The organism is Caballeronia sp. LZ028 (genome assembly GCF_031451415.1).
Classification (GTDB): domain Bacteria; phylum Pseudomonadota; class Gammaproteobacteria; order Burkholderiales; family Burkholderiaceae; genus Caballeronia; species Caballeronia zhejiangensis.
Genome location: NZ_JARUXN010000001.1, coordinates 285,747 through 512,940 on the forward strand (window position 1 = coordinate 285,747; position 227,194 = coordinate 512,940).

Annotated in this window: 215 protein-coding genes, 2 tRNA genes, 1 pseudogene and 1 riboswitch (2 of these 219 only partly in view); of the genes and pseudogenes, 117 read left to right on the plus strand and 101 right to left on the minus strand. The window is 63.1% G+C overall.

The genetic code is table 11. The features are described 5' to 3' along the window. From QCE58_RS01375 to QCE58_RS01395, 5 genes and pseudogenes are all read left to right on the plus strand, one after another. Positions 1 to 125 carry the 3' portion of a hypothetical protein gene (locus QCE58_RS01375; RefSeq protein WP_250520875.1) on the plus strand. 34 nt of this gene lie to the left of the window's left edge, so 125 of the gene's 159 nt are visible here — the last part of the coding sequence; its start codon lies beyond the left edge, outside the window; the stop codon is at positions 123 to 125. 90 nt (positions 126 to 215) lie between these two features. Continuing rightward, the gene (locus tag QCE58_RS01380) at positions 216 to 3,380 is read left to right on the plus strand and encodes a helicase-related protein (protein WP_284502252.1); all 3,165 of its coding nucleotides are present in this window, start codon (positions 216 to 218) and stop codon (positions 3,378 to 3,380) included. 20 nt (positions 3,381 to 3,400) lie between these two features. After that, positions 3,401 to 4,177: a DUF4391 domain-containing protein gene (locus tag QCE58_RS01385; protein WP_250520877.1), complete on the plus strand. Its 777-nt coding sequence runs from the start codon at positions 3,401 to 3,403 to the stop codon at positions 4,175 to 4,177. A gap of 14 nt (positions 4,178 to 4,191) precedes the next feature. Continuing rightward, a pseudogene (locus QCE58_RS01390) lies at positions 4,192 to 6,110 on the plus strand (site-specific DNA-methyltransferase). A 10-nt stretch (positions 6,111 to 6,120) separates the two neighbouring features. After that, positions 6,121 to 9,114, plus strand: a complete 2,994-nt coding sequence (locus tag QCE58_RS01395) for a type III restriction-modification system endonuclease (protein ID WP_250520879.1) — start codon at positions 6,121 to 6,123, stop codon at positions 9,112 to 9,114. A 193-nt stretch (positions 9,115 to 9,307) separates the two neighbouring features. On the opposite strand, the gene QCE58_RS01400 is transcribed toward QCE58_RS01395, so the two are convergent. Then, positions 9,308 to 10,468: a site-specific integrase gene (locus tag QCE58_RS01400; RefSeq protein WP_250520880.1), complete on the minus strand. Its 1,161-nt coding sequence runs from the start codon at positions 10,466 to 10,468 to the stop codon at positions 9,308 to 9,310. A 288-nt stretch (positions 10,469 to 10,756) separates the two neighbouring features. Between QCE58_RS01400 and QCE58_RS01405 the strand changes: the two genes are divergently transcribed. Beyond that, positions 10,757 to 11,164, plus strand: a complete 408-nt coding sequence (locus QCE58_RS01405; RefSeq protein ID WP_239294321.1) for a VOC family protein — start codon at positions 10,757 to 10,759, stop codon at positions 11,162 to 11,164. 3 nt (positions 11,165 to 11,167) lie between these two features. Here QCE58_RS01405 and QCE58_RS01410 read toward each other — a convergent pair whose 3' ends face one another. Together QCE58_RS01410 and sap1 are read right to left on the minus strand one after the other, a co-directional pair. Next, a complete protein-coding gene (locus QCE58_RS01410) occupies positions 11,168 to 11,719 on the minus strand; it encodes a YaeQ family protein (protein WP_033536561.1) in 552 nt (183 codons plus the stop codon). 252 nt (positions 11,720 to 11,971) lie between these two features. After that, positions 11,972 to 12,316: a surface attachment protein Sap1 gene (gene sap1 / locus QCE58_RS01415; RefSeq protein ID WP_008352233.1), complete on the minus strand. Its 345-nt coding sequence runs from the start codon at positions 12,314 to 12,316 to the stop codon at positions 11,972 to 11,974. Between the two features lie 400 nt (positions 12,317 to 12,716). Between sap1 and QCE58_RS01420 the strand changes: the two genes are divergently transcribed. Further along, positions 12,717 to 13,343, plus strand: coding sequence for a LysE family translocator (locus QCE58_RS01420; RefSeq protein WP_239294320.1), 627 nt, complete (start codon positions 12,717 to 12,719; stop codon positions 13,341 to 13,343). Beyond that, a complete protein-coding gene (locus QCE58_RS01425; protein WP_175979695.1) occupies positions 13,340 to 13,810 on the plus strand; it encodes an SgcJ/EcaC family oxidoreductase in 471 nt (156 codons plus the stop codon). Before QCE58_RS01420 ends, QCE58_RS01425 begins: the two co-directional genes overlap by 4 nt. 12 nt (positions 13,811 to 13,822) lie before the next feature. On the opposite strand, the gene mnmE is transcribed toward QCE58_RS01425, so the two are convergent. After that, positions 13,823 to 15,211 carry a tRNA uridine-5-carboxymethylaminomethyl(34) synthesis GTPase MnmE gene (mnmE, locus tag QCE58_RS01430; protein WP_008352230.1) on the minus strand — a complete coding sequence of 463 codons (1,389 nt, stop codon included), beginning with the start codon at positions 15,209 to 15,211 and terminating at the stop codon, positions 13,823 to 13,825. A gap of 309 nt (positions 15,212 to 15,520) precedes the next feature. Between mnmE and QCE58_RS01435 the strand changes: the two genes are divergently transcribed. After that, on the plus strand, positions 15,521 to 15,937 hold the full coding sequence (locus QCE58_RS01435; RefSeq protein ID WP_008352229.1) for a transcriptional regulator: 417 nt from the start codon (positions 15,521 to 15,523) through the stop codon (positions 15,935 to 15,937). A gap of 69 nt (positions 15,938 to 16,006) precedes the next feature. On the opposite strand, the gene yidC is transcribed toward QCE58_RS01435, so the two are convergent. The 4 genes from yidC to rpmH all read right to left on the minus strand — a co-directional run bounded on the left by yidC (position 16,007) and on the right by rpmH (position 18,727). Beyond that, positions 16,007 to 17,674, minus strand: a complete 1,668-nt coding sequence (gene yidC / locus QCE58_RS01440; RefSeq protein WP_008352228.1) for a membrane protein insertase YidC — start codon at positions 17,672 to 17,674, stop codon at positions 16,007 to 16,009. Positions 17,675 to 17,682: 8 nt separating this feature from the next. Beyond that, positions 17,683 to 17,988, minus strand: a complete 306-nt coding sequence (yidD, locus tag QCE58_RS01445) for a membrane protein insertion efficiency factor YidD (protein WP_033536595.1) — start codon at positions 17,986 to 17,988, stop codon at positions 17,683 to 17,685. A 56-nt stretch (positions 17,989 to 18,044) separates the two neighbouring features. Continuing rightward, positions 18,045 to 18,509 (minus strand): ribonuclease P protein component, encoded by a 465-nt coding sequence (rnpA, locus tag QCE58_RS01450; protein ID WP_308196617.1) that lies wholly within the window; start codon positions 18,507 to 18,509, stop codon positions 18,045 to 18,047. Positions 18,510 to 18,592: 83 nt separating this feature from the next. After that, positions 18,593 to 18,727, minus strand: a complete 135-nt coding sequence (gene rpmH, locus QCE58_RS01455) for a 50S ribosomal protein L34 (RefSeq protein WP_004198824.1) — start codon at positions 18,725 to 18,727, stop codon at positions 18,593 to 18,595. Between the two features lie 406 nt (positions 18,728 to 19,133). Between rpmH and dnaA the strand changes: the two genes are divergently transcribed. The 3 genes from dnaA to gyrB all read left to right on the plus strand — a co-directional run bounded on the left by dnaA (position 19,134) and on the right by gyrB (position 24,701). After that, positions 19,134 to 20,714: a chromosomal replication initiator protein DnaA gene (gene dnaA, locus QCE58_RS01460; protein WP_250438781.1), complete on the plus strand. Its 1,581-nt coding sequence runs from the start codon at positions 19,134 to 19,136 to the stop codon at positions 20,712 to 20,714. Positions 20,715 to 20,978: 264 nt separating this feature from the next. Further along, positions 20,979 to 22,082, plus strand: a complete 1,104-nt coding sequence (gene dnaN / locus QCE58_RS01465) for a DNA polymerase III subunit beta (RefSeq protein ID WP_008352220.1) — start codon at positions 20,979 to 20,981, stop codon at positions 22,080 to 22,082. A 135-nt stretch (positions 22,083 to 22,217) separates the two neighbouring features. After that, complete coding sequence (gyrB, locus tag QCE58_RS01470; RefSeq protein WP_008352217.1) at positions 22,218 to 24,701, plus strand: DNA topoisomerase (ATP-hydrolyzing) subunit B; 2,484 nt, start codon at positions 22,218 to 22,220, stop codon at positions 24,699 to 24,701. Between the two features lie 68 nt (positions 24,702 to 24,769). Here gyrB and QCE58_RS01475 read toward each other — a convergent pair whose 3' ends face one another. Further along, positions 24,770 to 25,630, minus strand: a complete 861-nt coding sequence (locus tag QCE58_RS01475) for a GyrI-like domain-containing protein (RefSeq protein ID WP_250520922.1) — start codon at positions 25,628 to 25,630, stop codon at positions 24,770 to 24,772. Positions 25,631 to 25,786: 156 nt separating this feature from the next. Between QCE58_RS01475 and QCE58_RS01480 the strand changes: the two genes are divergently transcribed. After that, positions 25,787 to 25,981: a hypothetical protein gene (locus tag QCE58_RS01480; protein WP_250501618.1), complete on the plus strand. Its 195-nt coding sequence runs from the start codon at positions 25,787 to 25,789 to the stop codon at positions 25,979 to 25,981. A gap of 5 nt (positions 25,982 to 25,986) precedes the next feature. Beyond that, entirely contained in the window at positions 25,987 to 27,369 is a 1,383-nt protein-coding gene (gene dbpA / locus QCE58_RS01485; RefSeq protein WP_034470302.1) for an ATP-dependent RNA helicase DbpA, read from the plus strand. A gap of 6 nt (positions 27,370 to 27,375) precedes the next feature. On the opposite strand, the gene QCE58_RS01490 is transcribed toward dbpA, so the two are convergent. Next, positions 27,376 to 28,749, minus strand: a complete 1,374-nt coding sequence (locus tag QCE58_RS01490) for an MFS transporter (protein ID WP_034470744.1) — start codon at positions 28,747 to 28,749, stop codon at positions 27,376 to 27,378. A gap of 198 nt (positions 28,750 to 28,947) precedes the next feature. Here QCE58_RS01490 and QCE58_RS01495 point away from each other — a divergent pair, with 198 nt between their 5' ends. Then, positions 28,948 to 29,334: a DUF488 domain-containing protein gene (locus QCE58_RS01495; protein ID WP_034470746.1), complete on the plus strand. Its 387-nt coding sequence runs from the start codon at positions 28,948 to 28,950 to the stop codon at positions 29,332 to 29,334. A gap of 496 nt (positions 29,335 to 29,830) precedes the next feature. Here the strand turns inward: QCE58_RS01495 and QCE58_RS01500 are convergent. Beyond that, a tRNA-Lys gene (locus QCE58_RS01500) sits at positions 29,831 to 29,906 on the minus strand. A gap of 160 nt (positions 29,907 to 30,066) precedes the next feature. Between QCE58_RS01500 and QCE58_RS01505 the strand changes: the two genes are divergently transcribed. The 3 genes from QCE58_RS01505 to QCE58_RS01515 are packed head-to-tail and all read left to right on the plus strand — an operon-like array spanning position 30,067 to position 31,842. Beyond that, complete coding sequence (locus QCE58_RS01505; protein ID WP_250520881.1) at positions 30,067 to 30,474, plus strand: PaaI family thioesterase; 408 nt, start codon at positions 30,067 to 30,069, stop codon at positions 30,472 to 30,474. 11 nt (positions 30,475 to 30,485) lie between these two features. Continuing rightward, positions 30,486 to 31,355: a patatin-like phospholipase family protein gene (locus QCE58_RS01510; RefSeq protein ID WP_034470311.1), complete on the plus strand. Its 870-nt coding sequence runs from the start codon at positions 30,486 to 30,488 to the stop codon at positions 31,353 to 31,355. A gap of 10 nt (positions 31,356 to 31,365) precedes the next feature. Next, on the plus strand, positions 31,366 to 31,842 hold the full coding sequence (locus QCE58_RS01515; protein WP_175979696.1) for an OsmC family protein: 477 nt from the start codon (positions 31,366 to 31,368) through the stop codon (positions 31,840 to 31,842). Positions 31,843 to 31,860: 18 nt separating this feature from the next. On the opposite strand, the gene QCE58_RS01520 is transcribed toward QCE58_RS01515, so the two are convergent. Next, positions 31,861 to 32,877: a D-2-hydroxyacid dehydrogenase family protein gene (locus QCE58_RS01520; RefSeq protein WP_008352199.1), complete on the minus strand. Its 1,017-nt coding sequence runs from the start codon at positions 32,875 to 32,877 to the stop codon at positions 31,861 to 31,863. Between the two features lie 494 nt (positions 32,878 to 33,371). On the opposite strand from QCE58_RS01520, the gene QCE58_RS01525 reads away from it, so the two are divergent. Further along, a complete protein-coding gene (locus QCE58_RS01525; RefSeq protein ID WP_250520882.1) occupies positions 33,372 to 35,243 on the plus strand; it encodes a phosphoenolpyruvate carboxykinase (GTP) in 1,872 nt (623 codons plus the stop codon). Positions 35,244 to 35,583: 340 nt separating this feature from the next. Further along, complete coding sequence (locus QCE58_RS01530) at positions 35,584 to 36,663, plus strand: LysR family transcriptional regulator (RefSeq protein WP_250520883.1); 1,080 nt, start codon at positions 35,584 to 35,586, stop codon at positions 36,661 to 36,663. Positions 36,664 to 36,743: 80 nt separating this feature from the next. Here QCE58_RS01530 and QCE58_RS01535 read toward each other — a convergent pair whose 3' ends face one another. The 3 genes from QCE58_RS01535 to dprA form a co-directional block, all read right to left on the minus strand. After that, positions 36,744 to 39,389: a DNA topoisomerase III gene (locus QCE58_RS01535; RefSeq protein ID WP_034470315.1), complete on the minus strand. Its 2,646-nt coding sequence runs from the start codon at positions 39,387 to 39,389 to the stop codon at positions 36,744 to 36,746. 171 nt (positions 39,390 to 39,560) lie between these two features. Beyond that, complete coding sequence (locus QCE58_RS01540) at positions 39,561 to 39,938, minus strand: thioredoxin family protein (protein WP_175979698.1); 378 nt, start codon at positions 39,936 to 39,938, stop codon at positions 39,561 to 39,563. A gap of 74 nt (positions 39,939 to 40,012) precedes the next feature. Next, complete coding sequence (gene dprA / locus QCE58_RS01545; protein ID WP_250501623.1) at positions 40,013 to 41,224, minus strand: DNA-processing protein DprA; 1,212 nt, start codon at positions 41,222 to 41,224, stop codon at positions 40,013 to 40,015. A gap of 201 nt (positions 41,225 to 41,425) precedes the next feature. On the opposite strand from dprA, the gene def reads away from it, so the two are divergent. The 9 genes from def to QCE58_RS01590 all read left to right on the plus strand — a co-directional run bounded on the left by def (position 41,426) and on the right by QCE58_RS01590 (position 50,091). After that, entirely contained in the window at positions 41,426 to 41,929 is a 504-nt protein-coding gene (gene def, locus QCE58_RS01550; RefSeq protein ID WP_008352192.1) for a peptide deformylase, read from the plus strand. Positions 41,930 to 41,932: 3 nt separating this feature from the next. After that, entirely contained in the window at positions 41,933 to 42,901 is a 969-nt protein-coding gene (gene fmt, locus QCE58_RS01555) for a methionyl-tRNA formyltransferase (RefSeq protein WP_250435413.1), read from the plus strand. Between the two features lie 71 nt (positions 42,902 to 42,972). Then, entirely contained in the window at positions 42,973 to 43,617 is a 645-nt protein-coding gene (locus QCE58_RS01560) for a LysE family translocator (protein WP_008352189.1), read from the plus strand. A gap of 132 nt (positions 43,618 to 43,749) precedes the next feature. Then, on the plus strand, positions 43,750 to 44,604 hold the full coding sequence (gene htpX / locus QCE58_RS01565; RefSeq protein ID WP_008352188.1) for a zinc metalloprotease HtpX: 855 nt from the start codon (positions 43,750 to 43,752) through the stop codon (positions 44,602 to 44,604). 153 nt (positions 44,605 to 44,757) lie between these two features. Continuing rightward, positions 44,758 to 46,176: a 16S rRNA (cytosine(967)-C(5))-methyltransferase RsmB gene (gene rsmB / locus QCE58_RS01570; RefSeq protein WP_250520884.1), complete on the plus strand. Its 1,419-nt coding sequence runs from the start codon at positions 44,758 to 44,760 to the stop codon at positions 46,174 to 46,176. Then, entirely contained in the window at positions 46,173 to 46,769 is a 597-nt protein-coding gene (locus tag QCE58_RS01575; RefSeq protein ID WP_008352184.1) for a DUF4390 domain-containing protein, read from the plus strand. Before rsmB ends, QCE58_RS01575 begins: the two co-directional genes overlap by 4 nt. 22 nt (positions 46,770 to 46,791) lie before the next feature. Then, the gene (locus QCE58_RS01580; protein WP_284502244.1) at positions 46,792 to 49,218 is read left to right on the plus strand and encodes a PAS domain-containing sensor histidine kinase; all 2,427 of its coding nucleotides are present in this window, start codon (positions 46,792 to 46,794) and stop codon (positions 49,216 to 49,218) included. After that, positions 49,219 to 49,932 (plus strand): response regulator transcription factor EsaR, encoded by a 714-nt coding sequence (esaR, locus tag QCE58_RS01585; protein WP_250438795.1) that lies wholly within the window; start codon positions 49,219 to 49,221, stop codon positions 49,930 to 49,932. An 83-nt stretch (positions 49,933 to 50,015) separates the two neighbouring features. Further along, positions 50,016 to 50,091, plus strand: a tRNA-Phe gene (locus QCE58_RS01590). A gap of 113 nt (positions 50,092 to 50,204) precedes the next feature. Here the strand turns inward: QCE58_RS01590 and QCE58_RS01595 are convergent. Further along, entirely contained in the window at positions 50,205 to 51,311 is a 1,107-nt protein-coding gene (locus tag QCE58_RS01595; RefSeq protein WP_250520885.1) for a lipopolysaccharide biosynthesis protein, read from the minus strand. Positions 51,312 to 51,988: 677 nt separating this feature from the next. Here QCE58_RS01595 and queC point away from each other — a divergent pair. The 5 genes from queC (at position 51,989) to QCE58_RS01620 (ending at position 55,463) form a co-directional block, all read left to right on the plus strand. Next, positions 51,989 to 52,723 carry a 7-cyano-7-deazaguanine synthase QueC gene (gene queC / locus QCE58_RS01600; RefSeq protein WP_008352176.1) on the plus strand — a complete coding sequence of 245 codons (735 nt, stop codon included), beginning with the start codon at positions 51,989 to 51,991 and terminating at the stop codon, positions 52,721 to 52,723. 26 nt (positions 52,724 to 52,749) lie between these two features. Further along, entirely contained in the window at positions 52,750 to 53,382 is a 633-nt protein-coding gene (queE, locus tag QCE58_RS01605) for a 7-carboxy-7-deazaguanine synthase (protein WP_008352174.1), read from the plus strand. Positions 53,383 to 53,387: 5 nt separating this feature from the next. Beyond that, on the plus strand, positions 53,388 to 53,834 hold the full coding sequence (queD, locus tag QCE58_RS01610; RefSeq protein WP_008352173.1) for a 6-carboxytetrahydropterin synthase QueD: 447 nt from the start codon (positions 53,388 to 53,390) through the stop codon (positions 53,832 to 53,834). 181 nt (positions 53,835 to 54,015) lie between these two features. After that, positions 54,016 to 54,798 (plus strand): HpcH/HpaI aldolase/citrate lyase family protein, encoded by a 783-nt coding sequence (locus QCE58_RS01615; RefSeq protein WP_175979707.1) that lies wholly within the window; start codon positions 54,016 to 54,018, stop codon positions 54,796 to 54,798. Continuing rightward, complete coding sequence (locus QCE58_RS01620; RefSeq protein ID WP_034470327.1) at positions 54,795 to 55,463, plus strand: tetratricopeptide repeat protein; 669 nt, start codon at positions 54,795 to 54,797, stop codon at positions 55,461 to 55,463. The genes QCE58_RS01615 and QCE58_RS01620 overlap by 4 nt, the downstream gene beginning before the upstream one ends. 63 nt (positions 55,464 to 55,526) lie before the next feature. Here QCE58_RS01620 and rodA read toward each other — a convergent pair whose 3' ends face one another. From rodA to QCE58_RS01645, 5 genes are all read right to left on the minus strand, one after another. After that, positions 55,527 to 56,687, minus strand: coding sequence for a rod shape-determining protein RodA (gene rodA / locus QCE58_RS01625; RefSeq protein ID WP_008352167.1), 1,161 nt, complete (start codon positions 56,685 to 56,687; stop codon positions 55,527 to 55,529). A gap of 11 nt (positions 56,688 to 56,698) precedes the next feature. Then, positions 56,699 to 58,978, minus strand: a complete 2,280-nt coding sequence (gene mrdA, locus QCE58_RS01630; RefSeq protein ID WP_250480195.1) for a penicillin-binding protein 2 — start codon at positions 58,976 to 58,978, stop codon at positions 56,699 to 56,701. A gap of 82 nt (positions 58,979 to 59,060) precedes the next feature. Then, positions 59,061 to 59,573, minus strand: coding sequence for a rod shape-determining protein MreD (mreD, locus tag QCE58_RS01635; RefSeq protein ID WP_008352165.1), 513 nt, complete (start codon positions 59,571 to 59,573; stop codon positions 59,061 to 59,063). Further along, the gene (gene mreC / locus QCE58_RS01640; RefSeq protein WP_034470331.1) at positions 59,570 to 60,688 is read right to left on the minus strand and encodes a rod shape-determining protein MreC; all 1,119 of its coding nucleotides are present in this window, start codon (positions 60,686 to 60,688) and stop codon (positions 59,570 to 59,572) included. Before mreC ends, mreD begins: the two co-directional genes overlap by 4 nt. Positions 60,689 to 60,873: 185 nt before the next feature. Beyond that, on the minus strand, positions 60,874 to 61,917 hold the full coding sequence (locus tag QCE58_RS01645) for a rod shape-determining protein (RefSeq protein ID WP_004189550.1): 1,044 nt from the start codon (positions 61,915 to 61,917) through the stop codon (positions 60,874 to 60,876). A 376-nt stretch (positions 61,918 to 62,293) separates the two neighbouring features. Between QCE58_RS01645 and gatC the strand changes: the two genes are divergently transcribed. The 5 genes from gatC to QCE58_RS01670 all read left to right on the plus strand — a co-directional run bounded on the left by gatC (position 62,294) and on the right by QCE58_RS01670 (position 67,351). Beyond that, positions 62,294 to 62,593, plus strand: coding sequence for an Asp-tRNA(Asn)/Glu-tRNA(Gln) amidotransferase subunit GatC (gene gatC, locus QCE58_RS01650; RefSeq protein WP_008352020.1), 300 nt, complete (start codon positions 62,294 to 62,296; stop codon positions 62,591 to 62,593). 56 nt (positions 62,594 to 62,649) lie between these two features. After that, positions 62,650 to 64,155, plus strand: coding sequence for an Asp-tRNA(Asn)/Glu-tRNA(Gln) amidotransferase subunit GatA (gene gatA / locus QCE58_RS01655; protein WP_250520886.1), 1,506 nt, complete (start codon positions 62,650 to 62,652; stop codon positions 64,153 to 64,155). A gap of 2 nt (positions 64,156 to 64,157) precedes the next feature. Continuing rightward, positions 64,158 to 65,627, plus strand: a complete 1,470-nt coding sequence (gene gatB, locus QCE58_RS01660; protein ID WP_250435423.1) for an Asp-tRNA(Asn)/Glu-tRNA(Gln) amidotransferase subunit GatB — start codon at positions 64,158 to 64,160, stop codon at positions 65,625 to 65,627. A 77-nt stretch (positions 65,628 to 65,704) separates the two neighbouring features. Then, positions 65,705 to 66,544, plus strand: a complete 840-nt coding sequence (locus QCE58_RS01665; RefSeq protein ID WP_175979711.1) for a PPK2 family polyphosphate kinase — start codon at positions 65,705 to 65,707, stop codon at positions 66,542 to 66,544. A gap of 21 nt (positions 66,545 to 66,565) precedes the next feature. After that, complete coding sequence (locus tag QCE58_RS01670) at positions 66,566 to 67,351, plus strand: exodeoxyribonuclease III (RefSeq protein WP_250480198.1); 786 nt, start codon at positions 66,566 to 66,568, stop codon at positions 67,349 to 67,351. A 1-nt stretch (position 67,352) separates the two neighbouring features. On the opposite strand, the gene QCE58_RS01675 is transcribed toward QCE58_RS01670, so the two are convergent. Genes QCE58_RS01675 through QCE58_RS01690 form a run of 4 tightly spaced genes read right to left on the minus strand, consistent with a single transcriptional unit; the run spans position 67,353 to position 71,346 of the window. Continuing rightward, complete coding sequence (locus QCE58_RS01675) at positions 67,353 to 68,267, minus strand: M48 family metallopeptidase (RefSeq protein ID WP_250480199.1); 915 nt, start codon at positions 68,265 to 68,267, stop codon at positions 67,353 to 67,355. Then, positions 68,264 to 69,550: an AmpG family muropeptide MFS transporter gene (locus QCE58_RS01680; RefSeq protein WP_008352007.1), complete on the minus strand. Its 1,287-nt coding sequence runs from the start codon at positions 69,548 to 69,550 to the stop codon at positions 68,264 to 68,266. Before QCE58_RS01680 ends, QCE58_RS01675 begins: the two co-directional genes overlap by 4 nt. A gap of 45 nt (positions 69,551 to 69,595) precedes the next feature. Then, complete coding sequence (metW, locus tag QCE58_RS01685; RefSeq protein WP_008352006.1) at positions 69,596 to 70,204, minus strand: methionine biosynthesis protein MetW; 609 nt, start codon at positions 70,202 to 70,204, stop codon at positions 69,596 to 69,598. Continuing rightward, positions 70,201 to 71,346, minus strand: a complete 1,146-nt coding sequence (locus tag QCE58_RS01690; protein WP_250520887.1) for a homoserine O-acetyltransferase — start codon at positions 71,344 to 71,346, stop codon at positions 70,201 to 70,203. The genes metW and QCE58_RS01690 overlap by 4 nt, the downstream gene beginning before the upstream one ends. A 304-nt stretch (positions 71,347 to 71,650) precedes the next feature. Between QCE58_RS01690 and QCE58_RS01695 the strand changes: the two genes are divergently transcribed. Next, positions 71,651 to 71,932 carry a type II toxin-antitoxin system Phd/YefM family antitoxin gene (locus QCE58_RS01695; protein ID WP_034470337.1) on the plus strand — a complete coding sequence of 94 codons (282 nt, stop codon included), beginning with the start codon at positions 71,651 to 71,653 and terminating at the stop codon, positions 71,930 to 71,932. Then, entirely contained in the window at positions 71,929 to 72,249 is a 321-nt protein-coding gene (locus QCE58_RS01700) for a type II toxin-antitoxin system RelE/ParE family toxin (protein WP_008352003.1), read from the plus strand. Before QCE58_RS01695 ends, QCE58_RS01700 begins: the two co-directional genes overlap by 4 nt. On the opposite strand, the gene QCE58_RS01705 is transcribed toward QCE58_RS01700, so the two are convergent. Together QCE58_RS01705 and argB are read right to left on the minus strand one after the other, a co-directional pair. Continuing rightward, positions 72,235 to 72,987, minus strand: a complete 753-nt coding sequence (locus QCE58_RS01705) for a pyrimidine 5'-nucleotidase (protein ID WP_008352002.1) — start codon at positions 72,985 to 72,987, stop codon at positions 72,235 to 72,237. The genes QCE58_RS01700 and QCE58_RS01705 overlap by 15 nt on opposite strands. A gap of 61 nt (positions 72,988 to 73,048) precedes the next feature. Next, complete coding sequence (gene argB / locus QCE58_RS01710; RefSeq protein WP_008352001.1) at positions 73,049 to 73,948, minus strand: acetylglutamate kinase; 900 nt, start codon at positions 73,946 to 73,948, stop codon at positions 73,049 to 73,051. Between the two features lie 144 nt (positions 73,949 to 74,092). Here argB and QCE58_RS01715 point away from each other — a divergent pair, with 144 nt between their 5' ends. From QCE58_RS01715 to QCE58_RS01735, 5 genes are all read left to right on the plus strand, one after another. Beyond that, positions 74,093 to 74,314 (plus strand): cysteine-rich CWC family protein, encoded by a 222-nt coding sequence (locus QCE58_RS01715; RefSeq protein WP_008352000.1) that lies wholly within the window; start codon positions 74,093 to 74,095, stop codon positions 74,312 to 74,314. Between the two features lie 108 nt (positions 74,315 to 74,422). Beyond that, complete coding sequence (locus QCE58_RS01720; protein ID WP_008351999.1) at positions 74,423 to 75,721, plus strand: ATP-binding protein; 1,299 nt, start codon at positions 74,423 to 74,425, stop codon at positions 75,719 to 75,721. Between the two features lie 45 nt (positions 75,722 to 75,766). Next, positions 75,767 to 76,309 carry a response regulator transcription factor gene (locus tag QCE58_RS01725; protein WP_250480201.1) on the plus strand — a complete coding sequence of 181 codons (543 nt, stop codon included), beginning with the start codon at positions 75,767 to 75,769 and terminating at the stop codon, positions 76,307 to 76,309. Positions 76,310 to 76,752: 443 nt separating this feature from the next. Next, positions 76,753 to 78,330, plus strand: coding sequence for a methyl-accepting chemotaxis protein (locus tag QCE58_RS01730; RefSeq protein WP_008351994.1), 1,578 nt, complete (start codon positions 76,753 to 76,755; stop codon positions 78,328 to 78,330). A 145-nt stretch (positions 78,331 to 78,475) separates the two neighbouring features. After that, positions 78,476 to 79,777 carry a solute carrier family 23 protein gene (locus tag QCE58_RS01735; protein WP_034470340.1) on the plus strand — a complete coding sequence of 434 codons (1,302 nt, stop codon included), beginning with the start codon at positions 78,476 to 78,478 and terminating at the stop codon, positions 79,775 to 79,777. 185 nt (positions 79,778 to 79,962) lie between these two features. On the opposite strand, the gene QCE58_RS01740 is transcribed toward QCE58_RS01735, so the two are convergent. The 5 genes from QCE58_RS01740 to QCE58_RS01760 form a co-directional block, all read right to left on the minus strand. Further along, positions 79,963 to 81,378 (minus strand): hypothetical protein, encoded by a 1,416-nt coding sequence (locus QCE58_RS01740; RefSeq protein WP_250480202.1) that lies wholly within the window; start codon positions 81,376 to 81,378, stop codon positions 79,963 to 79,965. After that, positions 81,375 to 81,632 (minus strand): PAAR domain-containing protein, encoded by a 258-nt coding sequence (locus tag QCE58_RS01745; RefSeq protein WP_250480203.1) that lies wholly within the window; start codon positions 81,630 to 81,632, stop codon positions 81,375 to 81,377. Before QCE58_RS01745 ends, QCE58_RS01740 begins: the two co-directional genes overlap by 4 nt. A gap of 69 nt (positions 81,633 to 81,701) precedes the next feature. Continuing rightward, positions 81,702 to 82,883, minus strand: a complete 1,182-nt coding sequence (locus QCE58_RS01750; RefSeq protein ID WP_250520888.1) for a hypothetical protein — start codon at positions 82,881 to 82,883, stop codon at positions 81,702 to 81,704. Positions 82,884 to 83,064: 181 nt separating this feature from the next. Next, complete coding sequence (locus QCE58_RS01755) at positions 83,065 to 86,631, minus strand: type VI secretion system Vgr family protein (RefSeq protein ID WP_250520889.1); 3,567 nt, start codon at positions 86,629 to 86,631, stop codon at positions 83,065 to 83,067. Positions 86,632 to 87,112: 481 nt separating this feature from the next. Continuing rightward, entirely contained in the window at positions 87,113 to 88,762 is a 1,650-nt protein-coding gene (locus tag QCE58_RS01760; RefSeq protein ID WP_250520890.1) for a Na+/H+ antiporter, read from the minus strand. Between the two features lie 344 nt (positions 88,763 to 89,106). On the opposite strand from QCE58_RS01760, the gene QCE58_RS01765 reads away from it, so the two are divergent. Continuing rightward, the gene (locus tag QCE58_RS01765; RefSeq protein WP_008351986.1) at positions 89,107 to 90,423 is read left to right on the plus strand and encodes an EAL domain-containing protein; all 1,317 of its coding nucleotides are present in this window, start codon (positions 89,107 to 89,109) and stop codon (positions 90,421 to 90,423) included. On the opposite strand, the gene QCE58_RS01770 is transcribed toward QCE58_RS01765, so the two are convergent. Next, positions 90,424 to 93,990 (minus strand): indolepyruvate ferredoxin oxidoreductase family protein, encoded by a 3,567-nt coding sequence (locus tag QCE58_RS01770; RefSeq protein WP_250520891.1) that lies wholly within the window; start codon positions 93,988 to 93,990, stop codon positions 90,424 to 90,426. A 234-nt stretch (positions 93,991 to 94,224) separates the two neighbouring features. On the opposite strand from QCE58_RS01770, the gene QCE58_RS01775 reads away from it, so the two are divergent. Then, on the plus strand, positions 94,225 to 94,875 hold the full coding sequence (locus QCE58_RS01775; RefSeq protein WP_008351977.1) for a glutathione S-transferase family protein: 651 nt from the start codon (positions 94,225 to 94,227) through the stop codon (positions 94,873 to 94,875). Here QCE58_RS01775 and QCE58_RS01780 read toward each other — a convergent pair. From QCE58_RS01780 to QCE58_RS01820, 9 genes are all read right to left on the minus strand, one after another. Then, the gene (locus tag QCE58_RS01780; RefSeq protein WP_008351976.1) at positions 94,872 to 95,117 is read right to left on the minus strand and encodes a hypothetical protein; all 246 of its coding nucleotides are present in this window, start codon (positions 95,115 to 95,117) and stop codon (positions 94,872 to 94,874) included. The two genes, QCE58_RS01775 and QCE58_RS01780, sit on opposite strands and share 4 nt — an antisense overlap. Before the next feature lie 30 nt (positions 95,118 to 95,147). Continuing rightward, entirely contained in the window at positions 95,148 to 95,369 is a 222-nt protein-coding gene (locus QCE58_RS01785; RefSeq protein ID WP_008351974.1) for a hypothetical protein, read from the minus strand. Between the two features lie 65 nt (positions 95,370 to 95,434). Continuing rightward, positions 95,435 to 96,346 carry a carbohydrate kinase gene (locus tag QCE58_RS01790; RefSeq protein WP_008351973.1) on the minus strand — a complete coding sequence of 304 codons (912 nt, stop codon included), beginning with the start codon at positions 96,344 to 96,346 and terminating at the stop codon, positions 95,435 to 95,437. 5 nt (positions 96,347 to 96,351) lie between these two features. Next, entirely contained in the window at positions 96,352 to 97,605 is a 1,254-nt protein-coding gene (locus QCE58_RS01795) for an AGE family epimerase/isomerase (RefSeq protein WP_250480209.1), read from the minus strand. After that, the gene (locus QCE58_RS01800) at positions 97,602 to 98,621 is read right to left on the minus strand and encodes a LacI family DNA-binding transcriptional regulator (protein WP_008351968.1); all 1,020 of its coding nucleotides are present in this window, start codon (positions 98,619 to 98,621) and stop codon (positions 97,602 to 97,604) included. The genes QCE58_RS01795 and QCE58_RS01800 overlap by 4 nt, the downstream gene beginning before the upstream one ends. 202 nt (positions 98,622 to 98,823) lie before the next feature. Next, positions 98,824 to 99,435 carry a bifunctional 2-polyprenyl-6-hydroxyphenol methylase/3-demethylubiquinol 3-O-methyltransferase UbiG gene (locus tag QCE58_RS01805; RefSeq protein ID WP_034470354.1) on the minus strand — a complete coding sequence of 204 codons (612 nt, stop codon included), beginning with the start codon at positions 99,433 to 99,435 and terminating at the stop codon, positions 98,824 to 98,826. Continuing rightward, complete coding sequence (locus tag QCE58_RS01810) at positions 99,432 to 100,223, minus strand: PIG-L deacetylase family protein (protein ID WP_008351964.1); 792 nt, start codon at positions 100,221 to 100,223, stop codon at positions 99,432 to 99,434. Before QCE58_RS01810 ends, QCE58_RS01805 begins: the two co-directional genes overlap by 4 nt. After that, complete coding sequence (locus QCE58_RS01815) at positions 100,211 to 101,248, minus strand: acyl-CoA dehydrogenase (protein WP_250478604.1); 1,038 nt, start codon at positions 101,246 to 101,248, stop codon at positions 100,211 to 100,213. Before QCE58_RS01815 ends, QCE58_RS01810 begins: the two co-directional genes overlap by 13 nt. Positions 101,249 to 101,569: 321 nt before the next feature. Next, the gene (locus QCE58_RS01820; protein WP_309779183.1) at positions 101,570 to 102,589 is read right to left on the minus strand and encodes a bile acid:sodium symporter family protein; all 1,020 of its coding nucleotides are present in this window, start codon (positions 102,587 to 102,589) and stop codon (positions 101,570 to 101,572) included. A gap of 513 nt (positions 102,590 to 103,102) precedes the next feature. On the opposite strand from QCE58_RS01820, the gene QCE58_RS01825 reads away from it, so the two are divergent. After that, positions 103,103 to 103,471: a hypothetical protein gene (locus QCE58_RS01825; RefSeq protein WP_034470363.1), complete on the plus strand. Its 369-nt coding sequence runs from the start codon at positions 103,103 to 103,105 to the stop codon at positions 103,469 to 103,471. A gap of 508 nt (positions 103,472 to 103,979) precedes the next feature. Continuing rightward, complete coding sequence (locus QCE58_RS01830; protein ID WP_008351956.1) at positions 103,980 to 105,089, plus strand: porin; 1,110 nt, start codon at positions 103,980 to 103,982, stop codon at positions 105,087 to 105,089. Positions 105,090 to 105,156: 67 nt separating this feature from the next. On the opposite strand, the gene QCE58_RS01835 is transcribed toward QCE58_RS01830, so the two are convergent. Further along, positions 105,157 to 106,119, minus strand: a complete 963-nt coding sequence (locus tag QCE58_RS01835) for a nitronate monooxygenase family protein (RefSeq protein WP_250520892.1) — start codon at positions 106,117 to 106,119, stop codon at positions 105,157 to 105,159. A gap of 259 nt (positions 106,120 to 106,378) precedes the next feature. Here QCE58_RS01835 and QCE58_RS01840 point away from each other — a divergent pair, with 259 nt between their 5' ends. Then, positions 106,379 to 107,269: an alpha/beta fold hydrolase gene (locus QCE58_RS01840; protein WP_250520893.1), complete on the plus strand. Its 891-nt coding sequence runs from the start codon at positions 106,379 to 106,381 to the stop codon at positions 107,267 to 107,269. Between the two features lie 177 nt (positions 107,270 to 107,446). Here the strand turns inward: QCE58_RS01840 and QCE58_RS01845 are convergent, their stop codons facing one another. The 13 genes from QCE58_RS01845 to QCE58_RS01905 all read right to left on the minus strand — a co-directional run bounded on the left by QCE58_RS01845 (position 107,447) and on the right by QCE58_RS01905 (position 119,215). Next, a complete protein-coding gene (locus tag QCE58_RS01845) occupies positions 107,447 to 108,358 on the minus strand; it encodes an MBL fold metallo-hydrolase (protein ID WP_250520894.1) in 912 nt (303 codons plus the stop codon). Beyond that, entirely contained in the window at positions 108,355 to 108,912 is a 558-nt protein-coding gene (locus QCE58_RS01850; protein ID WP_250520923.1) for a DUF1289 domain-containing protein, read from the minus strand. Before QCE58_RS01850 ends, QCE58_RS01845 begins: the two co-directional genes overlap by 4 nt. A 44-nt stretch (positions 108,913 to 108,956) precedes the next feature. After that, positions 108,957 to 109,454, minus strand: a complete 498-nt coding sequence (locus tag QCE58_RS01855; RefSeq protein ID WP_008351951.1) for a YbaK/EbsC family protein — start codon at positions 109,452 to 109,454, stop codon at positions 108,957 to 108,959. A gap of 16 nt (positions 109,455 to 109,470) precedes the next feature. Beyond that, positions 109,471 to 110,394, minus strand: a complete 924-nt coding sequence (locus tag QCE58_RS01860; protein ID WP_008351950.1) for a hydroxymethylglutaryl-CoA lyase — start codon at positions 110,392 to 110,394, stop codon at positions 109,471 to 109,473. A 25-nt stretch (positions 110,395 to 110,419) separates the two neighbouring features. Then, a complete protein-coding gene (locus tag QCE58_RS01865) occupies positions 110,420 to 111,361 on the minus strand; it encodes a glyoxylate/hydroxypyruvate reductase A (RefSeq protein WP_008351949.1) in 942 nt (313 codons plus the stop codon). A 19-nt stretch (positions 111,362 to 111,380) separates the two neighbouring features. Further along, positions 111,381 to 112,424 (minus strand): biotin synthase BioB, encoded by a 1,044-nt coding sequence (gene bioB, locus QCE58_RS01870; RefSeq protein WP_008351947.1) that lies wholly within the window; start codon positions 112,422 to 112,424, stop codon positions 111,381 to 111,383. A 4-nt stretch (positions 112,425 to 112,428) separates the two neighbouring features. Continuing rightward, a complete protein-coding gene (bioD, locus tag QCE58_RS01875; protein WP_250480213.1) occupies positions 112,429 to 113,130 on the minus strand; it encodes a dethiobiotin synthase in 702 nt (233 codons plus the stop codon). Beyond that, positions 113,127 to 114,326: an 8-amino-7-oxononanoate synthase gene (gene bioF / locus QCE58_RS01880; protein WP_175979731.1), complete on the minus strand. Its 1,200-nt coding sequence runs from the start codon at positions 114,324 to 114,326 to the stop codon at positions 113,127 to 113,129. The genes bioD and bioF overlap by 4 nt, the downstream gene beginning before the upstream one ends. Next, positions 114,323 to 115,633, minus strand: coding sequence for an adenosylmethionine--8-amino-7-oxononanoate transaminase (locus QCE58_RS01885; RefSeq protein ID WP_250520895.1), 1,311 nt, complete (start codon positions 115,631 to 115,633; stop codon positions 114,323 to 114,325). The genes bioF and QCE58_RS01885 overlap by 4 nt, the downstream gene beginning before the upstream one ends. A 283-nt stretch (positions 115,634 to 115,916) precedes the next feature. Continuing rightward, a complete protein-coding gene (locus QCE58_RS01890) occupies positions 115,917 to 117,173 on the minus strand; it encodes a dienelactone hydrolase family protein (RefSeq protein ID WP_034470383.1) in 1,257 nt (418 codons plus the stop codon). Positions 117,174 to 117,499: 326 nt separating this feature from the next. Beyond that, positions 117,500 to 117,919 (minus strand): YchJ family protein, encoded by a 420-nt coding sequence (locus QCE58_RS01895; protein WP_034470386.1) that lies wholly within the window; start codon positions 117,917 to 117,919, stop codon positions 117,500 to 117,502. Continuing rightward, complete coding sequence (locus QCE58_RS01900) at positions 117,916 to 118,524, minus strand: glutathione S-transferase family protein (RefSeq protein WP_008351936.1); 609 nt, start codon at positions 118,522 to 118,524, stop codon at positions 117,916 to 117,918. Before QCE58_RS01900 ends, QCE58_RS01895 begins: the two co-directional genes overlap by 4 nt. 13 nt (positions 118,525 to 118,537) lie before the next feature. Beyond that, positions 118,538 to 119,215, minus strand: coding sequence for an SDR family oxidoreductase (locus QCE58_RS01905; RefSeq protein WP_008351935.1), 678 nt, complete (start codon positions 119,213 to 119,215; stop codon positions 118,538 to 118,540). 118 nt (positions 119,216 to 119,333) lie between these two features. Here QCE58_RS01905 and ubiM point away from each other — a divergent pair, with 118 nt between their 5' ends. The 3 genes from ubiM (at position 119,334) to QCE58_RS01920 (ending at position 121,261) form a co-directional block, all read left to right on the plus strand. Then, the gene (ubiM, locus tag QCE58_RS01910; protein WP_008351932.1) at positions 119,334 to 120,515 is read left to right on the plus strand and encodes a 5-demethoxyubiquinol-8 5-hydroxylase UbiM; all 1,182 of its coding nucleotides are present in this window, start codon (positions 119,334 to 119,336) and stop codon (positions 120,513 to 120,515) included. 91 nt (positions 120,516 to 120,606) lie between these two features. Further along, positions 120,607 to 120,858 (plus strand): hypothetical protein, encoded by a 252-nt coding sequence (locus QCE58_RS01915; RefSeq protein WP_250438849.1) that lies wholly within the window; start codon positions 120,607 to 120,609, stop codon positions 120,856 to 120,858. After that, on the plus strand, positions 120,845 to 121,261 hold the full coding sequence (locus QCE58_RS01920) for a type II toxin-antitoxin system VapC family toxin (RefSeq protein ID WP_250518004.1): 417 nt from the start codon (positions 120,845 to 120,847) through the stop codon (positions 121,259 to 121,261). Before QCE58_RS01915 ends, QCE58_RS01920 begins: the two co-directional genes overlap by 14 nt. Positions 121,262 to 121,303: 42 nt before the next feature. On the opposite strand, the gene QCE58_RS01925 is transcribed toward QCE58_RS01920, so the two are convergent. The 4 genes from QCE58_RS01925 to QCE58_RS01940 are packed head-to-tail and all read right to left on the minus strand — an operon-like array spanning position 121,304 to position 125,559. Beyond that, entirely contained in the window at positions 121,304 to 122,497 is a 1,194-nt protein-coding gene (locus QCE58_RS01925; protein ID WP_250480219.1) for an acetyl-CoA C-acetyltransferase, read from the minus strand. Then, entirely contained in the window at positions 122,490 to 123,269 is a 780-nt protein-coding gene (can, locus tag QCE58_RS01930) for a carbonate dehydratase (protein ID WP_008351926.1), read from the minus strand. The genes QCE58_RS01925 and can overlap by 8 nt, the downstream gene beginning before the upstream one ends. A 30-nt stretch (positions 123,270 to 123,299) precedes the next feature. Further along, entirely contained in the window at positions 123,300 to 125,102 is a 1,803-nt protein-coding gene (gene aceK / locus QCE58_RS01935) for a bifunctional isocitrate dehydrogenase kinase/phosphatase (protein WP_008351924.1), read from the minus strand. A 34-nt stretch (positions 125,103 to 125,136) separates the two neighbouring features. Then, positions 125,137 to 125,559, minus strand: coding sequence for a MerR family DNA-binding transcriptional regulator (locus QCE58_RS01940; RefSeq protein ID WP_008351922.1), 423 nt, complete (start codon positions 125,557 to 125,559; stop codon positions 125,137 to 125,139). A 105-nt stretch (positions 125,560 to 125,664) separates the two neighbouring features. Between QCE58_RS01940 and QCE58_RS01945 the strand changes: the two genes are divergently transcribed. Continuing rightward, entirely contained in the window at positions 125,665 to 126,738 is a 1,074-nt protein-coding gene (locus QCE58_RS01945; protein WP_250520896.1) for an MBL fold metallo-hydrolase, read from the plus strand. Positions 126,739 to 126,744: 6 nt separating this feature from the next. Here the strand turns inward: QCE58_RS01945 and QCE58_RS01950 are convergent, their stop codons facing one another. Continuing rightward, positions 126,745 to 128,340, minus strand: a complete 1,596-nt coding sequence (locus QCE58_RS01950) for an ABC transporter substrate-binding protein (RefSeq protein WP_250433892.1) — start codon at positions 128,338 to 128,340, stop codon at positions 126,745 to 126,747. Between the two features lie 163 nt (positions 128,341 to 128,503). Next, positions 128,504 to 128,679, plus strand: a riboswitch (yybP-ykoY riboswitch). Between the two features lie 88 nt (positions 128,680 to 128,767). Between QCE58_RS01950 and QCE58_RS01955 the strand changes: the two genes are divergently transcribed. Continuing rightward, positions 128,768 to 129,778 (plus strand): sodium:calcium antiporter, encoded by a 1,011-nt coding sequence (locus tag QCE58_RS01955; protein ID WP_034470401.1) that lies wholly within the window; start codon positions 128,768 to 128,770, stop codon positions 129,776 to 129,778. A gap of 144 nt (positions 129,779 to 129,922) precedes the next feature. On the opposite strand, the gene QCE58_RS01960 is transcribed toward QCE58_RS01955, so the two are convergent. The 7 genes from QCE58_RS01960 to QCE58_RS01990 form a co-directional block, all read right to left on the minus strand. Next, entirely contained in the window at positions 129,923 to 130,774 is an 852-nt protein-coding gene (locus QCE58_RS01960; RefSeq protein WP_250438855.1) for a hypothetical protein, read from the minus strand. Then, positions 130,771 to 131,892 carry a hypothetical protein gene (locus QCE58_RS01965; RefSeq protein WP_250433467.1) on the minus strand — a complete coding sequence of 374 codons (1,122 nt, stop codon included), beginning with the start codon at positions 131,890 to 131,892 and terminating at the stop codon, positions 130,771 to 130,773. Before QCE58_RS01965 ends, QCE58_RS01960 begins: the two co-directional genes overlap by 4 nt. Positions 131,893 to 131,925: 33 nt before the next feature. Continuing rightward, positions 131,926 to 133,074: a dTDP-4-amino-4,6-dideoxy-D-glucose aminotransferase VioA gene (vioA, locus tag QCE58_RS01970; protein ID WP_250480222.1), complete on the minus strand. Its 1,149-nt coding sequence runs from the start codon at positions 133,072 to 133,074 to the stop codon at positions 131,926 to 131,928. Positions 133,075 to 133,076: 2 nt separating this feature from the next. Beyond that, a complete protein-coding gene (locus QCE58_RS01975; RefSeq protein ID WP_250438864.1) occupies positions 133,077 to 135,431 on the minus strand; it encodes a tetratricopeptide repeat protein in 2,355 nt (784 codons plus the stop codon). A gap of 169 nt (positions 135,432 to 135,600) precedes the next feature. After that, on the minus strand, positions 135,601 to 135,900 hold the full coding sequence (locus QCE58_RS01980; protein WP_250433483.1) for a flagellar protein FliT: 300 nt from the start codon (positions 135,898 to 135,900) through the stop codon (positions 135,601 to 135,603). An 18-nt stretch (positions 135,901 to 135,918) separates the two neighbouring features. Further along, positions 135,919 to 137,481: a flagellar filament capping protein FliD gene (gene fliD, locus QCE58_RS01985; RefSeq protein ID WP_250433492.1), complete on the minus strand. Its 1,563-nt coding sequence runs from the start codon at positions 137,479 to 137,481 to the stop codon at positions 135,919 to 135,921. A gap of 202 nt (positions 137,482 to 137,683) precedes the next feature. Continuing rightward, entirely contained in the window at positions 137,684 to 138,844 is a 1,161-nt protein-coding gene (locus QCE58_RS01990; protein ID WP_250433509.1) for a flagellin, read from the minus strand. Positions 138,845 to 139,087: 243 nt separating this feature from the next. Here QCE58_RS01990 and QCE58_RS01995 point away from each other — a divergent pair, with 243 nt between their 5' ends. Both QCE58_RS01995 and rpsU read left to right on the plus strand, forming a co-directional pair. Then, positions 139,088 to 140,038, plus strand: coding sequence for an aldo/keto reductase (locus QCE58_RS01995; protein ID WP_250433518.1), 951 nt, complete (start codon positions 139,088 to 139,090; stop codon positions 140,036 to 140,038). Positions 140,039 to 140,387: 349 nt separating this feature from the next. Then, entirely contained in the window at positions 140,388 to 140,600 is a 213-nt protein-coding gene (rpsU, locus tag QCE58_RS02000) for a 30S ribosomal protein S21 (RefSeq protein ID WP_008351904.1), read from the plus strand. Positions 140,601 to 140,714: 114 nt separating this feature from the next. Here the strand turns inward: rpsU and QCE58_RS02005 are convergent, their stop codons facing one another. From QCE58_RS02005 to QCE58_RS02015, 3 genes are all read right to left on the minus strand, one after another. Beyond that, positions 140,715 to 141,092, minus strand: a complete 378-nt coding sequence (locus QCE58_RS02005) for a hypothetical protein (protein ID WP_239294315.1) — start codon at positions 141,090 to 141,092, stop codon at positions 140,715 to 140,717. Positions 141,093 to 141,108: 16 nt separating this feature from the next. Beyond that, positions 141,109 to 141,534 carry a hypothetical protein gene (locus QCE58_RS02010; protein WP_175979735.1) on the minus strand — a complete coding sequence of 142 codons (426 nt, stop codon included), beginning with the start codon at positions 141,532 to 141,534 and terminating at the stop codon, positions 141,109 to 141,111. Between the two features lie 462 nt (positions 141,535 to 141,996). Further along, positions 141,997 to 142,602 carry a DNA-3-methyladenine glycosylase I gene (locus QCE58_RS02015; protein ID WP_034470421.1) on the minus strand — a complete coding sequence of 202 codons (606 nt, stop codon included), beginning with the start codon at positions 142,600 to 142,602 and terminating at the stop codon, positions 141,997 to 141,999. 114 nt (positions 142,603 to 142,716) lie between these two features. On the opposite strand from QCE58_RS02015, the gene QCE58_RS02020 reads away from it, so the two are divergent. Together QCE58_RS02020 and QCE58_RS02025 are read left to right on the plus strand one after the other, a co-directional pair. Beyond that, positions 142,717 to 143,634, plus strand: a complete 918-nt coding sequence (locus tag QCE58_RS02020) for a BadF/BadG/BcrA/BcrD ATPase family protein (RefSeq protein WP_034470768.1) — start codon at positions 142,717 to 142,719, stop codon at positions 143,632 to 143,634. Positions 143,635 to 143,667: 33 nt separating this feature from the next. After that, positions 143,668 to 144,504: a Cof-type HAD-IIB family hydrolase gene (locus tag QCE58_RS02025; protein WP_008351897.1), complete on the plus strand. Its 837-nt coding sequence runs from the start codon at positions 143,668 to 143,670 to the stop codon at positions 144,502 to 144,504. 46 nt (positions 144,505 to 144,550) lie between these two features. Here QCE58_RS02025 and QCE58_RS02030 read toward each other — a convergent pair whose 3' ends face one another. From QCE58_RS02030 to QCE58_RS02040, 3 genes are all read right to left on the minus strand, one after another. After that, positions 144,551 to 144,838 carry a hypothetical protein gene (locus tag QCE58_RS02030; protein WP_008351896.1) on the minus strand — a complete coding sequence of 96 codons (288 nt, stop codon included), beginning with the start codon at positions 144,836 to 144,838 and terminating at the stop codon, positions 144,551 to 144,553. 339 nt (positions 144,839 to 145,177) lie between these two features. Continuing rightward, on the minus strand, positions 145,178 to 145,876 hold the full coding sequence (aqpZ, locus tag QCE58_RS02035) for an aquaporin Z (protein ID WP_008351895.1): 699 nt from the start codon (positions 145,874 to 145,876) through the stop codon (positions 145,178 to 145,180). Positions 145,877 to 146,122: 246 nt separating this feature from the next. Continuing rightward, on the minus strand, positions 146,123 to 147,187 hold the full coding sequence (locus tag QCE58_RS02040) for a glycosyltransferase family 4 protein (RefSeq protein ID WP_250520897.1): 1,065 nt from the start codon (positions 147,185 to 147,187) through the stop codon (positions 146,123 to 146,125). 637 nt (positions 147,188 to 147,824) lie between these two features. Between QCE58_RS02040 and flhD the strand changes: the two genes are divergently transcribed. Together flhD and flhC are read left to right on the plus strand one after the other, a co-directional pair. Continuing rightward, positions 147,825 to 148,148 (plus strand): flagellar transcriptional regulator FlhD, encoded by a 324-nt coding sequence (gene flhD, locus QCE58_RS02045; protein ID WP_008351892.1) that lies wholly within the window; start codon positions 147,825 to 147,827, stop codon positions 148,146 to 148,148. 18 nt (positions 148,149 to 148,166) lie between these two features. After that, complete coding sequence (gene flhC, locus QCE58_RS02050; protein ID WP_008351890.1) at positions 148,167 to 148,721, plus strand: flagellar transcriptional regulator FlhC; 555 nt, start codon at positions 148,167 to 148,169, stop codon at positions 148,719 to 148,721. Between the two features lie 17 nt (positions 148,722 to 148,738). Here the strand turns inward: flhC and QCE58_RS02055 are convergent, their stop codons facing one another. Further along, positions 148,739 to 149,152, minus strand: coding sequence for a hypothetical protein (locus tag QCE58_RS02055; RefSeq protein ID WP_409014088.1), 414 nt, complete (start codon positions 149,150 to 149,152; stop codon positions 148,739 to 148,741). Positions 149,153 to 149,462: 310 nt separating this feature from the next. Here QCE58_RS02055 and motA point away from each other — a divergent pair, with 310 nt between their 5' ends. From motA to QCE58_RS02120, 13 genes are all read left to right on the plus strand, one after another. Then, on the plus strand, positions 149,463 to 150,323 hold the full coding sequence (gene motA, locus QCE58_RS02060) for a flagellar motor stator protein MotA (RefSeq protein ID WP_008351887.1): 861 nt from the start codon (positions 149,463 to 149,465) through the stop codon (positions 150,321 to 150,323). A gap of 25 nt (positions 150,324 to 150,348) precedes the next feature. After that, entirely contained in the window at positions 150,349 to 151,347 is a 999-nt protein-coding gene (gene motB, locus QCE58_RS02065; protein ID WP_250520899.1) for a flagellar motor protein MotB, read from the plus strand. A gap of 67 nt (positions 151,348 to 151,414) precedes the next feature. Beyond that, entirely contained in the window at positions 151,415 to 151,792 is a 378-nt protein-coding gene (locus QCE58_RS02070; protein WP_008351883.1) for a response regulator, read from the plus strand. Between the two features lie 51 nt (positions 151,793 to 151,843). Next, complete coding sequence (cheA, locus tag QCE58_RS02075) at positions 151,844 to 154,144, plus strand: chemotaxis protein CheA (protein ID WP_250520900.1); 2,301 nt, start codon at positions 151,844 to 151,846, stop codon at positions 154,142 to 154,144. A gap of 17 nt (positions 154,145 to 154,161) precedes the next feature. Then, positions 154,162 to 154,680 (plus strand): chemotaxis protein CheW, encoded by a 519-nt coding sequence (cheW, locus tag QCE58_RS02080; RefSeq protein ID WP_008351879.1) that lies wholly within the window; start codon positions 154,162 to 154,164, stop codon positions 154,678 to 154,680. Between the two features lie 28 nt (positions 154,681 to 154,708). After that, on the plus strand, positions 154,709 to 156,529 hold the full coding sequence (locus QCE58_RS02085; RefSeq protein ID WP_008351877.1) for a methyl-accepting chemotaxis protein: 1,821 nt from the start codon (positions 154,709 to 154,711) through the stop codon (positions 156,527 to 156,529). 138 nt (positions 156,530 to 156,667) lie between these two features. Then, positions 156,668 to 157,591, plus strand: a complete 924-nt coding sequence (locus QCE58_RS02090; RefSeq protein ID WP_033536589.1) for a CheR family methyltransferase — start codon at positions 156,668 to 156,670, stop codon at positions 157,589 to 157,591. Further along, entirely contained in the window at positions 157,588 to 158,313 is a 726-nt protein-coding gene (gene cheD / locus QCE58_RS02095; RefSeq protein ID WP_033536555.1) for a chemoreceptor glutamine deamidase CheD, read from the plus strand. Before QCE58_RS02090 ends, cheD begins: the two co-directional genes overlap by 4 nt. Beyond that, positions 158,310 to 159,401, plus strand: coding sequence for a chemotaxis response regulator protein-glutamate methylesterase (locus QCE58_RS02100; RefSeq protein ID WP_008351872.1), 1,092 nt, complete (start codon positions 158,310 to 158,312; stop codon positions 159,399 to 159,401). The genes cheD and QCE58_RS02100 overlap by 4 nt, the downstream gene beginning before the upstream one ends. A gap of 49 nt (positions 159,402 to 159,450) precedes the next feature. Then, on the plus strand, positions 159,451 to 159,846 hold the full coding sequence (gene cheY, locus QCE58_RS02105) for a chemotaxis response regulator CheY (RefSeq protein ID WP_008351870.1): 396 nt from the start codon (positions 159,451 to 159,453) through the stop codon (positions 159,844 to 159,846). A 2-nt stretch (positions 159,847 to 159,848) separates the two neighbouring features. After that, positions 159,849 to 160,565 carry a protein phosphatase CheZ gene (gene cheZ / locus QCE58_RS02110; protein WP_008351868.1) on the plus strand — a complete coding sequence of 239 codons (717 nt, stop codon included), beginning with the start codon at positions 159,849 to 159,851 and terminating at the stop codon, positions 160,563 to 160,565. Between the two features lie 256 nt (positions 160,566 to 160,821). Continuing rightward, complete coding sequence (locus QCE58_RS02115) at positions 160,822 to 161,364, plus strand: DUF2844 domain-containing protein (protein WP_309779190.1); 543 nt, start codon at positions 160,822 to 160,824, stop codon at positions 161,362 to 161,364. A 17-nt stretch (positions 161,365 to 161,381) separates the two neighbouring features. After that, positions 161,382 to 162,701: a DUF3443 domain-containing protein gene (locus QCE58_RS02120; protein ID WP_250501667.1), complete on the plus strand. Its 1,320-nt coding sequence runs from the start codon at positions 161,382 to 161,384 to the stop codon at positions 162,699 to 162,701. Positions 162,702 to 162,762: 61 nt separating this feature from the next. On the opposite strand, the gene QCE58_RS02125 is transcribed toward QCE58_RS02120, so the two are convergent. The 4 genes from QCE58_RS02125 to argS all read right to left on the minus strand — a co-directional run bounded on the left by QCE58_RS02125 (position 162,763) and on the right by argS (position 166,999). Continuing rightward, a complete protein-coding gene (locus QCE58_RS02125) occupies positions 162,763 to 163,536 on the minus strand; it encodes an SDR family oxidoreductase (RefSeq protein ID WP_250480226.1) in 774 nt (257 codons plus the stop codon). A 15-nt stretch (positions 163,537 to 163,551) separates the two neighbouring features. Beyond that, positions 163,552 to 164,199 carry a thiol:disulfide interchange protein DsbA/DsbL gene (locus QCE58_RS02130; protein WP_034470441.1) on the minus strand — a complete coding sequence of 216 codons (648 nt, stop codon included), beginning with the start codon at positions 164,197 to 164,199 and terminating at the stop codon, positions 163,552 to 163,554. Between the two features lie 124 nt (positions 164,200 to 164,323). Next, the gene (locus tag QCE58_RS02135; protein WP_008351857.1) at positions 164,324 to 165,085 is read right to left on the minus strand and encodes an SPOR domain-containing protein; all 762 of its coding nucleotides are present in this window, start codon (positions 165,083 to 165,085) and stop codon (positions 164,324 to 164,326) included. 129 nt (positions 165,086 to 165,214) lie between these two features. Then, a complete protein-coding gene (gene argS, locus QCE58_RS02140; RefSeq protein WP_309779192.1) occupies positions 165,215 to 166,999 on the minus strand; it encodes an arginine--tRNA ligase in 1,785 nt (594 codons plus the stop codon). A 259-nt stretch (positions 167,000 to 167,258) separates the two neighbouring features. On the opposite strand from argS, the gene QCE58_RS02145 reads away from it, so the two are divergent. Then, the gene (locus tag QCE58_RS02145; protein WP_008351853.1) at positions 167,259 to 167,585 is read left to right on the plus strand and encodes a DUF1840 domain-containing protein; all 327 of its coding nucleotides are present in this window, start codon (positions 167,259 to 167,261) and stop codon (positions 167,583 to 167,585) included. Between the two features lie 103 nt (positions 167,586 to 167,688). On the opposite strand, the gene QCE58_RS02150 is transcribed toward QCE58_RS02145, so the two are convergent. The 7 genes from QCE58_RS02150 to QCE58_RS02180 form a co-directional block, all read right to left on the minus strand. Continuing rightward, positions 167,689 to 167,895 carry a hypothetical protein gene (locus QCE58_RS02150; protein ID WP_008351852.1) on the minus strand — a complete coding sequence of 69 codons (207 nt, stop codon included), beginning with the start codon at positions 167,893 to 167,895 and terminating at the stop codon, positions 167,689 to 167,691. Between the two features lie 146 nt (positions 167,896 to 168,041). After that, positions 168,042 to 170,783: a methionine synthase gene (metH, locus tag QCE58_RS02155; RefSeq protein ID WP_275445841.1), complete on the minus strand. Its 2,742-nt coding sequence runs from the start codon at positions 170,781 to 170,783 to the stop codon at positions 168,042 to 168,044. Next, positions 170,780 to 171,841 carry a homocysteine S-methyltransferase family protein gene (locus QCE58_RS02160; RefSeq protein ID WP_008351850.1) on the minus strand — a complete coding sequence of 354 codons (1,062 nt, stop codon included), beginning with the start codon at positions 171,839 to 171,841 and terminating at the stop codon, positions 170,780 to 170,782. Before QCE58_RS02160 ends, metH begins: the two co-directional genes overlap by 4 nt. A gap of 222 nt (positions 171,842 to 172,063) precedes the next feature. Continuing rightward, positions 172,064 to 172,321, minus strand: a complete 258-nt coding sequence (locus QCE58_RS02165) for a DUF3567 domain-containing protein (protein WP_008351849.1) — start codon at positions 172,319 to 172,321, stop codon at positions 172,064 to 172,066. 137 nt (positions 172,322 to 172,458) lie between these two features. Further along, complete coding sequence (locus QCE58_RS02170; RefSeq protein WP_008351848.1) at positions 172,459 to 173,247, minus strand: alpha/beta fold hydrolase; 789 nt, start codon at positions 173,245 to 173,247, stop codon at positions 172,459 to 172,461. Positions 173,248 to 173,302: 55 nt separating this feature from the next. Next, the gene (locus QCE58_RS02175; protein WP_250480228.1) at positions 173,303 to 174,505 is read right to left on the minus strand and encodes a DUF3108 domain-containing protein; all 1,203 of its coding nucleotides are present in this window, start codon (positions 174,503 to 174,505) and stop codon (positions 173,303 to 173,305) included. 98 nt (positions 174,506 to 174,603) lie between these two features. Next, positions 174,604 to 175,416 carry an IclR family transcriptional regulator gene (locus QCE58_RS02180; protein WP_250438904.1) on the minus strand — a complete coding sequence of 271 codons (813 nt, stop codon included), beginning with the start codon at positions 175,414 to 175,416 and terminating at the stop codon, positions 174,604 to 174,606. Between the two features lie 109 nt (positions 175,417 to 175,525). Between QCE58_RS02180 and QCE58_RS02185 the strand changes: the two genes are divergently transcribed. From QCE58_RS02185 to rfaE2, 7 genes are all read left to right on the plus strand, one after another. Beyond that, entirely contained in the window at positions 175,526 to 176,512 is a 987-nt protein-coding gene (locus QCE58_RS02185) for a fumarylacetoacetate hydrolase family protein (RefSeq protein WP_175979741.1), read from the plus strand. 97 nt (positions 176,513 to 176,609) lie between these two features. Further along, complete coding sequence (locus QCE58_RS02190; protein WP_250438915.1) at positions 176,610 to 177,788, plus strand: ABC transporter substrate-binding protein; 1,179 nt, start codon at positions 176,610 to 176,612, stop codon at positions 177,786 to 177,788. Between the two features lie 18 nt (positions 177,789 to 177,806). Next, entirely contained in the window at positions 177,807 to 178,634 is an 828-nt protein-coding gene (locus tag QCE58_RS02195; protein ID WP_008351843.1) for an enoyl-CoA hydratase/isomerase family protein, read from the plus strand. Between the two features lie 36 nt (positions 178,635 to 178,670). Next, positions 178,671 to 179,441: a PhaM family polyhydroxyalkanoate granule multifunctional regulatory protein gene (locus tag QCE58_RS02200; protein ID WP_250438926.1), complete on the plus strand. Its 771-nt coding sequence runs from the start codon at positions 178,671 to 178,673 to the stop codon at positions 179,439 to 179,441. Between the two features lie 238 nt (positions 179,442 to 179,679). Beyond that, positions 179,680 to 180,681 (plus strand): MerR family transcriptional regulator, encoded by a 1,002-nt coding sequence (locus QCE58_RS02205; RefSeq protein ID WP_239294312.1) that lies wholly within the window; start codon positions 179,680 to 179,682, stop codon positions 180,679 to 180,681. Positions 180,682 to 181,076: 395 nt separating this feature from the next. Then, positions 181,077 to 181,952 carry an acyl-ACP desaturase gene (locus tag QCE58_RS02210; protein WP_033536551.1) on the plus strand — a complete coding sequence of 292 codons (876 nt, stop codon included), beginning with the start codon at positions 181,077 to 181,079 and terminating at the stop codon, positions 181,950 to 181,952. 119 nt (positions 181,953 to 182,071) lie between these two features. Further along, entirely contained in the window at positions 182,072 to 182,554 is a 483-nt protein-coding gene (gene rfaE2, locus QCE58_RS02215; RefSeq protein WP_034470462.1) for a D-glycero-beta-D-manno-heptose 1-phosphate adenylyltransferase, read from the plus strand. Positions 182,555 to 182,569: 15 nt separating this feature from the next. Here the strand turns inward: rfaE2 and QCE58_RS02220 are convergent, their stop codons facing one another. From QCE58_RS02220 to QCE58_RS02240, 5 genes are read right to left on the minus strand one after another with little or no spacing between them, the layout of a single operon-like run. After that, positions 182,570 to 182,809, minus strand: a complete 240-nt coding sequence (locus tag QCE58_RS02220; RefSeq protein ID WP_008351832.1) for a hypothetical protein — start codon at positions 182,807 to 182,809, stop codon at positions 182,570 to 182,572. A gap of 34 nt (positions 182,810 to 182,843) precedes the next feature. Further along, positions 182,844 to 183,665 (minus strand): type III pantothenate kinase, encoded by an 822-nt coding sequence (locus tag QCE58_RS02225; protein WP_008351830.1) that lies wholly within the window; start codon positions 183,663 to 183,665, stop codon positions 182,844 to 182,846. After that, positions 183,662 to 184,558 (minus strand): biotin--[acetyl-CoA-carboxylase] ligase, encoded by an 897-nt coding sequence (locus QCE58_RS02230; RefSeq protein ID WP_034470465.1) that lies wholly within the window; start codon positions 184,556 to 184,558, stop codon positions 183,662 to 183,664. Before QCE58_RS02230 ends, QCE58_RS02225 begins: the two co-directional genes overlap by 4 nt. A 51-nt stretch (positions 184,559 to 184,609) precedes the next feature. After that, positions 184,610 to 184,927, minus strand: coding sequence for a type II toxin-antitoxin system RelE/ParE family toxin (locus tag QCE58_RS02235; RefSeq protein WP_309779193.1), 318 nt, complete (start codon positions 184,925 to 184,927; stop codon positions 184,610 to 184,612). After that, on the minus strand, positions 184,884 to 185,075 hold the full coding sequence (locus tag QCE58_RS02240; RefSeq protein WP_250433546.1) for an antitoxin: 192 nt from the start codon (positions 185,073 to 185,075) through the stop codon (positions 184,884 to 184,886). Before QCE58_RS02240 ends, QCE58_RS02235 begins: the two co-directional genes overlap by 44 nt. Positions 185,076 to 185,257: 182 nt before the next feature. Between QCE58_RS02240 and QCE58_RS02245 the strand changes: the two genes are divergently transcribed. Genes QCE58_RS02245 through QCE58_RS02275 form a run of 7 tightly spaced genes read left to right on the plus strand, consistent with a single transcriptional unit; the run spans position 185,258 to position 191,117 of the window. Continuing rightward, entirely contained in the window at positions 185,258 to 186,385 is a 1,128-nt protein-coding gene (locus QCE58_RS02245) for an ABC transporter permease (RefSeq protein ID WP_008351824.1), read from the plus strand. 5 nt (positions 186,386 to 186,390) lie between these two features. Further along, positions 186,391 to 187,269, plus strand: coding sequence for an ABC transporter ATP-binding protein (locus QCE58_RS02250; protein WP_008351823.1), 879 nt, complete (start codon positions 186,391 to 186,393; stop codon positions 187,267 to 187,269). 30 nt (positions 187,270 to 187,299) lie between these two features. Further along, positions 187,300 to 188,259, plus strand: coding sequence for an MlaD family protein (locus tag QCE58_RS02255; protein ID WP_175979746.1), 960 nt, complete (start codon positions 187,300 to 187,302; stop codon positions 188,257 to 188,259). A 13-nt stretch (positions 188,260 to 188,272) separates the two neighbouring features. Then, positions 188,273 to 188,899, plus strand: coding sequence for an ABC-type transport auxiliary lipoprotein family protein (locus tag QCE58_RS02260; protein WP_008351820.1), 627 nt, complete (start codon positions 188,273 to 188,275; stop codon positions 188,897 to 188,899). Between the two features lie 34 nt (positions 188,900 to 188,933). Beyond that, positions 188,934 to 190,106, plus strand: coding sequence for a VanZ family protein (locus QCE58_RS02265; protein ID WP_250480230.1), 1,173 nt, complete (start codon positions 188,934 to 188,936; stop codon positions 190,104 to 190,106). A gap of 58 nt (positions 190,107 to 190,164) precedes the next feature. Continuing rightward, positions 190,165 to 190,494, plus strand: coding sequence for a ferredoxin (locus tag QCE58_RS02270; RefSeq protein WP_008351817.1), 330 nt, complete (start codon positions 190,165 to 190,167; stop codon positions 190,492 to 190,494). Further along, the gene (locus tag QCE58_RS02275; RefSeq protein WP_008351815.1) at positions 190,491 to 191,117 is read left to right on the plus strand and encodes an alpha/beta hydrolase; all 627 of its coding nucleotides are present in this window, start codon (positions 190,491 to 190,493) and stop codon (positions 191,115 to 191,117) included. The genes QCE58_RS02270 and QCE58_RS02275 overlap by 4 nt, the downstream gene beginning before the upstream one ends. A gap of 12 nt (positions 191,118 to 191,129) precedes the next feature. On the opposite strand, the gene QCE58_RS02280 is transcribed toward QCE58_RS02275, so the two are convergent. Continuing rightward, on the minus strand, positions 191,130 to 191,453 hold the full coding sequence (locus QCE58_RS02280; protein ID WP_144403732.1) for a hypothetical protein: 324 nt from the start codon (positions 191,451 to 191,453) through the stop codon (positions 191,130 to 191,132). A gap of 33 nt (positions 191,454 to 191,486) precedes the next feature. Here QCE58_RS02280 and QCE58_RS02285 point away from each other — a divergent pair, with 33 nt between their 5' ends. The 3 genes from QCE58_RS02285 to QCE58_RS02295 are packed head-to-tail and all read left to right on the plus strand — an operon-like array spanning position 191,487 to position 193,931. Continuing rightward, positions 191,487 to 192,689 carry a D-alanyl-D-alanine carboxypeptidase family protein gene (locus QCE58_RS02285; protein WP_033536586.1) on the plus strand — a complete coding sequence of 401 codons (1,203 nt, stop codon included), beginning with the start codon at positions 191,487 to 191,489 and terminating at the stop codon, positions 192,687 to 192,689. Positions 192,690 to 192,699: 10 nt separating this feature from the next. Then, positions 192,700 to 193,611: a D-amino acid aminotransferase gene (locus QCE58_RS02290; protein WP_008351813.1), complete on the plus strand. Its 912-nt coding sequence runs from the start codon at positions 192,700 to 192,702 to the stop codon at positions 193,609 to 193,611. An 11-nt stretch (positions 193,612 to 193,622) separates the two neighbouring features. Continuing rightward, on the plus strand, positions 193,623 to 193,931 hold the full coding sequence (locus QCE58_RS02295; RefSeq protein ID WP_250520902.1) for a YbeD family protein: 309 nt from the start codon (positions 193,623 to 193,625) through the stop codon (positions 193,929 to 193,931). Here QCE58_RS02295 and QCE58_RS02300 read toward each other — a convergent pair. Further along, the gene (locus QCE58_RS02300) at positions 193,915 to 194,868 is read right to left on the minus strand and encodes a transcriptional regulator GcvA (RefSeq protein WP_008351810.1); all 954 of its coding nucleotides are present in this window, start codon (positions 194,866 to 194,868) and stop codon (positions 193,915 to 193,917) included. The genes QCE58_RS02295 and QCE58_RS02300 overlap by 17 nt on opposite strands. Positions 194,869 to 194,991: 123 nt before the next feature. Here QCE58_RS02300 and QCE58_RS02305 point away from each other — a divergent pair, with 123 nt between their 5' ends. The 6 genes from QCE58_RS02305 (at position 194,992) to QCE58_RS02330 (ending at position 202,246) form a co-directional block, all read left to right on the plus strand. After that, positions 194,992 to 195,318, plus strand: coding sequence for a DUF2917 domain-containing protein (locus tag QCE58_RS02305; protein ID WP_250520903.1), 327 nt, complete (start codon positions 194,992 to 194,994; stop codon positions 195,316 to 195,318). An 83-nt stretch (positions 195,319 to 195,401) separates the two neighbouring features. Further along, entirely contained in the window at positions 195,402 to 196,166 is a 765-nt protein-coding gene (gene lipB, locus QCE58_RS02310) for a lipoyl(octanoyl) transferase LipB (RefSeq protein ID WP_250520904.1), read from the plus strand. Further along, positions 196,163 to 197,164 (plus strand): lipoyl synthase, encoded by a 1,002-nt coding sequence (gene lipA, locus QCE58_RS02315; RefSeq protein WP_250520905.1) that lies wholly within the window; start codon positions 196,163 to 196,165, stop codon positions 197,162 to 197,164. Before lipB ends, lipA begins: the two co-directional genes overlap by 4 nt. Before the next feature lie 408 nt (positions 197,165 to 197,572). Further along, on the plus strand, positions 197,573 to 198,862 hold the full coding sequence (locus tag QCE58_RS02320; RefSeq protein ID WP_008351804.1) for a dicarboxylate/amino acid:cation symporter: 1,290 nt from the start codon (positions 197,573 to 197,575) through the stop codon (positions 198,860 to 198,862). A 25-nt stretch (positions 198,863 to 198,887) separates the two neighbouring features. Then, on the plus strand, positions 198,888 to 200,882 hold the full coding sequence (locus QCE58_RS02325; protein ID WP_034470486.1) for an ATP-binding protein: 1,995 nt from the start codon (positions 198,888 to 198,890) through the stop codon (positions 200,880 to 200,882). A gap of 20 nt (positions 200,883 to 200,902) precedes the next feature. Further along, the gene (locus tag QCE58_RS02330; RefSeq protein ID WP_008351801.1) at positions 200,903 to 202,246 is read left to right on the plus strand and encodes a sigma-54 dependent transcriptional regulator; all 1,344 of its coding nucleotides are present in this window, start codon (positions 200,903 to 200,905) and stop codon (positions 202,244 to 202,246) included. A gap of 50 nt (positions 202,247 to 202,296) precedes the next feature. On the opposite strand, the gene QCE58_RS02335 is transcribed toward QCE58_RS02330, so the two are convergent. Then, a complete protein-coding gene (locus tag QCE58_RS02335; RefSeq protein WP_008351800.1) occupies positions 202,297 to 202,833 on the minus strand; it encodes a peroxiredoxin in 537 nt (178 codons plus the stop codon). Positions 202,834 to 202,971: 138 nt separating this feature from the next. Between QCE58_RS02335 and QCE58_RS02340 the strand changes: the two genes are divergently transcribed. Then, positions 202,972 to 203,574, plus strand: coding sequence for a hypothetical protein (locus QCE58_RS02340; protein ID WP_250456624.1), 603 nt, complete (start codon positions 202,972 to 202,974; stop codon positions 203,572 to 203,574). Positions 203,575 to 203,954: 380 nt separating this feature from the next. Here the strand turns inward: QCE58_RS02340 and QCE58_RS02345 are convergent, their stop codons facing one another. Next, a complete protein-coding gene (locus QCE58_RS02345; protein ID WP_175979755.1) occupies positions 203,955 to 205,499 on the minus strand; it encodes a YifB family Mg chelatase-like AAA ATPase in 1,545 nt (514 codons plus the stop codon). A 94-nt stretch (positions 205,500 to 205,593) separates the two neighbouring features. Continuing rightward, a complete protein-coding gene (locus QCE58_RS02350; protein WP_008351796.1) occupies positions 205,594 to 205,857 on the minus strand; it encodes an accessory factor UbiK family protein in 264 nt (87 codons plus the stop codon). Between the two features lie 393 nt (positions 205,858 to 206,250). Between QCE58_RS02350 and QCE58_RS02355 the strand changes: the two genes are divergently transcribed. The 7 genes from QCE58_RS02355 to ptsP all read left to right on the plus strand — a co-directional run bounded on the left by QCE58_RS02355 (position 206,251) and on the right by ptsP (position 213,738). Then, positions 206,251 to 206,589: a P-II family nitrogen regulator gene (locus QCE58_RS02355; protein ID WP_008351794.1), complete on the plus strand. Its 339-nt coding sequence runs from the start codon at positions 206,251 to 206,253 to the stop codon at positions 206,587 to 206,589. Between the two features lie 31 nt (positions 206,590 to 206,620). Further along, positions 206,621 to 208,090: an ammonium transporter gene (locus QCE58_RS02360; RefSeq protein ID WP_008351793.1), complete on the plus strand. Its 1,470-nt coding sequence runs from the start codon at positions 206,621 to 206,623 to the stop codon at positions 208,088 to 208,090. 274 nt (positions 208,091 to 208,364) lie between these two features. Next, on the plus strand, positions 208,365 to 209,654 hold the full coding sequence (gshA, locus tag QCE58_RS02365; protein ID WP_033536547.1) for a glutamate--cysteine ligase: 1,290 nt from the start codon (positions 208,365 to 208,367) through the stop codon (positions 209,652 to 209,654). Positions 209,655 to 209,706: 52 nt separating this feature from the next. After that, complete coding sequence (gene gshB, locus QCE58_RS02370) at positions 209,707 to 210,663, plus strand: glutathione synthase (protein WP_008351790.1); 957 nt, start codon at positions 209,707 to 209,709, stop codon at positions 210,661 to 210,663. 297 nt (positions 210,664 to 210,960) lie between these two features. After that, the gene (locus QCE58_RS02375; protein ID WP_008351788.1) at positions 210,961 to 211,449 is read left to right on the plus strand and encodes a PTS sugar transporter subunit IIA; all 489 of its coding nucleotides are present in this window, start codon (positions 210,961 to 210,963) and stop codon (positions 211,447 to 211,449) included. A 37-nt stretch (positions 211,450 to 211,486) separates the two neighbouring features. Next, complete coding sequence (locus QCE58_RS02380) at positions 211,487 to 211,756, plus strand: HPr family phosphocarrier protein (protein WP_008351787.1); 270 nt, start codon at positions 211,487 to 211,489, stop codon at positions 211,754 to 211,756. A gap of 221 nt (positions 211,757 to 211,977) precedes the next feature. Further along, positions 211,978 to 213,738 carry a phosphoenolpyruvate--protein phosphotransferase gene (gene ptsP / locus QCE58_RS02385; RefSeq protein WP_008351786.1) on the plus strand — a complete coding sequence of 587 codons (1,761 nt, stop codon included), beginning with the start codon at positions 211,978 to 211,980 and terminating at the stop codon, positions 213,736 to 213,738. Between the two features lie 372 nt (positions 213,739 to 214,110). On the opposite strand, the gene QCE58_RS02390 is transcribed toward ptsP, so the two are convergent. From QCE58_RS02390 to gpmA, 3 genes are all read right to left on the minus strand, one after another. After that, the gene (locus tag QCE58_RS02390) at positions 214,111 to 214,881 is read right to left on the minus strand and encodes a molybdopterin-synthase adenylyltransferase MoeB (protein WP_250520906.1); all 771 of its coding nucleotides are present in this window, start codon (positions 214,879 to 214,881) and stop codon (positions 214,111 to 214,113) included. 102 nt (positions 214,882 to 214,983) lie between these two features. Further along, positions 214,984 to 216,567 carry a S41 family peptidase gene (locus QCE58_RS02395; protein WP_008351783.1) on the minus strand — a complete coding sequence of 528 codons (1,584 nt, stop codon included), beginning with the start codon at positions 216,565 to 216,567 and terminating at the stop codon, positions 214,984 to 214,986. 247 nt (positions 216,568 to 216,814) lie between these two features. Further along, positions 216,815 to 217,561, minus strand: a complete 747-nt coding sequence (gene gpmA, locus QCE58_RS02400) for a 2,3-diphosphoglycerate-dependent phosphoglycerate mutase (protein ID WP_008351782.1) — start codon at positions 217,559 to 217,561, stop codon at positions 216,815 to 216,817. A 182-nt stretch (positions 217,562 to 217,743) separates the two neighbouring features. On the opposite strand from gpmA, the gene QCE58_RS02405 reads away from it, so the two are divergent. The 5 genes from QCE58_RS02405 (at position 217,744) to QCE58_RS02425 (ending at position 220,551) form a co-directional block, all read left to right on the plus strand. Continuing rightward, entirely contained in the window at positions 217,744 to 218,169 is a 426-nt protein-coding gene (locus tag QCE58_RS02405; protein WP_008351781.1) for a rhodanese-like domain-containing protein, read from the plus strand. Then, complete coding sequence (gene grxC, locus QCE58_RS02410; RefSeq protein ID WP_008351780.1) at positions 218,166 to 218,426, plus strand: glutaredoxin 3; 261 nt, start codon at positions 218,166 to 218,168, stop codon at positions 218,424 to 218,426. Before QCE58_RS02405 ends, grxC begins: the two co-directional genes overlap by 4 nt. A 70-nt stretch (positions 218,427 to 218,496) precedes the next feature. Continuing rightward, positions 218,497 to 218,967 (plus strand): protein-export chaperone SecB, encoded by a 471-nt coding sequence (secB, locus tag QCE58_RS02415; RefSeq protein WP_008351779.1) that lies wholly within the window; start codon positions 218,497 to 218,499, stop codon positions 218,965 to 218,967. Between the two features lie 27 nt (positions 218,968 to 218,994). Then, complete coding sequence (locus tag QCE58_RS02420; protein WP_250456622.1) at positions 218,995 to 219,993, plus strand: NAD(P)H-dependent glycerol-3-phosphate dehydrogenase; 999 nt, start codon at positions 218,995 to 218,997, stop codon at positions 219,991 to 219,993. A gap of 12 nt (positions 219,994 to 220,005) precedes the next feature. Next, complete coding sequence (locus tag QCE58_RS02425) at positions 220,006 to 220,551, plus strand: O-acetyl-ADP-ribose deacetylase (RefSeq protein ID WP_250456621.1); 546 nt, start codon at positions 220,006 to 220,008, stop codon at positions 220,549 to 220,551. Here QCE58_RS02425 and trmL read toward each other — a convergent pair. Continuing rightward, on the minus strand, positions 220,524 to 220,994 hold the full coding sequence (trmL, locus tag QCE58_RS02430) for a tRNA (uridine(34)/cytosine(34)/5-carboxymethylaminomethyluridine(34)-2'-O)-methyltransferase TrmL (protein ID WP_008351775.1): 471 nt from the start codon (positions 220,992 to 220,994) through the stop codon (positions 220,524 to 220,526). The two genes, QCE58_RS02425 and trmL, sit on opposite strands and share 28 nt — an antisense overlap. A 22-nt stretch (positions 220,995 to 221,016) precedes the next feature. Then, a complete protein-coding gene (locus QCE58_RS02435; protein ID WP_175979761.1) occupies positions 221,017 to 221,802 on the minus strand; it encodes a ComF family protein in 786 nt (261 codons plus the stop codon). A 149-nt stretch (positions 221,803 to 221,951) separates the two neighbouring features. Here QCE58_RS02435 and QCE58_RS02440 point away from each other — a divergent pair, with 149 nt between their 5' ends. The 5 genes from QCE58_RS02440 to QCE58_RS02460 form a co-directional block, all read left to right on the plus strand. Then, positions 221,952 to 222,932: a methyltransferase domain-containing protein gene (locus QCE58_RS02440; protein ID WP_250520907.1), complete on the plus strand. Its 981-nt coding sequence runs from the start codon at positions 221,952 to 221,954 to the stop codon at positions 222,930 to 222,932. A gap of 232 nt (positions 222,933 to 223,164) precedes the next feature. Then, entirely contained in the window at positions 223,165 to 223,638 is a 474-nt protein-coding gene (locus QCE58_RS02445; RefSeq protein WP_008351769.1) for a DUF2244 domain-containing protein, read from the plus strand. A 42-nt stretch (positions 223,639 to 223,680) separates the two neighbouring features. After that, on the plus strand, positions 223,681 to 225,294 hold the full coding sequence (coxB, locus tag QCE58_RS02450; RefSeq protein WP_008351767.1) for a cytochrome c oxidase subunit II: 1,614 nt from the start codon (positions 223,681 to 223,683) through the stop codon (positions 225,292 to 225,294). A 97-nt stretch (positions 225,295 to 225,391) separates the two neighbouring features. Then, on the plus strand, positions 225,392 to 227,002 hold the full coding sequence (gene ctaD, locus QCE58_RS02455) for a cytochrome c oxidase subunit I (RefSeq protein WP_008351764.1): 1,611 nt from the start codon (positions 225,392 to 225,394) through the stop codon (positions 227,000 to 227,002). Positions 227,003 to 227,065: 63 nt separating this feature from the next. Continuing rightward, a protein-coding gene (locus QCE58_RS02460; protein ID WP_008351762.1) for a cytochrome oxidase small assembly protein crosses the window boundary here: on the plus strand, positions 227,066 to 227,194 show its 5' portion. It continues 12 nt past the right edge of the window; the window shows 129 of its 141 coding nt (coding positions 1–129); the start codon lies at positions 227,066 to 227,068; its stop codon lies beyond the right edge, outside the window.

A 227,194-nucleotide genomic window follows, 5' to 3' on the forward strand; every position in this document is an offset into this window, starting at 1 on the left:
CTGAGTTGGTCCGAATCGTCGCGAAGTTGGAAGAAATCTCGGTTTTCGAGCGCATCGTCGAAAAGATCGAGAGCTCCAGCACGGCCGGCAAACTGGTCTTCCAGGTTTTCGCGGCTTCTGGTTGAGTTCAGACGCAACTTAATTCGGAGTCAGCGGGGGAATTAGCAGTCGTGAAACTCGTAAATAACAGTGGATTAGACCGGGTCATCGATCTAATGCGCCCGCATTTGAAGCCGGGCCGCAAATTCGATTGCGTCACGCCGTTGTTCTCGTTGTTCGCCTTCGCTGAACTACGCGATGTTCTCGCGACGCTTGAACGGGTACAGCTTATCCTCCCTCCGGCAGATGACAGACTGGACTTCGTTGGCGGCGAGGGGGACCGGGCCGCACGAAATCGGCTGCAAGCCCGTTGGCTCGCCAACCAGTGCGCCAAGTGGCTCGATGGCCGTGTTGAACTGCGCCGCGCGCACGGCCGCGTGCCGCAAGGCGCTGCAGTCATGCGCGCACCGAACGGCACTGCTGACCAGGTAGTGATGGGTTCGTTCGCGTTCAGTACAGATGGCCTGGGCCTGGCGCCGGGCAATCCCTTGAATCTGATACAGGCGTCCGAATCGGCCGACGAGGCGGCACAGCTCGCCCGTTGGTTCGATCAGCAATGGTCCGCGCTCCAGACGCAGCCTGACAGCCGGCCGGCCCTGGTTGAAGCCCTGCTGAGCATGGGGCGGCACCATGCGCCGTTCACGCTCTACGCACTGATCCTGAATCACCTATTCGGGAACCGCGGCGAAGAGATGGACGAGGAGCGCATCGTCAAATCGGCCACCGGTATTCGCAACACCGTTGTCTGGAAGAAGCTGTTCAAGTTCCAGCGCGATGGCGTCATCGGGGCGATTGACAAGCTGACGCGTTTCGGTGGTTGCATTATTGCGGACAGCGTGGGGCTTGGAAAAACCTTCGAGGCCCTAGCCGTCATCAAGTACCACGAGTTGCGCAACGACCGCGTGCTGGTGCTTGCGCCCAAGCGCCTGCGCGACAACTGGACGCTGTACAAGGCCAACGACAAACGCAATGCGCTCGCGGCAGACCGCTTTAATTACGACGTACTCAACCATACGGATTTGTCGCGCGACGGTGGCCACTCCGGCGATATCGACCTGTGCCATGTGAACTGGGGCAACTACGACCTTGTGGTTATCGACGAGAGTCACAACTTCCGCAACAAGAAGTCGCCGCGCCAGGGCACCGAGACCCGCTATGACCGGCTAATGCGCAAGATCATCAAAGAAGGCGTCAAGACGCGCGTACTTATGTTGTCGGCAACGCCAGTCAACAACCGCTTGGCAGATTTGAAAAATCAAATTGCCTTTGTCACTGAGGGCGACGACACCGCCTTGGTTGAGCACGGCATCGAGAGCATCGAGCAGACCACGCGCAAAGCGCAAACCCAGTTCAACCGCTGGCTCGACATGGACGAGGCCGAGCGTACGCCCGGCCACCTGGTCGAGATGTTGGGCTTTGATTACTTCACGCTGCTGGATCACCTTACCATCGCGCGTTCGCGCCGACATGTAGAGAAGTATTACGGTACGGACGAGACCGGCAAGTTCCCGGGCCGGCTGCCGCCTATAAATATCAAGGCCGACGTAGATCTGGCTGGTCAATTCCGCGCTATCAAGGACATCAACCTCGAAATCCGGCGCCTAAACCTGGCCAGCTACGCGCCGCTGCGTTATGTGCTGCCGCACAAGCAGGCCGCCTACGACGCCAAATACAGCACCGAAATCAGGGGCGGCGAGAGTTTCTTCCGCCAGGCTGACCGCGAAGAGAGCCTCATCCACCTGTTGCGGGTCAACGTGCTCAAGCGCATGGAGAGCGCGGTTTCCTCATTCTCACTGACCGTGCAACGGCAGCTCAAAGACGTTGAAGCTGTGCTGGCCCACATCGAGAACCACGCCGAGGGCATCGAGGAAATCGACATCGCCGATGTGGATATCGACGACCCTGCATATGAACCACTACTTGTAGGTCGCAAGGTTAAGGTGCTTCTCAGCGACGTGGACCTGATTCGGTGGAAGCAAGACCTGATCGAAGACCGCAATCGCTTGGCCACATTGCTGGCCGCTGCCCAGCAGGTGGACGCGGGGCGCGACGCCAAGCTGGCCAAACTGCGCGATATGATCGAGCAAAAGTGCCGTGCGCCCATTAACGCCGGCAACCGCAAGATCATTGTCTTCACCGCGTTCTCTGACACGGCGCAATACCTGTACGCTAACCTCGCTCCGTGGGCCAAGTCCTTCCTTGGCGTGGATGCTGGCTTGATCACCGGCAGCGCCGGCATCCAGACCACCGTGCCCGGTTTGCGCAAGAGCATGAGCAGTGTGTTGTCGGCCTTCGCGCCGCGCGCCAAGGAGCGCCCGGCAGACATGGCGGCAGAGGGAGAAATCGACTTGCTCATCGCCACGGATTGCATCTCTGAAGGTCAGAACCTGCAGGATTGCGACTGGCTGATTAACTACGATATCCACTGGAATCCGGTGCGGATCATTCAGCGCTTCGGTCGTATCGACCGAATTGGCTCGCCTAACCAGAACATCCAGTTGGTGAACTTTTGGCCCAATATGGAACTGGAGGAATACATCGGCCTGGAACAGCGGGTGAGCGGGCGCATGGTGTTGCTTGATGTTTCGGCCACGGGCGAAGAAAACCTCATTGAACAGCAGTCTGGCGACCAGATGAACGACCTGGAGTACCGGCGCAAGCAGTTGCTTAAGCTGCAGGATACGGTTATCGATATCGAAGACCTGAGCAATGGCGTGTCCATCACCGACTTGACGCTGACCGACTTCCGCATCGACCTGGCGCAGTACCTCAAAGAACACCCCGGTCAGCTCGACAGCTTGCCGCTGGGCACCTACGCCGTCACCACCAGTATTGACGCCGACATTCCTCCGGGCGTCATCTTTTGCCTGCGAGCCGAGGGAGCAGCAGCTGCCAAAATGAGCAAAAGTGGCCAGCATTCCGACTACCCCCTGGCACCGATTTATCTGACTCATGTGGGCGATGACGGTGCCGTGCTTCTGCCGTATCCTCAGGCCAAGCGGATCCTTGACCGGCTCAAGCGTCTGGCCCTCGGGCGCGAGCTGCCTGATGACGCTGCCTGCGCCAGCTTCGATAAGGGCACGCGGCAGGGCGAGGACATGCGCCACGCGCAGAAGCTATTGGCTGCTGCCGTTGCGTCTGTGGTGGGCAAAAACGAGGAGCGCGCGGTAGCCAGCTTGTTTTCGCCCGGTGGCACTTACGCCATGAAGGGTGAATTCGCCGGCAGCAATGATTTTGAGGTGGCCGCCTTCTTGGTGATTCTGCCCGGAGCCGCTGCGTGACGGTGCACGAGCTGATAAGCATGCTGATTTCGTCGCTGGCCTTGCCGGTCAGTTGCCGCGTGGATCAGCGCGTCCCGAAGAAGATGCTGGTTGAGAACGGCGCACCGACCAGCGCGGACAAGCGCCTCATCAACGACACGGTTGAAGAGGTCCAATGGATAGCGGCCTTGAAACCTTACACAGTGGGCGTGGCCGAATATCGCGACAACGAGCGCGAATACCTAGAGGTGGCGGTGTTGAGCATCGTTGCCCGCCTTGCGGCGCAGAGCGACAGTGGCGGTGCGGCGAAGAAGACACCAAACACGACCCGGCTAGCCGAGCTGGTGCACCGCGCCGTGCCTTACCCCGTGCTGCTACTGCTGGCCGCGCCGCAGGGCGTGTTCATCTCCTTGGCGCACAAACGCTGGGCACACAACGAGGCCGGCAAGGTGGTGCTAGACGGCGAGCCAGTCACGGCAGACTTGGCGCTTGATCTGACAGTTGGACACCCCTTCGCTCAGGCTCTGGCTTTAGCTCGCCAGCCCCAGGCCAGTCTGCTGGCCCTGTACCAGGGCTGGATAGACTGTCTGACCGCCTGGCAGGTCGCGCAATACACAGGCACTTTCACGGCGACCGATACTCCGGCCCAAGCCGCTGCACACCGCGAAGCCCTGCGCAACTGCCAACGGTTGGAGTTGGAAAGCGCCCGCCTGCGTGCGCTGGCAGCCAAGGAAAAGCAGATGGCCAAGCTGGTGGACCTGAACCTCGCGCTCAAGCGCATCAGCGCCGAGCTGGCATCGGCGCGCGAACAACTTTAAAGATCTCAGAAGTGATGGACAAAAAATTGCAAAAGCTAGAAGCGACCAGTCCGGAGGCCAAGTCTGCGGACTTGGTGGCAGGCAACATCGAACAGCTCAAGGCCTTGTTTCCCGAGTTAATTATCGAAGGCACCAACGGCGTGGCCGTGAACGTGGACGTGCTCAAGACGCTAGTGGGCGACCAGACCGCCACCGATGCCGAAGAGAAGTACGGCCTGAACTGGCACGGTAAGCGCCGAGCGCGTCAACTTGCGTTGACGCCCAGCACCGGCACGCTGCGCCCCTGCACGGCAGAAAGTGTCGATTGGGACACCACTAAGAACCTCATAATCGAGGGCGATAACCTCGAAGTGCTCAAGCTGCTGCAGAAGAGTTACGCGGGGAAAGTGAAGCTGATTTACATCGACCCGCCTTACAACACGGGGAAGGACTTCGTGTACCCAGACAATTTTCAAGACAATATCAAGAACTATTTGGAGTTGACTGGGCAAGTTGAAGGCGGCCAGAAGGTCAGCAGCATACAGAAGCGAGCGGACGGTTCCACACTGATTGGCTGAACATGATGTATCCGCGAATCAAACTATCCCGGAGCCTCCTAAGAGCGGATGGAGTCATTTTTATCACTATCGATGATCATGAGGTTGCCAATCTAAAGGCGATATGCGACGACGTCTTCGGCGAGGAGAATCTGCTCGGCATCCTAATCTGGCAACACAGTCTTCAGCCCAAGGGCTACTCGGGAACATTCTCCGTGCATCACAACTACGTTCTTTGCTACCAAAAGAGCGAGGATTTCGAGTTGGCGAATCTGGAGCGTACTGATGAGCACAATAAGAACTACTCGAACCCTGACAATGATCCGAATGGCCCATGGCGCACGGGAGACGTCCGGAATGCACTTTACCGTCCGAACCTGATTTACAGGATCGAAACGCCGTCGGGTAAATTTATCGAGCCACCGGAGAACGGCTGGCGTTGGAGCAAAGAAACGGTCGCCCAAAAGATGAAGACGGGCGAGATTATCTTCTCCCCCGATGAGACAAGAATCATAAGAAAAATTTATCTCAACTCGCTTGAAGGGAGGACGCCGGAGACTGTCCTCTTTGGAAAGGAAGTCGGTACAACGCGCGATGCCGCGAGCGAATTGAAGGCTCTCTTTGATGGCCGCGTTCCGTTCGATACGCCCAAGCCAACAGCTTTAATTCGCCACTTTATCTCGCTCTCGGGGGCGGTCGGAGAGGATCTAGTGCTAGACTTTTTCGCGGGATCCGGTACCACTGGTGAAGCCGTCCTTCGGCATAACGTCTCTGCGGGGAGCAAGCTTCGCTATTTGCTTGTTCAACTTCCAGAGCCGCTTGACATCGAAAACAAGGATCAAAAAGACGCGGCGTCATTGTGCGATTCACTCGACAAGCCCAGGAACATTGCGGAGCTGACGAAGGAGCGTCTGCGCCGCGCAGCTGTCAAGGTTAGCTCTGAGAATCCCTTGTTTGCAGGGGATGCTGGTTTTCGTGCTTTGAAACTTGACCATTCCAATATCTGTGCGTGGAATCCCAGCCCTGATAACCTTGCAGAAACATTGCTTGACCATCAGGATCACCTGGTCGAGGGGCGCTCAGAGTCGGATATTCTCTATGAGCTGCTCCTCAAGCTCGGACTGGATCTGTGCGTGCCCATTGAGCAACGCGCAATCGCTGGCTACAAGGTGAATTCGGTAGGCGGTGGCGTGTTGATGGCCTGCTTGAGCACCGCAATTGAACGAGAGGGCGTAGAGAACCTCGCACTAGGCTTGATTGCTTGGCATAAGGAACTTTCGACTGCCGGCGATACCACCTGCGTGTTTCGCGACAGTGCCTTCGCCGACGACGTGGCTAAAACCAATATGGCCGCGATCTTGGAGCAGAACGGCATTCGTAACGTGCGCAGTCTGTGAGGCTCGGTCGATGAAACTTCACTTCGAGCCTAACCTTGACTACCAGCTCCAGGCCATCGAGGCCGTCTGCGACCTGTTCAGGGGACAGGAGGTTTGCCGTACCGAGTTCACGGTGACGATGAAGTTGCCGGACCAGCAACTGTCCCTGGGTGTGGCGGAGACCGACCTTGGTGTCGGCAACCGGCTGACACTGCTGGACGACCAACTTCTTCAGAATCTACGCGATGTGCAACTTCGCGGCGGATTAGCGCCGTCCAGCGTGTTGGCGTCTGGCGACTTCACTGTGGAGATGGAGACCGGCACGGGCAAGACCTACGTCTACCTGCGCACGATCTTCGAGTTGAATAAGCGCTACGGCTTCACCAAGTTCGTCATCGTCGTTCCCTCCGTGGCGATCAAGGAAGGCGTCTACAAGTCGCTGCAGATTACCGAAGACCACTTCAAGGGAATCTATGCTGGCGTGCCAGTAGACTTCTTCCTGTACGACTCGAGCAAGCTGGGACAGGTGCGCAACTTCGCCACCAGCTCTAACATCCAGGTGATGGTGGTGACGGTCGGCGCCATCAACAAGAAGGACGTGAACAACCTCTACAAAGACAGCGAGAAGACAGGCGGCGAGAAGCCCATCGACTTGATCAAGGCGACCCGGCCAATAGTCATCGTGGACGAGCCACAGAGCGTGGACGGCGGCCTGACCGGCGCGGGCAAGACCGCGTTGGACGCCATGCACCCGCTGTGCACGCTGCGCTACTCGGCCACGCACGCCGACAAGCACCACATGGTGTTCCGGCTCGATGCGCTTGATGCCTATGAACGCAAGCTAGTCAAGCAGATCGAGGTGGCGGCGGCCACTATTGAGGACGCCCACAACAAGGCCTTCGTGCGGCTGGTGTCGGTCAGCAACAAGCGCGGCAGCGTCAGCGCGAAGGTTGAGCTGGATGTGAATGCCGCCACCGGCGTGAAACGACAAGAGATGATGGTTAGCGATGGGGACGATCTGCAGCAAACCACCAAGCGTGATATCTATGCCGATTTCCGCGTGGGGGAAATAAACGCGGCCAAGGGCGGAGAGTTCTTGGAGCTGCGCTACCCCGGTGGCGAAACCTTTTTGGCCATTGGCCAGACCTATGGCGATGTCGATGCGCTTGCAGTGCAGCGCGAGATGATTCGCCGCACCATCCGCGAACACCTGGAGAAGGAGAAGGTTCTCCGCCCGAAGGGCATCAAGGTCTTGTCCCTGTTCTTCATCGACGCCGTGGAGCGTTACCGCCAGTACGATGCCGAGGGCAACGCAGCGAAGGGCGATTACGCTCGCGTCTTTGAGGAGGAGTACCGGCGCGCGGCCAAGCTACCGGCCTATCAGAGTCTGTTTGCCGAAGTTGATTTGGCGCATGCCGCAGAAGAGGTGCATGACGGTTACTTCTCCATCGACAAAAAGGGAGGCTGGTCAGATACGGCCGAGAACAACGCCGGAAACCGTGAGAATGCCGAGCGGGCCTACAACCTGATCATGAAGGACAAGGAGAAGCTGCTTGCCTTCGATACGCCGCTGAGATTTATCTTCTCGCACTCAGCGCTGAAGGAGGGCTGGGATAACCCCAACGTGTTCCAGATTTGCACCCTGCGGGAAATGGGCTCCGAGCGCGAGCGCCGGCAGACCATTGGCCGGGGGCTGCGGCTCTGCGTGGACCAGAGCGGCGAGCGCGTGCGCGGCTTCGAGGTGAACCGCCTGACGGTCATCGCCACCGAGTCATACGAGCAATTCGCCGAGAACCTGCAGAAGGAAATAGAGGCCGATACGGGCATCCGCTTCGGCGTGCTGGAGCAGCACCAGTTTGCTGCCATCACCGTCAAGGCGGCTGATGGCACGCTGACGCCGCTGGGCGTGGACCAGTCCAAGGCGCTGTGGGAGCACCTGAAAGCGGCTGGGCACGTCGACGCAAAGGGCAAGGTACAGAATTCGCTGAAACTCGCCCTGAAGAACGGAACCTTGGCGCTGCCTGAGGCCTTTGAGGCCCAGCGCGATCAGATTGCAGAAGTGCTGCGCAAGGTGTCAGGCCGGCTCGAAGTCAAGAACGCTGACGAGCGCAGGGATGTGCCATTACGTAAAGGCAAGGATGGCAAGGCGGTCTATCTGTCCGAAGAGTTTAAGGCGCTGTGGGATCGAATCAAGCACCAGACGACCTACCGCGTCCAGTTTGACAACGCCAAGCTGTTGGATGCATGCATCGCTGGTCTGAAGAAGGCCCCAGCCATTGCTAGGGCGAGACTGCAGTGGCGAAAGGCCGAAATTGCAATTGGCAAGGCCGGCGTGGAGGCCACCGAGAAGGAGGGTGCAGCCACCGTCGTGCTGGACGAGACAGATATCGAGTTACCGGACCTGCTGACCGACCTGCAGGACCGCACCCAACTGACGCGCCGGAGCATCATTACCATCCTGACCGGCAGCGGCCGCCTGGACGACTTCAAGCGCAACCCGCAGCAGTTCATTGAGCTGACGGCGGAGATCATCAACCGCTGCAAGCGTCTGGCGCTAGTAGACGGTATCAAGTACCAAAAGATTGGCGACGACCATTTCTACGCCCAGGAGCTGTTCGCCAACGACGAGCTGACGGGCTATCTGCGCAACATGCTGTTGGACACGAAACGGTCCATCTATGACCACGTCATCTACGACTCAGACACCGAACGCAACTTCGCGGAGGCGCTGGAAACGAACGATGGCGTGGTGCTGTACGCAAAGCTGCCAAGTTGGTTCCAGGTGCCGACGCCGCTGGGGCCATACAATCCGGATTGGGCCATCCTGTTTGACCTGGAAGGCACGCAACGCATGTATTTCGTCGTGGAGACCAAGAGCAGTTTGTTCACCGATGATCTGCGCAGCAAGGAGGACGCCAAGATCGAGTGCGGCAAAGCGCACTTTGCGGCGCTGGGAGCTGGCGAAAACCCTGCCCGCTATCTCGTGGCCACGTCGTTTGGTGATGTGCTTAAGACGATGGAGTGACCTAGTCTTCTTTCTCTAGGCATCAGCCCAGCTGCGGTACGGGCAAATTGCATCGCATTGCATTGTGGCTTGTTTCCCGTTATGCCGTTATGCCGCGCCAAAGCTGGGTTTTTCTGATGTACTGATAATCGAAGGGGAGTCATCGGACTTCACAATGCCACACTTAATACCCGTTATTCAACATGCTAACGGGTCAGGACTTCGAGGGGGTGGTCCGTTTCGCGACCGGCTTCCAACCTAGGTGCTCTGCCAGATCCGAAGCGGTCGGATTGTAGTAGCGCTGCAGCATCCGCATGTCTTTGTGCCCTGTGAGTTTCGCCAGGCGTAGGGCGTCTACCCGCTTTGCGAGGCGCGTCGTCGCCGTGTGCCTGAGATCGTGTAGGCGCAAGCCCAGGACAGCTGGATCTTCCTCCGCGAGTCTGTCTCGGCCACGAATCCAAGCTTGCGTAATCGAGTCCGGCCGAATGTGGCGTTCCTCCCCCGGATTTCCGCCTGTGCCCTTCAGGACGAACCCTGTCCGCTCCGCTGCTGGTATCGCTGACAGAAGCGTGACCGACTCAGGGGAGAGCGGAATCGTGCGGGCTTCCCCGTTCTTTGTGTCAACGAAGGTCATATGAGGCCAGCCATCGTCTGCCGGGTCAAGAACCACGTTTTGCCAACGCAGACTTGCAATCTCACTGCGTCGCGCAGCTGATTCGAGCAGTAAGCGCACCGCCAAGCGCGTCATTGCACTGCCGGCACGTGCGATTATCCGCTCTACGTCGCTATCCTGCGCTGTGCGGTCGCGTGCGTCACGGACCGGGAGCGCGTGTCCACGCGCGCAATTCTCAATCCACGACTTGCCCGGTTGCTTGCGCGCCCATTCGATTGCAGCCGATATGACTGACAGAAACGAATTTACCGTGCTGCTCTCGTAAGCTTTTTCTTCCTTGACGCGGTCGCGCCAAGCAGAAAAGTGCCAGGGTTTCAGCGTCTCGATCGGTGTATCGAGCCACTCGGCAGACTTTGACAGGCCGCCGCCGTCCGCAAGCAGTTGATTGAGCCGACTCGTTTCAGCAACCCGTCCTTTCTTGCCTGGCGTCACCTCGTTCCTGTACTTTTCAAAAAATGGCCGCAGTGTGTCGGTTTTCGATGTGTGCTCCTTTACTGCGCCATGAGTAATAAGACTCTCGCGCTGCTCGTGCGCGAATTTCACCGCGTCCGAGCGCGCTTTGCTCTTGCTCTGGCGGGAGGTGGGGTCATAGGGAAATGACTTATCGACGAGAACGCCCCGGCGCTTGATCTTGACTTGAAACGATGTGCCACGATCATAGGTGTTATTTCGGGTTCTGTTTTTCGTCTGCACTGAGGTCATCACAAGAGACTTGCTGGAAGTGGTGGGTCGGCTTTATTTTCCCATTTTTTTCCCGGGAATTGGCAGAAATTTGGATTCCCCCGAGATAACTCTGAAGAAACAGCGGCTTTGTTGATGGCGAATATCTAGGAAATTAGCATTCGCAATGCGAAGGTCGGGAGTTCGATCCTCCTCCTCACCACGAATCCAAGGGCCTGTCGCAAACCCCAGGCCCTTTCCCATTTCTGCACCCATCTGCACTTCCCCAACCGGCTAAACTGATCGCCATACAAAACATGCGAGGCCCGCATGCACTTCGAAATCCGCGAAATCGACCACGTCGTCATCCGCTGCGCCGATCTCGACCGCATGGTGGACTTCTATCGCGTCGTATTAGGTTGTCCGGTCGAGAAGGAGCAGCGCGATATCGGCCTCGTGCAGATGCGCGCGGGCCGTTCGCTGATCGATCTGCTGGCCGTCGGCGCGAAAATCGATCGGCCGGAGAGCGGTCAGCCCGGCGCGGGTCGCAATATGGATCATCTGTGCGTGCGCGTCGAACCGTTCGATGCCGACACGTTACGCGCGCATCTCGAAAAGCATGGCGCGCGCATCGGTGAAGAGGCGCGACGATACGGCGCCGAAGGCTTCGGCCCGTCGCTCTATTTCTTCGATCCGGAAGGCAACATGATCGAGTTCAAAGGTCGGCCCGACGTCTGATGTTCAGGCCGCGCCGTCCTTCAGAACGTTCCAGCGGATCGCGACGGCGTCGGCAGTCTCACTGCCTAGCGTGACGTCGCCGTCCTGCACCATCATCTGCAAACGCATCGTCCGTTCGGCCAGCTTGCCGAGCGCTTCTGCGATGCCATCCGCGAGCGACCAGACCGTCACGTTCTGCAACCGTTCGACCTTGCCCTTCACGCCGTTCCACCAGATATCCGCGGTCTTTCCCGCATACGCGATCACGATCACGCGCTCCGAGCGGCCACTCGCCTTCGAGATGCGCCGTTCGTCCGGCTGGCCGACCTCGATCCACGTCTGGATCTGCCCGGTGAGATCCTTTTGCCACAGATCGGGCTCATCCGTGTCGGACAAGCCTTTGCAGAATTCGAGACGCTCGTCGGCGAACATGCCGAACGCGGCGACGCGCACCATCATCCGTTCGTCCGTCTCCGAGGGATGGCGCGCAATGGTCAGGGAATGATCGCCGTAGTAGTGGCGATCCATGTCGGCAATTTGCAGGTCTGCCTTGTAGATCGTGGATTTGAGAGCCATTCAGCATCGGACGCCGGTCTTTCGGCCAGCGGAAAAGAATTGTCGAGATGGCGCGAGCGTTTGCGCGCCAAACCGACATTGTGCGGGGAATCGAAGGAAATTTGGAAGACGCCGACGCGCACGATCGTGCTTCGATCGCGGCGGAATGGATCGATGGCCTGTTGCCGACGATTAATTCACGGATAAATCCCGCTTCCGGCGCAATTCAATAATCGCGCCGGATCGTCGGCTGGATATTCTGCGAGGAACCGCTTATTGATCGATGAAACGATCCGCGGTCCACATACCTTGCGTGTCGCTATTTGAGGCGTTGACGAATTCGATGTCATGGCCCACCACGCGAATCACGCGAAAATGCGAATCGACCGGAGTCGAAATGCATTCGAAACCCTCGAAGAACTGCTGCATCTTCTGATGCTCGCCGGCTTTCGCGTGTTGATCGGCCGAATCGAACTTGTCCTTGGATAAGCAGCCATACGAGTTTGGCCTGAAAGTGAACGTCTGCTGAGGCTGAATAACGCCGTCCTGGGCTTGCGCTGCGGAAACGGTTGCAAACAAACCCATCATCGCGAAGAGAATACCGACGCGTCTTTTCATGTATACCCCCAAACGAAACCGTTTCGAAATTAGCTATGTATTTAAAAGCGGCTGACCGCAAAACTCATGCTAGTTGACGGAGGCAAACTTGCAAGCATATGTTATGTGCGACCGCAACACGTCAGAATGTCGCAGGCGCTTTTCAAGTGAAGCGGCGATTGAAATCCAGTTAAAAATCGCGAAAACGAAGCGCGAAAAGAAATGAAAGCTCGCTCTTATGCCGGAAGGACTGCGACAATTTGCCTCCCGCGCGCGCGTGGTGCGTTGCATTAGACGCCCGTGAGACTGATCCAACACATAACGACCGATGCGCTCTGCGCGCGTCAAGATGGCCAATCGGCCTATTGCAAGCGTTCGGCGTTCATGGATAAATCGACGCATCGAACTCTGGAGATCAAGCATGACCCTTGCCCAATGGCTGCCGTTCGCGATCGCGTCGGCGATCCTCGTCGCCATTCCCGGCCCGACAGTGCTGCTCGTCGTGTCCTACGCGCTCGGCCACGGCCGCAAGTACGCATTCGCGACGACCATCGGCGTCGCGCTCGGCGACCTTACCGCGATGACCGCATCAATGCTCGGCCTCGGCGTGGTGCTGGCGGCATCGGCTGAATTGTTCATGGTCGTGAAGTGGATCGGCGCGGCGTATCTCGTGTACCTCGGCATCAAGCTTTGGCGCGCGCCGGTGGTCGATACGGACGCGGTCCAGCCTACCGGCGAACTGCGCACGAGCCGAATCATGGCCCACGCATACGCCGTCACGACGTTGAACCCGAAGAGCATCATTTTCTTTGTCGCGTTCGTGCCGCAATTCGTCGATCCGCACGCGGCGAGCGTGTCGCAGATCGCGATTCTCGAAGCAACCTTCGTCGGACTGGCGGCCGCCAACGCGTTCGCCTACGCGCTGCTCGCGTCCGGCGCGCGCAAGGCGATCCGCAAGGCTTCCGTGCAGCGCGCGGTGAACCGCACCGGCGGCGCGCTCCTGATGGGCGCGGGCATTTTCGCCGCGGCATGGAAAAAAGCAGCATGAGTCAGCCGGACGATTGGACCGCAAGCGCGCGGCGCGTGTATTTCGGCCTGCTCGACGACTGGAACAGGCAGGACGCGGCCGCGATGGCGGCGCGCTTCACGGAGCGCGGCAGTCTTGTCGGTTTCGACGGCAGCGCCATCGACGGGCGCGCCTGCATCGAGGCGCATCTTCAGCCGATTTTCGCCCAGCATCCGACGCCGCGTTTCGTCGCGAAGGTGCGCGAGGTGAGGCGCATGGCGAACGGGCAGACGTTGCTGCTGCGTGCCGTCGCGGGCATGTGGCCGCGCGGCGCGACGGCGCTCGAGCCGAGTCTGAGCGCGGTTCAGACGATGGTGCTGTCGCTTTGCGATGGCGTGTACCGGATCGAGATGTTCCAGAACACGCCTGCCGCGTTTCACGGACGGCCGGAAGAAAGCGAAAAGCTCAGCGTGGAATTGCGCGAGCTCGGCAAACCGGCGGGCGCGTAGTTATTTGGACGTCTACTTTCCGATGCAGAAGCGGCTAAAAATCACGCCGAGCAAGTCATCGGAAGTGAATTCGCCCGTGATCGCGTTGAGATCGTCTTGCGCGAGCCGCAGTTCTTCCGCGAAAAGATCGAGCACTTGCGACTGTTGGTCGGCATGTCCGGCGGCGAGCGCGAGATGTTCCCGCGCCTCGCGCAGCGCGATCAGATGACGCTCGCGGGCGAGATACACGCTCTCCGCCCCCGCTTGCCAGCCCGCGATCTTCAGCAGCTCGTCGCGCAGCAGCGAAATGCCATCGCCGGTTTTCGCCGACAGATTGACTTCGCGCGCGTGACCTTCCGCATCGCGCACAGATGACGGCGCGCCCGCGAGGTCTGTCTTGTTCATCACTCGCACGACGGGCACGCCAGCCGGAAAGCGCGCCGCGATGGCCTGATCTTCCGGCGTCACGCCTTCGCGCGCATCGAGCAGATGCAGCACGACATCAGCGCGCTCGATTTCGCCCCACGTGCGCTCGATGCCAATGCGCTCCACCTCGTCCTGCGTCTCGCGCAGCCCCGCCGTGTCGATGATGTGCAGCGGAATGCCTTCGACCTGAATCGTCTGCGCGACCTTGTCGCGCGTCGTTCCGGCAATCGGCGTGACGATCGCCAGTTCCGCGCCCGCGAGCGCATTCAGCAGCGACGACTTGCCCACGTTCGGCTGGCCCGCGAGCACGACCGACAAACCCTCGCGCAAAAGCGCGCCCTGACGCGCGTCGGCGAGAACCGTGTCGAGCCGCTCGCGGATGCGCGCGAGCTTCCCGCGCGCGTCCGCGGCTTCGAGAAAGTCGATCTCTTCCTCGGGAAAATCCAGCGTCGCTTCGACGAGCATGCGCAGCGTAATCACGTCTTCGACCAGCGCATGGATCTCGCGCGAGAACGCGCCTTCCAGCGAACGCCCGGCCGAGCGCGCGGCGGCTTCGGTGCTCGCTTCGATCAGATCGGCGACGGCCTCCGCCTGCGCCAGATCGAGCTTGTCGTTGAGAAACGCGCGTCGCGTGAATTCACCCGGCTCGGCGAGCCGCAGGCCGAAATCGCGGCCGGCTTCGATCGCCCGTTGCAGGACGAGTTGCAGCACGATCGGGCCGCCGTGTCCTTGCAACTCCAGCACATGCTCGCCGGTGTAGGAGTTGGGCGCGGGGAAATAGAGCGCGATGCCGCGGTCGAGCGCTTCGCCGTTGCCGTCGCTAAACGGCACGTAGCTCGCATGACGCGGCGCGAGCGCCTGGCCGCACAACGCGTGCATCGCCTTTTGCGCGGCGGCCTCGCCTGCGCGACCGAACGACAGCCGCACGACGCCGATCCCGCCACGCCCCGGTGCGGTGGCGATTGCGACGATTGGATCGGTGTCGTTGCTCAGCATGTCGATGCGCAATGTGATGGTTTCAAAGTGCGGGCATTGTATCGCGGCGTCTGATTCCCTTTGTCCAGCGCTGTCGGAAGCGTCCCGTATGAATTATCTTTTTTGAGATAGAGGATCCCAACGAAACGGAAAGCGAAACTTCGTGCATTGAAGAACGCAAGCCGCGCAGCGATTGGCGATATGATGCAAGCTCGCTGCCAAACGGCAATCAACAACAACACTTAATCAAGATAAAGAGGCGCAGCCTCGCGCCAAAAGTAGCGCAATTGGTTGACTGGTAAGCAGCGATTGCCTCGCACAATCCAGCCCATGCCTACACCACAAGAAAAGGCCGATTTCTCCGAGCGGCTCAAATTCTCGATGACCCGCGCACCCGAAAAGATGCGCGGAGCGACTGATCTCGCATTGCACTTCAACCTGCGCTATCAAGGCGAGCCCGTTTCGCCGCAGACGGCGCACAAGTGGCTCACCGCGCGTTCGATCCCGACCGCCGACAAGCTGAAGACGCTCGCCGACTGGTTCAAGGTCGACCAGCACTGGCTGCACTACGGGCCGCCGCCGAGCGGCAATCCGCAGGTCACGCCGAAGCCGCTTGCGCGCGACGAGCAATATCCCGCGTCCGAGGAGACGCTCGAACTGGCGACGAAGATCGAAGCGCTGTCGCCGCATCATCGATACTTGCTCGAGGAGCTCGTCGAGCAGTTCTACGGATCGATGAAGCGGTAAATTTCCACTCACCAAAACAAAACGCCCGGCCAGAGCCGGGCGTTTTCGCATCAAAAGCAGACGCAGCGCTTACGCCGCCTTCTTACTCTTTCCCATCATGCGCGTGATGTAGTACTGCTGCGCGATCGACAGCACGTTGTTCACCACGTAGTACAGCACGAGACCGGCCGGGAAGAAGAAGAACATGACCGAGAACGCGATCGGCATGAACATCATCATCTTGGCCTGAACGGGGTCCGGCGGCGTGGGGTTCAGCTTCGTCTGCAGGAACATCGAGACGGCCATCAGCACCGGCAGGATGAAATACGGGTCTTGCTGCGACAGATCGTGAATCCAGCCGATCCACGGCGCGCCGCGCATTTCCACCGACGACAGCAGCACCCAGTACAGCGAGATGAACACCGGAATCTGCACGACGACCGGCAGACAGCCGCCGAACGGATTGACCTTCTCGGTCTTGTACAGCGACATCAGTTCGGCGTTCATCTTCTGCGGATCGCTCTTGAAGCGCTCGCGAATCTGCTGCATGCGCGGCGTGATTTCCTTCATGCGCGCCATCGACTTGTAGCTCGCCGCCGACAGCGGGAAGAACACGGCCTTGATGAGCAGCGTGAGCAGCACGATCGCCCAGCCCCAGTTGCCGACATAGCTGTGAATCTTCTCGAGCAGCCAGAAGAGCGGCTTGGCGATGATCGTCACCATGCCGTAATCCTTCACCAGCTCCAGACCCGGCGCGATGCCTTCGAGCATGCGCTCTTCTTCCGGACCGGCGAAGAGACGCGCATCGACGTTCACGGTCTGTCCCGGCGCGATGGTCTGCGCGGGCATCGTCACGCCGACGCGGTACAGGTCCGGGTCGATCTTCTGCACGTAGATGTCGCGCTTCACGCCTTGCTGCGGAATCCACGCGGACGCGAAATAGTGCTGCACCATCGCGATCCAGCCGTTATCCGACGAGGTCTCGAACGTTGCCTTGTTCTTGTCGATGTCGGAGAAGTCGATCTTCTGGAAGTGCTTCTGATCCGTGTAGACCGCCGGCCCGATGAAGGTATGCGAGAAGCGCGGCGTCTCGACCGGCGTGTTGTCGCGCACGAGCTCCATGTAGAGCTTCGGCGTGACCGGCGCGGTGCCGACGTTCTCGATCTTCGTATCGACGTTGATCACATAGCTGCCGCGCGTGAACGTGTAGGTCTTGATGACCTTCACGCCACCCTTCGCGGGCGATTCGAACGCGATCTTCAGCGTCTTTTCGTCGCCCGTCAGCGAAGTCTGGCCGGGAACGGGCGTGAAGATGTCGTTGTGATTCGGGAAATCGCCGCCGAGCAGGCCCGTGCGCGCGAGATACGTGTGGTTCGCGGTGTGATCGAACAGCGTGATGTAAAGGTCCGGCTGCTTGCCGTCGCCTTCCTTGACCAGCGAAAGCTTGGAGAGCGTGCCGCCGCGCGTGTCGATTTCACCGGAATACACGTCCGTCGTGAACTTGACGAGCTGCGATTGCGCCGTGGCGGGCGGCGTCGTCGATCCGGGAGCGGCCGTGCCCGCGGGCGCGTTCGGCAGTTCGGACGGCTGCGCGCCGGATGCGGCCGAGCCCGGTGCCGGGTTGCTGGCGGTCTTCGCCGGTTGCGTCGCGCTCGGGAAGAACATCGACGGGCGCCCATGGTCGCGTTGCCAGTTGTCGAACAGCAGGACAACTGACACGAAGAAGATGACCCATAGGACGGTGCGTTTGATATCCATGCGTTGTCTCAGTGTCGATCGGAAAGCGCTTTAGCGCCGTTTGGTGTTGAAAGCTTGTCTTGCCCGGGGCTTGCGGCGTCCGCGCCAGATTCTTGTGCGTTGGGAGGCGGCACGAGATCGACGCCGCCCGCCGAAAGAGGATGGCAGCGGCAAAGCCGCTTCACGGCGAGATACGTGCCATGCGCGGCGCCATGATACTGGATTGCCTCGCGCGCGTAGTCGGAACAGGAAGGATAAAAGCGGCACCGGTTGCCGAGCAGAGGGCTCACAGCAACCTTGTAGAAGCGCAACAACGCGATGAGTGCCGTTTGCATAAGCTTCGCGCCGCGCGCCGGACTTGCCGTGGAGGCGAGTCTGCGCAATCCGCGCTTCATGACCCTGACGGGCCGGATGATTCGTCGACGGCGGGCGCCTCGGGCGGCGCCGCCACGGTTTCGGCCCTGCGGCGCGCGGCTTCGCGCACGGCACGGTCGAACAAAGTTTCCAGCTCGCTGCCGACGAGCGCCCGAAGCGGCGGGGAGCTCGCGCTCGGCATTGCCTTGCGGTCGATCTTCGCGTGCAGCCGCACGAGAATGTCGAATCCGTCCAACTGCGTGCGACGCAGCCGGAACGCATCGCGCGCAAGCCGTTTGATCAGATTGCGCGTGACGGCGCGCGGCGCCTGCTTCTTGCCGATCACCAGCCCGAGCCGCGCTTCCTTTCCGGACGGCTTGCCGTACAGAACGAAATGCGGCGAACGGCGCCAGGGGCGCAAACGAAAAACGGATGAGAACTCATCCGTTTTCAGCAGCCTTGCGGCCTTGGGGAACGCGGCCTGCGCCGGCAACTGAACGATGTCCTGTCTCAAGACTTCTATGCGGCGCGTGAGCGGCTCGCCGTCGAGTGCGACATCCAACCGCGAGCGAACACTCGGCAGACTTAGATGGCCAGGCGCTTGCGGCCCTTCGCGCGGCGAGCGTTGATGACCTTGCGGCCGCCAGCGGTCTTCATGCGAACGCGAAAGCCGTGGGTGCGCTTGCGACGGGTAACGGAAGGTTGGTAAGTACGTTTCATGGTGCTCTCACTTGAGTTGATTGACCGCGCGGGCTAAGGCTCCAGTGTGGTCACTGCAAGCGCGATGGCCGGAGGTTCAGGAATTCTGTTTTCGCGGAACCCGCTATTTAAACCGTTTTCCTATTGACCGTCAATAGTTTAGCGCCACCGAACGCGTATTCCGGCGCATTTCCACCGCGTCCGACGTGCTGATTTGACCCTGTGGATAACTCGCGCGCCACCCTCGTTTGGCGTTAGAATCTCGCCTTACTCCCAAATATCCGCCCGCTGCTTCGGCCCGCCGTCCGCCCGCAAACCCTTGCGGCGTAAGCCTCCGGAGCATCCCTGCTCGGCCGTGCCGGGACTTGTCCGAACGTTCGGCAAGCACGGCCCGCAGGTGCGGAGCAAACCATAACGACCGCATTCGATGAACGATTTCTGGGAACACTGTTCCGCACTGCTTGCGCGCGAACTCACGCCGCAGCAGTACGTCACGTGGATCAAGCCGCTGACCCCGGTCGACTTCGATGCCGGCGCGAACACCTTGCGCATCGCCGCTCCCAATCGCTTCAAGCTCGACTGGGTGAAGAGCCAGTTCTCGGGCCGCATCGCCGATGTGGCGCGCGACTTCTTCAGCGCGCCCATCGACGTGCAATTCGTCCTCGATCCAAAAGCGACCGCGCGCAACGCCATCGGCGGCGGACCGAATGCCGCGCCACGTCCGACCGCGAGCGCGCCCGTCGCGCCGCGCGCCCCGGCGCCGGCTGCGGCCGCGCCTCAGTCGCCGACGGTCGTTGCGCATGCGAACGCCACCGCGCACATCAACGCGCTCGCCGCAGAAGCGGCACAGCAGGCGCAAGCCACGCAGGAAGATCAGGCCGATCTCGACCTGCCGAGCCTCGACGCCAACGAAGCCGCTGCCGGCCGACGCACGTGGCGTCCGGGCGGCGCGCCTTCGGCCGCGGGTGAAAACGATTCCGCCTACGAGCGCTCGAAGCTGAATCCGGTGCTGACGTTCGACAACTTCGTCACCGGTAAGGCGAACCAGCTCGCGCGCGCGGCGGCCATTCAGGTCGCGGACAACCCCGGCATTTCGTACAACCCGCTCTTTCTGTATGGCGGCGTGGGTCTCGGCAAGACGCACCTGATTCACGCCATCGGCAATCAGTTGCTGATGGACAAGGCGGGCGCGCGCATCCGCTACATCCACGCTGAACAATACGTGTCCGATGTCGTGAAGGCGTACCAGCGCAAGGCGTTCGACGACTTCAAGCGCTATTACCACTCGCTCGATCTGCTGCTCATCGACGATATTCAGTTCTTCTCCGGCAAGTCGCGCACGCAGGAAGAGTTCTTCTACGCGTTCGAGGCGCTCGTCGCGAACAAGGCGCAGGTCATCATCACGAGCGACACGTATCCGAAGGAAATCTCCGGCATCGACGATCGCCTGATCTCGCGCTTCGACTCCGGTCTCACGGTCGCGATCGAGCCGCCCGAACTGGAAATGCGCGTCGCGATCCTGATGAGGAAGGCGCTGTCGGAAGGCGTGAGCCTGTCGGAGGACGTCGCGTTCTTCGTCGCGAAGCATCTGCGCTCGAACGTGCGCGAGCTCGAAGGCGCGCTGCGCAAGATCCTCGCGTATTCGAAGTTCCATGGCCGCGACATCACGATCGAACTGACCAAGGAAGCGCTCAAAGACCTGCTGACGGTGCAGAACCGGCAGATCTCGGTGGAGAACATCCAGAAGACGGTGGCCGATTTCTACAACATCAAGGTCGCCGACATGTATTCGAAAAAGAGGCCGGCTAACATTGCGCGCCCGCGCCAGATCGCGATGTATCTGGCGAAGGAACTGACGCAGAAGAGCCTGCCCGAGATCGGCGAACTGTTCGGCGGACGCGATCACACGACCGTGCTCCACGCGGTGCGCAAGATCGCGGCCGAGCGCGGCACCGATGCGCAGTTGAACCACGAACTGCACGTGCTCGAACAGACGCTGAAGGGCTAAGCGACCGATCGACGCTTTGCCAGGAACGCACGCGTCATTTATTGCGCCCGGCGGCCTGTTTTTTAACGAAAACGTCCCCATTTTTAGGGAGCGGTTCCGTTTTGAGGCACAATATAGGTTTAGCCGTCCGTGGCCTGGGCGGCATTCGAGCGCAGTTTTCGCGAGTGACCGGCGGGGGCCGGCAACGCGTGTTACGAGGTTGTCCGTCGGGCAAATCTGGTGGCGAAACCGGCGGACAGGCCGTCACATCAACGAAGGAACTCTATGCAACTGGTCAAGACCGAACGAGATAATCTTCTAAGGCCGCTGCAAACCGTGAGCGGCATCGTAGAACGCCGCCATACGTTGCCGATCCTCGCGAATTTGCTCATCACCAAGAACGGCGCCGATGTGTCGTTCCTCTCGACCGACCTCGAACTCCAGATCACGACGCGCGCCGATTTCGGCGTCGGCAGCGATCAGGTCGCCACGACGGTCGCAGCGCGCAAGCTGCTCGACATTCTGCGCGCGATGCCTTCGGGCGAAGTCGTGCTCGACCTCTCCGACAAGCGTCTCACGGTGCGTTCGGGCAAGAGCCGCTTCGCGCTCCAGACGCTCGCCGCCGACGAATTTCCCACGGTCAACCAGGCTACTGACTTCGGCGCGAGCCTTTCGGTTCCGCAGAAGACGTTCCGCCAGTTGCTCGGCATGGTTTATTTCGCGATGGCCCAACAGGACATCCGCTACTACCTGAACGGCATGCTGCTCGTGGTGGATGGCGACCAGCTGATGGCGGTCGCGACCGACGGCCACCGTCTCGCGTTCTCGTCGATGAAGATCGAAGGTTCGTTCCCGCGTCAGGAAGTCATCATTCCGCGCAAGACGATTCTCGAGTTGCAGCGCCTGCTCGAAGACATCGACGACTCGTTGAAGATCGACATCGCCGCGACGCAGGTGAAGTTCAGCTTCGGTCAGGTGGAACTGGTGTCGAAGCTCGTCGAGGGCAAGTTCCCCGACTTCCAGCGCGTGATTCCGAAGTCGCACAAGAACACGTTCGAGATCGGCCGCGAAGAGTTGCAGCGCTCGCTGCAGCGCGCGGCGATTCTCACGTCCGACAAGTTCAAGGGCGTGCGCTGCCTCGTCGAGCCGGGCCAGCTCAAGATCATGTCCACGAACGCGGACCAGGAAGAGGCGCAGGAAGAACTGGAAATCGCTTATCAGGGCGATTCCGTCGATATCGGATTCAACGTCACGTATCTGCTCGACGTGCTCGCGAATCTGAAGGTCGACACGCTCAAGGTGAGCCTTGGCGACGCCAATTCCAGCGCGCTCATCACGATTCCCGAGAACGAGGAATTCAAGTATGTGGTGATGCCGATGCGTATCTGACGCACGCAATACCGAGAACACTCCAAGGGGCGGCGCGCCCCTTTGGCGTTTTTAAGGTGTTTTGAAAAGTTCGAGCAGTAATCGCAGCGTTATCGAAGCAGTGTCGAAGCAGTGACGCAGAACCGGAAAAAATCCATGACTGAAAACACAAATTCGCAACCCGACAACAAGCCTGACAACAGCTACGGCGCATCGTCGATCCAGATCCTCGAGGGTCTGGAGGCCGTGCGCAAGCGGCCGGGAATGTATATCGGCGATACGTCGGATGGCACCGGTCTGCATCACCTCGTTTTCGAAGTGCTGGACAACTCCATCGACGAAGCGCTCGCCGGATATTGCGACGACATTCACGTCGTCATTCACGCGGACAACTCGATTTCCGTCACCGACAACGGCCGCGGCGTGCCCACGGGTCTGAAGCGCGACGACAAGCACGATCCGAAGCGTAGCGCCGCCGAAATCGTGATGACCGAGTTGCACGCGGGCGGCAAGTTCGACCAGAACAGCTACAAGGTGTCGGGCGGCCTGCACGGCGTGGGCGTGTCGTGCGTGAACGCGCTGTCGGAATGGCTGCGCTTGACCGTGCGCCGCGACGGCAAGAAGCACTTCATGGAGTTCGCGCGCGGCGTCGTGCAGAACCGCGAGCTCGTCGAGGAAGACGGCGTGCAGTATTCGCCGATGCCGGTCGTCGGCGAAACGGAAAATCGCGGCACCGAAGTGCACTTTCTGGCGGACGCGACTATCTTCGGCAATGTCGAATTCCACTACGACATTCTCGCCAAGCGCATGCGCGAGCTTTCGTTCCTGAACAACGGCGTGCGGATTCGCTTGACGGATCAGCGCACCGGCAAGGAAGACGATTTCGCGTTCGCGGGCGGCGTGAAGGGTTTCGTCGAGTACATCAACAAGGCGAAGCAGGTGCTGCATCCGACCGTGTTCCACGCGGTCGGCGAGCGCGAGAACGTGACCGTCGAAGTGGCGATGCAGTGGAACGACAGCTTCAACGAAAGCGTGCTGTGCTTCACTAACAACATTCCGCAGCGCGACGGCGGCACGCACTTGACGGGCCTGCGCGCGGCGATGACGCGCGTCATCAACAAGTACATCACCGATAACGACATCGCGAAGAAGGCGAAGGTCGAGACCACCGGCGACGACATGCGCGAAGGTTTGTCGTGCGTGCTGTCGGTGAAGGTGCCGGAGCCGAAGTTCAGCTCGCAGACGAAGGACAAGCTTGTGTCGTCGGAAGTGCGCGCGCCGGTCGAGGAAATCGTCGCGAAGGCGCTGGAAGATTATCTGCAGGAAACGCCGAACGACGCGAAGATCATCACGGGCAAGATCGTCGATGCCGCGCGTGCTCGCGATGCCGCGCGCAAGGCGCGTGAGATGACGCGTCGCAAGGGCGTGCTCGACGGCATCGGTTTGCCGGGCAAGCTCGCGGATTGTCAGGAGAAGGATCCGGCGAAGTCCGAGATTTATATCGTCGAGGGCGACTCGGCGGGTGGATCGGCGAAGCAGGGACGCGACCGCAAGTTCCAGGCGATCCTGCCGCTGCGCGGCAAGGTGCTGAACGTCGAGAAGGCGCGCTTCGACAAACTGCTGTCTTCCGAGCAGATCGTGACGCTGGTGACGGCGCTCGGCTGCGGCATCGGCAAGGACGACTACAACCTCGACAAGCTGCGCTATCACCGCATCATCATCATGACCGATGCGGACGTCGACGGCGCGCACATCCGCACGCTGCTGCTCACGTTCTTCTATCGGCAGATGCCGGAGATCGTCGAGCGCGGGTACATCTATATCGCGCAGCCGCCGCTTTACAAGATCAAGGCGGGCAAGGACGAGCGCTATATGAAGGACGCGCACGAGCTCAATCAGCATATGTTGAAGCTGGCGTTGCAAGGGTCCGAACTCATCCCGAGCGAAGGCGCCGATCCGATTTCCGGCGATGCGTTGGGCGAGCTCGCGCGTGCTTATTTGCTGGCGCAGGCCGTCGTCGATCGTCTCAGCCGCATTTACGACGCGGCTTCGCTGGAGGCCGTGATGGACGGCGTGGTGATCGATCTGTCGTCGCAAGAAGCGGCGGAGGCATCGGCGAAGCGTCTGGAAGAGCGTCTGCGTGCCGACCCGCTGAAGCCGGAAGTGAGCGTCGAACCGGCTTACGATCAGGTGCGTGAGCTGCGCTCGCTGCATGTCAAGCGGCGTCATCATGGCAACGTGAAGGTCACGGTGTTCGACGAAGACCTGCAGCTGACCGCGGATTACAAGCAGCTTGTTTCGACGGCGGATACCTTCAAGGGCTTGATCGGCGAAGGCGCGTTGATCAAGCGCGGCGAGCGCTCGATGGCGGTGACGGATTTCAAGAGCGCGATGAAGTGGCTGATCGCGGATGCCGAGCGCAACGTTTCGAAGCAGCGCTATAAGGGCTTGGGCGAGATGAATCCCGAGCAGCTGTGGGAAACGACGATGGATCCGAACGTGCGGCGTTTGCTGCGAGTGCAGATCGAGGACGCGATCGCGGCGGATGGCATCTTTACGACGCTGATGGGTGATGATGTCGAGCCGCGTCGGGCGTTTATCGAGAATAACGCGCTGCGGGCGGGGAATATTGATGTTTGATTGCTGATTGTCTCTGCATCATCCAAACCCGTGTCCGCGCAAGCGGCTCGGGTTTTTCTTTTCGCGCATCACGCGCTTTGCCGCAACGACAACCAAATCTCCGTCACCAGATCCCCCGGCGCGGTCTCCCTCGGATCATTCACATAAACCTCGAAAACCGGCGCCTCTCCGGTTTCACGCCCGGAGCGCGGCAACCATTCCCCATACAACCACTGATACGCAAAACAAAGCTGCGCATACGGCCCGATATGCGTGAGCACCGCAAACTCCCCACCCGCGACTTCCACCCGCGAAACCGGCGCTTCGAACTTCACATCGTCGGGGGAGAAGAGCTCACAACAAGCGATCGAGCGCAAATCGTCTTCGGCGACGGCGGAAGGATCATCGAAATAAATCCCGAGCGAGCGCGCCCGCGGATCGACCAGCCCGCGCACCGCAAGCCAGTGAAACAGCATCTCGAACGCCCGCCCGATATTCATGTACGACCCGCGATGCTCCATCGCCGCGACCGTAAATCCACGCTGACTACGAATATCGACCTGATGCATCGCCGTATCTCCTGATCGAACTTCATCCAAAGGAACGAATCTCGAAGCGCCGCCCTCACTGCGAAACTGCGCCGGCGGAATCCGATAACTGGCCTGAAACGCCCGCGAAAACGCCTGCACGCTGCTGTAACCCGCGTGTTCGGCGATCGAATCGATCGGCAGGGCGCCCTGCAAAAGCTCGTTCGACGCGCGATGCAGCCGCAAGCGTCGGACGGTCGCCGCCGCCGTCTCTCCATAAAACGCGTGATAAATCCGATGCCAGTGATACGGCGACAAACACGCCACCTCGGCGAGCCGATTGAGATCGAGCGCGTCGTCGAGATGATCGTGGATATACGCGACCACGCGCGCGAGCCGCGTCTCATAAGACTTTTCGCTCATCGCCAGCTCCGAAAGGAAAGAGAACCCGATGTCAGGAAACGTAGCACGACCCGCTTTAGCATTTCTTGCGGACTTGCGCCGACCGCGCCGCCACGAGACACGCGTACACTTTCGCCTTTGAGCGCACGAACGCGCCACGAACCGAGAAATACGAACATGTTCACCTGCCGAAACCAGTCCTGCGGCGCCGATTGGGCGCTGTCGGACGTCGATATTCACAACGAGGGCCAAGGCCTGCTGTTCCGCTGCCCGATGTGCGGCGCGCGCAACTACATCACGCGCCACGAGACCAAGGACGGCGACGTGACCTACGAGCAAGTCCAGGACATCACGCCGCACGGCAAGCGATAACCGACATGACCACCGACACCTCTTTCAGCAGCCTGCCGCTCTCGCCGGCGATGCAGTCGAATCTGCAGCAGCTCGGCTATCTGTCGATGACGCCGATCCAGGCCGCGAGCCTGCCGCCGGCGCTCGCGGGCCACGATCTCATCGCGCAGGCGAAAACGGGCAGCGGCAAGACCGCTGCTTTCACGCTGCCGCTGCTCGCCAAACTCGATGCGACCCGCTTCGCGGTGCAAGCGCTCGTTCTCTGTCCGACGCGCGAACTCGCCGATCAGGTCACGCAGGAAATCCGCCGCCTGGCGCGCGCGGAAGAGAACGTGAAAGTGCTGACGCTGTGCGGCGGCACGCCGATGCGCCCGCAGATCGCGAGTCTCGAGCACGGCGCGCATATCATCGTCGGCACGCCGGGACGCATCATGGATCACCTGCAGCGCGAGACGCTTTCGCTCGATGCGGTCCGCACGCTCGTCCTCGACGAAGCGGATCGCATGCTCGACATGGGTTTCTTCGACGATATCGCGTCGGTCGCGCGCCAATGCCCGAAAGATCGTCAGACGCTGCTCTTTTCGGCGACGTATCCGGAAGGCATCGCGAAACTGAGCCAGCAGTTCCTGCGCAATCCGCGCGAAATCAAGCTCAAGGAACAGCACAGCAACGCGAAGATCAAGCAGCGCTTCTATCAGGTCGAGGATCACGAGCGCCTGCATGCCGTCGGCTTGCTGCTCGATCACTATCGCCCGGTCAGTACGATCGCGTTCTGCAACACGAAGCAGCAATGCCGCGATCTGCTCGACGTTCTGTCCGCGCAAGGCTTCGAAGCGCTGACCTTGCACGGCGAACTGGAGCAGCGCGAGCGCGACCAGGTGCTCGTGCAGTTCGCGAATCGCAGTTGCTCGGTGCTCGTCGCCACCGATGTCGCCGCGCGCGGGCTCGACATCGCGCAACTGGAAGCGGTGATCAACGTCGATGTGACGCCGGACCCGGAAGTGCATGTGCATCGCATTGGCCGCACCGGTCGCGGCGATGAGGAAGGCTGGGCGCTGTCGCTCGCGAGCATGGACGAAATGGGGCGCGTCGGCGCGATCGAAGAGGCGCAGCGCGCGGAAGTGGAATGGCATCCGCTCGACGAACTGACGTCGGCGGAACCGGGTCATCTGAAGCCGCCGATGGCGACGCTGCAAATTCTCGGCGGCCGCAAGGACAAGATTCGCCCCGGCGACGTGCTCGGCGCGCTCACCGGCGAAGCGGGCTTCGACGGCAAGCAGATCGGCAAGATCAACGTGATGGACATGGTCACCTACGTGGCCGTCGAGCGAAAGGTCGCGGACGACGCCGTGCGCAAGCTGAGCGCGGGCAAGCTCAAAGGCCGCAAAGTGAAAGTGCGCCGGATGTGATCGCGCTCACGCCTCGCGCGACGCGTCTCCCACGATGCGTTCGGACGACTGTTTGCGCGTGACGAGCCGCAATCCGCTCGCGATGCTTCCCGCGCCCGCGAACGCCGCGCCCAGCGACAACGCGAGCGCCGGGCCATGCTTTCCGGCGATGCTGAAACACAACGCGACGAGCGCCGCGCCCGTCGCCTGTCCGATCAGACGCGACGTCGCGATCATGCCGCTCGCGCCGCCGCTGCGTTCGCGCGGCGCGCTCGACATGAACGCCTTCAGATTCGGCGACTGAAAGAAACCGAAGCCCGCGCCGCAAATCGCCATGCGAATGCAGATCTCCAGCGCATGCGGCTCTGCGGGCAGCATCGCGAGCGAAACCATTCCCACGCATAGAATCGCCAGCCCGACGCCGCCGAGCAGACCGGGCGCGTGACGATCGGAAAGACGTCCGGCGATCGGCGCCATGAGCGCGACGAGCGCGGACCACGGCGTCATCAGAAATCCTGTTTCGACCTGACTGCGACCGAGCACGCTTTCGAAGAAGAACGGCAGCGACACGAACGCGAGCCCTTGCGCGGCGAACGAGCAGATGGCGGTCATCGTCGAAAGGGCGAACATCGGGCGGCGGAAGAGATCAACGGGCAGCATCGGTGCGGGATGGCCGCGTTCGCGTCGCAGCAGCAGGAAGCCCGCGACGAGCGCGACGCCGAAGGACGCGAGCACGGTGTGCGCGGGCGCGCGCTGGGCCGCTTCGCCGAGCGCGAAAATCAGCGACGCGAACGTGACGACGTTGAGCAGCGCCGCGAAACGATCGAAGCCGTGCGCTGCGCGCTTCGTCTGCGGCAGCGACGGCCATGCGATCATCAACGCGAACACGCCGACCGGCAAGTTGACCGCGAAGAGCCACGGCCAGGTGCCGAGCGAGAGGACGATCGACGCGACCGTCGGCCCGATCGCGAACGCGATCCCGACGACGAGCGCATTCAGCCCGACGCCGCGTCCGAGCCGGTGCGGCGGAAAAATCGCGCTGATGAGCGCCGCATTGACGCTCATGATCGCGCTCGCGCCGAGGCCTTGCAGCAGGCGCGCGGCGACGAGCGTCGGCAGCGACCACGAAAACGCGCATACCGCCGACGCGATCAGAAACACGATCAGCCCGCCGAGATAGACGCGCCGATGCCCGAGAATGCCGCCGAGCGCGGCGAACGGGAGCAGCGTCGCGACCATCGCGAGCTGATAGGCGTTGATGATCCAGACGGAGGCCGCGGGCGTCGTGTGCAGATCGGCGGCGATCGCGGGCAGCGCGGTATTGGCGATGGCGGTGTCGAGCGTCGCCAGCGCGACCGAGAGCAGGATCGCGGCCATGCCGCGGCGCTCGAGCGGGGTCATCGGGGCGTCGGGATCGTGAGGCAGGTCTTGCGGGCGTTCTTCGGTGAGCACGACGGGCATTCCGGATGTAAGCGGACGGAGAATAATCCGAAACGATACGGGAAGATTGGCGGTTTCGCTGGATGGGTGCCCGGGAGCTTTCAAAGCGATGTCAGCGGTTATGCTTTTACGGCTTTGGTTCATCGAAGGAGACCGATGATGACGATACGGATCGTGAGACTGGGAACGCCGCGCGCGGAGAACGAGGGATTGCGGATCGGCACGGTGCGGCGGCCGCCGCGCGGCGTGCCGAAGGCCGAGTTCGCGAAGCGCGATTTTTATGACGTGTGGTATCCGGTGCTAGCGCCGACGCCGGAACTGGTGACGCAGGCGCTTCATGCCGAGAACGACAAGGATTGGCGCGCGTTCGTGAAGAAGTTCAAAGCGGAGATGGCTGAGTCGGATGCGAGCAAGACGCTCGATTTGCTGGCGGCGTTGTCGCATACCGCAAACTTTTCGGTCGGGTGTTATTGCGAGGATGAGGCGCGGTGTCATCGCTCGGTGTTGCGGGAATTGTTGCAGGCGCGCGGGGCGGAGGTGGTTTGAGAGTCCGATAACTCCAGAGCCGGAGTCTATAATTCGGCTTCACGTGAGCGCCCGCGGCGGGGCGGGCGCGTCGGCAATCTGATTCGGATGTCTGAATTCAACCGGAACGGATGTCGCGATGGGGCAAGTAGTTAGTAGTGCATCGACAAACGAGAGGATCTCATCGCAAATCTTGAAGCCAACTGCGTTCCGGTCTCCATGCTGTATGGAAATGTCGACGAATATGACGTCTTTCTGGAGGAGCGTCGAAAGTTGATGGCCCTCAAGATCAAGGCCTGGTTCGAAGTGCTTTGAGAATTGTCGACGCGTAGGTTGTCGGCGAGGTGTATGCGACAACTGACAAACGAAATCAACCCGGTTGGAGGTCGCTACGTTCGGCCGGGTTTGCGATGCACTGCGCGCGCGACGGTCGTTGCATGAGAAAGACGCCGTGCTGATCCGACGCGCACGAAAAGCAAAGCCCGGTCAGCTTTCGCTAACCGGGCTTCGTAATGCTTGGTGGGGCGTGAGTGACTCGAACACTCGACCTACGGATTAAGAGTCCGCTGCTCTACCAACTGAGCTAACGCCCCAACAGAAGCGAAATTATAGCGGGAGCTTTTGCAGAAGCGCAAGCCCTCGCAGCGAAAATTCTTAACTTTCTGACGAAACCGTCCCTGAAGGGCGTCTGCGAGCGCGCGACGCCCCGGTATCATGACGCATCTTCAGCCACCGCATCGCGAAAGAAGAACCATGGACGAAACCGCCATCCGCGCCTTGCTCGACGACATCCTCGCGCCGTGGGTCAAGGAACTGCGCCTCGCGCCCGAATCCATCGCCGAAAACGCCGTCACGCTGCGCTTGCCGTATTCGGATCATCTGCGTCACGCGGGCGGCGTCATCTGTGGGCAAGTTTTCATGGCCGCCGCCGACACCGCGATGGTCATCGCCGCCTCGCACGTTCTCGGCGGGTTCCAGCCGATGACGACCGTCTCCCTCAACACCACATTCATGCGCCCGGTCAAAACCGGCGACGTGCTGATCACCGCGCACATCCAGCGCCGCGGCCGCAATCTCGTCTTCTGCGAAATCGAGATGCACGACGAACAAGGCGAACTCGCCGCGCACGCCACGACTACCTACGCGCTCATCAACAAGTGAACGACAAATAAATGTTCGACCAAGTCGTATTCGCCGGCGGCGGAAACCGCTGCTGGTGGCAAGCCGGCTTCTGGGACGTCATCCAGCCGGAACTGGATCTCAGGCCGCGCATCATCGCGGGCATATCGGCGGGCGCGGCCACGGCGTGCATGCTCTACACGAACCAGTCGCGCTGGGTGATGGACTACTACGCCCACGCCCTGCGCGACAACACGCGCAACGCCTACTGGGGCAACCTGCTGCGCGGCCGATCGGTGTTTCCGCACTACCGCATCTATCGCCAGGCGCTGCTCGACATCTTCGCGAACCGCTTCCACGAACTCGCGTCGGCGCCCGAGATCCGCATCGGCGTGTCGCATCTGCCGCGCTGGCTCGGCGCGCGCAGCGCGGTCGCGGCGGGCCTCATCGCGTACAACATCGAAAAATACGTGCGCAAGACGCTGCATCCGACGCTCGGCCAGGCGCTCGGCTTTCATCCGGAATTCGTGAAGGCGCAGGAATGCGCGACGATCGAAGATCTCGCCGATCTCATCCTGCAATCGTCGAGCACGCCGCCGTTCACGCCGATCCTCCGGCGCAACGGCCGCCCGGTTCTCGATGGCGGCATGGTCGACAACGTGCCCGTCTCCGCGCTCGATCCATCGCCGGGACTCGTCCTCGTGATGGTCACGCGCCTCTATCCGCGCGAGCGCATGTTCGTCGTGCCGCACGGCGAGCAGAAGCGCCTTTACATCCAGCCGTCGCGCAAAGTGCCGATTTCGAGCTGGGACTATACGAGTCCGGCGCAAATGCAACATGCTTATGATCTGGGCCGCGCGGACGGCGAAGACTTCCTGGAACGTCTTCCGCGCCTGATGGAAACCGCTTCGCATCTCGCTTGAGGAGCAGACCGTGGCGAAGAAACACACGTACGAACTGACCGTCGACTGGACCGGCAATCTCGGTTCCGGCACATCGGCTTACGACGCGTATTCGCGCGATCACCTCGTGCGCGTCGGCACGAAGACGGCGATCGAGGCGTCGAGCGATCCGGCGTTTCGCGGCGATCCCGCGCGTCACAATCCCGAAGAGTTGTTCGTGGCGTCGCTCTCGTCGTGCCACATGCTCTGGTATCTGCACTTGTGCGCGACGAACAAGATCGCGGTGACCGGTTATGTCGATGAAGCCATCGGCACGATGCAGGAGGAATCGAAGGGCGACGGACGTTTCGTCGATGTGCTGCTGCGTCCGAAGGTGACGATCGGCGCGGGCAGCGACGCCGGTCTCGCGGCGCGCCTGCACGAAGAGGCGCACCGCTTTTGCTTCATCGCGAACTCGGTGAATTTTCCGGTGCGCTGCGAGCCGTCGATCGAAATGTCGACGCTCTGATCTTCGCCGCGACGAAACTCAACGGCGGCGCGCGTGGTGAAGCGCTTCCTTGTTGAAAACGCTCGAGGTATCGCCCGCATCGAACGCGAGGATGTTCCTGAACGCCGCGCCGAAATACAGCTCGTAACTCTCGCGCTCCACATAGCCGATGTGCGGCGTGCAGATCACGTTCTCCAGACGCAGCAGGCCGTAGCCTTGCAGAATCGGCTCGCTTTCGAACACATCGACGGCGACCATGCCCGGCCGGTTGTGGTGCAGCGAGTTGAGCAGCGCGTTCTCTTCGAGCAGTTCGGCGCGGCTCGTGTTGACGAACAGCGCGGTCGGCTTCATACGCATCAGATCGTCCTGCTTGACGATGCCAGTCGTCTCGTCCGTCAGACGCAGATGCAGCGTGAGCACGTCGCTCTGTTCGAAAAGCGCCTCGCGGCTTTCGGCGACCGCGAATCCATCTTCGCGCGCGGCGCTTGCCGAATGCTCCCGTCCGTAGACGAGCACGTTCATGCCGAACGCTTTGCCGTAGCCCGCGACGAGCTTGCCGATCTTGCCGTAGCCCCAGATGCCGAGCGTCTGTCCGCGCAACACTTGGCCCAAGCCGAAATTCGGCGGCAGCGCCGATGTCTTCAACCCCGACTGCTGCCACGCGCCTTGCTTCAGGTTTGCGACGTACTGCGGAATGCGCCGCTGCGCCGACATGATGAGCGCCCACGTCAGTTCGGCGGGTGCGATCGGCGAACCTGTGCCTTCCAGCACTGCGATGCCGCGTTCCGTACACGCATCGATATCGATATGCCCGCCGCCCGCGCGTCCCGTCTGGCTGATCATGCGCAGTTTCGGACATTTGTCGAGCAGTTGCGAGCTGATGCGCGTGCGTTCGCGAATCAGCACGAGCGCGTCCACTTCCGACAATCTGCTGGCCAACTGTCCAAGACCACGCACCGTGTTATTGAAGACCTTCACCTCATGGTCATCGAGCAGATGGAAGCAATCGAGCTTCCGGACGGCATCCTGGTAGTCGTCGAGAATGGCGATTTTCATGGGCATTGGGTGGCTTTTGTTAGGCATCAAACGTGCTGCTTTTTAATCGAAGGCGAGAATGTAGCGCTAAGTTCGGGTAAATACCGATAAATTGCGCTCTATTCGTCGTTATTGCGCTGCATCAACGAGTTCATGCAATGCAGTGTTATGCTTGACTCCCATTTTTCAGGAGCCTCGTCAGGCCGCGCCAAAATAAAGAAATTCGGCACAAGTAGCGGAAAACACGATGATCCGCGAGGAGACAGGCCACTTAGTATCTCTTTTTAACAGTTTGTTCCTTTGCGACGCAAGCCGCGAAAAGGTACGGTTTGCTGCGTAAGGATTCATGCCCGTGACGCCGCATTGGCTCGCGAACCGCATTTCGTGCGATGAAAGCGCGTAAAGCAGCGCTGCAAAATGCACGAAAGCGCCCGGCGGTTCGAGTCGCACACGCCTCTCGCATGCAGCGTCAGTGGGGCCATTGGTTTTCATTGCAGAAGAACGGAGACAGCTCGATGAACCAGCCCGCAGTAGTCGAAGACAACCAAAAAAACGCCGTCGAAATCGAAGCGCCGGCCTATGTCCGGCACCGAAGACTCATCGAATGGGTCCAGCAAATCGCGGCCCTGACCAAGCCGGATCGCATCGAATGGTGCGACGGGTCGCAGGAAGAATACGATCGGCTCTGCCAGCAGATGGTCGAAGCCGGCACGATGAAGAAGCTCAATCCCGAGGAGCGCCCGAATTCCTTCCTCGCTTGGTCGGATCCCTCGGACGTGGCGCGCGTCGAAGATCGCACGTTCATCTGCTCGCAGCGGCGCGAAGACGCCGGCCCCACGAATAACTGGATCGATCCGCAGGAAATGCGCGTCACGCTCGACGGCCTGTTCGACGGGTCCATGCGCGGCCGAACGATGTATGTCGTGCCGTTCTCGATGGGCCCGCTCGGCTCGCCGATCGCGCATATCGGCGTGGAATTGTCGGACAGCCCGTATGTCGTGACGAACATGCGCATCATGACGCGCATGGGACGCGCCGTGTACGACGTGTTGGGCGAGAACGGCGAGTTCGTGCCGTGCGTGCATTCCGTCGGTGCGCCGCTCGTCGATGGGCGCAAGGACGTGCCTTGGCCGTGCAACGACACGAAGTACATTGTCCATTTTCCCGAAAAGCGCGAAATCTGGAGCTTCGGCTCGGGATACGGCGGCAACGCGCTGCTCGGCAAGAAATGCTTCGCGCTGCGCATCGCCTCGACGATGGGCCGCGACGAAGGCTGGCTCGCCGAGCACATGCTGATTCTCGGCGTGACCTCGCCGCAGGGGCGCAAGTATCACGTCGCGGCGGCGTTTCCGTCGGCGTGCGGCAAGACCAACTTCGCGATGCTGATTCCGCCGAGCGACCTGAACGGCTGGAAGGTCACGACCATCGGCGACGACATCGCGTGGATCAAGCCGGGCCGCGACGGGCGTCTCTACGCAATCAATCCGGAAGCGGGCTATTTCGGCGTCGCGCCCGGCACGAGCGAAAAGACCAACTTCAACGCGATGGCCACGTTGAAGGAAAACGTGATCTTCACGAACGTCGCGCTGACCGACGACGGCGATGTCTGGTGGGAAGGCATGACCGACACGCCGCCCGCGCATCTGATCGACTGGCAGGGCCGCGACTGGACGCCGGCAATCGCGAAGGAAACCGGCGCGAAAGCCGCGCATCCGAACGCGCGCTTCACCGCGCCGGCGTCGCAATGTCCGTCGATCGATGCCGATTGGGAAAATCCGGCTGGCGTGCCGATCGATGCGTTCATCTTCGGCGGACGCCGCTCCAACACCGTGCCGCTCGTCACTGAAGCGCGCGACTGGAAGGAAGGCGTCTACATGGCCGCGACGATGGGCTCCGAAACCACCGCCGCCGCCGCGGGGCAACAAGGCGTCGTGCGCCGAGATCCATTCGCGATGCTGCCGTTCTGCGGCTACAACATGGCCGATTATTTCGGCCACTGGCTGAAAATGGGCGAGCGCCTCGAAGCGACGAACGCGAAAGCGCCGAAGTTCTTCTGCGTCAACTGGTTCCGCAAGGGCGACGACGGCAAGTTCGTGTGGCCGGGCTTCGGCGAAAACATGCGCGTGCTGAACTGGATGATCGGCCGTATCGAAGGCACCGCGAAGGGCGAGGAGCACGCGTTCGGCATTTCGCCGCGCTACGAGGACATCGACTGGGGCGCGCTCGGCTTCTCGCGCGAGCAGTTCGAGCAGGTCATCTCCGTCAGCGATGCCGCCTGGCGCGACGAACTCGCGCTCCACGACGAGCTTTTTTCGAAGCTCAAGCACGGTTTGCCGGAAGCTCTGCCGGACGCCAAGGCCGGTATGGAGAAGCGCCTCGCCGCATAAGCGTCGCATCCGGCGCGCTCGCGCGCCGTATTTATATCGAAAACTGAATCAATCCCTTTTTATCGGGCCCGCAGCGACGGGCCCGATTTGCTCCTCGCGTACACCGCCGAAATTGACGCGGCAAGTGCTTTCAAAATTCCATCAATCGGATTGCACTGATCTTGGTGTTGTGCAAATCGCAACAATCGGTGATCTTTCATCCGCGTAACGCGCCTAACATCCAGATTTTTTTCGATTTTTTTGTGCTTCCGGGCAACTTCTGCACAAAAACGCCGGTCCTAGGATAATCCTGAATTGCTTTGCAGCAGAATTCGAGCCGTCTAGCGGCAGGAGTTGTCTTATGGATCATTTGCAGTCGATGAGAGTGTTCGTCCGCGTCGCGGATCTCGGGAGTTTCGCCCGTGCCGCAAGCGCGATGGACATCTCCAATGCGGTGGCTACGCGGCACGTCGCGGACCTGGAAGGACGCCTCGGCACGCGCTTGCTCAACCGCACGACGCGCAGCCTCTCGCTCACCGAGTCCGGCCAGGTTTATCTGGAGCGGGCGCGGCAAATTCTCGACGAACTGGAAGACGTCGAACAAATGGTGGTGGCGCGCAATCACGAACCGCTCGGTTCGCTCAGGATCGTCGCGCCCGTCGTGTTCGGTCTGCATAATCTCGCGCCCGTGCTACAGACGTATGCGCAGCGTTATCCGAAAGTCGTGCCGGACGTGACGCTGGTGGATCGTCAGGTCGATTTGGTCGAGGAAGGCTTCGATGTCGGCATCGTGATCGCGCGGCAGGTGAAAAGCGCAAGCGTCGTCACGCGGCGTCTGACGACGGGCTGCATGACTGTCTGCGCGACACCCGCGTATCTCGAAGCGCACGGCACGCCGACGCGCCCCGAGCATCTGCTCGAGCATCCGTGCCTGAGCTTGCCGTCGGAATACTGGGGCGACGAGCGCGTGTTCACCGGTCCGGAAGGCGAAGTGCGTGTGCGGCCGCAGAACGTGATCATCGCGAACAACACGGAGATGCTGCGGCAGTTCGCGCTGCTCGGCATGGGCATCGCGATTTTGCCGAGCTATTTGATCGGCAACGACACGACGCGCGGCCAGCTCGTGCGTCTGCTCGGCGACTATCAATTGCCGCAGGTCGAGATCAACGTCGCGTATCCGAGCCGCCGTCATTTGCCGGCGAAGGTGCGGACGTTCATCGATCACCTCGTCGAGCATTTCAGCCAGACGCCGAATCATCAACTCGGCGAGCAGTGGATTCGCGATGGCCGCGGCAGGCCGGTGGCGCATTCGCACTACGAGCACGCCGACGAACCGGCGACGCCCGCGCCGCGCGCGCGCCCGATCGACGGCGAACTCGCGCCGAAGCTATCGAAACCGTCGCGTACGCGAGGGCGTGTGCCGGCGGCATCGCCTTTCTGAAAGGCTCGCGCCAGGCGCAAATAAAAAACCCCCGCGACGTTTCTCGCGGGGGTTTTCTTTCTGACGGACTCCGAGAACGATCAGCTCGTCTTCTTCGCCGGAGCTTTCTTCGCTGCCGCCTTCTTCGCGGGCGCTTTCTTGGCTGCAGTCTTCGCGGACGTGGTCTTGGCGGCGACTGCGACATCGCTGTCGCCGTTGTCGTCGCCGCTGTCGGCTTGAGCTTCCGCTGTCGCGCCGCGCTTCGCCGCCGTCTTCGCGCCCGGTTTGGCCTCCTTCTTCTCGAATTCGAAGCCGATCTTGCCATCCGGCTGCTTCACGAGGAATGCCTTGAAGTTGCGTCCGGTGCGCGACGACTTGAAGTTCGTCAGCAGATCGGTGCGGCCCGCGCCCAGCAGCTTTTCCATCTGTTCGCGGGTGATTTCCTGCTGAAGGATCACCTTGCCGGAGCGGAAGTCGCAAGTCTTCGGATTCGACACCGAGTTTTCGCACACATAGCTCATGCCGTGTTCGAACACGCGCGACTGGCATTTCGGACATGCGCCGACCGGCGTCTGCTCGGAGAAATCGGGCGGTTCGCCGTCTTCGCCGCCGGAATCCTGACCGAAGTCGAATTCGAGCTTGTAGTTCTTGATTTCGTCGTCCAACGCGAGCTTGAGGATCGCCGAGAACGGACGGCCCATCTTGCTGCGAAAGCCCGACAGCGGCCCGATGGTCTTCTCGCGCAGCAATTCCTCGACTTCAGGAATCTCGAACTGACGTCCGCCCGGAATCTTCGAAATCGAAAACTCGCACTTCGTGCACGCGAACCGGCGATAGTTCTCCTTCACCTGCGCGCCGCAATTCGGGCAGGGCGTTTCGAGCGTCGCGTAATCGCCGGGGATCGTGTCGGAGTCGTACTCTTTCGCGCGTTTGACGATGGTTTGCGTCATGCGCGCGATTTCCTGCATGAACGCATCGCGATGCAGGTTGCCGCGCTCCATCTGCGAAAGCTTGTGCTCCCACTGGCCCGTCAATTCGGGCGCGGTGAGCTCCTCGACGCCGAGACCGCGCAGCAAGGTCATCAACTGGAATGCCTTGGCCGTCGGGATCAGCTCGCGGCCTTCGCGCACCATGTACTTCTCGCCGAGCAGACCTTCGATGATCGCCGCGCGCGTCGCCGGCGTGCCGAGACCTTTCGCGGCCATCGCGTCGCGCAGTTCCTCGTCTTCGACGAGCTTGCCCGCGCCTTCCATCGCCGAAAGCAGCGACGCCTCGTTGTAGCGCGCGGGCGGCTTGGTCACGAGACCGTGCGCCTCGACCTTTTCGACATCGACCTTTTCGTCCTTCTGCACCGGCACGAGATTGCCTTCCTCGCCCGCGGCTTCGCGGCCGTAGACCTGCAGCCAGCCGGGCTCGACCAGCACCTTGCCTTCCGTCTTGAAGTGATGCCCGGAAACTTCGGTGATGCGCGTCGTCACGAGATATTCGGCCGCCGGGAAAAACACCGACAGGAAGCGCTTGACGACGAGGTCATACAGCTTCTGCTCGGGCTCGGACAGCGCTTTGGGCGCCTGCAGCGTCGGGATGATGGCGAAGTGGTCGCTGATCTTCGAATTGTCGAAGATGCGCTTGTTCGGCTTCACCCAGCCCTTGTCGAGCACCTGCTTCGCGAACGGCAGATAGTTGTTGCTCTCCTTGAGCATGGTCATCGTGTCTTTGACCGTGTTCAGGTAGTCCTCGGGCAGCGCGCGCGCGTCGGTACGCGGATAGGTGAGAACCTTGTGCTTTTCGTACAGCGCTTGCGCGAGGCCGAGCGTGTTCTTCGCCGAAAAGCCGAAGCGGCTGTTGGCTTCGCGCTGCAAGCTGGTCAGATCGAACAGCAGCGGCGACATTTGCGTCGACGGCTTCGATTCCTCGGTCACGGTGCCGGTCTTGCCGCGGCACGCCGCGACGATGGATTCCGCCGCCGGCAGGCTCCACAGGCGCGAATCGCGCTGCTCCGGATCGTTTTCGACGCGCTTGAACTTCGGATCGAACCAGCGGCCTTCGTACAGGCCCTTCGCGGCGATGAACTCGGCGCGCACTTCCCAGTAATCGCGCGGCACGAATCGCCGAATCTTCTCTTCGCGTTCGACGACGATCGACAACGTTGGCGTCTGAACGCGGCCGACGGTCGTCAGGAAGAAACCGCCGCCCTTGCTGTTGAACGCGGTCATCGCGCGCGTGCCGTTGATGCCGACGAGCCAGTCCGCTTCCGAGCGGCAGCGTGCGGCGTCGGCGAGCGGCTGCATGTCGGCATCGCTGCGCAGGTTCGCGAAGCCTTCGCGGATCGCGGCAGGCGTCATCGACTGCAGCCACAGGCGCTGGACCGGCTGCTTCGCCTTCGCATGCTGCGCGATCAGACGGAAAATCAGCTCGCCCTCGCGCCCCGCGTCGCATGCGTTGATGAGGCGGTCGATATCTTTTCGCTTCATCAGCTTCGTCAGCACCTTGAGGCGCGACTCGCTTTTCGCGATGGGATTCAGGTCGAAATGCGGCGGAATGACCGGCAGATTGGCGAAGCTCCATTTGCCGCGCTTGACGTCGTACTCCTCGGGCGCCGCGATCTCGAGCAGATGGCCGACCGCGGACGAGAGCACGTAGTCGTCGCTCTCGTAGTACTCGTCATGCTTGGTGAAGCCGCCCAGCGCACGCGCGATGTCGTTCGCGACGGAAGGCTTCTCAGCGATGATCAGGGCTTTGGACATGACTCAAAAGGGTTGGTAACTGGCAGCGGCCCGGTTTGGACTGCTTTAACGACCGCTTTATAGCACACGCTTTGCGCGGCGGGCGCCGAACCGCGAATCCGGGCGTTTCGATATCCGGCCCGCGAAGCGCGTTGCGAGAGACGCGAAAGGTGCGTTTCGCGGGCGTCGCAATCAGGCCGTAGCAAGCGCCGGGCGCAGTTTCGGCGCACCGACCATGCCCGGCAGCGCGGTCAGATCGGTGAGCATCCGGTCGACGATGGAAGCCTGCGGCAGAACCGTGCCGAAGAATCGCGTCGTGACCGAGTCCTCGATCAGGATGGTAGGAAAATTTTCCACGTCGAGATCGTCGAAACGGTCGGCGTGATTCTCGATGTCGATCCACGCGAAGCAGACGTCCGGATGCGCGTCCGCCAGCTTGTCGAACCCTTCGCGATACTCGCGGCACGTTCCACACCATTCCGCGCACAGGCAGGCGACGAACAGCGTGCCGGGCACGGCGATGCGTTCCGCGATGAGATCGGCGTCGGTATCGAGATTCAGCGCGGACATGACGGGTGCGAGATCCTTATTGGTGTCGGCTGCGGGGACGGCTCATTTTTCCGCGAATGTAGCACGACGAGGAATCACGAGCGCTGCACCGCCGCGTAGCGACCGCCCGCGAGCGCGGCCACCTGGCCCGACAATTCGAGCTGCAGCAGCGCGCCTTGCAACGCCGCCCCGTCCAGATCGGTGCGCGTCGCGAGGATTTCAAGCGTCGCGGGCGCATGGCCGAGCGCGCCGAGCACGCGCGCGGCATCGGCGTTCATCGGCGTGTCGTGCAGCGCCGCCGATGCCCACGATGCGCTCACCGGCCGCAGCCTCCCGCGCTTTGCCGCCGACCCCGCCGCGCTTGCCTGCGCCGACGAGAAACCGAACTCTTCGAGCACTTCTTCCGGCGTTTCGACGAGCTTCGCGCCCTCCTTTATCAGCCGATGACAACCCTGCGAAAGCGGCGCGTGGACGGAGCCAGGCATCGCAAAAACATCGCGCCCCATTTCGTTGGCGAGCCGCGCGGTGATGAGCGAGCCGGAGCGCATCGCGGCTTCGACGATCAGCACGCCGCCCGACAATCCCGCGATCAGCCGGTTGCGCTGTGGGAAGTTGGCGGAGCGCGCGGGCGTGCCGAGCGGCCATTCGGAGAGCATCGCGCCGTCGCGGGCGATTTCGTGCGCGAGCGTGTGATGCGCGGCGGGATACACGAGATCGGCGCCCGTGCCGATGACCGACACCGTGCCGGTCGCACCCTCCAGCGCTCCGCGATGCGCGGACGCATCGATGCCGAGCGCGAGCCCCGACACGACCGCAAGTCCCGCATCCGACAGCACGCGGGCGAAGCGGCGCGCGTCCTCCAGACCTTGCGGCGTCGCATGCCGGCTGCCGACGATGGCCACCGCGCGCGCCTGCAGCAGATCGAGCCGGCCCTTCGCATAGAGCAACGGCGGCGGATCGGGCATCGTCAGCAGCGCTTGCGGATAGGCGGCGTCGGCGAGCGTCAGGACGTGGTTGCCCGGTTCGGATGCCCACGCCGAAGCCGCTTCAATATAGTGGTCGAACGAAACGCCTTCGATGTCCGCGGGTGGCGCGAGCACGGCTTCGGCTGTGCGGGCGTCGGTGGTTTCCGCGAGCGTCGCAAAACTCTCCGACAAAACCTCGCGCGGACCGCCGAAAGTACCGAGCAACGTGCGCAGCGCGAGCGGGCGCAGCTCTTTGGCGTGCGCGAGCCGCAGCCAGGCGCGCAGTTCGTCGGCATCGAGTGTGGAGGCGGCTTCCTCGGTCGGCAGGTCGGCGGTCGTCATGTTAAGATTTTTGATCCGGAATAGATAAAGAAAGGTCGCTCAGGCACGTTTGAAAGCCCGCAGCGACGCCCATCGGCCGCTTGCCGGCGGCGTTGAATCCACTGGATTCACCCGCATATCTTCGGCATGCCGCCCCATTACCCGCAACCTGGCCGAATGGCCGATTTACACGCGTCGCGGCGCGCGTAGACAATCCGAATCATGGCTCTGCTCAAGATACTCAACTACCCGGACAAGCGTCTGAACAAGGTGGCGAAACCTGTCGCCGTGGTCGACGACCGCATCCGCAAGCTCGTCGCCGACATGGCCGAGACGATGTACGCCGCGCCCGGCGTCGGCCTTGCCGCGACGCAGGTGGATGTGCACGAGCGCGTGATCGTGATCGACGTCTCGGACGCGCACGACCAGCTGATGGTCTTCATCAACCCTGAGCTCGTCTGGACGAGCGAGCAGAAGAAGGAATGGGAAGAGGGCTGTCTTTCGGTGCCGGGCATTTACGACTTCGTCGAGCGCCCTGACAAGGTGCGCGTGAAGGCGCTGAACGAGAAGGGCGAAACCTTCGAGCTCGATTGCGACGGCTTGCTCGCGGTGTGCATCCAGCACGAGATGGATCATCTGGCTGGCCACGTTTTCGTGGAATATCTGTCGACGCTTAAGCAGACGCGCATTCGCGGCAAGATGAAAAAGCTGGAAAAGGCGCTGTAACCGATGACTCAATCGCTGCGCGTGGTTTTCGCCGGTACGCCGGAATTCGCTGCCGCCGCGCTCGCGGCCATTCACGCAGCCGGTTTTTCCGTGCCGCTGGTTTTGACGCAGCCCGACCGGCCCGCCGGACGCGGCATGAAGCTGACCGCCAGTGCGGTCAAGCGCTTCGCCGTCGAGCATGGTCTGAAGGTCGCGCAGCCAACGTCGCTGCGTCGCGCGGGCAAGTATCCGCAGGAAGCGGCGGAAGCCATCGATTTGCTGAAGGCCACGCCGCACGACGTGATGGTCGTCGCCGCATACGGGCTCATCCTGCCGCAGGAGGTGCTCGATATTCCGCCGCGCGGCGCGATCAACATTCACGCTTCGCTGTTGCCGCGCTGGCGTGGCGCGGCGCCGATCCATCGCGCGATCGAAGCGGGCGACGCAGAAACCGGCATCACGCTGATGCAGATGGACGCCGGCCTCGACACCGGCGCGATGATCCGTGAGGCGCGCACGCCGATTCTCGCCGACGACACGACCGCCACGCTGCACGACAGGCTCGCGCAGATGGGCGCGGAATTGATCGTCGCCGCGCTGCGCGATCTTGAACGCGATGGCGCATTGCCGTCCACGCCGCAGCCGGACGAAGGCACGACCTACGCGGAAAAGATCGCGAAGAACGAAGCCGCGCTCGACTGGCGTCGTCCGGCGGAAGAGCTCGCGCGCCAGATTCGCGCGTTCGATCCGTTTCCCGGCGCGTTCGGCACGCTCGACGGTGCGCCGATCAAGATCTGGGCGGCGCAACCGGTCGACGGTGCGGGCGAACCGGGCGCCATCGCCGATGTTTCCCCGGACGGTATCGTCGTTATGTGCGGCAGCGGCGCGCTCAAACTCACGCAACTTCAGAAACCGGGCGGCAAGCGCTTGCCCGCGCGGGAATTTCTCGCGGGCGCGCCGCTCGCGAAGGGCCAGCGTTTCACGCTGCAGTGAAGGACGGCAGGACAGACGCAGCGCTAAAATAAATCGTTGTCAACGCGCGCCTGTCTGTCTGGAGTTTTTCGATGCTCGGCATTACCGGTTTCACCTTCTTTCTCGTCGCCGTCTTTCTTCTAAACGTCACGCCCGGCCCCGATACGGCTTACATCGTCGGACGCAGCGTCGCTCAAGGGCGCGGCGCGGGCATCGTTTCGGCGCTCGGGATTTCCGCTGGCTGCATCGTCCATACGCTCGCGTGCGCCTTCGGGTTGACGGCGATTCTCGCTGCATCGGCGACGGCGTTCACGGTCATCAAGATTGCCGGCGCGATTTATCTGATTTATCTCGGCGTGCGCCTCATTTTCGCGAAGCACGACGACACCGAAACCGCGCGCGAGACGCAAAACGAAAAAGCCACGCCGAAATCGCTCGGCCAGCTTTTCGCGCAAGGCTTCGTCACGAACGTGCTGAATCCGAAGGTCGTGTTGTTCTTCGTGTCGTTCTTTCCGCAGTTCGTCGCCGCCGACAGCCAGCACAAGACGCTCGCGTTTCTCGCGCTCGGGGTCGTGTTCATCGCGATGAGCACGGTCTGGAACAGCTTCGTCGCGTGGATCGCGGGCAGCGTCACCGAGCGCTTCGCGGGCAAATCGGGCGTGAAGAAGTGGCTGGATCGCGGGGTCGGCAGCGCGTTCGTCGGACTCGGTATCAAACTCGCGACGACGCATCGATAAATCGCGCAATCTCGGATTGAATTATTGCCGGCTGCCACTATCTAACATTTTGCTTACAATTGTCGTCCCGGTCATGTTGGCCGGGGCAACCGCGCACTTCGCGCACTGCATACAGGGAGAGGAGCTCCGGACATGTTCAACTGGGTCAAAACCGCGATGCTGATGGCTGCGATCACGGCCCTCTTTGTCGTGATCGGCGGAATGATCGGCGGATCGAAGGGCATGATGCTCGCGCTGATCGTCGCGCTCGGCATGAATTTCTTTTCGTACTGGTTCTCGGACAAGATGGTCCTGCGCATGTACAACGCGCAGGAAGTCGACGAAACCACCGCGCCGCAGTTTTATCGCATGGTGCGCGAGCTCGCGACGCGCGCTCAATTGCCGATGCCGCGCGTCTATCTGATCAACGAAGACGCGCCGAACGCGTTCGCCACGGGCCGCAATCCCGAGCACGCGGCGGTCGCGGCGACCACGGGCATTTTGCGCGTGCTGTCCGAGCGTGAAATGCGCGGCGTGATGGCGCACGAACTGGCGCACGTGAAGCACCGCGACATCCTCATCTCGACCATCTCCGCGACGATGGCCGGCGCGATCTCGGCGCTCGCGAACTTCGCGATGTTCTTCGGCGGTCGCGACGACGAAGGTCGTCCGGCGAATCCCATCGCGAGCATTCTGGTGGCGATTCTCGCCCCGATCGCGGGTGCGCTGATCCAGATGGCGATTTCCCGCGCGCGCGAATTCGAAGCCGATCGCGGCGGCGCGGAAATTTCGGGCGATCCGCAAGCGCTCGCGAGTGCGCTCGAGAAGATTCACGCATACGCGACCGGCGTGCCGTTCCCGACCGCCGAGCAGCATCCGGCGACTGCGCAGATGATGATCATGAATCCGCTGTCGGGCGGCGGCATCGCGAATCTGTTCTCGACGCACCCGGCGACCGAAGAGCGCGTCGCCCGCCTGATGGAAATGGCGCGCACCGGCCGCTTCTAAAACCTGCAACGTCGTAAAGCAAGGCCGTTCCGGTTACGCCGGAGCGGCCTTTTTCTTGTTCGGCCGCCGCCGTCCGGGCGCGCAATTCCCGCACGTTACAATTCCCCGTTCGCGCGAACTCTGCGCGTCGCCGTTGACCGTCCCCGTTTCGCCATGACCGACAAGCCTTCCCGCCGGCCCGCCGCCGCGCATTTCCGTCTGAGCGCGTTGCGTCTCGCGCCCGATTCGCTCGCGTTCGCGCTCGACAGCGCGGCGCAGGCCGTCGGCGCGGTGCGCGCGGGCTCGGCGCTGCCGGCGGCGTTGCAGACGGTCGTCGCGTCGGCGAAGCACGCGAGCGCGCGCGGGGCGGTGCAGGACATCGCGTATCGGACCATGCGCCGTCTCGCGCTCGCCGATGCGCTGCTGCACAGGCTCGTGAAGAAGGTGCCGCCGCCGCATGTGGCGAACGTGCTCGTCTGCGCGTTCGCGCTGCTGACCGACGACGAAGCGCATGCCGCTTACTCGCCCTTCACCGTGGTCGATCAGGCGGTGAGCGCGATCGCCGCGCGCCGCGAATTCGCGTTTGCGAAGGGCCTGGTGAACGCGGTGCTGCGCAATTTTCTGCGTGAGCGCGACACGCTGATCGACGAAACGCGCACAAGCGAAGTCGCGCGCTGGAATTATCCGCAATGGTGGATCGACGCGGTGAAGCGCGGCCAGCCGGATGCCTGGGAGCGCATCCTCGAAGCGGGCAACGCGCAAGGTCCGCTCACGCTTCGCGTGAACGCGCGGCACGCGAGCGTCGACGACTATCTCGCGCGCCTCCGCGACGGGCATATCGAAGCCGACGCCGCCGGCCTGCACGCGGTGCGCCTGAGAACGCCGATGCCCGTCGATCGCATTCCCGGGTTCGACGAAGGCGTCGTGTCGGTGCAGGACGCCGGCGCGCAGCTCGCCGCGCAACTGCTCGGCGTGAAGGACGGCATGCGCGTGCTCGATGCCTGCGCCGCGCCGGGCGGCAAGACGGGCCACATTCTCGAACTCGCGAACGTCGATCTGATCGCGCTCGAAAGCGACGCCGAGCGTTCTGGCCGCATCGGACAAAACTTGCAGCGTCTGAAACTCGACGCGCAAATCAAGATCGGCGACGCGGGCGATCCCGCGCAATGGTTCGACGGCGCGCCCTTCGACCGCATTCTCGCGGACGTGCCGTGCTCGGCCTCGGGCATCGTGCGGCGTCATCCGGATATCCGCTGGCTGCGGCGCGCATCGGATATCGATGCGCTCGTCGCCGAGCAAAGGCGCATCGTGAGCGCGCTGTGGCCGCTCGTCGCGAAGGGCGGCGAGTTGCTCTACGTGACGTGCTCCATCTTTCCCGAGGAGGGCGAAGAGCAGGCCCGCTGGTTTGGAACCGCACATGAAGATGCGGTACGATTGGACGCGCCGGGCCAATTGTTGCCGACAGCGGCGCGCGCAAGCGCGGTCGCGGCGCAAGGTTCACCGGACAGTACAAATCTCGCGAACCCGCATCGGGACGCGGAGACTCTCGCGGACCACGACGGATTCTTCTACGCGCGCTTTCAGAAACGGTGACGATCAAACGCTTTTTTCCGCTTCGGCTCGCGGCCGTCATCTGGACTGCGCTGACGCTCTGGCTGACGTTCGCCGCGGCCGATTCCGCGTTCGCCGAGACGATCGCCGTGCAGCGCGCGTCGCTGCAAGCGGACAATGCCGGCTGGAGCTTGGACGCGCATTTCGACTTCGACCTGAACAACAGCCTCGAAGATGCCGTGAACCGCAGCGTGCCGCTCTATTTCACGATCGACTTCAACCTGTCGAGACCGCGCTGGTACTGGTTCGATGAAGAGCCGGTCAACGTGTCGCAGAGCATCCGTCTGTCATTTCAACCGCTCACGAACGAATATCGCGTGTCGACGGGCGGCCTGCAATTGCGCTTCGCATCGTTGAACGAAGCGCTCGCGGTCATCAAGCATGTGACTTCGTGGCATGTCATCGACCGTAATCAGGTGCATGGCGGCGAAACCTATACCGCATCGGTGCGTATGCAGCTCGACATCGCATTGATGCCCAAGCCGTTCCAGATCGACGCGGTGAACAATCGCGACTGGAACCTTTCCTCGGACTGGAAGCGTTTTACTTTTACGGCGGCAGAACGTGCGAAATAGATTTCGACGCGGCCGCACGGACATGAAGAGTTTCGTCGTCCGCTTGCTGGTCTCCACGGTGGCGCTCACGGCAGTCCTGCTGCTCGTGATGCTCGCGCTCGCGAGCGCGAACACCGAGTTCTTCGACCGCTACTACGGCTGGCTCTACGCGGCGAATGTCGCGGTGGCGATGGTCTTCATGCTGATCGTCATCAGCCTGTTCATCATCATCGTGTCGAGGGTGAGGCAAGGGCGCTTCGGCACGCGCCTGCTCGCCAAGCTCGCGTTCATCTTCGCGCTCGTCGGCGTGGTGCCGGGCGCGATCATCTATGTGGTTTCGTATCAGTTCGTGTCGCGCAGCATCGAGTCGTGGTTCGACGTGAATGTCGAAACCGCGCTCACCTCCGGTCTGACGCTCGGGCGCGGCATGCTCCAGACATCGCTCGCCGATTTCAAGAACCGCGGCCGGCAGATGAGCGATCAGCTCGCGAGCGCCGATCCATCGAGTCTCACGCTGTCGCTTTTGCGGCTGCGCGATCAGTACGGCGTGCAGGACGCCGTCGTGTTCGAGCGGCCGCGCGATCAGTACAACCGCGAGGATCTCGCGGCGAACAACAGTTCGCAACGCGTGCCCGGATTGCGCACGGTCGCGCAGGCATCGGGCAATTACTACGCGCTCCTGCCGGCCAACGAGCCGACCGGCACGATGCTGCGGGAGGCGCAGGATCATCCGTACGGCGCGATCGAAGGCGAGATCGACGGCGATCCGAAATCGAACGGGCCGAAGGGCGCATTGCGATTGCGCGTGCTCACGAAGATTCCCGATCCGACGACGACCACGGAATTTCAGCACGTCGACCGTTTCCTGCAGATCGAGCAGCCCGTGAGCCAGGAGCTCGCGCGCAACGCCGACGCCGTGCAGCGCGCGTATCGCGAATATCAGGAGAAGCGGCTCGGGCGCACCGGCTTGCGCAAGATGTATATCGGCACGCTGACGCTCGCGCTTTTTCTCGCGACCTTCATCGCGATGATGCTCGCGCTCGCGCTCGGCAATCAGCTCGCGCGGCCGTTGTTCCTGCTGGCGCAGGGCACGAAGGAAGTGGCCGAAGGCGACTACACGCCCAAACGCGAGATCAATTCACGCGACGAACTCGGCTTTCTCACGCAGTCCTTCAACGCGATGACGCGCCAGCTTTCCGAGGCGCGCGCGGCGGTCGAGAACAATCGCATCGCACTGGAGCATTCGAAGGCGTATCTGGAGAGCATTCTCGCGAACCTCACCGCGGGCGTGTTCGTGTTCGACCGGCAGTTCCGTCTCTCCACCGCGAATCGCGGCGCGGAGCGCATCTTCCGCCAACCGTTCGCCGCGTTGCTCAATCAGCCGCTCGATCAGATCGAGGTGCTCGCCGAGTTCGGCGCGATGGTCAAAAAGGCGTTCGCCGAGCGCGACGCGGCGGCGGTCGGCAGCGATCATCCTGTCGGCGATCGCGGTCACTGGCAGCAGCAGGTTGCGGTGACGGTGCCGGGCGAGAGCGATCCGCTCACGTTGCTCGTGCGCGGCACGCAGTTGTTGAGCGTGACCGAAAGCGACACCGACGACGCGGAAACCACGGGCTACGTCGTCGTGTTCGATGACATATCGGACGTCATCTCCGCGCAGCGTTCCGTCGCGTGGGGCGAAGTCGCGCGGCGTCTCGCGCACGAGATCAAGAATCCGCTCACGCCTATTCAGCTTTCAGCCGAACGTCTGCAGATGAAGCTCGCCGACAAGCTCGCGCCGCCGGATGCGGACGTGCTGAAGCGCGCATCGACGACCATCGTCAATCAGGTGCAGGCGATGAAGCAGATGGTCGACGACTTCCGCGAATACGCGCGCACGCCGCCCGCGGTGCTCGGCAATCTGCAACTGAACGATCTCGTCGCGGAAGTGCTGACGTTGTACGGCATCGAGGACGGCAAGACGCCGATCAAAGTCGATCTCGCGAAGCTGCCGGTGATACGCGGCGATGCGACGCAGATCCGCCAGGTCATCCACAACTTGTTGCAGAACGCGCAGGATGCGGTGGCCGAAGTCGCGGAGCCGCGCGTGCTGCTCGAAACGAGGACAGTAGAATATGGCGAGCCCGATGCATCGGGTCATGCGCGCGTCGCGGTTCGCCTGACTGTGTCGGACAACGGCTCGGGCTTTCCGGCGCGTATTCTTTCGCGTGCTTTCGAGCCTTACGTGACGACGAAAGCGAAAGGCACGGGCCTGGGACTTGCGACCGTGAAGAAGATCGTCGACGAGCACGGCGCGCGCATCGACATACGCAACCGCTCGAAGAGCGCGGATGTGATCGAAGGCGCGCAGATATCGATTCTGTTTCTACAACTCGCGGACGATACCGCGGCGCCCGGCGCGACGCCTGGCTCCGGTGCGCCGGCGAATCATGGAACGACAAAAGCAACAGTGCAGACAAGGGCAGCGTAAATGGCAACCATCCTGGTGGTAGACGATGAAATGGGGATCCGGGAACTGCTCTCCGAGATCCTGAGCGACGAAGGCCATGTTGTGGAAGTGGCGGAAAACGCGCAGCACGCGCGCGACTACCGTCTACAGCAAACGCCCGATCTCGTTTTGCTCGACATCTGGATGCCCGATACCGACGGCGTAACGCTCCTCAAGGAATGGGCCGCGCAGGGCAAGCTCACGATGCCGGTCATCATGATGTCGGGGCATGCGACTATCGACACGGCCGTCGAGGCGACGAAGATCGGCGCGCTCAACTTCCTCGAAAAGCCGATCGCGCTGCAGAAACTGCTGAAGGCCGTCGAGCAGGGACTCGCGCACGGCACTGCGGCGGCGCCCGCGGCGACGGCGGCGAAGCCTCCGTCGAGCGTGAACGCATCGGGCGTGCCGGTCGCGGCTGCGCTGCCGACGGCATCGGCGCTGAATGCATCGAACGATGCGGCGGCGAGCGGCGCGGCGCAGAATCAGCCTGGGCAGACGGCGTCGATCTCGTTCGATATTCCGTTGCGCGACGCCCGCGATGCGTTCGAACGCGCGTACTTCGAATATCACCTTGCGCGCGAGAACGGCAGCATGACGCGCGTCGCCGAAAAGACGGGGCTGGAGCGCACGCACCTGTATCGCAAGTTGAAGCAGCTCGGCGTCGATCTTGGGAAGAACAAGAACGAGGTGTGAGCGCGGCCCCGGACATTTTCAGAAAAATGCGCAAAGGGGCTTGAGGCGCGGGATAGTCTCTGCTATAGTTTCACCTCTTCGTTGGCCCGGTAGCTCAGTTGGTAGAGCAGCGGATTGAAAATCCGCGTGTCGATGGTTCGATTCCGTCCCAGGCCACCAGAATGCAAGAAGCCCGAGAGTGTTATCGCTCTCGGGCTTTTTCATTTTTCGCATGTGAAAAACGCGCAGTCCGTGTAAGCCGACTGCGCGTTCTTTTTTCAGCGATCCGGCGCTTACTTCGGATTGGCCGCGACGAAATTCTTGAACGCGGTGTAAGACGCCTTCTGCGTTTTGCCGTCGTTCTTCAGCAGGCCGTACGCGCCTTCGCCGCCTGCGGGATCGTCATACAACTGGTACGTCTGAATCGCCTGGATGTTGTACTTCGACGCCAGCGCGACGAACTGCGCCATCATCTTGTTGCCGACGAGATACGACGCGATCTGCTGATCCGAGCCATACCACGGACGCACGCCGTATTCGTTGAGCCAGATCGGCTTGCCGAACTGCTGCAGTGTTCCGAGTACGTCATGGCAACCCGTGCCGCCGCACGCGTTGGTGATGTCGCCCATATCCGAATACCAGTGCCACGCGGTGATGTCCCAGTTCACGACCGGGTGCCCCGTCGTGCCGTCCGGCTGCGTGCCGGCCGCGAGCATCTGATCCACGGCGTAATGCATCCACGTACCGCCGCCCATGATGATCTTGCCGTTCGTATCGACCGACTTCACGCCGGCGATCATGCCGCGAATGACGCCGCGCGCGATCTGAAATTTCGCGTTGTCGAACTGCTGCGGATAGACGCCGTCGACGTTGTTGTAAATCGTCATCGCGTCGAGTTCGTTCGACACTTCGTAGTACGGGTACTTGTAGGCGGTGGCCGTCCAGACGCCCAACTGATAGCCGGCGTTATACGCGTCGGTCTCGGTGTTGAAGTCGATGCTCATCAGCATGACGGGATACACGGTCACGCCGCCCGCTGCCATCGTCTTCGCGATGCCTGCCAGCTTGTTCGCCGATGACTGGTTGTACACCTCGTTCCGATACAGCTTCACGCCGAGATCCTGCAACTGCGAGAGCTGCAGCGCCGGGCTGGAGATGTCGTACGCGCCGCCTTCGTTGTTGTGGCCGTTGGCGCCGTAGAAGATCGTGCTCGTGGTTGTCGCGGCCGCCGCCTTGCGGCTCGCCGCGGCTGTGGTCGATGCGGTGTCGAGCGCGTCGTTGCCGCCGCCTCCGCACGCTGCCAGCAACACGCTGGTTGCCACGGCAGCGGTGATAAGGCTCGCCTTGGGTGCCCGTAATGCGTCAATGACGCGCAAGCTGGTCTGAATGTATTTTTTCATTGTATGTACTACTAATGGAGATGTTGTGTATCGGTGAAGTAGGTACGTCTTCAGGAGCGCCGCGAGCCGAAAGGGCGGATCGGAAACGGACCTGCGGTCCCGCTTAACCCTGCGGGAGGGTTTCAAGCCGAGTAACTTCGAGGTGCGAATTAACGGCGGCCGTCAGTCGACGGGGCTTTGATGGCGCGCCAGTGTCCTGCAACTAAAGGAAAAAATACCTGAAACTGTAACGAGCCGCGCCATTTTGTTACATGTATAACGGCGCGCGTGTTGGCGGGTTTAGAGAATTCGTCGGAATTGCCGATTTATTTCTTCCGATGATGGCACGAATTACCGCTTCCCCGCGCGCCAGCGCGCCGAGCTCGGCGAACAACCGCCCTCCGTGTTAAAATTCGCGCCGAATTAAGGACTTGCCTCGTCCTCGGACCCCGCAAGTCCTTTTCTTTTCGGCGCTCCGAATTGCTCGTGCGACGCGCCGGAACATTCGTCCGGCGCTGGTCATCCGTCTCGCATTCCGCTATCGGCGGCATAAAAGGCGTGCGCTTCCGGGCGAAGGCCGCCGGCCTATACTGGACTCGCGGGCGTCTTGCCCGCGCCGCTCGTCGCGAAGTCCGGTCACTCCGACTGCCTGTGCGGCGTGCGACGCCATCAAATTCACGGAGTACGGAGTTTTCACGGTGACTCGGATAGACGCTAAAGACAGCGCGCTCGTGCTGTTCTCCGGCGGCCAGGACTCGGCCACGTGCCTCGCCTGGGCGCTCGAACGTTACAAGACGGTAGAGACGCTCGGTTTCGATTACGGACAGCGCCATCGCGTGGAACTCGAGTGCCGCGAAGGCTTTCGCGCCGCGATCGTGCGCGAGTTTCCGCAGTGGGCCGAACGGCTGGGCGAAGATCACATGATCGATCTGTCCGTGCTCGGCGCGATCAGCGATACCGCGATGACGCGCGAGATCGAGATTCAGGCGACCGCGAACGGCCTGCCCAACACGTTCGTGCCGGGCCGCAATCTGCTGTTCATGACGATTGCTGCAGCAGTGGCGTATCGGCGCGGGCTGAAGGTGCTGGTCGGCGGCATGTGCGAGACGGACTTCTCCGGCTATCCGGATTGCCGCGACGACACGATGAAAGCGCTGCAAGTCGCGCTCAATCTCGGCATGGAAACGCGCTACGCGCTCGAAACGCCGCTGATGTGGCTCGACAAGGCCGATACCTGGCGGCTCGCGGAAACGCTCGGCGGCGAGGCGCTCGTCGAACTGGTGCGCGTCGAGACGCACACTTGCTATGTCGGCGAGCGCGCGGAATTGCACGACTGGGGCTTCGGCTGCGGCCAATGCCCGGCATGCAAACTGCGCAAACGTGGTTATGAGGCGTATCGCGCGGGCGAGCAGGTCGATACCGCGCCGGTCTGATTTTTTTAGAGGTTCACAGAGCAGTCATGACGTACGCGGTAAAGGAAATTTTCTACACGTTGCAGGGCGAAGGCGCCAATGCCGGGCGTCCGGCCGTGTTCTGCCGTTTCGCGGGCTGCAATCTGTGGTCGGGACGCGAGGAAGATCGCGCGGACGCTGTCTGCCAGTTTTGCGACACCGATTTCGTCGGCACCGATGGCGAAAACGGTGGCAAGTACAAAACGCCGGCGGAACTCGTCGCGAAGATCGCATCGCTGTGGCCGGAAGGCGAGGCGCACAAGTTCGTCGTGTGCACGGGCGGCGAGCCGATGCTGCAGATCGACCAGCCGTTCGTCGATGCGCTGCACGAAGCCGGCTTCGAAATGGCCATCGAAACCAACGGTTCGCTGCCGGTGCTCGAGAGCATCGACTGGATCTGCGTGAGTCCGAAAGCCGACGCGCCGCTCGTCGTGACCAAAGGCAACGAGCTGAAAGTCGTGGTGCCGCAGGACAACCAGCGTCTTGCCGAGTACGAAAAGCTCGACTTCGAATACTTTCTCGTGCAACCGATGGACAACGCATCGCGCGACATCAACACGAAGCTCGCGATCGACTGGTGCAAGCGGCATCCGAAGTGGCGGCTGTCGATGCAGACGCACAAATACCTGAATATCCCCTGAACGCCGTGCAGACGATTACCCGAAAACTCGAATTCGATGCGGGCCACCGCATTCCCGATCACCGCAGCCAGTGCCGCAATCTGCACGGGCATCGCTACGTGCTCGAAATCACGCTGCAAGGCGATCTCGTCGATGTGGAAGGCGCGCCCGATCGCGGCATGGTGATGGACTTCGCCGACGTGAAAGCGCTCGCGATGGAGCATCTCGTCAACAAATGGGATCACGCGTTCATCGTCTACGAGGGCGATGTCAAGGTGCGCGAATTTCTGCAGACGCTGTCGGATCACAAGACCGTCGTGCTCGATCGCATTCCGACCGTCGAGAACCTCGCGGCCGTCGCGTTCAACATTCTCGCGGAAGTCTATGACGCGCACTACGGCGTCAATCTCAAGCTGAAGCGCGTGCGTCTGTACGAAACGCCGAACTGCTGGGCCGACGTCGCGCGCGGCTGATTTCAGGCGTGCGCGCGGCCGGAAGCACCTCCGGCGCGCGTGCTTTTGTCACGGTATGATCGTCCGATGAGTCGCCCATCCTCCGAGGCGGCGAGACACGGAGCGCACGCATGCCGTCACTTCATCCGTTTTTCCAGTGGCCGCGCGTGGCCGTCCTTCAACCGCTCGAAGGAGACGCGCGATGAGCACCTTCACCAATCCCCTCAAGCAGCGCTTCTCCGAACCGGGCACGTTGTTCGGCCTGTGGCTGTCGCTCGGCAGCGCCGATGCCGCCGAAGCGCTCGCGCACGCGGGCTTCGACTGGCTCTGCATCGACATGGAGCACTCGCCGAACGATAGCGCCGACGTCGTCGCCCAGTTGCGCGCGATCGCCGCCGCGCATCTGCCGAGCGAGCCGATCGTGCGGGTGCCGGCGAACGAAGGCTGGCTCGTCAAGCGCGCGCTCGACGCAGGCGCGCGCACGCTGATGTTCCCGAACGTGCAATCGGCGGAAGAGGCGGCGCGCATCGTGAGGCTGACGCAATATCCGACCGAAGCGGCGCTGCACGGCCTGCGCGGCGTGGCGGGCGCGGTGCGCGCGGCGGCATACGGTATGCGTCGCGATTACATGGCGAGCGCGAATGCGCAGATTGCGACGATCGTGCAGATCGAATCGGTCGCGGCGCTCGAAGCCGTCGATGAAATTGCCGCGACGCCGGGCGTCGATTGCCTGTTCATCGGGCCGGCGGATCTGGCCGCGAGCCTCGGTCATCTCGGCGACGGCAAGCATCCGGATGTGCAGGCGGCGATCACGAAGATCGTCGACGCGGCGAATCGCGCGGGCATCGCGAGCGGCATCTTCGCACTCGATGCCGCGAGCGCGAAGCAGTACGCGCAGGCGGGCGTCAAGCTCGTCGCGATCGGCGCGGATGTAATGTGGCTGTTGAAGGCGACGCGTCAGGCGTTGCAGGAGGCGAGATCATGAAAGCCGCCGCCGCTGCGATCATCGCGCTGGCGCTCGCCGGTGCGGCCCGCGCCGACAACGCGCCGAAGCCGACCGACATCGCGACGCAAAACGCCGTCGCCGATTACAACGCGGGCAATTTCGTCGCGGCGCGCTCGGAGTTTCGGCGTGCGGCGCAAAGAGGCAGCCGCCTCGCCGAATTCAACTACGCGATGATGCTGCTCAACGGCGAGGGCGGCCCGGCGGATGTGCCCGAAGGCAAGAAATGGCTGCGACGCGCCGCCGACGCCAACATGACGCACGCGCAATACGTGTACGGCAAGATGTACGACGACGGCCAGTTCGTCGAGAAAGATCCGGCGGAGGCGCATCGCTGGTTCCTGCGCGCGGCGAATCAGGGTCACGTGCAGGCCGAACTCGCGCTCGCCAACCAGTTCCTCGACGGACGCGGCACCGCGCGCGACAACACGCAGGCGTTCACCTGGTACAAGAAGGCTGCGGAAGGCGGCGACATGACGGCGCAATACGTCGCGGGATCGTTCTACGAGCGCGGCGGCGATGGCGTCGAACGCAATCTGAATGTCGCGCGAGCTTATTACGCGGCAGCGGCCGCGCAGGGCGATCCGGCGGCGAAGCTCAAGTATCTGCAGCTCAGCACCGAACTCGAGCAGCAAAAGCCGCAGTGACGGCGCGCGTCGATAAAAAAAACCGCGGTCGAAGCCGCGGCTCATGTGGCGGAAGATAGCCCGCTAACTCTGCATCAACCGCTTTTGCCGCGCGACGCTCATGATGAGCCCGGCCGCGACGCCGAGCGTCGTCAGCGCGGTTCCGCCGTAACTCATGAAGGGCAGCGGCACGCCGACCACCGGCAGAATCCCGCTCACCATGCCGATGTTGACGAACGCGTAAGTAAAGAACGCGAGCGTGAGCGATCCCGCCAATAATCGCCCGAAGAAGGTCGCTCCGTTCGCCGCGATGAACAGTCCGCGCGCGATGAGCGCCATATAAAGAAAGAGCAGCACGAGCCCGCCCGCGAGCCCGAACTCTTCGGAGAACACGGCGAAAATGAAGTCGGTGTGTTTCTCGGGGATGAACTCGAGGTGCGCCTGCGTGCCCTTCAGCCAGCCCTTGCCGAGCGTGCCGCCGGAGCCGATCGCGATCACCGCCTGGATCGTGTGGAAGCCTTTGCCGAGCGGATCGGAAGTCGGATCGAGCAGCGTGCAGATGCGATGCTTCTGGTAGTCGTGCATCATCGGCCAGACGACTTCGGGCTGACAAATCTTTTCCTGGAAGGTCGCGACGCCCGCCACCGCGATGACGCCCGCGATCAGCACCGGCAGGATCAGCTTGAAACTCAGCCCCGCGAAATAGATGACGAACATGCCCGCCGCGAACACGAGCACGGCGGTGCCGAGGTCCGGCTGCTTCGCGATCAGGCCGACGGGCAGCATCAGAATGAGAAAGCCGACGATGTAATCCCACCAGCGAATGTTGCTTTCGCGCTTCTGGTAGTACCACGCGAGCATCAGCGGCATCGCGATCTTCATGATTTCCGATGGCTGGATCACCACGCCGACATTGAGCCAGCGCTTCGCGCCCTTGCGCGTCAGGCCGAACGCGGCGACCGCGATCAGCAACGCGACGCCGACCGTATAGAGCGGCACGGCGAAGCGCATCAGCGTTTGCGGCGGAATGTTGGCGAGTATCCACATCAGGCCGAAGGTCAGCATGATGTTGCGCAACTGGTCTTCGACGCGGCCCGGCATGTCGAGGCTGGCGCTATAGAGCGTCACGATTCCGACGCCGAGCAGCAGGAACACGATGAGCGCGAGCGGCTTGTCGAAGCCCGCGAACATGCGCTTGGCGCGGTCCAGCAGCTCGCGCTTGTCGAATTGGACGTGCAGTTGCATGGCGGTTTCCTTTACTCGTCGATGCCGCCGGACGGCGCGAGAACGCGCACCCCGTCGTTTTCGTTGCTGCGCACCATGGTGGGCGTCGGCTCGCTCGGGCGCTTCTTCGGCGCGGGCGATCGGCCGGGCGTCGATGCAGGCACCGCAGCCGCAGGCGCAGCGGGCGGCGCCGACGCAGCGCGCGGTTTCGAGACTTTCGGAGCGGATGCCGCAGGCGCCGACGCCGCCTTCGCGGCATCCGGATTCGACGCCGCTTGCGGCGAAAACGCCGGCGACGAATTCGCGACCGACGCGGGCAGCGCGACGGCGGCGGGCGGTTGCGTGCCGCCGATGACCGGCACGGTCGCTTCGGTCGTGGCCGAAGCCGCCGCTGCGACCGCCGCCGCTTCCGCGCCCGGCTTGAGACGGTCGACGAGGTAATAGTCGAGCACCTTGCGCGCGATCGGACCGGCGGACTCCGCGCCCCAGCCGCCGTTTTCGACGATCAGCGCGATCGCGATCTTCGGCTGCTCCGCCGGCGCGAACGCGATGAACAACGCATGGTCGCGCAGATGCTCGGCCGTTCCGCCGTGGCCCCGATAGTTCGCGCCCTGCAGCGAATAGACCTGTGCCGTGCCCGTCTTGCCCGCCGCGAGATAGGGCGCACCCGCGAAAACCTTCGCTGCCGTGCCGTTCGTCACGACGCCTTCCATTGCGTGCTTGATGACGTCGATGTCCTTCTGCTGCACCGGAATCTTGTTGCTCGGATCGCGCACGACCGCGCGCAGGTCCTTGTTGATCGGATTCTCGATGTTGCGCACGAGGTGCGGCTTCATCACGACGCCGTTATTCGCGAGCGTCGCCGTCGCGTGCGCGAGTTGCAGGATCGTGAACGAGTTGTAGCCCTGTCCGATGCCGAGGCTGATCGTTTCGCCTTCGTACCATTTCTGCTGTTCGGGCTTGCGGTACGCCTTGCGCTTCCATTCCGTCGACGGAAGAATGCCCTTCGCCTCGCCCGCGATATCGATGCCGGTGATCTGGCCGAAGCCCCACGGCTTCATGAAGCCGGCCATCGCATTGACGCCGAGATCGCGCGCGAGCATGTAGAAGTACGTGTCGTTCGACACGACGATCGCGCGGTTCATGTCCACCCAGCCCTGACCCGAGCGCACGTCGTTGCGGAACGTGTGGCCGCCGAACGTGAAGTAGCCCGGATCCTGGAAGCCCCAGCCCGGCGTGCGCTTGTGCAGCGACAACGCGGCGAGCGCCATGAACGGCTTGTAAGTCGACCCCGGCGGATACGTGCCGTGCAGCGGACGATTCAAGAGCGGATGATCCGGCGAATTGTTGAGCGCGTCCCAGGTTTGCTGATCGATGCCGTCGACGAACGAATTCGGATCGAAACTCGGCGCGGAGACGAATGCGAGCACGTCGCCGGTCGATGGCTCGATCGCGACGAGCGCGCCGCGCTTGCCCGCGAATGCCTGCTCCGCGACCTGCTGCAAGCCGATATCCAGCGACAACTGCAAATTGTTGCCCGGCGTCGCCTGCGTGCGCGACATCGTGCGTACCGGACGGCCGCCCGCGGTCACTTCCACTTCCTCGAAACCGGTCAGGCCGTGCAGCTCCGTTTCGTAGCTCTGCTCGACGCCGATCTTGCCGACGTAATCCGTGCCCTTGTAGTTGTTGGCGTCGAGGCGCGGATCATAGTGATCCGAGCTTTCGTCGTTGGCGTCGCTCGCGTCGTCGATGCGCTCCTGATCGCGCTGCGAAATGCGCCCGATATAGCCGATCACATGCGCTGCGGTCGTGCCGAGCGGATATTGGCGGAACAGGCGCGCGCGCACTTCGACGCCGGGAAAGCGGAAACGCTGCGCCGTGAACTTGGCGACTTCCTCGTCGGTGAGACGCGTGCGAATCGGCAGGCTTTCGAAATTCTTCGAGTCTTCGAGAAGCTTCTTGAAACGGCGGCGGTCGCGCGCGTCGATCGGAATGACTTGCGACAGCTCGTCGATGGTTTCGTCGAGCGTGCCGTTGATCTTGGAGCGCGTGATTTCGAGCGTGTACGCCGAATAGTTCTTCGCCAGCACGACCCCGTTGCGGTCGGTGATGATGCCGCGATTCGGCACGATCGGCGCGACCGAAATGCGGTTCTCGTTTGCCTGCAACGAGTATTTGCTGAAATGCCAGACCTGCAGATAGAGGAAGCGCAGCCCGATCAGCCCGAAGCAGATGAACACGAACAGTCCCGCCGCCGCGACGCGCAGGCGGAACTTCGACAACTGTTGCTCGGTGTTCTTGATTTCGGTCATGCAGCTTTCGCGGTGTGCTCGCGATTCAAGTGTAGTTCGCGCGCGGCGGTTTTTTCGCCGACCCGGCGCCGCGCGGCAAGACTCAGATTGGACGCGTATCGTCCGGGTCGGCGGCGCGGCGTTGCGGCATCAGCAGGAGGAAGCTCGCGATCGGCCAGAGCAGCGCTTCGACGAATCCGTTGATGAGATAGCTCCAGCCGGGGAACGCGGCGCCCGTCATGAGGCGGATGATGAAAGGCACGAGATGCGCGCCCACCAGCAGCGGCGCGACGACGAACATCTGCACGGGCAGTGTCATCCACAGCACGCGGCGATGAATCGTGATCGCGCCGTACGAAAGCAGCGTGTAGGCCAGCGCGTGTTCGCCAAGGAGATTCGCGTTGTGCACGTCCATCAGGATGCCGAGCATGAACGCGATGCCCATGCCGACCTTGCGCGGTTGATGCACGTTCCAGAACAGCAGCACGAGCGCGACGAAATCCGGCACGCCGATGAGCCGTCCCCACGGCATGAGGTTCAGCAGGAACGCGGCGGCCAGGCTGAACGTGATGAAGTACGGATTGACCGGCTGCAGGATGTATTGCGGGCGGTTCATCGCGCGGCTCCCGATGATGCGGGTTTCGGCGCATGCGCCTTCTTCGACGGTTTCGCCGCCGCGCCCGATGCAGCTTTCGGCTCGGCCGCCTTCTCCGACGGCTTCGCGGGCGCGGGCGCTGCCGGTGTTGCAGCCGCTGGCGCAGAACCCGGCACCGGAGCGGAAGCGCCGCTCGCGCCCGCTGCGGCCGCAGCCTTCGGCGCGGGCTTCTTCTTGCCCTTGTTTTCCTTCGCTTCCTTGGCGGCCGCGGCTGCTTCGACTTCGACCGGATTCGGCGGCTGATTCAAGTTGTAGTGCAGCACGAGCAACTGGCGCGCGCCGCGCACGGCCGCGATCGGCACGCAGACGACGCGCGCGAACGCCGTATCCGCCTGCTTGTCGACGCGCAGCACCTTCGCGACCGGCAGTCCCGGCGGATAGATGCCGTCGAGGCCGCTCGTCACGAGTTCGTCGCCGGCTTGGACGTCGGCGCTGATCGGCACGAAGCGAAGATCGAGCGTGTCGCCCTTCGGCGTGCCGTAAATCACGCTGCGCAAGCCGGTGCGCGAGATCTGGACGGGCACGGCCTGGTCTTTATCGGTGAGCAGCGTGACTTCGGATTGCAGCGGAAACACGCGCGTCACCTGACCGATCACGCCGTCTTCGGTGACGACGGGCGCGCCGTCCTGGATATTCTGCTGCGAACCCTTGCCGATCACGACTTTCTGCGTGAACGGATCGCGCGTGTCGTATTGAATTTCGGCGGGCGTTTCTTCGGTCGTTGCGCGCGATTGCAGATTCAGCAGCGCGCGCAGATGCGCGTTCTCGATGGCGAGCTGGGCCGCGTCGCCCGCCTTGACGGAAAGCTCCAGATTCTTGTCGCTGAGCTTGCGGTTTTCGCTGCGCAGCGTCGCGCTGGTCACGGCGAGATCGGCGGCGCCCATGAAGATGTCGCGCGGCACCAGCGCCGCGCGCTGCAACGGATACAGCCCGGCGCCGAGCATCCCGCGAACGATTTCCAGCGTGCTGAAGCGAGCGTCCGAGATGAGCAGCGCGATGGCGAGCACCACGAAGAAAATCAGGCGCGCGAGCGCGGAAGGGCCTTGCTTGAAAAGGGGCGGCGGACTGTATTCCATGGTCGGCGCCGAGGGCGTGAACGGATGGATCGATGCTGCAGGTCACTTCGCCGGCGGCGAAACCTGCCCTACGCTGTTCCGACAACGGCCCGGACAGAGGCCGGGCCGTGCGCGCGTCGCGTTACGCGGGTGCTTGCAAGCGTGCTTCGGCGTTGCGTCGATATCCGGACGCCCGAAGCAGCAGATCACTCGTACGAGAAGATGCTGCCGAGCTTGTCCATGCGCTCGAGCGCCATGCCCGAGCCACGCACCACGCAAGTCAGCGGATCTTCGGCGACGAGCACCGGCAGGCCGGTTTCTTCCGCGAGCAGGCGGTCGAGATCGCGCAGGAGCGCGCCGCCGCCCGTCAGCATCATGCCGCGCTCCGCGATGTCCGCGCCGAGTTCCGGCGGCGTCTGTTCGAGCGCGATCTTCACCGACGACACGATCTGGTTCAGCGGGTCGGTCAGCGCTTCGAGAATTTCATTGCTCGAAATGGTGAAGCTGCGCGGAATGCCTTCCGACAGATTGCGGCCCTTGACTTCCATTTCCTTCACTTCGGAGCCGGGGAACGCCGAGCCGATTTCCTTCTTGATGGCTTCGGCTGTTTGCTCGCCGATCAGCATGCCGTAGTTGCGGCGGATGTAGTTGACGATGGCCTCGTCGAACTTGTCGCCGCCGACGCGCACCGAGCCCTTGTACACGATGCCGCCCAGCGAGATGACGCCGACTTCCGTCGTGCCGCCGCCGATGTCGACGACCATCGAGCCCGTTGCTTCCGAAACCGGCAGGCCCGCGCCGATTGCCGCGGCCATCGGCTCTTCGATCAGATAGACCTGCGAGGCGCCCGCGCCGTGTGCCGCTTCCTTGATCGCGCGGCGCTCGACTTGAGTGGAGCCGCACGGCACGCAGATGATGATGCGCGGCGACGGCGAGAACATGCGGGATTCGTGAGCGGTCTTGATGAACTGCTTGATCATCTGCTCGGTGACGGTGAAGTCGGCGATCACGCCGTCCTTCATCGGGCGAATGGCCTCGATGTTGCCCGGCACTTTACCGAGCATCTGCTTGGCTTCCTTGCCGACCGCCTGAATGGTCTTCTTGCCGTTGGGGCCGCCTTCCTGGCGAATCGAAACGACCGAGGGTTCGTCGAGGACGATGCCCTTGCCGCGCATGTAGATCAGCGTGTTGGCGGTGCCGAGGTCAATCGCCAGGTCGTTGGAGAAATAGCTGCGCAAAAAACCGAACATTCAAAAATCCTGTCTCGCTGGGTGGCCGTTCGTCGCGAGGAGCGCCGGGGACGGCAGCGGAAAAAATAACGGTTTGCCGGGGCGGCGAACGCTCGCCGGGAAGGGCAAATCCGGGAAGAAATCTACTGCAGAACGGAACGCTGGACGCAAACGTTTCTCGGAATCCATCAAATGCGGGAGAAAGCCGCCGACAAGCCGTTCCAGAGGTGAGTCGAACGTGTAATGATACCTTATAATTTGTGGGTATCTATAGGAAAAGGATGGCAGTTTTTGCCATCGCCAGACCTGTTTCCGAGGGCTCCTTTCAAGATCGCAACTGGCTGCTGCAGCGAAAGTTTTCGAGATTGAGGCTGTCCACGCTTTCTCCGGTGAATCCATGTCTTTGACCCTGACCGACGTAAAACGCATCGCGCACCTCGCGCGGCTCGAATTGCCCGACCACGAAGCCGAGCCCACGCTCACGCGGCTCAACGATTTTTTCGGTCTCGTCGAGCAGATGCAGGCCGTCGACACGACCGGCATCGAACCGCTCGCGCACCCGATCGAGCAGATCGAGGAAGTCGCGCTGCGTCTGCGTGACGACGCTGTCTCAGAGCGTGTCGAACGCGAAGAGTTCCAGCGTTGCGCGCCCGCCGTGCAAGACGGACTCTATCTCGTGCCCAAAGTCATCGAATAAGCATCAAACATTCAGCGTCAGCGCGTGATTCACACCGCGCTCATCAGGAAACTGCAATGCATCAGAAAAGCTTGACCGAACTGCGCGCGGCGCTCGACTCGAAGGAAGTATCCGCGGTCGAACTGGCGCAGTCGTATCTGCGGCGCATCGAGGGCGCGAAGGAATTGAACGCGTTCATCGGCGTCGACGCCGCGCTCACGCTCGAACAGGCGAAAGCCGCCGACGCGCTCATCGCCGAAGGCCGCGCGGGCGCGCTCACCGGCTTGCCGATCGCGCACAAGGACGTCTTCGTCACGCGCGGCTGGACATCGACCGCCGGCTCGCACATGCTCGAAAACTATTCGAGTCCGTTCGATGCGACCGTCGTCGATCGCCTCGCGAACGCCGGTATGGTCACGCTCGGCAAGACCAACATGGACGAGTTCGCGATGGGCTCGTCCAACGAGAATTCGTACTTCGGCGCGGTGAAGAATCCGTGGGATATGAAGGCCGTGCCGGGCGGTTCGTCGGGCGGTTCGGCTGCTGCCGTGGCCGCGCGTCTCGCGCCCGCCGCGACCGGCACGGACACCGGCGGCTCCATCCGCCAGCCCGCTTCGTTCACCGGCATCACCGGCATCAAACCGACGTATGGCCGCGTTTCGCGTTATGGAATGATCGCGTTCGCGTCGTCGCTGGATCAGGGCGGCCCGATGGCGCAAACGGCGCACGACTGCGCGCTGCTGCTGAACGCGATGGGCGGCTTCGACGAGCGCGATTCCACGAGCCTTCAACGCGAGAACGAAGACTACACGCGCTACCTCGGCAAGACGTGGAACGGCAGCGATGATGCCGGCAAGCCGCTGAAGGGCTTGCGCATCGGCATGCCGAAGGAGTATTTCGGCGCGGGTCTCGCCGACGACGTGCGCGCGTCCATCGACGCCGCATTGAAGCAATACGAAGCGCTCGGCGCGACGCTCGTCGAAGTGTCGCTGCCGAAGACCGAGCTTTCGATTCCCGTGTACTACATCATCGCGCCGGCGGAGGCATCGTCGAATCTGTCGCGCTTCGATGGCGTGCGCTACGGGCATCGCGCGGCCGAGTACCGCGATCTGCTCGACATGTACAAGAAGTCGCGCGCGGAAGGCTTCGGGCCGGAAGTGAAGCGGCGGATTCTCGTCGGCACGTACGTGCTGTCGCACGGTTATTACGACGCGTACTACCTGCAGGCGCAGAAGATTCGCCGCATCATCGCGCGCGATTTCCAGGAAGCGTTCAAGCAGTGCGACGTCATCATGGGACCGGTCGCGCCGTCGGTCGCGTGGAATCTCGGCGAGAAGGCCGACGATCCCGTGCAGATGTATCTCGCCGATATCTACACGCTTTCCGTGAGCCTCGCGGGCCTGCCCGGCATGAGCGTGCCGTGCGGTTTCGGCGCGGGCGCGAATGCGAATCGGCCGGTCGGTCTGCAGATCATCGGCAACTATTTCAACGAAGCCCGGATGCTCCAGGTCGCCGACGCTTATCAGCGCGCGACCGACTGGCACCGCAAGGCACCTGCATCGGCATTGGCATCGGGAGTGTGAACATGCAGTGGGAAGTCGTCATCGGTCTGGAAACGCACGCGCAGCTTTCCACCGTCTCCAAGATTTTTTCCGGCGCGCCCACGCAGTTCGGCGCGAGCCCGAATTCGCAGGCGAGTCCCGTCGATCTCGCGTTGCCCGGCGTGTTGCCTGTGATGAACCGCGGCGCCGTCGAGCGCGCGATCCGCTTCGGTCTCGCGATCGGTTCGCACATCGCGCCGCGCAGCATCTTCGCGCGCAAGAACTACTTCTATCCGGATCTTCCGAAGGGCTATCAGATCAGCCAGTACGAGATTCCGGTCGTGCAGGGCGGGCAGATCACGATTCAGGTGCCGGCCAACGAGAAGGCGGGCAAGGAAGCGTACGAGAAGACCATCAACCTGACGCGCGCGCACCTCGAAGAGGACGCAGGCAAGTCGCTGCACGAAGACTTCGCGGGCATGACGGGCATCGACCTGAACCGCGCGGGCACGCCGCTGCTCGAAATCGTCACTGAGCCGGAAATGCGCAGCGCCGCGGAAGCGGTCGCGTATGCGAAGGCACTGCACGGTCTCGTCGTGTGGCTCGGCATCTGCGACGGCAACATGCAGGAAGGCTCGTTCCGTTGCGACGCGAACGTCTCGGTGCGCCCGGTCGGCCAGAAGGAATTCGGCACGCGCGCCGAGATCAAGAACTTGAACTCGTTCCGCTTTCTCGAAGAAGCGATCCAGTACGAAGTGCGCCGTCAGATCGAGCTGATCGAAGACGGCGGCACGGTGGTTCAGGAAACGCGTCTTTATGACCCGGACAAGCGCGAAACGCGTTCGATGCGTAGCAAGGAAGACGCGCACGATTACCGCTATTTCCCCGATCCCGATCTGATGCCGCTCGTGATCGATGCATCGTGGATCGATCGCGTGAAGGGCGAGATGCCCGAGCTGCCGGCGGACATGCAGAAGCGTTTCGTCGACACGTACGGTTTGACGCCGTATGACGCGGGCGTGCTGACTTCGTCGAAGGCGATGGCGTCCTACTTCGAAGCGCTCGTGCAGAAGGCGGGCGCGGCCCAGGCGAAGATCGCCGCGAACTGGATGATGGGCGACGTCTCCGCGCAACTGAATCGCGAATCGCTCGATATCAGCGAATCGCCGGTATCGGCCGCGCAGCTCGCGCTCATCATTCAGCGCATCGCCGATGGCACCATCTCCAACAAGATCGCGAAGGACATTTTCCAGACGATCTGGGAAGAGAAGGCGACCGACGAGGCCGCCGCGGATCGCATCATCGACGCGAAGGGTTTGAAGCAGATTTCCGACACCGGCGCGCTCGAGGCGATCATCGACGAGGTGCTTGCGGCAAACCAGAAGTCCGTCGAGGAATTCCGCGCGGGCAAGGAGAAGGCGTTCAACGCGCTGATCGGTCAGGCGATGAAGGCGACCAAGGGCAAGGCGAATCCGCAGCAGGTGAACGAGCTTTTGAAGAAGAAACTCGGCTGATTGTTTCGGTGCGTGAAAGACAGGGCCGTTGCCGGTTAAGCTAGGCGACGGCCTTTCTTTTTGGTGATCACAAAAATATGGCAAAAAAACCCGAACTCGACGACTTCCGTGTGCCTTTCTTCGACGCCGGCAAGAAGCGCAAGCCATTCGACCTGAGCGCGATCGATCCGTCCGCGAAGCCGTTTTCCAGCGGCACGAAGGACATCGACCGCGAGCGTCTCACGGCGATCGGCGTGCAACTCGACGATCTTCAGGAGAAACTGCACGCGCAGCGCCGCCGGCGCGTGCTGCTCGTGCTGCAGGGCATGGACACGAGCGGCAAGGACGGCACGGTGCGCGCGGTGTTTCACGATGTCGATCCGCTCGGCTTGCGCATCGTGCCGTTTCGCGCGCCGTCCGAGCGCGAGGCCGCGCACGATTTTCTGTGGCGCGTGCACGCGCAGGCGCCGATGGCCGGCGAATTCGCGATCTTCAACCGCAGTCACTACGAAGACGTGCTCGTGCCGCGCGTGCTGAAGTCGATCGATGCCGACGAATGCGAACGGCGTTATCGGCATATTCGCGAATTCGAGGCGCTGCTCGCTGACAGCGGCACCACCATCGTCAAATGCTTCCTGCACATTTCGAAGGACGAGCAGCGCGAGCGACTGCAGGCGCGCATCGACGATCCGACGAAACACTGGAAGTTCGACGTCTCCGATCTCGAAGCGCGCAAGCAATGGGACGACTACCAGGCCGCATACGCCGACGCGCTCGCGGCGACATCGACGGATTACGCGCCTTGGTACATCATTCCGGGCAATTCGAAGACGCATCGCAACGTGATGGTCGCAGAGCTGCTGTTGCGCACGATGCAGGACATGAAGCTCGAATTCCCGCCGGCGAAAGAATCGCTGAAGGGCGTGAAGGTCGAATAATCAAGATCAAAAAGGAAGAACATGTTTCGCGTGATAACCGCCAATCTCAACGGCATCCGTTCGGCCGCCAAGAAAGGTTTCTTCGACTGGTTCGGAGAGCAGAAATCCGACGTCGTGTGCGTTCAGGAAATCAAATGCTCGCAGGACGATCTGACGCCGGAATTTCTCGCGCCGCACGGTTTCCAGGGCTATTTCCAGCACGCGGTGAAGAAGGGCTATAGCGGCGCCGGTCTGTACACGCGCCACGAACCGGATGACGTGATCATCGGCTTCGGTTCGGAAGAGTTCGATCCGGAAGGGCGCTATGTCGAAGCGCGTTTCGGCAAGTTGTCGGTCGTGTCGGTGTATGTGCCGTCGGGTTCGAGCGGCGACGAGCGTCAGCAGGCGAAGTATCGCTTCATGGACGAGTTCATGCCGCATCTGGACGCGCTTTCGAAGGAGCGCGAAGTCATCCTGTGCGGCGATGTGAATATCGTGCACAAGGAAATCGACATCAAGAACTGGAAGAGCAACCAGAAGAATTCCGGTTGTTTGCCCGAAGAACGCGCGTGGCTCACGAAGCTTTTCGAGGACGTCGGTTATGTCGATGTATTCCGCACGCTCGATCAGCGTCCCGAGCAATATACGTGGTGGAGCAATCGCGGCCAGGCGTATGCGAAGAACGTCGGGTGGCGTATCGATTATCAGATCGCGACGAAGGAAGTCGCCGCGACCGCGAAGAAGACGTCGATTTTCCGGGATATCAAGTTCAGCGACCACGCGCCGCTGACGATCGATTACGACTGGAAGATCGCGAAGAAGAAGTGAGCTAGCGCCCGCTCTTCTTGAACCGCCCCATTCCCGCGTAATTCGGCAACTGATCGATGGTCTTGCCGACCGCCTTCGCATAGAGCGGCATCATGTCCGGCATGCGTTTGAGCAGATCCTGCCGGCGATCCGGCCCGTACGGATGTAGCCAGATGAAGCCATCGTCCGCGCGGCGCGTGCCCGAATCGATCTTGTTCCACAACGTGACGGCCGCGCGCGGATCGTAGCCCGCGCGCGACGCGATCTCGCTGCCGATCACGTCGGCTTCGGTTTCGTCGGCGGGGGAATAGCGCATCGTCAGCAGTTCATCGCCGATATCGGGCTGCTGCGACGCGTAATTCGAAAAGCCGAAAAGCTGCGGCATGCCGTTCGACGAGAGCTGCGCCGCCTGCTGCCGCCCGAGCCGCTCGCGCGCATGTTCGCGCAACGCGTGCGCGATTTCATGGCCGATCATCATGCCGATCTCGTTGTCGTTCAGATGCAGCTTGTCGATCAGCCCGCTGTACACGACGATCTTCCCGCCCGGCAGGCAGACCATGCGCTCGTCGGCCGACTTGATGACGTTGATCTCCCACTTCCAGCTCTTCGCGCGATCGTTCCACTTGAGCGCGAACGGAATCTCGTGATTCGCGATTTCGCGCACGCGTTTGACGAGCGGGTTGGTATCGGGGAGCAGCGTCTTGTTGCGCTCGGCATCGTGGATGACCTGCGCGTATTCGTCGGCGGCCTGCGCTTCGAGCGTCGCGGGCGCAATCAAGTTGCGAAACAGCGCCGTATTGCCGAAACGGATCTGGTTGTTCGGTGCGGAGTACGGCGGCGGCGTCTTTTGTTCGTCCTGGGCATACGCGGACGAAGGCGCGAGCGACGCCCATGTCCATGCGCAAACCAAGGCGCGAAGCTTGAAAGAAACCGTCATCGTCGAATTCTCCAGGGCGCGATCTTGGGCAACAGTAACATGCCCGGAATGGACAGCGCGACGCAGATCATGAAGTACGGAAACCAGCCGGTTTCATTCACGATGTAGCCGCTGCCCGCCGCCGCGAAGGTGCGCGGCACGGCCGCGAGGCTCGTGAAGAGCGCGAATTGGGTCGCGGTGTAGCGCGGGTCGGTCGTGCTCGCGATATACGCCGTGAAGGTCGCGAGCGTGAGACCCGTCGCGAAGGTTTCGAAGCCGTACAGCACGCCGAGCGCGAACGGCGACGGCCCGATCTTCGCGAGCCATGCGAAGCCGAGCGTCGCGACGATCTGCAGAATGCCGAAGATCCACAAGCCGCGCGCAATGCCGATCTTCACGAGCGCGATGCCGCCGAGCAAGCCGCCCGCGATGCTCGCCCAGAACGCGACCGCTTTCGCGATCACGCCGATCTGCGCGAGCGAGAATCCGACGTCGATGAAGAACTTCGTCGCGAGCGCGGTGGCCATCGTATCGCCGAGCTTGTACAGGAAGATGAAACTGAGCACGAGCAGCGCCGCGCGCCAGCCGTCACGCGTGACGAACTCGTGAAAGGGCTCGACGATCGCCTCGCGCAGATTTTTCGGCGGCGCGCCATGAATCTGCGGCTCCTTCACGACGAGCGTCATGATGAGTCCCGGCAGCATGAACGCGGCGGTGATCAGAAAGACGCTTTTCCACGGCAGGACGGTCGCGAGAATCAGCGACAGCGAACCGGGCACGAGTCCCGCGACCTTATATGCGTTGACGTGCACCGCGTTGCCGAGCCCTTGTTCGGTGTCGGCGAGGAGCTCGCGGCGATAGGCATCGATGACGATATCCTGACTCGCGCTGAAGAACGCGACGAGCGCGGCGATCGCGGCGACGGCCCAGAGATTCTGCTCGGGCGAGAAGAAGCCGAACGAGCCGATCGCGATCATCACGAGCACTTGCGTGACGAACATCCAGCCGCGCCGCCTGCCCGGACTCCAGCCGGGAAAGCGCGGAATGAAACGGTCCATCAGCGGCGACCAGACGAATTTCCACGTGTACGGAAGTCCGATCAGCGCGAAGAGACCGATCTCCTTGACGTTGATGTGCGCGGTCGTGAGCCACGCCTGCAACAGGCTATAAAGCGTGAAGAGCGGCAATCCGGACGTAAAGCCGAGAAAGACGCAAATGAGGATGCGCTTGTTGAGGAACGCGCGCCATCCGGGATGATCTTCGTGAGCAGTTAGAGCGGGCGCCTCGTGTGGCGTATCGGGCATGTCAGATAACGGGCAGTTGTCGATGCGGGAACCCGCCGGTCGATGTTACCGGCGCTTCACGCGATAGACCGCAAGACTACCACGCCAGTTCGCGCCCCAACGGACCGACTGCCCGCCGTGCAGCACCACGCGATCCAGAATCTCGATGCCCACTTCCGGCGCGAGCGCCTCGAAGTCCTTGATCGTGAGCACGCGCACGTTCGGCGTGTTGTGCCATTGATAAGGCAGCGATTTCGACACCGGCATGCGTCCCTGAATCACCGAAAGCCGATGCTGCCAGTAACCGAAATTCGGAAACGACACAATGCATTCGCGTCCGACGCGCACCGTTTCGCGCAGGATCGCGGCGGTCTGATGGATCGTCTGCAGCGTCTGCGAGAGGATCGCGAAGTCGAAGCTGTCGTCTTCGAAGAGACGCAAGCCGTCTTCGAGATTCTGCTGGATCACGTTCACGCCTTTTTGCGCGCACGCGAGCACGCCGGCATCGTTGATTTCGATGCCGTAGCCCTTCACTTCCAGTTCTTCACCGAGCAGCGACAGCAGCGAACCGTCGCCGCAGCCGAGATCGAGCACCGTCGAGCGCGGTTCGACCCAGCGGGCGATCGCGCGAAAGTCCGAGCGCAGCGCGAGGGAATCGAGAGTGTGCTGGTTCATGCGCCGATCTCCGTGGCAATGCGTTCGTAGTAGGCGCGCATCAGATTGTGATAGCGCGCGTCGTCGAGCAGGAAGGCGTCGTGGCCGTGCGGCGCGTCGATTTCCGCGTAGCTCACCGTGCGCTTGTTGTCGAGCAGCGCCTTCACGATCTCGCGCGAGCGCGCCGGCGCGAAACGCCAGTCGGTCGTAAAGCTGGTGATGAGATATTTCGCCGATGTATTGGCAAGCGCTTTCGTTAGATCGCCGTCGAAGGCTTTCGCGGGATCGAAATAATCGAGCGCGCGCGTGATGAGCAGATACGTGTTCGCATCGAAGTATTCGGCGAACTTGTCGGCCTGATAGCGCAGATACGACTCCACTTCGAATTCGACATCGAAATTGAAGTTGTACGCGTCGAGCGCGCCTTCGGCACGGCGCAGCGCGCGGCCGAATTTCACGGCCATGTCGTCGTCCGACAGATACGTGATGTGGCCGATCATCCGCGCGACGCGCAAGCCGCGGCGCGGCTTCACGCCGTGCGCGTAGTAATCGCCGCCGTGGAAGTCGGGGTCCGAGAGGATCGCGGAGCGCGCCGTCTCGTTGAACGCGATGTTCTGTGCGGACAGCTTCGGCGTCGACGCCACCACGATGCAATGCGCGAGCCGCTCCGGATACATCATGCTCCACGCGAGCGCCTGCATGCCGCCCAAGCTGCCGCCCATCACGGCCGCGAAGCGCTCGATACCGAAGCGGTCCGCGAGACGCGCCTGCGCGTTCACCCAGTCCTCGACGGTGACGACGGGAAAGCTCGCGCCATACGGTTTTCCGGTTGCGCCGTCGATGCTCATCGGTCCGGTCGAGCCGAAACACGAGCCGAGATTGTTCACGCCGATGACGAAGAAGCGGTTCGTGTCGAGCGGCTTGTCGGGGCCGACCATGTTGTCCCACCAGCCGACGTTCTTCGGGTTATCGGCGTGAATGCCGGCGACGTGATGCGACGCGTTCAGCGCATGGCACACGAGCACGGCGTTCGAGCGCGCGGCGTTCAGTTCGCCATAGGTTTCGACGACGAGTTCGTAGTCGCCGAGCGACGAGCCGTTCTGCATCCGCAGCGGCTCGGTGAAGCGCATTGTTTGGGGAGTGACGATGCCGATCGATTCCATTCATTCCGCCTTTGACCTGGCGGCTAAACGGTGTCGGCGATGCGCTGCCTGAGAAATCGAGCGCGGCTGACGACCTCTTTAGCCGCATTTATAGTGAACCCCGCGAAAGATCACTGAGGTTCGCGCGCCCGCAATCGAGTCAGCAAATCGGCGCACTGTTCATGTTCGAGAAAATCTCGTTAGCGGGGAAGTATAGCGGAAAACGTCATAACGCCGTCAATAATGCCGCCATCTGCCGCGCCTTGGATGCGGCCCGCTTTAGCGTCTATATTGTCTAATCGCCTCGTCGTCCCGAGGAAAGGACATGAAACCGAGCCGGGTCAGACCGCTCAGTCACCTGAAGAGCCGCGCGGCCGAGATGATCCGCAATATCGTCGAGAGCCGCGAGCCGATGCTCATCACGCAGAACGGTGAAGGCAGGGTCGTCGTGCAGGATGTGCAGTCCTATGAAGACCTGCATCAGACGCTTGCCTTGCTGAAGATTCTCGCGATGGGACAGAAGACCATCGAAGCCGGCCACTGCGTGAGCGCCGGCGATGTCTTCGCCGAGATCGAGCGCATGGACCGCGAGGAAGGCTTCAAATGAAGACCGTTTTCCTGGATCCGGTGCGTCGGGATCTGCAGGATTTCCGGCGCTATGTCATCAACAAGTTCGGCGGCACGGCGTGGGCCGCTACGCGCAACAAGTTCGCGGAAACCATTGCCGAGATCGAAGCCGCGCCGCGCAACGGCTCGACGCCGCCCGAGCTCGTCGACTTTCGCATGTCGGGCTATTACGAAGTGCCGAGCGGCACCAACCGCATCATCTACAAGGTCGATGGCGACACGATTTACGTGCATCTCGTCGTCGATGCACGCTCGGACCTCGAAGACATACTCGCGCGCCGCTTATTTCGGATGTAGCGGCAATCGGCGCGATTGCGTCAGCGCGCGCAGCGAGCGCACCGTGCGATCCACATAGTGCGGCCGCCCGGAACCGGGCTTGCGAATCGACAGCCCGCCGTTCGACGTTTTCGCGACCGGCAGATGTCCGACGATCCACACGGTGCGAATCCCGAGCCGCCGATACGACTTCAGATGCCCGCGCGTGTCCTCGACGAGAATCGCGTCCTCGAGACGCACGTGCGCGCGGCGCATCGCGTGGCGGAGCATCGGCGCATCGGGCTTGGCGCGCCAATGGTGGCCGCTGCGCATGTCTTCGATGGCAATCACGCGCTCGAACAGCTTCGCGATGCCCAGTTCCGCGAGCACCGTGCGCGCGTAGAGCGTCGGCGCGTTGGTGAGCACGATCTTGCGTCCGGGCAGCGCGCGCAGCATGCGCGTGAGGCCGCGTTCGGCGCGCAGCATCGACGCAAGATCGGGAAACGTGTGCACCTCGTGCAGGAAGTCGGCGGCATCGACGCCGTGATGCCGCACGAGCCCGAGCAGCGTCGCGCCGTAACGCACGGTATAGCCGACGCGCAGCCGGTTCGCCTCGTCGACGTCGACGTTCAGGCGATCCATGATGTACTGCGTCATGCCGCGATTGATCGCCGGAAACACCGCGTGCGACGCGTGATGCAGCGTGTTGTCGAGATCGAAGAGCCAGACGGGGCCGCGCGTCTTGACGCGGCGTCGGCGGGAAATGCGTTGCGCGGTCATCGTGCGCCGTTATCGTAAGAACGCCCGCGCGAAGGCGGGCGTCTTTAGCAAGGGAACGAGCTCAATGCGAGCGGATCATCGTGCCGAACGGCTGCTCGGTCAGGATTTCGAGCAGCACCGAATGTTCGATGCGGCCATCGATGATGTGCACCGAGCGCACGCCGCTCTTCGCGGCATCCAGCGCGGACGAAATCTTCGGCAGCATGCCGCCGGAGATGGTGCCGTCGGCGAAGAGGGCGTCGATCTCGCGCGCGGAAAGATCGGTGAGCAGATTGCCTTCCTTGTCCATCACGCCGGGGATGTTCGTCATCATGACGAGCTTCTCCGCGTTCAGGACGACGGCGAGCTTGCCCGCGACGAGGTCCGCGTTGATGTTGTACGAGAGGCCGTCTTCGCCGAAGCCGATCGGTGAAATGACCGGGATGAACGCGTCGTCCTGCAGCGCCTTGACGACCGCCGGATTGATCGCCTCGACCTCGCCGACCTGACCGATGTCGATGAACTGGCCCGGATTGTCGCGGTCCGGCATCATCAGCTTGCGCGCGTGGATCAGGCCGCCGTCCTTGCCGGTCAGACCGACCGCGTGGCCGCCGAAGTGATTGATCAGCGTGACGATATCCTGCTGCACTTCGCCGCCGAGCACCCACTCGACGACTTCCATCGTCTCTTCGTCGGTGACGCGCATGCCTTGAATGAAGGTGCCCTGCTTGCCGATCTTCTTCAGCGCCTGATCGATCTGAGGGCCGCCGCCATGCACGATCACCGGATTGATGCCGACGAGCTTCAGCAGAATGACGTCGCGCGCGAAGCCCTGCTTAAGGCGCTCTTCGGTCATGGCATTGCCGCCGTATTTGATCACGACCGTCTTGCCGTGATACTGACGGATGTAGGGCAGCGCCTCGGCCAGGATTTCAGCCTTCAGGGTCGGCGCGATTTGCGTGAGGTCGGGTAGCTCGGACATGGCGGCAAATGAGGCGAGGAGCGTTTAAACACGCCGAATTGTACAGGACCGACGCTCCGCGGCAGGACGAATTGCCGCGGTCGCGCCACGTTTTCCGGCGGGCGTTCCGGCGTGCGATCATCGTTTCGGCAGATTGATGACAAGATGATGAACCCATCCACGGAAACGAACGAACGCGAAGCGCCGGGCGCGCAGGTTTGCGAACGCTGCGGCGCGACGTTTCGCTGCGGCGCGCTCGCGGGCGATGCGTCGTGCTGGTGCGCGTCGCTGCCCGCGTTGCCGCTGGATCGATTGCGGCCCGGCATTCGTTGTCTGTGTCCCGCGTGTCTCACAACGGAAGCCGGGCGCGGCACGACTTCCAGTTAGCAGAGCGCGTGCCGAGGTGCGACAAATCGCGCCAGATGTCGCAGCAGGCGGGATGCAAACGGGATAATGTCGCACGGAGCGCGCACGCGCTAACACGCACTCAATCAGATGCATCGCATAACCAACACCGGACGGGTCAATCTCGGCCATCTTTTCTGGCTTCGCTCGCTCGCGATCATCGGCCAGCTGACGACCATCGCCGTCGTCCAGATATTCTTCGGCGCGAAGCTTCCGCTGCCCGCGATGCTGCTCGTCATCGCGCTCGAAATGGTCTTCAACGGCCTCACTTGGATGCGCGTCGCGCGGGCGCGTCCGGAAACCAATCTCGAACTGTTCGGGCAGATGCTCGTCGACCTCGGCGCGCTGTCGGCGCTGCTGTTCCTGTCCGGCGGCGCGACCAATCCGTTCGTCACGCTTTATCTGCCGTCGCTCGCGATCGCCGCCGCCGTCCTGCCGTGGACGATGATGACCTGCCTCGCGCTCTTCGCCGTCACCTGTTACGCGCTGCTTAGTTACAACTATGTGCCGCTCAACATCGAGAATCCGGCCAATCTGTTCGATTATTTCCGCACCGGCCTGTGGGTCAACTTCATGGTGAGCGTCGTGCTGATCGGCTGGTTCGTCGCGCGCATGTCGCGGGCGCTGCGCGTGCGCGACGCCGCGCTTGCCGACGCGCAGCAGCGTCATCTTCGCGATGAACGGGCCGTCGCGCTCGGCGTGCAGGCGGCGACCGTCGCGCACGAAATGGGCACGCCGCTTTCGACCATCGCGATGCTGTCGGAGGAATTGCGCGATTCCGCCGCGCACGACAAGAACCTCGCGCCCTACGCGGCCGATTTCGAATTGCTCGAACAGCAGATGGCTTTGTGCACGTCCGCGCTCGCGCGCCTGCGCAGCCGCGCGACCGGGCCGTCGAGCCGCCAGGCGCTCGACGAGTGGCTGTCGAGTTTCATCGAGCAATGGCGTCTGCGGCATCCGCAGGTGAAATTCGCGCAAATCGACCGGACGCCCGCGGATGCGTCGATCGACGATGCCGTCGCCGTCGGACAGATTCTGACGATCCTGCTCGACAACGCCGCGCGCGCGAGCAGCGAATCGGTGACGCTGCAGGCGTCGGCGGAAACCGTCGACGAACTGGATTACGTGCGCTTCGACGTGTGCGACCGCGGTCCGGGCATTCCCGCCGCGCTGCGCGGCACGCTGGGCGCCGGACCGGTCGACAGCACGCAGGGCGGACACGGCGTCGGGTTATATCTGGCGTTCGCGGCGGCGGCGCGGCTCGCAGGTTCGATCGAACTGATCGACGGCAAGCCGCGCGGCACGTGCGCCGTGTTGCGCCTGCCGAATCGCGGCGCGGTGGCGGCGCCCGCGCAGACGGCAAGAACTGAACGAAGCGGCGCGGCCTGAACTCGAACTCAGGCGCACGCGAGCGGCATTTTGGAGAAGAAACACATGAGCGATACCAACTTCCTGATCATCGACGACGATGAAGTCTTTGCCGGCATTCTCGCCCGCGGCCTGACACGGCGCGGTTTCACGCCGCATCAGGCACACAATGCGGACGAAGCGCTGAAACTCGCCAACCAGCACAAATTCGGCATGGTCACCGTCGATCTTCACTTGGGCAACGATTCCGGCCTGCGCCTCGTCGCGCCGCTGCGCGACCTGCAACCGGACGCGCGCATTCTCGTGCTGACCGGCTACGCGAGCATCGCGACGGCCGTGCAGGCGGTGAAGGACGGCGCGGACAACTATCTCGCGAAGCCGGCGAACGTCGAGTCGATTCTTTCCGCGCTGCACGAGCAGGCGAGCGAGCAGACGGCCGAAGAGGCGATCGAGAACCCGACGTTGCTTTCGGTTGCGCGGCTCGAATGGGAGCACATCCAGCGCGCGCTTGCGGAGAACAACGGCAATATTTCCGCGACGGCGCGCGCGCTCAACATGCATCGGCGCACGCTGCAGCGCAAATTGGCGAAGAAACCGGTGCGGCAGTAAGGCGGATGACGCCCGAGGAAGCTCGGGCGTCGGTTCGATATCGATGCGTTCGAAAATCGCATCGACGAAAACGGGCGCCCAAAAAAAAGAACCGCCCAAGCCGGGTGCCAAGGGCGGAAATCGGAGAGTTGCAACGACATGCGCGTACATGGAACACGCATGGACAAAGCATACGTTGCAGCGTTGGGCGCCCAAATCAGAAAATTCCCAATTAGGAATTTGCTTAGGTTGTCTGCTACTTAGCAGCAATTTGCGGATTTCTTTCGGACGAGCTTTCGCGGTTCTTTCGTCCTCGTTTCAGCGTCCATTTCGCCGGCGTTATCTCCTTCATACGCGCTCAAGAATTTTGCAGCGAGCGCCGTAAAGCCACTCTGTGCGCGAACCGAAGTTTGCGCCGCGCCGTCCGCGGGCGTCGTCCGCGGGGCGTGAAAGAGGAGACTTCGATGAAATGGTTTGACCGCCTGTCCGTGCTCAGCAAGCTTTTGCTGTCTTTCGCGGTCGTGATTCTGTTCACTGCGTGCGTGGGCGCCACCGGCGTGGTTTCGCTCGCGAAGATGAACTTCCTGATCGAGGAAATCGGCGACCGTCACATGGACGGCCTCTATTGGGTCGAGGAAATCAACAAGCACAAGCTCAACACGGACCTCGCCGCCGCCAACCTCACTTTCGCCGACGATGCCGGCAAGGAAAAGCTGAAGGAAGGCATGGCCGGATCGCTCGACAGCATGCACCGCGCGTTCGAGCGCATGCGCCCGACGATGCGCTCGGCAGAAAGCCTCGCGCTCTACGATGCGGCCAGCAAGTCCGTCGCCGCGTGGGAAGACATCGTGCTGATGCAGATGGGCAAGAAAGCGATGCCCGTCGACGTCGATCAGATGGGCCTCATCGCGCGCGCGATCGCCGCGAGCGAGAAGGCGCGCGAATCGCTTGAGCGTCTCGCCGACTTCAAGCGCAAGCGCGCGACCGAGGCGCGCAGCAGCGCGGCATCGGAGTATGAAACGATGCGCGTCGTGATGCTCGCGCTCGTGTTCGGCGCGATGGTCGCGGGCGCGTTGCTCGCGGTGCTGATCGGGCGGCGTCTGTCGGCGCAACTCGGCGGCGAGCCGGCGTACGCGGCGGATATCGCCGACCGCATCGCGCGCGGCGATCTGGCGACGCGCGTCGCCACGCGTCCCGGCGACGACAGCAGCATGCTCGCGAGCCTCGGCAACATGAGCGCGAAGCTCGCGGACATCGTCGGCGGGATTCGGCATTCGAGCGATTCGATCCTGTACGCATCGCGCGAAATCGCGCAGGGCAACACCGATCTGTCGCAGCGCACGGAAGAGCAGGCGGCGTCGCTGGAAGAGACGGCGTCGAGCATGGAGCAGCTCACGCAGACCGTGCGGCAGAACGCGAGCAACGCGGACGAAGCGAGCGGGCTCGCGCGCGGCGCGTCGGATGTGTCGGCGCGCGGCAGCGAGCTCGTGGGCGAGGTCGTCGACAACATGCGCGAACTGGCGTCGGGCTCGAAGCGCATGACGGACATCATCGCGGTGATCGAGGGCATCGCGTTCCAGACCAACATACTCGCGCTGAACGCGGCCGTGGAAGCGGCGCGCGCCGGCGAGGAAGGGCGCGGCTTCGCGGTGGTCGCGGGCGAAGTGCGCTCGCTCGCGCAGCGGAGCGCGACGTCGGCGAAGGAAATCAAGGAGCTGATCGAAGCGTCGACGGCGCGCGTGGACAGCGGCGCGGCGCTCGCCGAGCGTGCCGGCGCGACGATGGCCGAAGTCACACAGGCCGTGCAGCGCGTGACGGACATCATGGCGCAGATTTCGTCGGCATCGCATGAGCAGAGCGCGGGCATCGAGCAGGTGAATCGCGCGGTCGCGCAGATGGACGAGGTGACGCAGCAGAACGCGGCGCTCGTCGAACAGGCCGCCGCCGCGGCGGGCGCGATGGCCGATCAGGCCGAGCAATTGAAGAGCGCGGTCGCGGTTTTCGAGCTGGAGCGCGACGTCTCCGGCGCGGGAAAAGTGTGACGCGTCGCGGGCATGCGACGGCCAAACGGTCGTAATATCGGCTCGCTTGCCACCCGAGAGCCCGCTCCGTACACTCGCGCCTGATTTTTTCAGATCGAGCGCGCCGCACGGAGCGGCGCCTCACCGCCGCCAAGGAGCCCCGCCGATGTCCGATTCCTATTTCCCGCGCTGGCCGGTCCAGCCGGACGCCCAGGAGGGTCGCGTCGTCGGGCCCGACCAGCGCCTCGCCTGGCCGCAGATGATCGCGATGGGCGTTCAGCACGTCGTCGCGATGTTCGGCTCGACCGTGCTCGCGCCGCTCTTGATGGGCTTCGATCCCAATCTGTGCATCTTCATGTCGGGCATCGGCACGTTGCTGTTTTTCGTGCTGGTCGGCGGGCGCGTGCCGAGTTATCTCGGTTCGAGCTTCGCGTTCATCGGCCTCGTGATCGCGGTGACGGGATACAGCGGTCATGGCCCGAACCTGAACATACCGGTGGCGCTCGGCGGGATCATTGCGTGCGGCGTGGCTTACACGATCATCGGATTGATCGTTGCGGCGGTCGGCACGAAGTGGATCGAAGCGCTGATGCCGCCGGTCGTGACGGGCGCGATCGTCTGCGTGATCGGGCTGAATCTCGCGCCGATCGCGGTGAAAGGCGTGATGGGCAGCAGCTTCGAATCGTGGATGGCGCTCGTCACCGTGCTGTGCGTGGGCGGCGTCGCGGTGTTCGCGCGCGGGATGGCGCAGCGGCTGCTGATCCTGATCGGTCTCGCGATCGCGTACATCATTTATGCGGCGCTCACGAACGGGATGGGCATGGGCAAGCCGATCGACTTTTCGATCGTCGCGAACGCTGCGTGGTTCGGCATGCCGCACTTCACCGCGCCTGTCTTCGAAGCCCCGGCGATGACGCTGATCGCGCCGGTCGCGATCATTCTCGTCGCGGAGAATCTCGGGCACATCAAGGCTGTCGGCGCGATGACCGGCAAGAGTCTCGACAAGTACATCGGACGCGCGTTCATCGGCGACGGGCTGGCGACGATTGCATCGGGCTTTGCCGGGGGCACCGGTGTGACGACGTATGCCGAGAACATCGGCGTGATGGCCGTCACGAAGATCTATTCGACGCTCGTGTTCGTGATCGCGGCGCTGTTCGCGATCGTGCTCGGGTTTTCGCCGAAGTTCGGCGCACTGATTCAGACGATTCCGGGGCCGGTGCTCGGCGGTGTGTCGATCGTCGTGTTCGGGCTTATCGCGGTGACGGGCGCGCGCATTTGGGTCGTCAACAAGGTGAATTTTTCGGATAACCGGAATCTGATCGTTGCGGCGGTGACGCTCGTGCTCGGGACCGGGGATTTCACGCTGAAGCTCGGTGGGTTCGCTCTCGGTGGCATCGGGACGGCTACGTTCGGCGCTATCATCTTTTATGCGCTGTTGCGGCGGCGGGGGGCGGGGGTGGTTTGAGGGCTTTTGCCGCTCGGTTTCAATTTCTTGGGTTTGAGAACATTGCGCTCGTACGGGGCGGCATCGGTGGATGACGTCCCTCAAACCGCGCAAGCGCGTCCGTCGCAGACGCGCTGGCTCAGCGATCGACGCGCCACAGCGCGCGTCGCCACCTCAGCCGATCCATCCGCTCTTCCTGATCGATTTCATCCCCCCGAACGCGCTCGCTCGTAGAACTCCTGAGTCACTGTGCGCCGCTTGAAGATCTGCGCAGCGGGCTGAACTATCAACAGAAAGACTAGCCCCGCGGCCGCGATACTCCAAAACCAGCCAGGGCTGAACTCGCCCGCTTCGCCCAGGATCAGCAGCAACACGGTCAGGCAAACGAAGCCGTATGAAGTCGACATTTGAATCAGGCTCAGGTTCGGCTCGACGGCGCGCGCGATCGGTGCATAGTCCTTGCCGATCAAATTCAGCCGGACACCCTCGGCGGCAGGCGTGACTACGACCTGCGGACCTTGCCCGTACTGCATCAATTCAGCCGCGAGTGCTTGCATCAGCAGCGGGCTGGCCGGTCCCGGAAGGCCGATTGCATGATCGAGGTCGTGCAAGGTCAATTCCGGCTCGCTGTCCTTCACCGCTGCGCGCATCACGTGGCCGTCGGGTTTGGACAGACCGCTCATCCACATGTGCTTCAGGCGCTTGACCGGTGTCGGCTCGGCAGTGACAAGCGTCTTGATGGCGTCAGGTATGTCGTCTGTTGTCGTGGGCATCGAGCGAAAGAGCCGCGCCTTGGGCTTGAGCTTCTTCTCGCGAAGCAGATTCCATGAAGCGAACAGCAGCGCGACGGCCGCTTCCGTGCAAGGTGCCGCGCCTTCCTCCTGAAGCTGACACGCGAGCAGAAGGCACAGGTCCGGCGTTCTCTTGCGCCGGTCATGGTCGTAGTCATAGCGGACGGTCTGGTTCGTCATCCACATATCGAGCAACGCCGAACACTCTTTCGCTTCGACGCGCGTCACAGCGATGTGCTCGAGGTTCGGCACTTCGAGCGCTTGCAGCACGCCGCGAAGTTGCGCGACGTGCGTCTCATGTGACGTCTGAAGCGCAATGTGGATGGTGCTTTTCCCTGCGAAGCGCGCGAGATGCGGCATCAACGGTTCGACAAGCTGCGTAAGCAACGCGGCGAAGTCGCGCTGCGCCAGCTTCGGCGATTTGCCGCCGTTCACCGGCGGCATACCGTCCAGCGCGGCCATGCGCTCAGCGAGTTGCACTTCAGGCGTCACCGTCACGGTATCGAGCAAGGCCAGATCCCAGCGCGCCCAATCACGCCAGTCGGCGAAATGGTCCTTGCACAGGTAGTTCCACCAGTCGACACCCTTGTTCCAATCCTCGTAGGACTGATACAGCAAGGCGCAGAACGCGCCCCACAGCAGTAAAGGCACCACCAACGCGAAGAGAAAGAACTTGCCCGATAAGATCGCTTCGCCCTGTTTCCAGTTCAGGATCGTGAGAATGAAGCCCGCGATGACGACAACGATTAGTGCAACGGCCGGAATCCACGGCGAAGGGTATTTCCAGTGCTTGAACTCGGGTATGGAAGGAATGCGCCAATCCATGCTCATGCGATGTCCATTCCTTGCGTCGTCGCTTTGACGATACTGCCGCATTGTGTGCGGCAACCGTCCGCGACGATATTGCGGCCGTGCTCTTCGTAGCCGTCACCGCATTCGATGATCGGGTTGTCGCCGTGCTCGGGGCACGTCACGATGTCGTGCAGTAGCGCGACCATGCGCCCGTCGATGTCGAATGAGGACGAAGCCGTTTTGACGACGCCACCGTGCGAAGTGGAATCGCCCTTGCGTACGGGTTGTTTCATGTTGGAATTTGGAACTGAAATGAGGATGCCGGAGCGGCATGCCCCGGCGTTGGTAAGGTCAGCGGCAAGTCACGCGCCGAGCCATTCCCAGTAGAGTTTCGATGTCTCCGCCACGTTGGGCGTGGGAAATGCCTCGCCCATGCGCACGCGGCGCGTATAGCTCGCAATCGTTTCGTCTGTGGGCTTCGGCACGTACTCCATTCTGCGAAGCACCCACGTCCCGTCACGCGTACAGGCGTCGGCGGGCTTGCACATGGTTGCGCGTGCGAGGTCCGCTTCCCATTCCCATTTGTCCCACGTGTTCACGTCGAGCTTTGGCGCTGCCTTGCCCGCTTCGAGCTTCGTCACGAACTGGCTGCGAGGGCCGAAGACCGAGACCATGCGGTAATAGCCGGAGTCGGCAACCATCGCGCCGGATGGAAGCGCTGACACCTGCTTGGCCTTGCGGGCTTCGAACGCTTTCCATTCTTCAGGCGTCGAGGGGTAGTCGCGGTCGAAGGTGATGCGGTACGGATTCTTATAGTCGGAATGGAATAAGACCTTGCCTCTGCGAGCGATAGCTTCGTCAGCGGTAATGCTTGTGCCCACCATCAGGTTCATGAGATAGATCCCGCGATTAATTTTCTGAGTCGGCACCACCAGGAACTTAAAGGAAGCTCGTCCTGGCGCAGCTATGGTGACGAACTCCTCTGGATATTCGGCTTTATTGATTATCGGTACCCCAACTAAATCTACGCTCCACCCGTGGTTTTTCTCAATGTCTGATCCTCCCACTGTAAGTTGAGTAGACCACCCTCCAGACGGATCCCACTGATCGGGGGTTTTCATTTTGAGCGGAAACTGTCCGCTGTTGATGAATGTGACGGAGACTAGAAGGCCATTATCTTTCTTTTCAATTCCTTCAACTCTTGCATCGAGCTTAACCAGCGCACGACTGTCCCGGTCGAAATTCTGTTGCATGCGCGCGCTGAACGAATGCAGTCGCTGAGACAATTCATCCGTAAGTTGTTCAGTTCGACCGGTATAGGCAATCTCTTTTCCGTCCTCAACGCACCGCACTGTAAATTGAGTTCCCGGCTCAGTGAGAATGGCATTCGGATTGAGATTTTTCTTCGCGCCAAGGCAAAGCTCTGTATGTAGGTTTCTAGCCTCAAGCAAATCGTCGCGAGAGATCTGCGTTCTTGTGACTCCAATTCCGACCACATCAGAGATGATGGTGTCGGAGAGCCCAATTTGAACCGTACCGTCCATCCACACTCCCACGCCATTGGAACCATTCTGCGTACCACTGAGCCTGGTAACACCGAAGCCTGGTCCCCTAGGGTACGGGGCTGGTTGTGCATGAAGATGTTGCATGATTAAAATAAGAAAAACTGTAGTGGTAAGGATTCTCAACCTAAGTTTGAAATTGAGCGGTAAGGAAAAGTTATGATTAGACATACCCTATCCTCCAATCTTTTTGCGACAGTTCCGAGAATTTCCTTGCGATGTATTCGAGGTGATACGGCGGTATCGTTGGGTTGCTAGTCCAAGCTCCTCCACCCATGAGCGTGGCCGAGCTTTCGAGTTGCCAGACTTGCTGTCCAGCGAAACTCGCACCGGTCGCGAAATCGATCTGGCCGTTCTTGATGTACCGTTTATGCACGATTCCGCCCTCAGCCCAATACTCATCAACGAAGTTGAAATTGTGACCGCATTCGTGCGCGATGACACTATCTCTTGCCGCTTCCACGAATGTCCCTGGCACGGATGAGTCGGGTTTCATATTCTTTTCGCCCCACGAAGTCGAGTCCGCGCGTGTCGCCGTGGTGAATAATCTAACCGTGTTTGCATCGTTTCCAGCATTGTTGTCGAAGAGGTTAACCATTAGATCAACCTTGAATTCGACTGCTACTCGGCAACCGCAAGCTGCATGTTTCGAGCATCCGTTCAAAATCAATATGCTTCGGTGCCGATTGAGTGTGGCCTCGATCTCCTGCTTCTTCGCTGCAAGAAAGGCGGGGGGCACGGCACTACGGTGCTGCATGACTAGGTTATTGTTGAAAATCTTTCCTGCTCCCGCGCGCACCCCGTAGTAATGGAGCATGCAATCATAGTGAACAACTTCCTTCTGTCCGCTTGTTGAGATAACCGGCTTCCCCGTGGCATCGACCTTGATAAGTTCAACCGGAGTCACTTTTATATGAACGCTTGCGTAGAGCGTTCTTTTCGCAGCGTCAAAATGCAGTGAAAAACTCGTTGCCTTGGGATATCCGGTAATCGTCGGGCTGCCTAAGTCATCGAGTATTGGTTGTTTGGATGCGTCGAGTTTTTCATAGGGTGCGGAGTCGAATGTTCCATCAAACTGACCCGTCATATCCTCGAACTGTCCGTCGCAGAAGACGGGACTATCTAGTTTCAGCGGTAGCGGATCATTTTGGATTGGCGACTTCGGTTCATGAGCGGAGTCATGATCCGCATTCGGATGGTTGGGAGAGTTGCCACTTATCGGCGGCTGCTCTATCTGCTCGATCGGCGTGGATCTCCTGCTACTGACCTTGCTGATCGGCTTTGGCGTAGCTACTGGCGCATTTGCAAACCCCTCCAAGCCCACCTCTTCAGCGGAAGGCGATACTTGCTCCGGGCGCGGATTTCCGCTCAGCCATGCGTTGCAGCTCGTCCTGAACGGCACGACGGTCGGCGAGAACGCCGGGCCACTCAGGTACAGTACTTCCGGCGCCCCCTTCTTCATCCCCGGCAGCTTGAGTTGCAACGGCTTTGCACTACCAAGCGTAATCGCGCCATCCTTCAACTCGACATACGCACCGCCGCATTCGAGCACGAGTTCCTTATCGGCGCGCACATGCACCGCGCCGTTCGCGCTCGTCACGATCACGTCCTTCTGCGCGGCAAGCGCCAACACGTCCGACTGAGCCTGAATCTCGATCGGCCCCTTGCCCGCGAACATGCGAATCCCCATCGTGTTCGCGAACAGCGACAAAACCTCACGCGCTGCAATCGTCACGTTCTTGAACGCGCTGACATTGAATCCGCGAGACGTCGCCACACTCACGTCTTTGCCCGCGCCGATCATCACGCGATCCGGCGTAGCGAGCCCGATCCCGTGAGGCGCGGACAGCGCAATAACCTGCTTCTTGATGTCGGCGAGTTCGTCCCGGAGCCATTGATTCTCGGCCTTCAAATCCGCGACTTCCGCCTTCGATGCAACCGCACCTTGCGCCAACGCATCGGCTTGCGCTTGTGTGCGTTCGAACAATGCCGTTGCACCGGCCGTATCCGTGATCTGTCCTTGCGCTTTGCTTTGCGCCTCGGCGGAAATCAACAGCCCCTGACCCGCTCGAACGGCTCCTTTCGCATCACTCCGAAGCTCAAAACCGAGTCCGCGAAGCTGGTCTCCGTTATTGACCGCATGACCGAGATTCAGTTGCGACTTACCCGGCTCCGTCGCAATCTTGATGTGTTCCTGATTCTCCCGATCCTCGACTTGAATCGTGTTATTGCGAATCGTGTGGATGACGACGTTACGCGTGCGCCACTTGTGTTGCTGATGAACCGGGTCGGTATCTTGCGAGTTATGCAGCGCATGCAGGATATATGGCAGATCCGGATTACCCGCGAAAAACGCGACGGCCACCTCCGTACCGGGTATATAGGGCATATGAAAGCCGCTCTGCCATTTCCCCGCGAAAGGCTTGCCGAGTCGCAGCAGACAGCTATTCAGACCCGCGACGCGTTTCTCTCGGTCATCGTGGAACTGAACGATATATTCGCCGTGCGGATCGATGTAAGGACCGCTATAACCTTCCGTCGACGCAATCGTTCCGGTTATCGTGCCCTCGATGCGCGGCCATTCCGACTCACGCAAAGGCATCCGATACAGGCGATCGGAAGGAATCGCGGTGAACTCGACCTTGTACCCTTGCGTGCGTGAAGCGCTGCACTTCATGCTCACGATCAACAAGCCATATTTCGCATCCGCGAGCGTGTGATTGGTGAACGCGATGACGGTGCCGGGCGTGGCATCCAGCGAATCGCCCGTGCCGCGATATTCGATCTGCGCGGCCTCCGCGGCTTCGCGACGCAATAGTGCTTCGCGTTGCGCATCCTCTTTGGTTTCAATAGCCAGACTGGCCGTCGACGCCTCGCCGTAAGTGCTGGTGTCGTCCGTCTTTGCGCGAATCTGTTCGGTCGCCTCGATCGGGTATGGCGCCTGCCGGTAGTTATAGCTGCGCACGTGATAGGCAGCCGGAATGCTCACGGCATGCATTTCCAACGACTTCACCGATTCCGCACCGTGCGTGTCCATGCCGGCTTCAGGACGGAACGGTAATCCAAACGCGCGATTATCACGCGCTGCATCACGGCGATAATGCGTGAAGTCATCGCCGAAGCGCACGACTTCGCAGTCTTCGCCTTCCTCGCAGACGAACCAGATGCCGGTGCGTTCGCACATCCGCTTGAGGAATGCCAGATCGGACTCTTGCCACTGCGTGACGATGCGCCGCTTTTGATACGTCCGATACAGCTTCATGTCCACGCGCGCCCAAATCTTGTTGAAGCCGTGCTCCTGCAAGAGTTGTTGCATGATCTCGGGCTCGCTCTTGTCGAAGAAGAAGCGAACCTTCGGCGTGTTTCGCAAAAGCGCGAGCCGCGATTCCAATACGACTTCGTAGACGCTCTGGCTCTTCGAAGTGGAGAGTTTGGAGAATCCCGTCACGACGCCGTATTTGTGACGTGGCGGTTCGGGTCTGAGTCGTCGCGGCGGCTGAATAAGCAACGAGCCGCGCTTGCCAAGATATTCACGCTGAGACAAATCGTGCGAGGTATGCGTGAACTGGATTGTGTAGCGGCTCTCGCGTCCGATCGCTTCTTCGCCCTCGATACTGAAAACATCGGCAGTGGCCGAACTCGGTACACTGCGCATCTCCAGAAAATAAGGTTGATGCTGTCCTCGAAAGGCATGGTCACGCCTTTCAAAGTATTCCTCTCTTCGATTCAAGTATTCCTCCTTCGTGGCTGAACGCACGTAACCGGCATAAAAAAAACCGCCGTTGGCGAGTCAGAAGCAGTGCTTAACTTCGGAGCGTCGTTGGTCCAGACGATGACGTACGCGAGAAGCCGCGCTTTCCTAGTCCGAAGTTGCCATTGTTTCCGATCAGACTCGTTAGCCCTACGAAGGGTAGCGCAAGCCGCTTGATATGTGTGTCAATTCTTGACGCACCGCCCTTGCGAAGATCAATCGCCCGCGCCGGACGAGAGAATCAGATTGTTCTTGCGCGCTCAGGCGAGGCGAGACAGTCGCAAAGGGAAAGCGTAACTCGCTTTAGCGTCTCGCGCGTTGCGAACTTTTTACTCAGCGTTAGTCGTATCTATTCGGGAATTCGCATGGCCCATGTAAGGAAGATAGAAAAATTCCTGCTTTGCGCCGCACAGAAACGAGGCCAATAAAAATCAAGATCGCGACAAGAAGCCCCAAACCCCTACGCCCCCGCCCCCCGCTTCCGATTCACAATAGCAGTCTCCGAAAGATCCACCTCCCGCATCAGCTTATTGAGCGTTTCATCGTTGATATGCTGCAACGAGCGCAGCTTCAGCAATTCCGCTCGCTCGGCCCGCAACGCCGCCATCTTCAACCGCGTCTCCACCATTTCGCTCTTCTTCGCGGCCTTGCGCGACGCTTCTTCGTCGCCGAGCGATTCCAGCCGTCTGCGATACATGCTCATCACGCGCGCGGTCGAATCGGCGCAACGCGCGGACGCGGCTTCGTCCATCTGTTCGATGAGCTCATCATGCGTATCGTCGATCGCGCGAATCGCGGCCTGCGCCGCGCGGCGACGCGCCATGCGCTCCTCCACCGCATGCGGATTCTTCTCGCGCTCGATGCCGCGCAGCATCAGCGGCAAGCCGACGACGGCGATCAGGAGCGACGCCAGAATCACCGCCGACGCGATGAAAATCGCCAGATCGCGCCCGGCGAGCGTCACGGGCAGCGACAGCACGCCCGCCAGCGTCACGGCACCGCGCACGCCGCCGATCGTCGTCAGCGCCAGCGTGCGAAAACCGGGCGCGGCGCTGTCGAGGCCCTGCTTCGCCGTACGGCGCGCGGCGACCCAGCGCAGCGAATACACCCACACGAAACGCAACGCATAAAGCGCGATCAGCGTCGCGAACACATAGCCGATGAGCAGCCCGACCTGCGCGTTGCCGTCGTGATGCGCCTCGATCAGCGCCTGCCCGATAATGTGCGGAAACTGCAGCCCGAGCAGGATGAACACCATGCCGTTGAAGACGAATTCGATCATCGTCCAGGTGCTCGTCATGCGCACGCGCACCGCGCTCGGAATGCCTTCGCGCAAGCTCTGGATGTTCATCATCATGCCCGCCGACACCGCCGCCAGAATGCCCGAGCAGCCAACGTGCTCGGCCATCACGTACGACGCGAACGGAATCAGGATCGTGAGGATGACGCCCGCGGCGGGATCGTCGTCGTCGGAGAATTTCAGCAGGCGCGACGAAATCTCGGTGACGGCCCAACTGATCGCCGCGCCGATCGCCAACCCGCCCGCCGCGATGATGAAAAAGCTGACCGTCGCGTCGCGCAGCGAGAACACGCCCGTCAGCGCGGCCGCGATCGCGAACTTGAGCGCGACGAGGCCCGACGCGTCGTTCATCAGCGCCTCGCCTTCGAGAACGTGCATCAGGTTCGCGGGAATCCGGTTGCGCCCGGCGATGCCCGTCAGCGCGACGGCATCGGTCGGCGAAAGCACGGCGGCGAGCGCGAACGCGATGGGCAGCGGCATCGACGGAATCATCGCGTGCAGGAAATAGCCGAGCACGCCGACGGTGATGAACACGAGCCCGAGCGCAAGCATCAGGATCGCGCGGCGCTGCATGTACAGCTCGCGCTTCGGTATGCGCCAGCCGTCCGCGAACAGCAGCGGCGGAATGAAGAGCAGCATGAAAAGTTCAGGATCGAACGTGACGTGCAGCGCGAAGCCCGGCCACGCGAGGCACGCGCCGATCGCGATCTGGATGAGCGGCAGCGGCAGCTTGATCGGAAGCAGGCTCAGTCCGAATCCCGAAAGCGCGACAGCCAGCAGAAGAATGAGGACGGTAAAAACGATTTCCATGTGTGCGCTACTGCACCAGACGCACGAACGGCTGTGCGCGCGGCGTCTAGCATTGTTTCGATGAGCGCAAAGTTTAGCGTTTGCTCGCGATGCGGGCAGCGGACGCGCCGCCGGCTTTCGCACCGCGACGGTGCGCGTGCACCTGAAATCGCCTGCTGACGGTGCACGCGGGACGCAAAACACCGGCTGCGCGCAGCGCGCTCTGCGCATGGAGCTTGCTTTACCGAAAGCCACGGGACAGAGAGACTCCCGGCGAGATCACCGAGGGCAGTTCTTATGACAATGGTATGGGGCATCACGCAGCCGAGTGCGTTTCGCCACGGCGTTCAGGCGAGGGCATCGGCATGATGATCGCAAATCCCGAGAAGACGACGGTTTCCGCGCGCAGCTTCGAGCTAGGCGTGACATCGGGCTTCGATCGCTATTCGGTCGAACACGGCGAGTTGACGTTATCGAGCGTCTTTCAGCCGGTGTTCAGTCTGTCGCACATGCGCGCCGTCGGATACGAGGGCTTGCTGCGCGCGCACGATGCGCTCGATCGCCCGGTGTCGCCGCTCGATGTGTTCGGGCAGGCATCGCGCGTCGGCGAGGCGTTGCAGATCGACCGGCTCGCGCAGGCGCTGCATCTGGAAAACTTCAGGATGCTCGGCGCGAAGGACGAATGGCTCTTTCTCAACGTGCATCCGGGCGCGCTGACCGAGCCGTATCACGCCGCCGCGCTGCTCGCGAATCTGAAGCGCCTGAATCTCGAGCCGCGCCGCGTCGTGCTGGAAGTGCTCGAGCAAAGCGCCGAGGATATCGAGCGGCTCGCGCTCGCGGTGCAGCAGTTCCGCGACCACGGCTTTCTCATCGCGCTCGACGATTTCGGCGCGGGGCATACGAACATCGAACGGATCTGGCAGCTCGATCCGGACATCGTCAAACTCGATCGCGTCATGCTTTCGCACGCCGGCCACAACGTTCACGCGCCGCTGTCCGCTCGCTCGCTCAAGCAGCGGCAGAACATGGAGGCGGTGCTGTCGGGCATCGTGTCGTTGCTGCATCAGGCGGGCAAGCTCGTGCTGATCGAAGGCGTCGAGACCGAGCACGAGGCGCAACTCGCGCTCGCGAGCGGCGCGGATTTCGTGCAGGGCTTTTTCTTCGCGCGGCCGCATCCGGGTCTCGCGGACAGCGCGCACGCGCAAAACGTGATCGGCGAGCTGACCGAGCGTTACCGACTGCAGACCGAAGCGCGCGAACGGCGCGTCGCGACGAGGCTTCAGCCGTATATCCGCGCGTTCGAGCGCGCGGCCGAGCGGCTCGCGGCGGGGGAGCCGCTCGAAGAAGTGTGCTGGAATTTCCTCGCGCTCGATAACGCCGCGCGCTGTTTTCTGCTCGATCAGAACGGCAAGCAGGCCGGCCGCAACGTCGTGCTGCGCGCCGACCGCGCCGCGCACGAAGCGCGCTTTCTGCCGCTCATCGATGCGCAGGGCGCGAACTGGCTGCGCCGTCCGTACTTCCGCGCGGCCCTCGGCGATCCCGAGCGCGTGCACGTGACGAAGCCGTATCTGTCGATCAACGAAGCGATGCCCTGCGTCACGCTCTCCGTGGAGACGCGCGCGCAGGGCAAGCGCTGCGTGCTGTGCGGCGATATCGACTGGCTGCCCGACGATATCGACTGATTACTTCGCCACGACGACCGGAATCCCCTTCAGCGATGCCGCGCCCTTCACCGAATCGATGGAGGCGCGCACCGCGTCGCCCGTCGCCGCTTCGATGTCGATGCGCGCCGCGATGTCGCGTTCGCTGCGCTTGACCATCGCGACGTTCGCGAGCTTGACGTGTCCGTAGCCGCGCACTTTCTCGAACAGCGCGGCGAGCGCTTGCACGTCCTTCGCGTTGTCGGCGTTCAGGCGGGACAAGGCGCGCGTCATGGTGATCTCGAAGTCGTCGGCGAGCTGACGCTCCATGCGGCGTTCGAGCGTGCGTCCGAAGACGTCGAGCGCGGTGCCTCGCAGCGCGCGAAACTTCGCGAGACCGCCGAGCACCGGCCACATCCACTGGCCGAACACTTTCTTCTTCGGCGCGCCGTGTGACAGAACCGGCGGCGCGAAGTTGAACTTCACCGCGTAATCCGAGCCTGCCGTGCCTTCGAACTGCGCGCCGAGCGCGGCGCGGAACGCCGGGTCCGCGTGCAGGCGCGCGACTTCGTATTCGTCCTTCACGGCGAGCAGCTTGTAGAACGAAATCGCGATGGCGCGCTTCACGTCCTCATTCGCCGATGCCTTCGCGAGCAGCGACCGATAGCGCCCGACGAACTTCTTGCCGCCATACGCGAGCAAGCGCGCTTCGCGATCGCCGATGAGTTCCGCGAGCGGCATATCCGCCATGACGATGCGCTTCTGCTGGGTCGATGCGGTCAGCGATTCGAGCGCTTTCATGTCGTGCGCGGCGAGACGGCCGATCGAAAACGCCAGCTTGTTCGCCGCGACCGCGACGTTGTTCAGTTCGAGCGCGCGCATCAACGCTGCGAGCGACAGCGGCACGAGGCCGAGCTGCCACGCGAAGCCGAGCATCAGAATGTTCGCGCCGATGGTGTCGCCGAGAAAACGCTGGGCGAGCGCTTGCGCGTCGCAACTGCGCATCGCGTCGTGCGCGGCGGGGCCGGCGGCGTGACGCATCTTGTCGAGCAGCGCATCCGCGTGAAGATTCGCTTCGGGGTTCTGCACGAAGCTCGCGTTCGGAATCGCGTGCGTGTTCACGACGATCTTCGTGCGATCGTGCCGCACCGTCTGCAGCGCTTCCGGGCTCGCGCCGACGACCATGTCGCACGCGAGCAGCAAGTCCGCCTGTTGTGTGTCGATGCGTACCTGATTGAGCAGCGCATCGGTCGCGGCGAAGCGCACGAACGACAGCACCGAGCCGCCTTTCTGCGCGAAGCCCATGAAATCGAGCACCGACGCGCTCTTGCCTTCCAGATGCGCTGCCATGCTGATGAGCGCGCCGACCGTCACGACGCCCGTGCCGCCGACGCCCGTCACGAGGATGTCGTACGGCGCGTTATCGAGCTGGCCTTGCGGCAGCGGCAAGGCATCGACGCGGCGCGCGAGTTCGGCGGGATCGAACGCGTGGCCTTCGGCCTTCTTGAGCTTCGCGCCTTCGACCGTGACAAAGCTCGGGCAGAAGCCGTTCACGCACGAATAATCCTTGTTGCACGACGACTGATCGATGCGGCGCTTGCGTCCCAGTTCCGTTTCCACAGGCTCGACCGACAGGCAATTCGATTGCACGCCGCAATCGCCGCAGCCTTCGCAGACGGCTTCGTTGATGAAAAGCCGCTTGTCCGGATCGGGAAACTCGCCTTTCTTGCGGCGGCGGCGCTTTTCGGCGGCGCACGTCTGATCGTAGATGAGCACGGTGACGCCCGGCGTGTCGCGCAGACGGCGCTGCACGTCGTCGAGCTCGCCGCGATGATGAAACGTCGTGCCGCGCGGAAACTGATCTTCGTGACCAATGTATTTCTCCGGCTCGTCGCTGACGACGACGAGCAGCGCGATGCCTTCGGCTTCGACCTGACGCGCGATCTGCGGCACGGAAATGCTGCCGTCGACGGGCTGGCCGCCCGTCATCGCGACGGCGTCGTTATACAGAATCTTGTACGTGATGTTCGCCTTCGCGGCCACGGCCTGGCGAATCGCGAGAATGCCGGAATGAAAGTACGTGCCGTCGCCGAGATTCTGAAAGACGTGCGGCGTTTTCGTGAACATCGAGTGCGACGCCCAGTCGACGCCTTCGCCGCCCATCTGGATGAGACCGGTCGTGTCGCGCTCCATCCACGACGCCATGAAGTGACAGCCGATGCCCGCCTGCGCGACCGAGCCTTCCGGCACTTTCGTCGAGGTGTTGTGCGGGCAGCCCGAGCAGAAATAGGGCGTGCGCTTCACGGCATCGGCGACATTCGACAGGATTTGCGGCGCGACCAGATCGACCACTTTGTCGCGGCGATCGAGCGCCGGCTTGTGACGCGCGAGCCAGTCCGCGAACACCGGCAACACGCGCGACGGACGCAATTCGCCGAGCGCGGAAAGCAGTTGCGCGCCGTCGCGAGCGTTCTTGCCGATGACGATCGGCCGCGCGCCGTCGACGCGGTTATACAGATGATCCTTGATCTGCTGCTCGATGACCGGGCCCTTCTCCTCGATGACGAGCACTTCGCTCAGACCTTCGACGAAGGTCTCGAGCCGCGTCGTTTCGAGCGGATACGACAGCCCGACCTTGTAGATCCGCACGCCCGCGCGGTCGAGATCGTCGACGGTGAGATCGAGGCGGCGCAGCGCTTCCATCAGATCGAGGTGCGCCTTGCCGCACGTCACGATGCCGACGTTCGCACGCGGGCTCGGCGCGATCCACTTGTCGATGCTGTTCGTGCGCGCGAAGTGGCGCACGGCCTCGATCTTCGCCGCGAGACGCGCTTCGATCGTGAGGCTCGGCAGATCGGGCCAGCGGTTGTGCAGGCCGCCCGCCGGCGGCGTGAAATCTTGCGGCGCTTGCCAGTCGAGCCTGAGCGCATCGAGATCGACGGTCGAGCCGGATTCGACCGTCTCCGAAATCGCCTTGAAGCCGATCCACGCGCCCGAAAAGCGCGACAGCGCCCAGCCGTAGATGCCGAACTCCAGCATGTCGGCGACGTTCGACGGATTCACCACCGGCATGTGCCAGGAGATCATCGTCTGATCGCTCTGATGCGGCATCGACGACGACACGCAGCCGTGGTCATCGCCCGCGACGACGAGCACGCCGCCGTGCGGCGACGAGCCGTACGCGTTGCCGTGCTTGAGCGCATCGCCTGCTCGATCGACGCCCGGGCCTTTGCCGTACCACATCGCGAACACGCCATCGACGGTGCGTTCCGCGTCCGATTCCACGCGCTGCGTGCCGAGCACGGCCGTGCCGCCGAGTTCCTCGTTGATCGCGGGCAAGAAGCGCACATCGTGCGACGCGAGCAGTTTCTTCGCTTTCCACAATTGCTGATCGACCATGCCGAGCGGCGAGCCGCGATATCCGCTGATGAAGCCAGCGGTGTTCAGGCCGGCGGCGCGGTCGAGTTCGCGCTGCATCAAAACGAGACGCACGAGCGCCTGCGTGCCGGTGAGGAAGATCCGGCCTTTCGTGGCGGAGAGGTTGTCGCCGAGTTGATAGTCCGACAGCGCGGGAGGAAAAAAGGCATCGGCGGGGACGCGCGCGTTCATGAGATCTCCGTGTCTTGTAGGTATGCGAGGCAATGCGACATTCTTTGCCGACAAAAGCGGAATGTTTTTGCTTACTCGCAGCGAATACCGTCGCGCCGAGAAACATCGGGCTGATTTTCGAGATACGCGAGAGAAATTTCCTCGATCTGTCCGTGCTTCGCGTAAACCCGGATCGGGCGTCGGCGCGCGAAAGGGCTAACCTGAATGCCTCGACAGCCAACCCGATTGCAGCCGATGAAGCTCTTTTACTGGCCGAAGACGCGCGCCTTTCGCGCGCTGTGGATGCTCGAAGAAATGCGCGTGCCGTATCAACTGGAGTTCGTGAACATCCGAGCCGGCGCGCAGAACGATCCGAACTTCTGCCGCGTCAATCCGATGTCGAAGCTGCCCGCGCTGGAAGACGGCAGCGTGCGCGTGGCCGAATCGGGCGCGGTGCTGCTGTATCTGGCGGATCGCTATCCGGAAACGACGCTCGGCGTGCCGCTGCACGATCCGTCGCGCGGGCGCTTCCTGCAGTGGATGTTTTTCACCGGTTCGTGTCTCGAACCCGCGATGGCCGAACGCGTGACCGGCGCGCAAGGCAACACGGTGAGTTTCGGATGGGGCGATCTCGCGCGCGTCGAGCACGCGATCGAAAACGCGCTGGAAGAGGGGCCGTGGCTGCTCGGCGAGCAATTCACCGCCGCGGACATTCTCGCGGCGAGCACGCTGCAGATCGCGTTCAAGGCGAAGCTGATCGAGCCGCAGGGCGTGCTTTTCGATTACGTCGAACGCGCGCTCGGGCGCGAGGGCTACGAGCGCGCGTCAGCGATCGATCATCGCGAGGCCGAGCGGCTGGCGCTGAACAGCCACGCGGGCGTCGTGCATTCGTCGAGCGAGAGTTAGGGAAACGCGCGCGGCTTGGGAATGCCCGCGCCGGCTTCGATATCCGACACCGCGCGCCGATGCGCCAGCTCGACGGCTTCGGCGCGATCGGCGAGACCGTCGTCGCCGCCGACGGTCGTCCACGTCTGCACCGCCTTGTCGTGATGACGGATCTCGTACTCCGCGTCCCAGCGCGAGCCCTGCAGCTCGACCGGCCTCACGTGGATGGCGTAGACGCCATAAAGGAAGATCTGCTCCGGCATGTTGTCCTCCGATGCGGCCATGCAGCGTGGCTACAACTCGATTTCCCCGAGGATGCGGTGCGCGAGCGCGCGCGCTTCGTTGAGCGCTTCTTCTTCGTTGCCCGACGCGGCTTCCACTTCGTAGAGCGTCGCTTCGGTATCTTCGCCGTCGTCGCGTGCGAGCGAGACGAGGCCCTGGTACTGACCGCCGTCGATGGCGCGCACGCCGATCGTCGCGGTGTAGATGCCTTTCGTGTAGGTGGTGTCTTCCATGATGGATTCGCCTCCAGGCAAGGACGAATCCATGCTAGCACGCTGATATGTAACGCGTGCGACGCTTATTTCAGCAACGCCTCGACCTCATCCAGCGACGGCGAATGCGCGCCCGAATGACGGCACGCCGCCGCGCCCGCCGCGAGCGCGAACTTCAGATGTTCGGGCCATTCGCCGTGACGCGCCATCAAGCTATAGAGCAATCCGCCGATGGACGCATCGCCCGCGCCGACCGTATCGGCCACTTCGACGCTCGGCGGACGCGCGCTGTACTGCTCGTCGCCGGCATAGAGCGTGGCTTCCGACGAGCCGCGCGTGACGAGCACGGTGGCTTGGCGGTTCATCGCGCGGATTTTCGCGAGCGCGTCGGCTTCGGGCATGCCTTTGAACAGCATGTGCAGATCTTCGTCGGACACCTTGATGAGATCGGCGAGGCCCGCCATGTTGCGCAGGATCGGCTCGTAGCCGTGCTCCATCAGATTGCGATAGTTCGGATCGAAGCTGATCTTCACGCCGTGTTCGCGCAACTGACGGGCGAGCGCGGCAAGCGTCGCGCCGAGCGGCTGACGCACGAGGCTGATGCAGCCGAAATGCGCCCACTTCACGCGCTCCATCCAGCCTTGCGGCAGCCGCGACGGATCGAACGCGAGATCGGCGCCGTTCTCGCCCATGAAGTAGTACGTGGGCGGCTGCGTCTTGTGGACGATCGCGAGCAAGGGCGGACGCTCGACGCGCTGCATGAAGCGCATGTCGAGGCCCGAAGCGACGCTCGCGTCCCACAGATCGTCGGAGAAATTGTCCGTGCCGAGCGAGCCGGCGCAGGCCGTCGGCAGGCCGAGCCGCGCGACCGCGCGCGCGACGTTCCAGCCCGCGCCGCCCGGACGCGAAAGCCAGCTCGACACGTCCGTGCGGATCATGTCGGTGAGGATGTCGCCCGCGGAAACGAATTGCGGAAAAGTGGTTTGCTCGCTTGCCATGCTTGTCACCGTTGAGTCGAAGTCGGGGCCAGCGCGTTCAGCACTTCGTAGCACGCGCCCATCGTGTGGTAGTCGGTCTTGCCGGCGGGACTTTTCTCGTCGCCGTACTTGCGGTTGTCGCACGTCAGAATGCGATACCACGCGCCGTATTCGTGATCGACGAAGTGCTCCCAGCTATAGCGCCAGAGTTCGTCATAGCAATCCCAGAAACGCTCGCGTCCCGTGCGCGCGCCGAGCAGCGCCGCCGCCGCGAAGCCTTCGGCCTGCACCCAGAAATACTTGTCGTGGTCGCAGATGGTGTCGTCCGGGCCGAAGCCGTAGTAGAGGCCGCCGTGACGACTGTCCCACGCGCGGTTGAAGCCGGCGTCGAACAGTTCGACGGCGCGCGCCGAGAGCCACGGCAGCGCGCGATGCCGCTCCAGAATCAGCAGCAGCTTCGCCCATTCGATCTGATGACCCGGCTGAAAACCCCACGGACGGAAGATGTTCGAACTGTCCGATTCGTTGTAATGCCAGTCGACCGACCAGTCGCGATGAAAATGCTCCCACACCATGCCGTGCGACAGCTTCGCCTGCCGCAGCGTGATGTTGCCCGCGATCTTTTCCGCGCGATCCAGATAGATGACGTGACCCGTCGCCTCGTAAGCCGCGAGCAGCGCCTCGGTCGCGTGCATGTTCGCGTTCTGCCCGCGATAGTCCGAAAGCCGCCAGTCGGGCGTGGCTTCGTCGGCGTAGAGGCCGGCGTCGGCGTCCCAGAAACGCTTTTCCATCAGCGCGAAGGTTTCGTCGATCATCGGCCTGGCTTCGTCGATGCCCGCCATCGCCGCGTGCGCGCATGCGAGCAGCACGAACGCCGTGCCGTAGCAGTGGCGCGTGCCGTCGAGCGTGCGCTTCTGGCCGTCGTGCCACTCGATTTCCCAGTCGTAACCTTCGTTCGCGGCGTCCCAGTGGGCGTCGCGCAGGAATCTGAACGCGTGATGCGCGTCGTCCCGATAGCGCGCGTCGCCGAAGTGGCGGAAGGCCATCGCGTAGTTGAAGACGAAGCGCGTGCTGCTGACGAGATGGCGCGTCTTGCGGTTATAGACGCTGCCGTCGTCCTTGAAGAAATGAAAGAAACCGCCGGACGGATCGCGCGCGTTCGGCGCGTAGAACGCGAGCGTGTCGCGTACGTGGGAGAGCAGGAAGTCGCGGCTGCGGAAATCGATCGCGCGTTCTGCTGGCGCCGGTTCCGCGAGGGCAGGTGAGGCGGTCATGTTCATGGCGTGCTGATGTCCTGTTTCGTGCCCGAGCTCGCGCGAGGAACGAAATTGACGGCGACGAGCGTGTCGGCCTGGCTCGGCGGGCTCGATTGATCTTCCAACAGCAATTCGACACCGCGGCGCCCGAGCGCTTCCTTGTCGACGGTCACGGTCGAGAGCGGCGGCGTGCTTTGGGCGGCGGCCGGAATGTCGTCGAAACCGACGAACGCGATGTCGTCCGGCACGCGCAAGCCGTGCGCGAGACAGACGCGCATCGCGGCGAGGGCCGCTGCATCGTTATAGGCGAAAACGGCGTCGGGCAGGGGACCGGATTGCGCGCGGGCTTCCGCGATGAGGCGTTCCATCGCGTCGGCGGCGGCCTGATCGGCGGTCAGACCCGGCTGCGTCATGACCTCGAGCGTCGGATCGAAAAGCTGGCCGGCATCGAAATATGCTTTCCGATAGCCGAGCGCGCGTTGCGCGATGCTGTAATGCGCGAGCGATCCGCCGATGAACGCGATGCGCCGCCGCCCTTGCGCGAACAGATGCTGCATCGCGAGCGACGCGCCGGTCACATTGTCGATGTTGACGGAGCGGAATCCCGGCGCGCGCAAGTCGATCAGCACGGTGGGCCGCGCGAGCGAATGCAGATGCGCGAGCAGTTCCGGCTCGACGAAACCCGCGACCGCGATGGCGTCCGGCGCGTGCAGGCGCATCTGCTGCGCGAGATCGTGCGTCGGACCGGCCGTGAGCACGGATGGCACGAGCCGCCGCTCGCGGCACGCTTCCTCGAAACCGTTCAGCACATGGGAAAAGAAAGGGCTGACGGCGAAATTGTTGTGCTGCCGATGCAGCAGAAAGGTCACGCGACGAATGCGCGTGCGCAACTGAGCCGAATCGTAGCCGAGTTGCTGCGCCACTTCGACGACGCGCACGCGCGTCGCCTCGGACAAGCCTGGTTGATTCTTAAGCGCGCGCGAAACCGTCCCGATCGAGACGCTTGCCGCGCGCGCGACATCGCGAATGGTGGTGGCCATCGTGGTGTTCTCTGTCTCCGCTTTTCTCGGCTGTTTTCCGCTCAGGCGCGATGTTGCGCGCGCTCGGCCGGTTCACTTGTTCGAGGCGATTGTATAGTAAAAGCCTCGAACTTAGCGTCCGCGAAGATTGGAGAAAACCAGTAGGCCGTTGTTATATATGCGATTCCTTGCGAGTTATTTGTTTAGTAAAAATACGGAAACATTACGCCGCGGCTTCGCGGTCGTGAACCGAGCGCTTGTCGGGCGTCCATACGTCGAGGATCAGATCGTCGTCCCAATAGTGGCTTAGCAGCGGCAGACTCATGCGGCCGCGCAGCTTTGCGTGGACTTCGTCGCCGTTCTGAAGCCAGCCTTCGATCGGCCGACGCCAGTGACACGCGACGACCGCGCCGTCATGCGACAAGCTTTGGTGTATATGCTCGACGATGTGCCATAGCTGCGGCTCGTCGAGGTAATAGCCGATCTCGCTGATCACGACGAGATCGAACTTGCCGGTGGGCCAGCAGTCGGGCAGCAGCATCTGCCGGACATCGACGTTACGATATTCCGCGACGCGTTGCCGCGTGAGCGCGACGGCGTCCTCGGCGATGTCGGTTGCGATCAGCTCGTCGCAGCGTGGCGCGAGCAGCGCCGTCAGTTCGCCGTTGCCGCAGCCTGGCTCGAATGCGCGCGCATAGCGTTCGTGCGGAAGCGAGGCGAGCAGGAGCGCGCGTTTGCGCCGTTCATACCATCGATGCCTGATTTTCCAGGGATCGTCGTTATCTCGATAAAGGGTATCGAAGTACTGCTTAGTATTGTTGTTGGTGTTGTTCATATGAGTACGACTTCGAAAGGCCGTGTAAGCCTTGCCAGCACATGCTCGGGCAGCACTGGCGCTTGTCCGGTGGTGGCGTCGGGGTCGAGCTGGCTCCGAAAAGCCTGCACGGCCCGAAGCTTCCGGGCATGCGTGGCGCCGTCGAGCACGATGCGGCGAGCACGGCTCCATGGCACGCGCGTATCGTCCGGCGACGCCCAGTGCCAGGTCCAGAGCGGCACCTCCACACAAGGCAGATCGAGCGCTTGTGCCGCGGACTGAACGGCGCGCCCGGCCGCCTCGTGGTCGGGGTGACCATCATAGCGCCATGTCGTGAAAACTATGTCGCCCGGTTGAAGGTACTCCGACAGGCATCCTGACAAACTCGATTCGATCTGGTCAGGATCGCCGTCCTGGAGCCCGAGCCGGACTACCTGGACCTGACGCAGATGCAGCCGTTGCAGCGCAGCCCTCGTTTCCTGCGGACGTACGCGTGCAAGACGTTCCGGCGGCCATTCGGATGACTTCGGGTGACTTGCCGTGCCGTCCGTTGCGGCGATGATGAGAATGTGCCGGCTGATCTCCGACAGTCGAGCGAGCAGGCCGCCGGTGCCGAGGATTTCATCGTCGGGGTGTGGCGCAACGACGACGGCCCGGCTGCCGAGCGGCACCAGTTCCGCCGGATCGACTTCGGGCAGCGCATTCAGACGCGCCCATCCCTGCCATGCGGCTTCGGGCGTGCCTTCGCCGCGTATGGCGCGGTCAGTGGCCTTTTCGTCGGTAGGCGCTTGCGTGGTCACACTTGCCATGAAATCCTTTCCTCCTCTATGACGTGCTCGGCGAGCGATGCTTCGTCACGCTCGGCGTGGCTTTGTCGAATGAAAACCGGCAGATCGGCCATCAACTGCGCGAAGTGCGCGTCGCGGCAGAGCGGGCCGGCGCCCAGCGCGCGGCCCGCGCGCTCCACGACCAGCGTTGCCACATGTTCGGCCGCGAGGCGCGCACGCATCGTCGGCACCATGGCGTCGGCCTGCGGCTCGCGGTCGATGAACGCCGCCGTCTCGCGCAGCAACGCGGCCGTCGCGGATAGCGCCGTATCGATCGCACCGAGATGCGCGAGCTTGTGCGGCCCCGCGCGATGCTTTGTATCGCGCGCGACGAACGCTGCAATGCCCGATGCCGCGCCGAACCAGCACGCGGCAATGCCCGCGCCGCCCTGCCAGAAACCAGGGCGCTCGAGATAACCACGCGGCGGACCGACCAACTGCGCGGGTACTCGCTCGAAGCGCACGTCGACGCTCGCGCTCGCCTCCATGCCGACCGCCTGCCAGCCGGAACCGGTGACTTTCACGCCGTTCTGCCGCAGATCGACGGCGGCGAGAACCGGTTCGTCGCGCTCGTTCCACGCGGTTACGAGCGCATGCGTGACCGATGCCGCCCCCGAGCACCATGCCTTCGTGCCGTCCAGCGCGACGATCTGTGAGCCGGCGTCACCCAGCGCCAACAAGCGCGCGCTCGGCGGTTCGGCTGCCCACACGGCCCACGCGCTGCCGTCGTCGGGTGGCGGGCCGCCCAGTTCGGCGAGGATGGCGAGCGCGTCCGTGTGGCCTTCGTAGAGCTTGACCAAAGAGAGGTCGAAGGCTGCGACCGCGCCCAACGCGCGCCAGCGCTCAGCCGTGTTTCCCCGGCCCGGCAAGGGAAGGCGATCGAGACCCGCGCCGATCAGCGCATGAAGCGCGCGGCCTGTTTCTTCGGCGTTGCCGCGTTGAAACGGCAACTTGCCGAGAAAGTCGCGCAAGGCGGAGGCCGTCGCATGCTGTTCGACGCAGTTCATCGGTCCATCCGCTGTTTAAGTTTGATGCGTTGTGTCCACATGGCGCGCCGTGTCCGTTTCTGCCCGGTTTTGAACAAGAGTGTGGCAAGGGACATGCCCGAGCACCATTCAGCCCAAAGACGTAGGCCAAAGTGCCGGACGCGCGGCAACGCGTTCCGACGAATCGATGTGAAAAGTCAGGCTTTCTGGCTTATGCCGCTTGGCTGAATGGTCGCTTGAGCGTGGCCGGGTTCAAATGACGCAAAAGGCCGCACGCGGCGGCCTTCTGGAAAGGGATCGAATATGGCGAACCAGCGGGCGCCGTTCGCGGACGGGCGTGAATCAGCGGCGGGCGGGCGCTCCGACGGCCTTGTTCTCGCGCGCGGCTTCGGGCGCAGTCTTGCGTGCGCCCCAACGCTGCGCGAGCACCGCGCACACCATCAATTGAATCTGGTGGAAAAGCATGAGCGGAAGCACGACCGCACCGACCGCGTGCGACGCGAAAATCACCTTCGCCATCGGAATGCCGGACGCGAGACTCTTCTTCGAACCGCAGAAGATGATCGTGATCTGGTCGGCGCGCGAGAAGCCGAGGCGCTTGGCCGTGAACGCCGTGATGAACAGCGCCGCCGCCAGCAACAGGATATTGACCGCGAGCAGCCCCGCGAGCGTCCCGAGCGAAATCGAATGCCAGATGCCTTCGTTCACGGCTTCGCTGAACGCGACGTACACGACGAGCAGAATCGAGCCCTGATCGACGAACTTGAGCATCGCGCGATGCCTGTCGATCCACTTGCCGATGGCCGGCCGCAGCAATTGCCCGGCAATGAACGGCACGAGCAGTTGCAGCGTGATGTTGCCGACGGTGTGCCACGGCGAGCCGGTCGTCGCGCCGTGATTGCTCACGACGATCCCGACGAGCGCCGGCGTAATGAAAATGCCGAGCAGGCTCGACGCGGACGCACTGCACACGGCGGCCGGCACGTTGCCCTTTGCCATCGACGTGAACGCAATCGACGACTGCACCGTGGACGGCAGCGTGCACAGAAACAGGATGCCGGTGTACAGCGCCGGCGTCACGAGCGGCGTCAGCACCGGTTTGAGCGCGAGCCCGAGCAGTGGAAAGAGTGCGAAGGTGCTGAGCAGCACGACGAGATGCAGCCGCCAGTGCGTCGCGCCGGCGATGATCGCCTCGCGGGAAAGCTTCGCGCCATGCAGGAAGAACAAGAGGCCGATGGCGATATCGGTGATCCAGTTGAATGCGACCGCCGCGCCGCCGCGGCAGGGCAGAAAGCTCGCGACGATGACGGTGCCGACGACCGCCAGCGGGAAGTTGTCGGGAAGAAGTGTGTGCCGTGCCATCAAAGAGTCTCGTGGTTGGACACGCCGGCCGCTGGGCGGGGCGTTTTTTGCGTCAAGTCAGGAAAAACCATGATTTTCGCTCGCACCCGATTAAATTGGCAAATTCATTTACTGGATCGATTGATGACACGTCCACATGAAACGACCTGTGCACGAGGAAGGCCGAATGAGCGCTACAGCAAAACTCGGGCCGCGCGCGAGCCAATTTCGCGGCTTTCAGATTCTTTTGTCCAGCACATTTGTTCTTCATATGTTTGGTCGTCCGAAATGCTCGGCGGCAGCGAAAAACTCTGACGTAACATGGTGTTACAACCATCGAGCGGGCCTAACACTTTTTGGCTCGACTGCTTTCGCGGCGCGAAATAAATTGTTGAATACACCGGTTGGCGGGTTTATGCATCGCTCGATGCAAGGCCCCGAATGTTCCGACTGCCGCCGGTTGTCCGCCTGAAGCGAAAGTCTCCGCTTTCCATTCACGGACGGAAATATCGGTCGGACGCAGGCTGTTTCGACATGGCGCTCACAGGCATTCGCAACACTACCCGGCTTTTCGCATCCGCAGCGCTTGGCGCGCTCGCGGTGGCGGGTTCGCTCGCGCTTGCCGGGCCGCGCGTCGAGTGGCTGCCGTCGACAGTCCTCACCGATTCCGGCGCCAGCAGGCAATCGCTGCATTACACGCCGGTCGCCGCCAAAGACGGCTTGACGCCCGTTAGCGCCGAAGTGCGTCCGGGCCCGCGGGGCGATCAGACGGTGCCGCTGCGTGGCGCGGGCTCGATTCGCGCCGACATCACGCGCTACAACGAAGAGCGCAGCCTGCCGCGCCCCCCCGGCCGTCCGGCCGACGACGGTCGCGCGCCGACGAACGCGAACTACCGCAACTGAACGCTCCGCAGTCTTCCTGAGCTGACCTCCGTTTCGCCGCGTTCACCGCGCGGAGCGCAAAACTGTTTGCGCGTCTAGCTTCGCTGTCACGATGACGTAATCTCGCCACAGTTGCGCATCGAATTTCCCCCAGACGTTCCGCTCTTTTTTCCGCGCAAGGACAATGCGGCCTGCGCGGGAAAATGTCCGAAATTCTTAATTTCAAACGCCTTTCGACGCTTGGAGAGGCGCGCCGGTACTCGCTGCGCATCTCGCCGGTTGTCGATCCGGCCATCGCGAGCCTGAGGCAAAGCGTCCCTTCCTGCGCGCGGGCGGGGCGGGAAGTATTCGAACCGCTATACCCGCAATAACCAAAAACATTTTTGACCGGAAAAATGGTCCGTAAAGATGGTGCCGCTCCACACGCGATGCCTCTTCGCCCACTAAACCGTTATGCCGGTCAGACGAGGCGAGCGCAACGCAACTCGCCCGCAAAGATTTCAATTTTCGACAAAGAACAGGAGAGTTCATGAAGTCAACCGTCAACCGTGCAATGACTACGGTGAAAACAACGGTCAAGGCCACCGCGGTCGCCGCAGCGATGTTCGGCCTCTTCGCCGCGGGCACGGCGCACGCGCAATCGAGCGTTTCGCTATATGGACAGGTCGACGAATGGGTCGGCGCGCAGAAATTTCCCGGCGGCGATCGTGCCTGGAACGTGAGCGGCGGCGGCATGTCGACGTCGTACTGGGGCTTGAAGGGCGCCGAGGATCTCGGCGGCGGCTACAAGGCCATCTTCACGTTGGAAAGCTTCTTCCGCGCGCAGAACGGTCAGTACGGACGCTTCCAGGGCGACACCTTCTTCGCGCGCAACTCGTACGTCGGCATTCAAGGTCCGATCGGCACGTTCACCGCGGGCCGCCTGACGACGCAACTCTTCGTCTCGACGATCCTGTTCAACCCGTTCGTCGATTCGTACGTCTTCTCGCCGATGGTCTATCACGTGTTCCTCGGCGCGGGCACATTCCCGACGTACCGCACGGATCAGGGCGTGATCGGCGATTCGGGCTGGAACAACTCGGTCCAGTACACGTCGCCTGACTTCAACGGTCTGTCGGGCAGCGTGATGTACAGCTTCGGCAACACCGCCGGCGACGGCCGCTCGAAGAAGTACAGCGCGCAGTTCCTGTACTTCCACGGTCCGTTCGCGGCGACGGGCGTCTATCAGTACGTGAACTTCAACAACACCCCGGGCGATCTGACGTCGGTGGACGGCTTCGCTTCGCCGGGCTACAAGAGCCAGAGCGTCGGCCAGTTGGGCGCGTCGTACGACATGAAGTACGTCAAGTTCTTCGCGCAGTACATGTACACGAAGAACGACTACGAAGGCCCCGGCACGTTCCACGTCAACACCGGACAAGGCGGTGTGACGGTTCCGCTCGGCCCGGGCACGGTGATGGCGTCGTATGCGTACTCGCGCAGCAACGGCGGTCTCGATCAGACGCACAAGAGCTGGGCGCTCGGCTACGACTATCCGCTGTCGAAGCGCACCGACGTCTACGCGGCGTACCTGAACGACAAGTACACGGGTATGTCGACGGGCGATACCTTCGGCGTCGGTCTCCGCGCGAAGTTCTAAAGCGTTCGCATCGAACGAAAACACCGCGCTCAAGGGCGCGGTGTTTTGCTTTCTGCGGCACAAAAAATCAGCGGATCGCGAGGCGCGCCTTCGCGTCGTCGTATTCGCGCTTCAGACGCTCGACCAGTTCCGCGACGCTCGGCACGTCCTCCATCAGCCCGACGCCCTGGCCCGCGCCCCAGATTTCCTTCCACGCCTTCGCCTTGCTCGTGCCTTCGGCGAAGTTCATCGCGTTCTTGTCGGAGACGGGCAGCGCATCGGGATCGAGTCCCGCATTGACGATGCTCTCGCGGATGTAGTTGCCATGCACGCCCGTGAAGAGATTCGTGTAGATGATGTCGGCGGCGGTTGCATCGACGATCGCGCGCTTGTATTCCTCGAGCGCGTGCGCTTCCTTCGTCGCGATGAAGCGCGTGCCCATGTAGGCGAGGTCCGCGCCCATCGCTTGCGCCGCGAGGATCGAGCCGCCATTGGCGATCGCGCCCGACAGCACGATCGGGCCGTCGAACATGCGCCGCACTTCGCCGACGAGCGCGAACGGCGACGTCGTCCCCGCGTGACCGCCCGCGCCCGCCGCGACGAGAATGAGGCCGTCGACGCCCGCTTCGAGCGCTTTCTGCGCGTGCCGCAAGTTGATGACGTCGTGCAGCACGATGCCGCCGTACGAATGCACGGCGTCGATCATCTCCTTGACCGGCGCGCGCAGGCTCGTGATGAAGATCGGCACCTCATGCTCGACGCACACGCGCACGTCCTGTTCGAGCCGCGCATTCGACTGATGAACGATCTGATTGACCGCGATCGGCCCGATCACGGCATCGGGATTCGCGGCCTTGTGCGCGGCGAGCTCGCTTTGAATCTGCGTGAGCCATTCGTCGAGCAGTTCGGCGGGACGCGCGTTCAACGCCGGAAAAGAGCCGACGATGCCCGCCTTGCATTGCGCAAGCACGAGCTCGGGATAACTGACGATGAACATCGGCGAGCCGACGACGGGCAAGCCGAGGTGCTGCAAGATGGCGGGCAGAGCCATGGCACGAATCTCCTGAGTGTGTCCGAGCAGCGTTAAACCATTCTAGAGAACTGGCGCGCGATCCGGCACGCACGATCATTTTCCGGAAGGCACGCGTGGCCAGCGAACGATCGTTCGATTATATGCACGACATCGCCGCCGAAGCATCCGCCATTTCCCGAAGAAGTATTCGGTTTCGGCGTTTCCACGCTCGCCACGGCATCGGCGACTGCGCGAGCGCGCCTACAATGGTCCGCAACGCCACGAACAAGAAAACACAATGTCGTTCATAGACTACGAGCCGTTTCGCGTCGATGCGGGCGGCGTCGAGATCGCCGGGATGAAAGGCGGCGACGGGCCGCCGCTCTTGCTCCTGCACGGACATCCGCAAACGCACGAGATCTGGCACAAGTGCGCCGGCGAGCTTGCGAAGCACTTCACGGTGATCGCCAGCGATCTGCGCGGCTACGGCGCGTCGGGAAAGCCGGAAAGCGACACGCATCACACGCCTTATTCGAAACGTGCGATGGCCGGCGATCAGGTCGCGGTCATGCGTCACTTCGGCTTCGAACAGTTTCTTGTCTGCGCGCACGATCGCGGCGCGCGGGTCGCGCATCGCATGGCGATGGATTTCCCCGACGCCGTCGATCGTCTGATGCTGCTCGACATCGCGCCGACGCTCGCGATGTACGACGCTACCGACCGCGAATTCGCGACTGCAAACTTCCACTGGTTCATGCTGATCCAGCCGTCGCCGCTGCCGGAATTGCTGATCGGCGGCAACCCGGACGCATATATCGATCGGCTATTGGGCAGTGGCCAAGCGGGATTTGCGCCCTTCGCGCCGCATGCGTTGCAGGCGTATCGCGACGCGTTTGCCGCGCCGGGTGCGATCTTCGCGACGTGCGAGGACTATCGCGCGTCGGCGGGCATCGACCTCGAACACGAACGCGCCGATCTCGAACGCGGCATGAAGATCGCCTGTCCGCTGCGCGTGCTGTGGGGCGAGCAAGGCGTCATCGGACGGCGCTTCGACGCGCTCGACGAATGGCGGCGCGTCGCACGCGACGTGAGCGGCCGCGCGCTGCCGTGCGGGCACTACATTCCCGAGGAACAGCCCGACATGCTGCTCGCGGAAATGCTCGCGTTCTTCGAGGCAGATGCGCCCTGAAACCCGCGCCGGCATTGGGCTTTACGTGAATTCAGGTGTCGTTACAATTTTGTAGGGAAAGCACCGATGCACGTGAAATAGTGTCGCGATACGATACTTGGGACGTTGATCACGTCCATATGATTCTGCCGCTTGCCGTAGCTGACAAGCGGCTTTCTTTTTGTGCACTCGGGCGGTTCAGGCCACCGACACGGTTTCGCCGCTCACGTTCACCGAGCCGCCGCGCGCCAGTTCCCCGACGATTTTCTCGACGAGCGTATGACATTCGCCCGATGGCGCAAGCGCATCGGCGGCGGCGCGCATCGCGCGGGCGTCTTGCGTCATCGTGACGAGCGCATCGAGCGTCAGCGTGCGCACTTCCATCAACTTGAAGACGATCAGCACCTTGAGCGCGTTCTTCGCGTTGCGCGCGGGATCGGCCTCCAAGTATTCGAGTCGCGACGAAGCGACCTCGAGCGCGCGCGCAACGTCCGTGAACGGCGCGCCGTGGCCGGGAATCACGATATCGACGTCGAGCGTCGATATGAGTTCGAGCACCGCGCGTTCTTCCGCGAAACCGCTGTCGCCTTCGAGTTCGGGAAAGATCACGCCGAAGCCGTTTTCCCACAACGCGTCCGCGCTGATGAGCACGCGCGTCTCGGGGCAATGGAGCATCAGCGAATGCGGATCGTGGCCGGGCGCGCCGAGCACGTTCCAGTCGAAGCCGCCGAGCGCGAGCGTCGCGCCGTGCGCGATCGTGCCCGTGGAATCGAAGCGATCGCAGCGCTGGCCGGTCGCCCGAAACGTGAGCGCGTCTTCGTCCCACGCGCGCACCGCGTGCGCTTCGCTTGCGGGAATCAGCGTGTCGCAGGCGTACGTGCGCTGGAGCAGCGCGTTGCCGCCGCAATGATCCGAATGCAGATGCGTGTTGACGATCAGATCGAGCTTGCGCGCGCCGAGCTTTTGTTTGACCAGCGCGAGCGTTTGCGGCGCGTGGGATACATAGCCCGTATCGACGATCGCGGTGCCTTCGGCGCTTCTGAACAGCACGTTGTTCGACGAGAGCCAGCCGCGCTCGAAGACCGTCATCGACTCCGGCAGCGTTCTCACGCGCGTGTCTCCAGCGGCATCACGACGATGGTCGCCGTCGCCTTCATCACCGTTTCGCCGAGCTGATTGCGCGCGTCGCCTTCCAGCTTCACGAGATCCCCGTTCAGACTCGCTTTCCACTTCGCTTCGGTCACGCGCCAGGACATCGCGAGCACGTCGTTCGCCTTCACCGCGCGCGTCAGCCTGATGCCGAATTCGAGTCCGAGCGGCTGCGCGTATTGCGAGAAGTGCGTGGCGAGCATCGCCATCAGATGCGCGGTCGGCTGCGTGCCCGATGCGATCAGCGCACCGAAACGGCTTGCGCGCGCGTAGGCGTCGTCGTGATGCAGCGGGTTGAGATCGTTGACGAGCGTCGCGAAGTGCTTGATCGAATCGGGCGGCAGCGCGAGCGTCGCGTCGAACGATTCGCCGAGCGTCACCACGCGCGCGCCCTGACGACGGCTCTCGACGCGCGCGAGCACCGCGCGTTTCGCGTCATCGTCATGCGACGACCACGCGGCGATTTCGCCGATGTTGCGAAAGCAGCCGTCGCAGAAACCGGTCTCCGGATTCATGCGGCATACATCGACGCACGGCGACGCAATGTCCGTCACATTCGTCACGATTCCGCCGTCTCGCGCAACGCAACGTCCGCGACCGGCGCGCCCGTCAGCTCGATCAATTCCTGCGGCGACAGATTGAACACCGCGTGCGGATGCCCGGCCGCCGCCCACAGGCTGTCGAGCGCGAGCAGGTCTTCGTCGATGAGCGTGACCGGCGTGACCGCATGGCCGATCGGGCACACGCCGCCGATCGCGTAGCCGGTCTTCTCGCGCACGAACTTCGCGTCCGCGCGCGCCAGAGCGCCGACGCGCGCCGCGACCTTCGCTTCATCGACGCGATTCGCGCCGCTCGCGATCACGAGCACGGGCGCGTCGTCTTCCTTGCGGCGAAACAGAATCGACTTGGCGATCTGCGCGACCTCGCAGCCGAGGCCGGCCGCCGCTTCCGCCGACGTCTTGCCGGTTTCGGGCAGCATCACGACGTCATGCGGATGGCCGCGTTCCTTCAACAAAAGCGCGACGCGGCGCGCGGAATCGGGCAATTGATCGATCATCTTTGTCCTTTGTTGTTCAGACGCAGGCGGCGGCGCCGTCGCGTTTCTTCGTGAAGATCGCCTTTCCTGCACGCGACGAACTCGGCTTGCCGATCGCGCGCGAAATGAAATCGCCGATATCGACGAGCTGATCCAGATCGACGCCGGTCTCGATGCCGAGCCCGTTCATCAGATACACGACGTCTTCGGTCGCGACATTCCCGGTCGCGCCCTTCGCATACGGACAGCCGCCGAGCCCCGCCACCGACGCGTGGAAGATCTCGATGCCTTCGAGCAGCGCCGCATAAATGTTGCCGATGGCTTGCCCGTACGTGTCGTGGAAATGTCCGGAAAGGCGCTCGCGCGGAAACGCTTTCTGCGCTGCCGCGAGCACTTCGCGCGTGCGTTTGGGCGTGCCGACGCCGATGGTATCGGCGATATCGATCTCGTCGCAGCCGAGCGCTTTCATGCGTTCGACGACATCCACGACCGATTCGATGCTCACTTCGCCCTGATACGGACAGCCGAGCGCGCACGAGATGGATCCGCGCAGCCGCATGCCGGCGTCCTTCGCGGCTTTCGCGACCGGCTCGAAGCGCGCGATGCTCTCCGCGATGCTGCAATTGATGTTCTTCTGCGAGAACGCCTCGCTCGCCGCGCCGAAGATCACGATTTCATCGGCTTTGGCTTCGAGCGCGCCTTCGAAGCCGCGCATGTTCGGCGTGAGCACGGAGTAGATCGTGCCCGGACGGCGCTCGATGCCGGCCATGAGTGCGGCGGCGTCGGACATTTGCGGCACCCATTTCGGCGACACGAACGATGTCGATTCCACGTTCACGATGCCCGCCCGCGCGAGCCGGTTCACGAGCTCGATCTTGGTTTCGGTGGGCACGAATTCCTTTTCGTTCTGCAGGCCGTCGCGCGGCCCGACTTCGACGATTTTCACTTTTGACGGAATCATGTCTCTGTCTCCTTTCGATGTGGTCTCAGTACCCGCGCTTGAAATCGACGATGCCGCTGATCGGCTCGCCGCGCGCGAGCGCTTTGATCTTGCCGGCGATCTGCACGATGCTTTCCTCGCGCAGCGTTTCCGCCGAAATATGCGGCGTCACCGACACGCGCGGATGCGTCCAGAACGGATGTTCCTGCGGCAGCGGCTCGGTGTGGAAGACATCGAGCGTCGCGGCGGCGATCTGGCCGCTGTCGAGCGCGGCGATGAGATCGGCATCGACGAGATGCGGGCCGCGCGCCACGTTCACCAGATACGCGCCGCGCGCGAGCTTGCCGAACGTGCGCGCGTTCAGAATGCCTTCGGTGTCCGGCGTGTGCGGCAACAGATTGATGAGCACTTTTACGCCGTCGAGAAACGCGTCGAATTCGTCCGCGCCCGCGTGAACGTGGACGCCTTCGATCGTCTTCGGCGTGCGGCTGTATCCGCGCACGGGCACGCCGAGTTTCAGCAAACCCTTCGCGACTTCCGCGCCGAGCACGCCGAGCCCGAGCACGCCGACAGTGAACGATTCGCGCGCGTGCTGCGGCAGTTTTTCCCAGCGGCCTTCGCGTTGCAGCGCGTCGTATTCGTCGAAGCGGCGCAGGTAGCGCAGCACGCAGTACGTCGCGTATTCGACCATCTGCTGCGCCATGCCGGTGTCTTCGAGACGCACGAGCTTCGCGTTCGGCGGCAGCGTGCCGGGTTCGCGGCGCTCGACATCGAGAATCGCGTCGACGCCCGCGCCGAGATTGAACACGGCCTGAAGATCGGGACGATTCGCAAAGAGCTCGCGCGGCGCGCGCCACACGATCGCGTAGTCGGCGCTCGCGGTGTCGCCCGGCTCCCATACGCGCAGGTCCGCATCGGGCAACTCGCGTTTCAGGCCGCCGAGCCACGCGTCGATATCGGCGCCCTTCTCGTAGAAGATGATTTTCATGGCCGCGTCCGTTTTCCGTTTAGTTCGCGTGCTTGTGTCCGCAACCGCGTTCGGCTTCCTGCGCGCCGGCGTTCTGCGCGGCTTCCGCGCGCATGCCGAGGCGCTCGATCAGCTTGCGGTCGGCTTCGGCTTGCGGGTTGCTCGTCGTCAGAAGCTGATCGCCGTAGAAGATCGAGTTTGCGCCCGCCGCGAAGCACAGCGCCTGCAACGCTTCATCCATCTGCTCGCGTCCGGCGGACAGACGCACCATCGCCTTCGGCATCGTGATGCGCGCGACCGCGATCGTCCTCACGAACTCGAACGGATCGAGCGCGTCGACGCCGGTGAGCGGCGTGCCCGCGACCTGCACGAGATTGTTGATCGGCACCGATTCCGGATACGGCTCCATGTTCGCGAGCTGCGAGATCAGTCCCGCGCGTTCGCGTCGCGATTCGCCCATGCCGACGATCCCGCCACAGCACACGTTGATGCCCGCGTCGCGAACGTGTTCGAGCGTATCGAGGCGATCCTGATACGTGCGCGTCGAAATGATCTGGCCGTAGAACTCCGGCGACGTGTCGAGATTGTGGTTGTAGTAATCGAGGCCGGCGTCGCGCAAGCCTTGCGCCTGATGCGCTTCGAGCATGCCGAGCGTCACGCAGGTTTCGAGGCCCATCGCCTTCACGCCGCGAATCATGTCCTTGATCGGCTCGAGATGGCGATCCTTCGGATTGCGCCACGCCGCGCCCATGCAAAAGCGCGTCGCACCGTTCGACTTCGCGACTTCGGCGGCCTTCAGGACTTCATCGACGTCCATCAGTTTTTCGGCCTTGAGGCCGGTGTCGTGATGCACCGACTGCGGACAGTACGCGCAATCTTCCTCGCAGCCGCCCGTCTTGATCGACAGCAGCGTGGACAACTGCACCGCGTTCGGATCGAAGTGTTCGCGATGCACGGTCTGCGCGCGGAAGAGCAGATCGTTGAACGGCAGTTCGTACAGCGCGACGACATCGGCGACGCGCCAGCGCTGCATCGGTTGCGGCGTGGTTTTCGAGGTGGTCTCAGTGGCGATTTGCTGTGTCATGTATTCAATCCTTTTGATGAAGCGAGTCGGTCAGAGCGCCGATATCGAGCGAATCGGCGGCGCGCGTTGCATCGGGTGCCGCGAGATGCGGAATCACGCCGATGAGCGGCGCCTTGATGCGTTGTTTCAGTGTTGCGATGTTTTCGTCGGGATACAGCATATTCGGATCGACGCGATTCGCCACCCAGCCGGCGAGCTTCAGGCCGCGCGACGCGATGGCTTCGACCGTCAGCAACGCATGGCTGATGCAGCCGAGCCGCATGCCGACGACGAGCACGACCGGCAGATTCAGCGCGACGGCGAGATCGGCGGTGTCGTGCGTGTCGGTGAGCGGCACGCGAAAACCGCCGACGCCTTCCACGACGACGATATCCGCTTTCGTCATCGCGAACTGATGCGCTCGCACAATGCGCCCGATGTCGAGCGCCACGCCTTCGCGCGCCGCAGCGATATGCGGCGCGATCGGCTCGCGCATCATGAACGGCGTGCGGATGTCGTTCGGCAGCGCGACGTTCGCGGCGGCGTCGAGCTGATCGGCGTCTTCGTTGTGCAGCACGCCGTCGCGCTCGACCGCGCCCGACGCGATCGGCTTCATCGCGGCGGCGGAAAGGCCCGCGCGCGCGAAGCCGTGCAGCAGCGCGCAAGAGACGAGCGTCTTGCCGATTTCCGTATCGGTTCCGGCGACGAACAGGGATAAAGCGGTCATAGCGTATTCAAAGCGTTTAACGCGTGATCGAGCCGCGCGAGATCGTCCTCACTGTGCGCGGCGGAAAGGGAAATGCGCAGGCGCGACGTGCCCGCCGGAACCGTCGGCGGACGAATCGCCGGAACCCAGAGGCCTTGCTTGTCGAGCGCGGCGGCGATTTCCAGCGTTTCGTCGTTGCCGCCGATCACGAGCGGCTGAACGGCGGTATGCGAATCGACCGGCATCCAGCGCGTGCGTTTCAGCATCGCGCGCGTGGTGTCGATGAGCAACGCGAGGTGCGCGCGGCGCGCGTCGCCTTCATCGCCCGCGATGATTTCGATGCTCTTCGACACCGCATGCGCGACCGCCGGCGCGGACGCCGTCGTGAAGATATACGGACGCGCGCGCTGAATGAGCCATTCGATGACGGTTTCATCCGCCGCGACGAACGCGCCCGACACGCCCGCCGCCTTGCCGAGCGTGCCGACATAGACGAGATGCGGCGAGCGCAGTGCGTAATGCGCCAGCGCGCCGCGTCCTTGCGGGCCGAGCACGCCGAAGCCGTGCGCGTCGTCGACGACGAGCCACGCGCCGTACTTCTCCGCAAGCTCGACGAGACGCGCGAGCGGCGCGATATCGCCGTCCATGCTGAACACCGTGTCGGTGACGATGAGCTTCGTCGCCGTTTCGTCGCGGGAGGCGTCGAGCATCGCGTCGAGCGCGTCGATGTCGGCGTGCGGATAAATCTGCGTTTGCGCGCGCGACAGGCGCACGCCGTCGATCAGCGATGCGTGATTGAGCGCGTCCGAAAACACGAGCGTGCCGCGTCCGGCGAGCGCCGTGACGACCGCGAGGTTCGCCATGTAGCCGGTGCTGAAGTAAAGCGCGCGCGGGTTGTCGACGAAACCGCCCGAGAACGCGGCGAGATCGTCTTCGAGTTGCGCGTGCGCGCGTGAATGGCCGCCCAGCAGATGCGAACCGCCGCTGCCCGCGCCGAAAAGCGACGCGCCTTCGGCGAGCGCCGCGCGAATCGCATCGTGCGCGGCGAGGCCGAGATAATCGTTGCTCGCGAAGCCGACGATCGCGCGGCCATCGACGGTCATGTGCGCGGAACAGGCGCCGTCGATCGTCTTGCGGCGACGCCGCAGGCCGCGCGCATCGATATCGTTCAAGCCCTGTTCGAGCGTTTCGTACAACGCTCTCGCTGTCGTGCTCATGCTGCGACCCCCGCGAGCGTGGCGTCGAGCGTTTCGCGCGTGCGTTGCGCGAGGAGCAGCAGTTCGTCGTCGGAGAGGATGTACGGCGGCATCATGTAGACCGTCGTGCCGATGGGGCGCATCAGCAGTTCGCGCTGCAACGCGTTTGCGAAGAAGCGGCGCGAGAACGTCTTGTCGTCGATATCGACATCGAACGCGAAGATCGTGCCGCGATTGCGCAGATTCTTCACGCGTTCGTGCTCGCCGACGCGCGCGCGCAACGCCTCGCCCAGCAACGCCGATTTGCGTTTGTTTTCCGCGAGCACCTTCGCGCTGTCGAACAGATCGAGCGTCGCCAGCGCGGCGCGGCACGCGAGCGGATTGCCCGTGTACGAATGCGAATGCAGAAAGCCGCGCGTGACGTCGTCGTCGTAGAACGCGGCGTAGATGTCGTCGCGCGTGAGCACGATCGAAAGCGGCAAGTATCCGCCGCTGATGCCCTTCGACAAGCAGATGAAATCAGGCCAGATGCCCGCCTGCTCGCACGCGAAAAAAGTGCCGGTGCGCCCGCAGCCGACCGCGATTTCATCGGCGATCAGATGCACGCCGAATTCGTCGCACAGCGCGCGCAAACGCGTGAGATACGACGCGTCGTACATCGACATGCCGGCCGCGCACTGCACGAGCGGCTCGACGATCACGGCCGCAAGCTGCGACGCGCGCTGCCCGAAGAGCGCGCGCATCGCGGCGATGGCTTCGTCGACGCCGACCGCCGCCGGCGACGCGACCACATGCGCGTGACGGATCAGCGGATCGTAAGCGTCCTTGAAAATGGCGACGTCCGTCACGCCGAGCGCGCCGATCGTTTCGCCGTGATAGCTGTTCGCGAGACACGCGAATTCGCGCTTCTCGCTTGCGCCGCGATTGCGCCAGAAGTGAAAGCTCATCTTCAGCGCGATCTCGACCGCCGACGCGCCATCGGACGCGAAAAACGCATGGCCGAGCGTGCGATCGGTGAGCGCGCAAAGACGCTCGGCCAGTTCGACGGCCGGCGCGTGCGTGCAGCCCGCGAGCATCGCGTGTTCGAGCGTGTCGAGTTGATCCTTGAGCGCGCGGTTGATGTCGTCGTTCGCGTGGCCGAAGAGATTGACCCACCACGAACTGATCGCATCGAGATAGCGGTGGCCTTCGTGGTCGTAGAGCCACGCGCCCTTGCCGCGCGCGATCGGCACGAGCGGCACGCGCTCGTGATGTTTCATCTGGGTGCACGGATGCCACACGGCCGCAAGCGAGCGGGCAACCCAGTCCTGATTGGCTTCTGTGTTCAAAAACGGCTCCCAGGCCCGCGCGCGCGATGCGGGCCGGATACATCGGGCAAGCGCCAGGCGCCTGCGTTACGGGGAAACTGCGTGAAAACTGCGCGAGTCAATTATCCCTAAAACATGGCCGACCTTCCGTATTCGGAAGGTTTTTTGGACATGCGTGCGCGCGCAATGGAAATGCGAAAACGCGCTATCGCGTGCAACGTCGGCCAAATGGGTCGCTTAACGTGCGATCGACGCAAAAACGCCGGCGCGAAGGCCGGCGTTCCCGACAGGCGGAAAAGGTGTTCTAGCGTGACGCCGTCTGCGTCTCGGCGGCCTGATCGTTCCAGACGACGCGATTATTCACCGCGTACAGCCGGCACGGATCGGCGCTCTGCTTCTGGCAGCTCGCGATGGCGACGGCCATCGGATCGTCGCCGCCTTCGGCCCACGACCACGCGCCCGAATCGGACACGGCGAACGCGCGGCTCGAATACTGCGAAAGGAAGTTGCGATAACCGGCGCGGCCGTTTTCATCGACGAACGGCACGGCCTGCACGGAATCGAGGTCCGCGAAGTGCGTCGCGTTCGGCATGCGCGGCTCGGCCACCTGATATTGCACGGCGGTCGGCATGCCGATCTGCGCGAGGAAGGCCTTCACGCGCGGCCACCAGATCTGCACGCCGTCGCGGTCGCCGACGAGCCGATGCGCGTCGTTCTTGTAGCTGCCGAAATCGACCATGTTGGCGCGCGCGCCGTGCGCGGTGAACGCGGTGTACATCTGCGCGGACAAGTCGCCGTCCCAGACCGAATCGTTGTCGCCGTAGAGCCACAGCGACGGCAGGCGCACGTTCTGCCCGTAATCGCCGAACGCGTTGACGAGATTCTTCCGCCAGTCGCCGCATTCGTCCTGACGCAGCCCGCCCGAGAAATTGATGAGACCGCGCACGCCGGGCGCCGCGACGGCATCGCGCGCGCCGTAGGCGATGGTCGTCAAACCGCCGTGCGACGTGCCCGCGACGACGATATGCGTCTTGTCGACATACGCTTGCTGGCTCATATAGGCGATGGTCGCGGCGACGTCCTGCGCTTGCGCGAACCCGTTCGCCTCGACGTCGCAGCCGTGGCCGGTGTAATCGCCGCCCGAGCCCGCGAAGCCGCGCCGGTTCGGCACGACGACGACATAGCCGTGGCGCACGAATTCACGCGCGAGCGCGACCGGGCGATTGCGCGGTTGCGCGTGCGAATCGCCGGGGAGCTTGCCGTGATTGAAGACGATCATCGGGAACGGGCCGGCGCCGTCCGGCTTGAACACGGTGGTTTCGAGCGAGATGTCGGCTTCGGGAATCTCGATGACGCTTTCGTTCAGTCCGATCGCGACGACGGGCAGGCCGGCATCGAGCGAATCGGGAATCTGCGAGAGCGTCTGGCCGAACGCGGGCGCCTGCAGACCTTCGGATTGACGCACGCCGCCGACCGGTTCGGCACGCACGGCGGACGTGACGAGCGATGCCGCGAGCGCGCACACCATGCTGCATCCGACCAACCAGGTTCTGATCGCCATCCGTGAACTCCGACTGCGCTTCCAAAGGACGTTGATACGGCGAGCCCCGAACGTCTTTTTGAAGTCACAAACCTATCGCGCTGCTCGATGAGAGCAGTATCGGCTGCGGGTTCCGGGAGTCATGCCCTGAAAAGGCATGACAATTGGCTTCAAAACGGGGCTTCGCTGCGAGTGTCCGGGCACGGGAATGACAGCGCCCTGACGTGAACACAGATTAACCGTTCAAAATTGCACTGCACAATAAGAGAAACCCCGTAACTGTTTAATCTGTAAGGAAATTCTTAGGAATAATACCGCGTGCCACAGCATATTTCTTAAAGGAATATTTAGTTTTCTTTAATCTGACCATCGACATAGATCCAGTTTCCGGCGCTGTCTCGCGTGAAGCGGCTGGCTTCGTGCAAACGATGCGCGCGCCCGCCGACCTTGTAGCGCGCGACGAACTCGACTTCCTCGTGATTCGCGTCGGTCGGCGTGTGGCGTTTGATCTGCAAGCCGAGCCAGCGCGTGCCGGCGTCGGAGGCGTCGAGATCGGGCGGGCAGGTCGCTTCCGCCCAGGTCGCGCGCAGATACGCGGTGTCGCCGAGCACGTAGGCGGTGTAGCGCGAGCGCATCAGTTCCATTGCGTTCGCGGGCTTTTCGCCGCCTTCGATGAATCGTCCGCAACACGCGTCGTAACGCGGCGCGCGCGCGTCAGGCCGCTGGCCGGGCGCGGCGCCGCCGCACGGACATTCCACGAACTTCATTGATCGACACCCGGCATGACGACATGGCGCGGCTGGCTGCGCACGCGTTCGAGCCACGCGCGGATCGCCGGATAGCGCGACAGATCGAGATTCGCCTGATCCGCGACATGCGTGTACGCGTACAGCGCGATATCGGCGACGGTGTAGCGCTCGCCGACTAAAAACGTGCGCGTCGACAAATGCCGTTCCATCACGTCGAGCGCGCGATACGAACCGGCGATCTTCTCCGGCAGACGCGCGTCGCCGGGATTCTTCTGAAACTGCAGGATGAAGCGCGCCACCGCGACATACGGCTCGTGGCTGTACTGCTCGAAGAACATCCACTGCAGCACTTGCGCGCGTTCGAGCCGGTCGTCGGGCATGAGCGGCGTGCCGTCGGCGAGATAGCAGAGAATCGCGTCGGATTCGGAGAGCGTCGTGTTCTCGTCGATGACGAGCACCGGCACCTTGCCGTTCGGATTCAGCTTTTTGAATTCGTCGGTGCGCGTTGCGCCGTTCATCATGTCGACTTCGTGCCAGACATAAGGCTGGCCGAGCTGTTCGAGGACGAGGCGAACCTTGTGACAGTTGCCCGATGCCGAAACGCCGTGTACCTGATAGGTCACATTCACTCCTTGTTCACCATTCGATCTTCGTGCCGTCGTACTGCACGAAAGTCCCGTTGAATTCCTCGCGCAGCGCGCCCGCTTCGGCGATCACCGCGCGCATGCCGGCGACGCTGCGCGCGACGTCGATCGCCGCCGATGGCCCGCCCATTTCCGTGCGAACCCAGCCCGGATGCAGCGCGATGCACGCCGAATGCCGCGATTCCAGCGACGCCACCTTCAGCGCAGAATTGAGCGCCGCCTTGCTCGCGCGATACAGCCAGCCGGTCGTGCCGCTCGTCTCGGCGATGCTGCCCATCTTGCTCGACACGACCGCGAGCACGCCGTTCGCGGCGTCGGTCAGCGGCAGGAGCACGGGAATCAGTTGCATCGGACCACGCACGTTGGTGTGCATGACCTGATCGAAGTCCTCCGCGCCGATCGTCTCGACGCCTTCGGTGCGCGGTCCATACACGCCCGACACGACGATCGCGACATTCAGCTTTTCCTCGTCCAGTTGCCAGGCGAGCGCGGCGATCTGCTCGGGCTGCGTGACGTCGAGCGGGAAGGTTTGCGCACCCATCGCGTCGAGCGCGGAGAGCGAGGTTTTATCGCGGGCCGTGGCGAGCACGCGCCAGCCGTCGCGACAATATTCGCGTGCGAATTCGTGGCCGAGGCCGCGCGACGCGCCGACGATCAGAACCGTTTTCATGAGCGACATGTTCCTTGTGTGAACAGACTTCGTGAATATAACGCGCGACCCGCTGTCGCGGATCGCCGTTCGGCCTTTCGGCTATCGTTGTGCGCTTTCAAACAGCAGGACCGGAAAGATGATGCAAACCGATGTCGTGATCGTCGGCGCGGGGCCGGCGGGCTTGTGTCTCGCGAACGCGCTGAGCGGCGCGGGTTTGTCGATCGTGTTCGTCGAGCAGCAAAGCCACGACGCGCTGCGCGAGCCCGCCTTCGACGGCCGCGAGATCGCGTTGACGCAGAAATCCGTCGCGTTTCTCAAGACGCTCGGCGTGTGGGAGCGCATCGACGCGCACGCGAAATCGCAGTTGGCCGATGCGCGCGTTTTCAACGGATCGTCGCCGTTCGCGATGAAAATCGGTCATGCGCTTTCCGGTCACGACGAGCTCGGTTGGCTCGTGTCGAATCATCTGATCCGGCGCGCCGCGTTCGAAGCAGTGAGCGCGGACGTCCGCATCATGACGTCCGAACGCGTGACCGACCTCGATACCGACGCATGTGGCGCGCGCGTGCGGCTCGAAAGCGGCGAGACGATCGCGGCGCGGCTCGTCGTCGCGGCGGACAGCCGGTTCTCCGCGACGCGCCGCATGATGGGCATCGCCGCCGACATGCACGATTTCGGCAAGTCGATGTTGGTCTGCTGCATGACGCACGACGTGCCCCACGATCACGCGGCGTGGGAATGGTTCGGCCACCGGCAGACGCTCGCGCTCTTGCCGATGAATCCCGATCCGGAGACGGGCGCGCATCGGTCGTCGGTTGTGGTGACGCTCGAGGCGCGCGACATCGAGCGCCTGAGCAAGCTCGACGAGGATGCGTTCAATCGCGAGATCGAACGCCGCTTCGAGCGCAGACTCGGAACGATGGCGCTGCGCACGACGCGGCATGTTTATCCGCTGGTGTCGGTTTATCCGAAGCGCTTCGTGGCGAAGCGTTTTGCGACGGTCGGCGATGCGGCGGTCGGCATGCATCCGGTCACGGCGCACGGGTTCAACTTCGGGCTGGCCGGCATCGAGACGCTCACGCGCGCGATTCGCGACGCGCAGGCGGCGGGGCTCGACATCGCCGGCGATGGGCTGCTCGCGCGATATGAAGCGAAGCATCGGCAGGAAACGCGGCCGCTTTATCTGATCACGCGATTCATCACGGAGGTTTATACGCGCGACTCGCTGCCGGCGCGGATCGCGCGCGATGCGATGCTGCGGATCGGAGAGAAGCTGACGCCGTTCAAGCGGGCCGTGGCGATGTCGCTGGCGGGGTGAGTGAGATTTCGCTTATTTCGTTTGGATGACTAGTCGTGCTTATTGAATTCGATAGAGTGACGACTGTCGCAACATCGATAAGGAGCCGAGCATGTTCAAGATCATCAAGGCCGAGTTACCTTGGAATATAACCGCCGAGGAGATTCGCGAATACGCGGAACAGGCTGCCATCCGTCGCAAGCTCGAGATCGAAAGCCGCAAAGGGACGGCCGAGGAATACATCGACAGTCCCGAGTACAACAGCCGTTTCATCGATCATCTGCTGAACTTTCCGAAACTCGACGTGGAGGACGACTTCTTCGATCGTCATCCGAAACGAGGAGCCTCCGATGTATCTGGCTGATACGAACGTGATCAGTGAAACGAGACTCGAAGAACGCGCCAATGAAGGCGTTCGCGTGTTCTTCCGGCAAGCCAAGCTCGATAAGAGATGCGTTCATCTCTCCGTCGTGACTGTCGCGGAACTTCGACAGGGCGTCGAGCGGGTGCGCCGAAGAGGCGATAAACGGCAGGCCGAAAAGCTCGAATCGTGGGTGAACAACGTCCTGCGAGAATACGACACGAGAATCCTGCCGGCGGGCAAGGAGATCGGCAGGCTATGGGGAAACCTGCGCGCGCCGCACCCTGAACCCGCTTTGGACAAGCGCATAGGCGCAACGGCCATTTTCCACGGATTGACGGTGGTCACGCGCAACGTCAGAGACTTCGAGCGAATGGGCGTCGAGATGCTGAATCCCTTCGAATAGGAATGAATGCGGCCCGGCTCGCGCCGGACCGGCCCGGAACACTCAAACCAACTCCACCCCCATCGCCGTCGCCTCCCCACCGCCGATACACAAGCTCGCCACCCCGCGCTTCAGCCCACGCGCCTTCAACGCACCGAGCAGCGTCACAAGAATCCGCGCGCCCGACGCACCGATCGGATGCCCGAGCGCGCACGCGCCGCCGTTCACATTGACCTTGTCATGCGGCAGATCGTGCTCACGCATCGCGGCCATCGTCACGACGGCGAACGCTTCGTTGATTTCATACAGATCGACATCGCCCGCGCGCCAGCCGTTTTTCTCGAAGAGCTTGCTGATCGCGCCGACGGGCGCCGTCGTGAACAAGGCCGGTTGTTGCGCGAACGTGCTGTGTCCGGCGATACGCGCGATCGGCGTGACGCCGAGCCGCATCGCGGTCGATTCGCGCATCATCACGAGCGCCGCCGCGCCATCGGAAATCGACGACGAATTCGCGGCCGTCACCGTGCCGTCCTTCGCGAACGCGGGCTTGAGCGACGGAATCTTCTCGATGTTCGCCTTGAACGGCTGCTCGTCGCGCCCGATCACCGTATCGCCCTTCCTGCCCTGTACCGTCACGGGCGCGATTTCCCAGTCGAACGAACCATCGTCGTTCGCTCGCTGCGCGCGCCGCAGCGATTCGACCGCGAACGCATCCTGCGACTCGCGCGAGAACGCATACGACGAAGCGCATTGCTCCGCGAACGCGCCCATCAGACGGCCTTTTTCGTAAGCGTCTTCGAGGCCGTCGAGGAACATGTGATCGAGAACCTGACCGTGACCCATGCGCATGCCGCCGCGCGCTTTCGGCAGCAGATACGGCGCGTTCGTCATGCTTTCCATGCCGCCCGCGACGATCACGTCGACCGATCCGGCCAGCAGCATGTCGTGCGCGAACATCGCCGCGCGCATGCCCGAGCCGCACATCTTGTTGATCGTCGTGCAGCCGGTGGATAGCGGCAAGCCCGCGCCGAGCGCCGACTGACGCGCGGGCGCCTGACCCTGACCGGCGGGCAGCACGCAGCCCATGATGGCTTCGTCGATCTGCTCGGGTTTCAATCCCGCGCGTTCGACCGCCGCCTTCACCGCAGCAGCGCCAAGCTGCGGCGCGGTCAGCGACGCGAAATCGCCCTGAAACGCGGCCATCGGCGTGCGCGCCGCCGACACGATGACGATCGGATCGTTCCTTGTCTCACTCATGTTTCAGCTCCTTGATGACGCCCTTGATCACTTCGGGAACGTCGCCCAAGCGTTCGGCAAGTGCCGCATCTGACGCGAGGACATCGTTTTCCGCGGAATGCGCGCCGCTGCGAGTCATCGCGGCAACGCACGACTGATAAACCGGATCGATCTCGGCCGGTGCGCCGATCATCATGCCCATGTTGCGCAGGCGGCCGTCGTGCACGCCGTAGGTCCAGCCGTGCACGGTGAGCTCCTGTCCGCGCGCCCATGCGTCCTGAACGACGGTCGTGCGGCACACGTTGATGGTCTGCTCGATCGTGTTCAGCTCCACGAGACGGCGATGGCGCGCGTCGCCCATCGGCCATTCGTCGAGCAGCGCGCCGTGCTTTTCGCGCACGTCTTCGACATGGCGCAGCCAGTTATCGGCGAGACCGACGCGCCGCCCGACGAGCGCCGCGCCCACGCCCGAGCAGCCGTAATGGCCGACGACCATGATGTGCTTCACCTTCAGCAGATCGACGGCGAACTGGATCACCGACAGACAATTGAGATCGGAGTGCACGACGACGTTCGCGATGTTTCTGTGCACGAAGACTTCGCCCGGCGGCAAGCCGATGATCTCGTTGGCCGGCACGCGCGAGTCCGCGCAGCCGATCCACAGATATTCGGGCGTCTGCTGATGCGCGAGGCGCTCGAAGAAAGCGGCGTCTTCGGCGAGCTTGCGTTCGACCCATTCCTGATTGTTTGCGAACAGGTGAGCAAGCGGCGTTTTATCGTCAATGTGGTTCATGTTCGAAAGTCAAAAGCCGGACCGCGCGCTTCACGCGGCGCGCGCGTCCGATCGGCCGGGCTCGTCGAAACGCTCCGGATAACGGATGCAGAATCGGACGTCCCGGTCATAGGGAAAGAAATCGGCGAGTTCGCCGCGCAGCAGTTGTTCCTTGTGATGCTGCCAGAACGCGGGATCGAAAAAATCCGCGTGATGACGCATGAACGCTTCGCGCACGCGCGGATCGCCGAGCAAAAATGTGCCGTACGTTTCGGGAAAGATATCGTGCGGCCCGACGGTATACCACGGTTCGCCGGACAGCTCGTCCTCTTCCGTGCGCGGCGCAGGGACGCGGCGCACGTTGCAATCGGTCAGATACTCGATTTCATCGTAGTCGTAGAACACCACACGACCGTGCCGCGTCACGCCGAAGTTCTTGTACAGCATGTCGCCGGGGAAGATGTTCGCCTGAATCAGCTGTTTGATCGCGTCGCCATATTCCTTGATGCCGTGATCGACGTCGTCGGCGTTCCCGTTCTGAAGGAACAGATTGAGCGGCACCATGCGGCGCTCGATATACACATGCCGGATGACGAGCTTGTCGCCTTCGTATTCGATCATCGAAGGCGCTTCCTTTTCGAGTTCGCGGATGAGCGCGTCGTCGAGGCGCGCGACCGGCAGGGCGACGCTCGAATATTCGAGCGTATCGGCCATTCGGCCAACGCGATCGTGCCGCTTCACGAGCTGATACTTGTCCTGAATCTTCTGCCGCGTGGTTTCCTTCGGCGGCGGAAACGCGTCCTTGATGAGCTTGAACACGTAAGGAAACGACGGCAGCGTGAAGACGATCATCACGAGTCCCTTGATGCCCGGCGCGACGATGAACTTATCGCTCGAATGCGACAGATGATGCAGCAAGTCGCGATAGAAATCGTTCTTGCCCTGCTTCTGCAAACCGACCGACGTATAGATTTCGGCCTTCGGCTTACGCGGCATGATCGTGCTCAGAAATTGCACGAACGCCGACGGCACTTCCATATCGACGAGAAAATACGAATGCGAGAAGCTGAAGATGATGAGCACCTGCTCGCGCGAGAGCAGCACGGTATCGAGCGCGAGCAAGCCGGGCTTCGTATGCCGGATCGCGATGGCGAAGGGCAGCAGCGCATCGCCGTTGATGATCCGCCCGACGACATACGCCGCCTTGTTGCGAAAGAACAGCGACGAAAGCACATGAATCTGAAAGTTCGGCGCGGGCGTGATATCGCCGAAGGCTTCGCGCAGCGCCTGCATCACGCATTGCACGTCGCGCGGCAAATCCTCGAACGGCGGTTCCAACTGAAAGTTCGTGACGATGCGTTCGAGCGTCGCGGCGAGGCCGTCCTTTTCCGGGTAATACGCGCGATACGTCGGCTTTGCGGCGGGCTCGTCGTTCTCGATGTATTCCGTCGAAATGGCCGGCCGCACAAAGATGAAGTCATTGTTGAAGTACGAGCGATGCAGGATCTTGCAGCACACGGAATTGAAGAACGTTTCCGCGCATTCCGGCTGACGATGCGTCGTCAGCAAGCCGATGTAATGCAGCTTGATCTGCTGCCACACGTCGTCCTCGATATTCTCCGCGTCGTATTCGTCTTCGAGCGCCGTCACGCATTCCGTGACGCGATCGTCATACGACGCGATGCGATCGCGCGCCAGTTGTTGCAACGCGAGCCAGTCGCCGCGCTCGAATAGCTCCTTCGCCTTGATCGCGGCTTCGCGGAACACGCGGTAATGATGCTCGAAGCCTTCGAGTATCGTCTTGGCGACATCGAAGCCGATTTGCGACGAGAGCAGCTTGGGGAAATGATTCATATCGACCCTGCGCTTCCTGTGCGGGCGTCACGCGTTATGCCGCTTTGGGTTTGCGTGCACGCTTTTCCGCGCCCGCCGCGAGCAGCGCGCGGCCCTGTTCCTCATACGCGGAAAGTTCGGCGAGCGTCGTGTTCAGGTCTTCGAGCTGACGCTGCAGCACTTCGCGATGCGCCGCGATCGTATCGACGAAAGCCTGTAGCTGCGTCGCGGTGCCGGTAGGCGAGTCATACAGATCGAGCAGCGTGCGGATTTCCGACAGCGTGAAACCGAGCCGCTTGCCGCGCAGCGTGAGCTTGAGGCGCGTGCGATCGCGCGCCGAATACACACGCCGCAGGCCGTTCGAGCCTTCGCGCTTCGGCGCGAGCAGCCCCTGATCTTCGTAAAAGCGAATGGCGCGCGGCGTAATGTCGAACTCGCGCGCCAGTTCGGTGATCGTGTAATGCGTCGGTTGGGTCATTGCCGGCCGGCAGCGCAAATGCGCGCGCAACGTTAGAATGGACGTTTACGTTATCGTCAACTTGGCCAAATTGCAACGCGGCGCAAACCCGGAGGCAGGCACCGAATGAACGCACTCGAACACCAGCTCGACTATGTTTTCGCGGACCGGCTGCCCGAATCGGGCGGCGTCATGGAAGTGGCGCCGGGCGTGTTCTGGCTGCGCATGCCGCTGCCGTTCGCGCTCGATCACATCAATCTGTGGCTGCTCGCCGATGAAATCGACGGTGTGAAAGGCTGGACCGTCGTCGATTGCGGCATTTCGAGCGATACGATCCGCGCGAACTGGGAGCGCGTGTTCGATTCCGTGCTCGATGGAAAGCCGGTGCTGCGTGTGATCGTCACGCATTGTCATCCGGATCATCTGGGACTTGCCGACTGGATCTGCACGGGCGGCGACAAGCATCGATGGAACGTGCGCCTGTGGATGTCGCTCGGCGAATACGCGATGGGCCGCGTGATGGCCGCCGGCGACGGCTCGAACGCGGGCGGCGAGCGAGCGGCGGCGCATTTCGCGGCGCACGGCCTGTCCGACGAAGCGTCGCTCGATGCGCTGCGCAAGCGCGATAGCTATTACCCGACGCTCGTGCCGTCGATTCCGGCGGAATATCGGCGTATTTGCGATGGCGATGTCATGCGTATCGGCACGCGCAATTGGGAAGTGGTGTCGGGCTACGGCCATTCGCCGGAGCACAGCGCGCTTTTCTGCGCCGCCGACAAGTTGCTCATTTCCGGCGACATGGTGTTGCCGCGCATTTCGACAAACGTGTCGGTGTTCGCGGTCGAGCCGGAAGGCAATCCGCTTGCGCTGTATCTGGAATCGCTCGGCCGCTACGAAACCATGCCCGCCGATACGCTCGCGCTGCCCTCACACGGCAAGCCGTTTCGCGGCGTGCAAACGCGCATCGGGCAATTGCGCGAGCATCATCGCGCGCGGCTGGCGGAAGTGCGCGACGCGTGCGCTCAAAAGCCATGCAGCGCCGCAGACATCGTCCCGCTCATGTTCAAGCGCAAGCTCGATATTCATCAGATGACGTTCGCGCTCGGCGAAGCGCTCGCGCATCTGAATCTGCTTTGGCTCGATGGCACGCTGAAACGTCAGACCGGCGCTGACGGCGTGATCCGGTTCACGCCGGCCTGACTTCGCTTACTGCACGGAAACAGCGCCGAAATTCACGCGCCCGAACGGACTCACGTTATAGCCGCTGACGTTCGCGCGCGTGAGCGCCGCCGCCGTCGGATAGACGAGCGGAATCCACAGCGCCTGATCGTGGATGATCTTCTGCGCATCGACATACGACTTCGTGCGTTTGGCGACATCGGCGGTCGACTTGCCATCGGCGATGAGCTTGTCCAGTTGCGGATCGCAATAGCGCGCGAAGTTGATGCCTGACTTCACCGCGTTGCAACTGAAAAGCGGCGACATGTAGTTGTCCGGGTCGCCGTTGTCGCCGGCCCAGCCCATGAACAGCATGTCGTGCTGACCCTGCTTCGCCTGCTTGATGAGTTCGCCCCATTCGATCACTTTCACCTGCGCCTTCACGCCGATTTTCGCGAGATCGGCTTGCAGCAATTCCGCGCCCGCCTTCGGATTCGGATTGAGCACGCTGCCGTTCGGGCGTACCCAGATCGTCGTGTCGAAACCGTTCGGAAAGCCCGCATCGGCGAGCAGCTTCTTCGCATCGGCGGATGAATATTTGTACGCCTCGATGCTCTTGTCGTAACTCCACGTATTCGGCGGATACGGGTTCACCGCTTGCGTCGCCGTGTTGTCGAACACGGTCTTCATGTAGGTCGTGCGATCGAAGGCCATGTTGATCGCCTGACGCACCTTCGGATTGTCGAGCGGCTTCTTCTGCGTGTTGAGCGCGACGAACGCCGTCATGAATGCGGGCGCTTCGCTCACCTTCAGCGACTTGTCCTTCTTCGCGTCGATGACGTCCTGCGGCTTCGGCGACAGCGCGATCTGGCATTCGCCCGCCTTGATCTTCTGCGCGCGCACGGCGGCGTCGGGCGTGATCGCGTAGATCAGCCGGTCGATCTTCGGTTTCGCGCCCCAGTACGACGGATTCACGTCGTAGCGGATGACCGAATCTTTCGTGTAGCTCTTCAGCACGAACGGGCCGGTGCCGATCGGCTTGCTGTTCAGATCGACCTGCTGGTTCGCCTTCAGCAGCTTGTCCGCATATTCGGCCGAATAGATCGATGCGAAGCCCATCGTGAGGATCGGCACGAAGGTCGCGTTCGGCTCGTTGAGCTCGAACTTCACGGTATGGTCATCGACTTTCGATACGGCCTTGATGAGCTTCACGAGGCCCATCGACTGCGCGTGCGGAAAGCCGCTCGCGCCCGCGATCTTGTGCCACGGATTGTCGTCCGAGAGCATGCGCGAGAACGTGAACACGACGTCGTCGGCACTGAGCGGACGCGTCGGCTTGAAGTAATCGGTCGTCTGAAACTGAACGTTCGGACGCAGATGGAATGTGTACGTGAGCCCGTCGCTCGTCACGTCCCACTTTTCCGCGAGCGAGGGCACGACCTTCTTCGCGGCTTCGTCGTAGGAGACGAGCGTATTGAAGATGACATCCGCCGATGCGTTGGTCGTTACGAGCGAATTGAATTGCACGACATCGAAGCCGTCCGGGCTCGATTCGGTGCAGACGGTGAGCGGCTTGGACATCGCGAGCATCGGCGCGGCGAGCATGGCCATCGCGGCGGCCGCGGCGAAGAGTTTCAGACGCATGAGATCTCCCGTGATCTTCATTTTTGTTCGTGGATGAGCTTGAGCACGCGCAGCAAGCGACGCGCCCGGCGCGGCCAGATTAGCGGATGCATCCGTCGACGACAACGATCCGATCGGCATACGCTTATTCCGCGGGTTGCCGAAACGGGGCGCATCGGGCTAAACTTGCGCCTTCTTTGGGGAGTAGCCTTCCTTCGCGAGCGAAGGAGAACGCGTCAACATCCTCGGCCCTGCTGCCGTGGCGCGTTCGACCGGAACGGTTTGGCGAGACCATCGATGCGCTATGTCGTTCCTGGCCGGACGGCGCGTGGCGCATCGTGGTTCGCTCGACGTCCGGCCGTGGAATCATCGTGTCCCCACAACTACAACATCCCCGTTTCCCGCGCACGCTCGCGCACCCGTCGCATGTTTCGATGCGAGGTGCCGCATGACGATGCTCTTTCTCGAACTCGCGCTGATGCTCGCGATCATCCTGGTCGCGGCGGAGCTATTCACGAATGCGCTCGAACATCTCGGCGAACGGCTCGGCATTTCCGAAGGCGTGACCGGATCGCTGTTCGCGGCGGTCGGCACGGCATTGCCCGAGACGACGGTGCCGATCATCGCGCTGCTCGGCGGCACGACGAGCCGTGCGGTCAACGAAGAGATCGGCGTCGGCGCGATTCTCGGCGCGCCGCTTATGCTCGCGACGCTTTCGACGTGTCTGATGACGTTCGCGATCCTCAAGTCGCGCGGCATGAGCGGGCGCATCGTGCCGGAGCGCAGCGGCTTCGTGCGCGATCTGAACTTCTTTCTGGTCGCGTTTCTCATCGCGTGCGCCGCGATGTTCGTGCCGCATCACGCGTGGCAAGTGCGCGCGTTGTTCGCGGTCGGGCTCGTCGCGCTCTATATCGTTTATGTGATTTCGACGTTCAAGGCTTCGGCGAAGCTCGTCGAGGGCGGACACGGAACGGAAGCGCCCGAGGCCTTGTTCGCTTCGCGTCTCGGTTTGAAAACGTCGCTCGGCACGATCATGCTGCAGTTTTTCTTCGGCATCGTGCTGCTCGTCGGCGGCGCGAAGGGCTTCATTCACGGCGTCGAGGGCGTGTCGCATGCGCTGGGAATTTCGGCGCTGCTGCTGTCGCTCATCATCATTCCGATCGCGACGGAACTGCCCGAGAAAGTGAACAGCATTCTGTGGGCGCGCCGAGGAAAGGACACGCTCGCGTTCGGCAACATCACCGGCGCGATGGTGTTTCAAGGGACGTTGCTGCCGGCCATCGGCATCATGCTGACGCCGTGGGAGCCGCGTATCGAAGTGCTGACGGGCGTGCTCATCACGCTCGCGGCGGCGGCGTGGCTGCGCTTCAATGCGAAGGAGAACGGCGTCGTGCTGTGGGCGCTGCTCGGCAACGGCGTGCTGTACGCGGCCTATCTCGCGTTGACGCTCGGGCGCTGACAAAGCTGCGGCACAAAGAAGAATGCCCGCGCGAGGCGGGCATCGAAGAGCGAAGCAGCGCGCCGAGAAAACCGGCACGTCGTTCTTGTTGTTCTTATAGGGGTTATCGGCACGTGCGCCGATAACTTTAGTGCCGTCCGTCAATTAATCGACGATGTAAATCGCGCGCCGATAAAACTCGCCGATGTGCTGTTCCAGCGCATACGGCGCGAGCGCGTCGGCGAAGAGGCGCAGTTCGGCTTGTCCGTGCTGGCCGTTCAGCGCTTCGATGACGTCCTTGCCGAGATCGGCATAGGCGATCGGCGCGTCGGTCGTCTTCTTCGCGTACGCGAGATCGCGAATGCGCCAGCCGGCGTCCGTCAGCAGCTTCGACACATACGCGAGACGCTCCGCATCGGTCGCGCCCGGCTGCAGCGGATGCGTCTTGTCGCCCCACAGATTGCAGCCGAGCTGGAACACGAGCGAGCGCGACGCCTGACGCAGCTTCTTCAGATAAGCGACCGCATACGCTGGAAAGTCGTGCGCGCCGGTCACATATTCGCGGTCGAAATCCGCGCCCGCGTGATGCAGCACATTCAGATGCAAAAGCACGTCGATGTCCGACAGCTTGTCGAGGCCATCGAAGGGCAGCGCTTCGTGATGCACGTCGACATTGCCGATCGAGAAGGCATCGCCGAGTTCGCGCAGGAACTTCGCGTGTTCGGCGTTCGCTTCGATCGCCGTCACGCGCGCATCGGGATGCGCATGCGCGATCGTGTACGTGAAGAAGCCCGTATTCGCGCCGAAGTCGGCCCAGCGCTCGCCGGCTTGCGGCGCGCGATGCGCGAGAATCCAGTCGAGGCGGTTGCGGTCGCCGCGCCATTGGCTCTGAATGGTCTCCTGATAACCGAGCGTACTCGCGACGAAGTCGGGGATCGTCTGATACCCCGAGTGCTTGGAGACTTCTCCGTAGAGTTGAGCGAGCCGCTCCTTGACTGCGGTGGCGCCAGAGGTCATTTCCATAGTTCCTTGTAAAAGATTCGCCAGCTGTCGCTTGCGAGATAGACGTCGCCGGCCAGGGCGCGCAACGCAGCGCCCGCGAGACGCGCTTCGCTGCCATAGCGATGCACGGTCGTCCGGCGCCGGCGCCATGTGTTCACGATGCCGCCCGTCCACAGATACGTGGCGTGGCGTGCGCGCGAAAGGCGCCGGCCTTGATAAGCGGTTGCATCTTCCGTCGCCCAGTCGCCCACGAAAGCTTCGACGATGCCGCAGTCGTGGTTCAGGCACAGGTCGAGCGGTCCCCACGGACGGGGATTCATTTCGATGAAGTACGCGCCGTCGTCCCCGACGATGCATTCGATCATCGCGAAGCCGAAATAGCCGCATTGCGAAAGCGCCTGCCGCAGCTTCACGCCGATATCGCTCGCATGAAAATCGGCGGTGCGCGCGAGCACGATCGACTTGCCGCCGGGCTGCTGCGCGAGGTTTTCCTGCGACGAGCAGAAGACTTCGCCCGTGCGCGCGAAATAGGCGAGCAGATAAAAGCTGCGTCCCGTCACGAAGTGCTGAAAGAAATAGTGCGACGGATCTTCGCTCGCCTTGAAAGCGGCGAGGTCCGCGTCGCTTTTCACGAGCACCGGATAAAGCACGCGCTTGCCGTCGACGTTGCATTTCGGCTTGGCGACGAAAGGCACCACGGCATCGTCGATGCCCGCGTATTCGGGCGGCGGCGCGATGCCTTCGCGCGCGAAGAACTCGGTGGCGCTCGCCTTGTTCGTGAGCTTCGCGTACAGCGACGGATCGACGAGCGGCACATGCACGCCGTCGATGGATTCCAGCGCTTCCTTGTGATTCAGCAGGAAGGTGTTGAAGAATTCGGAGATCGGCACGAGCGTCACGCGGCGCGCGCCGAACTTCGCCTTCGCCTGCGCGATATAACCGGCGAGCAGCGGGACCGAGAGCGTGTCGTTTTCGCGCACGGCGACCACGAGATCGCGATACGCGCTCGACAGAACCGGATCGGCGGCCGAACGCGCGATCACCGCCGCCTGTTGCCCGAGCTTGCCGATCGCGCGCAGCAGCGCGACGACGGCGCGATCGTTGGTGCCGCTGAAGAGAAGAAACACGTGCATGGGTCGATCCTGCGTGCGCCGGGCTGCCGGGCCTTAGACGTTGGCCGCGCGGATCACGTCCACGACGCGCTCGACGTCGCGGTCCGCGAGCGCCGGATAGATCGGCAGGCACAGCACCTTGCGCGATGCTTCCTGCGCGTTCGGCAGTCGGCTCGGCTGCGCGGAGGGCAGGCCGCGATACATCGGGAAATCCGAAATCAGCGGATAGAAATAGCGGCGGCCGAAAATCTCGTGATCGCGCAGACGCTGATACAGCTCGTCGCGCGTCAGCTTGTAGTCGCTTTGCACGAGCACTGGGAAATACGAGTGGTTCGTCGCGCCGCCCGCAAGACCGGGCAGTGGCACGATGCCGTCGACGTCGGCGAGCAGGGTGCGATACAGCGCGTCGATCTCCTGACGGCGCGCGAGCGCGCGATCGATGTGCTGAAGCTGCAACAGGCCGAATGCCGCATTGATTTCGCTCATCTTGCCGTTGATGCCGGCCGCGACCACGGTCGTCTCGTTGACGAAGCCGAAGTTCTTCAGATGGTCGATGCGCTGCTTCACCTTCGCGTCCGGGCAGACGATCGCGCCGCCCTCGAACGTGTTGAAGACTTTCGTCGCGTGGAAGCTCAGCACCGACAGGTCGCCGTGCGTGAGGATGCTGCCCGCCTCGTTGCGCACGCCGAACGCGTGCGCGGCGTCGTAGATCACCTTCAAGTTGTAGTTGTCGGCGATCGCCTGGATCGCTTCGACGTCGCACGGCTGGCCGTAGCAGTGCACCGGCATGATCGCGGTGGTCTGCGGCGTGATGGCGGCTTCGATCTGACGCGGATCCAGATTCAGCGTGACCGGGTCCACGTCGACGAACACCGGCTTGATGCCGTTCCACAGCAGCGAATGCGCGGTCGCGACGAACGAATACGGCGTGGTGATCACTTCGCCCGTGATGCGCAGCGCCTGCAGCGCGGTGACGAGACCCGTCGTGCCGTTCGAGAACAGCGCGAGGTGCTGCACGCCGAGGTATTCGCACAGCGCCTGTTCGAGCTGCTGATGAAACGGGCCGCCGTTGGTCAGCGTCTTGTTTTCCCAGATCTTCTCGAGATACGGAACGAATTCGTCGAGCGGCGGCAGATGCGGCTGCGTGACGAAGATACGCTCGTCGATGGCGGGCTGCTCGCGAAAGAGAGGAATGGCGCTCATGATCAACCTTGCGTGGTGGCTGCTGAATTCGCTGCGGCGGGCGCGGCGGCGAGGAGTTCGGTATCGAAAGATTCGGCGGGCAGGCCGGCGCACCAGCGCTGCCACATGTGACGAAGCGCGTGGCTCATGCTCGCGGCGATCACGTCCGGACGGAAGCGCGCCGATTCCGAGCAGCGCTCGCGCATGCCGGTGCGCAGGGCCGCGAGCGCATTCAGATCGCTTGCGTACGCGACGCCCTTCGCGACGAATTCATCCGCGTCGCGTGCGATGAACGATTCGAGTCCGACCTGGCTCATCAACGTGCCGCCCGCGCGGCCGGGCATCGTGTCGCCGAGCAGCGTCAGCGTCGGCACGCCCATCCAGAGCGCGTGCAGCGTCGTCGTGCCGCCCGCATACGGGAAGGTGTCGAGACACAGATCGACCTGATGATGCTGCTGCAGATACACCGACACGTTCGAGCGCTTGAGCAGCGCAAGCCGGTCCGCGGCGATGCCTTCTTCGGCGAACCACTTGCCCAGTTCCGCGACGGCGCTGTCGTCGGGCATCGCGCCCATCAGCATCTTCGAATCCGGCACGGCGTGCAGCACGCGCGCCCACAGCGCGATCACCTCGCGGCGCAGCTTCGACACGCGGTTGAAGCTGCCGAACGTGACGTAGCCCTTGTGGAGCGCGGGCAGCAGATTGACCGGCGGCGAATTCGCATCGGGCAGGAACGGCGCCGCCGCCGGCAGGTACGCGATCTTTTCGACGAACTGGTCGTCGATCGGCGAGAAATGCGGCGTGCGGTTCGCGAAGTAATAGTCGATGGCGCTGACGCCGGTCGTCTGCGGATAGCCGATCCACGACGCCTGGACCGGCGCGGGCTTGCGTGCGAAGGCGCGCAGGCGGTTGCGGCCGGTATGGCCCGACAGGTCGATCAGGATATCGATGCCGTCGGCGCGCACTTTCTCGACGAACGCATCGTCCGACAAGCCCGAGACGACGTTCCAGCGTGGCGCGTGGCCGCGCAGGCGCTGCGTCGTCGAATCCTCGCGCGCATGGGTGCTGTAGACGTGAATCTCGATGCCCGGATCCTTCGCGAGCAATGCGAGCACGGGTTCCAGAAACGATGCGACGGCGTGGCGGAACAAGTCGCCGGACACGAGACCGACGCGCAGCGTCTTGTGCGGATCCTTCGCGTTCTCGTGCGCGCGCCACAGGCGGCGCGCCGGATCGCCGTGACGGCGGTCGAATTCGCGATGTTCGTCGAAGAGCGCGACGGGCGTCAGATCGGTACGGTGCGTGAGGCAGAACAGCAGATTGCTGTGCGAAATGAAGTCGATCGGGTTGCACTCGAGCGCCTTGCGGAAGGTGCCTTCGGCGCGCGCGATCTGACCGTCGTCCATCAGCACGACGCCGAGCGCGCCGTGCATGTCGCCGTTTTTCGGCGCGAGCTCGATCGCCCGTTCGCAGGCTTCGATGGCTTCGGCGTGACGGCGCATCGCCGACAGCGACACGCCGAGCACGCGATGCGCTTCCGCGTGATTCGGGTCGCGCGCGATCACCAGACGGCACTGCCGCTCGGCGCCGACGTTGTCGCCATGAACCTGCAGCGCGCTCGCGAACAGCATGCGCGAATGCTGGTCCGCGGGCTCCAGCTCGACCGTGCGGCCGAGCGGCTCGATGGCTTCGACGAAGCGGCCGTGCGAGTACAGCGCCAGGCCGAGCGAACGCTGCGCGCCGACGTGATGCGGATAACGTTCGACGAGCACGCGCGCCAGCTTGATCGCTTCGTCGTGGCGGCCCTTGTTGTAAAGCGACGCGAACTGGTTCAGGTCCTGCGGCGTGGGATTGCCGCGCTTGCCGGCGGTCGATTGCGACGCGTCGTCCGCGCTGCCATCGACGGTCTTCGGCGCGAGGCGCGCGAGCTGCGAGGCCTCGGCGAGCACGGCCGCCGCGTAGCCATTCGGGTGCGACAGGCGCTCGATCAGGCCGTCCATCGCCGGACCGCGCGCGCCGCGCTGCTGCGCCATTTCAACCGCGAACCAGGCAGCCTGCGTCTGATTGGTGCGCGCGAGCGCGTCGATGTACGAGACCCAGTACTGGCCGTTGTCCGGACGCAGGCCGAGCACGGATTCGAACAGCGGCACCGCGTCGTCCGGACGTTGCGTCTGGATAAAGAGAACCGCGAGGTTGTACAGCACGTCCGCGTGATCCGGCTTGTGATCGAGAATCGCGCGATAGAGCGCTTCGGCGTCGGCATGATTGCCGGCGTGATGATTCTCCAGCGCCGACTGCATGACGGTCGCGATGTCCTGCTCGAACTGTTGCTCCGGCGTCAGCGTCGTGGCGTCCGGAACCTGTAGGGAAATGCTCATGATCTTCGGCGTGCTCCTTGCGATTGAACTGATTATCCAAGCGAGGCCGCCAAACCGAAGCGCGGAGATGAGCGGGAAAGCCGCCGTAATTCGGGGGATCGCCAGCGGGCGAAAAAATGCCCGCGTGAAGCGGGCATCGGGGGAAAACTGAAGCGAAAGCGCGGTGTTTCTAGAACCGCGCGCCTTGCTGGTAGCGGTTGACGGCGTTCACGCGCTTCATCGCCGCGTGATATTCGGCGGCGAGACCGGTGCGGGTCGCGCTCGCGTCCGCGAGCACGGCAGCGTCGATACCCTGGATTTCGCGGATTTTCGCGAGCGCCTGCGGGCTCTGCTCGCGCGTCAGCGCCTGCAAAAGCGGCGTGCGCGCGGCATCGAGCTCCGCTGCGCGCGGCCAGTCCGCGAGCGTGGCCGCCGTTTCCATGTCTTTCGTCAGTGCGAACAGTTGTTCGACGAGAGCGTCCTGGTTCATCGTGCCGGTTCTCCGCTTTTAGGACTTGTTGGTCGCCATCGCGCCCGCGCTGTTCGTGCCGCCGAAGAGCGCCGTCAGATATTGCGTGTTCTGGTTCATGCTCGCCATCAGCGTATTGAGCGCCGTGAACTGCGCGTTGTAGTCCGACGTGAGCTGCGCGGCGTAGTTGGTCAGCGTCGTCTGCTGCGTCGAGATGTTGGCGAGATCCTTGTTGATCGAATCCGTCTCGGACGTGAGCAGGCCGCCCGTGCTGAGATAGCTCGAAATCTTGTCGGTCAGCTGCGCGCCGACGCCGTTGATCGCGTTGAAAAGCTGCGACACGCCGGTTGCGTTGTTCGTCAGCGCGTCGGTGAGCTTGTCGCTGTCGATGGTCAGCGTGCCGGCCGGCTGCTCCGCGGTCGCATCGAGCGACGAAACCTGGCTGATGCCGAGCGACGCCAGCGAGATCGAGCCGCTGCCCTTGCCGACCGCGCTGCCGATGATCGCCGAAAGCTGATTCTTGATCGTGTTGACCGCCGAGTTGCCGAGCAGCACGCCGCCCTGCGAGCCCGCGGACGCGCTGCTGTTGAACGACGTATAAGAGTTGATCGTCGAGACGACCGTGTTGTAGAGGCTGACGAAGTTCGAAATCGCGCTCGAAATCGACGACGTGTCCTGCGAGATCGTGACCGTCTGCGTGCTCGCCGGGGTCGTCACCGCCGCCGCCGTCAGGTTCAGCGTCACGCCCTTGATCGCGCTCGTGACCGTGTTGCTCGAACTCGTGCCCGCGACGCCGCCGACCTTGTACATCGCGTCCTGCGCGGTCGCGCTTTGCGACCAGCCGTTGGTGACGGAATCGTCGGAAATCGTGGACGCCGCGCCGTTTGCGCCGGCCGTCGACGAGACCCCGAGCTTGTTCAGGTCGCTGCCGCTGGCCGCGCCGGTGATCGTGGTCGAGATGACGTTCGACGCGCCCGTCGTCGTGGAGTTGAGCACCAGATGCTGGCCGTCCGTGCCGGTCACGATCGTCGCGCTCACGCCCGGATTGCCGGACGCGTTGTTGATCGCGGCGGCGATGCCCGAAAGCGTGTTGTTGCTGCTCGTGATGTTGATCGACATCGACTTGGAGCCGACGCTGATCTGCATCGTGCCGGTGCCGAGCTTTTCGTCCGTCGCGAAGCCGGTCGACGTCAGCGATTGCGCCTTCGCGATCTGCGAGACCGTCACGTCGTAGCTGCCCGCCACGGCGCCGGCGGCGCCCGATGCGGTGATGCCGGTGCCCGTCACGTTGGTCGTGAAGGTCGACATCAGCGAGCCGTCGGTCAGGCTCGTCATCGTGGTTTGCAGCGTCGAGAGCGCCGACGACAGCGTGCCGATCGCCGAGAGCTTCGTGTTGTCGTTCGATTGCGCGGCGGCGAGCGATGCGCTCTGGCCGGCCGTTTTCGCGTTGACCATCGCGGTGACGAGCGCGTTGACGTCCATCGACGAGTTGCCCGTCGCGCCGCTGATGATGGATTGCGCTGCTTCGGCAAGCGCCGCGTTCGCGGACGCCTGGGTCTGCGCGGCGGTCGCCGCCGTGGTGGCCGTACTGATCGTGGACATCGGGTAACTCCGTGTATCGCGCTGTCGCCTGATTGCGCGTGATCGCAGTCAACTGCTCGTTGCGGGAAACAAACTCTTGCGTGTGCGCTCGTGGGCGCGGGCGCACACGCAAGAGATCGAAACGTGGTTTCGTCGCCGGGACGGCCCGACGCCGGATCTTCGGGATGAAGATCCGGCGTCGGGTGCTACCTTGGCGTACCGCTTAGCCGAGGAGCTTCAGAACTTGCTGCGGCAGGGAGTTCGCTTGCGCGAGCACCGAGATACCAGCCTGTTGCAGCACTTGAGCCTTGCTGAGGTTCGCCGTTTCCTGCGCGAAGTTCGCGTCGGTGATCTGCGACTGAGCCGACGACAGGTCGGTCGATTCAGCTTGCTGCGACGAAGCGATTGCGCTCAGACGGTTCTGGGCTGCACCCAGCGTTGCCTGCACGTTGTTCAGCGTCTGCAGTGCGTTGTCGATCGAGACCAGCGCGACGTTGGCGCCCGTCGTGGTGCTGATGTCGAGGTTCGCGACCGTGTCCGGCTTGTTGATCTTGTTGATCGACGCGTTGAGGGTGGTGATCGCGGAGCTCACGGATGCGCCCATCGAACCGGCAATGCTCGTGCTGAACGTCAGCGTGTTTTCGTGCGGTGCTGCAGCCGTGCCCGTGCCTGCGGTGCCCGAGCCGAAGATGGCCGTGACGGCCGTCGAGCTCAGCGCGACGTTGTTCTGGTCGGTGAACGAGAAGCCGCCCTTGCCGTCCGACAGCACGTTGATCGAGGTGATCGTCGCGCCGGAAGAGGCGTAGGCGCCGCTCGACGACAGCGACAGGTTCGAGAACGTGCCGAGCGTGTTGCCCTTCTGCACCATGCCGCCGCCGAGCGAGTTCGCGCCCATGTCTTGGCTCAGGTCCAGATTGATCGTCTGACCGACGTTCGCGCCGACCTGGAAGCTCAGGCTGCCAGCCGAACCGTCAAGAATGTTGCGGCCGTTGTACGTCGTTTGCGACGCGATACGGTTCACTTCGGCGATCTGCTGCGAAACTTCCTTCTGCAGCGAAGCCTGGTCGCTCGACGAGAGCGAGCCGCTAGCGGCTTGCACGGCCAGCGTACGGATACGCTGCAGGCTGGAGGTCATCGACGAAAGCGCGCTCGAAGCCGTCTGGGCAATCGACACACCGTCGTTCGCATTCGAAACGCCCTGGTTCAGGCCGTTGATCTGCGTTTGCATCCGGTTCGAGATCGCGAGACCTGCTGCGTCGTCAGCAGCGCTGTTGATGCGCTTGCCCGACGAGAGGCGGGTGATCGCCGAAGACAGCGCGCTTTGCGTGCCGTTGAGGTTCTGCTGTGCAACCAGCGAGTTGATGTTGCTGTTGATACCGATCATTTTGTTCTCTCCTGGGAGACTGTATCTGGCTTTGGCTAAAGCACCGAGTAAGTTGCCTGGCGGTCCTGCGCTCGGTGATAGCCGGCCGCCTACTTGTGGTTATCGGGCCCCTCGAAAAAAACTTAAGGCCCGCGCAAACGATTTGTGTAACGAATTCTGTTGCGAGGCCGCGAAGCCTTGCCCGGCAAGGCGCCGATTTCGCGCGTATGCTTTTTGGTCCCTCACGACGCATTCGGAGCGCACATGCAGACACGCAATATCGGCACATCGGAACTGAAAGTTGCGCCGCTCGTCTTCGGCGGCAACGTGTTCGGCTGGACTGCCAACGAGCGCACGTCGTTCTCGATCCTCGACGCGTTCGTCGACCACGGCCTGAATTTCATCGATACAGCCGACGTCTATTCCGCCTGGGTCGACGGGCATCAGGGCGGCGAATCGGAGACGATCATCGGCAAGTGGTTCAGGGAAAGCGGCAAGCGCCACCAGGTCGTGCTCGCGACGAAAGTCGGCAAGCTGTCCACGCGCGCCGGGCTCTCGGCGGCGAACATCGCGGCGGCCGTCGACGATTCGCTGCGGCGTCTCAAGACCGATTACATCGACGTCTATTTCTCCCATTACGACGACGAAACCACGCCGCTCGACGAAACCCTCGACGCGTATCAGACGCTCATCAAGGCGGGGAAGGTGCGGGTGATCGGCGCGTCGAACTACACGGGCGAGCGGCTAGAAGAGGCGTTGAAAGTCGCGAAGGATTCGGGCTTGCCGGCGTATCAGATTCTGCAACCCGAATACAACCTCTACGACCGCGAGGGCTACGAGACCGGTCTCGAACCGGTGGCAGAACAGCACAAGATCGCCGTCGTGCCGTATTACGCGCTCGCGAGCGGCTTTCTGTCGGGCAAATATCGGTCGAAGGCGGACACGCAGCACAAGGCGCGCGGCTCGCGCGTCGAAAAGTATCTGACGCCGCGCGGCCTCGAGATTCTCGACGCGCTCGACGAAGTCGCGAAACGCAACGACACGACGCCCGCGACGGTCGCGCTCGCGTGGATGATCGCGCGCCCGAGCGTGACGGCGCCGATCGCCAGCGCCACGTCGGTCGCGCAACTGGAGAGCTTGGCCGCCGCGACGCGCCTGCAACTCGCAGCCGACGATATCCATCTGCTCGACGAAGCCAGCGCGTGGCAGAAATAGTTCTGTTGCATCAATGAGTTGGCCGGCGCGCGGGAGTTGGCAATGGCGCGGTGTTCTGGTAACATCGCGCCCGAATCGAGAAATGTGCCCGATTTCCTGCCTTCGCCGCTGAAAATGACAACGTCAACCAACAGCGGCGAACGGCTCTGAAACGCGCCTTCGTGTGGTTCTTTCGAAAGCGCCTGCCGCTTCCGCGGCTGAATCTCAACGCTCTCTTTTCCGGCCTCCGTGGCCGCTTTGCTCGTGTCCGTCGCGCCGTTCTCACGTCCGGCGGACGATCGGAGTGCCGGGGCGCGGCAACTCGCAGTCGTCGCGCGCTTGAAAATACGTTTAGCAAACCAGGATTTACATGACCACTATCGTCCTCAAAGAAAACGAGCCGTTCGATGTCGCGATTCGGCGTTTCCGCCGCACCATCGAGCGCAATGGCCTGATCGCCGAACTGCGCGAGCGCCAGTCGTACGAAAAGCCGACCACCGAGCGCAAGCGCAAGAAGGCCGCCGCTGTCGCGCGTCTGCGCAAGCGCCTGCGCAGCCAGATGCTGCCGAAGAAGATGCACTAAGCGTCTTGTTCGGGCGAGGGTTTTCGGATCCTCGCGCCGAACGGCAAAACGGCGGTGCGACCCGTAAGGGCGCACCGCCGTTTTCGTTTCTATTGCCTTTTTTAGCGAGGGCGTTCAGACGAACGCGTGACGCCTGCCAAGCGCCGCGAGCAACGCCGGCCACTCTTCGATTTCGGCGTAGTCGTGAACTTCCTCCAGCTCGATCAGCAGATCGATGATGTTCGGATCGTAGGCATTCACGTTCGATGCGTAGAGCGCCCGCAGCAGACCGCCGTCCCGCGCATGCCGATAGTAGGAAATGCCGACGCCTTCCAGCTCCGGCTCGTACACATCGTCGCGCACGAGCGACCCGATCGCGCACTTGCGGCCTTCCGGACTGCGAAGCCTGCACGAACCGTTGTCGTCTTCCGAGACCGCGCGCTGCGTCAGCAAGTGCTCGCTGACGCGCTCGTAAATGTCCTTCGGGCTCAACATCGTAATAGGGCTCAACATCACAGCACCTGCAATATCACGCGGCCGTTTTAAGAAGTTCGGCTGACAACCCGAACTGACGCGCGATCGACGTCAAACGCTCGCGCCATTCCCATTTGCCGAAGACGTCATGCACGTTCTGCAGGCACGACAGCAGCTCGACGGTGTTGGGATCGAACACGTTGATGCGCGAACGGAGCAGCGCGCGCTTCAGCGCCACGACGCCGACATCCATGTACGCCGGCACCTGCTCGGGCGGCTTCGCGATGAAGCGAATGGGCACGCCTTCCATCGCGGTGACATAGTCGCGCGGCTTGATGAAGCTCCCGACAGGGCAGCCGCCGCAGTATCCGCGATAGGCACCGCCGCCCCGCGGCAGCAAAGCCGCTTGCCCTTGTCCGAAAAGATGCTGGACTGCGCTGTTGAAAATCTCCTGATGCGTCAGGAAGTTCAAGCTTTTCATGATCTTCTCCCCTGCGCCCCTGCGCAGCGGCCATACGTTTAAGTATTCGAGAACCTGCACCTGCTTACCGAAAGCGGCAGCGTCGTTGCAAATATGGCGCAACAGAATCGACGCTCGCCGCCCGGCCTCTGCTCCGAGCACGGCGGTTTTCCCGGCCTGGGCGTGTGGTCTGACTGCGCCCTGTGTGCTCGCGTCGGATTTCTACACTCAGTGACGATCCGTACACCGTCAGTTATAACGGTTCGGAACGGTAAAAAGGTGCGCCAGCGCACGCGAGGAAGCCATTTTTACACGGCTCGTACGTTCGTGCAGTGCGGAAAACCCGGCCAAAAGCCTTTGAGTTCGGGCAATTGCGCGTGCTTCACTGCAAAAAAACCGTCATCTATAAGGATTTACCCTAGATCGCGTAAATTACGCTATACGATGTTGTCAAAAGGCAAAATTTTTCCGCATAGGAATCGATCAAAGCGGGGTTTTTGCAACGGTCTTCCGTTTTGTCTTAGGTTTTTCTCGCGACATGCAACCCACGGCGTGATCGTTGACCATGCCGGTGGCCTGCATGAACGCGTAGCAAATGGTCGTGCCGACGAACTTGCAGCCGTATTTCTTGAGCGCCTTGCTGAGCGCGTCCGATTCCGGCGTGGACGCGGGCGTGGGATTTTTCGCATCGCGCGGCGTGTCGATCGTTTTGCCGTCGACGAACGACCAGACGAAATCCGCGAACGAGCCGTGCTCCTGCTGGATCTGCTTCACGGCGCGTGCATTGAGCACCGCCGATTCGATCTTCGCCCGGTTACGCACGATGCGCGCGTCCTGCACGATCCGCTCGACGTCCTTCTCGGTGAAGCGCGCCACCTTGTCGATGTCGAAGCCCGCGAAGAGCGCGCGATAGCCCTCGCGCTTGTTGAGGATCGTCGACCAGGAAAGGCCCGCCTGCGCGCCTTCCAGCACCAGCATTTCGAACAGATGCCGGTCGTCGTGCGACGGCACGCCCCATTCGCCGTCGTGATATTCGATCATCGCGTCGGTCGTGGCCCAGGCGCAGCGGGTGTGTTCGGCGTCTGCCATTGCGAGTCCTCATCATTATTTTGAATCGCGTCAGCATAGCGGATCGCCCGTATCGCGCCATCTATGCCATTCGGCCAATTGGCGCGCGTCGCGGCCGCCGGTAAGCTTGCGCCCATGACTACATCTTCGACTTCGGCATTTGACGGCTTCCTGCTCGGCATCGACGGCGGCGGGAGCGGCACACGCGTGATTCTCGCCGACGCGCACGGCAACGAACTGGCGCGCGCGAGCGGCGGACCTTCGGGGCTCGGGCTCGGGGTGGCGCGCGCGTGGCAATCGATCGGCGACGCGTGCGCGCGCGCATTCGAGGCCGCCGCGCTGCCGTTCGACTGGCGCAACTGCGCACTCGGCTGCGGCCTGGCGGGCGTCAACAACGCGGACTGGCTCACCGCGTTTCTCGGCGCGGCGCCGGACGTGCGCGCGTTGAGCGTGGAAAGCGACGCCTATACGACCGTGCTCGGCGCGCACGGCGGGGAATCCGGCGTGATCGTCGCGCTCGGCACGGGCAGCATCGCGGCGTCGCTGGACGAATCGGGCGTTTGCCGAATCGCGGGCGGCTACGGCTTTCCGAGCGGCGATGAAGCCAGCGGCGCGTGGCTCGGCCTGCGCGCGGTGGTGCATCTGCAGCGCGTGCTCGACGGCCGCGCGCCCGAAGATGGCTGGTCGCGCGCGATGCTCGCCCACACTGGCGCGACGGATCGCGACAGTCTCGTCGTCTGGCTGTGCGCCGCGAATCAAACCGCTTATGCGACGCTTGCGCCCACCGTGTTCGAGTTCCGCGACCATCCCGAGGCCGCGCGTCTGCTGGATCAGGCGGGGCAGGAAATCGCGAAATTCGTCGCGGCGCTCGATTCCGCCGGCGTGCTGCCCGTCGCGCTGTGCGGCGGGCTGGCCGCGCCTTACGAGCCATTCGTGCCGGCCATGTTGCGCGAACGCATGCGTGCGCCACGCGCCGATTCCGCAGCGGGCGCGCTCGAACTGGCGCGACGCGCGGCGTCCGCTTTCGCGGCTGCGGACGGTGCGGCGCGATAAAATACCGACCTTCGCGGCACCACAAAGGCAGTCATGTATTCGGTTATCGCTACTGATCTCGACGGTACGCTTCTCAACAGCGACCACCAGCTCGATCCCTTCACCGCCGAAACCGTGCGCGCGCTCGCGGCGCGCGGCGTGCCTATTGTCATCGCGACGGGCCGGCATTATCGCGACGTCGCCGGCATTCGCGATGTGCTCGGCGTCGACGCGTATCTCATCACGTCCAACGGCGCGCGCGTGCATACGCCGGCCGACGAGCGCATTTATTCGCGCGACCTCGAGCCCGCCGCCGTGCGCCGCCTCGTGCAGCCCGAGATCGCGGGCAGCGAGCGCGTCATCGTCAATCTTTTTGCCGACGACGCCTGGCTCATCGACCGTCACGCGCCCGAGTTGCTGGTCTTCCACCAGGATTCCGGCTTCAAGTACGAAGTGATGGATCTGCGCGAGCATGATGGCGAGAACATCGCGAAAGTGCTGTATATCGGCGATCCGGCCGATCTGAAGGTGACCGCCGCGAACCTCGAACGGGAGTTCGGCGATTCGCTCTACGTCACGTATTCGCTGCCGGACTGTCTGGAAGTGATGACGTCGGACGTATCGAAAGGGCGCGCGCTGCGTTTCGTGCTGGAGCGGCTCGATGTCGATACCGCGCAGTGCGTCGCGTTCGGCGACAACATGAACGATATCGATCTGCTCGAAACCGCCGGGCATCCGTTCATGATGAACAACGCGAACCCCGATCTGATCAAGCGCCTGCCGAACGTGCCGCGTATTGGGTACAACTTCGAGGCGGGCGTCGCGCATCAGCTGCGCAAGCTGTTCGACATTCGCGACGAACTCGCGTCGCCGGGACAGACGCCCGACTGATATCCGTCATGGCGGGCCGCGGACCTCGATCCGCGGCCGGTCCCGCTTATCCGCGATGGCCCCAGTTGTTGCCGTAGCCGCCGTGGTTCCAGCCCGCGCGGTCGTATCGGCCATAGTCGCGATGATCGCGGCCATACCAGCGCGGCGCTTCGTGACGATAGTACGGCGCGCGATACGCCGGAACCGCCGGACGCACGTACACCGGAGCCGGCGCCACATAAGCCGGCGCGCCGAGCGAGACGCCGATGTGCAGATCGCTGTGAGCCTGAGCCGCGCCGACAGCACCGATAGCAAGACCAGTCGCGACAAGCATGTGGGTGACGATGCGCTTCATTGTGTTTCTCCTTTAAGGCGACGTGTGTCGCATGGGTCCAATTTAAGCGCCCGCCGTCTTACATGCTTCGAGGACTTGTTACCGTGTGCAAGGACGGCGTAAGGGAGTTCGCAAGCGCGGCGGCGCCGTCGACATCGCTGGAAGCCTTATCCTTCAAGCCCTCGGCGGCGCGCGAAATGATCCTTGACATCGCGTGACGGAAATTCATAAGCAGGCTGCGTAATTCGGCATTACATTTGTCGCGCGCGTTTAATCTTTCGTATGCGCGCTGTGGCGCAAAAACAAAAACGGGCGCATTTCGCGCCCGTTTTGCTTGCCGCCGTTTGCTGCCGCCGTGACTTACTTCTGACGCGTCAGCAACGGATAAAGCACGCCCGCGAGAATCGCGCCGACGATCGGCGCAATCCAGAACAGCCACAGCTGATCGAGCGCCCAGCCGCCGACGAAGAACGCCTGGCTCGACGAGCGCGCCGGATTCACCGACGTATTCGTGACCGGAATCGAGATCAGATGGATGAGCGTCAGGCACAGGCCGATGGCAAGCGGCGCGAAGCCTTTCGGCGCGCGCTCGTCGGTGGCGCCGAGGATCACGAAGAGGAAGAAGAACGTCATCGCGATTTCGGCGATGAGCGCGGCGGCCATCGAGAAATGCCCCGGCGAGTGCTCGCCGAAACCGTTCGCGGCGAATGCGCTCGACGCGAAGTCGAAGCTCGGATTGCCCGTGGCGATCAGATAGATTACCCACGCGCCGAGCGTCGCGCCGATCACTTGCGCCGCGATGTACGGCACGAGATCGCGCACCGGAAAGCGGCCCGCCGTCGCGAGCCCGATGCTCACGGCCGGGTTCAGGTGGCAGCCCGAGACGTGGCCGATGGCGTAGGCCATCGTCAGGACGGTGAGACCGAACGCCAGCGAAACGCCGGCGAATCCGATGCCGAGTTCAGGAAATGCCGCGGCGAGCACGGCGCTTCCGCAGCCGCCCAGCACGAGCCAGAAAGTACCGAAAATTTCAGCGCCGAGACGCTTCGACAAATGCATGATTCTGCCTTCGTGAAAAAGATGAAAAGCCGTTGATTTCAAACAAGAACGCGTGACGCGCTTTTGCGCAGCGCAGTTTAAGCGCGGTGTCTTTGGCGAACTGTCAAAAATGGTCGATCGGCTCTCAATTCACGGGCATTGCACCGAAACTTCGGATCATTCCTTAGCGAATGTCTTAACAAGCGCGCAAAAAAATGCCGCCCGGCAAGCGGGCGGCAGTTCCAGCAAATCTGGTCAGGAAGGCAATCAGCCCACCGCGACCTGACGCAACACCGGGCGCTTCGCGGCCTGAAGCATCGCCGTGTAGCTTTCGACGTAGTTCTGCGCCATCGTCTGCGCGCTGAAGCGGCGCTCGAACTGCGCGCGGATTTCCGTGCGCGACAGCTCGTCGAGACGTTGCAGCGCGCCGACCGCGCCTTGCACGTCCTCGCAGATGAAGCCCGTCACGCCGTGGTCGATGACTTCCGGCACCGAACCGCGATTGAACGCGATCACCGGCGTGCCGCAGGCCATCGCCTCGATCATCACGAGGCCGAACGGCTCGTTCCAATCGATCGGGAAGAGCAGCGCCTTCGCGCCCGACAGAAATTCCGGCTTCTGCGCTTCATTGATCTCGCCGATGAACTCGACGTGCGCCTGCGAAAGCAGCGGTTCGATCGTCGACTTGAAGTATTCCTGGTCGACCTTGTCCACCTTGGCGGCGATCTTCAGCGGCAGACCGCTCTGGGCCGCGATCTTGATTGCGAGATCGGCGCGCTTTTCCGGGCAGATGCGGCCCAGGAACGCGAGATATTCCGGCTTCTTGTGCGTCTGCGGCGTCAGCAACTGGCTCGGCAGACCGTGATAAACGGTGTTCAGCCAGTTCGCCTGCGGCAGCGGCCCGCGCTGATTATCCGAGATCGAAATGACGTTCGCCTTCGTGAACGTGTTGAAAATCGGCTGCAGTTCCGGCAGATCGAGCCGGCCGTGCAGCGTCGTCACGAACGGCGTGTCCATCTGCGTGAACAGCGGGAACGGCATGTAATCGAGGTGGAAGTGCAGCACGTCGAACTCGTGCGCGCGCTGGCGGACGGTTTCGAGCAGCAGCATGTGCGGCGCGAGCGCGTCGCGCACGGTCGGATCGAGACGCAACGCACGCGGCCACACGGGTTCGAGCGTCGCCTTGGTTTGCGAATCGCCGCTGGCAAACAACGTTACATCGTGGCCGAGTTCGACGAGCGCATCCGTCAGATAAGACACGACGCGCTCAGTGCCGCCGTAAAACTTCGGAGGAACTGCTTCGTGCAACGGTGCAATTTGTGCGATTCGCATAACGTGACTCTCCATTTAGGTAAGGCATTGCAGTCACGCTCCGGTCGAGCGCTCAACGCATGCCATTCGGGCGGGCCGCGTGTGGTTGGACGCCGCCCGAGACAGGCCCGGAGATGAAAAAACATCGCGACCGGGTTATCCCTTACCGATCATTATCGGGATCGAGACCGGCATTTCACTTCATTTTTCAATCGCTTATCGTTGTTACAGCGCGATACATGTGCTGTTACGAAGTCAGAAATTGCATCGATGGCGGCGATGAGGGCGGATTTGAAGCGTCGGACGCGCCGGGCGGCATGAATCAGCAATTCACGGTCCTGCGGCCTGAAAGGCGCGACAGCGCGCGCCCGTCTTAAAAAAACGGGGCGCGGCTATTAAGTCAGACGAATACGTGCCGATAACGCATGTCTGCCGAGCGGCATCGAAGCGGCCGGCTTGTAAGAAATTTTCCTACACGATTCTTCGCGAAACTCCGTCGCAGCGTCGGATGCTTTGTCCGACAGGCGCGGCGGCGGGCATCGGCGACAATCGAATCGACAACAGACAACACGCGCGGGGCCGCATTCGCGTTTCTTTGCGAATTCGAGCAAACGTTCCCGCTGGGCCTGACCAGCCACGTTTCGATTCGGGGAAAAAGATGACGACCAGCACTACGAGTACGCTCGCGGAAATCCGCGAGGTGAACCTGTCGTACTTGCTCCTCGCTCAGCGGCTTCTTCAGGAAGACCGCATCTCGGCGATGTATCGCCTGGGCCTTTCGGAGCAGGTTGCGCAAGTTCTGGCTTCGCTGACGCTCGCGCAGGCAGTGAAAGTGGCGTCGTCGAGCCATTTGCTGTGCCGCTTTCGTTTCGATGACCACGCGATCCTTTCGTCGCTCGCCGACAAGGACCGCAGCGCGGCGCTCGCGCACGCCCACGCGGCGATTGTGCTGGCGGACAGTCCCGTCGAGCAGATCGGCTGACGCCGCGCGCGAAGCCCGATGGCGACGAAAAGCGTGGTCGCGGAGGTCCGCGAAATCACTTTGGCGATCGAGCTGATCGAGCTCGGCGCGCGCCTGCAACTGCTCGAAGCGGAAACGAGCCTGTCGCGCGACCGTCTCATCAAGCTCTATAAGGAACTGAAAGGCGTGTCGCCGCCCAAGGGCATGCTGCCGTTCTCGACGGACTGGTTCATGACGTGGCAGCCGAACATCCATTCGTCGCTGTTTCACGGCATTTATCGCTTCATGGCGGCCAACGACAAGAGCCAGCCGACGATTCACGCGATCGTGAAAAGCTACCGCCTCTATCTCGAACACGCGGCGCTGTACGGCGACGAACCCGTGCTGTCGCTCACGCGCGCGTGGACGCTCGTGCGCTACTTCGAATCCGGCATGCTCCAGACCAACGTCTGCACGCGCTGCCGCGGACGTTTCGTCGCACATGCGTACGAACTGCGCGCCGGTTACGTGTGCGGCCTCTGCCAGCCGCCATCGCGCGCGGGCAAGACGCGCAAGGCGGGCGCGGACCGCGAAGCGGGGCGGATCGCCGCCTGATCCGCGCCCGCGTCCGTCTAAAAGCGATCGTGGTACGAAAGCCCGACGGTCATCCCGTGCGGCGTGCGCTGATACATGATCGCCCAATGCGTCACCGATGCGCCGATCCACGCACCGAGCGCGTCGGCGGCCAGATCCTTGTAGGAGAAGCCGTCCGTGCGGCAGGTTCCGTCGACGATTTCCTTCACCAAGCCCGGCGCAGTGCCGATCAACGTGCCGTAGACGACCGGATGGTCCGAGCCGCGCGTCAAATAGGCGCCGAGCGCGCCGAACGGCGCGGACGCGGCCACGTGGGCAAGTTTGTCGGAGCCGGTCCAGCTATCCGATGTCTGCATACGCCAGCCGCCGCGCGAACCGCTGCTGCAGTCGAAACCCGCATGCGCGAATGAACTCGCGGTCACTGTCAGCGCGAGCGCGCTGGCCTGTTTCATTGCTCTTGTCATCGTTCCCTCCGATTTCACGACTTCGCGTCTCCAACAAAACTGAACGCGCGTTCGTATTATCGGCAGAAAATGTGATGTTTCGTGTCGAACGGGAAAATTTTGTTTCGCTGCTAGGAAAAGTTCGATATTTGGTTGCCGTAAATCAGCGATTGAGACGCAGATTTTGCGAAACAGCGAGAAGGCCGCGCGGCAAACCGCACGGAACGTACAGCGGTTTGACCGTGCCCCAAAGTTTTCCGGTCGAGTGCCGTAAACCACTTAACGGCGGTCTTACCGCATCAAACGTGAGGACTCGACTGTGCTGATTTTCATTGGATCGCTCGTGACATTGCTGTCCGTCTTCGGCGGCTATGCCATCGAAGGCGGCCACCTTGGCGCGCTCATGCAGCCGGTCGAAATTCTGATGATCGCGGGCGCGGGCGTCGGCGCGTTCATCCTCGGCAACAACGTCAAGACCATCAAGGCGACGATTCAGGTGCTGCCGACGCTCTTCAAGGGCGCGAAGTACGACAAGAGCATGTACATGGAGCTGATGGGCCTGCTCTACGTGCTGCTCGCGAAAGCGCGCAAGGAAGGCACGCTCGCGCTCGAAGCGGATATCGAAGATCCGGCGAAGAGCCCGGTGTTCAGCCAGTACCCGAAGATTCTCGCGGACCATCACATCGTCGAATTCCTGACGGATTACCTGCGCCTCATGGTGAGCGGCAACATGAACGCGTTCGAGATCGAAAGCCTCATGGACGAGGAAATCGAGACGCATCACGTCGAAGGCGAAGCGCCGGCGCACGCGCTCACCAAGGTCGGCGACGCGATGCCCGCGTTCGGCATCGTCGCGGCGGTGATGGGCGTCGTGCACACGATGGCCTCCGCCGATCAGCCGCCCGCGATTCTCGGCGAGATGATCGCGCAGGCGCTCGTCGGCACCTTCCTCGGCATTCTGCTTTCGTACGGCTTCATCGGACCGCTCGCGAACGTCGCGGAACAGCGCGTCGCGGAGCAGACCAAGATGTTCCAGTGCATCAAGGTGACGATCCTCGCGAGCCTGAATGGCTACGCCCCCGCGATCGCGGTGGAATTCGGCCGCAAGGTGCTGTTCTCGACGGAGCGCCCGTCGTTCTCCGAGCTGGAAGAACACGTGCGCAAGGTCAAGTCGAAGTGACTTCCGCCATAGTCGAGACACAGCGATGAGCAACGATACCGATCGCCCGATATTCATCAAGCGCGTCGTCGCGGGCAAGAAAGGCCATCACGGCGGCGCGTGGAAACTCGCCTACGCGGACTTCATGACCGCGATGATGGCGTTCTTCCTGCTGATGTGGCTGCTTTCGTCGACGTCGCCGGTGCAGCGGCGCGGCATCGCCGAATATTTCCAGATGCCGCTCAAGGCCGCGATGGTCGGCGGCAAGACCGTCGGCATGGACAACAGCATCATCATGGGCGGCGGCCGCGACATTTCCAGCACCGACGCAGGCGCCGCGCGCAAGACCGATGGCGCCACGCAGCTCGCGCAGCGCGCCTCGTCCGACACCGACGAAGAACTGCTCAAGTCCGCGCAGGGCGAGCTCGAACGGCGCGAGCAGGTGCGCCTGCACGATCTTCAGGTGAAGCTCATGGCCGCGATCGAGGCCAATCCGACGCTGCGCCAGTTCAAGCAGCAGATCCGCATCGAATCGACGCAACAGGGCTTGCGCATCGAAATCGTCGATACCCAGAAGCGCCCGATGTTCGCGCTCTCCAGCGACGCCGTGCAGCCGTACATGCGCGACATCCTGCGCGAGATCGGCCGCTCGCTCAACGACGTGCCGAATCACATCGTCGTGCAGGGACACACAGACGCCGTGAAGTACGCGGGCGGCGACAAGGGCTACAGCAACTGGGAGCTGTCCGCGGACCGCGCGAACGCGTCGCGGCGCGAGCTGGTCGCGGGCGGCATGGACGAAGGAAAGGTGATGCGCGTGCTCGGACTCGCGTCGACGCAAAACCTGAACAAGAAAGATCCGCTCGATCCGGAGAACCGGCGCATCAGCGTGATCGTGCTCAATCGCAAGACGGAGCTGTCGATGCTGCGCGACGACGGCTCACGCGGCGCGACGCTCGACAACGGCACGGACGCGAACGGCAATCCGTCGTCGGCGCTCGGCCAGCTCATTCCCGGCGTCGCGGCGAGACCCGTGGCGAAGTGAGCAAAAACCTCGAAAAAGACGCTCAAGTGTCGACACGTTTCGACCGTCATCCCGGCAAGAGACAAACATGATCAAACACATTCTGGCAATCGACGATTCAGCCGCGATGCGGCAAATCCTCTCGGCGACGCTGGCGGCGGCGGGTTACCAAGTGACCGTTGCGTCGGACGGCGACGAGGGGCTGGAGTGGGCGCTCGCGGAGCGCTTCGATCTGGTTCTGACCGATCAGCACATGCCGGGCAGAAGCGGGCTCGATCTGATCGTGGCGCTGCGCGGAAATCCCGCATACAAGGCGACGCCGATTCTCGTGCTGACGACCGAAGGCGGCGAGCCGTTCAAGGACGCGGCGCGCTCGGCGGGCGCGACAGGCTGGATCGAGAAGCCGCTCGATCCGGACCTGCTGACGGAACTGGTCGCCGCGCTCTCCGAAGAAACGCAGCACTAAAGCGAACGCACAAGACAACTCGCGCACGCACGCGCCGATGGTGACTCAAGCATGACACTCGACATTACCCAGTTCTACCAGACCTTCTTCGACGAAGCAGACGAACTGCTCGCGCAGATGGAGCAACTGCTGCTCGTTCTGGACATCGCGAATCCCGATCCGGAAGACCTCGCGGCGATCTTCCGCGCGGCGCACTCGATCAAGGGCGGCGCGGCGACGTTCGGTTTCACCGCGCTCACCGAAACGACGCACATCCTCGAATCGCTGCTGGACCGCGCGCGCAACAACGAACTCGTCCTGCGCCGCGACATGATCGACACGTTCCTCGCGACGAAGGACGTGCTGTCGGATCAGCTCGCCGCGTATCGCGCGAGCGCGGAGCCGGATGCGGCCGCGGCCGCCGCGATCTGCGCGAAGCTCGAGCGTCTGAAGAACGAACAGGCCGAAGGCGCACCGTCCGGCCGGATCGAGCCGCCCGCGCTGCCGGGCGCCGACGCGAACGTCGCGTCCGCCGCGAGCGCGAACGCCGCGCCGGCCTACGACGGCCCGAATGCGCCGCCCGCCCACGTGCTTTCGCAGGCGATGGACGCGATCGAGGACGACGGCAACTGGGACGGCGCGTTCGAGCTCGCCGATGGAACGAATGCAGGAACCGCTGCCGCGACGCCGGGACACACCGGCGCGCCGCACGCGGAAGTTGGACCCCACCTGAAAATTACGCTACGGGGGGTGGGCGAGAAGGACTTGGCGACTCTGATCGAGGAGCTGGGGAACCTGGGAAGCATCGTCGGAGAAAAGAAAGCGGACGCCGAGTACGTGGTATGGCTCGACTCGGACGTCCCCGCCGACGATATCGTCGCTGTGTGCTGCTTCGTGATCGATGAAAAGCAGATCACGATCGGCCGCGGCGATGCAGCGGCGCAATCCGCAGAAGCCCAGCCGGCGCGCCTGGAAGCGACGGCCACGCAGATTGCGCAACCCACGATACACGAAGAGCCGAAGCAATCGCAGGCGCACACGGCGCCCGCATCCGCCGCTGGCAAGGAAGCAGTGAAGGAAGAAGCGGCGACGGCGGCGGGCTCGAAAGACCCGTCCGCCGCTCAGCCGGCAAAGTCCGCAGCAAGCGACGCCGACAAGAAAGCGCGCCCCCAGGCTGCGGCATCGGCGGAAGGCAGCTCGATTCGCGTCGGCGTGGAGAAGGTCGATCAGCTCATCAACCTGGTGGGCGAACTCGTCATCACGCAGGCGATGCTCGCGGAAACCACGAGCACGTTCGATCCCGCGTTGCACGACCGCCTGTTCAACGGCATGGCGCAGCTCGAGCGCAACGCGCGCGATCTGCAAGAGGCCGTCATGTCCATCCGCATGATGCCGATGGATTACGTTTTCAGCCGCTTCCCGCGCCTCGTGCGCGACATCGCCGGCAAGCTCGGCAAGGAAGTGGAACTCGTCACGTTCGGTCAGGCGACCGAACTCGACAAGAGCCTGATCGAGCGCATCATCGATCCGCTCACGCACCTCGTGCGCAACTCGCTCGATCACGGCATCGAGACCGTGGAAGCGCGCCGCGCGGCGGGCAAGTCGACGACCGGCCAGCTCGTGCTCTCGGCGGCGCATCACGGCGGCAACATCGTGATCGAAGTGAGCGACGACGGCGCGGGCCTGCGCCGCGACAAGATTCTCGCGAAGGCGCAGAAGCAGGGCATGCAGGTTTCCGAATCGATGAGCGACGAAGAAGTCTGGCAACTCATCTTCATGCCGGGCTTCTCGACCGCCGAACAAGTGACGGACATTTCCGGCCGCGGCGTCGGCATGGACGTGGTGAAGCGCAACATCCAGTCGATGGGCGGCCACGTCGAAATCATGTCGCGCCAGGGCGCGGGCACGACGACGAAGATCGTGCTGCCGCTCACGCTCGCGATTCTCGACGGCATGTCGGTGAAGGTCGGCAACGAGATCTTCATTCTGCCGCTCAACTTCGTGATGGAGTCGCTGCAACCGGTCGCCGAGGACATCTACACGGTCGCGAACGGCGAGCGCGTCGTGCGCGTGCGCGGCGAATATCTGCCGCTCGTCGCGCTGCATCGCGTGTTCGATGTCGAAGGCGCGCGCACGGAGCCGACGCAGGGCATCGTCACGATCATGCAGACGGAAGGACGCCGCTTCGCAATGCTGATCGACGAACTCGTCGGCCAGCAGCAAGTCGTCGTCAAGAACCTCGAAACGAATTACCGCAAGGTGCACGGCATTTCCGCCGCGACCATCCTGGGCGACGGAAGCGTCGCGCTGATCGTCGACGTGGCCGCGCTCAACCGCGAATCGCGCGCACAGCACGGCGCGCACGCTCACTAATACCGAAGGAGTCTTTCATGGCAGACGTTCAATCGATTCAAACCGCTGCGCCTTCGCGTCGTGACACGCAAAACACGGAAGCAGCCGGACAGGAATTCCTCGTGTTCACGCTCGGCGCCGAGGAATACGGCATCGACATCCTGAAAGTGCAGGAGATCCGCGGCTACGACAACGTTACACGCATCGCGAATGCGCCCGGGTTCATCAAGGGCGTGATCAATCTGCGCGGCATCATCGTGCCGATCGTCGACATGCGCATCAAGTTCAATCTGGGCCGCGTCGAGTACGACAACCAGACGGTCGTCATCATCCTGAACGTCGCGCATCGCGTGGTCGGCATGGTCGTCGACGGCGTGTCGGACGTGCTCACGCTCACGCAGGAACAGGTGATGCCCGCGCCGGAATTCGGCGGCACGCTCGCGACCGAATATCTGACGGGCCTCGGCACGGTCGACGGCCGCATGCTGATCCTGATGGACATCGAGAAGCTCATGACGAGCCGCGAGATGGAGTTGATCGACTCCGTCGGCGCATAAAAACGTATTCAGGAAGCAGGAAGAAGCCATGCTGAAGAAGTTGTCGATCCGCACGACGCTCACGCTCGTCGGCTTGTTGTTCGTCGGTTGCGCGGCGCTCATCGGCGCACTCGCGCTCGTGGGACTGAACTCGGCCAATGCGTCGCTCGCGTCGCTCGCGCAGGAAGACATGGTCGCGATGCGCGCGCTGTCGGAAACGTCGTCGTATCTGCTGCGCTCGCGCGTGACGCTCGACCGCGTGCGTTCGCTCGCCGAAGCGGGCAATACGGAAGAAGCGAAGAAGGCGATCGATCGCGGCCAGTATCTGCTCGACAAGAGCAACGAGAACTGGAAGCTCTATCTCGATACGCCGAAGCCGATGCTCCCGAAGGACACGCTCGATGCGCTCGTCGCCCAGCACGAGACGCTCGTGAAGACCGGCGTGGAGCCGGAATTCACCGCGATCCGGGCGAACGACCTGGCCGCGTATCACGCGATCGCGGACACGAAGATCAGCCCGATGTTCGTCGCGTTCGATCAGGCCGTGACGGCTGCGGTCGCGTCGCATCAGGCGCACGCGGAAAGCTCGCGCGTCAGCACGTCGTCGAATATCGCGGCGCTCAACATGACGATCGGCGCGGTGCTCGTGCTCGCGGTGCTGATGCTGATCGGCACGCGCATGGCGCTCTCCAGCCTGATCGTGAAGCCGATCAACGAGGCCGTCGATCACTTCGACCGCATCTCGCGCGGCGATCTCACGCAGTCCGCGCAGAGCGAAAGCGGCAACGAAATCGGCCGCCTGTTCGCGGGTATCGAGCGCATGCGCGGCAATCTGACGACGATGGTCGGCGCGGTACATCGCGGCGCGGAATCGATCGATGTCGGCGCGCATGAAATCGCGAGCGGCAACACGGATCTGTCGCAGCGCACGGAAGAGCAGGCGGCGTCGCTGCAGGAAACGGCGTCGAGCATGGAAGAGCTCACGAGCACGGTGAAGCAGAACGCCGACAACGCGCGCCAGGCGAGCCAGCTCGCGGTGAACGCGTCGGATATCGCTTCGCGCGGCGGTGAAGTCGTCGAGCAGGTCGTCGAGACGATGCACGCCATTGCATCGAGCTCGAACAAGGTGGTGGACATCATCGGCGTGATCGAAGGCATCGCGTTCCAGACCAACATTCTCGCGTTGAACGCGGCCGTGGAAGCGGCGCGCGCGGGCGAGGAAGGGCGGGGATTCGCGGTCGTGGCGGGCGAAGTGCGCTCGCTCGCGCAACGCAGCGCGGCGGCGGCGAAGGAAATCAAGGCGCTCATCGGCGATTCGGCCGCGAAGGTCGACAGCGGCACGGAACTCGTCGCGCGCGCCGGTCAGACGATGAGCGAGATCGTGCAGGCGGTGCGCCGCGTGACCGACATCATGGGCGAGATCAGCGCGGCGTCGGAGGAACAGTCCGATGGCATCGAGCAGGTCAATCGCGCCGTCACGCAGATGGACAGCGTGACGCAACAGAACGCCGCGCTCGTCGAGCAGGCGGCCGCCGCTGCGGCATCGCTCGAAGAGCAGACGCGTCAGCTGAAGGACGTGGTCGCGCAATGGCGCGTGCAAGGCGCGGCGGCAGCGCCGGCGCGCACGAGCGCATCGACGGCCGTGGCGCGTCTTGCGCCGGCGGCGCGCGTCGAACCGTCGACGTCTTCGGTTGCAGCGAAAGCGAAAGCTGTCGAGACGCCAAAAGTTGCGCCGGAAGCGGCCGTTAATAAGGAAGCAGTCAAGGAAACAGTCAAGCCGGCGATCAAGCCGGCGAGCGTTGCCAAGCCCGCTGCGGCACCGCGTGCGAAAGCGACGACCGCCGACGACGGCGACTGGGAAACCTTTTAACCGGACCGGAACGAAAACGGCCATGCAGGCATCGCGCACCACGATCGACACGCAGGAAAAGCGCGAGTCCGCATGGTCGAGCGCGACGAACACGCCACATCGGACGTCGGGGACGACGTCAAGGAAGCACGAAACATCATGATGGCAACGCGCAACGCGCGCGTCGACTTGCCCGCCAATGTGCGCGGCACGGAAGTCGAGCGCGATTTCGAATTCACATCGGCGGATTTCGCCCGCATTCGCGAGCTGATTCATCGCCGCGCAGGCATCTCGCTGTCGGACCACAAACGCGACATGGCGTACAGCCGCCTCGCGCGCCGGCTGCGCGCCTGCGGCATCGATACGTTCAAGCAGTATCTCGACCGTCTCGAAACCAACGACGACAACGCCGAATGGGAAGCGTTCGTCAACGCGCTGACCACGAACCTGACGGCGTTTTTCCGCGAGTCGCATCACTTTCCGATTCTCGCGGACTTCGTGAAGCGCCGGCAGCAGCCGTTCTCGGTGTGGTGCTCGGCGGCGTCGACCGGCGAGGAGCCGTATTCCATCGCGATGACGCTCGTCGAAGCGTTGGGCGAACACGCCGCGCGCCAGTGCACGGTGTTCGCGAGCGACATCGACAGTCAAGTGCTCGCGAAAGCCGAAGCGGGCGTGTATTCGCTCGATCAGGTGAAGGCATTGCCCGTCGAGCGTCTCAAGCGCTTCTTCCTGAAGGGCACGGGCGCGCACGCGGGTCTCGTGAAAGTGCGCCCCGAGTTGCGCGCGATGGTGAACTTCGGCCGCGTGAATCTGACCGAAGCGCGCTACGACGTGAAAGGCCCGTTCGACGCGATCTTCTGCCGCAACGTGATGATCTACTTCGACAAGCCGACGCAGGGCCAGGTGCTCACGCGCTTCGAGCCGCTGATGAAGCCGGGCGCGCTGCTCTTCGCGGGGCATTCGGAGAACTTCACGTATGTGTCGCAGGCGTTCCGGCTGCGCGGCCAGACCGTGTACGAACTCACGCGCGATACGAAGGTTGCGAGCGGATCGAAGCGCGCGCTCGCGGGAGAGCCGGCATGAGCGGTCTGCCAATGGCGTCGAATCTCTATTTCGACAATCACTTCAAGAAGCAGGGCGTGAAGCTCCTGCCGAACGAGTTCTACATGACGAGCGAAGACATGGTGCTCGTCACGGTGCTGGGTTCGTGCGTGGCGGCGTGCATCCACGATCGCACGGCGGGCATCGGCGGCATGAATCACTTCATGTTGCCCGATGACGGTTCCGACGCGTCGCACGCATCGTCGGATTCGATGCGCTACGGCGCGTACGCGATGGAAGTGCTCATCAACGAGCTCATCAAGCGCGGCGGACGGCGCGAGCGCTTCGAAGCGAAGGTGTTCGGCGGCGGCGCGGTGCTCGCGGGCATGACGACCATCAACATCGGCGATCGCAATTCGGAGTTCGTGCGGCGTTATCTCGCGCTGGAAAAGATTCGCATCGTCGCCGAGGACTTGCAGGGCGCGCATCCGCGCAAGGTCGCGTTCATGCCGCGCTCGGGTCAGGTGATGGTCAAGAAGCTGAAGACGGCGCATGACCCGGTGGTCGTCGAGCGCGAGCAGGCGCTCGTGCAGCGCACGCCGGAAGAGCGCGCGGAGCGGCTCGCGAAAGCGCGTGCGCGCGTCGAGCTGTTTCAGTCGAACGCGAAACCGCGTGCGGAGTCGTTCACGACGAATGCATCGGCGGCGAAGCGCCCGCGCGTCGAGTTGTTCACGTCGCGTCTCAAGACCGTGGAGGAAGCATGAACACAGCGCCAAAGATCAAAGTGCTGTGCGTCGACGATTCGGCGCTCGTGCGCAGCCTGATGACCGAGATCATCAACGCGCAGCCCGACATGCACGTCTGCGCGACCGCGCCCGATCCGCTCGTCGCGCGCGAGCTCATCAAGCTGCATAACCCGGACGTGCTCACGCTCGACGTCGAAATGCCGCGCATGGACGGCCTCGACTTCCTGGAAAAGCTGATGCGCCTGCGACCGATGCCGGTCGTGATGGTGTCGTCGCTGACCGAGCGCGGCAACGAAATCACGCTGCGCGCGCTGGAACTCGGCGCGGTCGATTTCGTCACGAAGCCGAAAGTCGGCATCCGCGACGGCATGCTCGATTACGCGGAAAAGCTCGCCGACAAGGTGCGCGCCGCATCGCGGGCACGCGTGAAGCAGACGACGCACGCGGCGAGCGCGCCGGCGAACGCGGCGACGCACAAGCCCGCGCCGCATTTCAACAATCCGCTCGTGTCGACGGAAAAGCTCGTGATCGTCGGCGCTTCGACGGGCGGAACGGAAGCGATCCGCGAAGTGCTCGTGCCGCTGCCGCCCGATGCGCCCGCGGTGCTCATCGCGCAGCACATGCCGCCGGGCTTCACGAAGTCGTTCGCGCAGCGCCTGAACGGGCTGTGCCGCATCACCGTGAAGGAAGCGGAGCACGGCGAGCGCGTGTTGCCGGGCCACGCGTACATCGCGCCCGGCCACGCGCATCTGGTGCTCGCGAGGAGCGGTGCGAACTATGTCGCGCATCTGTCGGATGCGCCGCCCGTGAACCGGCATCGGCCTTCGGTCGACGTGCTGTTCCGTTCGGCGGCGCAGCACGCGGGCAAGAACGCGATCGGCGTGATCCTGACCGGCATGGGCCGCGACGGCGCCGCCGGTCTTCTGGACATGCAGCAGGCGGGCGCTTACACGCTCGCGCAGGACGAAGCGAGTTGCGTGGTGTTCGGCATGCCGCGCGAAGCGATTGCAATGGGCGGTGCGAGCGAAATCGCGCCGCTCTCTGAAATGAGCCGGCGCGTGATGGCGCGGCTTGCCTCGATGGGCGAACGCGTACAGCGCGTCTGAACTTTGGATTTAAGCGGCGCCGCCGCATTGAGAACACACTGGAGTCATGATGGACAAGAACATGAAGATCCTCGTCGTCGACGATTTTCCGACGATGCGCCGTATCGTGCGTAACCTGCTCAAGGAGCTGGGCTACGGCAACGTCGACGAAGCCGAAGACGGCGCGGCGGGCCTCGCGCGTCTGCGCGGCGGCGGATTCGACTTCGTGATCACCGACTGGAACATGCCGAACCTCGACGGCCTGTCGATGCTTCAGCAGATCCGCGCGGACGCGACGCTCTCGCATCTGCCGGTGCTGATGGTGACGGCCGAGTCGAAGAAGGAAAACATCATCGCGGCGGCGCAAGCGGGCGCGAACGGTTACGTGGTGAAGCCTTTCACGGCCGCCACGCTCGACGAGAAGCTCACCAAGATTCTCGAGAAGATGGCCAAAGCGGGGAGCTGATCTTGAACGATCTGACCACTGAACTCGCAGCCGCGGTCGCCGCGGTTGCCGAAAGCGAAGGCGATCCGTCGAGCGACCGCATTCTCGCGCGCATCGGCCAACTGACGCGCACGCTGCGCGATTCGATGCGCGAGCTCGGCCTCGACAAGCAGGTCGAAGCCGCCGCGCAAGCCGTGCCCGACGCGCGCGACCGCCTGAAATATGTCGCGACGATGACCGAGCAGGCCGCCGAGCGCGCGCTCAACGCGATCGAGCTTGCCAAGCCGATGCAGGAATCGCTGCAAACCGAAGCGCAGGCGCTCGACGCGCGCTGGGCGAAGTGGTACGGCGCGCCGCTCGCGCAGGGCGAGGCGGGGGAACTGCTCGCGCAGACGCGCTCGTTCCTGCAGAGCGTGCCGGAGCGCACCCAGGCGACCAATGCCCAATTGCTCGAAATCATGCTCGCGCAGGATTTCCAGGATCTGACCGGCCAGGTCATCAAAAAGATTACGGACGTCGTGTATCTGATCGAGCAGCAATTGCTGGGCGTTTTGCTCGAGAACATCGCGCCGGAACGCCGCGAGCAGTTCGCTGCATCGGCGGCGGCGCTGATGTCGGCAGTGTCGACCGGCAGTCCGGAAAGCCTGCTGAACGGTCCGCAAATCAATCCCGAAGGACGCAGCGACGTCGTGCAGGATCAGTCACAAGTGGACGATCTGCTCGCCAGCCTGGGATTTTGAGGGTGATTTTGTAAGCCTTCGTAACTTAGGCCGGCATCGAAGTTGCGAGATGACGCGAAGCGCATACCATTGCGCTTCGCGTTTTTTATTTCGTGCGCTTGCGAACGTTAGGACGGTTCCACCTGGCTGGCATACTGACGATGTTCGCGCCCGCACGATTTTGGGGCGAAAGGCGGTGGCGCATCTGTCACTCAATCGTCAAGCACCGGTCTCTGAATCAAGTGGCGGGGCCGGCGGATAACCGATAGGAGGCCCAGTGAAGGCACCGAAGCAATCCCGTCATGGGCATCTCATGAGCGCGTTGGCAATCGTTGCCGGCGCGCTCGGCGTGAGCGCGGCAGCGCCCGCCTACGCCGTGCTCGGCGGCCAGCCGATGGCAGCGCCGCAAGGCGCCACGGCGGAATCATCCACGGCCGCGCTCGCGCGTGCGGCCGTCGCAAGCGGCGCATCGAGCGCATCGAGCGCATCGACGACATCGGCGTCGAACTACACCGTTCGCACGACCACGCTCGCGAGCGGAACGGTCATCAACGAATATTTGTCGACGGAAGGCGTCGTGTTCGGCATCGCGTGGCACGGTCCCCGCATGCCGGATCTCGCCAGCCTGCTCGGCAGCTATTTCCCGCAGTATCAGCAGGGCCTGAAGGCGCAACGCGCCGCGCGCGGCGGCCGCGGGCCGGTCAGCGTGCAGGATTCCGGACTCGTCGTGGATTCGGGCGGTCACATGGGCTCGTTCGCGGGCAGCGCGTATTTGCCGCAATCGTTGCCTGCCGGCGTGTCCGCCAGCGACATCCAGTAAGCGACGGGAGACTCAGTATGCATAGAACGACACTCGGCCATCCCGCTCTCTCTTCGTCCCGGCGCGGCGGCCTTGCCCGCTGGCTCGGCGTGCTCTGCCTTTCCGTCACGCTCGCGGCCTGCGGCGGTGGCGGCGGCGACGACTCCAGTTCCAGCAGCGGCGGCGGTTCGTCGGGCGGCTCCGGCGGCTCGGGCGGTTCCAGCGGCGGCGGCTCGACCACCAGCACCGCGAACGCGCAGCCGATCGCGCCCAACGGCACGAACGCGGTGGCGATCAACGTCAACTCCGGCGCCGCGGGCTTCGTCAACATTCCGAACGTATCGGTGACGGTGTGCGCGCCGGGCTCGTCGGTGTGTCAGACGATCGACAACATTCAGGTCGACACGGCGTCCTTCGGCCTGCGCATTCTCGGATCGGCGGCGCAGAACGTGCTCGGCAGCCTGCCGACCTCGCGCGCGTCGAACGGCGGGCAGCTCGCCGAATGCGCCGGTTTCGCCGACGGCTACACGTGGGGCACCGTCCGCACGGCCGACGTGAAGATGGGCACGGAAGTGGCGTCGGGCGTGCCGATTCAGATCATCGGCGATCTGAGTGCATCCGCGGCGCCGACCGGCGACAACGGCTGTCCGTCCGGCAGCGACGAAAATTCGACCGCCGACATCGGCGCGAACGGCATTCTCGGCATCGGCCCGCAGGCCTACGACTGCGGCGACGGCTGCGCGAGCACGGCGCTCAACGCGATGTACTTCTCGTGCACCAACGGCGCGAATTGCTCGGGTGTCGCGGTGCCGCTGGCGCAGCAAGTGACGAATCCGGTCACCAAGTTCGCGGTCAACAACAACGGCGTGATCGTGCAATTGCCGCCCGTTGCCGATAACGGCGCGGCCACCGCGACCGGCGTGCTGATATTCGGCATCGGCACGCAGAGCAACAACGGGATCAGCAACGTGACGAAGTACGGCACCGACCCCTATGGCGACCTGACCGGCACGTACAAGGGCAAGACGTACAAGACGTTCTTCGACACCGGGTCGAACGGCAACTTCTTCCAGGATAGTTTTCCGCTGTGCAACGGATCGTCGGCGTTCTATTGCCCGAGCGCGACGCAGTCGCTGTCGACCACGATCAAAGGCAGCGAAGGCAACAGCGCCACCGTGCCGTTCCTGCTCGCCAACGCGAGCACGCTGACGCAAGGCAAGAACAAGTTCGCCTTCAACAGTCTCGGCGGTCAGTTGGGCATGTCGAACTTCTTCGACTTCGGCTTGCCGTTCTTCTTCGGCCGGCATGTCTACGTCGGATACCAGTTGCCGAACAGCTCGGCCTACGTGGCGTTCTGACCGTTCGGACGTTCGCCCGATAAAAAACCGGCTGCGTTTGCGCGCAGCCGGTTTTTTTACGTCATTCGTCCGCGCGTGGTTTGCGTGGCGCGCGTTCGGCGAGCGCGTCGTAGAGCCAGCGCGGCAGGACGTGCATCAGCATGCCCGCGACGCGCATCTGCCATGGAAACGTCGCGTAGCGCACTTTGCGATCGATCGCGTCGGCGGCTTTCGCGGCGAAGCGGTCGGCGTCCATCAGGAACGGCATGCGATACGGATTGTGCGCGGTCATCTCCGAGCGCACGTAGCCCGGCGCGATCGTGACGACGGCCACGCCGAGCGGGCGCATCTCCACGCGCAACGATTCCAGATATTTCGCCACCGCCGATTTCGACGCGCTGTACGCGCCGCCGCCGGGCAGCCCGCGCACGCCCGCGACGCTCGCAATGCCGACGAGCGTGCCGCGCCGCGCGGCCGTCATCGACGCGACGAACGGCTCGAATGTCGCGACCATGCCGAAATAGTTCACGTCCATCACGGCACGGAAGGTGTCGAGATCGCCGTGGCCCGTCAGCGCGCCGCGGCTCATGCCCGCGTTCGCGATGACGACATCCGCCGTGCCGTGCTCCGCGATGAAGCGGCGCGCGGCATCGGCGAGCGCGTCGGGGTCGCGCACATCGGCGGGATAGATCGAGATGGAGCTTTGCGGATGACGGGCCGCGAATGCGGCGAGGGAATCGGCGCGGCGGGCGACGAGGCCGAGGATGGCCCCGCGCTTCACATACTCTTCGGCCATTGCAAGGCCGATGCCGCTCGACGCCCCGGTGATAAAGACCTTCAAACGAACTGCGGTCATGCGGAGCGTCGGTGCTTACAGCTTCTTGTCGCGGACTTGCTGGACGAGGAAGTCCATGACCTGCGTCGTCCCCGGCAGGCTGTTGGTCATCGCCGGGCCGGTTTCGTACTTGCCCTGCACGACGACCGTCGGCACGCCGTCGATCTTGTAGTCCTGCAGGAGCTTGGCGTCGCGCTGCACGGCGCTTTGCGTCGAGAACGAGTTATACGCGTCCATGTACTTCTTCGGATCGACGCCCTGCGTCTTGAGGAAGTCCGCCTGCGCCTGCGGCGTCAGCAGATAGTTCTTCTTCACGTGGATTTCGTTGAACACGGCCGGCGTGACCTTTTCCGCGACGCCGAGCGCGTCGAGCGCGTGATACATCTTCGAGTGCGGAATAAAGTCGTCGCGGAATGCCACCGGCACGCGCTTGAACACGACGTCCGGACCTTGCTTCTTCGCCCATGCCTCGATGTACGGCTCGAACTCGTTGCAATGCGGGCAGCCGTACCAGAAGAACTCGATGACCTCGACCTTGCCCGCAGGCGCGGCGATCGGCTGAGCCGCCTGCAGCACGGTGTAATCCTTGCCGGCGGTGGGCGCGGCCATCGCGGAATTCGCGACGCTCAGGGATGCGGCTGCGATGCCGAGGGAGAGAGCCAACGCGCTAAAGATTTTTTTCATGATTGAAGAGATACGCAATGGAAACGCGACGGAACAAAAGCAGGCCCATAAGTGGGACATACGACGCTTAAGCCACGCTTAAGCGTCGCGGCGCTTCGACTTCGTTTGCTGCGTTATTGCTTCGTTATTGCTTCGAGAAACGGATGACGGCGGTATCGACGCCCGCATCGGACAGACGCTGGCGCGCGGTGTTCATGTCCTCGAACTTCGCGAACGGCCCGATCCGCACGCGATAGTACGTGACGCCGCCTGCATCGCGCTGCGTGACCTTCGATTCGAAGCCCTGGAAGCCGAGACGCGCGCGCTGCTGTTCGGCATCCGCCTGCGTCTTGTACGCGCCGACTTGCAGGAAGTAGCCCGTGTTCGGCTCGCCGGGCGCGGGCGGCGTGGTCTTCGCCGTCGTGGGCGCCGAGCCGCCCTTCGGCGGCGTGGCGTTCGCGTTGCTCGTCGCGGCGGGCGCGCCCGGTGCGGCTTCGGGCTTCTTCGCGGGCGCCGTGCTCGCGGTCTTCGGCGCCGATGCCGTTGCGCCCGACGGCGGTACTTCGACGATCTGCGGCTCGTCGAGCATGCCCGACGACTGCGTCTGATTGTTGGTCTGGCCCGGCGCGGTGTTGGGCGGCGTGGGCTGCGCGGCTTGCGGCACCGCCTGGCCCGGCGTCTTGCCTTGCAGCGGACGATTCGGATCGTACGGTTGCGCGGCGGCAGGCGCGGAGTTGGCCTCGGACGGCGGCGGCGCGACCTTCGCCACGAATGGCGTGGGCGCACGCGTGATGTACAGCGCGACGATTACGGCAATCGCGAGGCCGACGATCAGGCCCAGCACGATACCGATAAACGTTCCCCCCGTTTGCTTCGACTGCTTCGATGTGCGGCGTGGTTTTGCCATCGTATGAATCACCTGCGAGAAAGTCTTCTGGTTGGGCGACGATTATAGCGGCGGCTCAAGACAAGCCCGCGCCAGGCATCTGCTTGCGCACGCCGAAAATTCTGAATTCGTGCGTGCGCGGCAGAAGGGTCACATCTTTTGAGGAGCGGAAACGCCGATGGTCGCGAGACCGTTTTCGAGAACCTGACGCGTCGCCGCGAGCAGCGCGATGCGCGCGGTGCGTTCCTTTTCGTCGTCCACGAGCACGCGCTCCGCATTGTAGAACGAGTGAAATTCGCCAGCGAGATCGCGCAGATAGAACGCGACGGCGTGCGGCGCGAGTACGTCGGCGGCGTGCGCGAGCATTTCGGGGAATTCGGCGAGCTTGTTGAGCAGCGCCATTGCGCGGTCGCTCGACAGCGGCGAGAGATCGGCCTGCGCTGCCTTCGAAATGTCGCCGCCGAACTTCTCCTTCCAGTCGTTCAGGATCGTGCAAATGCGCGCGTGCGCGTATTGCACGTAATAGACCGGATTCTCGTCGTTCTGCTTGAGCGCGAGGTCGATGTCGAACACGAATTCGGTGTCGGCCTTGCGCGAAATGAGGAAGAAGCGCACGGCATCGCGGCCGCGGCGGATGGTGTCCTCGTCGATCTGATCGGGCGCGGTTTCGTGGCCCGGCGTGAGTCCGCCCGACCATTCGATCAGATCGCGCACCGTCACGTAGCTGCCCGCGCGTTTGGAGATTTTCACTTCCTGGCCGTCGCGCATGACGGTGACCATCTTGTGCAGCACGTAGTCGGGATAGCCCTTCGGAATGCCGATGCCGAGTCCCTGCAAGCCGGCGCGCACGCGCGCGATCGTGCCGTGATGGTCCGAGCCCTGGATGTTGATGACCTTTGTGTAGCCGCGTTCCCACTTGGTCACGTGATACGCCACGTCCGGCACGAAGTACGTGTACGTGCCGTCGGACTTCTTCATGACGCGGTCCTTGTCGTCGCCGTCGTCGGTGGTGCGCAGCCACAGCGCGCCGTCCTGCTCGTACGTCTTGCCGGCATCGACGAGCGCCGCGACCGTCTTCTCGACACGGCCTTCCTTGTACAGCGACGACTCCAGATAGAACTGGTCGAACTTCACGCCGAACGCGGTGAGATCCATGTCCTGCTCGTGACGCAGATACGCGACCGCGAAATGACGGATGGCTTCGAGGTCCTCGACGTCGCCTTTGCCCTTCACCGGTTCGCCGTCCTTCGCCGCGACGGTTTCGCCCGCCATGTAGTCGCGCGCGATATCGGCGATGTACTCGCCGTTGTACGCCGCTTCCGGCCACTGCTCGTCGCCCGGCTTGAGGCCGCGCGCGCGCAGTTGCGTGGACGTGGCGAGATTGCCGATCTGCACGCCCGCGTCGTTGTAGTAGAACTCGCGATGCACGTCGTAGCCCTGCGTTTCGAGCAGGTTCGAGAGCGCATCGCCGAGCGCCGCCTGACGGCCGTGGCCGACATGCAGCGGGCCCGTCGGGTTCGCCGATACGAATTCGACGAGCACGTGCCTGCCGGCGTCGCGCGTCGAACGGCCGAACGCGGCGGCTTCGCCGAGCACGGCCGGGATCACGTCTTGCTTGGCCGTCGCCGAAAGACGCAGATTGATGAAGCCCGGACCCGCCACTTCGGCGCTCTCGACGAGACCCTTCGCGGCCGGCAGGCCGAGCACCGCATCGACGATCTGCTGCGCGAGCTGACGCGGATTCGCGCGCAGCGGCCTGGCGAGCTGCATCGCGACATTCGACGCCACGTCGCCGTGCGCCGCGACCTTCGGTCGTTCGAGGACGATCGTGGGCGTGACGAAGGCCGCTTCGCTGGCGCCTTGCGTGGCTTGCGCGACCTGCTTGACCGCGTCGGTGATGAGCGTTTCGAGAGTGTGTTTATGTGCGGGCAGCATGCTGAATGTGATCCAGTGGAGCGAGGGCTGACGGGGCGCGTTCCGGCGTGCATGCCGGCTCGGAAGGACGTCTTCGCGACGCGTTGGCCCCGCATGTGGTGTTGGCAGGCGAACGGAACCGGCCACCACATAAAGTGGGGATTTTAGCAGGTGCTAATATGTCGAATCAGGGTGTCGTCATGTTGTCAGGGAGACCGGCTCGTCTGCGCGTTTCGTTTGCAAACCGCCTATGACCCAACATAAACAAAAGGACCATGCCATGCTGATCACATTCAAATCCCCGGCCGCACCGGATGTCATCATGCTCGAGAACCTCGCGGAGTACTTGCTCGGCATCATCGGCAAGCAGCTCACGGCGCGGGGCGTCATCACGCACGATGAAATTCCCGCCGCCATTCAGAAGCTCGAAGCGGCGGTCGTCACCGACAAGAGAGAGCGCGCCGAGCACGACGGCCGTTTTCATGAAGGCGAAGAAGGACATGAGCCGCACGAGCTTCCCATCGGGCTCGCGCAGCGCGCGTTTCCTTTCCTCGACATGCTTCGCCTCGCGCAAAAGCACGACAAGGACATTCTCTGGGGCGTCTGAGGCGCGCGATTCGCAGCGACACAAAGAAAAACCCGCATCGTTTCCGATGCGGGTTTTTTTCTTCCGACGAAACGTCTGACGGCTTCAGTCGCGCTGCGGCGGGTTACTGCGACTGGCCGCCTTCCGGCCCGGCGGGTTTCGCGGGCGGATGTTGCTTCTTCGGCTTCTTCGGTTTCTTCTTGTGCTCGGTTTGCGGCGGCGAGTACGACGAAGCCTCGGTGCTGCTCGCCTGCGCGAAAGCGGCGGTACTCGACGCGGCGAGCAAAGCCGCGGTGATCGCTACGGTTACGGCGGACGTCATCTTCTTCATGCGACTTTCTCCGTTGACGAAAAGAATGCGTTGGCCGTCATGTCGACGGCTTATCGCGCTGACAAGTCTACGGAATTCAAAAATTTCCCGCCTGTTCCGTGCATATTCCGGCTATCAGTTGCGCGATATGTCGTTTTCACGATGCCTTAGCGCAACGGCGCGAGCGCGCGTTCCGCGTCGGAGGTCGAGATCGCCATGCGTTCGGCGTAGCTCGCGAGCTGATCGTCGCCGATCTTGCCCACCGAAAAGTACGTGCTGTCCGGATGCGCGATATAGAAGCCCGAGACGCTCGCGGCCGGCAGCATCGCGAGCGATTCGGTCACGCTCATGCCGATCTCGTTCGCCTGAAGCACTTCGAACATGTCGCGCTTGACGAGGTGATCCGGGCACGCCGGATAACCCGGCGCCGGACGAATGCCGACGTACTTCTCCGCGATCAGCGCATCGTTGTCGAGCGTCTCGTTCGCGGCGTAGCCCCACAGTTCGCGGCGCACGCGCGCATGAAGCGCTTCGGCGAAGGCTTCCGCGAAACGGTCGGCGAGCGCCTTCAGCATGATCGCGCTGTAGTCGTCGTGATCGGCTTCGAACTGTTGTTCCTTTTTATCGACGCCGATGCCCGCCGTCACCGCGAACATGCCGATGTAGTCCTTCACGCCCGAATCCTTCGGCGCGATGAAATCGGCGAGCGAGCGGTTCGGGCGCATCACGCCATCGACGACCGGACGCACGCTTTGTTGACGCAGATTGCGCCACGTCATCGCCACTTGCGAGCGCGATTCGTCCGTGTAGATCTCGATGTCGTCGTCGTTCACGGTGTTGGCGGGCAAAAGCGTGATGACGCCGTTCGCCGTCAGCCAGCGGCCCTGAATGAGGCGCGAGAGCATCGACTTGCCGTCGGAGAACACGCGCCGCGCCGACTCGCCGACGATCTCGTCATTGAGAATCGCGGGATAGGGACCGGCGAGATCCCACGTCTGAAAGAACGGACCCCAGTCGATGTAATTCGCCAGTTCCGCGAGGTCGTAGTTCTTGAACACGCGCCGCCCGATGAAGCTCGGCTTCTTCGGCGCGTAGGCGCTCCAGTCGATCTTCGTCTTGTTGGCGCGCGCTTCGTCGTACGTGACCATCGGCTGCGCTTTGCGGTTCGCGTGCTGCGTGCGGATGCGCTCGTAGTCGCTCTTGAGTTCGTCGAGATACTTCGCCGCGCCTTCGTCCGACAACAGGCTCGACGCCACCGACACCGAACGCGACGCATCCGGCACGTACACGACCGGCCCTTCGTAATGCGGCGCGATCTTCACGGCGGTATGCACGCGCGAAGTCGTCGCGCCGCCGATGAGCAGCGGCGTCTGCTTGCCGCGGAAGTATTCGTCGCGCTGCATTTCGGACGCGACATAAGCCATCTCTTCAAGGCTCGGCGTGATCAGTCCCGACAGCCCGATGATGTCCGCGCCTTCTTCCTTCGCCTTCTGCAGGATGGTCGCGCAGGGCACCATCACGCCCATGTTGACCACTTCGAAGTTGTTGCACTGGAGCACGACCGACACGATGTTCTTGCCGATGTCGTGCACATCGCCCTTCACGGTCGCGATGACGATCTTGCCCTTCGGCCGCACGTCCGCGCCGGCATCGGCGAGACGCTTCTTCTCTTCTTCGATGAACGGGATCAGATGCGCGACCGCCTGCTTCATCACGCGCGCCGACTTCACGACTTGCGGCAGGAACATCTTGCCCGCGCCGAACAGGTCGCCGACGATGTTCATGCCGTCCATCAGCGGGCCTTCGATCACGTTGATCGGACGACCGCCGGCCTTGTCGATCTTCTGCCGCACTTCTTCCGTATCTTCGACGATGAAGTTCGTGATGCCGTGCACGAGCGCATGCGACAGACGCGCCTCGACCGGCTGATTGCGCCATTCGAGGTTTTCTTCCTTCTTCGCGGCGCCGGTCTTGAACTTGTCCGCGATTTCGAGCAGACGGTCGGTGCCGTCCTCACGACGATTCAGCACGACGTCTTCCACGCGCTCGCGCAACTCGGCGTCGAGATCGGCATACACGCCGAGCTGGCCCGCGTTGACGATGCCCATGTCCATGCCAGCCTGAATCGCGTGATACAGAAACACGGTATGAATCGCCTCGCGCACCGGATCGTTGCCGCGAAACGAGAACGACACGTTCGACACGCCGCCGCTCACTTTCGCGTGCGGCAGGTTCTGCTTGATCCAGCGCGTCGCTTCGATGAAATCGACCGCGTAGTTGTTGTGCTCTTCGATGCCCGTCGCGATTGCGAAGATGTTCGGATCGAAGATGATGTCTTCGGGCTCGAAGCCGACTTCGTTCACGAGAATGTCGTAAGAGCGTTTGCAGATTTCCGTCTTGCGCTGAAACGTGTCGGCCTGGCCTTGCTCGTCGAAGGCCATCACCACCGATGCCGCGCCGTAGCGGCGAATCAGCTTCGCGTGATGAACGAACTGCTCCTTGCCTTCCTTCAGCGAGATCGAATTGACGATCGCCTTGCCTTGCACGCATTTCAGGCCCGCTTCGATCACGTCCCACTTCGACGAGTCGATCATGATCGGCACGCGCGCGATATCCGGCTCCGACGCGATCAGATTCAGAAAGCGCACCATCGCGGCTTTCGAATCGAGCATCGCTTCGTCCATGTTGATGTCGATGACCTGCGCGCCGTTCTCGACCTGCTGGCGCGCGACGGCGAGCGCTTCGTCGAACTGGCCGTTCAGGATCATGCGCGCGAACGCCTTCGAGCCGGTCACGTTCGTGCGCTCGCCGACGTTGATGAAAAGCGAGCCGTCGGTGACGTTGAACGGCTCGAGGCCGGAAAGACGCATCGTGTGATCGGTCATGTCTTGTTCTCTTCTCTGATTCAGGCGGCGTCGCGGTATTGCGAGGGGAAAGCGCGCGGCTTCACTTCGGCGAGCGCCTTCGCGATTTCCGCGATGTGCTCCGGCGTCGTGCCGCAGCAGCCGCCCGCGACGTTGACGAGCCCGGCGGACGCGAATTCCTTCAGCAATCCGGACGTTACGTCCGGCGTCTCGTCGAAGCCGGTGTCGCTCATCGGATTCGGCAGGCCCGCGTTCGGGTAGCAGGACACGTAGGTATCGCACAGCTTCGCCAGCTCGGCGATGTACGGACGCATCAGCGCCGCGCCGAGCGCGCAGTTCAGGCCGAACGTGAGCGGCTTCGCGTGACGCAGCGAGTTCCAGAACGCCTCGACCGTTTGCCCGGAGAGAATGCGGCCCGATGCATCGGTGACGGTGCCGGAGATCATGATCGGCACGAGTTCGCCGGTGTCCTCGAACAGTTGATCGAGCGCGAACAGCGCGGCCTTTGCATTGAGCGTGTCGAAGATCGTTTCGACGAGGAACAGATCGCAGCCCGCATCGAGCAGCGCCTTCGCCTGCTCGTAGTACGCGTCGCGCAGTTCGTCGAAGGTCACGTTGCGCGCGCCCGGATCGTTCACGTCGGGCGAAATGCTCGCGGTCTTCGGCGTCGGCCCGATCGCGCCCGCGACGAAACGCGGCTTGTCGGGCGTCGAGTATTTGTCGCAGGCTTCGCGCGCAAGCTTCGCCGACTCGATGTTCATCTCGGCGGCGAGGTCTTCCATGCCGTAATCGGCCTGGGCGACACGCGTCGCGCCGAACGTGTTTGTTTCGAGGATGTCCGCGCCCGCAGCCAGATACTGCTCGTGAATCTCGCGGATCACCTGCGGCTGCGTGATCGACAGCAGTTCGTTATTGCCCTTGATGTCGCGGCCGTAGTCCTTGAAGCGCTCGCCGCGATACGCGGCTTCGTCGAGCTTGTAGCGCTGGATCATCGTGCCCATCGCGCCGTCGAGAATCAGGATGCGCTTTTGCAGCAGCGCGGGCAGCGCGGCGCCGCGCGTATAGGCGCGCGCGGGGGCTTTCGGAATGGCGTTCTGGGTCATGACGGACGAGGCCTGCACCAAATGTGAAATAGCCTGACATTGTAGCCGCAGCGCGCAACGGTCGCTCCCGATGGGCGGGCGCGTGCGCGATTCCGGGCGGGCAAAAAAAGAACCCCGCCTGGCGCGGGCGGGGTCTTTGGGAAGTGGCGAGTGTCGCCTGTGCCGCTGGTCCGGGCGGCGGCGGGCGCGAGCGGCATGGCGCCGCACGCGCGCGTGCATGCATCAGTGAAGCACGACGGGTTGATTCATCAAGATATCGAACTGGCCGAGGAATTCATCGACATCCTCGAGCGACGGCTCTTCAGCGATCAACTGTTGCACGTGCTCGCGAAACTTCGCCGCGAGCGCGCCGTCAATGAAGATCTCCCGCTGCGTGTTCTTGTCGACGATCTCGTAGCCGCCCGCCTTCATGGCGAGGTGGTTGTCTTGCGGCGGAAATTCGACGACGCAATAGTTGGGGCTGTTGTAGATCATTTGCATGGCGACACTCCTTATTCCTTGTTTGCTCCGTGGCAATCCTGAATCGTAGTTGGAGCGATTGGGTTGGAATTCAAGGGGTGGCCTCGACGTGATGCCGGTTGTATCGAGGCTTTCTTTTGCAACAAAAACAGGAAGAATCAACTCGAACCGCGCAAGAAGTTCCCCAATAAAGCGGAGAAGCGCTGCGATTCCTCCACCGGTGCAAGGTGCGCGGCGTTAAGTAATTCGAAGCGTGCGCCCGGCACCGTGTCTGCGACAACCTTTGAAGCAGCATGCGGCGTGCCAACATCCTTTTCACCCGCGACGACGAGCGTGCGCTGCTTCACGGAAGCCAGTTTGTCTCGCGCATCGAAACGGCTGATCGCCTCCGCCGCGCGCGCGAAACCCTCGACGGGCGTGCGCGCGATCGTGTCCGCGATCGGCTCGGTCACTTCAGGGTGCGCCTTGCGGAACTCCGGCGTGAGCCAGCGTTCGAGCGTGGCTTCCACGATACTCGCTGTCCCGTGTTCGCGCACGGATGCTGCACGTTGCGCGAATGTCGGACGCGCGTCCTCGGGAATAAAGGCGGGCGCGCCCACGACCGTCAGCGAATCCACTTTGTCGGCATGGTTGATCGCGAACTTCTGCGCGACCATGCCGCCTATCGACAGCCCGACCACATGTGCCGAAGGCGCGCCGAGTTTGTCGAGCAGTTGCGCGAGATCGTCGGCGAGATCGTCGATCGTGAACGAATCCGGCGACACGGTCGTTTCGCCGTGTCCGCGCAGGTCGTAGCGCAACACGGTGAAGTCGTCGCGGAAGTAGCCGGCCATCTGATCCCAGATCGAAAGATCGCCGGCGAGCTGATGGATGAAGACGAGCCAGGGACCGCCGCCTTCGTTGTCGAGAACATAGCGTGTATCGATGCGATTGATCGTCAACTGCATATCGGCTCCGTAAAGAATGCGCTCGTGCCTGACATGACGGAGTGTGACGGCCCCGTTACGGTTTGTCCGCGGCGGGCGTGCTCGGCATGGCGGGCGCGGATTCATCAGACGCAGCTTGCGTGCCCGAGGTGACATCCTGTGCCGCCGCCGGCGGCGCGGCGAGCTTGCCTGCCCAGAGCAGTTCGATTTGCATTCCGTTCGGCTCGGTTTGCAGAATCCGCACGGGCAGCCAGCCGATCGACGGCGCGAGCCAGATATCGAGCTTGCGGCGGTCGCCTTCCTTGCGCGGCAGGCGCGTGAAGTGGCGCGCCGTCGTAAAGCCGCCGCGCGCCTCCACGGTTTCGTCGCCGACGGTTTCTATCGGCCAGATTTCGTTGCTGTCGTTATCCGCGACGCTGAATTGCCGCGTGACGCCCGGCTTGTACTTGTCCGGCGCGCCGCGCACGAGGCTCGCCAACTGCATGACGACGCTGAAGCGGTCCTGCGCGCCGTCCGCGAGCGGCTGGCTTTGCGGCGTTTTCGTGTAGACGATCTGCTTCGTTTCGCGATTGAAGATGGCGATATCGGCGGCACGGCGGCCGCGCTGTTCCGAATACTGTTCCGGCGCGATGCCGAAGCCGTCGATATGGCCTTTGCTCGAATACACATACGGACCGACGAAAGGCAGCGGGATCGAGACGATCATTTCGTAATGCTGGCCGTCGTTGCTCCAGTGGATCGTGCCGGTCTGATTCATCATGCCGTTCACGAGCGTGTCGTAACGTAAATCGCCCGTGGGCGGGACGCTGAACTTGTCGCCCGATGCGGCGCTGGGTTGCGGCGCGGTCTGCGAAGCGGGCGACGGCGCTTGAGCCTGCGGCATTTGCGCGGGAGCGGAAGCGGCTGCGGGCGCGTCGGGCTCTGGCGTCGCAGCGCTCGACACCGGAGCGGGCGAAGGCTTCGGCGCAGGCGCGGCGAGCTTCGGAGACGCGGCGGGTTCCGGAGACGCGGCCGGTTTCGGCGGCGCGGGCGGCGTCGGCGCGGGCGGCGCGATCGGCTCGGGCGTCAGCAATTCCACCTGCACGGGCGGCGTTTCGGGCGGCGCGTTCGCCGGCTGACGATTGTGCTCGATCCACCGCATCGCGCTCAGATGCAGGCCCGCAACGACGAGCACGGCCAGCACCCAGCGTCCCCAGCGGCGGGGCGCGGCGGATTCGATAGCGGCATCGGGCGGCTCGCCGGACGCGGGGCGAGGACGGCGGAATTGAAACAGTGACATCGTGGAAAGCGTGAAAAGCGCGTGTTACGGACGATCGGGCGAAAGGCATAAGACATGCGCGAGGGAAACGATGTTCCTGGCCCCTTCGACGGACATTTTCAGCGCTCGCTTGCCTTGTGCCCCAATTCGTACGACAGGCCCCGTGCGCACTCGCGCAAGGCAGAGTCGATTTCGCCGCCCCAGCGCGTGTCGAACGTGCCTTCGTGCCCGAGCGCGATGAGACCGAGCGCGAGTTCGCCCGTCGAATCGAAGACCGGCGTGCAGAACGCGTGGATCGTCGGCAGCAGCATGCCTTCGACGCGCGCCGCGCCGTGCTCGCGCACCTCGGCGAGAAGCGGCTCGACATCGGCCATCGTCTGCTTCATTGCGGCGAGCTCGCGATCGAGCATCGGCTGCGTCTTGCTGCGCGGCAGATACGCGGCGAAAAGCAGACCCGTCGCGGATGAAAGCAGCGGCATCACGTCGCCCAGCTTGAGCGATGCCTTCGCCGGATGGCTCGATTCCATCCAGTGCACGACGGTCGGCCCCTGATTGCCCCACACCGCGATGCCGACCGTCTGATCCAGCCGGTCGCGCAGTTCCGCGAGCGCGATGCGCGCCAGCCGCACGCCATCGACGCGCGCAAGCCGCGCGAGGCCCATTTGCAACGCGAAACCGCCGAGTTCGTAGCGCCCGGAAACCGGATCCTGCGATGCGACGCCGAGCCGCAAAAAACTCACCAGATAACGATGCGCCTTTGCAGGGCTCATGCCCGCGCGTTGGGCGAGATCGCGCAGCATCATCGCGCGCGGCTCGTTGGTGAGGACGTCGAGCAGCCGGAAGCCGACTTCGATCGACTGAATGCCGGAGCGCGTTTTTTCTTCGGCGGCGTCGCTGGTGTCTTCGTCGTCGGTGAGAGAGGTGGATTGCATGTGCGAAAAGGCCTATGCCGTTCGGCCGGGTGCCGGCGGCGGATTCACCATCGTAAAATACATTTCCTTTAACGTCACCCGCGTCACCACGCTCACCCGGCACTGCTCCATGAAACTTGCAACCTTGAAGGACGGCACGCGCGACGGCCAGCTGATCGTCGTCTCGCGCGACCTGCGCACGGCCGCAATCGCCGATGGAATCGTCTCGACGCTGCAACGCGCGCTCGACGACTGGACCTTTTACGCGCCGCAACTCATGGAAGTCTACGAAGCGCTGAACGCCGGCCGCGCGCGCAACAGCTTTTCGTTCGATCCGAAAGCCTGCATGGCGCCGTTGCCGCGCGCGTTCCAGTGGGCGGACGGCTCCTCGTACGTGAATCACGTCGAGCTCGTGCGAAAGGCGCGCAAAGCGGAAATGCCGCCCGAATTCTGGACCGATCCGCTGATGTATCAAGGCGGCAGCGACGACTTCATCGGCCCGACGGACGACATCGTGTGCGCGACGGAATCGTATGGCATCGACTTCGAAGCGGAAGTCGCCGTCATCACGTCCGACGTACACATGGCCGCGATGCCCGACGAAGCGCTTCGCAGCGTGCGCCTGCTGATGCTCGTCAACGACGTGTCGCTGCGCAATCTCATTCCCGCCGAACTTGCGAAGGGCTTCGGCTTTTTCCAGAGCAAGCCCGCGACCGCGTTCTCGCCGGTTGCCGTGACGCCCGACGAACTCGGCGACGCGTGGCGCGAAGGCCGCGTGCATCGCCCGATGATCGTGCACTGGAACGGCAGGAAAGTCGGTCAGCCGGACTGCGGCACCGACATGGTGTTCCACTTCGGCCAGCTCATCGCGCACGCGGCGAAGACGCGCAATCTGCGCGCGGGCTCGATCGTCGGCTCGGGCACGATCTCGAACAAGGACACGAAGCGCGGCTACTGCTGCATCGCCGAGAAGCGCTGTCTGGAGACGATCGAGCACGGCGCGCCGCAGACAGAGTTCATGAAATTCGGCGACAGCGTGAAGATCGAAATGTTCGACGAAGAAGGCAAGTCGATCTTCGGCGCAATCGATCAGGCGGTCGTGCAACCGGAGCATTGAACGGGTTTCGCCCGATGCGGCGCGCCCAAGCCTCGCCTTACACTTTGCCGGGCTGCTCTTCGGGCAGCACAAGAACGATCAAAAAAAGGAGACTTCGATGGCGGCAGGCAAGTGGAAATTTCTGGCGGGCGCGGCATTCGCGCTCGCCGCCGCGACGGTGGCAACGGCGGCATTCGCGCAGACGGCGCAGCACGTGAAGATCGGTCTCGTGCTGTCGCTTACGGGGCCGGCCGCGTCGCTCGGCATTCCCGCGCGCGATACCGTCGCGCTCTTGCCGAAGGAAATGGGTGGCAAGCCCGTCGACTACATCGTGCTCGACGACGCCTCCGACACCACGCAGGCCGTGCAAAGCACGAAGAAGCTCATCAGCGAGGATCAGGTCGATGCGATCATCGGCTCGTCGATCACGCCGAACTCGCTCGCGATGATCGATGTCGTCGCGCAAGGCCAAACGCCGATGATCTCGCTGGCGTCGTCGGCGAAGATCATCGAGCCTGTCGACGACAAGCGCCGCTGGGTCTTCAAGACGCCGCAAACCGACGCGATGATGGCCTCCGCGATCATCGCGCATGCGAGCAATCATGGCGTGAAGACGCTTGCGTACATCGGCCAGGCGGACGCGCTCGGCGAGACCTTCTACGCCGAAGTCGCGAAGTTCGCGCAGCTGCACAAGATCGAAGTGGTCGCGAATGAACGCTTCAATCGCACCGATCCGAGCGTGACCGGGCAGATCCTGAAGATTCTCGCGGCCAAGCCCGATGCGGTGGTCGTCGGCGCGGCCGGCACGCCCGCCGCGCTGCCGCCGAAAACGCTCGCGCAGCGCGGCTTCAAAGGCAAGGTCTATCACAATCACGGCGTCGGCAACCGCGACTTCCTGCGCGTGTGCGGCGCGGATTGCAACGGCACGTTCCTGCCCGCGAGCCCGGTGCTCGTCGCCGCGCAGTTGCCCGACGACCATCCGGCCAAGCGGCTCGCACTCGAATACATCAAACTGTACGAGGCGAAGCAGGGCGCGGGCACCGTGTCGGCGTTCGGCTCGTATGCGTGGGACGCGGGCATGCTGCTCAATCGCGCGGTGCCTATCGCGATGAAAGCGGGCGCGCCCGGCACGCCGGCGTTTCGCGCCGCGCTGCGCGATGCGCTCGAAGGCACGAAGAATTTTTCCGACACCAACGGGCAGGTCAACATGTCGCCCAACGATCACATCGGCCTCGATCAGCGCGCGCGCGTGATGGTCGAGATCCGCGACGGCAAGTGGGTCTATCAGCCGCGCTAACCTTCAATCGACGAGACCATGAGCGATCTATCCATGTATTCGGGCTATAAGTCGCTCGAACTGCGCCGCCATCCGCATGGCGTGCTCGAAGTCGTCATGCCCGGCGCGGGCGCGAACAAGAGCGGCCTGTCCACCGCCGACGCCAACATGCATCGCGAGCTCGCGGATATCTGGCGCGACATCGATCGCGATCCGGACACGCGCGTCGCGCTCATTCGCGGCGAAGGCAAGGGCTTTTCGGCGGGCGGCGATCTCGGGCTCGTCGAAGAGATGGCGAACGATTTCGACGTGCGCGCGCGGGTGTGGCGCGAGGCGCGCGATCTCGTCTATAACGTGATCAACTGCGGCAAGCCGATCGTCTCCGCGATGCACGGTCCGGCGGTCGGCGCGGGGCTGGTCGCGGGCTTGCTCGCCGATATTTCGATCGCGTCGAAGTCGGCGCGCATCATCGATGGGCATACGCGGCTCGGCGTCGCGGCGGGCGATCACGCGGCGATCGTCTGGCCGCTGCTGTGCGGCATGGCGAAGGCCAAGTACTATCTGCTGCTGTGCGAGCCGGTGAGCGGCGAGGAGGCGGAACGCATCGGGCTGGTGTCGCTCGCCGTCGACGAGAACGAACTCATGCCGAAGGCAATCGAAGTGGCGAACCGTCTGGCGCAAGGTTCGCAGACCGCGATTCGCTGGACCAAGTACGCGCTCAACAACTGGCTGCGCTCGGCGGGGCCGACTTTCGATACGTCGCTCGCGCTCGAATTCATGGGCTTCGCGGGGCCGGACGTGCACGAAGGCATGCGCTCGCTGCGCGAACGGCGCGCGCCGGATTTCCCCGGCGGCGCGCCGTTCTGAACCGCGCGAACCTCACACGAAAACAAGGAGAGTCGAATGACCGATAACGCCGGCGGCACGCCGCCCTACACGATTCCCGGTTTTCCCGGATTCGGCCAGGCCGACATGATGGGCAAGATGTGGGAACTGATGCGCCTGAATCCGTTCGCCGCCGCGATGCCCGGCGGCGGGCAGGGCATGGGCCCCTCCCTCTCGATGATGTCCGACATGCTCGCTCCGCTCACCAACATCGAAGAACTCGACAAGCGCGTGACCGACATGCGCGCCGTCGAGCACTGGCTGAAGCTCAATCTCAACATGCTGCAATCGGCGATTCAGGCGCTCGAAGTGCAGCGCGCGACGCTCGCGACGCTGCGCGCGTTCGGCGCGTTCGCTCAGACGTCCGTCGAGAGCGCGCACACCGCGGCGGCGGAGAATGCGAAGGCCGCGTCAGCCGGATGGCCGATGGGCGGCGCGGCGAAGACCGATGCCCCGAAGCAGGAAGCGTCGGGCGCCGGGCCCGCGAGCGAGGCATCGGCTGAAGGCGAAGACGCTTCGGGGCAGACTTCAGCGCCGCCGCCCGGCTTCGATCCGACCGGCTGGTGGAACGTGCTGCAATCGCAGTTCAATCAGCTTGCGCATCTCGCGATGATTCAGCCCGGCATGAGCGGCCCGCTCAACCCGATGGGCGCCGCGGGCGCGCAGCCGGCCGCCGCTGGTGAGAACGCCGCGGAGCAGCCCGCCAACGACGCCGATGAAAGGCCCGACGCGGCGGCCGCGAAGAAGGCGGCCGCGCGCAAGACGGCGCCGCGCAAGAAACCCGGCTGACTACGCGCGTTCCGGCGCGCTCACTTCCTTCACTACGACCGGCGGCGCGCATAGCGCCGCCGCGCTCGCCAATTCCCCTCGACGCGCACATTTCCGTAGCCGAAACGCATCTCAGCACCGACGCACATTTCGATTTTGTCTATGATGAAAGCTTGACGGTGCGGAATGTTTGTCCATCCATCGGCGTTGGGCACGCAATCTGCATCGAATGCGATATTTCGTTCGAACCGATCTGTCCATGACAAACTCATCAGAACAAGATTTCGATTCGGATTCGATCTCCGATGGCCCCGAGCGTCCGGAACCCGTGCCGCCAAGCGCCGCAACGGCGGGCGCGACCGGCATAGGCATCGGCGCGATCGCTCAGGAGATTGGTCTGACGAAGGACACTTTGCGTGTCTGGGAGCGCCGGTATGGATTTCCGCAGCCGATGCGCACTTCCGGCGGGGAGCGGCTGTATCCGCAGGAACAGGTGACGAAGCTGCGGCTCGTGAAGCGATTGCTCGACGCGGGACATCGGCCGAGCAAAGTGCTCGGGCAATCCATCGACGCGCTGCAGCAACTGGCCGAAAGCTCGGGCGTCGGCCAGGACGCGCCGGACGCCGAGCTCGACCATCTGATCTCACTGCTGCGCGCGGGCGCTTATGACGATTTCCGCTTCGGCCTGCTGAAGCGCGCAACGCGCGACGGCCTCGAACGCTTCGTGCTGGATGTCGCGGCGCCGCTGTCGGCGCGCATCGGCAATGCGTGGGCGGCGGGCACGTTGCAGGTCTATCACGAACATCTGTTCAGCGAGGCGATCCAGTCGACGCTGCGCACGCTGATACGTCCGCTCTCGGATGCCGTGCGCGGGCGCAACGGCCGTCCGCGCGTGCTGCTCACGACGCTTTCCGGCGAAGGTCACGGCCTCGGCATCCTGATGGCCGAGGCGATGTTCACGCTATCCGAGTGCGAATGCGTGCAACTGGGATTGCAGACGCCGCTGCACGATATCGTCGATGCCGTGTCGGTGCACAAGATCGATATCGTCGCGCTGTCGTTCACGGCGGTGCTGCCGGCGCAGTCCATTTCGAACGGGCTGACCGACCTGCGCAACCTGCTGCCGCCGCACGTCCGCATCTGGGTTGGCGGCAGCAGCCCGGCGCTGCGCCGCAAGTTCGACGACGGCGTGCATCACATCGCGGGGTTGACCCCGATCGATGAGACCGTCGCGGATTGGCGTCAATCCACCGTGCTATGATCGACGACGCCCGAAACGTCGGGCATTGGCGCGGAAATCCGCATCAAGCGCGCATCGCATCGTTGTCATGCGCGCACGTCATACTGCGCGGCCGGCGCGGTTCCGGCGGCAGTTCGGCGCCACTTGAACATACCTCAGGCACAGGTTTCGCTCCTCACCCACGGTAGAACAAGACGCACAACAGCAACATTTGCACGGGGAGTGCAGTGTTTACGCGGGACGCGACGCGTTGCCGCAGCGCCAAATGTCGCGCTTCGTTGTCGCATTTCGTCTTCGGCCGACCGAATCCCGCGTAAAATTGAAAGCTTGGCTGCTCGCGTGCAAGGCATGTCTGCACGTTCCGGCCGAAAGTCAATACAGATATAACGTCGCATAAGTGGCATCAGGGGTGGACTATGAACACCATGCTTTATCCGGAACTTTATAAATCGCTGGAATCCGTCCGCTGGGATATGGAGAAGGACATTCCCTGGGACAAATTCGATGCTTCCCTGCTCACCGACGAGCAGGCCAAAACCATCAAGATGAACGCGATCACCGAATGGTCCGCTCTTCCCGCAACCGAAATGTTCCTGCGTGACAACCACCACGACAGCGATTTCTCCGCGTTCATGAGCGTGTGGTTTTTCGAGGAGCAGAAGCATTCGCTGGTGCTGATGGAGTATCTGCGGCGCTTCAAGCCCGACATGGTGCCGAGCGAAGAAGAGCTGCACGCGGTGCGCTTCGAGTTCGATCCGGCGCCGCCGCTCGAAACGCTGATGCTGCATTTCTGCGGCGAAATCCGCCTGAATCACTGGTATCGCCGCGCGGCCGAGTGGCACACGGAACCCGTCATCAAGCACATTTATGAAACCATTTCGCGCGACGAAGCCCGTCACGGCGGCGCGTATCTGCGTTACATGAAGAAGGCGCTCGTCAACGCCGGCGACACCGCGCGTGCGGCGTTCGCGAAGATCGGCGTGCTCATGGCGTCCGCGCGCCGTACGGAAAAGCCGCTGCATCCGACCAACCTGCATGTGAATCAGGCGCTCTTCCCGCGCGACACCGTGCAGTCGCGTTTGCCCGATCCCGAATGGCTCGAGCGCTGGCTGGACGACCAGATCCGCTTCGACGACAGTTGGGAGAAGAAGGTCGTCGAGCGCATTCTGCACAACCTGTCGATTCTGTTCGAGCGTTCGTTCGTGACCGCGCAGGAACTGAATCGCTATCGCAAGGAAGTGACGCAGCGCCTGCAGGCCGCGCCGGGCGGCGGGGCTGAACAGCCGGCCTGAGTTTCGGCTTCGATGAACGGACGGCTCGCCGGTCAGCACCGGCGAGCCGTTTTGCATTTTTCCCGTGCGAAGCGCCGTGGCACAATGCGCGCTTTCAGCACATCGCAACGAGCGCCGTCATGCCCGCTATTTTCGAACGCAAGATCATCACGCGCGAAGCGCTCGCCGCGCGCCGTCCGACGCTCGCCGGTCCCGTCGTTTTCACCAACGGCGTCTTCGACATCCTTCATCGCGGCCACGTGACCTATCTCGCCGATGCGAAAGCGCTCGGCGCGACGCTCATCGTCGGCGTGAACAGCGATGCGTCGGTACGCACGCTAGGCAAGGGCGACGATCGCCCGATCAATCGGGAAGATGACCGCATGGCGCTGCTCGCCGCGCTGGAGAGCGTCGACTGGGTCGTGAAGTTCGAGGAAACGACGCCGCTGCAATTGATCGAAGCCGTGCACCCCGACGTGCTCGTGAAGGGCGGCGACTACGACATGGACAAGCTGGCCGAATCGGCACTCGTGCGCGGCTGGGGCGGCAAGGCGCTCGCCATCGCGTTCGAGCACGATCGATCGACGACCGCGCTCCTCAAGAAAGTCCGCGCGCAGAGCTGATTCGCACGCGCGCGATCACTGCCCGAGCGGCGCGGTCTGCACGTTGGCGGCAGGCGCCGGTCCGCCGACGCGCGGCTGATCGAACGCTTCTTCGGGACTCAGCGGGCGCGTCGCGAGCGCCTCGGGATGAACCTGCTGCAATAAGTGATGCGGTTCGCGCACGCCGGCCGCGGGAAGCGGGCCGAACATGCCGCGCATGACCGCGAACATCAGCAAGTTGGCGAGAATCAGAAGGGCGATCAGCCAGCGCAGCATTCTTGGGCTCCGTCCGTCAATCAAATCAGAAAAGTCAGGATGAGTGGCGCGCCGTCGCGTCGCGCGCGATGAGCGCGAGGCCGGACAGCACGAGGGAATCGTGTCGGGTGTGCGGCACGTCGAGCGCGCCCGCGATTTCATTTGCCGCGCCGCCGCCCAGCACGAGCCGGACGTCGGCGCGCCAGTCGGCCTTGAGGTCGCGCCACGCACGCTCAATCAGGCTCGCCTGCGCGAGCAGGCATCCGGCGGATAGCGCGGCGGCGGTGTCGGTGGCGAAAAGACTGCGCGTCTGACTCAGCGCCTCACGCGCCGATGCCGCGTCGAGCGTCGGCAATTGTGCCGTATGGCTGCCGAGCGATTCCATCATCAGCGACCAGCCGGGCGCGATGAGGCCGCCGGTGAACACGCCGTCGGCGCGCAGTGCTTCGAGCGTCGTCGCCGTGCCGAAGGTCGCGACCAGCAGATGCTCGCCCGGATACGCCGCGCGCGCTGCGATCATGCCGGCCCAGCGGTCGCTGCCGAGTCGGGCCGGATCGGCATAGGTGTTGATGACGCCGCACTGCTCGGCGCGCGCGCGGACCACGGTGCGCGGCAGCGTCGGCCAGCGCGCGTCGAGCAGGCGCTGGATGCGGTTCTGTACCGGCATGCCCGCGACGTTCGAAATCCACGCGCTCGCCGGCGCGGGAAGTTCGGACCAATCGTCGAGCGCGGCGTCGTCGGCGACGGTCGAGTGATGCGCGTGCTCGAATGCGCCGTTCGCGAGCGACGCGCCGGCTTCATCGACGAGCGACCATTTGATGCGGCTGTTACCCGCATCGATGAGCAGATACGGCGCCTCGGTTCCCGACGCGTTCACGGACGTTCCTTCGCAAGGCGCAGCGTGAGTTCGCCGGTCGTGACGGCGCGCGGGCCTTCGGGCGCGTCGATCAGCAACTGGCCGCCCTCGTCGACGCCCGATGCGATGCCGCGCGTCACTTCCATGCCCTGGTCGATCAGCGCGACTTCACGTCCGGCCCACGCGTGGGCGTCGAGCCAGCGCTGGCGGAACGGCCTGAAGCCCTCGGCTTCGAAGCGCGGCAGCGCTGCGTCGAGCGCGTTGAGGAGCGCGGCGAGAGTGTCGGTGAGATTGGCGTCGGGCCACGCCCGCGCGAGCGCTGCCGGCGCGGCGCCGGGCGCGGATTGCGCGGCGAGCCGGTTGGCTTCGTCGACCTGCGCGGCGAGTTGTTCCGCGCCGTGCAGATTCATGCCGATGCCGATCACGACCGCGGTCGCGTCAGGCGTGTTCCACGCGGTTTCGATGAGAATTCCGGCGAGCTTGCCGTCGTCGAGCAGGACGTCGTTCGGCCATTTCAGCGCAGGACGCGCGGATGGCGTGAGCGGCAGACGCGCGAGCGCATCGAGGACGGCGGTGCCGATGGCGAGACTCAGACCCGACAGCCCTTCGATCGGCCGCCGCAGCACGCAGCCGACCGACATCAGCAGCGCATTGCCCGGTTCGGCGAGCCACGCGCGCCCGCGCCGCCCGCGACCGGCGGATTGCGAGTACGCGACGCGGACGACGGGTGCAGGCGTGCCGTCGCGTCGCGAGGCGCGCAACTGCTCCAAAACGTCGGCGTTGGTGGAGCCCGTTTCGTCGACGATGTCGATGGTCCAGTCGCGAGCGGGCCGCTCGGCAAGCGTCGCAAGCCGCGAGCGGTCGATGCGCCAAGGCGCGTCGGGGGCGAAGGGAGCGATAGGAGAGGGGGTCATGGCGGGTATTGTAGCCGTGGGATGCGTGTTGGAAGCCCGTGAAACTCCGCTTCAGCGCGTCTTGTCGCTCGGATACCGCCGCCGTGCATGCAGCGAGTCCAGTACGGTGACGCGGTCCGTCGCACGGTAAACCACCAGGTAATTCGGATGAACCACCATCTCTCTGGTATTCGAGACCCTTCCGTGACGATAGATGTATGGAACATCCGCTAACGTCCGGACTGCTTCCCTGTTCATCGAAAGTAGATTGTCGGCCGCCTGCGGATCACGCTCTTCAATGTATTCGTAGATTTCCCTGAGTTGTCTCCGTGCGCGCGGCCGCCAATCAACGAGCATTCCGTGCCTTTCGCTTGGCCGCCACGAGCGCATCCATTTCCGCGAATACTTGATCGTTGGGAATCGACGGTTCCGGGTCCGCAAGTGACGCTTCTACCTCCGCGCGGAACCAGGCGTCGTGCAGTTCAGCCTCTTCGAGCGAATCGAATTCGGAGATAAGCGGGTCGAGTCGTTTGTCCATTGCGGTTGCACCAGAGTTGTCGAAACCATGATAGGTCAGCGACTCAAGTGCACCGCAACACGGAAATTCCGATCCTTGCGCCTTCCAGCCGAAACCCGCCTGCCACCATCCCCGCGTCCCCCCGACACTCTTCGCTACAATGTCCTCTCCCCTTTAACCGCGTCTCATCGCGCCATCGATCCTTGGACTTCGACACGCCGCCGCGCCTAAGAGTGGAAGCCGGTCTGCAGGGCAAGGTGGTCCGGCTATCGGGCCAGTGGACCGCGCTCGCGCTCGCTCGCGATCGCGCGAAGAGCGGCGTCACGCGGCGTCTGCGCGCCATCGGGCGCGAGGCGATCAGCCAGTGGGATCTGCTTTCCGTCGAGCGGCTCGATCACGTCGGCGGCCAGGCGCTCTGGCGCGTGTGGGGACGCAAGATGCCCGCGACCATCGCGCTGTCCGACACGCAGCGCGAAATCTTCGAGCGCGTCGCGCTGCTCGACGCCGAACGCGAGGAACCCGAAGCCGTCGATCGCGTCGATCCGGTCACGCGGCTCGGCCAGCTCATCTTCGGTTTCTTCGATCACCTGTACGGCGGCCTCGCGATGTTCGGCGCCTTCGTGCTCGATCTCATCGGGCTGGTGCGGCGCCCGCAGCGCATTCCGTGGACGGAAATCTCCGCGAACATCTACAGCGCCGGCGCGCAGGCGCTCGCGATCACCGCGCTCGTCGCGTTCCTGATCGGCATCGTGTTGAGCTACTTGTCCGCGCAGCAGTTGCAGGCGTTCGGGGCGAACCAGTACATCGTCAATATTCTCGGGCTTTCCGTGATCCGCGAGCTCGGGCCGGTGCTTTCCGCGATTCTCGTCGCGGGCCGCTCGGGTTCGGCGATCACCGCGCAGATCGGCGTGATGCGCGTCACCGAAGAACTCGACGCGATGCAGGTCATGGGCATTCCGCATAGCCTGCGCCTCGTGCTGCCGCGCGTGATCGCGCTCGGCATCGCAATGCCGCTGCTCGTCATGTGGACCAACATCATCGCGCTGACGGGCGGCGCGCTCGCGGCGAAGCTCGTGCTGTCCATCGACATGAACTTCTTCATTCGCTCGCTGCCGTCGGTCGTGCCGATCGCGAATCTGTGGATCGGGCTCGGCAAGGGCGTCGTGTTCGGCATGCTGATCGCGCTCGCCGCGTGTCACTTCGGCTTTCGCATCAAGGCGAATTCGCAGAGTCTCGGCGAAGGCACGACGACGTCCGTGGTGACGTCGATCACCATCGTGATTCTCGCGGACGCCGTCTTCGCGATCCTGTTCCAGAACGTCGGACTCTGACCGCCATGTCGACCACGCTCGCCACCGCCGTTCGTCATCAGCCGCCGCCCGTCATCGCGGAACCGGTGATCGAAGTGCGCGATCTCACCAAGCGGTACGGGCGCACGGTGATTCACGAGCATCTGAATCTGGATGTGCGGCGCGGCGAGATCGTCGCGTTGCTCGGCGGTTCGGGCTCGGGCAAGACCACGCTCGTGCGGCAGATTCTCGGCCTCGAGTCGCCGACATCGGGCACCATTCGCGTGCTCGGCGAGGAATGGGCGCAAATGGACGACGAAACCGCGAAGATGCTGCGCACGCGCTCCGGCATGATGTTTCAGCAAGGCGCGCTGTTTTCGTCGCTGACGGTATATGACAACATCGCGCAGCCGTTTCGCGAACTCGGCAAGATTCCCGAGGACCTGATCCGCGAATTCGTGATGCTGAAGCTCGAAATGGTCGGCCTGTCGTGCAAGCACGCGAGCAAGATGCCGTCCGCGTTGTCGGGCGGAATGGTGAAGCGCGTCGGCATCGCGCGGGCGATCGCGCTCGAGCCCGAACTGCTGTTCCTCGACGAACCCACGGCCGGTCTCGATCCGAAGGCATCGGACGAATTCGTCGATCTGATCGCGACGCTGCATCGCGCGCTCGGTCTGACGGTCGTGATGGTCACGCACGATCTCGACACCATGGTCGCGCTGTCCACGCGCGTCGCGGTGCTGGCGGATCATCGCGTGCTCGTCGCGGCGCCGGTGGAAGAGGCGTGCGCGGTGGATCATCCGTTCATCCGCGAGTACTTTCTGGGGCGACGCGGCCGCCGCGCGTTGCAGGCATTGCCGTCCGAGCGCCGCGCGAAGCTGCCGCCGGCCGCGCTCGAAGATGCGCCGATCGCCGTGAACAAGTAAGCGCGAAGCGAGCGCCAAAGGAACCTGCCGATGGAAAACAAATCACACGCGTTCTGGACCGGGCTTTTCACGATCGTGCTCGTGCTGGCCATCGCGTTCGCCGTGTTCTTCTTCAACGTCGATCGCACCGTGCGCGTGCCGTACGATCTGATCGCGCGCACCAACGTGACCGGCCTCTTCACGGACGCGGCCGTGCGCTATCGCGGCCTGGGCGTCGGCAAGGTGCAGTCGATCAGCTTCGACAAGTCGCATCCGGGGCAGATCCGCATCCGCATTGTCGTCGACAAGAACGCGCCGATGACGCATTCCACGTACGCGACGCTCGGCTTTCAGGGCGTGACGGGCATCGCGTTCGTGCAGCTCGACGACACCGGCACCGATACGGCCGCGCTGGCTTCGTCGCCGCAGCACGTCGCCGAAGTGCCGATGCGTCCCGGTCTCTTCGAGCAGTTGCAGCAGCGCGGCGACATCATCCTGAAGAAGTTCGAGCGCCTTTCCGACGACGCCGACAAGTTCCTCTCCGACGACGTGCGCAATCAGCTCATGGCGACGACGAAGAGCCTGCAAACCGCCGCCGACGGCATCGCGACGCTCGCGAGCCAGGTGCAGCCCGCGACGGCGCAGTTGCCGCAGACGCTCAGGCAGATCAACACGACGCTCGCCTCGACGCATCAGCTCGTGCAGAACCTGAATCGTCCGGACGGCCCGCTCGTGTCCAACTTGAACAAGGCGGGCAAGGCCGCCGAAGACGCGGGCGCGGCGCTCGCGGACATGAACGAATCGCTGCGTTTCATCACGGCGCGCGTCGGTTTCGAGGCGTTGCCGCGCTTCTATTCGTTCAGCGACGACGTGAGCGCGGCGGCGCGTTCCGTCGATCGCGCCGCCGACGCGTTCAGCACCAATCCGCGCAGCGTGCTCTTCGGCGCGCCGCAGAAGGAGCCGGGACCGGGCGAGCCGGGCTTCGCGTGGCCGGCGAAAGCGGCGCATTGATCGGGGAAAAGATATGACGGACATCGACATGAAAGGAGCGGTCGCGGCATTCGCGCTCGGCTGCGCCGCGTTGCTCGCAGGTTGCGGATCGACGTCGACCGCGATGCCGAACGCGCATTACGACCTCGGCGCGATACCGGCTGCCAACGCAAGCGCCAACGCCGCGCCGATGCCGCCGGTCAAAGTGCTCGCGGTGGGCGCGCCGCGCAGTCTCGAAACCGATTCGTTCGCGTATCGGCTGAGCTATGTCGATGCACAGCGCACCGGCAACTATTCGAACAGCCACTGGACGATGCCGCCCGCGCAGTTGCTGACGCAACGCCTGCGCGACGCGCTCGCGGCGCGCGGCCCGGTTCTGTCGGGCGCCGATCCGGTGCGCGCCGTGCCGCTGCTCGAAGTCGAGCTGACGAGCTTCGAACAGGTCTTCGATGCGCCCGAGCAAAGCCGCGGCCTCGTGTCGGTGCGCGCGACGCTCACGCAGCAAGGCCGCGTCGTCGGCCAGCGCAGCTTCGCCGCGAGCGCGCCCGCGCCGAGCGCCGATGCCCCCGGCGGCGCGCGGGCGCTCGCGGCTGCATCGGACGATGTGATCGCGCAACTTTCCGCGTGGCTCGCCGCGCAGCCGCTCTCCGCGTCACGATGATCTTCCGCCCAGCATCGAAGCGTCCGGGCGGCTCATGACGATCAAGCAATGGCAGCGTCGCCCGTCGGCGTTCTCCCGGCAGGCGCTCGCCGCGTATGCGGCGCTCGTCGTCTACGGTTCGCTTTATCCGTTTTCCGGCTGGCGCTCGCTCGGATTGAGCCCGTTCGCGTATCTCACCGATCCGCTGCCGCAATATCTGACCGTTTTCGATGTCGTGACCAACGTGCTCGGCTACATGCCGCTCGGCGCGCTGATCGTGCTCGCGCTCTATCCGCGTCTGCGCGGCACATTCGCGGTCGGCGCGGCGCTCATCGGCGGCGCGCTGCTCTCCGGCGCGATGGAAGCGATCCAGACGTATCTGCCGACGCGCGTCGCCTCGAACCTCGATCTCGCCGCGAACGCGTTCGGCGCGCTCGTCGGCGGCATGCTGATCGCGCCCGCGACGAGCGCGCTGCTCGATCGCGGCCTGTTGCGGCGCATCCGCTTTACGTGGTTCGAGCGCGACGCGGCGTATGTGCTCGGGCTGACGGCGCTCTGGCCGTTCGCGGCGATGTTCCCCGCGCCGTATCTCTTCGGCGGCGGCGATCTTCCGCGCGTGCTGTGGGACGAGCTCGACCCGGCGATGCAGGACGCGATTCTCGCGTGGACGCCCGCCGCGTGGGACATCGAAAGCTGGCCGGACCGGCTCGGCGCGCTTCTGCCGGACGACGCCTGGGAAGCGCTGATCACATCGACGAGCCTGTTCGCCGCGCTCGTGCTCGCGACGCTGCTCACGCGGCAGCGCGCGCCACGCATCCGCCTGATGCTCGGCCTGATCGCGATGACGATCTTCGCGAAAGCGGGCGCAAGCTTTCTGCAATCGCGCGCGGGCCTGACCTTCGACTGGGCGACGGACGGCGCCCTGGAAGGCATCGCCATCGCGACGATCGCGGGCGTGCTGTCGGTCGCGTTGCCGCGCGGCTTGCGCGCGGCGCTCGCGGGCGGGGCGCTCGTGATCTCGCTCGCGCTCATCAATCTGCTGCCGGTGAATCCGTATTTCGACATCGTGCTCGCCGACTGGCGGCAGGGCCGCTATCTGCATTTCAACGGGCTTGCGCACTGGCTCGCGTGGGTGTGGCCGTACGCGGCGCTCGGCTGGCTCGCTTCGGCGGCGGAGCGCGCGTGGCTCGCGCGGCGGCGCGCGCGCAAGGCGGGGCGCTCGGCCTGATACGGCGGGCACGAACATCGCTGGCTATAATCGACCGACACTCTCATCGCACCCGCTCATGGATTCCTTCTACAAGTACCACGTGTTCTTCTGCCTGAACCAGCGCGAAGCCGATGCGGCGCGTCCGAGCTGCGCGAACTGCAACGCGCAGGCCATGCAGGAATACGCTAAAAAGCGCGTGAAAAAACTGGGTCTCGCGGGCGAAGGCAACGTGCGGATCAACAAGGCCGGCTGTCTTGACCGCTGCGAACTCGGGCCGGTCGTGGTCGTGTATCCGGAAGGTACCTGGTACACGTATGTCGATGAAACCGACATCGACGAGATCGTCGATTCGCATCTCGCCAACGGCAAAATCGTCGAACGTCTTCTGATCGATCAACCCGCATGAACGCGCAAACCGAAAAGTTTCTCATCGACGGTCCGGTCGGCAAGATCGAATGCGCGCTCGACAAGACCGACAGCGCGCCGCGCGGCATCGCGCTCGTCGCGCATCCGCATCCGCTTTTCGGCGGCACGATGGACAACAAGGTCGCGCAGACGCTCGCGCGCACGTTCGTCCAGCTCGGCTACACGACGTATCGTTCGAACTTTCGCGGCGTCGGACAGACGGGCGGCGAGCATGACAACGGCATCGGCGAACAGGACGATCTGCTCGCGCTGATCGATCACATGCGCGCGCAGCCGGGTCAGGCGGACGTGCCGATCGTGCTCGCGGGCTTTTCGTTCGGCACCTTCGTGCTGTCGCACGTCGCGAAGCGCATGCGTGATGCCGGCAAGGACATCGAGCGCATGGTGTTCGTCGGCACGGCGGCGAGCCGCTGGGAAGTCGCGCCCGTGCCCGACACGACGCTCGTGATCCACGGCGAAGTCGACGACACCGTGCCGATTCAATCCGTCTACGACTGGGCGCGGCCGCAGGAACTGCCCGTCGTCGTAATTCCGGGCGGCGAGCATTTCTTCCATCGCAAGCTGCATATTCTGAAGCGCGTGATCGTCGACGCGTGGCGTTGAGCGCATCGCTCGTCATCGATCGGCAAAAGCGGCTAAGCGCAGCCTGAAAAACGTTAAAACGAGCGGCAACCGCGCAGATTCCAAGGAAAACGGAAGCGGCCCGCGCGTATAATGGCGCAGAATTTTTTCACGGATTCCGGCCGCGCGACGTTGCATTCGACGTATCGCGGCCGTCGAAACCCCGGCTTCTGAGAACCGTTTTTGCGTCCGTCTGTCGAACGAGCGCTTTTCGCCGCGGCGCCGCGCGTGCCGCTGTCCTGGCGAAATGCCCGACCGACAGCGACGGTCAGCCTGTTCAACCCGTGCTTCGCCGATCATCCGATCCTCGATCGTCATCGTCGCAGCGTGCTTTTTCCGCCGATCGATCCTATGCGCTTTGTCCCTTCCGGCCTGTCTTTTCCTTCCGTTTCCGTTTCCGCAAAAGCCGTTTTCGTTCTGCCCGCCGTGCTGGCGGCGGCGAGCGCTTTCGCCCAGGTTCCGCCGCCCGACGTGACGGCACGTTCGTGGGTGCTCGTCGACGCCACCAGCAATCAGGTGCTCGCCTCGGGCAATCCCGATGAGCGCGTCGAGCCGGCATCGCTCACCAAGCTGATGACCGCGTATCTCGTCTTCGATGCGTTGAAGTCGAAGAAGATCAACATGGATCAGACCGTCATGCCGAGCGAGGCCGTGCGCCGCGTGCGCACCGACGAGTCGCGCATGTTCATCGAGGCGAACAAGCCCGTCACCGTGCACGATCTCGTGTACGGCATGATCGTGCAGTCGGGCAACGACGCGGCCATCGCGCTCGCGGAACTCGTCGGCGGCAGCGAAGGCAACTTCGTCACGCTGATGAACGCGGCGGCGAAGCGCATCGGCATGACGCACACGAATTTCGCCGATGTGAACGGCATGCCCGATCCGCAGCACTACACGACCGCGGGCGATCTCGCCGTGCTGTCGACGCGCCTGATCCGCGACTTCCCCGAGTACTACAGCATCTTCTCGGTGAAGGACTTCACGTACAACAAGATCAAGCAGCCGAACCGCAATCGCCTGCTGTGGCTCGATCCGACCGTCGACGGCCTCAAGACCGGCCACACGAAGGCCGCCGGCTACTGCCTGATCGCGACCGCGAAGCGTTCGCTCGTCGGCGTGCCCGACGCGAGCCGCCGCCTCGTCGCCGTGATGATGGGCGAGCCGAAAGAGCACAACCGCGTGCAGGACAGCCTGAAGATGCTGAACTACGGCTACACCGCGTACGACGCGCTGCGTCTGTACAAGGCGAATCAGGTGATCGATTCGCCGCGCGTGTACAAGGGCGCGGCCGACAACGTGCAGGCGGGCGTCACGACGGATCAGTACATCACCGTGCCGAAGGGCCTGGGCGAGAAGGTCAAGCCGACGGTCACGCACGACAATCTGATCGTCGCGCCGATCAAGAAGGGCCAGCAGATCGGCAGCGTCAAGATGATGGCCGATGGCAAGGAAGTCGCGCAGTTCCCGCTCGTCGCGTTGCAGGATGTGCCGGAAGCGGGCATCTTCGGCCGCCTGTGGGATTCGGCGCTGCTCTGGTGGCAAAAGCGTAAGTAAGGAGCCTGTGATGAGCCAAGCCGAAGCATTCGATCCGACGGTCTATCTGAACGGCGAGTGGGGACCGCTTTCCGAAGCGCGCATTCCCGTGCTCGATCGCGGTTTCATCTTCGGCGACGGCGTGTACGAAGTCGTGCCGCTCTACGCGCAAGCCGACGGCGCGCGTCTGCCGTTCCGCCTGAAGCAGCATCTCGCGCGGCTCGATCGCAGTCTCGGCAAGATTCGCATCGGCAATCCGTTCGATGACGCCGGCTGGCGCGCGCTGATCGATCGCGTCATCGCGGAGAACGCCGGCGCGGGCGATGCGCTCGTCTACATCCAGGTGACGCGCGGCGTCGCCAAACGGCGCGGGCACGCGTTCCCGGCGGGAATCGTGCCGACCGTGTTCGTCATGCTCGGCCAGCTCGTGTTCCCGAGCGCGGCGGATCGCGCGCGCGGCGCCGTCGCCGTCACCGCCGAAGACAAACGCTGGCTGCATTGCGACATCAAATCGGTGTCGTTGCTCGGCAACGTGCTGATGGCGCAGCACGCCGCCGAAAACGACGCGCTCGAAACCATTCAGTTGCGCGACGGCTTGCTTACCGAGGGTTCGTCCTCAAATGTGTGGATCGTGAAGGGCGGCACGCTGCTGGGCGCGCCGCGCGGACCGCGCATTCTCGAAGGCATCCGCTACGGGCTCATCGAGGAACTGGCGCGCGAGGCGGGTATCGCGTTCGAGGAGCGCGACATCACCGAAGCAGAATTGCGTTCGGCGGACGAAGTCATGATCAGCTCGGCGACGAAAGAAGTCATGCCGGTCACGACGCTCGACGGCAAGAGCGTCGGCGACGGCCGCCCCGGACCGGTCTATGCTGCACTGTACGACGCCTACCAGCGGGCCAAAGCGCGCGAGTTCGCCGAAGAGGCCAAGCGCGGCAAGTGAAGGAGAAAGTCATGACTGACAAGCCACAAGCCACCGATCCGACCGACAGCGCCAAGCACAGCGCCGACGAGCTGTTCGATTTTCCCTGCGATTTCCCGATCAAGGTGATGGGCAAGACGCATCCGGAATTCCACGACACGATCGTCGATGTGCTCAAGGCTTTCGACAAGGATTTCGACGAGTCGCGTGTGGAGTCGCGCCCGTCTTCGGGCGGCAACTACACCGGTCTCACCTGCACCGTGCGCGCGCAGAATCGCGCGCATCTCGACGATATCTATCGCGCGCTCACCGGCCATCCGATGGTCAAGGTAGTGCTTTGATCTTGCCCGCGGGCGCATCGCACACCGCCGGCGTGCGCTCGTAGAGCAGCCTGAACTGCTCCGCTTCCTCGAAAACCCACTCCCTGAACGCGTGCACGCGCTTCGTCTGAAGCAGCGCGGTCGGGCACACGAAGTAATACTTCCACGGACTCGGCCCTTCGACATTGAAAAGCCGCACGAGCCGTCCCGCGATGATTTCCTGCATCGCGAGCGAGCGGCGCACGAGCGCGATGCCCTGACCGTCGATCGCCGCCTGCAGCAAATTCGACGAATCCTCATACAAGACGCCGCGCTTCGGTTCGGGCAGATCGGTGAGTCCCGCGGCGTCGAACCACGGACGCCAGAGCTCGTCGTCCGAGCGCAGAAGCGGCAGCTTTTCCAGATCGCGCGGCACGCGGGGCAGCGCGCCGCCGCGAAAGTTCGGTGAGCACGCCGGGAAAAAAACCTCGTCGAGCAATTCCTCGGTGTGCAGACCCGCGTACTTGCCGTAGCCGAAACGCAGCGCCACGTCCGCGTCGTCGCGGTTGAAATCGATGAGCGAGGCGGTCGTCAGCAGTTCGAGATCGATATCCGGATGCTGCTCGATGAATCTGCCGACGCGCGGCGTCAGCCAGCGGGCGGAAAACGACGGAATCGTCGATACGATCAGCCGCCGGTCGCGATCGCCGGAGCGGATGCGGCGCGTCGATTCCGCCAGCGCGACGAGCGCCGAGCGCACTTCCGCCGCGTACTGCCGGCCGCGATCGGTGAGACGCACGCGTTTGCCGTCGCGCGCGAACAGCGACACGCCGAGCTCCGACTCCAGCGCGCGAATCTGATGACTGACCGCGCCGTGCGTGACGAAAAGCTCGTCGGCGGCGCGGGAAAAGCTCTCGTGACGGGCGGCGGCTTCGAAGGCGCGCAGCGCGTTCAGGGCGGGAAGCTGGCGGAGGTCCATATGGATTGTCGGCGGTGTCGTTGTCAATACAGCTCACATAGCAGTGAAAATTGATCGTTTTGCCTGATGCCTTGTCACGCCTAGGATTGTAGTCATCGAAACGTTCCCTTGGCGGAGTGGATCATGCGAGAAATATCAACAAGCGTCACCTTTGAAATCAAGCCCGGCGAAACCGTGCCGATGAGAATTGCGCGCGGCACGCGTCTCATGGTCCACGGCAGTCCCGTCTGGGCGACGCGAAGCAACGACATCGAGGATTACTGGCTCGTGCCCGGCGACAATCTCAAGCTGCGCGAGCGCGAGCGGCTCTGGCTTTCCGTCGAGGGCGACCGTCCGGCCTATGTCGTCTTCACCATCCTGCCGCGCTGCGACGAACGCGCGATGCACTGGGTTTCGACGCGCATCGAGCGTCTCGCGCAGCGGTTGGGCTCCGGATGGAGAACCGTCTGACCCCAAGTATTCGCATTTGCCATCGAAGGCATGCGAATTCACCATCGGCGGGCATGGGGCTATTTCGGTAAACTACCGGCACCATGTTCGCTACACCGCTCGCCATCCCACAAGCAATCCACGACGCGCCCGCCACCGTGCTCAGTTCCGGTGACTTTCCGGTCGCGTTGCGCTGGCGCGGTCTCGAACCGTACAGCCAGAGCTTCGACGCGATGCGCACCTTCACCGACGCTCGCACGCCCGAAACACAGGACGAAATCTGGCTCGTCGAGCATCCGCCCGTCTTCACGCTCGGTCTCGCGGGTGATCCGGCGCATCTGCTGCTCGCCGAAAGCGGCATTCCGCTCGTCAAGGTGGATCGGGGCGGACAGATCACGTATCACGGGCCGGGGCAGATCGTCGCTTATCTGCTGATCGACCTGCGCCGCCGCAAGCTCATGGTGCGCGAGCTGGTGCGGCGCATCGAAGAGGCCGTGATCGAAACCCTCGCGACGTATAATCTCGCGACCGACCGCAAGGCCGGCGCGCCGGGCATTTACGTGGCGCGGCATCCTCAAGGCGCGAACGATCGTACGCAGGCGCATGAAGGCGCGAAGATCGCCGCGCTCGGACTCAAGATTCGCAACGGCTGCAGTTATCACGGCGTGAGCCTCAATGTGCGAATGGACCTGCAGCCGTTCCTCGCAATCAACCCGTGCGGCTACGCGGGGCTCGAAACGGTCGACATGGCGACGCTCGGCGTCGCGGCCGACTGGCGCGACGTAGCTCTCGTGCTGGCCGAACGGCTGGCACTTCAAATCGGCGGCCTCCCCGCAATTGCCGCTGCAACAACCGGATCGACCGAATGACTGACGCAAACGCAAACCTGGCTGGCGACACCGCCGCTTCTGCTTCGTCGCCCACCGCTTACGACGCCACTGCAAAGCAGAAGGCACAGGCGAAGACATCGCGCATTCCGATCAAGGTCATTCCGATCGAGAAGCTGAAGAAGCCAGAGTGGATTCGCGTACGCACCGCGACGGGCAACTCGCGCTTCAACGAGATCAAGAAGATCCTGCGCGAGCACAGTCTTCATACGGTTTGCGAGGAAGCGAGCTGCCCGAACATCGGCGAATGCTTCGGCAAGGGCACCGCGACGTTCATGATCATGGGCGACAAGTGCACGCGCCGCTGCCCGTTCTGCGATGTCGGACACGGCCGCCCCGATCCGCTGGACGCCGACGAGCCGCTGAATCTCGCGCGCACCATCGGCGCGCTGAAGCTGAAATACGTGGTGATCACGTCCGTCGATCGCGACGATCTGCGCGATGGCGGCGCCGCGCACTTCGTCGAGTGCATCAGGCAGGTTCGCGAGCATTCGCCGGAAACGCGCATCGAAATTCTGACGCCGGACTTCCGCGGGCGTCTGGATCGCGCGATCGGCATTCTGACCGCCGCGCCGCCCGATGTGATGAACCACAACCTCGAAACGGTGCCGCGTCTCTACAAGGAAGCGCGTCCGGGTTCGGATTATCACCATTCGCTGAAGTTGCTGAAGGACTTCAAGGCGCTGCATCCGGAAGTCGCGACGAAATCGGGCCTGATGGTGGGTCTCGGTGAAACGGAAGAGGAAATTCTGCAGGTGATGCGCGACCTGCGCGCCCACGACGTCGACATGCTGACGATCGGGCAGTATCTGCAGCCTTCGGAGCATCATCTGCCGGTGCGGGCGTACGTGCATCCGGATACCTTCAAGATGTACGAGGAAGAGGCCCACAAGATGGGCTTCACGCACGCGGCGGTCGGCGCGATGGTGCGTTCGAGCTATCACGCGGATGTGCAGGCGCATGGGGCGGGCGTGGTTTGACGCCGGTTTCGCCCTTCCGCTGAGAGAAAGCCCACCGGAGACGGTGGGTTTTTTGTTTCTCGTAATCGAGGCGCTAACCGTCCAGAACCCCGGACGCCCGCATTCCGGATTTCCGGAATCCCGGATTCGAAGCCGCCAGCCGCTCAGAAAACTCCCATAGAATCATCGGCTTAAGCGAAACTTAAACCTGGCATTGCCCTTGCGATACAAACGGCACGGCCCATGAGCCGCCCATAAAAGTCAAGGAGACAAGCCGATGACCCCTCTCGCATCCAAACGTCCCTGATCCGTCGACGAAGCGGCTATCGCCCATCGACGCGTTCAGACGTGCCCACACACGCCCGCCCCGCGTCAACGCTCGCCGCTGGCCGTACTTCCGCCAACTGCTTGTTATCGCCTGGAAACATCGTGAAAAAACCCATCCATAAAGTCCTGTACGTGCAGGTGATCGTCGCGATCATCATCGGCATCGCGCTCGGGCACTTCTATCCCTCGCTGGCCACCGACATGAAGCCGCTCGGCGACGGGTTCATCAAACTCATCAAGATGGTCATCGGCCCGATCATCTTCTGTACCGTCGTGACCGGCATCGCCGGCATGGAAGACATGAAGAAGGTCGGCCGCGTCGGCGGCAAGGCGCTGCTGTACTTCGAAGTCGTGTCGACGTTCGCGCTGATCCTCGGTCTCGCCGCGACGCACCTCCTGCGGCCGGGCGTCGGCTTCAACGTCGATCCTTCGACGCTCGACCACAAGGCCGTCGATTCCTTCGCGACGAAGGCGCACGGCCAGAGCACGGTCGATTTCTTCCTGCACATCATCCCGGACACGCTGGTGTCGGCGTTCGCGCAGGGCGAAATCCTCCAGATCCTGCTGATCGCGCTCCTGTTCGGCGCGGTGCTCGCGCATATCGGCGAGCGCGGCAAGGTCGTGACGACGTTCATCGAAGGTCTGTCGAGCATCCTGTTCGGCATGGTCGGCATCATCACGAAGCTTGCGCCGATCGGTGCGTTCGGCGCGATGGCGTTCACCATCGGCAAGTACGGCATCGGTTCGCTGCTGCCGATGCTCAAGCTCATCGGCACGTTCTATCTGACGTCGATCGTCTTCGTCGTCGTGGTGCTCGGTGCGATCGCGCGCATGGTGGGCTTCAACATCCTGAAGTTCATCGCGTACATCAAGGAAGAAATGCTGATCGTGCTCGGCACGTCGTCGTCGGAAGCCGCGCTGCCGCAACTGATGCTCAAGCTCGAAAAGCTCGGCTGCTCGCGTTCGGTCGTGGGTCTCGTCGTGCCGACAGGCTACTCGTTCAACCTCGACGGCACCAACATCTACATGACGATGGCCGTGCTGTTCATCGCGCAGGCGACCAACACCGATCTCTCGTGGGGCCAGCAACTGACGCTGCTCGCCGTGACGATGCTCACGTCGAAGGGCGCTTCCGGCGTGACCGGCGCAGGCTTCATCACACTGGCCGCGACGCTCGCCGTCGTGCCGACGATTCCGCTCGCGGGCATGGTGCTGATTCTCGGCATCGACCGCTTCATGTCGGAATGCCGCGCGCTGACGAACATCGTCGGTAACGGCGTGGCGACGGTCGTCGTGTCGGCATGGGAGAAGGAGCTGGATCGCAGCAAGCTGAAGGCGGCGTTGTCGCGCGATGTCGACGTGACCGACGCCGAAGAAGCGAAGTCGGTCTGAATCCGCACTGAAGCCGGAAGCGATCATGCAAGCGGCGAAGCCTCAGTCCGCGAGTGCTTCGCCGCAGTCGTTTCCGGCGCCTGATTCGCCACAAGCCTATGACACAATGGCAGATCCTCTTTCGCGGGAATCTGCTCACGTGTCGCGCCGCATCGTCGTGTTCTTCGCGCTTTTCGCCGCGCTCGTGGCGTGCTGCGCGCTCACGTGGCATCTCGCGTGGCAAAGCGGCATCGACGAGTTGAGGCTCAACGCCGCCGCGCGCGTCGATCGCACGACGAACACGCTCAAGAGCACGCTCGACCGCTACGAATATCTGCCTTATCTGCTGTCGCGGCATCCGGTCGTGCAGGACGCGCTCGATCATCCGGATCGTGCGAACGTCGAGCGCGCGAACCGTTATCTCGAAGACCTCAACGCGCGCTCGCACGCCACCGTGACGTATCTGATCCGCGCAAACGGCATCGCGGTTGCCGCGAGCAACTGGAACGCGACGGACAGTTTCGTCGGCGTGGACTACAACTTCCGGCCGTATTTCATCGACGCGATGAAGGGCAGCACCGGCCGTTTCTTCGGCATCGGGACGATCTCGACCGAGCCCGGCTACTACATCTCGCAACCGGTCTATCGCGAGGGCACGAAAGAGATCATCGGCGTCGCGGTCGTGAAGCTGAATCTCGAATGGCTGCAAGGCGCGGATGCATCCGAGCCGCTCATCGTCACCGACGATCACGGCGTCATCTTTCTCTCGTCCGTGCCCGCGTGGAAATATCACACGGTGCGGCCGCTGCCGCAGAACGTCGAGGCGTCCGTCTATGCGACGCGCCAATACGCGCAACAGGCGATCACGCCGCTGCCGATGACTGTCGTAAAGACGCTCGAGGGCGGCGCGCAGATCGTGCGCGTCGGCGGCGGCGGGCGAGACGGACACCATGCGCCGGCGTTTCTCGCGACGCATCGCTCCATCGGCGAACCCGACTGGCAACTGATCACGATGGCCGCGCTCGATCCCGTCGAGAGCGGCGCGCAGATCGCGGTCATCGTCACCGCGCTCGTATTCGTCTCGCTGTGCCTGCTCGCGTTCTACTGGCGCATGCGGCGCGCGCGCGTGCGCGAGATGATCCGCAGCCGGGAGATGTTGCAGACCGCGTATGCCGAATTGAATCAACGCGTCGCGGAGCGCACGGCGGATTTATCGGAAGCGAACGCGCAACTCACGAAGGAAGTGAACGAGCGCACGCGCGCTGAACAGGATCTGCGCGCCGCGCACGACGAGCTCATTCAGGCGAGCAAGCTCGCCGCGCTCGGCCAGATGGCGGCGGGCATCACGCATGAACTGAATCAGCCGCTCGCCGCGTTGCGCAGTTTTTCCGACAACACTCGCGTGCTGATCGATCGCGGCGATCAAGCGGCGGCGCGCGAGAATCTCGAAGCGATCGCGTCGCTGACCGAGCGCATGGGCAACATCACGAATCAGCTGAAGTTGTTCGTCACGAAGGCGCGGCCGAAGAATGCGCGCGCCGACGTCGCGCGGGCGCTGCGCCAAGTGTTCTCGATGCTGCGTCCGCGCATGAAGAACGTCGTCATCGATATCGCGCCGGAACTCGCCGAAGGCAGCGCGCCGATCTTCGTGCGTTGCGAGGACTTGCGGCTGGAGCAGGTGCTCATCAACTTGATCGGCAACGCGCTCGATGCGGTCGCGTCGTGCGACAGGCCGCGCATCGTCATCGAACTGAATGGCCACGCGGATACGATCGAGCTCATCGTGCGCGACAATGGTCCCGGCATTCCCGTCGATGCGCTGCCGAAACTCTTCGAGCCGTTCTTCACGACGAAGGAAATGGGGCAGGGACTGGGCCTCGGGCTTGCGATTTCATCGGCGATCGCGCGCGATTACGGCGGCACGCTCGTCGCGCGCAATCGCGAGGCGCCGATCGTCGCGGACGGTCCCGAAGGCGGCACGCAGGCGGACGCCGATCATTCGCACGGCGCGGAGTTCGTGCTGACTTTGCGGCGCGCTTGAAAACACAGTTGGAGCAACACATGACCACCGGTTTGCAGGTGATCTTCATCGAGGACGACGAACTCGTGCGCCGCGCGAGCGTGCAGAGCCTGCAACTCGCGGGCTTCGACGTGATCGGGCACGGCAGCGTCGAATCCGCCGCGCGCGCGATCGACGCGAGTTTCCCCGGCGTGATCGTGAGCGATATCCGCTTGCCCGGCGCGAGCGGCCTCGATCTGCTCGCGCAATGCCGCGAGCGTGCGCCCGAAGTGCCGGTCATTCTCGTCACCGGCCACGGCGACATCTCCATGGCCGTGCAGGCGATGCGCGACGGCGCCTACGACTTCATCGAAAAGCCGTTCGCGTCCGAGCGCCTGATCGAAGCGGTGCGCCGCGCGCTGGAGCGCCGCACGCTCGTGCTCGAGAATCAGGCGCTGCGGCGCGAGCTGGCGGGCGCGGGGCAGAGCCGCATCATCGGGCGCAGTCTCGCGATCGAGCAGGTGCGCCGGCTGATCGCGAACATCGCGCCGACGGATGCCTCCGTGCTCATCAACGGCGATACGGGCGCGGGCAAGGAACTCATCGCGCGCAGCCTGCACGACATGTCGCCGCGTCGCGACAAGCCGTTCATCGCGGTGAATTGCGGCGCGCTGCCGGAGCAGATGTTCGAATCGGAGATGTTCGGCTACGAGGCCGGCGCGTTTACGGGCGCGCAGAAGCGGCGTATCGGCAAGCTGGAACACGCGTCGGGCGGCACGCTCTTTCTCGATGAAATCGAGAGCATGCCGCTGTCATTGCAAGTGAAACTGCTGCGCGTATTGCAGGACGGCGTGCTGGAGCGGCTCGGCTCGAATCAGCCGGTGCGCGCGAATCTGCGCGTCGTCGCGGCGGCGAAGGGCGACATGAACGAACTCGTCGCCGATGGCACGTTCCGACGCGACTTGCTGTATCGGCTGAACGTGGTGACGATCACGCTGCCGCCGCTCAACGAGCGCCGCGAAGATATCGTGCCGCTCTTCGAGCATTTTCTGCTCGATGCGGCCGTGCGCTACGAGCGGCCCGCGCCGCTCATCACGGATCGTCAGCGCGCCGAACTGATGCAGCGCGACTGGCCGGGCAACGTGCGCGAGTTGCGCAACGCGGCGGATCGCATGGTGCTCGGCATTCTCGACGACAGCGGTGCGGCGGCGGCGCTCGACACATCGACGCAATCGCTCAAGGAACGCACCGAGCAGTTCGAGCGCGCGGTGATCGGGCAGGCGCTGGAGCAGTGCGGCGGCGCGGTCGCGGTGGCGGCGGATCGGCTGCAGCTCGGCAAGGCGACGCTGTACGAGAAGATCAAGCGATACGGAATCGTCGTGAAAGGCGATTCGTCCGAGCGATAAAAAAGCCCGCTGGTTGTCGCCAGCGGGCTGCGCGTTTCGCGTAAAGGCGTTCAGGCCGAACCGAGCGCCTTGTCGAGCAGTTGATCCAGTTCCGCGAACGTCGGCTCGCCGACATAGCGCTTCAAAATCTTCCCGTTCTTGTCGATGACAAAGGTCGTCGGCGTCAGTTGCACGTTGCCGAACTGCTTGGCGGCGCTGCCGTCGTCCATCGCGACCTTGAACGGCAACTTGCGCGTCTGCGCGTAGTTGTTGACGTACATCGGCGCGTCGTAGTTCATCGCGACCGCGACGAACTCCAGGCCGCGGCCCTTGAATTTGTTGTACGTGTCGATCATCTGCGGCATTTCCTTCATGCATGTCTCGCAGCTCGTCGCCCAAAAATTGACGAGATAGACCTTGCCCTTCAGATCGCCCGACGTCGAAATCTTCTGTCCCGAAAGCAGCGTGAAGGTCGCGTCCGGCACTTTCTGCTGGCCGCCGAAGGCGAAATACCCGGTGCAGGCGATCACGCCCGCGACGAGCGCCATCACGATGTAACGCAGCGGACTCTTCGCGCGCGTGGATGTTTCTTGCGTGGCTTGGGACATGGGAACCTCGGATGGCGCTCCGGCGAACGGAACGGAGACTGCTGCGTATTTTAGCGCCAATTTCGGGATGCGTTCGTGACGCGCCGATAAGCCCGGCATCGCAGCGCGATAATGATGGTTTTCACGCAGCGATTCCTCATGAAACGAGTTTTCCCCGTGTTTCCTGTCCGTTTGCGGCGCGCGGCCGCGCGCTTTCTTCCGAATATTGCTTCCGCCAACAAGCTGATGTGCGCAACTGTCACATGCGGCGCATTGCTCGCGTGCACGCCCTCATATGACTGGCGCACCGTGACGAACAACGACGACGGCTACGAAGTGACGCTGCCCGCGAAGCCGCGTTCCGAGGAGCGCAAGATCGACATCGCAGGCCGGTCGATGACGATGCGCATGCAGACCGCAGAAGCCGGCGACGCCGTGTTCGCCGTCGGCACGGTCGTGCTGCCGAGCGCCGATCCGCAATTGCAGCGCGCGACACTCGATTTCCTCCAGCAAGGTCTCGCGCGCAACGTGAATGCGAAGCCCGAGGCGCGTGCGACGCAGATCGACCTCGCGGCGGGCGGACGCGTGTTAGGCAGCGAGATCGAGGTGAAGGGCGAAGGGGGGGACAAGCGCGAGTCGCGGACGATTCACGCGCGCTTCGTGGCACGCGGCGCGCACGTCTATCAACTGGCGATCGTGTCAGACAAGACGACGCCGACCGAGCAGGCCGAGCAGTTCTTTTCGTCCTTCAAACTGTTTTAGAGGAAGGCCTCGAATTCTGCAGGCACTAACTTAAGAAGTGTCTTAGTGTGTCGGAAATAGCCGAAGTTCCTTCAGAAGTTTACGCGCTAATTCTCGGATTCATATGGACTTTTTGCGCTATCCACAATGTCTGTGGATAACTTTGTGGAAAACAGTGTGTGGTAGCGCTCAAAAGCCCGACTCACGCGGTTTACGTTAGTTTGCCTTCGTTCGCGGCAAGTTAAATAATTCAATAAAATCAATGGTCTGTGAAATGTGGCCAAAACCGGGGTTTGATCAGACGAAGGACCGCCCCGGATCGCTTCAGTGTGCATAAGTCAAGTCTTGACAAGTAATTTTCCGCTTAGCATCGCGCGGACCACCCCGCGTCCGCGCTGGCTTCAGGCGATCGACAGCGCCCGGCGGTACTGAACGGCTTCCGCGACATGGGACGCGTCGGGCATATCGGCGCCGGCGAGATCCGCGATCGTCCGCACGACCTTCAGCACGCGGTAGTACGCGCGCGCGGACCAGCCGAAGCGCTCGCCCGCAGCGCGCAGCAAGGCTTCGCCGGCGGAATCGGGGCGGCAGACGGCGTCGGCTTCGCGGCCGTCGAGATCGCGGTTGATCTTGCCCTGACGCTGCGTCTGTATGTCGCGGGCCGCCGCGACCCGCGCCGCGACGACGGCGCTCGACTCGCCGCGCTCGGTGCCGCGCGCCGACAGTTCCGCGGGCGAGAGCGCCGGCAACTCGATCTGAATGTCGATGCGATCCATCAGCGGACCCGACAGCTTGCGCAGATAACGCGCGGCGACATCGGGCGAGCAGCGGCAGCGCGCGCTCGGGTCGCCGCGCCAGCCGCACGGACATGGATTCATCGCGGCGACGAGCTGGCAGGCCGCCGGAAATTCCGCCTGCTGTGCGGCGCGCGAAATCGTGATCTGGCCGACTTCGAGCGGCTCACGCAGGGTTTCCAGCACTTTTCGGTCGAATTCGGGCAGCTCGTCGAGAAACAGGACGCCGAGATGCGCGAGCGTGATCTCGCCCGGCTGCGGCGGATTGCGCCCGCCGACGAGCGCCGCCGCGCTCGCCGAATGATGCGGCGCGCGGAACGGCCGTCGCCGCCACTGCTCGGGCGTAAAGCCGAGCGAACTCGCCGAAAGGATCGCGGCGGAGGTGAGCGCTTCGTCGTCGTTCATCGGCGGGAGCAGGCCGGCCAGGCGCGCGGCGAGCATCGACTTGCCCGCGCCGGGCGGACCGACCATCAGCAGATGATGACCGCCCGCAGCCGCCACTTCGAGCGCGCGGCGGGCGGCGGGATGGCCGATGACATCGGCGAGATCCGCGGACGGCGCGGCTGTCGAGGGAAGCGGAGCGGCTTGCACGGGTCGCAGACGGGCGTCGGGGACATCGTTCAGATGCGCGCAGAGCGTGGGCAAGTCCGCCGCGCCGAAGACCTCGATGCCCGGCACGAGCGCCGCTTCCGCCGCGCTTGCGAGCGGCACGTAGATTTCGGGGATTGGCGGGGCTGCATCGCGCATCGATGCATAGTGGCGCGCCGCGCCGCAGACCATTGCGAACGCGCCGCGCATCGGACGCAGCGCGCCGGTCAGCGAAAGCTCGCCCGCGAACTCGCGATGTTCGAGCGCTGCGGCCGGAATCTGTCCGCTCGCGGCCAGAATGCCGAGCGCGATCGGCAGATCGAAGCGGCCGCTTTCCTTCGGAAGATCGGCGGGTGCGAGATTGACGGTGATTCTGCGGACGGGGAAATCGAAGCCGCAGTTCTGCAGCGCGGCGCGCACGCGCTCGCGGCTTTCGCGGACTTCGAGATCGGGCAGACCGACGATGGAAAACGACGGCAACCCGTTGGCGAGATGGACTTCGACGACGACTTCGGGCGCGCGCCCAGGAGCGGGCGCGCGGCTGCGTACCACGGCAAGCGACATGATTTCACCTGAAACGGCGCATGGACCGCGCCGGCAATAAAACTAGAAACTCACGGCTCGCTAGCCGAGGTACGCGATAGGCAGTGCTGGCGCCTCAGTCTTGCGCGGCCGTATTTCCGCCCGCGAGACGCTGCTCCAGCTGCGCGACGCGCTTTTCGAGTTCTTCGAGACGAGCGCGCGTGCGGACGAGCACTTGCGTCTGCGTGTCGAATTCCTCACGCGTCACGAGATCGAGCTTCGAAAAGCCTTGCGAGAGCATCGCCTTCATATTCCGTTCGACGTCTTTCGCGGGCGAATTCTTGAAGAGATCGCTCATCTTCTGCTGCAAATCGTTGAAAACGTCGTTGGGCTGCTTCATCGTTTCTCCCTTCTTGCACAAAAAAAGTGCATTCATTGTTAGGTCAGTGCCCCGAATTATCGAATGTTCGATATTGGTGCGCGCCGCCGAATGCGCGAACGCGCGTCGAAGCACCTTTGAGGCGCCGCGATTTTAGCGCCGCCGCGCGCTCGCGTTGTCCGCCCATGCCCCTTTTTGCGGGACCTCTGGACCACTCTAGCAATGAACCTACCCCGACGCCAGCACGCGCGGCCCGCGTTAGCCGTTCGGCCGACCCTTCGTGCGATTGTTTCGCGAAATCGCGCAAAGCCGCATGGATGCTCGCATGGCATACGAGTTGCATAAGTGGCGCGACCTTTTCTGCACGCTTCAATGGACGGCATCGAAGGATCAGCACACCACAGCGAGGGATACATGAAGCTCATTACCGCAATCATCAAGCCGTTCAAGCTGGACGAAGCGCGTGAAGCGCTCTCGGCCATCGGCGTCTCGGGCATCACCGTGACCGAGGTGAAAGGCTTTGGCCGACAGAAGGGGCACACCGAGCTGTATCGGGGCGCGGAGTACGTCGTCGACTTTCTGCCGAAAGTGAAGATCGAGGCGGCCGTCTCGGACGACATCGTCGATCAGGCGATCGAAGCCGTCGAACGCGCCGCACGCACGGGAAAAATCGGTGACGGAAAGATCTTCGTCACCTCGATCGAACAGGTGATCCGCATCCGCACCGGCGAGACCGGCGCCGACGCGCTCTAACAAGAAATTGGCGATAAGAGGAACCAGAAGAATGCGTAACTTTTTGATGTCACTGTTGGTGGCGGGCGCGCTGATCGGCGCGAATGTCGGCACCGCTCTCGCTCAGGATGCGTCCGCTCCGGCCGCAGCCTCGGCACCCGCTGCAAGCGCGCCCGAAAGCGCCAACACGGCGATGGCGTCGTCGGCTCAGGCGGCATCGGCGGCAGAAGCCGCGTCCGGCGCATCCGCCGCGTCCGATGCCGCGCCGGCCGCACCGACCGAGCCGGTCATGGTCGATTCGTCGAAGATCAGCTCCGGCGACACCGCGTGGATGCTGACTTCGGTGGCGCTCGTGCTGTTCATGACGATTCCCGGCCTCGCGCTCTTCTACGCGGGCATGGTCCGCAAGAAGAACGTGCTCGCGACGGTCATGCAGAGCTTCGCGATCTGCTGTCTCGTGACGATCCTCTGGACGGTCGTCGGCTACAGCATCGCGTTCACGCCGGGCGGCTCGTTCCTCGGCGGCTTCTCGCGCGTGTTTCTGCACGGCATGGCCTACATCAAGGGCGACAAGGCGACGACGCTTACCGTCAGCCATCTGGCCGTGACGATCCCCGAGTCGGTCTATTTCGCATTCCAGCTGACGTTCGCGATCATCACCCCGGCGCTCATTACCGGCGCGTTCGCGGATCGCATGAAGTTCTCGGCGATGCTCGTGTTCATGGCGCTGTGGTCGCTGATCGTCTACTCGCCGATCGCGCACATGGTCTGGGAACCTACCGGCTGGCTCGCATCGGCTGGCGTGCTCGACTTCGCGGGCGGCACGGTGGTTCACATCAACGCCGGTATCGCGGGTCTGATGTGCTGTCTCGTGCTCGGCAAGCGCGTCGGCTATGGCCGCGAAGTGATGGCGCCGCACAACCTCGTGCTCTCGCTGATCGGCGCATCGATGCTGTGGGTGGGCTGGTTCGGCTTCAACGCGGGTTCGGCAGTGGCGGCTGACGGCCGTGCCGGTTTCGCGATGCTCACGACGCAGATCGCCACCGCGTTCGCCGCATTCGGCTGGATGTTCGCGGAGTGGATCACGAAGGGCAAGCCGTCGGTGCTCGGCATCATCTCGGGCGCGGTTGCGGGTCTGGTGGCCGTGACGCCGGCGTCGGGTTTCGTCGGCGTGACGGGCGCGATCGTGATCGGCATTGTCGCGGGCGTGGTCTGCTTCTGGTCGGCGACGTGGCTCAAGCACAAGTTCAACTACGACGACTCGCTCGACGCGTTCGGCGTGCACGGCGTGGGCGGGATCATCGGCGCGCTGCTGACGGGCGTGTTCGCGGTGAAGGACATCGGCGGCTTCGACGGCAGCGTGCTCGTGCAGGCGAAGGGCGTGCTCGTCACGCTCGTCTACAGCGGCGTCGTCAGCTTCGTTTTGCTGAAGATCATCGACATGACCATGGGCCTGCGCGTCACGGAAGAACAGGAACGCGAAGGTCTCGACGTCACGCTGCACGGCGAGCACGTCGAGTAAGTCTTACGCCGCAACCGGCGCGCCGCGAGAGCGCGTAGGCTGCGAGCAAGGAACGAGCGCAGCGACTTCGCCCGCCTTATGGCGGGCATTTTTTTGGTGCGCCATTTCCGTCCGGGTTTCGTCGAAGGCGGCGGCCAAACCTATTGAAGCGACAGGCGGAAAAGTGCGTGGAAGCGGCGCGGCGCGGGCCGCAAAACCTTGTCAATTGGCGGTTGATACCCATTTAGGCAAAGCAATTGCTCTACAATCTTTTGTCTTCTTCCGCGAGTAATACATGGTTCCGCACCTTGTTACGGCGTTAAGTGGCCCGCTGCTCGATCTCGAGCGGAAAATCCTCGAGGCCATGCCCGCCATCGAGCGCTGGTTCCGGCTCGAATGGCAGGAGCACACGCCGCCGTTCTACTGTTCCGTCGATCTGCGCAACGCGGGGTTCAAGCTCGCGCCCGTCGACACCAATCTCTTTCCCGGCGGTTTCAACAATCTGCCGCAGGAAGTGTTGCCGCTCGCGGTGCAGGCAGCGATGGCGTCCATCGAAAAAATCTGCCCGGACGCGAAGAATCTGCTCGTCATTCCCGAGCGCCATACGCGCAACGCGTTCTATCTCGAGAACGTCGCGCGCCTCGCGCTCATCATGCGGCAAGCGGGGCTCAACATCCGCTTCGGCACGCTGGACGAGAATATCCACGGTCCTGTGACCATCGCGCTCGCCGATGGCCAGAAAATCGTGCTGGAGCCGCTCGAACGCACGCCGCGGCGCCTCGGCCTGAAGAACTTCGATCCCTGCTCGATCCTGCTCAACAACGATCTTTCGGCCGGCATTCCGCCCGTGCTGGAAAATCTGCACGAGCAGTATCTGCTGCCGCCGCTGCACGCCGGCTGGGCGGTGCGCCGCAAGTCGACCCATTTCTCCTGCTATGACGACGTCGCTAAGAAGTTCTCGAAACTCGTCGAGATCGATCCGTGGATGGTGAATCCGTACTTCGCGCATGTGGAAGGCGTCGATTACGAAGCGCGCACGGGCGAACAAGCGCTCGCGGAAGCCATCGACGGCGTGCTCAAGAAGATCGCGAAGAAGTATCGCGAGTACGGCATCAGCGAGCGTCCGTATGTCGTCATCAAGGCGGATGCCGGCACGTACGGAAAGGGCGTGATGACCGTCCACGACGCGAGCGAAGTCGCCGCGCTGACCAAGCGCGAACGCACGAAGATGAACGACGCCAAGGAAGGCCTGCAAGTTCACGACGTGATCGTGCAGGAAGGCGTGCATACGTTCGAGCGCGTGGAAAATGCGGTCGCGGAGCCGGTCGTGTACATGATCGACCGGTATGTCGTCGGCGGGTTTTACCGCGTGCACGATTCGCGCGAGCGCGATCAGAACCTCAACGCGCCGGGCATGCATTTCGTGCCGCTCGGCTTCGAGCACACGGCGTTGCCCGACACGCACGCGAAGCCCGGCGCCGCGCCGCCGAACCGCTTCTACATGTACGGCGTGGTGGCGCGGCTGGCGCTGCTGGCGGCATCGGTCGAGCTCGAAAAGACCGATCCTGAAGCCATTCAGGTGTGAGTTCGCGGCTTGCGGTAAGCTCGCAGGCCGCGCACCGAACTAGCAAATCGTCATGAACATCCTCTTTATCGCCGACCCGCTCGATCGCTTCAAGATCTACAAGGACACGACCTACGCGATGATGGCCGAAGCCGCGCGGCGCGGCCACGTGCTCTATGCGTGCGAGCCGCAGCATCTCGCGTGGACCGGAACGAAGGTCGAGGCGAGCGCGCGGCGCATCGCGATCGTCGGCGACGAGGCCAACAGTGACCGCTGGCCGTGGTATGCCGCCGAGCAGGCCGAGCATCTGCCGCTCACGCATTTCGACGCCGTGCTGATGCGCAAGGATCCGCCGTTCGATCTGGAATACGTGAACGCGACGTGGCTGCTGGAGATCGCCGAGCGCAACGGCGCGCGCATCTTCAACAAACCGCAGGCGATCCGCGATCATTCCGAGAAGCTCGCCATCGCGGAATGGCCGCAGTTCGTCACGCCGACGCTCGTCACGCGCGATGCCGCGCGCCTGCGCGCTTTCCACGCCGAGCACGGCGACGTGATCCTGAAGCCGCTCGACGGCATGGGCGGCATGGGCGTGTTCCGCGTGAAGGCGGACGGGATGAATCTCGGCTCGATCGTCGAGATGTTGTCCGAGGACGGCGCGCGCACGGTGATGGCGCAGAAGTTCATCCCCGAAATCAAGGATGGCGACAAGCGCATTCTCGTCATCGGCGGTCAGCCGGTGCCGTATTCGCTGGCGCGCGTTCCGCAGGGCAGCGAAGTGCGCGGCAATCTCGCGGCGGGCGGGCTCGGGCGCGCGCAGCCGCTGTCGGCGCGCGATCGCGAAATCGCCGAGACGCTCGGGCCGGTGCTGCAGGCGCGCGGCCTGCTGCTCGCCGGGCTGGATGCGATCGGCGACTATCTCACCGAAGTCAACGTCACGAGTCCGACGTGCTTTCGCGAAATCATGGATCAGACCGGCTTCGACGTTGCGGGCATGTTTATCGACGCGCTCGAGCGCGCGGCGCACTGAGTCTGCCGGCCAACGAAACGCGCGCGGACAGCGCGCCAAACTCACCTCGGCGGGACTGTTAGAATTGACTTTCCCGCGCCCGCGTTTCTGGGGCGCGATCGCGTCTAAAAGTGCGCTTAAAGTTCGCTTAAGCATCGACGCGCAGGCTTGGGGTAATGAAGCTGGAAGGCGGTTGATTTCGTTGTAACGGCATCCACTTTAGAGTTGTGTTCCGCGCCGCTCGCGCGCTTTCGAGCGAACTCCGACGTATTTGTCCGATTTTTCGTCGTTGATTTGTCGCTGAGGCAATTTCCTGACATGGCTGGCATTCTGATCATCGCGCACGCACCTTTCGCCACCGCGCTACGCGAGTGCATCGCACATATTTACGGTGGCTTGCCGGCGCGCATCGGCGTCATCGACGTGATGCCCGACTGCGATCCGGTCGAAGTTCGCGCGTTCGCGCGCTCCGAAATCGATCGCCTGAAAGAAGAAAACGGCGCGATCGTGCTCACCGACGTGTTCGGCGCGACGCCCGCGAACATCGCGGCGAGCCTGCACGACACCGATGTGCGCGTGCTCGCCGGCTGCAATCTGCCGATGCTCGTGCGCGCCGTCTGCTACCGCGCGACGCCGCTCGACACGCTCGCCGAAAAGATTCTTCAGGGCGGCTCGAAGGGCATCCAGGAACTGGATTCGTCCACGCCGCTCAACCCCTGCGCCCTCGCGACGAAGGCCGCCGGCTCGCCCGATCCGGCATGCTCGGCGAGCGCCGATCTCATCAGCGCGAAGGCCGCCAGCCACTGACGCCGCTCATTTCATCCATCTAGCGCTTCGGAGCATCATGCTGCAACAAGAAACAACAATCGTGAACAAGCTGGGGCTCCACGCACGCGCTTCGGCCAAGCTCACACAACTGGCGGGCAATTTTCAATGCGAGATCTGGATGAGCCGCAACGGGCGCCGGATCAACGCGAAAAGCATCATGGGCGTGATGATGCTGGCGGCGGGCATCGGCAGCACGGTGACGATCGAAACCGAAGGCGCGGACGAAGCCGAAGCGATGCAAGCCATTCTCGCGCTCATCGCCGATAAATTCGGAGAAGGGCAGTAAGCGTTTCGCCGCAGTGTCCGTCAGTGAAAAGCCGCGCATCGACGCGGCTTTTTCGTATCCGCATCACGCTTTCGCGTAACGTCGTGCAACCGTTCCGGCCCTGTCGTCACCGGGTGTTCAGGGACTTGTGAGCACGATCGAACATATAATGGACGCGCGGTTTGTGCCCGTCGAGGGGGCGCCTGGCAGACCGCGACATTCAAAGAACTAGAGGAGGGCGCGTGTCCTTCACGCTGCATGGAATTCCCGTCTCGCGCGGCATCGCCATTGGGCGCGCGTATCTGATCGCGCCGGCGGCGCTCGACGTAGACCACTATCTGATCGAGCCGGATCAGATCGACGCGGAAATCGCCCGATTCCACGCGGCGCAGGCGGCCGTCCTCGCCGAACTCGAAGCGCTGCGCGAAGACCTTTCCGCCGATGCGCCGAGCGAAATGGGCGCGTTCATCAACGTCCATACGATGATCCTGAACGACGCCATGCTCGTGCAGGAAACCATCGACCTGATTCGCACGCGCCGCTACAACGTCGAGTGGGCGCTCACCGAGCAACTGGAAATCCTCGGCGGTTATTTCGACGAGATCGAAGACGAATATCTGCGCGAACGCAAGGCGGACGTCGAGCAGGTCGTCGAGCGCCTTTTGAAAGCGTTGGCCGGCGCGCCGACGGCCGCGTCGCTCGTCGTGCATACGGCCGCCAGCAACGGGCACAACGAAATGATCGTCGTCGCCCACGATATCGCGCCGGCGGACATGCTTCAGTTCAAGACGCAGGCGTTCAAGGGCTTCGTCACCGACCTCGGCGGCCGCACCTCGCATACGGCGATCGTCGCGCGCAGTCTCGGCATTCCGGCGTCCGTCGGCGTGCAGCAGGCGAGCGTGCTGATCCGCCAGAACGATCTCATCATCGTCGACGGCGATCATGGCATCGTGATCGTCGATCCGGCGCCGATCGTTCTCGAAGAGTATTCGTATCGTCAGAGCGAGAAACTGCTGGAACAGCGCAAGCTCCAGCGCCTGAAATTCTCGCCGACGCAGACGCTCTGCGGTACGAAGATCGAACTGTGCGCGAACATCGAGTTGCCGGAAGACGCGCAAGTCGCCGTCGAAGCGGGCGCGATGGGCGTCGGCCTGTTCCGCACCGAATTCCTCTTCATGAATCACAAGGACCAGTTGCCGGAGGAAGAGGAGCAGTTCGAGGCGTACAAGCGCGCCGTCGAGTTGATGAACGGCAAGCCGGTGACGATCCGCACGATCGATGTCGGCGCGGACAAGCCGCTCGATTCCATGACCGGAAGCGATGGCTACGAAACCGCGCCGAATCCCGCGCTGGGCTTGCGCGCGATCCGCTGGAGCCTGTCCGAGCCGCAGATGTTCATCACGCAACTGCGCGCCATTCTGCGGGCGTCGGCGTTCGGGCCGACCAAGATTCTCATTCCGATGCTCGCGCACGCACAGGAAATCGACCAGACGCTCGATCTGATCCGCGAGGCGAAGCGTCAACTCGACGACGAAGGCGTGGCGTACGACCGTCAGGTTCAGGTCGGCGCGATGATCGAGATTCCGGCGGCGGCCATCGCCGTGCGGCTGTTCCTGAGCCGGCTCGATTTTCTGTCGATCGGCACGAACGATCTGATCCAGTACACGCTCGCGATCGATCGCGCCGATAACAGCGTCGCGCATCTTTACGATCCGCTGCACCCGGCGGTGCTGAACCTGATCGCGTTCACGTTGCGCGAGGCGAAGCGCGCGGGCGTGCCGGTGTCGGTGTGCGGGGAAATGGCGGGCGATCCCGCCGTCACGCGCCTGTTACTCGGCCTCGGGCTCACCGAGTTTTCGATGCATCCGAGCCAGTTGCTGATCGTGAAGCAGGAAATTCTGCGCTCGAACCTGAAGGCGCTGGAAAAGCCGGTCGCGGATGTGCTTGCGGCCTACGAACCCGCTGAATTGCAGGCCGCGCTCACGGCGTTGCAGAAGGTCTAGGCCAAGCCGTGATCCGCAATCAGTCGATCCACCCGAGCGATGACCTGCTCGGGTGAGATCGCCGAAGTGCATTGAAAGCGGCTTGGCTTGCCGCGCCGGCGCGGACACCACAGAAAATCGCGGTTGTCGAAGTCGCACGTCGTGTCGTTGAAGCAACTATTGCATGCGTGGAAATTGATCACGCGATACGGCGTGCGGAACTCCGTGTGCGGGTGATTCGCGGAAGCGACGGCCGCGCGAACGCGCTTTGCGTGAGCCCGCGTTGCGCGCTCGCCGGCGAAGTGATGGCGCTCAAAGAACGATCCGCCCTGCGATTGAAGAATCGATGAGCTTAAGCGGACCGTCCGGTCGACGGCGTAAGACGCGACCGATTTAGCGCGCTGCTTCGCGGCTTCCGGTGTTTCCGCAGACAGCGCAATCCGGCTGCCGCGCGATTCGCATCGTGTTCCATTCCATGCGCAGCGAGTCGAGCATCATCAGCCGGCCCGCGAGCGTCTCGCCGAAACCGCCGATCACGCGCAGCGCCTCCGCCGCCTGCATCGCACCGATGATGCCGACCGTCGGCGCGAACACGCCCATCGTCGAACACGCGACTTCCTCGAACGGCTGATCCGGCGGGAACACGCACGCGTAGCAGGGCGAATCGGGTGCGCGGAAGTCGAAGGTGCTGATCTGCCCGTCGAAACGCAGCGCCGCGCCCGACACGAGCGGCACGCGATGCGTGACGCAGGCCGCGTTGATCGCGTGACGCGTCGCGAAGTTGTCACTGCAATCGAGCACCACGGTTTTACCGGGCACGTTGATGTCGAGCCACGCGGCGTCGGCGCGCGCGTTCACCGCGATGACGTCGATGTCCGGATTCAGCGCGCTCAACGTCTCGCGTGCCGATTCCACCTTGGGCGCTCCGACCGATCGCGTCATGTGCACGATCTGCCGCTGGAGATTCGTGAGATCGACGGTATCGGCATCGACGAGCGTGATTTTTCCGACACCTGACGCCGCGAGATACATCGCCGCGGGCGCGCCGAGTCCGCCCGCGCCGATGATGACGGCGTGCGCGTCGAGAAAGCGCTGCTGCGCCTCGATGCCGATTTCATCGACGAGGATGTGGCGGGAATAGCGAAGGAGTTGGTCGTCGTTCATCGCGGAAAGAATCGGCTTGCTCGAACGAAGCATTCTAAGCGCGAAAAGAAGAAAGGCTTCGCAACGTTACGCTGCGAAGCCTTTGCGGGGACTACGGGAAAGTTACTTCGACTGCTGCGCGGTAGGCGCCGATGCCGGCTGCGCGCCCGACGCCGGCGCGGAACCCGGCGTGGCCGGCAGCGCAGGCGGTGCAACCACCGGAGCGGACGCCGAACGTGCCGGCTTGTTCTGCGCGAGCTTGCGTTCGCTGTACGACTTGGACTCCACGACCTGCTTGCCTTCCAGCTTGTTCAGACCTTGCTGGAGCATGAAGTCGTCCGCGCTGCCGAACTCGACCGGCTTGCGCTCGCGGTCCTTGCGGCGCTGCTCGGGCGTCTTCTTGTCGTTCTGCTCTTCGAGAATGCGCAGTTGCTCCAGACGATCCGCCTCGCGCTGCTCCTGTTCCTTCTTCTCGTTCGGATCCTGCGTGTTCGCGAGGTGGTTCGAGTAATCGACTTCGCGCGTGACGAGCGCGTCGTCCGGATCGCCGTCCGCGTATTGATCGACCGGCACGTCGGGGCGCACGCCCTGATTCTGGATCGACTTGCCGCTCGGCGTGTAGTAATAGGCCGTCGTCAGGCGCAGGGCGCTGTCGGCGGTCATCGGACGCACGGTCTGCACCGAGCCCTTGCCGAACGTGGTCTTGCCGACGATCAGCGCGCGATGATGATCCTGCAGCGCACCCGCGACGATCTCGGAGGCCGACGCCGAATACGCGTTGGTCAGCACGACCATCGGCACCTTCTTGAAGATTTCCGGCACGCTCTTCAGCGGATCGGAATCGAAGGACGGCAGGCGATAGTTGTCGTAGGTGTCGCGGAAAGTCTGCTTCGCATCCGCGATCTGGCCGTTGGTCGACACGACGACCGCGTTATCCGGCAGGAACGCGCCCGCGACGCCGACCGCGCTTTGCAGCAAGCCGCCGCCGTTGTTGCGCAGATCGAGCACGAGGCCCTTCAGATTCGGTTGCTGGCGCGCGAGATCCTGCAGCTTCGACGCGAGATCCGGCACCGTGCGCTCCTGGAAGCTCGTGATGCGGATGTAGCCGTAGCCCGGCTCCGGCACCTTCATCTTCACCGACTGCACGCGGATCACGGCGCGCGTCACGGTGAGCGGGAACGTGCGGTCGTCGCTCTTGCGGAAGATCGTGAGCGTGACCTTCGTGCCCGGCTCGCCGCGCATCTGCTTCACGGCTTTATCCAGCGTCATGCCGCGCACCGGCTTGTCGTTGATGCGCGTGATGAGGTCGCCCGGACGAATGCCGGCGCGGAACGCTGGCGTGTCTTCGATCGGCGAAATGACCTTGATGAGGCCGTCTTCCGAAGAAATCTCGATGCCGAGGCCCGCGAATCGGCCCTTGGTCTGTTCCTGCAGTTCTTCGTAATCGGTCTTGTCGAGATAGGACGAGTGCGGGTCGAGGCTCGACACCATGCCCTTGATGGCGGCGGTGAGGAGCTTTTTGTCGTCGACCGGTTCGACGTATTCGTGCTTGATCTGACCGAAAACTTCGGCGAAAAGCCGCAATTGTTCGAGCGGCAGAGGCGAGGAAGCAGCTTGCTGTGCGGATGCGGAGATCTGCAGGGTGGCGAGTGCGCCGGCAGCAACGCCAACGGCTACCAGGCCGAAGTTTTTCAGGTTCTTTCGCATAGAGAGTGCGGTCGGAATCGGATGGGCTGCATCGTTGGTGACGGGCCAGTATACCCGCTCGCCTTGATCGGCGACTTAAACGCAACTTAAATGCCTGAGGCTTTCATCCGTTGAAGCGATGGCTCGCGCACGTTTCGACGCGATCCTGTCGATGCCGCTCGCGGTTCGTCAGCCGGGCGCCATGAACGCGGCGAGGGCGCCCGTTATGGCGCCCTCGTCAGGCCAAACACCTGCCGGACAGCCGGAATCAGCCCGCTTTGCCTTGCTTGGCGACAGCGGCCTGCGCGGCCGCGATGGCTTCCGGATCGCCCAGATAGTAGTGCTGGATGGGTTTCAGGTTTTCATCGAGTTCGTACACGAGCGGCACGCCGTTCGGGATGTTCAGCCCGACGATGTCCTGATCGGAGATGTTGTCCAGATACTTGACCAGCGCGCGGATCGAGTTGCCGTGCGCCGAAATCACGACCTGTTTGCCGGACTTGATGGCGGGTGCGATCGATTCGTTCCAGATCGGCAGGACGCGGGCGACCGTGTCTTTCAGGCATTCGGTGAGCGGCAACTGTTCGCGCGGCACCTTCGCGTAACGCGGATCGTTGTACGACGCACGCTCGTCGCCCGGTTCGAGCGCGGGCGGCGGCGTGTCGTAGCTGCGGCGCCAGACGAGCACCTGATCGTCGCCGTACTTCTTCGCGGTTTCTGCTTTGTTCAGGCCCGCGAGCGCGCCGTAGTGGCGTTCGTTCAGGCGCCACGAATGCACAACCGGGATATACATCTGATCCATCTCGTCCTGGACGTGCCACAGCGTGCGGATGGCGCGCTTCAACACCGACGTATACGCGATGTCGAACTGGTAGCCCGCCTCCTTCAGCAGCACGCCTGCCTGGCGCGCCTCACGGTTGCCCTGCTCGGTCAGGTCGACGTCGACCCAGCCGGTGAAGCGGTTTTCCTTGTTCCACGTCGATTCGCCGTGGCGGATGAGCACTAGCTTGTACATGATTTCGGTCGGTCAGTTGGAAAAGCGGTGCGCCGATCGCACCCCGTCATGCTGCCCGAACGGGCGGGGTGTCGCCATCGGCCGGACGGCAGAGGCCATCGCGGGAAACGGTTATTTTATAATGCCCCGATTGCGCCCATTTCCCTTTCTTCCTTTCCTACTAAATTTCGGCGGCCCTCGACGTGAAGTTTTTCACTGATTACACGAATATTGCACTTATCGTCATCGCGCTCGTTTCCGGCGCGCTGCTCCTTTGGCCCGCCGTCACGCGGCGCGGGCGCGGCGGCATTTCGGCCGCCGAAGCCACGACGCTCATCAACCGGCGCAACGCCGTGGTCGTCGATCTGCGGCCCGCCGCGGAATTCGCGAAGGGACATCTGCCGTCTGCACGAAATATCGAAGCCACGGAGCTTCAAGCAAAAATCGGCCAGATCGCGAAGAATAAGAGCAATCCGGTCGTGCTCGTTTGCCAAACCGGTCAAGAATCGCAGCGTGCGAGCCGCACCGTGTCCGAGGCGGGTTACGCCGAGGTCCACGTTTTGCAAGGCGGAGTGGACGCCTGGCAAAAAGCCGGCATGCCGGTGGTGAAACAAGGAGCAGTCAAGTGAAAAAAGTGGTGATGTACAGCACGGTCGTGTGCCCGTATTGCCAGATGGCCGAACGTCTTTTAAAGTCCCGCGGCGTCGAAACGATCGAGAAGATCCTGATCGATCGCGAGCCGGGCCGGCGCGAGGAAATGATGACGCGCACCGGACGGCGGACCGTGCCGCAGGTGTACATCGGCGAGACGCACGTCGGCGGCTACGACGATCTGTCCGCGCTCGATCGAAAGGGCGGCCTCGTGCCGCTGCTCGAATCGGCCTGACACATGCATACTCGCGGCGCGCGATTCGACACGAACGCGCGCCGCATACCGGATTACCTAGGAAATCAAAATGTCTGACGAGAACAACCAGCCGTTTTTCAACATCCAGCGCATCTATTTGAAGGACATGTCGCTGGAGCAGCCGAATTCGCCGGCTATCTTCCTCGAGCAGGAAATGCCGTCGGTCGAAGTCGAAGTCGACGTGAAGGCCGACCGCCTCGCGGAAAGCGTCTTCGAAGTGCTGGTCACGGGCACGGTCACGGCGAAAGTCACCGACAAGGTCGCATTCCTGATCGAAGCCAAGCAGGCAGGCATCTTCGACATCCGCAACATTCCGGCGGAGCAGATCGATCCGCTCGTCGGCATCGCGTGCCCGACCATTCTGTTCCCGTACCTGCGCTCGAACATCGCCGACGCGATCACGCGCGCCGGTTTCCCGCCGATCCACCTCGCGGAGATCAACTTCCAGGCGCTGTACGAGCAGCGTATCGCCCAACTCGCGAGCGCCCAGGAAGGCGCGGCGAACGGCGCGACGCACTGACCTGACTCTGCCGGACCGGAGCCGAGCATGAAAGTAGCCGTTCTCGGCGCCGGCGCATGGGGCACCGCGCTCGCGGGCCACCTCGCGACCCGGCACGACACGAAGCTCTGGGCGCGCGACCCCGCGCTCATCGAATCACTTTCCCGCACGCACGAAAACACGCGCTATCTCGAAGGCGTGACGCTGCCGCACGCGCTCGCATTCGAGACCGATTTCGCCGCGGCGCTCGCGCATGCATCGGCGGATGACGCGCTGTGCGTCGTTGCGACGCCGGTCGCGGGCCTGCGCGCGCTGTGCCGTTCGATGCGCGACGCCGGCGTCGTACCGGCGCATATCGTCTGGCTGTGCAAAGGCTTCGAGGCGGATACGCAGTGTCTGCCCAACGAGGTCGTCGCGGCCGAATTGCCCGAGCATCGCAGCAACGGAACGCTGTCCGGACCGAGCTTCGCGCGCGAAGTGGGACAAGGCTTGCCGGTCGCGCTGACGGTCGCGAGCGCATCGGCGGAACTGGGCGCGCGCACGGTCGCGGCGTTCCATCATGGCGCGATGCGTATCTATACCGGCGACGATGTCATCGGCGTCGAAGTCGGCGGCGCGGTGAAAAACGTGCTCGCAATCGCGACGGGCATTTCCGACGGCCTCGGTCTCGGCCTGAACGCCCGCGCCGCGCTCATCACGCGCGGGCTCGCGGAGATGTCGCGCTTAGGCGTCGCGCTCGGCGGCCGCGCGGAGACTTTCACCGGGCTAACCGGCCTCGGCGATCTCATCCTCACCGCGACGGGCGATCTGTCGCGCAATCGCACTGTCGGCATGCAACTCGCCAGCGGACGCACGCTCGAGGAGATTCTCGCGGCGCTCGGCCATGTCGCGGAAGGCGTGCGATGCGCGCGCGCCGTGCTCGGGCTCGCGCATTCGCGCGGAATCGAGATGCCGATCACGCAGGCGGTATGCCGCGTGCTCTTCGATAACGTGACGCCGCGCGATGCCGTGCAGGCGCTTCTCAGTCGGGACGCAAAAGCAGAGTAATCGGAGGCGTGTGTGCGTAGGCCCAGGCTCGAAGCGCTGAAAGTCGATATCACCACGCTCGAAGTCGATGCCATCGTCAACGCGGCGAACAAATCGCTGCTCGGCGGCGGCGGAGTCGACGGGGCGATTCATCGCAAGGCCGGCAAAGGCCTGCTGCGCGAGTGCGAGACGCTCGGCGGCTGCGAAACCGGCGACGCGAAAATCACGCGCGGCTACGAGCTTCCCGCGAAGCACGTCATTCATGCGGTCGGGCCGCGCTGGAGCGGCGGCAAGAAGAACGAGCCCGAATTGCTCGCGAGCTGTTACCAGCGCTCGCTCGAACTCGCTCAGGAAGCGGGCTGCGAGTCGATTGCGTTCCCGGCCATCAGTTGCGGCATCTATCACTTTCCCCATGATGAAGCCGTGAAGATCGCGGTGCGCACGGTCATCGACACCTTGCCTTCCACGCCCGCCGTTCAGCGTGTCGTCTTTGCATGCTTTCAGGACAACATGCTCGCGCTCTATCGAGCCGAACTCGAAGCGGCAAAGGCTCAAGCGCCGCCTTCGAATCCCGCCTGACGCCACGCCTCGAACGTCACGATCGCCACCGTATTCGACAAATTCAGGCTGCGATTACCCGGCCGCATCGGCAGGCGCACGCGCTGTTCCGTCGCAAAGTGCGCCAGCAATTCGGGCGCGAGGCCGCGCGTCTCCGCGCCGAACACGAACCAGTCGCCCGGCCTGAACGCGTGATCGAAGAACGGCGTCGAGCCGCGCGTCGTGAACGCGAACATGCGCGTGGCGTCGGGTGTTTCCTTCGCGATGAAGGCGTCCCAGTCCGCATGCACGTTCATTTCGGCGTACTCGTGATAGTCGAGGCCGGCGCGGCGCATCTTCGCGTCGTCGAGCGGAAAGCCGAGCGGCTCGATCAGATGCAGACGCGCGCCCGTGTTCGCGCACAGGCGGATCACGTTGCCGGTGTTCGGCGGGATTTCGGGTTCGACGAGTACGACGTTGAACATGGATTGCTTCTAATAAAGGTGATTAATCTTTAGGCGTGCGCAGCGCCACGAAATTGCTGACACGCCGCGCGCCGGCGAGCTTCAGCGTGCGAGCAAGCGCGTCGAGCGTCGCGCCCGATGTCATCACATCGTCGACGACGCCGACATGCGTGCCGCGCACATCGCCCGAGACGGCGAACGCGCTCGCAACATTGCGGCGGCGCGTTTCGCGATCGAGCCGCGATTGCGCCGACGTATGCCGGACCCGCGCGATCATCGATGCGTGGGCGGGCACGCGCATCATGCGTGCGAGCGGACGCGCGATGGCCCACGCCTGGTTGTAGCCACGCGCGATGAGCCGTTCGCGCGAGAGAGGCATCGGCACGATCACATCCGGCGCGGGCAGATCGCTGTCCTCGAAACGCGCATGCAGATGCCGCGCGAATGCCTCGCCCGCGGCGAGCCGCGCACGAAACTTCAACTCGACGGCGAGCGTGTCGAGGGGCGCGCGATAGTCGGCGAGCGCGAGCGTGTCGTTGAACGCGGGCGGCGCTTCGAGGCACGCGGCGCAGTGCACGCGCAGGTCTTCGCGCTCGCGTCGCATCGCGGATGCCGCCAACGGCAGCGCGCACGTCGCACAGCGCAAGCGCGGCTCGTTCCAGTACTGCGCGTCGCAACCATCGCACAGCAGTGCTTGCGACAAATTGCCGCATAACGCGCACTGGCTCGGCAGCGCGCACGCGACGAGCCGTTTTGCCGCCGACGCGAATCCGCGAGCGCGTGCCGTGACGGGCGTCCGGAAGGGAAGGCGAATGCTGTCGGCTTTCATGACTGCTGAATCGGAAAAATCGCGGCTCGATGCGCTAAACACGCGCATTCATTGCGCCTCACGAAGCGTTTATGCCTCGTATCAGCACTTCGCATGGGTCGTTTTCGAGACGACCGAGTATACTTCGCACTCTCCGCAAAAAGATCGACATGTCCCCGACATCCCCTAAAACTAGCCGTCCGGCCTATGATCCGCGCCGTTTGCGCGCGATCTTCGACGGTCGCGCCGCCGCCTTCGACGAGGTCGCGTTCCTGCCACGCGAGATCGCGGAGCGCATGCGCGAGCGGCTCGAATACATCAAGGTTGCGCCGATGCGCGTCCTCGATGCGGCGTGCGGCGCCGGGGCGGACCTGGCCGGTTTGCGGGAACGCTTTGCAGAGGCGTCGGTGACCGGCATCGACATCTCGTCCGCGATGCTCGCGCGCGCGCGCGCCGCCGAAGCCACGGACGCGTACAACGGCGCGGGATGGCGCCGCTTTCTTCCTTCGACGCTCGCCAAGGCGTTCGGCGCACGCGGCCCGCAACTCGCGCAGGCGGATTTTTCCGCGCTGCCGTTCGCATCGGGCGCGTTCGAACTATTGTGGTCGAATCTCGCGCTGCACTGGCATGCGCGGCCCGACCTCGTTTTTCCCGAATGGCAGCGCGTGCTCAAGGTGAACGGCTTGCTGATGTTCAGCACGTTCGGCCCCGATACGCTGCGCGAGCTTCGCGCCGCGTATCGCGAAGCGGAGCGGACGCTCGGGCTCGCGCCGCAAGCGCATACGATCGATTTCGTCGACATGCACGATCTCGGCGACATGCTCGTCGAAAGCGGCTTCGAAATTCCGGTGATGGATCAGGAAGTGCTGACGATCACGTACAAATCGCCTGAATCGCTGTTCGCGGACGTGACGCGCTGGGGCGCGTATCCGTTCGAGCGCGCGTTCGACGAAGGCCATGCGGACGCCAAGGCCGTGCGCGGCGCGGTGCATCAGGCGCTCGAAGCGCTGCGCCGCGACGACGGCACGATCCCGCTGACCTTCGAAGTGATCTACGGGCATGCGTGGAAGGCGGTGCCGCGCACGACAGCGGACGGGCACGGCATCGTCCGTCTCGAAGATATTGGACGAGGCTCGAGACCGAAACGCTGAATCGGTAAAGAGCGCAGTTGTTATGTCTGAAATTTGCGCAAGAAAGGCGCGCAAAAAGGTGCGTCAAAAGGGCGCAGAAGCTTGTGGCGCTTGGCTTTGCGAGGTTACGACCCTTGCTTGTGGATGCCACCCAAGACGCCTATAATGCGTCAGTTTGTCGCCCGGACCGACACAAATTTGGGCGAAATCCGAGCAAATGTGTGTGATTGCGTGCGGATTGATGGAGGCAGCGATGCAAGCCAGCCAGACGCTGACGGAGTCCGAGCCGGTCATCAAGGACTGGCTGATGAAGCGAAACTGCTCGGTCTCGCCGCGTCAGTTCGTGGGCTTCTATGTGTCGCTTGCGCTGTTTTCGCTGGCAATCGCAACGCCGCTGTTTCTGAACGGCGCCTGGCTGGTGCTGCCGTTCACCGGAATCGAGTTGGCGGTCGTGGGCATCGCGTTTCTGATCTACGCGCGCCATGCGGTCGACTACGAACGGATCCGGCTGTATCAAAACCGGTTGTTGATCGAACAGATGAACGCCGAAGAGCTGACGCAGTTCGAGTTCAATCCGCGTTGGGTGCGGGTCGAAGCGGGCGCGACGCCGAGAGAGCCGCTCACGATCGTATCGCGCGGTCAATCGGTGAAAATCGGACAACACCTTGCACAGCATCGTCGCAAACAATTTGCTGCCGAGTTACAGGCGTCGCTGAGACGTCTATGAGAGGAGCCGGCGGGTGCGATGCCACGGGGGTCGAGGGTTTGAATGGAAAATTTGGGTAAGGATGCTATGAAAACAATCAAGCGAGCCCTCTCGGGCGTGCTGGCGGCAGGCGCACTGCTTTCCGCCGGTGCAGCCCTGGCGGTCGAAAACAGTCCAGGCGGTCCCGCTGTCAACGAGATCAACTTCCAGCAGCCTGTGACGAAGATCGCCGAGGAGCTCTACGGCCTCCATATCTTCATGCTCATCATCTGCACCGTCATCTTCATTGGCGTGTTCGGGGTGATGTTCTATTCGCTCTTCAAGCATCGCAAGTCGAAAGGCTTCAAGCCGGCCAACTTCCACGAAAGCACCACGGTCGAAATCATCTGGACGATCGTGCCGTTCATCATCGTCATTCTGATGGCGCTGCCGGCAACCAAGGCCGTCGTCGCGATGAAGGACACGTCCAACGCCGATCTCACCGTCAAGGTCACGGGCTATCAGTGGAAGTGGGGCTACGACTACGTGAAGGGTCCGGGCGAAGGCATCAGCTTCCTCTCGACGCTCTCCACGCCGCGCAGCGAAGTGAACGGTCAGAAGCCGATCTCGACGCTGTATCTGCAGGAGGTCGACAACCCGCTCGTCGTGCCGGTCGACAAGAAGATCCGCATCATCACGACGGCGAACGATGTCGTTCACTCGTGGTACGTCCCGGCATTCGGCGTGAAGCAGGATGCGATTCCGGGCTTCGTGCGCGACACCTGGTTCAAGGCCGAGAAGGTGGGCACGTATCGCGGATTCTGTACGGAACTGTGCGGCAAGGAGCACGCGTACATGCCGGTGGTCGTCGAAGTGCTGTCGGCCGATGACTACGCGAAGTGGGTCGATGGGCAAAAGAAGAAGATGGCCGCCGGCCAGGACGATCCGCTCAAGACGTACACCAAGGACGAACTGATGGCGCGCGGCCAGCAGGTTTACACGTCGAACTGCGCGGTCTGCCACCAGCCGACCGGCAAGGGCGCGGGCCAGTTCCCGGCGCTCGACGGCTCGAAGATCGCGAACGGTTCCATCGCCGAGCATCTGAATATCGTGCTGCACGGCAAGGCCGCGATGCCGCCGTGGCAAGGTGTGTTGAACGACGTCGAGATCGCGTCGGTCGTCACGTTCGAGCGTAATAGCTGGAGCAACCACACCGGCGATCTGCTGCAACCGAAGCAGGTCATCGACGCCAAGGCGGGCAAGATGCCCGAAGGCGGCGGCAATGCGGCGGCGGCATCGGCGCCGGAAGCGGCGAGCGCCGCGCCCGCGGCGGCCGAAGCGAGCGCGCCGGCTGCATCGGGTGCGCAGGCGTCGCAAGCCGCCGGTCTGCCCGCCAGCATCTATTTCGAGACGGGCAAGGATTCGCTGCCCGCCGACGCGAAGAGTGCGGTGGACGCCGCGGCGGCCTACGCAAAGGCGCATCCGGACGCGAAGATCGCGTTGTCGGGATTCACCGATGCGACCGGCAACGCCGACCAGAACGCCGATCTCGCCAAGCGCCGCGCGCAAGCCGTGCGCGACGCGCTGAAGGCAGCGGGCGTGTCGGAAGACCGCATCGTGTTGAAGAAACCGGAAACCATCACGGGCGGCGCCGATAACAAGGAAGCCCGTCGCGTGGAAATCAGTCCGGCTGCTTGACGTGCCGAGCGTGGCGCTTTCCTTCGCCGGACGGCAACGGAAAGTCCCACGCGTCATTGCCAAGTGCCCCGAGTATTCGCTTTAGGAGATGATTGTCATGTCTAGCATCGGACACGATGTAGGCGCAGGTCACGACCACGCGCACGACCATGCGCACGAGACGCCGCATGGCTGGCGCCGGTGGCTCTTCGCTACCAACCACAAGGACATCGGTACGCTGTACCTGTTGTTCTCCTTCATCATGTTCCTCTCCGGAGGCGTGATGGCGCTCGGCATCCGTGCCGAGCTGTTCGAGCCGGGCCTGCAGATCATGCGTCCCGAGTTCTTCAATCAGCTGACCACCATGCACGGCCTCATCATGGTGTTCGGCGCGATCATGCCGGCGTTCGTCGGTTTCGCGAACTGGATGGTGCCGCTGCAGATCGGCGCATCGGACATGGCGTTCGCGCGGATGAACAACTTCAGCTTCTGGCTGCTGCCGGCTGCCGCGGTGCTGCTCGTCGGCTCGTTCTTCGTGCCGGGCGGCGCAACCGCCGCGGGCTGGACGCTGTACGCGCCGCTCTCCACGCAAATGGGCCCCGGCATGGACTTCGCGATTTTCGCGGTCCACATCATGGGCGCGTCGTCGATCATGGGCGGCATCAACATCGTCGTGACGATTTTGAACATGCGCGCGCCGGGCATGACGCTCATGAAGATGCCGATGTTCGCGTGGACGTGGCTCATCACCGCGTACCTGCTGATCGCCGTGATGCCGGTCCTGGCGGGCGCGATCACGATGGTGCTGTTCGACCGTCACTTCGGCACGTCGTTCTTCAACGCGGCGGGCGGCGGCGATCCGGTGATGTACCAGCACATCTTCTGGTTCTTCGGTCACCCCGAGGTGTACATCATGATCTTGCCGGCGTTCGGGATCGTGTCGCAGGTGATTCCGGCGTTCTCGCGCAAGCCGCTGTTCGGCTATAGCTCGATGGTGTACGCGACGGCATCGATCGCGATCCTGTCGTTCATGGTGTGGGCGCACCACATGTTCGCGACCGGCATGCCGGTGACGGGCCAGCTCTTCTTCATGTACGCGACGATGCTGATCGCGGTCCCGACGGGCGTGAAGGTGTTCAACTGGGTGGCGACGATGTGGCGCGGCGCGCTGTCGTTCGAAACCCCGATGCTGTTCGCGATCGGCTTCCTGTTCGTGTTCACGATGGGCGGCTTCACGGGCCTGATCCTGTCGATGGCGCCGCTCGACATCCAGATGCACGGCACCTATTACGTCGTGGCGCACTTCCACTACGTGCTGGTGGCGGGTTCGCTCTTCGCGTTGTTCGCAGGCTGGTACTACTGGGCGCCGAAGTGGACCGGCTGGATGTACAACGAGATGCGCGGGAAGATCCACTTCTGGGCGTCGATGATCTTCTTCAACATCACGTTCTTCCCGATGCACTTCCTGGGTCTCGCCGGCATGCCGCGCCGTTATGCGGACTACCCGGCGCAGTTCACGGACTTCAACCAGGTCGCGACGATCGGCGCATTCGGCTTCGGCCTCGCACAGGTGTACTTCCTGTTCGCGGTCGCGCTGCCGACGTATCGTGGCGGCGGCGAGCTGGAGAAGGCATCCGACAAGCCGTGGGATGGCGCGGAAGGCCTCGAATGGACCGTGCCGAGCCCGGCGCCGTTCCATACGTTTGAAAATCCGCCGACGGTCGAATAAATAGCATCGAGGTTTGCAAGGCTTCCGCCACGGAAGTCTTGCAGCCGGCAAGCAAGAGAAAGCATGGCCCCGAATCCACAAAAAAGACGCACGCCCGAGGAAATACGCGCGGGTAACAAGCGGCTCGGAATCATCATGGTGTTGGTTGCCGCCGTCTTCTTTCTGGGTATCGTCGTCAGGCAATACCTGTTG

Coding starts and splice junctions, on each gene's coding strand:
- QCE58_RS01380 (WP_284502252.1), top strand. CDS start 216: ATGCGCCCGCATTTGAAGCCGGGCCGCAAATTCGATTGCGTCACGCCG.
- QCE58_RS01385 (WP_250520877.1), top strand. CDS start 3,401: ATGCTGATTTCGTCGCTGGCCTTGCCGGTCAGTTGCCGCGTGGATCAG.
- QCE58_RS01395 (WP_250520879.1), top strand. CDS start 6,121: ATGAAACTTCACTTCGAGCCTAACCTTGACTACCAGCTCCAGGCCATC.
- QCE58_RS01400 (WP_250520880.1), bottom strand. CDS start 10,468: ATGACCTCAGTGCAGACGAAAAACAGAACCCGAAATAACACCTATGAT.
- QCE58_RS01405 (WP_239294321.1), top strand. CDS start 10,757: ATGCACTTCGAAATCCGCGAAATCGACCACGTCGTCATCCGCTGCGCC.
- QCE58_RS01410 (WP_033536561.1), bottom strand. CDS start 11,719: ATGGCTCTCAAATCCACGATCTACAAGGCAGACCTGCAAATTGCCGAC.
- sap1 (WP_008352233.1), bottom strand. CDS start 12,316: ATGAAAAGACGCGTCGGTATTCTCTTCGCGATGATGGGTTTGTTTGCA.
- QCE58_RS01420 (WP_239294320.1), top strand. CDS start 12,717: ATGACCCTTGCCCAATGGCTGCCGTTCGCGATCGCGTCGGCGATCCTC.
- QCE58_RS01425 (WP_175979695.1), top strand. CDS start 13,340: ATGAGTCAGCCGGACGATTGGACCGCAAGCGCGCGGCGCGTGTATTTC.
- mnmE (WP_008352230.1), bottom strand. CDS start 15,211: ATGCTGAGCAACGACACCGATCCAATCGTCGCAATCGCCACCGCACCG.
- QCE58_RS01435 (WP_008352229.1), top strand. CDS start 15,521: ATGCCTACACCACAAGAAAAGGCCGATTTCTCCGAGCGGCTCAAATTC.
- yidC (WP_008352228.1), bottom strand. CDS start 17,674: ATGGATATCAAACGCACCGTCCTATGGGTCATCTTCTTCGTGTCAGTT.
- yidD (WP_033536595.1), bottom strand. CDS start 17,988: ATGCAAACGGCACTCATCGCGTTGTTGCGCTTCTACAAGGTTGCTGTG.
- rpmH (WP_004198824.1), bottom strand. CDS start 18,727: ATGAAACGTACTTACCAACCTTCCGTTACCCGTCGCAAGCGCACCCAC.
- dnaA (WP_250438781.1), top strand. CDS start 19,134: ATGAACGATTTCTGGGAACACTGTTCCGCACTGCTTGCGCGCGAACTC.
- dnaN (WP_008352220.1), top strand. CDS start 20,979: ATGCAACTGGTCAAGACCGAACGAGATAATCTTCTAAGGCCGCTGCAA.
- gyrB (WP_008352217.1), top strand. CDS start 22,218: ATGACTGAAAACACAAATTCGCAACCCGACAACAAGCCTGACAACAGC.
- QCE58_RS01475 (WP_250520922.1), bottom strand. CDS start 25,630: ATGAGCGAAAAGTCTTATGAGACGCGGCTCGCGCGCGTGGTCGCGTAT.
- QCE58_RS01480 (WP_250501618.1), top strand. CDS start 25,787: ATGTTCACCTGCCGAAACCAGTCCTGCGGCGCCGATTGGGCGCTGTCG.
- dbpA (WP_034470302.1), top strand. CDS start 25,987: ATGACCACCGACACCTCTTTCAGCAGCCTGCCGCTCTCGCCGGCGATG.
- QCE58_RS01490 (WP_034470744.1), bottom strand. CDS start 28,749: ATGACCCCGCTCGAGCGCCGCGGCATGGCCGCGATCCTGCTCTCGGTC.
- QCE58_RS01495 (WP_034470746.1), top strand. CDS start 28,948: ATGACGATACGGATCGTGAGACTGGGAACGCCGCGCGCGGAGAACGAG.
- QCE58_RS01505 (WP_250520881.1), top strand. CDS start 30,067: ATGGACGAAACCGCCATCCGCGCCTTGCTCGACGACATCCTCGCGCCG.
- QCE58_RS01510 (WP_034470311.1), top strand. CDS start 30,486: ATGTTCGACCAAGTCGTATTCGCCGGCGGCGGAAACCGCTGCTGGTGG.
- QCE58_RS01520 (WP_008352199.1), bottom strand. CDS start 32,877: ATGAAAATCGCCATTCTCGACGACTACCAGGATGCCGTCCGGAAGCTC.
- QCE58_RS01525 (WP_250520882.1), top strand. CDS start 33,372: ATGAACCAGCCCGCAGTAGTCGAAGACAACCAAAAAAACGCCGTCGAA.
- QCE58_RS01530 (WP_250520883.1), top strand. CDS start 35,584: ATGGATCATTTGCAGTCGATGAGAGTGTTCGTCCGCGTCGCGGATCTC.
- QCE58_RS01535 (WP_034470315.1), bottom strand. CDS start 39,389: ATGTCCAAAGCCCTGATCATCGCTGAGAAGCCTTCCGTCGCGAACGAC.
- QCE58_RS01540 (WP_175979698.1), bottom strand. CDS start 39,938: ATGTCCGCGCTGAATCTCGATACCGACGCCGATCTCATCGCGGAACGC.
- dprA (WP_250501623.1), bottom strand. CDS start 41,224: ATGACGACCGCCGACCTGCCGACCGAGGAAGCCGCCTCCACACTCGAT.
- def (WP_008352192.1), top strand. CDS start 41,426: ATGGCTCTGCTCAAGATACTCAACTACCCGGACAAGCGTCTGAACAAG.
- fmt (WP_250435413.1), top strand. CDS start 41,933: ATGACTCAATCGCTGCGCGTGGTTTTCGCCGGTACGCCGGAATTCGCT.
- QCE58_RS01560 (WP_008352189.1), top strand. CDS start 42,973: ATGCTCGGCATTACCGGTTTCACCTTCTTTCTCGTCGCCGTCTTTCTT.
- htpX (WP_008352188.1), top strand. CDS start 43,750: ATGTTCAACTGGGTCAAAACCGCGATGCTGATGGCTGCGATCACGGCC.
- rsmB (WP_250520884.1), top strand. CDS start 44,758: ATGACCGACAAGCCTTCCCGCCGGCCCGCCGCCGCGCATTTCCGTCTG.
- QCE58_RS01580 (WP_284502244.1), top strand. CDS start 46,792: ATGAAGAGTTTCGTCGTCCGCTTGCTGGTCTCCACGGTGGCGCTCACG.
- esaR (WP_250438795.1), top strand. CDS start 49,219: ATGGCAACCATCCTGGTGGTAGACGATGAAATGGGGATCCGGGAACTG.
- QCE58_RS01595 (WP_250520885.1), bottom strand. CDS start 51,311: ATGAAAAAATACATTCAGACCAGCTTGCGCGTCATTGACGCATTACGG.
- queE (WP_008352174.1), top strand. CDS start 52,750: ATGACGTACGCGGTAAAGGAAATTTTCTACACGTTGCAGGGCGAAGGC.
- QCE58_RS01615 (WP_175979707.1), top strand. CDS start 54,016: ATGAGCACCTTCACCAATCCCCTCAAGCAGCGCTTCTCCGAACCGGGC.
- QCE58_RS01620 (WP_034470327.1), top strand. CDS start 54,795: ATGAAAGCCGCCGCCGCTGCGATCATCGCGCTGGCGCTCGCCGGTGCG.
- rodA (WP_008352167.1), bottom strand. CDS start 56,687: ATGCAACTGCACGTCCAATTCGACAAGCGCGAGCTGCTGGACCGCGCC.
- mrdA (WP_250480195.1), bottom strand. CDS start 58,978: ATGACCGAAATCAAGAACACCGAGCAACAGTTGTCGAAGTTCCGCCTG.
- mreD (WP_008352165.1), bottom strand. CDS start 59,573: ATGAACCGCCCGCAATACATCCTGCAGCCGGTCAATCCGTACTTCATC.
- mreC (WP_034470331.1), bottom strand. CDS start 60,688: ATGGAATACAGTCCGCCGCCCCTTTTCAAGCAAGGCCCTTCCGCGCTC.
- QCE58_RS01645 (WP_004189550.1), bottom strand. CDS start 61,917: ATGTTCGGTTTTTTGCGCAGCTATTTCTCCAACGACCTGGCGATTGAC.
- gatC (WP_008352020.1), top strand. CDS start 62,294: ATGTCTTTGACCCTGACCGACGTAAAACGCATCGCGCACCTCGCGCGG.
- gatA (WP_250520886.1), top strand. CDS start 62,650: ATGCATCAGAAAAGCTTGACCGAACTGCGCGCGGCGCTCGACTCGAAG.
- gatB (WP_250435423.1), top strand. CDS start 64,158: ATGCAGTGGGAAGTCGTCATCGGTCTGGAAACGCACGCGCAGCTTTCC.
- QCE58_RS01665 (WP_175979711.1), top strand. CDS start 65,705: ATGGCAAAAAAACCCGAACTCGACGACTTCCGTGTGCCTTTCTTCGAC.
- QCE58_RS01670 (WP_250480198.1), top strand. CDS start 66,566: ATGTTTCGCGTGATAACCGCCAATCTCAACGGCATCCGTTCGGCCGCC.
- QCE58_RS01675 (WP_250480199.1), bottom strand. CDS start 68,267: ATGACGGTTTCTTTCAAGCTTCGCGCCTTGGTTTGCGCATGGACATGG.
- QCE58_RS01680 (WP_008352007.1), bottom strand. CDS start 69,550: ATGCCCGATACGCCACACGAGGCGCCCGCTCTAACTGCTCACGAAGAT.
- metW (WP_008352006.1), bottom strand. CDS start 70,204: ATGAACCAGCACACTCTCGATTCCCTCGCGCTGCGCTCGGACTTTCGC.
- QCE58_RS01690 (WP_250520887.1), bottom strand. CDS start 71,346: ATGGAATCGATCGGCATCGTCACTCCCCAAACAATGCGCTTCACCGAG.
- QCE58_RS01695 (WP_034470337.1), top strand. CDS start 71,651: ATGAAACCGAGCCGGGTCAGACCGCTCAGTCACCTGAAGAGCCGCGCG.
- QCE58_RS01700 (WP_008352003.1), top strand. CDS start 71,929: ATGAAGACCGTTTTCCTGGATCCGGTGCGTCGGGATCTGCAGGATTTC.
- QCE58_RS01705 (WP_008352002.1), bottom strand. CDS start 72,987: ATGACCGCGCAACGCATTTCCCGCCGACGCCGCGTCAAGACGCGCGGC.
- argB (WP_008352001.1), bottom strand. CDS start 73,948: ATGTCCGAGCTACCCGACCTCACGCAAATCGCGCCGACCCTGAAGGCT.
- QCE58_RS01715 (WP_008352000.1), top strand. CDS start 74,093: ATGATGAACCCATCCACGGAAACGAACGAACGCGAAGCGCCGGGCGCG.
- QCE58_RS01720 (WP_008351999.1), top strand. CDS start 74,423: ATGCATCGCATAACCAACACCGGACGGGTCAATCTCGGCCATCTTTTC.
- QCE58_RS01725 (WP_250480201.1), top strand. CDS start 75,767: ATGAGCGATACCAACTTCCTGATCATCGACGACGATGAAGTCTTTGCC.
- QCE58_RS01730 (WP_008351994.1), top strand. CDS start 76,753: ATGAAATGGTTTGACCGCCTGTCCGTGCTCAGCAAGCTTTTGCTGTCT.
- QCE58_RS01735 (WP_034470340.1), top strand. CDS start 78,476: ATGTCCGATTCCTATTTCCCGCGCTGGCCGGTCCAGCCGGACGCCCAG.
- QCE58_RS01740 (WP_250480202.1), bottom strand. CDS start 81,378: ATGAGCATGGATTGGCGCATTCCTTCCATACCCGAGTTCAAGCACTGG.
- QCE58_RS01745 (WP_250480203.1), bottom strand. CDS start 81,632: ATGAAACAACCCGTACGCAAGGGCGATTCCACTTCGCACGGTGGCGTC.
- QCE58_RS01750 (WP_250520888.1), bottom strand. CDS start 82,883: ATGGACGGTACGGTTCAAATTGGGCTCTCCGACACCATCATCTCTGAT.
- QCE58_RS01760 (WP_250520890.1), bottom strand. CDS start 88,762: ATGGAAATCGTTTTTACCGTCCTCATTCTTCTGCTGGCTGTCGCGCTT.
- QCE58_RS01765 (WP_008351986.1), top strand. CDS start 89,107: ATGATGATCGCAAATCCCGAGAAGACGACGGTTTCCGCGCGCAGCTTC.
- QCE58_RS01770 (WP_250520891.1), bottom strand. CDS start 93,990: ATGAACGCGCGCGTCCCCGCCGATGCCTTTTTTCCTCCCGCGCTGTCG.
- QCE58_RS01775 (WP_008351977.1), top strand. CDS start 94,225: ATGAAGCTCTTTTACTGGCCGAAGACGCGCGCCTTTCGCGCGCTGTGG.
- QCE58_RS01780 (WP_008351976.1), bottom strand. CDS start 95,117: ATGCCGGAGCAGATCTTCCTTTATGGCGTCTACGCCATCCACGTGAGG.
- QCE58_RS01785 (WP_008351974.1), bottom strand. CDS start 95,369: ATGGAAGACACCACCTACACGAAAGGCATCTACACCGCGACGATCGGC.
- QCE58_RS01790 (WP_008351973.1), bottom strand. CDS start 96,346: ATGGCAAGCGAGCAAACCACTTTTCCGCAATTCGTTTCCGCGGGCGAC.
- QCE58_RS01795 (WP_250480209.1), bottom strand. CDS start 97,605: ATGAACATGACCGCCTCACCTGCCCTCGCGGAACCGGCGCCAGCAGAA.
- QCE58_RS01800 (WP_008351968.1), bottom strand. CDS start 98,621: ATGGCCACCACCATTCGCGATGTCGCGCGCGCGGCAAGCGTCTCGATC.
- QCE58_RS01805 (WP_034470354.1), bottom strand. CDS start 99,435: ATGAACAACACCAACAACAATACTAAGCAGTACTTCGATACCCTTTAT.
- QCE58_RS01810 (WP_008351964.1), bottom strand. CDS start 100,223: ATGGCAAGTGTGACCACGCAAGCGCCTACCGACGAAAAGGCCACTGAC.
- QCE58_RS01815 (WP_250478604.1), bottom strand. CDS start 101,248: ATGAACTGCGTCGAACAGCATGCGACGGCCTCCGCCTTGCGCGACTTT.
- QCE58_RS01820 (WP_309779183.1), bottom strand. CDS start 102,589: ATGGCACGGCACACACTTCTTCCCGACAACTTCCCGCTGGCGGTCGTC.
- QCE58_RS01825 (WP_034470363.1), top strand. CDS start 103,103: ATGGCGCTCACAGGCATTCGCAACACTACCCGGCTTTTCGCATCCGCA.
- QCE58_RS01830 (WP_008351956.1), top strand. CDS start 103,980: ATGAAGTCAACCGTCAACCGTGCAATGACTACGGTGAAAACAACGGTC.
- QCE58_RS01835 (WP_250520892.1), bottom strand. CDS start 106,119: ATGGCTCTGCCCGCCATCTTGCAGCACCTCGGCTTGCCCGTCGTCGGC.
- QCE58_RS01840 (WP_250520893.1), top strand. CDS start 106,379: ATGTCGTTCATAGACTACGAGCCGTTTCGCGTCGATGCGGGCGGCGTC.
- QCE58_RS01850 (WP_250520923.1), bottom strand. CDS start 108,912: ATGAATCCGGAGACCGGTTTCTGCGACGGCTGCTTTCGCAACATCGGC.
- QCE58_RS01855 (WP_008351951.1), bottom strand. CDS start 109,454: ATGATCGATCAATTGCCCGATTCCGCGCGCCGCGTCGCGCTTTTGTTG.
- QCE58_RS01860 (WP_008351950.1), bottom strand. CDS start 110,394: ATGATTCCGTCAAAAGTGAAAATCGTCGAAGTCGGGCCGCGCGACGGC.
- QCE58_RS01865 (WP_008351949.1), bottom strand. CDS start 111,361: ATGAAAATCATCTTCTACGAGAAGGGCGCCGATATCGACGCGTGGCTC.
- bioB (WP_008351947.1), bottom strand. CDS start 112,424: ATGACACAGCAAATCGCCACTGAGACCACCTCGAAAACCACGCCGCAA.
- bioD (WP_250480213.1), bottom strand. CDS start 113,130: ATGACCGCTTTATCCCTGTTCGTCGCCGGAACCGATACGGAAATCGGC.
- bioF (WP_175979731.1), bottom strand. CDS start 114,326: ATGAGCACGACAGCGAGAGCGTTGTACGAAACGCTCGAACAGGGCTTG.
- QCE58_RS01890 (WP_034470383.1), bottom strand. CDS start 117,173: ATGGCGATCAGAACCTGGTTGGTCGGATGCAGCATGGTGTGCGCGCTC.
- QCE58_RS01895 (WP_034470386.1), bottom strand. CDS start 117,919: ATGAAGTTCGTGGAATGTCCGTGCGGCGGCGCCGCGCCCGGCCAGCGG.
- QCE58_RS01905 (WP_008351935.1), bottom strand. CDS start 119,215: ATGAAAACGGTTCTGATCGTCGGCGCGTCGCGCGGCCTCGGCCACGAA.
- ubiM (WP_008351932.1), top strand. CDS start 119,334: ATGATGCAAACCGATGTCGTGATCGTCGGCGCGGGGCCGGCGGGCTTG.
- QCE58_RS01915 (WP_250438849.1), top strand. CDS start 120,607: ATGTTCAAGATCATCAAGGCCGAGTTACCTTGGAATATAACCGCCGAG.
- QCE58_RS01920 (WP_250518004.1), top strand. CDS start 120,845: ATGTATCTGGCTGATACGAACGTGATCAGTGAAACGAGACTCGAAGAA.
- QCE58_RS01925 (WP_250480219.1), bottom strand. CDS start 122,497: ATGAGTGAGACAAGGAACGATCCGATCGTCATCGTGTCGGCGGCGCGC.
- can (WP_008351926.1), bottom strand. CDS start 123,269: ATGAACCACATTGACGATAAAACGCCGCTTGCTCACCTGTTCGCAAAC.
- aceK (WP_008351924.1), bottom strand. CDS start 125,102: ATGAATCATTTCCCCAAGCTGCTCTCGTCGCAAATCGGCTTCGATGTC.
- QCE58_RS01940 (WP_008351922.1), bottom strand. CDS start 125,559: ATGACCCAACCGACGCATTACACGATCACCGAACTGGCGCGCGAGTTC.
- QCE58_RS01945 (WP_250520896.1), top strand. CDS start 125,665: ATGAACGCACTCGAACACCAGCTCGACTATGTTTTCGCGGACCGGCTG.
- QCE58_RS01950 (WP_250433892.1), bottom strand. CDS start 128,340: ATGCGTCTGAAACTCTTCGCCGCGGCCGCCGCGATGGCCATGCTCGCC.
- QCE58_RS01955 (WP_034470401.1), top strand. CDS start 128,768: ATGACGATGCTCTTTCTCGAACTCGCGCTGATGCTCGCGATCATCCTG.
- QCE58_RS01960 (WP_250438855.1), bottom strand. CDS start 130,774: ATGACCTCTGGCGCCACCGCAGTCAAGGAGCGGCTCGCTCAACTCTAC.
- QCE58_RS01965 (WP_250433467.1), bottom strand. CDS start 131,892: ATGCACGTGTTTCTTCTCTTCAGCGGCACCAACGATCGCGCCGTCGTC.
- vioA (WP_250480222.1), bottom strand. CDS start 133,074: ATGAGCGCCATTCCTCTCTTTCGCGAGCAGCCCGCCATCGACGAGCGT.
- QCE58_RS01975 (WP_250438864.1), bottom strand. CDS start 135,431: ATGAGCATTTCCCTACAGGTTCCGGACGCCACGACGCTGACGCCGGAG.
- QCE58_RS01980 (WP_250433483.1), bottom strand. CDS start 135,900: ATGAACCAGGACGCTCTCGTCGAACAACTGTTCGCACTGACGAAAGAC.
- fliD (WP_250433492.1), bottom strand. CDS start 137,481: ATGTCCACGATCAGTACGGCCACCACGGCGGCGACCGCCGCGCAGACC.
- QCE58_RS01990 (WP_250433509.1), bottom strand. CDS start 138,844: ATGATCGGTATCAACAGCAACATCAACTCGCTGGTTGCACAGCAGAAC.
- QCE58_RS01995 (WP_250433518.1), top strand. CDS start 139,088: ATGCAGACACGCAATATCGGCACATCGGAACTGAAAGTTGCGCCGCTC.
- rpsU (WP_008351904.1), top strand. CDS start 140,388: ATGACCACTATCGTCCTCAAAGAAAACGAGCCGTTCGATGTCGCGATT.
- QCE58_RS02005 (WP_239294315.1), bottom strand. CDS start 141,092: ATGTTGAGCCCTATTACGATGTTGAGCCCGAAGGACATTTACGAGCGC.
- QCE58_RS02010 (WP_175979735.1), bottom strand. CDS start 141,534: ATGAAAAGCTTGAACTTCCTGACGCATCAGGAGATTTTCAACAGCGCA.
- QCE58_RS02015 (WP_034470421.1), bottom strand. CDS start 142,602: ATGGCAGACGCCGAACACACCCGCTGCGCCTGGGCCACGACCGACGCG.
- QCE58_RS02020 (WP_034470768.1), top strand. CDS start 142,717: ATGACTACATCTTCGACTTCGGCATTTGACGGCTTCCTGCTCGGCATC.
- QCE58_RS02025 (WP_008351897.1), top strand. CDS start 143,668: ATGTATTCGGTTATCGCTACTGATCTCGACGGTACGCTTCTCAACAGC.
- QCE58_RS02030 (WP_008351896.1), bottom strand. CDS start 144,838: ATGAAGCGCATCGTCACCCACATGCTTGTCGCGACTGGTCTTGCTATC.
- aqpZ (WP_008351895.1), bottom strand. CDS start 145,876: ATGCATTTGTCGAAGCGTCTCGGCGCTGAAATTTTCGGTACTTTCTGG.
- QCE58_RS02040 (WP_250520897.1), bottom strand. CDS start 147,187: ATGCGAATCGCACAAATTGCACCGTTGCACGAAGCAGTTCCTCCGAAG.
- flhD (WP_008351892.1), top strand. CDS start 147,825: ATGACGACCAGCACTACGAGTACGCTCGCGGAAATCCGCGAGGTGAAC.
- flhC (WP_008351890.1), top strand. CDS start 148,167: ATGGCGACGAAAAGCGTGGTCGCGGAGGTCCGCGAAATCACTTTGGCG.
- QCE58_RS02055 (WP_409014088.1), bottom strand. CDS start 149,152: ATGAAACAGGCCAGCGCGCTCGCGCTGACAGTGACCGCGAGTTCATTC.
- motB (WP_250520899.1), top strand. CDS start 150,349: ATGAGCAACGATACCGATCGCCCGATATTCATCAAGCGCGTCGTCGCG.
- QCE58_RS02070 (WP_008351883.1), top strand. CDS start 151,415: ATGATCAAACACATTCTGGCAATCGACGATTCAGCCGCGATGCGGCAA.
- cheA (WP_250520900.1), top strand. CDS start 151,844: ATGACACTCGACATTACCCAGTTCTACCAGACCTTCTTCGACGAAGCA.
- cheW (WP_008351879.1), top strand. CDS start 154,162: ATGGCAGACGTTCAATCGATTCAAACCGCTGCGCCTTCGCGTCGTGAC.
- QCE58_RS02085 (WP_008351877.1), top strand. CDS start 154,709: ATGCTGAAGAAGTTGTCGATCCGCACGACGCTCACGCTCGTCGGCTTG.
- QCE58_RS02090 (WP_033536589.1), top strand. CDS start 156,668: ATGATGGCAACGCGCAACGCGCGCGTCGACTTGCCCGCCAATGTGCGC.
- cheD (WP_033536555.1), top strand. CDS start 157,588: ATGAGCGGTCTGCCAATGGCGTCGAATCTCTATTTCGACAATCACTTC.
- QCE58_RS02100 (WP_008351872.1), top strand. CDS start 158,310: ATGAACACAGCGCCAAAGATCAAAGTGCTGTGCGTCGACGATTCGGCG.
- cheY (WP_008351870.1), top strand. CDS start 159,451: ATGGACAAGAACATGAAGATCCTCGTCGTCGACGATTTTCCGACGATG.
- QCE58_RS02120 (WP_250501667.1), top strand. CDS start 161,382: ATGCATAGAACGACACTCGGCCATCCCGCTCTCTCTTCGTCCCGGCGC.
- QCE58_RS02125 (WP_250480226.1), bottom strand. CDS start 163,536: ATGACCGCAGTTCGTTTGAAGGTCTTTATCACCGGGGCGTCGAGCGGC.
- QCE58_RS02130 (WP_034470441.1), bottom strand. CDS start 164,199: ATGAAAAAAATCTTTAGCGCGTTGGCTCTCTCCCTCGGCATCGCAGCC.
- QCE58_RS02135 (WP_008351857.1), bottom strand. CDS start 165,085: ATGGCAAAACCACGCCGCACATCGAAGCAGTCGAAGCAAACGGGGGGA.
- argS (WP_309779192.1), bottom strand. CDS start 166,999: ATGCTGCCCGCACATAAACACACTCTCGAAACGCTCATCACCGACGCG.
- QCE58_RS02145 (WP_008351853.1), top strand. CDS start 167,259: ATGCTGATCACATTCAAATCCCCGGCCGCACCGGATGTCATCATGCTC.
- QCE58_RS02150 (WP_008351852.1), bottom strand. CDS start 167,895: ATGAAGAAGATGACGTCCGCCGTAACCGTAGCGATCACCGCGGCTTTG.
- QCE58_RS02160 (WP_008351850.1), bottom strand. CDS start 171,841: ATGACCCAGAACGCCATTCCGAAAGCCCCCGCGCGCGCCTATACGCGC.
- QCE58_RS02165 (WP_008351849.1), bottom strand. CDS start 172,321: ATGCAAATGATCTACAACAGCCCCAACTATTGCGTCGTCGAATTTCCG.
- QCE58_RS02170 (WP_008351848.1), bottom strand. CDS start 173,247: ATGCAGTTGACGATCAATCGCATCGATACACGCTATGTTCTCGACAAC.
- QCE58_RS02175 (WP_250480228.1), bottom strand. CDS start 174,505: ATGTCACTGTTTCAATTCCGCCGTCCTCGCCCCGCGTCCGGCGAGCCG.
- QCE58_RS02180 (WP_250438904.1), bottom strand. CDS start 175,416: ATGCAATCCACCTCTCTCACCGACGACGAAGACACCAGCGACGCCGCC.
- QCE58_RS02185 (WP_175979741.1), top strand. CDS start 175,526: ATGAAACTTGCAACCTTGAAGGACGGCACGCGCGACGGCCAGCTGATC.
- QCE58_RS02190 (WP_250438915.1), top strand. CDS start 176,610: ATGGCGGCAGGCAAGTGGAAATTTCTGGCGGGCGCGGCATTCGCGCTC.
- QCE58_RS02195 (WP_008351843.1), top strand. CDS start 177,807: ATGAGCGATCTATCCATGTATTCGGGCTATAAGTCGCTCGAACTGCGC.
- QCE58_RS02200 (WP_250438926.1), top strand. CDS start 178,671: ATGACCGATAACGCCGGCGGCACGCCGCCCTACACGATTCCCGGTTTT.
- QCE58_RS02205 (WP_239294312.1), top strand. CDS start 179,680: ATGACAAACTCATCAGAACAAGATTTCGATTCGGATTCGATCTCCGAT.
- QCE58_RS02210 (WP_033536551.1), top strand. CDS start 181,077: ATGAACACCATGCTTTATCCGGAACTTTATAAATCGCTGGAATCCGTC.
- rfaE2 (WP_034470462.1), top strand. CDS start 182,072: ATGCCCGCTATTTTCGAACGCAAGATCATCACGCGCGAAGCGCTCGCC.
- QCE58_RS02220 (WP_008351832.1), bottom strand. CDS start 182,809: ATGCTGCGCTGGCTGATCGCCCTTCTGATTCTCGCCAACTTGCTGATG.
- QCE58_RS02230 (WP_034470465.1), bottom strand. CDS start 184,558: ATGACCCCCTCTCCTATCGCTCCCTTCGCCCCCGACGCGCCTTGGCGC.
- QCE58_RS02235 (WP_309779193.1), bottom strand. CDS start 184,927: ATGCGCTCGTGGCGGCCAAGCGAAAGGCACGGAATGCTCGTTGATTGG.
- QCE58_RS02240 (WP_250433546.1), bottom strand. CDS start 185,075: ATGGACAAACGACTCGACCCGCTTATCTCCGAATTCGATTCGCTCGAA.
- QCE58_RS02250 (WP_008351823.1), top strand. CDS start 186,391: ATGTCGACCACGCTCGCCACCGCCGTTCGTCATCAGCCGCCGCCCGTC.
- QCE58_RS02255 (WP_175979746.1), top strand. CDS start 187,300: ATGGAAAACAAATCACACGCGTTCTGGACCGGGCTTTTCACGATCGTG.
- QCE58_RS02260 (WP_008351820.1), top strand. CDS start 188,273: ATGACGGACATCGACATGAAAGGAGCGGTCGCGGCATTCGCGCTCGGC.
- QCE58_RS02265 (WP_250480230.1), top strand. CDS start 188,934: ATGACGATCAAGCAATGGCAGCGTCGCCCGTCGGCGTTCTCCCGGCAG.
- QCE58_RS02270 (WP_008351817.1), top strand. CDS start 190,165: ATGGATTCCTTCTACAAGTACCACGTGTTCTTCTGCCTGAACCAGCGC.
- QCE58_RS02275 (WP_008351815.1), top strand. CDS start 190,491: ATGAACGCGCAAACCGAAAAGTTTCTCATCGACGGTCCGGTCGGCAAG.
- QCE58_RS02280 (WP_144403732.1), bottom strand. CDS start 191,453: ATGACGATCGAGGATCGGATGATCGGCGAAGCACGGGTTGAACAGGCT.
- QCE58_RS02285 (WP_033536586.1), top strand. CDS start 191,487: ATGCGCTTTGTCCCTTCCGGCCTGTCTTTTCCTTCCGTTTCCGTTTCC.
- QCE58_RS02290 (WP_008351813.1), top strand. CDS start 192,700: ATGAGCCAAGCCGAAGCATTCGATCCGACGGTCTATCTGAACGGCGAG.
- QCE58_RS02295 (WP_250520902.1), top strand. CDS start 193,623: ATGACTGACAAGCCACAAGCCACCGATCCGACCGACAGCGCCAAGCAC.
- QCE58_RS02300 (WP_008351810.1), bottom strand. CDS start 194,868: ATGGACCTCCGCCAGCTTCCCGCCCTGAACGCGCTGCGCGCCTTCGAA.
- QCE58_RS02305 (WP_250520903.1), top strand. CDS start 194,992: ATGCGAGAAATATCAACAAGCGTCACCTTTGAAATCAAGCCCGGCGAA.
- lipB (WP_250520904.1), top strand. CDS start 195,402: ATGTTCGCTACACCGCTCGCCATCCCACAAGCAATCCACGACGCGCCC.
- lipA (WP_250520905.1), top strand. CDS start 196,163: ATGACTGACGCAAACGCAAACCTGGCTGGCGACACCGCCGCTTCTGCT.
- QCE58_RS02325 (WP_034470486.1), top strand. CDS start 198,888: ATGCAAGCGGCGAAGCCTCAGTCCGCGAGTGCTTCGCCGCAGTCGTTT.
- QCE58_RS02330 (WP_008351801.1), top strand. CDS start 200,903: ATGACCACCGGTTTGCAGGTGATCTTCATCGAGGACGACGAACTCGTG.
- QCE58_RS02335 (WP_008351800.1), bottom strand. CDS start 202,833: ATGTCCCAAGCCACGCAAGAAACATCCACGCGCGCGAAGAGTCCGCTG.
- QCE58_RS02340 (WP_250456624.1), top strand. CDS start 202,972: ATGAAACGAGTTTTCCCCGTGTTTCCTGTCCGTTTGCGGCGCGCGGCC.
- QCE58_RS02345 (WP_175979755.1), bottom strand. CDS start 205,499: ATGTCGCTTGCCGTGGTACGCAGCCGCGCGCCCGCTCCTGGGCGCGCG.
- QCE58_RS02350 (WP_008351796.1), bottom strand. CDS start 205,857: ATGAAGCAGCCCAACGACGTTTTCAACGATTTGCAGCAGAAGATGAGC.
- QCE58_RS02355 (WP_008351794.1), top strand. CDS start 206,251: ATGAAGCTCATTACCGCAATCATCAAGCCGTTCAAGCTGGACGAAGCG.
- QCE58_RS02360 (WP_008351793.1), top strand. CDS start 206,621: ATGCGTAACTTTTTGATGTCACTGTTGGTGGCGGGCGCGCTGATCGGC.
- gshA (WP_033536547.1), top strand. CDS start 208,365: ATGGTTCCGCACCTTGTTACGGCGTTAAGTGGCCCGCTGCTCGATCTC.
- gshB (WP_008351790.1), top strand. CDS start 209,707: ATGAACATCCTCTTTATCGCCGACCCGCTCGATCGCTTCAAGATCTAC.
- QCE58_RS02375 (WP_008351788.1), top strand. CDS start 210,961: ATGGCTGGCATTCTGATCATCGCGCACGCACCTTTCGCCACCGCGCTA.
- QCE58_RS02380 (WP_008351787.1), top strand. CDS start 211,487: ATGCTGCAACAAGAAACAACAATCGTGAACAAGCTGGGGCTCCACGCA.
- QCE58_RS02390 (WP_250520906.1), bottom strand. CDS start 214,881: ATGAACGACGACCAACTCCTTCGCTATTCCCGCCACATCCTCGTCGAT.
- QCE58_RS02395 (WP_008351783.1), bottom strand. CDS start 216,567: ATGCGAAAGAACCTGAAAAACTTCGGCCTGGTAGCCGTTGGCGTTGCT.
- gpmA (WP_008351782.1), bottom strand. CDS start 217,561: ATGTACAAGCTAGTGCTCATCCGCCACGGCGAATCGACGTGGAACAAG.
- secB (WP_008351779.1), top strand. CDS start 218,497: ATGTCTGACGAGAACAACCAGCCGTTTTTCAACATCCAGCGCATCTAT.
- QCE58_RS02420 (WP_250456622.1), top strand. CDS start 218,995: ATGAAAGTAGCCGTTCTCGGCGCCGGCGCATGGGGCACCGCGCTCGCG.
- trmL (WP_008351775.1), bottom strand. CDS start 220,994: ATGTTCAACGTCGTACTCGTCGAACCCGAAATCCCGCCGAACACCGGC.
- QCE58_RS02435 (WP_175979761.1), bottom strand. CDS start 221,802: ATGAAAGCCGACAGCATTCGCCTTCCCTTCCGGACGCCCGTCACGGCA.
- QCE58_RS02440 (WP_250520907.1), top strand. CDS start 221,952: ATGTCCCCGACATCCCCTAAAACTAGCCGTCCGGCCTATGATCCGCGC.
- QCE58_RS02445 (WP_008351769.1), top strand. CDS start 223,165: ATGCAAGCCAGCCAGACGCTGACGGAGTCCGAGCCGGTCATCAAGGAC.
- coxB (WP_008351767.1), top strand. CDS start 223,681: ATGGAAAATTTGGGTAAGGATGCTATGAAAACAATCAAGCGAGCCCTC.
- ctaD (WP_008351764.1), top strand. CDS start 225,392: ATGTCTAGCATCGGACACGATGTAGGCGCAGGTCACGACCACGCGCAC.